Genomic DNA, 229227 nt, shown 5'->3' on the forward strand with positions numbered 1-229227 from the left:
TCAACCACCTCCACAACACCCTCCACCCCCACCTCACCACCCTCACCCACGCCCTCAACCACCCCCACCAACACACCCCCACCCCACCACCCAACTACTGACCCACCCACAGATCGCCAAGCCGACAGCCCTTCACAGACGCGGAGAGCGATACGGGAAGGTCATGCTCGTGATCAGCCAGGACGGCCGCGCAAGCCGCGAACTCACACTTGCCGGCGGACTGAGCCCCAATGACGTCAGGTTTGTGCACCGCGAGGCACTCCGCGTGCTGCGCCCCGGCATCGACACAGCGCACACCGATGCCTACAGCGACGACACCCTTCCTTCCACGGTGCTGCACTCGTACGAACGCTTGGTGGCCCTGGGACTGCCCCCGACCGTGCTCACCGCCGTACCGGCATCCGCTCGTTGAGCACTCTTCTCGGGTGGGGCCCACAAGGCCGCACCACCCGCGGTCGGCCGTCCCGTCGATGATCGCAGCACGGTCCGGCCCCCGCTGCGACAAGACCACCGCCGTCCACCCGGAGGCCCTCCACAGCGCCGGCGCTCACATCTGGTCCGCAGGCGATCCGGAAGAAGCGGCCCAGGCCGAGCATCGCGCGAGCAGCGTCCCGAGGTGGTCGATGAACCGGTCCGCCGCCGACGTCAACGGCCGCCCGGCAATGAGCGCCGGGCGGCCGTGGCTGTGTGACGGTCGGCGTCAGAACAGCGAGTACAGGAGCCTGTTCGGTGAGCCGTTGCCGGCGTTCTGGACTACGCCGGTGGTGGTGTTGGCGCTGACGGCGTCGCTGACCTGGGCCGGGTCGGCCGTCGGGTGGCCGGCCAGGTAGAGAGCGGCCGCTCCGGCGACGTGCGGGGTGGCCATGGACGTGCCGCTGATGGTGTTCGTGGCGGTGTCGCCGGTGCTCCAGGCGGAGGTGATGCCGACGCCAGGTGCGAAGAGGTCCACGCAGGTGCCGTAGTTGGACCAGGACGACTTGGTGTCGGTCTTGTCGGTGGCGCCGACGGTGAGTGCCTCGGGGACCCGTGCGGGAGAGTATCTGCAGGCGTCCTGGGCCCTGCCTCCCTGGTTGCCGTTGCCGGCGGCGATGGCGTAACTGACCCCGGAGGCGATGGAGTTCTGTACGGCGGCGTCGACGGAGTCGCTGGCGCCGCCGCCGAGGCTCATGTTGGCCACGGCCGGCTTGACGGCGTTGGCGGTGACCCAGTCGACGCCTGCGATGACGCCGGACCAGGTACCCGATCCGTTGCAGTCGAGGACACGCACGCCGACGACGGAAGCTGCCTTGGCGACGCCGTACGTCGATCCGGCGGTGGTTCCGGCGACGTGGGTGCCGTGGCCGTTGCAGTCGTTGCCGTTCCGGCCGTCGCCGACGGTGTCGGTGCCGATGGCGGCCCGGCCGCCGAACTCGCTGTGGCTGACGCGTATGCCGGTGTCGATCACGTAGACGTGGACGTTGGAAGCGGTGGTGTTGTACGTGTACGAGCTGTCGAGGGGCAGTTGGCGCTGGTCGATGCGGTCCAGGCCCCAGGTGGCGTTGGCCTGGGTGGTGTTGATGCGGACCGTGGCGTCCTGCTCGACGTAGGCGACGCGGGAGTCGGCGGCCAGGCGGTGCGCCTGGGCGGCGGACATCTTCGCCGCGAAGCCGCGCACCGAATTGCCGTACACGTGGGTGAGTTCGCCGTCGTAGGCGCTGGTGAGGGCTTCGGCGGTCGGGCGCACGGAGGCTTTGTACGTGTCCTTGAGTACCACGATCCAGCCGTCGGCGACGGCGGTGGCGACGGGCGCAAGGCGGACGTCGGGGCGGTCCGCGCCGTGCGCCGGTGTGGTGGTGAGGAGTCCGGCGGCCAGAGCGGCGGCGGGGATGAGCACGCGAAGGTGTCGCGCGGGGGATCTCATGTGATGAACCAGACCTTCCGTTGTCCGGGTTGCGGGCAATTCGGGTCGTGCGGGGCATCGCCGCCCGGGGTCTCCGGTCGGCTCCCGGTCACAGGTGGTCAGGCTGCGAGCGGGTACGGACGTGCGGCTCATCACCCCCGGGCGCTCACGCGCCCCATTTGAGCCGTGCATGACAGTGCCATGGGGTCTCGAGCACACGCAAGATGCCGGATGCGTCCGCGTCAAGCAGCCTTCCAGGGCGTTCGATCGCTGCGGCCTCGCAGTAAGCGCACACCGGGGCCGCCGCGTGTGCGCCCGGCCGGCCATTGCTTCCTGGTTTAGCCTCCGGTATCGGCTTCGGTACGGATGTCGAGCTTGACCAGACGTTTCAGCTCGGCACGCGCGCCTGGACAGCCTTTAAAGAGCGTTTGTCCCGGCAGAGCTGTTTGATAACTCGGGCGGCAAGGCGGCTTCAGGTGGTCGTGCGTGTGTGACGATCGGGTCGTGTGGGCCCGTAAGGTCTGCGGCTGCGTGCGGGATCGGCCGTGGAGGCAAGGAGGGGTGCTGGGAATGGGCAGCGTGGGAACAGCGCGGCTGCTGATCAGCAACGGCGGTGACGCGACGTTGGAGCTGACCGTGGAGCCCTGGGCGGAGACGCACCAGATTCTCCCGAAGCAGACGTGGGTCGTGGTCACGCACTCGCCTGCAGCGGATGGTTCATGGTCTGGGACTCTGCGTCGGGACGAGCCATTCCAGGTGGACCATCGGCCCGAATCGGTCACGGTGTGGGTCAACGGCAACTGCTTCCACCTCAGCGACGTGGAGGGGAACGCGATCGACGCGGCTGACTGGCACTGCCCTGTTCAGGGCTCTTCCTCCTGACTTGGTGTGCTCAGGGGTCGCGCCAGTTCGGGTCGATTCGCGGGCGAGCCGTCGGCTTATGAGGTCGACCATCGCCACCTGGATCACGGCTTCGGAGCGGTGAGGGTGGGTCTCGTAGTCGCGGGCGAGACGGCGGTGGTGCATGAGCCAGCCGAAGGTCCGCTCGACGACCCAGCGCCTCGGAATCACCTTGAAGCCCTTCTGGGCAGGATCGCGTCGGGTGACTTCGACGTCGATGCCGAGGGTGGCGCCGTGTTCGACGACCTTGGTGCGGTAGCCCGTGTCGGCCCATGCCTTCGTGACACGCGGGTGGTCTGCGGCGATGTTCGAGAGTACGTGGATGCCGCCGGCATTGTCGGAGACGCTGGCGGCGGTGACCAGTACGGCCAGGAGGAGGCCGAGTGTGTCGACGCCGATGTGGCGTTTGCGGCCTGCGATCTTCTTGCCCGCGTCGATGCCTTGGCCGGCGGCCGGGACATTCGCGGAGGTCTTGATGCTCTGGGCGTCCAGGACGCAGGCGGTCGGCTCGGCGTCGCGGCTTTCGGCTTCCCCGACCAGGCGCCGCAGGAGTCCGTTGAGCTGGTCGAAGACCGCGTCCTTCTGCCAAGCGGCGAAGTAGCCGTAGACGGTCTCCCACGGGGCGAAGTCGTGCGGCAGGTACCGCCAGGGGATCCCGGTCCGGTCGATGAGTATCTATCTTCATGTCCCGTGCCCCGAGCAGCCCCCCACGACGAACCGATCACTTGACCTCATTTCAAGCCGCCCGCCATAAGAACCGACGTCTTAGTACTCCAGCTGTAGATCGTGATCTTCGTAGTGCGGGGTTTGCCGGGCGGCGGGAGCGGCCATCTTGGCTTGGTGGCTGTGGTGGGCTGGCGCGTAGGGTGCCGGGGTGATCGCGATGCCAGAGGAGTTCGCGCGGAGCACTGTCGACCGCGAGGGGGATGCCGGGGCGGCTTGGCTCGCCGAGCTGCCCGGGATCGTGGGGGAGTTACTGGGGCGCTGGGGGTGCGTGCCGGATGGAGAGGTCATGCACGGGGGCGTCGGCGTCATCGTCCCGGTACGGCGGCGGGCTGAGGAGAGCGCCGTGCTGAAGGTGTCGTTTCCACATCCCGGCAACGTTCATGAGCCAGATGCGTTCGTTGCGTGGGGTGGGTGCGGCGCCGTCCTGTTGCATGAGCGCGACGACGCGCGGTTCGCGATGCTGCTGGAGCGGGTGCAGCCGTCGACCCTGGCGGAGATCGAGGACGGCGACGAGGTGGTGACAGTCGCCGGGCGGCTCAATCGTCGCCTGGCCATCCCTGCACCGCCAGGTCTGCCTCGACTGCGTGAGCAGGCCGATGCCTGGGAGGAGCAGCTGTGCACGGATGCCGAGGAACTGCCGCATGCATTGCCGCGCCAGGTGCTGGAGGCTGCCGTGGCGACCGTTCGGGAGCTGGGTCGGGCCCAGCCGGACACCGTGATCCACGGCGACCTGCATGCCCGGAACATCCTGCGTGCCAGCCGCGAGCCGTGGCTGGCTGTTGACCCCAAGGGGTATGCAGGAGATCCGGCTTACGACGGCGGCACATTGCTGAAGTCCCGCGCGCTGACGCTTCTGGAGGCGGATGACCTGCCCAAGGCTGTCGACCGTGTCCTGGACGTCTTTGCCGAGGCCGCGGAACTCGATCGCGTACGCGTCCAGCGATGGGCCCAGTTCCATGCTGTCCAGGCTGCTTTCTGGGGTCGCCGTCATGGGTTTCGTATCGCCCGCAGTGGACCTCGGCTGGACTGGCTCACCGAGTTTGCCGACCGCCTGGCGGAGTTGCTCACCGAACGCTCGTAGTGCGTGTTGGTGCCGGCCGGTTGGTGCTGGGCCTGCTGTCGGACCTGCCACGCAAGAACCTGCTGGACGATCGCGGAATGGGCTGGGGAGGCCAGCCCGCACGGCACGCAGCACCTGCTGTGCCGAGCCGTCTGGGACGCCGATGGCGTCCGTGATGACGTGCGCGAATACGTCGTCGAGCACCTCTATGACGAGGCCGCGGTCCTGGGTCGATGAGACCGGCGACGTGAAGAAGGGCACCCACACGGTCGGGGTCCAGCGCCAGTACACCAGAACGGCCGGACGGATCGAGAACCCCCAGGTCGCGGTCTACCTCGTCTACGCCGGGACGCGCGGGCACACGGCGGTGGACCGGGAGCTATACATCCCACGCTCCTGGACACGTGACCCGGACCGCTGCCAGGCAGCCGGCCTCGGCCCGGACACCGCATTCGCGACCAAGCCAGACCTGGCCCGCACGATGATCGAACGATTCCTGGACGCCGGACACCACATCGGCTGGGTCACCGGGGACGAGGTCTACGGCGGCAACCCAAGACTCCGCACGGCTCTGGAGGAGCGCGGCGTCAACTATGTCCTCGCGGTGGCCTGCTCGACCAAAGTGCCCACCAGTGCAGGCAAGTTCCGCGCCGATACCCTGGCGCGGAAGGTGCCGAAGCGGGCCTGGCAGAAGCTCTCGGCCGGACGCGGCGCGAAGGGACAACGGTTCTACGACTGGGCCGTCATCGACCTCGCCGAAGCAGCACCGGGCCATCACCAGCTACTGATCCGCCGCAACCACAGCACCGGCGAACTCGCCTACTACCGCTGCCACTCCACCACGCCGGCATCCTTGGCCACCCTGGTCAAGGTCGCGGGTTCCAAATGGCGAGTGGAGGAGACCTTCCAAACCGAGAAGGGACTGGCCGGGCTGGATGAGCACCAGGTCCGCCACTACCCCTCATGGGCCCGCTGGGTCACCCTCGCGATGCTCGCCCACGCCTTCCTCGCCGTCGTCCGCGCCGACGAACACGCACACCGACCCGCACCGGACGACCTGATCCCGCTGTCCTGCAACGAGATCTGCCGCCTGTTCATCGCACTCGTCGTCCGGCCCGTCCGCGACGCCGTTCACCGGCTCGCCTGGTCCGACTGGCGCCGCCGCCACCGGGCACGATCACGCACCAGTCACCACCGGCGGCAAGTCGCATCCCAGACATGGAGATCACGATCTACAGCTGGAGTATTAGGCTCTGTCCGACAACAGGATTCGGGTTTCTGTTCACGCTCAGCCGGCATGTCCCCCGTGTGGGAGGCCGGTTGGTCTGCGAGTCCTGAAGGGGGTGTCGAATGCCAGGCACGAGGTCGGATGCGTCGGAGGTTCTCTGGTCAGGACAACTCGGATGCCTGTGCGCAGAGGTACGCGACGTGGACGGCCAACGAGTTCTCCGAATCGGCGACTGGTCCACCGTCGTGACAGCCCAGACGGAGATCCGTCACCGAAGCGGCCTGCTGAGCCGGCGCATCATCGTTCGCCAACCGGGACAACCCCCATTCGTTCACCGCTACCGGCTCTCGGGGCTGCTCCAGGTGGCCCCCCTGTGGGAGGCCACCTACGACCGGTGGTCGGCTGAAGCCGACGACCCGGGGTTGGGCCTGGTCGAACTGCTGGGTGGCACAGATGACTGGCAATAGTTGATCTTGTGGTGGCTCGGGGTGAGTTGCCGGATGCAGACACCCCGATTCACCCACCTGGTTGCTCTACGCGGAAGTTTCGGCTGCCAGGCAGCAGCGTCCTCCGCTTCGTCGGCTGTTCGGGACCCGTACGCCCCGAGTCCCGAGCGGAGGCTGATCACGTAATGGGGAATCATCGTCCGATGGAGGCGCCGCCCGGGTGTGGCGGTCACGATGGGTGACGCTTCCGGATGCGCTTGCGGCGCGGCCCTGGTTGGCTGGACGGGCCCGCTCTTCCTCATTACCGCAAGGAGCGTTGATCATGAGCGTTGCAGGTGAGTCCGGCGGCCGAGCGCGTCAGATGCGTGAGAAGGCCCAGGAGCTGAAGCAGGCCGCGGAACGCGCCACGGACCCCCAGGAGCGTCAGCGTCTGGAGGAGAAGGCCAAGCGACTGCAGGCGCAGAGCGAGCAGGAGAGCAGTATGGGTGGCGGCGACATCTACCCGCCGCAGTAGACCTGTTCGACGCTGCCCGGCTGATCGGCCCGCTTCCCTCGGGGAAGCCACCGATCAGCCGGGCAGCGTCGTGTCGTGACCGCGTGGAATCGTGCCGATCGGGTCGCAGGGCCGGCCCCCGCCCCCGTGGTGCGGGGGCCGGCCCTGGGCCGGGGCTGCCGAATGCGGTCGGCGCGCCCCTCGGCTGCTGGATCAGTAGAGCTTGGCGACGGCGGTACCCGTGGTCTCCTTGAAGCCGGTGAGGGGCGCCCCGTCGAGGTCTCCCATCTGGCCCCACTCGACGACGGTCACCGCGCGACCGTCACGTCCGACGGAGTAGAGGGCGATGTCCGTGGAGCCGACCTCGGGGTACGAGGTGTCGATGCTGTAGATGTGAGCGCCCTCCTCCACGTCGACATACCCGTGGTAGAAGGCCTCGCCCTCAAGGCCCGGGTTCTGCTCCTTGAGCCGGTCCAGGCAGGTCGCGATCGAGGAGCGGAGCTCGGCGGCGAGCGCCTTCGCCTTGGCCGCGGTGGGCATGACCGTGGTCGTCTGGCGGGCGCCGGTGTCCAGTTCGGTCCTGAAGTCGCGGTAGCGGGTCGAGGACCTGGGTGCGATGTCCTCAGTGCACACCGAGCCGGAATCGGGCAGTCCCTGCCGCACCGGGTCGGCGTACCACGGGGTGATCGAGGCGGGCAGTTGGGCTGCCGAGAGGAACGCCGGCGCTGGAGCGGCCGAGGCGGTGACGGTGGCCGCGGTGAGTGACGCGCCGGTGACGGCCAGGACGGCGGCGACCACCGCGACGGAGCGGATCTGCTTCATGAAGGCACTTCCCCCAGGTAGGGCTTTTGCTGAACGACCGCCAGAGTGGGTGAGGCACAGGGCACTTGCAAGGAACGCCGCCCCCTCGGGAAAGGTGGAACCATTCCACCCCCATTGACGTGGGCTTTGTTGAGCGGGGTGAAACGCCTCCTGAAACGGGCGGCACGGAGGAGCGGTGGGGTGGAAGCGCCGATGGACGACGCGGCGAGGGCATTCGCCGACAAGGTGCGCGAGCTGCGGGAGGGTTCCGGCCGGACCTACGAGTCGCTGGCGCGTCGGGTGGGAGTCGGTGCGTCGACGCTGCACCGGTACTGCTCGGGTCGCACTGTTCCGATGGACTTCGCGCCGGTCGAGCGGCTGGCCCGGCTCTGCGGGTGCCGGGGCGAGGAACTGGTCGACCTGCACCGGCTCTGGGTCCTGGCCGACGCGGAGCGCGGCGCGCGTCAGGAGCGGGCGGCGGGCGCTTCGGCGGACACGGCCGCCGAAGCGCATGTGGCCGACGGCGTCGGCAGCGGCACAGGCAGCGGCGGCACCGAAGTCGCAGTGGAGGAACAAGGGGGTGACGGTCCCGGCACGCGCTCCGCCGGGCGGCCTCACACCGTCCCCCTCACCCCCGCCCCCGCTCGTCGTCGCGCCTACGTCGCCGCCCTGACCTCGGTCGTCGCAGCCATCGCCCTCGTTCTCGGTTTCGGCGGGTTCACGCTCACCTCGGGCGGGAAGCGCACGGCGACGGGCACTGATGGCGGCGGCCCGGTGCCGGTCCCGTCGGCGGAGCACGCACCCCCTGCGGCGCCCCCCTCATCGGCTCCCACGCCGTCCCGCACCTCCCCTCGCGCTCCCGGTGCGGCGAAGGCGGACGGACCTTCGTCAGACACCGCTTCGAGCGGTCTCCCAGGATCGAACTCCCCCGGTGCGGCGGCGGGGGCGGTGCCGTTCACCTGGGTCACGGACGATCATGTCTGGCGGGACGGCTGTGCCCACTCGTACCTCGTCGACCGGTCCCCCGCCGAGGTGGCGCCGCCGCCCGTGGCGGCCGACGCCGAGCAGTGGGCCCGGTCGTTCGGAGCCGTGCACGGGGGCGAGACCCGGGTGCGGATCACCTTGCAGGGCAAGGGATCGCAGGCGGTGGTGCTCGAATCGCTCCAGGTTCGCGTGGCGGCCCGGCAGAGTCCGCAGGGACTCGGAACGTACCGCATGAGTTCGGGCTGCGGCGGATCGCTGACGCCGCGGCTGTTCGACGTGGATCTCGACACGTCGCGCCCGGTGGCCCGATCCGTGGCGGGCAACGACGCCGGTGAACCGATCCCGGCGGTGTCGTTCCCCTACCGGGTCTCGGTCACGGACCCGGAGGTGCTGCTGGTCACCGGTCGGACCGTCGCGTGCGACTGCGACTGGTATCTGCAGCTGCGGTGGTCCAGCGGCGGCAGGTCGGGCACCGTACGGATCGACGACGGAGGCCGGCCGTTCCGTACGAGTGCCCTCGGGGACGGACCTGTGTACGACTACGACTACGGCTCGCGTCGCTGGGTCTCGTCCCTGCCCACTGCCCGCAGGCCCTGAGCGGTGTCCTGCCCGGCGCCCCGGGCCTCTTCCTTTGTGGTCTGAGCCGCGTCCTGCGCGGCGGTCCTGACCGCCTCCATGGCCTGGTTCGCCGGCCCGCGCAGCCCTTCCTGCACGTCGTGGGCGCTCTGCTTGACCGGCTGGAGGAGTTCGTCGGAGTGCTCTCGCAGCTGCTCGCCGACGCGTTCCTCGGCCTTGGAGGGAGGCAGGAACGCGGCTGCCAGCATGCCCGCGCCGAACGCGACGACGCCTGCCGCGAGCGGGCTGCCCTCGGTCCGTTCCCTGACCCTGGCAGGTGCCTGGTGAGCGGCGCTGCCGAGCCGGCCCGCGCTGTCCCTGGCCTTGCCCGCGGTGTCCTTCGCCATCCCGCCGACGGTCTCTGCGCTCTGTCCTGCGCTGTCCGCCACGTCGTGCGCCTTGGAGGACAGGTTGCTTCCGGTGTCCTTGGCCGAGCCCATCACATGCTCCTTGATCCCCCTGAGTCGGTGCTGCGCCGAATCGGCTTTGCGGCGGGCGATCCTGCGGGGCGCCATCCTGTCGGCGAGGAGGTCCACGTTGCGGGCCAGGTGGGCCCTCGTGTGTTCCACTTCGCTCCTCAGCTCGTCGGGTTGCGTACCCATCGGGCGTCCTCCTTCAGGGTCTCCACGGTCTGTTCGGGTTTGAGGTTCACGTCCCGCATCTGCTTGCGGCCGCGCATGAAGAGAACCGCGCCCACCAGGGCCCAGACGCCGGTCACGATGAGTGCCGCCCACGCCCAGTCCATGACGTTGGCGAGGGCGAAGACGACGGTCAGGCTGCCGAGCAGGAGCACGAGGTGCCCTGCGTAGCCCGCGCCGGCGAGCATGCCCGCGGCCTTGCCCGCCTTCGTCGTCTCCTCCTTGATCTCTGCCTTGGCCAGTTCGATCTCCTCGCGGACCAGCAGCGAGAGGTCCTTGCTGATCTCGCTCACCAGCTCACCGACCGAGGGTTCCTCGCCCGGTCGTCGGACGACGGCCGAGGGCTCGACGGGCCTGCCTGTCTCACCGCGGGCTGTCAGCCTGCGGTGTTTCGCCGCCGGTGGTGCGTGATCGGTGTAGACGGTGGCCACGGCTCAGCTCCCTTGTGTCGGCGGGTACCTGTCCTGGTCCCGGCTGCGGGGGTACGCGGGCGGGGTGTGCGTCTCGGCCGGGCCGGTGTCCCGTTCGTGGCCCGGCGTGTAGTGCGGTGGCTGCGACTGGCCGTACTTCTCGAGCGGGTCCGGTTGCCCGTACCCGGCGCGGGACGGCTGCGGGCGGGTCTCCGCCGTGCCCGTTCCGGCGGGCGCGAGGCGGGCCGTGCCGCCGTCGGCCCCGTAGGCGCCCGTGCCGTCGTCGCGTCCGATCGCGTCTCGGTCGCTGCCGCCGGATCCGGCGGCGCTGACGCCCTTGCCGGCGCGCGCGACGGCGAACCCGGCGAGAGCCGCGCCTGCCAGGAAGACGCCTGGCTTGCGCCTCGCGAAGTCCTGAAGGTCGCTGATCAGCCCGTCGGGGCCCCGGGTCTCCAGGCGGGTGGCCACTCGCCCTCCGCCGTCGGCGATCTGGCGGACCACTCCGGCCGCGCCGGATCCCGATCGGGCCGCTCTGCTCATCTCCATCAGGTCGTCGGACACCCTGTGGAGGTTGGCGGCCAGACTGTTGGTCTGGGACTGCGCCTGGTCGTGGAGCTGGACACGCACCTGGCCCGCCAGATCCTTGGCCTGGGAGCGTGCCTCGCCGGCCACGCCCGCCGCCTGCCTCTTGGCGGTGCCCGCCACGCTGGAGGCCTGCTCGGTGACCACCTCCGCGCCCTGCGCCGCCTTCTCCTGCACTGCGCTCGATGCTGCCGCGGTCTTGTTCTGGTCCCTGCGGTCGGGGCCGTCGATGTCGCTCAAAACTCCTCCAGCGTCAGACGATGCGGATCTTGTTCTGGTGCGGGTACCCCTGCTCGGACATCGCATTGCCGCATATCAGGATAAAAATCATTGAAACTCTCAAAAGCTACGAAACCCCGGGATTCTCCCCATGTCAGGCACATGCTTCCGCGGGGGCGGTTCAAACCGGAGCAGCAGCGGATACCCGCTCCGTCATGGGACGCACAGAGAAGACAGAAGCAGGCGGGCCTGCAGCTGACGAGCCCGCACCGGACGGACCGACGGACCTGCCGAAGAAGTCGTGGCGGGCGGTCCTGCGACGGACGGTCAAAGAGTTCAAAGGCGACGAGCTCGCGGACCGTGCCGCGGCGCTCACCTATTACGGGGTGCTCTCGCTGTTCCCGGCGCTGCTCGTCCTCGTCTCGCTCCTGGGCATCGCGGGCGAGTCGGCGACCAAGGAGATCCTGGACAACATCCAGAAGCTCGCGCCCGGTGCCGCGCGCGATGTGATCACCGACGCCGTGGAGCAGTTGCAGGGCCGGGGCGGCACGGGCTCCGTTCTGGCGATCGTCGGCCTGCTCGCGGCCGTGTGGTCGGCCTCCGGGTATGTCGCGGCCTTCATCCGCACGTCCAACGCCGTCTACGACATCCCGGAGGGCCGGCCGGTGTGGAAGGTGCTGCCGCTGCGGCTGGTCCTGACCTTGGCGCTGATGATCCTCGCGTGCGCGAGCGCGCTGATCGTCGTGTTCACCGGTGGTCTCGCCCGGCAGGTCGGCACGGCGCTCGGCATGGGTGACACGGCCATGACCGTGTGGTCGATCGCCAAGTGGCCGCTTCTCGTGGTGCTCGTGATCATCATGATCGCGATCCTCTACTGGGCGTCGCCGAACGCGAAGGGACGGGGCTTCAGGTGGGTGACCCCGGGCAGTGCCGTCGCCGTCGTCATCTGGCTGCTCGCCTCTGCGGGCTTCGCGCTGTATGTGGCCAACTTCGGCTCGTACAACAAGACGTACGGCACGATCGCCGGCGTCATCATCTTCCTGGTGTGGCTGTGGATCACCAATCTGGCGATCCTGCTGGGCCTGGAGTTCGATGCCGAACTGTCCCGCGAGCGGGCGGTCGTCGGCGGGTTCCCGGCCGACGAGGAACCGTACGTGCAACCTCGTGACACCAGCACCTGGACCGACGAGGAACGGGACGGCGCGGATCCCCGGCCTCCCGCACAGTGAGCACCGGAACGGTTCACCCCACTGGGGTTTGGCGACGCCGGGGCCGGATACCCGCTGTGCCGAGGCAACTATGGAACGTACTTCGGAGAACGCGCACATCGAAGAGAACGACGCCGACGACGAGAAGAACGAGAAGCGGAGTCCGGCCCCGGACCGGGGCAACAGGCCCCTCCGATCGGTGGAGGTGCTCCGCACGACGCGGGCCCAACTCGCCGAACTGACGGGGATGGACGCGGAAACAGTGTCGTCGTTCGCCCGGACGGACGACGGGTGGCGGCTCGTGGTGGAAGTACTCGAGCTGGCCCGCGTCCCCGACACATCAAGTCTCCTCGCCTCCTACGAGGTCGAGGTCGACACGGACGGCGAACTGACTTCCTACCGGCGGACGCGGCGTTACGAGCGCGGGCGGGCCGACCGCCCGTCCTCCTGAGACCGGGCACCGGCCCGGCCTCTCGCACCCGCCGGCCACCGAGCCGGCCGGACGCCGCACACGGCTTCAGACATGGAGGGCATCACACCAATGACCGTTGTCCCGGCACAGCAAAGCGCGGGCAGCCGCGGCAGCACCGGCCTGTACGACGTACTGGAGCTGGTACTCGACCGGGGGCTCGTGATCGACGCCTTCGTACGCGTCTCGCTGGTGGGCATCGAGATCCTGAAGATCGATGTACGTGTCGTCGTCGCGAGCGTCGACACCTATCTGCGGTTCGCGGAGGCATGCAACCGTCTCGATCTGGAGGCGGGGAACCGCAAGGACCCGGGCCTGCCGGAACTCGTCGGCGAGATGACCGAGTCGGGCGCCCGCGGCAAGTCCAAGGGCGCCCTCGCCGGAGCCGCGCAGAGCATCTCCGACGCATTCGGCGGCAGGCACGACGAGGACGAGGAGAAGGAGTCCCGGCCGCGGGCCGGGCGAAGCAGCGGCTCCCGCCGGAAGGAGGAGCAGAGTTGAGCACGTACGTCTACGGAATCACCCGGAACTCCGCCGGCCTCCAGCAGGTTTCCCGGCCCGACGGGGTCGGTGACCCGCCACGGCCGGTCCGTGTGCTGAGTCAGGGCCGGATCGCGGCCCTGGTCAGTGACGCTCCGGAGGATCTCAGGCCCAAGCGCAGGGACCTCGTCGCACATCAGAACGTGCTGACGGAGGCCGGCGCAGCGGGGCCGGTGCTGCCTCTGCGGTTCGGCGGCGTGTCCCCCGACGACGACGCGGTCTTCTCCGTACTGGCGGAGCGGGAGGCGCACTACCTCGAGCGGCTCGACGCGGTCGAGGGCAAGGCGGAGTTCAACGTGAAGGCCGACCACGACGAGGAGGCGGTGCTGCACCGGGTCCTCGCCGATGATCCCGATCTGCGTTCCATGGGCATCGCGCAGAAGGCCGCCGGCGGTGGCAGTCACGAGGACAGGCTCAGGCTCGGTGAGCTGATCGCGGCGGGCGTGCGCCACCGCGAGGAGCTGGACCGCGCGGAGGTGCACCGGGCGCTGGTGGACGCGGCCGTGGACTCGGCACCCGGTCCCGAGGACTCCGGCCGGGTGGCGAACCTGTCGTACCTGGTGGCACTGGAGCGGGCGGAGGACTTCCTGAAGGCCGCCGGGGAGTTCCAGCGGGCGAATCCGCAACTGCGGTTGCAGGTCAACGGTCCACTGCCCCCGTACAGCTTCGTGGAGTGACCACATGGGCCTGCTGGGAGAACTGCTGCTGCTGCCTGTCGCACCGGTCCGCGGCACCTCCTGGGTGCTGCGACAGGTGGTGGCCGAGGCGGAGCGGCAGTACTACGACCCCGCCGTCGTGCAGCGTGAACTCGCCGAGCTCGTCGAGCTGTTCGAGGCCGGTGAGATCGACGAGACCGAGTTCGACCGGCGCGAGGACGAGCTCCTGGACCGGTTGGCGACGAAGGGCGGACGCTGATGACGACGGCACCGGGCCGGTTCCCGAGCCCCTACGACTCCGGCGGCGGTGGAACCGATCTCGCGGACATCCTCGAACGGGTCCTCGACAAGGGCATCGTCATCGCGGGTGACATTCGCATCAACCTTCTCGACATCGAGCTGCTCACCATCAAACTGCGGCTGATCGTCGCCTCCGTCGACAAGGCCAGGGAAATGGGGATCGACTGGTGGGAGCACGACCCCGGGCTCTCCTCCGGCGCGCGCCGGAGGGAACTCGAGGAGAAGAACGCCGAGTTGGAACGGCGGGTCGCGGAGCTGCAGGCGGTCGCGTCACCCGCCGTCGACGGCCGGGGGACGGGAAACGCTCATGAGTGATCTGCTGTACGTGTACGCGGTGACCCGTGCTCCCCTCGACGGTGTGCCCGCCGGGACGGAGGGGATCGGCGGGGCACCGGTCGAGGCGGTCGAGCTGCGTGGTCTCTCGGCGGTCGTGAGCCAGGTACCGGCGGAGGAGTTCGAAGAGGCCCCGCTGCGCGGATGCCTGGAGGACCTCGACTGGCTGGCCGGCACCGCTCGTGCCCATGAGTCGGTGGTGCGGACCGTCAGCGGCATCACGGGCGTGGTGCCGCTGCGGCTGGCCACCGTATGCCGGGGCGAGAGCGGGGTCCGCCGTCTGCTCGACGACGGGTACGCCCGCTTCGCGGCGAATCTCGGCAGACTGGAGGGGCGTGTCGAGTGGGGCGTGAAGCTGTACGCGACGGCCCGGCCGGAGTCTTCGCCGGATGATGGCCCGCAGGCGGGTCGTACCGAGCGGGAAGCATCGTCGTCGGGCCGCGACTACCTGCGACGGCGGCTGCGGAGCCGCAGATCCGGCGAACAGAATCGGGCGCACGCCGACGCCCTCGCCCGCAGGCTGCACACGGAGCTCGCGCAACGGGCCGAGGCACATTGGCCGCACCGTCCGCAGAGCGGACAACTGGCGCGTGCGGACGGTGTGAACGTGCTCAACGTCGCGTTCCTCGTGAGCCTCGAGGAGAGCGAGGCGTTCGTGGAGCTGGTCGAGCGGCTGACTCCGCAGGAGGAGGGCGTCCGTGTGGAGCTGACCGGGCCCTGGGCGCCGTACTCGTTCGCGGATCTCCCGGGCGGAGGTGAAGGCCTCTCGGACACCGGTGAAGGCCTCTCAGGCACTGGTGAAGGCCTCTCGGACGCCGGCGCGGATCTCTCGGGCGCCGGTGAGGAGCGGGGCTGTGCATGACGGCGGCCGACGACACCTCACCGCTCGCCCACCGGGAGCTGGCCCTCGTCGATCTGCTGGACCGGCTGCTCGCCGGTGGTGTGGTCGTCGCCGGCGACGTCACGCTGCGGATCGCCGACGTGGACCTCGTGCGGATCGATCTGCGGGCCCTGATCAGTTCGGTCGGCCCGCGGGTGCCGTCGCCCTGGCCGTCAGTGGAGCAGGACGAAGGAGAACACGGATGAGCGGGACACCGACGCAGCGCCGGATGGAGCTCGACCCGGACACCGTGGAGCGTGACCTCGCACGGCTCGTCCTGACAGTGGTGGAGCTGTTGCGGCAGCTCATGGAGCGGCAGGCGCTGCGGCGTGTGGACACCGGGGAGCTCACCGAGGACCAGGAGGAGCGCATCGGCATGACGCTGATGCTGCTGGAGGACCGGATGGACGTGCTGCGGGACAAGTTCGGTCTGGAGCCGGGTGATCTCAACATCGACCTCGGTCCGCTGGGACCCCTGCTGCCGCGCGAGGACTGACTGTCCACTCCGGAGCAGCTTGCCATTCCAGCAATTGTTTTTGCGAAATCGTGGAGTGTGGTCGCAGTATCTCCGGAGAACGGAGGTACACCACATGTCCACATATACAGAGGCAGAACCGATCCGGTCCGCCGCGGGGACACCCGCGCGCCGGCGATACGAGGTCGTGGTCGTCGGAGGTGGTGCCGCGGGCCTGAGCGGAGCGCTCGCCCTCACCCGGGCGCGCCGCTCGGTACTGGTCGTCGACTCGGGCCGGCCGCGCAACGCTCCGGCCGGCCACGTCCACACGTACCTCACCCAGGAAGGCGTGACCCCGTCACAGCTGCTGGCCAAGGGCCGCGCGGAAGTGAGCGGTTACGGCGGTGAGTTCGTCCGCGGAAGTGTCGAGAGCGCCGAACGTCTCCTGGACGGACGGTTCCGTCTGGTGCTCGCCGGCGGAGCCGCGGTGGAGGCGGACCGTCTGCTCGTGACGACCGGGCTCGTCGACGAACTGCCCCCCGTGCCGGGGCTGGCCCTGCGGTGGGGGCGTGACGTGCTGCACTGCCCCTACTGTCACGGCTGGGAGGTGCGCGACCAGGCCATCGGTGTGCTGGCCACCGGCCCGTTGTCCGTACACCAGGCCCTGATGTGGCGGCAGTGGAGCGAAGACGTCACGCTCTTCCTGCACACCGGTCCCGAGCCCGGTGAGGCGGAGTACGAGCAACTGGCCGCCCGCGGGATCGCCGTGGTCGACGGGCGGGTCGTCTCCGTGGAGGCGACGGACGACCGGCTCAGCGGTGTCGTCCTGGAGAGCGGGCAGCTGATCCCCCGCCAGGTGCTGGTCGTCGCTCCCCGCTTCACCGCCCGGGCCGCCTTCCTCGCCGGGCTGGGCCTCGCGGTGAGCGAGCAGGAGATGAACGGCCTCGTGATCGGGACCCGCATCGCCGCCGACTCCTCCGGTGCCACCTCGGTCCCCGGCGTATGGGTGGCGGGGAACGTCGCGAACGTCTCCGAGCAGGTGATCGGTGCCGCCGCCGCGGGTGTTCGCGCCGCGGTGGCGCTCAACGCCGATCTGATCTCGCAGGAGACCCGGCGGGCCGTCGAGAGGGCCGGGCGGGGAAACCTCTTCTCACCGGCCCTGTGAGCGCGGCGTCGTGAGGGCGGCCTCGTGAAGCCGGCCTCGTGAAGCCGGACGGGGGCACGGTGGGGCCGGACGGGCGGGCGCATCACACGAACAGGAACGCCACCGGGGTGACCGCGCCCAGTCCGGCACCCGCGACGGTCTGGGCGACCGAGTGGTACCCCAGCGCGACACGGGACCAGCACACCGCCACCACGAGTGCGTACGCGGCGGTCCACCACGGCGAGTGGACCGCCGCGAGCAGTGCCGTGACGGCGGAGGCCACGGCCGAGTCGACACTGATCTTCCAGGCGGTGTTCACGGCGAGGAGCACGACGGTCATCGCCCACAGGGCGGTCATCGCCACCAGAATGCCGACGGGAGCGTTCCCGAGGACCATCACCAGAGTGCCGAAGCCGATGGACCCGAGGATCACGAGGAAGATCGGAGCGCGCCGCCGCCGGTCCACGACATGCCGGTCGCCCCAGGTGCCGCGCCGGCGCTCCCACTCTATGTAGGCAGCGGGGACGACACCGGCGCAGAGCGCGCCCAGCAGGCCCCAGGGCACCCCTGTCCAGTCGCCGGCCGAGGCGAGTCCGATGCCGAGCATGCCGAGGAGCAGGACGTTGCGGGGCTGGAGGACGTCGGTGACCTTCCTGGCCGCGTCGGTGGTCTGCTGCGCGGCGCCGGCGGTCATGCTCATTCCTCACGGATCAACGACGGGAGCCGTCGGCCTCGTCGATCGCCGACGTCCATGATCGTATCGGTCCACCGGAAGGCCGGAAGCCCCGTCGCGGGGCCGGGAAGACCGGAAGGGACCAGGTCAGGCGTTCGGTCAGGCCGCGAGCACGTCGGCCGCGACCCGCAGGTCGGAGACCAGCCCCCGGTACGCCGCCTCGCGGTCGTCCGCGCGCAGGACCGCCGACGGATGGATCGTGCCCACCACACAGCCGTGGGCGGCGGCCTCTCGCAAGGGCACCCCACCGTCGCCGGACACGTCGGACACGTCGGTGCGGCCGAGGGCGTCCCATGCGGGCATCGGGAGCAGCAGGCCGCGCTGCTCGGAGACCCGGAACGAACCGCCGAACATCGCCTTGCCCGCCGTGGCGCCGAGCGCGAGCACCAGTTCGGGCTCGATCCTGCGCAGTTCGGCGGCCAGCCAGGGTCGGCACGCGGCCGTCTCCCGCAGGCTCGGCGGTTTGTGGATGCGGCGTTTCCCCCGCGCCGCGGGTTCGAACTTGAAATGTTTGACGGCATTGGTGAAGTAGGCGGTCTTCTCGTCGATGTCCGCCTCCCGGAGTGCGTCGCGCAGCAGCCTGCCCGCCGGGCCGACGAACGGCTCACCACGCCGGTCCTCCTGGTCACCGGGCTGCTCCCCCAGGACCACGACGCGTGCCGAGGACGTGCCCGCACCGAACACGGTCTGTGTGGCATCCCGGAACAGCGGGCAGCCCTGGCACTCGGCCGCGGCGCGCCGCAGCGCCGGCAGGCCGCCGCGGCTCGGGAGGAAGGGCTCGGCGTCGTAGCCCTGTCCCGCTTCCCTGTCCTCGCCGGTGGTCACCGTCGTCGCCTCCCGCTCCGGGCGGATTCGTGGCCGCGCCCTCCGGGTACCCGGGCGGACCGGCGGCAGTCGTGCCGGGCCGGTGGGCCACGCCCGTGGCGCACCGGGGGCAAGTGCGACCCATGTGTACGCAGGGAGGCCACCATGACGAACGCCCTCGAGCTCGACGCGCTCTGGGACGAGTTCCACCGCGTCGTCAACATGACATCGCAGGAACTGAGCGCCTGGCTCCAGACCCGGGACGCCGGTGAGGAGACCGAATCACTGCCCGACCAAGCCGGTTCGCCGACGGGCCGGCACGTCCTGGCGATCCTGCAGAAGCGCCGTACGGACCTCACGGACGACGACGTGAGGGTGATGTACAAGGTGGTGGAGACGGTCGAGTCGCAGCAGGAGCACGAGCAGGGGGCGGCGGTGACCACCGAGGACACTGCCAGGCGGCACCGGCTGATGACCCTGGGGCACGACCCGCTGAAGGCCGGGTAGCTGGACGGGGAGCCCGCGCCCGGCACCCCCGCGCGAGGGCGCGAAATCCGAACTGTTGATTCGGGCGATTTCGGGCACCCGCCCGGTATGAACAGTCACATCTCCGACCCCGACCCGCGGAACACCCCCGGTGGCCGCCCCGGCGGCGGGGTGCCGCCGGGCGAGACGCCCCCCGGCGAGGAGAGCACCGGGTCCGAGACCGGCCCGCGCGGCGATCAGACGCGTGGCTGGGCCAAGGGCCCGATGATCGCCATCGGCCTTGTCGTGGTGCTCTTCGCCGCGTTCTTCCTGGCCTACGCACTGATCATGATTCTTTGAGCAGTGGCCACGCCCGGACCGCCCGCGGTGGAACGCGCCGGCCCATCCGTCTTCGAGTACGGCGCAGAGAGGGAACACGCCATGTCCGACGAAGCAGCTCAGCGTGAGCAGGCGCGGGGCGACAGTGTCTACCAGCCGGAGAACTCCGACGTGCAGAACCGCCCGAGCGGCGACCTCGACATGGAGAACGCCATCGACGAGCGCGGTCTCGACGACACGATGGCGGAGGGCTACTCGCCACCGGAGCGTCCGCTCGGTGTCGGAAAGTACGGCACCACGGGCGAGGAACAGCAGCGCGGCGAGAGCCTCGAGCAGCGTCTGGCGCAGGAGACCCCCGATGTGGAGGGGCCCCGCGGCGACGGCATCGGGGATCTCGAGGGCGGCAACGGTGAGCCGGTCGACAAGGAGGCCGGCGAGGTACGCGCCGGCCGCCTCGCGCCGGTCGACGATTCCGCCCCGCGGCGTCCCAGCGACGTGGTGGCCCGTGACGTCGGCATCGACGGCGGCGCCGCCTCGGCCGAGGAGGCCGCCATGCACGTCACGGACGACGACGAACTGGGCGGCGGCTAGTGCCCCTCACGGCAAGCTCTGCCCTGTCGCGCCGCCCAGCACGCACCCTCTCCCCCATAGCCCTTCGGGCATGGGAGGTGCCCCCACCGTCGGCCAAAAGCCCTGGTAGCTCCGCTACGAGGACTTCCGGCCGCCTTGCGATCGCACGCACTGGACGACGCTCCTCCACGGGCAAACATTGCCGGTCGCGCACCAGGGCCTCTCGTTCGAACCCTTGCCGGGCTGATGAGCACCGCCGGGCCCAGGATCACTGCCGGGCCCATGATCACTGCCGGGCCGAAAGGACGACCGGCCGGAAGGACGACCGGCCCCGAAGGGCTGCGGCCCTGAAGGCGCTTCGGCCCGCGACGGAAGGGAGACAGGATGCTTTTCCACGATCGCCGGGAGGCCGGGCGTGAACTCGCGGGCCTGCTCCTCGAGAGCCGGGACGAGGGCACGCTGGACGATCCGTTCGTATTGGCGCTGCCGCGCGGCGGTGTGCCGGTCGGCGACGAGATCGCCAGGGCACTCGGCGCGCCGCTGGACATCATCGTGGCCCGGAAGATCGGCGCTCCCTTCAACCCGGAGGTCGGGGTCGGCGCACTGGCGGGCGAGGGTCCGCCCATCTTCGACGAGCGCGCCCTCGCCTTCCTGGACCTGACGGCCGACAGGCTGAGCCCCGCCGTCGCCAGGGAGCGTACGGAGATGCACCGCCGCGAGGCCCTCTATCGGGCCGGACGCCCGGCCCCCGACGTGAAGGGCCGGACGGTGGTGGTCGTGGACGACGGGCTGGCCACCGGCGTCACGGCGCGTGCAGCACTGCGTGCTGTGCGGACCATGGGGCCGGGGCAGGTCGTGCTGGCTGTGCCGGTGGGCTCCCCGGAGGCGGCGGAGGCGCTGGCCGCCGAGGCGGACCGGCTGCTGTGCCCGCACCGGCCGTCGGCGTTCCATGCGGTGGGGCAGTGGTACGAGGAGTTCGACCAGGTCGGTGACGAGGAGGTCGTGGCCGTTCTACAGGGCCATGCCGACGGACGCTGAGCGGCGGCCACCGACCGACGGCCGCTGACGGTGCTTCATGTCGCGCCGCGGGCCGGGCCCGGTGATCTCGTCCCGCCCTCGGCCGTGGTGTTCCACCAATCCGATCCACCGAATTCCGCAAAGAGCTTGGGGACGGCGACCCGCGTTGGCATGCTTGAGCGACCCGCGGCAGGGTGGTCCGTACGATCGTCCACGCCCCTGTCTGCGCGGTTCGCCCAGCTCATGGCGGAGGTGTAGAAAGAGCTTATGGCCGGACGCTACGGCCGCCCGCGCTCGGTTCTGAGGATGCGAACTGTCGCAGGTCAGGTCTTTCTCCTGCAGGTGGCGATCGTGGTGTTGCTCGTCGCGGCGGCCATGACGGCACTGGTGGTCCAGTCCCGCGCGGGCAGTGAACGCGAGGCCCGTAACCGGTCGGTCGCCGTTGCCGAGACCTTCGCCAACTCCCCCGGCATGGAGGAGGCCCTCGCGAGCCGGGACCCCACCGCGGTGCTCCAGCCGAAGGCGGAGGCGGCCCGCGAACGTTCCCGCGTCGACTTCATCGTCGTGCTGAACACCGAGGGCATCCGCTACACCCACCCGCTGACGGACCGTATCGGCAAGAAGTTCGTCGGCGACCTCAGCCACGCGCGGAACGGCGAGGTCTTCACCGAGCGGATCACCGGCACCATCGGGCCGCTCGTCCAGGCCATCGTCCCCGTCACCGACAGCCGCGGAACCGTGATCGGCATGGTCTCCGCCGGCATCACCATCGAACGGGTGAGCGGGGTCGTGGAGGAGCAGTTCCCGCTGCTCTTCGGGGCCACGGGCGGTGTACTGCTCCTGGCGACGGTCGGCACGGCACTGGTGAGCAGACGGCTGCGGCGCCAGACGCACGGGCTCGACCCGGCCGAGATGACCCGGATGTACGAACACCACGACGCGGTTCTGCACGCCGTGCGCGAGGGGGTCATCATCGTGAGCGGCGACGGCCGGCTCCTCCTCGCCAACGACGAGGCACGCAGACTCCTCGGACTCCCGCCGGACGTGGACGGCGCCGCGGTCACGGATCTGGGGCTGGATCCGCTGACCGGTCACCTGCTGTCCTCGGGCAGGATCGTGAGCGACGAGATCTTCCCCGTAGGTGACCGCCTGCTCGCCGTCAACCAGCGCTCGACGGACCAGCACGGCGGGCCGCCCGGCTCCGTCGCGACACTGCGCGACACCACGGAGCTGCAGGCGCTGACCGGCCGCGTCGATGTGGCAAGGGGACGGCTCAAGCTGCTCTACGACGCGGGTACGGAGATCGGCACCACCCTCGACGTGGTGCGCACCTGTGAGGAACTCGCCGGCTTCGCGGCGACACGGTTCGCCGACTTCGCCACCGTGGACCTGGTGGAGGCCGTGCTGCGCGGCGAGGAGCCGACCGCGACCGGCGCGGACGTCGACATGCGGCGCACGGCGTTCAGCGGACCGCAGGACACGGCGCTGTACCCGCTGGGGCATGTGATCCGCTTCCTTCCCACCACGCCGATGGGTACCGGGCTCGGCAAGGGCGAGGCGGTGCTGCAGGCGGATCTGGCCGCTCTGTCCGGCTGGCGGGAGCAGGACCCGACCCGGGCCCGCATGCTGCTCGAGAGCGGCATCCACTCGATGATCGCGGTGCCGCTGAGGGCACGGGGGGTGATCCTCGGCGTCGCGATGTTCTGGCGTGCGCAGAAGCCGGAGCCGTTCGAGGAGGAGGACCTCTCGCTCGCGGAGGAACTGGTCGCCCGTGCGGCGGTCAGCGTCGACAACGCCCGCCGCTACTCGCGGGAGCACACGATGGCGGTCACACTGCAGCGCAGTCTGCTGCCGCGGGTCCTGCCGGAGCAGAACGCCCTCGACGTGGCCTACCGCTACCGGCCGGCGCTGGCCGGCCTGGGCGGGCTCGGTGGTGTGGGGGGCGACTGGTTCGACATCATTCCGCTGCCGGGCGCGCGGGTGGCCCTCGTCGTGGGGGATGTCGTGGGCCACGGGCTCCACGCGGCGGCGACCATGGGCCGGCTGCGTACGGCGGTCCACAACTTCTCCAGTCTGGACCTCCCGCCCGACGAGCTGATGTTCCATCTGGACGAACTGGTGGCCCGCATCGACCAGGACGAGTCCGACGACGGCGCCGACGCCGGGGTCACCGGCGCGACCTGCATCTACGCGATCTACGACGCCGTGACGGGAACCTGCAGCATGGCGCGGGCCGGGCATCTGCAGCCCGTGGTCGTCCATCCGGACGGTACGGCCGAGTTCGCGGATGTGCCGGGCGGGCCGCCGCTGGGGCTCGGCGGTCTGCCGTTCGAGACGCTGGAGCTGCGCCTTCCCGAGAACAGCCGTCTGGTGCTCTACACCGACGGGCTGGTGGAGGACCGGGAGCGGGAGATCGACGAGGGACTGGAACTGCTGCGCCGCACACTGGCCGATCACGCGGGGCAGGATCCGGAGACGACCTGCGAGACGGTGCTGGGCGCCTTGGTGCCGGCGCGCCCGCGCGACGACATCGCCCTGCTCGTGGGACGTACGCGGGTGCTGAACTCCGGCCGTGTCGCGGAGTGGGACGTGCCGTCGGATCCGTCGGCGGTCTCGCGGGTAAGGGCGGCGGTGGCCGACAGACTCGCCGAGTGGGGTCTGGACGAGGAGGCCTTCACCACCGAGCTCATTCTGAGCGAGCTGGTCACCAACGCCATCCGCTACGCCGCCGGGCCGATCCGCGTCCGGCTCATCCGGGACCGCACGCTGATCTGCGAGGTCTCCGACCACAGCAGCACCTCGCCGCATCTGAGGCAGGCGACCACCATGGACGAGGGGGGCCGCGGGCTTTTCCTCGTCGCGCAGTTCGCCGAACGCTGGGGAACGCGGTACACGGCCGACGGCAAGGTCATCTGGACCGAGCAGCCGCTGCCGGCCGGACCGCTGCCGGGCGTGGACGACGTGTGAGGCCGCGCGGCCGCCGGGCAGTACGGCGCCGGCGCGCCGCGCTCATCCGCGGACAGGAAAACGTGGGCGCCTGCTGAGCGGACGACAAGAAACGGGCGGCCGCGGGCCTGGCCGGGGGTTTTTGAAATGCCGCTCTTGCCCGCCGGGTTACTCGTCCGTAACGTCTCTCTCGCGCAACGGCCCGGGGTCGCGCCGAGAGGCCGGTCCGTATTCGCGCGGACACCCCCGGGGCACTTCTCCCACGTACGTCCCCACGCACTTTCCTCACCTGGTTCCGAGCGCCCGTCCCCGGCGCCGGCAATCACCGCACCGTCCCCTTTTCCGCTTTCCCCGCCTCTGTGCGCTGTGCCCGCAGAGCCGAATCCTGGAGCCGTGATGAAGCGTCTGAAGTCCGCGCCGTTCCGAGGCCGAAGAGCCGCCCTGCGCGGGGCCGTGGCCCTCGCCGCCGGAGTGGGTCTGGTCGCCGCCACGTCGGGGTCCGCCCATGCGGTCCCGATCCGCCTCGACTACCCACTGGCCGGCAGCACGCATCTCGAGGGCACCGGGTCCGACCTGGCACTGGGGCCGGGCGTGCTGGAGGTGACCGCGGACCTCAGGGCGGGGACGCTGCTGGCCAACACCAAGCTTCCGCCCGCGCCGGGTTCGTTCAAGATGCTGGGCGCGATACCGGTGAGCGTGACCACGGAGTTCATCGAGACGGAGCCGACGGTCGGCACGATCGACCTGAAGACCGGGGCTGTGAAGAGCACCACGAAACTCACCCTGCGGCTCAAGGACCTCAAGGTCGCCGGAATTCCCACTCCGGTGGGGAGTTCGTGCCAGACCGAGGTGCCCGCCGAACTCAATCTGACGTCGGAGCCGGGCTTCAACGCGCTGAAGGGCGGGACGCTCTCCGGGACGTACACGATTCCCAAGTTCGAACACTGCCTGCTCGTCACCCCGCTGATCAATCTGATCATTCCGGGGGAGGGGAACAGGGTCAGTCTGACGCTGGCTCAGCCCGGACCGCCGCCCGCCGCCTGATGGCGGACTGACGATCCCGCAGGGCAGGCGATCCGGTTGGCTCGGTGCCCCGGTGCGCGCGGCGGCGCGTACCGGGGCACGGCTGCGCTCGCGCCCTCAGCTCTTGGTCGCGACGTAGTAGACGTTGAGGGGGTCGCCCTCCACCGTGCGGATGTCGACACCGGTGAATCCGGCATCCTCGAGCATGCGCACGGCTGTCTCCTGGCCCCAGACGGTGCCGAGCCCCGCTCCCCCGGTGCCGAGCGACGTCGTCATGCAGTAGAAGACGGAGAAGCCGAAGAGCGCGGGCCCGAAGGGGTGGCCGATGTTCTTCTCCAGCCTGCTCGACGCGGCAATGTCGCCCATGAGGAACGTGCCGTCGCTCCGCAGGGCCCTCGCGATCGCCGTCAGGGTCTCCGCCGGTCTCGCCAGGTCGTGGATCACGTCGAACGCGGTGATCAGATCGAACTCACCGTTGATCTCCGTCGAGTCGCCGACCGTGTAGTGCGCGTTGCGGAGTCCCAGCCGGGCCGCCTCCGCGCGTCCCGCCTCGACACCGGCCTCCGACTGGTCGAGGCCGTGGAAGCGGCTGTGCGGGAACCGATGCGCCAGGACGACCGGAGCGTGCCCCTGCCCGGTGCCCACGTCGAGGACGTCGAGGCCGTCGCGGAGCCGTTGGGACAGGCCGGGTACGAGGGGAACGATGGTGTCCACGAGCGCCTGGTCGTAGACGCGGGCCGTCTCCTGCGCCTGCAGGGCCTGGAACCTCGGATAGGCGGAGTAGGGCACTCCCCCGCCCTCACGGAAGCAGCGCACGACCTGCTGCTCCACCTCCCCCATCAGCGCTATGTACTGCATCAGGCCGGCCAGGTTGTCCGGGCCCGCGGCTGTGACCAGCGAGGCGGCGTGCTCGGGCGGCAGCGTGTAGGTCTCCCCCTCCGGCTCGTACACGACGAAGCCACCGACGACCATGCCGCCCAGCCATTCGCGCACGTAACGCTCGTCGAGATCCGCGTACTTGGCGATGTCGGTGCTGGTCGAGGGCGGCAGGCCGGCAAGGGTGTCGAACAGGCCCGTCTGATGGCCGACGCTGGTGAGCAGTGCCAGCGCGCCCTTGTTCAGAACGTCGACCACTTCTCCGGCGAACGCCTCCCGACCGGTGGGGTCCGGCGCCGTCCGCTGTGGCGCTTCGGGACTCGGCATGACCGCTCCTTCCGCCGGGCTGCTGCGGCGCGCCGGCGGGGCCGGCCCGCATATGCCACATTACGCCGCAAACAGTGCACCGAGCCTGCGGAGCTCGCGGAGCAGGGGCGGCCGCTCTTCCGGCGTCCACACGGGAAAGGCGTTGCGGGAGCGCTCCCAGAATCGGGACAATGGCCGGATGCCCCATGTGCGCCCCTACCGCCCCACCGACCGTGCCGCGGTCTTCGACATCTGCGTGCGCACAGCCCATGCCGGCGGGGACGCACGCGACATCTACCCGGACCCCGAACTGATGCCGAGCCTCTTCGCCGCCCCCTATCTGCGTCTGGAGCCGGAGCTCGCGTTCGTCCTCGACAACGGCGAGGGCCGGGCGGTCGGTTACGTCCTGGGCACCGCGGACACGCCGCGCTTCGTCAAGGCGTTCCGCGAGGAGTGGCTGCCGCTGGTGCGCGACCGGTTCCCCGCCCCCGAGAAGCGGCGCACACGGAGCGACGACATGACGGCGCTGCTCCACGACCCCGAGCACATGCTCACGGCCGAGACCGCCGACTACCCCGCTCATCTGCACATCGACCTGCTGCCCGGGCATCAGGGACGCGGCCACGGAAGGCAGTTGATGGGCACGCTTCTCGACGCCCTGCACGACAGGGGTGTGGCGCGGGTGCACCTGTGCATGGTCAATGCCAACACCGGCGCGCGGGCTTTCTACGACCGGCTCGGATTCCACAAGATCGAAGTGCCCGGCACGGCCGGTGTCACGTATCTCGGACGCGGCACCGACCGCCACGCCCAGGGGGCGGCAGAAACATAGAGTGACCGGCATGGACAGACATGTGACGTTCGAACGGCTGCACAACTTCCGTGACCTGGGCGGTTATCGCACCTCGGAAGGCCGCGTCGTACGGTGGGGGACGCTGTACCGCTCCGACTCGCTCGGGAAGCTGTGGGGCGCGGACCTGGACCGGTTTCTGGCGCTGGGCATCCGTACCGTCATCGATCTGCGCTATCCGTGGGAGATCGAGGCCAAGGGCCGAGTGCCGCACAGCGAGGGCCTCGACTACTTCAACCTCAGTGTGGAGCACCGGCCCTACGACCAGGCCGAGATCTCACCGGACGTCGACCCGTGGCGTCACCTCGCCGACCGTTATGCCGAAGTCGCCCTGGACGGGGCCAAGGAGCTCCGCCAGGCACTCGAAGTGATCGCCGGGAGCGACGGTCCGCTGGTATTCCACTGCGCGTCCGGGAAGGACCGGACCGGGCTGCTCGCCGGACTCGTCCTGTCGATCGCGGGTGTCCCGGAGGACGACATCGCCGCGGACTTCGCGCTCACCGAACTCGCCACGGAACGTCTCCGGGCCGACTGGCAGGCCGCCCACCCGGGCCGGACCCTGAACTGGCCGGGCTACGGAAGGGCGCCCGAGGACGTCATGCGGCTCTTCCTGGCCGACCTGGCGACCGGGTACGGCTCCGTACACGGGTACGTCACCGGGCACCTCGGTCTGGACCGGAGCACGATCGGCCGGCTCCGGGCGCGGGTCCTCGACTGATCGCGGCAGCATTCAGGGGATCGGGAGCAGCAGCTCCGGACGGTCCCACATCACGGCGGGCGGCCGGGCCCGCGCGGTGCCGGTCCGCCGGGCTCCCACGCTCAGGTAGAACCCCTCGGCGGGCGGGTGCGCGACGATACGGACGGCGTCGACGCCGGCCTCGCGGGCCCGGCCGGTCAGGTGCCCGACCAGCAGCCGGCCGATGCCCAGCCCCTGAGCCTCGTCGGCCACGAACATCAGGTCCAGTTCGGGCGGAGACAGGACCAGGGCGTAGAAGCCGAGCACCCTGTCGCCTCCGTCGGTGGCGACGAACACCTCGTGGGCCTCGATGTAGTCGGGGCCCACGCGGTACCCGTCGACCATCGGGGCGTAGTGGCCCCGGTAGGCGCCGGAGCCGCGCAACAGCCGGGTGAGCCGCTTGGCGTCCCGGGCGGTGGCACGGCGGATCCCGGGGCCGCCTCTGGCCGGCTGCGCCGCGGCCGGGTAGGACGACTGGAACCGGAGCCGTGCGTCGGCGCCTTCGCCGACGCGGGTGAGGAGGTCGTCCAGCGCGACGAACTCCTCCCACGCCTCCCTGCCACTGGCTGCCGCCAGCCTCGCCACCAGCAGGTCCTCCAGGTCGGGCACCCGCTTGTTCTTCCACACCTTGTCGGCGACGCTGACCACCAGGTCCTCGACACCAGTCTCCGCCGAGGGCTGCGACCAGCTCGCGTGGGTCGCCGCGAAACGGGCCAGTTCCGGGGCGATGCCGTGGTCCAGCAGCAGACGACGCCCGGTCTCCTCGTGCCGGCTGCCCGCGCCGGAGAGCTCATCGGTGTGCACCACCTTTCCCACATCTTGCAGGGCGGCCCCGAAAAGAACGGCATCCCTGTCGTAGCGCAGACGCGGGTGGTGGGTGTCGAGCCAGTCGGCGAGCTGGTGGGCGACGTCGTGGACGGCACGCAGATGCGCCGCCAGACGTGGCGGGGCGTCCAGCAGACGCAGCAGTTCTGCCGCCCGGGGCGGCAGGGGCCGCAGCGGCGGGACGCCGGGGTCCTGCAGGGCACGCGTCAGCAGGTCGGGGGTGGTCACCAGGACAGACTATTCCGGTCCGGAGCCGGAACCGGAAAGGGAGGCGCCGGGGCGTGCGCGGGCCCGGCCCCCTGAAGGAGAGCGGCCAGGCCGGACGGACCCGGCACCGGCACCGGCACCGGCACCGGAGAGAGGACGGTCCGGGCCCGTGCGCGGGCCCGGCCTGCCCGCCTCTCAGACAGCCGTGTCCAGGAAGTCGCCCACCATCGTGGCGAACTCGTCCGGTGCGGCGATCCGGGTCCCCAGCTGCTCCGCCTTGTCCCGCTTGGAGCCGGCGCCCTCCCCCGCGACCAGGAGAGAGGTGCGCTTCGACACGCTCGAGGACGACTTCCCTCCCGCGCGCTCGATGAGCTCGTTCATCTGGTTGCGGCTGAGCTTCTCCAGGGCACCCGTCATCGCGCCGGTGACGACGACGGTCATCCCGTGGAGGGGGCCGGCTGCCGCCTCGGCCCGCGGGGCCGCTCCGTCCTCCTTCCCCGCCTCCCCCGTCGCGTCCGCGTCACCCTGCGGGACGGGCGGGGTCGCGCCCGGCTCGGTCATGTTGACGCCCGCGGCGACCAGCCGGTCGATGAGCGGCGCGAGCTCCGAGAGCTCCGCCACGACCATGGCGGCCTTCTCCACGCCGATGCCGTCGACCTGCTGCAGGGCTTCCGTGTCCGCCGCCCGTATGTGTTCCATCGCGGCGAAGTGCCGGGCCACGCGGCGTGACATGGAGCGGCCCGTACCGCGCACGCCGAGGGCGCAGAACACCCTCGACAGCGGGCGGTTCTTGGCGGCGGCGATCGCGGCCAGCAGATTGTCCGTGCTGGTCTCCCCCATCCGCTCCAGCTGGAGCAGCTGCTCCCGGGTGAGCGTGAACAGGTCGGCGAAGTCCTTGACCAGACCGGCCTCGACGAGTTGGACGACGCGAGTGGTGCCGAGCCCTTCGATGTCGAGCTGGTCCCTGCCCGCCGCGTAGGAGACGGAGGCGACGGCGTGGCAGTCGCGTCCGCGCACGCATCGCCACCGCTGCTCGGAGGTGTCGATGCCGGAGCCGCACTGCGGGCAGGCCTCGGGGAAGACGACGGGCCGCTCGTCGCCCGTGCGCAGATGGACGACGGGTGCCTCGATGCGGGGGATGATGTCTCCCGCCTTGTGGACCATGACCCGGTCGCCCGTGCGCAGATCGCGGCGGGTGATGTCGGCCGGGTTGTGCAGGGTCGCGTAGGTGACGGTCGACCCGTCGATCTCCACCGGCTCGAGCACCGCGCGCGGGGCGATGATGCCCGTGCGGCCCACGTTCCACTCGACGCCGATCAGCGTGGTGACCTTCTCGACGGCGGGAAGCTTGTAGGCGACGGCCCACCTCGGCGCGCGGGTGCCGTAGCCCGCCGCCGTCTGGTCGGCCGCGCTGTCGGCCTTGATCACGATCCCGTCGATCCCGAACGGCAGGTCGGGGCGCGCGGCGGCGATCTCGGCGATGCGGGCCTGTATCGCGTCGGTCGTGGTGAGGGTGCGGGGGGCGACCGCGGTGGCGTCCGCGGTGTGCACGCCGAGCCCGGCGACGTACCGCATGACGTGGGCGTGCGACCACTCGGCGAGTCCGGTGGTGAGCTCCGGGGCGGACGCGGGAAGTGCCAGCGCTCCGTACCCGAAGAAGGTCATCTCCACGGTGTAGGCACGGTCCTTGGCCCGCAGGGTGCCCGCCGCGCCGTTGCGCGGGTTGGCGAAGGGCGCGCCGCCGTGCTCGGTGCGCACGGTGTTCGCCTGCTCGAACTGTGCGCCGGTCATGAGCACTTCGCCACGGATCTCGATCGTGACGGGCTCGGTGAGCCGTCCCGGCAGGCCGGTGATCGTGCCGATCGCGTGGGACACGTCCTCGCCCGCTGTGCCGTCCCCGCGGGTGATCAGCCGGGTGAGCCGCCCCTGTTCGTACCGAGCGGCGACGGCGAGGCCGTCCAGCTTCGGCTCGACGCTCCACTCCTCGACGGGCCTGCCGATCCGCCGCTCCACCGAGGCGGTCCAGGCGACGAGCTGCTCGGCCGAGAAGACGTTGTCCAACGAGAGCATCGGCACGGTGTGGGGCACGTCCCCGACCACGGCGCCGCCCGCGACCTTTCCGGTCGGGGACGCAGGTGAGATCTCCTCGGGGTGCTCCCGTTCGTACGCGGCGATACCGCGCACCAGGCGGTCGTACGCGTCGTCGTCCAGGGCGCTCTCGCCAGACCCGTAGTACGCGGCAGCGGCACGGGTCGCGGTCTCGACCGCCCCGGCGTACGCGGCGGGATCGGCGAGAACAGCGGCAGGCTCGACGGAAACGGCAGGTGAAGTCGTCATGGCCCCATACTGCCGCCCACCACTGACAACGCCCCGGCATCGGGCCGCGAGGCCTGCGGGCCCCCGCCGGATCACGTCGCACGCGCCCCCGTTTCAGAGGCCGGCGTCCCCGGTTCAGGGGCTCCGGCGGACGCGGTTCACGGGCTCCGGGGGACGGGGTTCAGGAACTCCGGCGGACGTGGAGATGCCCGTCGAGAGGGAACGGAGGGCACGCGGGAAGGGTCGCCTCGTAGAGGTATCCGCATTTCCGGGCCACCCGGCAGGAGGCCAGGTTGTCCACCTGGTGCAGCAGTTCCAGGCGCTCCAACCCGTGTGCCGCGTACGACTCGAAGGCCCACACCGTGAGTGCCTCCACGGCCTTCGGGGCGATACCCCTGCCGCGTGCGCGGGCAGCGGTCCAGTAGCCGACCTCGGCCGCCGGGCCGTCCGGCTCCGGCCGCTTGAGCACGACGTTGCCCACGAGCGGCCCTTCGCTGCCGTCGTGCTCCGCTTCGAACGCGGCGAAGCCCAGGTAACTCCCGTCGGCCCAGCCCTGCCGGCGCACCTCGAGCCAGCGCGTCGCGTCCTCGTCGCTGTCCACGGGCACCCTGGTGAACCTGCGCAGCAGCGGATCGCCGTCGTACACCTCGAGCAGCGCCGGCCCGTCCGCCTCGCGCCATGGCCGCATCACCAGGGCGGGCGTACCACCACTCGCGTCGGTCCGCAGTACAGTTCGCGGTGCAGGTCTCATCGGGGCCCCCTACGGTGCCGGCCCCCGGTCCGTCAGCCGGCAAGGTCCTGAAAGCCTATGACATATGACAGAGGCACCACCGGATCGAGTGTTGCCAAATGGCTTACGGCCCCTCGTTCCCTGTGCAACAGTCGTAATCGGTCCCTGTTCCAGACCCTGGCCGTGGCCCGCCTGTATCGGAGTACGACATGCCGTCCCATGTGTTCGCGGACCGCCCCGCTCATCCGCCCGAGCGCGGAACAGTAGACGCGCTGATCACCCGGACGCGCAGACTTCGCGGAGACGTCGATGCGGTGCGCCCGGACGGGGCATCGACGGAGGACGACCCGCGGGGCCGCTGGCAGCGCGCCCTGTGCGACCTGGCACTCCATCACCTGGACGATCTGGGCGCGCACTTGGGCCAGCTGAAGGAAGGGCTTCCTCCCGAGGCGGCCGAGGCGTTCGCCGACGAACTCGCCGGGTACGAGGCGGACGGCGCGGGCACCGGATCGCTGCTCAGCCGGGTCGGCAGCGCCGAGTGGAACCTCCTCACCAACGAGGTGAACTGGTCCGACGAGCTGTACCGGATCCTGGGCCGTGATCCCGGCAGCGGCCCCATGTCACTGGACGAGTTGCCGTCCGTGGTGTTCGCCGAGGACCAGCCGGTGCTGACCGCCATGGTGACGGACTGCCTCGTCGACGGACGCCCCATCGACGGCGAGTTCCGCCTCGTACGGCCCGACGGCCGGGTGCGTACGGTGCATATGATGGGCGAGCCGGTGCTCGACGCGGACGGCTGCACCGCGTCCATGTGGGCGGTCCTGCGCGACGTCAGCGAACTGCGCCGGACCCAGCGGGCCGTACGAGAGACCCGGGACTGGCTTCAGCGGCAGCAGCACATGGAGCAGACGGAGCGCCGGCTCGCGGCCGAGATGCAGGAGGCGGTGCTGCCGCCGCGCACCGGGTTCGCGACCACGGGCACGGGATCCCTCGACGTCGCGGTGCACTGTCTGCCCTCCGCCAACGGTGCCCTCCTCGGTGGCGAGTGGTACGACGCGATGCAACTCCCGTCGGGTGAGACGCTCTTGAGCGTCGGCGAACTGACCGGTCACGGAGTGAGCGCCACGTCCGCCATGACGATGCTGCTGGGCGCGCTGCGCGGCATGGCGGTGGCCGGCATTCGGCCGGGGCCGCTGATGACTCACCTCAACCAGCTTCTCGACACCTCCGCACAGCCCGCTCTGGGCAGCGCGGTGTGCTGCAGCTACGCGCCCTCGACCCGGACCCTCTCGTGGGCGCAGGCAGGGCACCCCGCCCCCCTGCTCTTCCGCGACGGGACGGGACACGCGTTGGCGGCGCCGGACGGCGTACTGCTCGGTGCGACCGGCGGGGCGGTGTACGAGCAGGCCGAAGTCGCCCTCCAGCCGGGAGATCTGCTGGTGCTGTACACCGACGGGCTGACCCGCACGAGCGCCGCGTCGGACGCGGCGGCGGACCGGCTGACGGCGTTGGCAGCGCGGTTCGCCCGGGCGGGGAACGCTCGGGACTGCGTCCGTGCGATCGTCGGGGAGTTCGGTCAGCAGGAGCGCGAGGGCGACGCCTGTGTGATGGTGGCCAGGGTCGTCGGATAGCTGCCGGCACCCGTTGGGCGCCGGCGGCCGTGGGCAAGGCGGTCAGATCGCCCCGTTCCGCGGCCTCGGCAAGGGTCCGCGCGGCAGAGCGGTCTCGATCTCCTCACGAAGGTCCTCGATCTTCGCGTATCCCGCGTACTGTCCGGTCAGGCGGTACATCTCCCGCAGCCTGTCCCAGGTCCGGTGGGACGAGGTCTCCCCCATCGACACCAGCGCCAGCCGGGCGTAGCGGTCGGCCTGCTCCGGATCGTCCGCGATGAAGCACGCGGAGGCCAACGAGATGTAGTCGAAGATCTTCGAGCGCTGCCGGCTGCCCTCACGGAGCTGCAGGGCCTGCTTGGCGTGAGTCTGCGCCACACCGGCCGCCGACGGGTCGTGGTCGGCGAGCGTGCGGTACGCGAGCGCCTGCATGCCGTGGAGATCCGCCTCGTCGAACATCTGCATCCAACTGGGCGGCGGCACATCGCCCCGGTCGGAGACGAAGAGTTCCTCGGCCTCACCGAGAGTGCGGCGCATGGCCTGCCCATGGCCCATGGCCGCCTGCGCCCAGGCCTCGATGGTGTGCAGCATCGCGCGTGTGCGTGGCAGGGTCTGTTCCCCGGAACCGGACTTGGCGAGCTTCATCAGGTCGAGCGCGTCGTCGGGACGGCCCAGGTGGACCATCTGCCGCGCGGCACGCGACAGCGCCTCACCGGCGCGTGGACGGTCGCCGCCCTCCCTGGCCGCGTGGGCCGCGATGACGAAGTACTTCTGGGCGGTGGGTTCGAGGCCGATGTCGTGGGACATCCAGCCCGCGAGGACCGCCAGGTTGGCGGCCACACCCCACAGGCGCCGCTGGAGATGGTCGGGGTGACGGTAGGCGAGCATGCCGCCCACCTCGTTGAGCTGTCCCACAACGGCCTTGCGTTGCAGGCCGCCGCCACGGGCGGCGTCCCATGCGCGGAACACCTCGACGGAACGCTCCAGCGCCTCGATCTCCTGCGACCCGATGGGGGCGGCCTCGTAACGGTCGTACCCAGCGGGGTCGGCGTGCAGAACATCGGAGGTGCGGGTGGCGTCCTGGGAGATCGCCGGATCGGTCTTGAGCCAGTCGTACATGGCACTGCTGAGTGCTGAGCCCGCGGCGAGCGCCGCGCCCGCGCCCACCAGGCCGCGTCGGTTGAGCATGAGGTCCATTCCCGTGAATTCGGTGAGGACCGCCGCCGTACGGTCGGGCGCCCAGGGCAGACCGTCAGGGTTGTCGGTGCCCTGGACGTCCCGCCGCTTACCCGCTCGCCCGCTCCGTGCGAACCCGAGGTCCTCGATGGTCACGACACGACCGAGTCGCTCGGTGAACAGAGCTGCCAGCACCTTGGGCACCGGATCACGCGGGGTCTCCCCCATGTCGATCCAGCGCCGGACCCGCGAGGTGTCGGTCGCCAGCTGCGGATGGCCCATGGCCGCCGCCTGCCGGTTCACGAGTCTTGCCAGCTCGCCTTTGGACCATCCGGCCAGGCCGAACAGGTCGCACAGGCGGGTGTTGGGTTCTCTGCTCACATCAAGCCCCCAGGTTCTCGGCTGAGTTGACAGTAGCCCGCGGCAATGGGGCGAGCGAGTATTCGCCAGGGTTCGCCAGGGTTCGCCAGATGGTGTGCCACCCGCGCCCCGGTGTCAGGTAGGAACGCGCCACCTCGCCCCGTCTGCCGGGGCACATTCCCCAGGGTGTTTCCCTCGGCATATGGGGCGGGGCCGCGTACGCAACCTGTCGGCACACGAAGGGATCTGTATCTCCCATGTACACAGCATCGTCCTCCGTGTCCGCCCCGCCCCGGCCGCAGCAGCGCACCCCGTTCCGGGCCGGCGCCGGACCGTATCTCGACCCCTCCGGCTCCGGCCGGACGCGCAGGCCGGCCGGGACGCCCGGTCAGCCCCTCAGCGGGAGAATCGACTTGTCCGGCCCTCAGGGCGCGCAGCTCCGCAAGGCTGTCGCGTCGGTGCACCGGATCTGCCCGGAGTTCAATCCGGTGCAGGTGCTGCGGCGCAGCGGACGATCCGTACTGATCGTCGGAACGACGGGGCGCACCACTGCGGTCGCCAAGTGCTTACTGGACCACTCGCCGGCATGGGCCGAGCGGCTGCGGCACGAAATAGCTTCTTACCGCGCCTTCGTGCGGCACCGCCCACCGGTGCGGGCTCCGCGGCTCATCGCGGCGGACCCGGAGAACTGCACCCTGGTGATCGAGCGGATGCCCGGAAGGCCCGCGGCGCTGACCCGGCATCCGGTGGAGGCCCCGCCCCGTGCGGATGTACGCGCCGTGCTGGGCGCGGTGGCACGGCTGAACAGCTGGCGTCCTCCGGCCGGGATGTTCGACGCCCCGCTGGACTACGGCTCGCGGATCTCGCGTTACCACGAGCTGGGGCTTTTCACGGATCGGGACCTCGGTGATCTGCAGAAGCTGCTGCACGGTCTGGCCCAGGCGGGCGGCAGGCAGGGCATGGGGCAGTTCTGCCACGGTGACGCCCTCCTGTCGAACATCCTGCTGTCGCCCACCGGCCCGGTCCTGGTCGACTGGGAGCACGCCGGCTGGTATCTGCCGGGCTACGACCTGGCGACGCTGTGGGCGGTTCTGGGTGACGCGCCGGTGGCCCGGCGTCAGATCAGTCAGCTCGCCCAGCAGTCGGGCACGGCGGCCAGGGACGCGTTCCTGGTGAATCTGATGCTGGTGCTGACACGGGAGATCCGCACCTACGAGACGGCGGTGCAGCGGACGATGCGCGAGGCGTCGCCGGTGCAGGGCGGCCAGGCGCAGGCCGGCGGTCCGACGGCCGGTGAGGAACAGCGGCTGCTGCTGCGACGGCTGCACGACGACTGCGCGATGGCCCGCAGGGCCGTACGCGCTGCGGTCGGCACTCGCTGACGGCCGCCACAGAGGGGGAAGCGCGCTGCGTGCCCGGTGCCGACACACCGGGTGCGCAGCGCGTTGTGCTTCCGGCGCCGACCCGGGTCGGCAGGCGGCGAGTCTTCGGGCCGATGCGCGCGGCGGGACCGACCAGGATACGAACGCCGCGCCTGTCGGCGGACCGGACGGATCGTCACTGCCGACAGGGTGTGCGCCCGGACTCGGCACGGGCAGAGGACGCGCCTGGTGGGACGCGGACACGACTCACGATGCTCCCGTACACCGAGGGGGGTGAAGCGACGCGGTGGTGACATCACGGGCGGGATCGGCGTGCTGACGCGGTCGTTGACGGCGTGTGCCGTGCCGAGTCCGCGGAAGACGGTGGACCGGCCGGCGGCGGGGTACGTCCGTGTGACGCGTGGCGACGACGCCTGTCTCCTGGCGGTGAAGGCCGACCGGCCACCCTCGTCCATTGGTAAGGACCACTGACGCGCCGCAGGCCCGCGCCCTGTGGCGGCGAAACTCGCCGAAACACGCCCTGACATGCGAATTCCGTGTCGTGGAGCATGATTGACGGATCGTCCGGGAGCCGATACCCATGGGTCGTGTCCCGGCCCGCAGGCCCCGTCGCGCATCACCCGTCACTGGAGGCTGCATTGCAAGGATCAGCTCCCGCACGTCCGAGAAGCGCCCGTCGACGCCGGCTGTCGGCCGGTGGCGCCGTGGCGTGTGTCGCCCTGTTGCTGCCGCTGGTGTCGGCCGGTCCGTCCGCGACCGCCGAACGGGCGTCGGCCGGTTCGCTGCAACATGCCTTCTCCGCCGCGGCCGACGAGTACCGGGTGCCGGAGAGTGTGCTGCTCGGCGTCGCCTATCTGCAGTCCCGCTGGGACGCGCACGGCGGCGCGGCGAGCGTCACGGGCGGATACGGTCCGATGCACCTGACGGACGCGCGGACCGCGCTGGCCGAGGCGCCGCACCACTCGCACGGCGCCGAGGACGCCCGCGGCGACGACTCCCGCCCGGCGCGCGTCGTCGAGGAGGCGGCGCTGCCGGAGCCGGGGGAACTGCCGCCCCGGCTGCGGACGCTGGAGCGTGCTGCCGAGGTGTCGGGCATCGACTCGGAGCGGTTGCGCGACAGCGCGGCGGCCAATGTGCGGGGCGGAGCGGCCCTGCTCGCCGCCGCGCAGCGGGAGCTGGGCGGGCCGCCGAGCGACGACCCGGCGGACTGGTACGGCGCCGTGGCCCGGTACTCCGGCGCGGACGACGTGGCCACGGCGAGGGTGTACGCGGACGATGTCTTCGACGTCATCCGCACGGGGCAGGCCCGTACGACGGACAGCGGCCAGCGGGTCGCGCTGGAGGCGGATCCGGCGGTGACGCCGGACCGGACGCAGGTGCGGCGACTGGGGCTGCGCACCGCCGACACGGGCCGGACCGAGTGTCCGACGACGGTGGCGTGCGAGTGGATCCCCGCGCCGTACGAGGAGTTCGGCGAGGGCGACTACGGGAACCACGACCAGGCGCAGCGGCCGGCGTCGCAGTCGGTGGACTACATCATCGTCCACGACACCGAGGCCACCTGGGACACCACGCTCAAGCTGGTGCAGAACCCGCGGTACGTTTCGTGGCAGTACTCACTGCGCTCGTCGGACGGCCACATCGCCCAGCACGTCCCGCTCGAGGACGTCGCCTGGCACGCCGGCAACTGGTTCGTGAACGCCAAGTCGGTGGGCCTGGAGCACGAGGGCTTCCTGGTGTCGCCGGACGCCTGGTACACGGAGGCGATGTACCGGACCTCGGCCCGGCTGGTGAGGTACCTGGCCAAGCGGTACGACATCCCGTTGGACCGTCAGCACATCCTGGGTCACGACAACGTTCCGGGTACGACGACGTCGACGATCCGCGGGATGCACACCGACCCGGGGCCGTACTGGGACTGGGCCCACTACTTCAAGCTCCTCGGCAAGCCGTTCACCCCCGCGGCGGGCCCTCGTGCGTCCGTGGTCACCATCCGCCCGGATTACGCGCGTCACCAGCCGGTCTACACCGGCTGCACGAAGGCCGGGGAGGCGTGCGCGCCGCACGGTTCGGGTGCGGTGCGGCTGCACACCGGGCCGAGCGAGAGCGCTCCGCTCGTCAAGGACATCGGTCTGCGGCCGGGCGGCCAGGACTCGACGACCGGGGTGAACGACACCGGGGCACGCGCGTCGACCGGACAGCAGTACGCGGTGGCCGAGCGGCGGGGCGAGTGGACGGCGATCTGGTATCTGGGCCAGAAGGCCTGGTTCCACAACCCGCGCACCCGGCCGACGGCGGTGTCCGCGCGGGAGGCGGTGCTGACCCCGAGGGACGGTCTCGCCGAGGTGCCCGTGTACGGCAGGGCCTACCCGGAGGCGTCGGCCTATCCGGCGGGCGTGCCGGTGCAGGCGGTCTCGCCGCTGCCGTACAAGCTGCTCGCCGGGCAGAAGTACGTGGTCGGTGACCGGGTGCCGGGCGAGTACCTGTACGCGACGACGTTCGACACGGTCGGCCACCAGGTGGTGCGGGGCAAGGAGATGTACTACGAGATCCAGTTCGGGCACCGGGTCGCCTTCGTGAAGGCGGACGACGTGCGCGTGGTCGGGTAGACAGCGGGGCGCCGCCGGTCGTGGGGTCCGGTGGCGCCCCCTTCCCGCCCGTTCATGTGACTAATTGCGGCGGTGCGTGCGCCGTACGGGCGAAGGGTAGGGCTGGGCCGTCACGACCGGTCCGCGCTCCGTGCGCGGCTGCTCCCGAAAGGCCCTGGCGCACATGGCACAGCCCTTCGTACTGCCGGATTTCTACGTCCCGTATCCGGCCCGCCTCAATCCGCATGTCGAGGACGCGCGTCAGCACACCAGGAAGTGGGCCCGCCGGATGGGGATGCTGGAGGGGTCCGGCATCTGGGAGGAGAGCGACCTCGAGGCGCATGACTACGCCCTGCTGTGCGCGTACACCCACCCGGACTGCGACTCGGAGGTCCTCGGTCTCGTCACCGACTGGTACGTGTGGGTCTTCTTCTTCGACGACCACTTCCTGGAGGTCTTCAAGCGCAGCCAGGACCTGGCGGGCGGCAAGGCGTACCTGGACCGGCTGCCGGCCTTCATGCCGATGGACCTGTCCCGTGGGACCCCGGAACCGGAGAACCCGGTCGAGGCGGGTCTCGCGGACCTGTGGAGGCGGACGGTGCCGAGCATGTCCGCCGCCTGGCGAGCCCGGTTCGCGGAGGCCACCGAGAACCTGCTCAACGAGTCGATGTGGGAGCTCGCCAACATCGACGCCGGCCGGGTCGCCAATCCGGTCGAGTACATCGAGATGCGCCGGAAGGTCGGCGGCGCCCCCTGGTCGGCCGGTCTGGTGGAGTTCGCGGCCCGGGCGGAGGTGCCGCAGTCGGTCGCGGAGTCCCGGCCGCTGCGGGTGCTGCGCGACTCGTTCTCCGATGCCGTGCACCTGCGCAACGACCTGTTCTCGTACCAGCGCGAGGTGGAGGAGGAGGGGGAGAACAGCAACGGGGTGCTGGTTCTGGAGCGGTTCCTGGGGTGTTCGACGCAGGAGGCCGCGGAGGCGGTCAACGATCTGCTGACCTCCCGGGTACAGCAGTTCGAGAACACGGCACTCACCGAGGTGCCCGCGCTGTGCGGCCAGAACGGCCTGACTCCCGCGGAGTGCGCGGCGATCGCCGGTTACGCCAAGGGGCTCCAGGACTGGCAGTCCGGCGGCCACGAGTGGCACATGCGCTCCAGCCGCTACATGAACGAGGGCGCGACGGCGCGGCGTTCACCGTTCGACGGGGTGCTCGGCACGTCGGCGCTGGACATCCGCACACTGTTCGGGCGGCCCGCGGCGGCTCGGCTGCGGACGCTGACCCATCGGCCGCGGCCGGTGGGTCCTTCCCGGCTGCCCGACTTCGATCTGCCGTTCGCCCTGTCGCTCAGCCCTCATCTCGAGCATGCCCGCGGCAGGTCCATCGCCTGGGCCGGCCGGATGGGGCTGCTCGGGGACATCTGGGACGAGGCGAAGCTGGCGGGGTTCGACTTCGCGCTGTGCTCGGCAGGGCTGGACCCGGACGCCACCGCGGATGAGCTGGAGCTCAGTGCCGAGTGGCTGACCTGGGGGACGTACGGCGACGACTACTACCCGGTGGTCTTCGGGCGGCCCCGCGACCTCGAGGGGGCCCGTCTGTCCAACGAACGGTTGAAGACCTGTATGCCGGTCGACGAGCCGGAGGCCGGTGCCGCCGTCGCGGTCACGCCGATGGAGCGCAGCCTGGCGGATCTGTGGGCGCGCACGGCGGGGCCGATGGCGCCGGGGGCCAGGCAGTCGCTGCGGTGTGCGGTCGACGTCATGCTGGACAGCTGGTTGTGGGAGCTGCACAACCAGGCGCAGCACCGGGTCCCTGATCCGGTCGACTACATCGAGATGCGGCGCCTCACGTTCGGCTCCGACCTGACGATGAGCCTGTGCAGGCTGCGGCACGCGGGCGAACTGCCGCCGGAGCTGTATGCGAGCGGTCCGGTGCGGGGCATGGAGAACGCTGCCATGGACTACGCCTGTCTGCTCAACGATCTCTTCTCGTACCAGAAGGAGATCGAGTACGAGGGCGAGGTCCACAACGCGGTTCTGGTGGTGCAGACGTTCTTCGACTGCGACTATCCGACCGCGGCGGCGATGACCGACGCTCTGATGCGGTCCAGGCTGGATCAGTTCCTCCACGTCAAGGAGCGTGAACTGCCGCTGGTGTGCGAGGAGTTCGGTCTCGACCGGCAGGGCAGGGCGGCACTCGACGCCTATGTGAAGGAGCTCGAGGACTGGCTCGCGGGCATCCTCAACTGGCATCGGAAGGTGCGGCGTTACAAGGAGGAGGATCTGCGGGGTGGTGCGGCCCCGTGGCGACTGGGGGCGCCCACGGGGCTCGGCACCTCGGCGGCCCGGCTGTCGCTGCCGGCCCAGCGTACGGCGGTCAGGGTGTAGCCCTGCCGGCTCTGCCCTGCCCGGTGATGTCCCGTGATGTCCCGCTCCGTGTTGTCCTGTCCGAACTCCGGGCGGACTGTGTCCGGCACGGGGCCGGGCCGGGCGGCGCAGGTGTACAGCAGAACTGCCCGGTCCGTGGCCTGGGCAACGGATCGGGCAGTGGGGCCGGTCGGAGGGGGCGGGCGGTGCTCGGACGGCGCCGTCAGCCCTGCTGGAACAGTTCCGCGGGCAGCGGCTTGAGCAGTGCGTAGAGGTCGTCGGTGATCGGCCGGTCCCAGCTGGCGATCGTGACGAGCACGTTGTCGCTGCGGTCGAACTGGACGCAGGAGATACGGCTTTCCGACAGCTTCACCCTGCGCACGATCAGCAGGTTGTCCCCCTGCATGACCGGAGTGTCCTCGACGCCGGTGACGTGCACCGACTCCTCGTTCTCCAGCGCGACGAGCAGCTGGCCGACCTCGAAGGGGATCTCCCCGTCCTCCACCTCGCGCGCCGGCGAACCCTCGGGAAGGTTGCCGATGATCATCGCGGGGCCGCGGCCGCCGAACAGGTCGTAGCGCAGGAAGACTCCCTGGCAGCTGCCGTCCGGGGCGGGCAGCAGACCGGCGCCGAGATTTCCGGGCCAGTCGCCCGGGTCCATGGCCAGGACATCGAAGTCCGGGCCCGCTGGTGTGGCGGCGCTGCGGCGGCGGAGGAAGGACATAACCGCAATGGTACGGGTACCGGCGGACTCGGCAGAGCAGGGGCGGGGCCCGGTTGAACGCATCGTCCGCGCTCCCCGTATCCCTGTGAGCACCGAAGCCCGGGAGCACCTGTGCCTTGTGAACACCGACGCCCGTCAGGAGCAGCGTTCCCCCGAGAATCCGTACCGACGTGAGGACCAGCCCATGAACGACCGCACCACTCCGCCCCTGCAAGCTCTCCCCGACGGGGAGGCGGAGCTCCGCCTGGTGGTCCGTCTCCACTGGGAGGACGTCGCAGCGCTCGGGCAGGAGGCGGGCCGGCTCGCCGCCCAGATGCAGCGGCCCGTGAGCCTCGACGAGGCCGCCGGCCACCGGCTGCGCAGTCGCTCCGCCGTCCGCGCCAAGCCGACGACGACATCGGCGTCCACGTCCTCGCCCTCCGCGGGTCAGCAGCTGCCGTCGGCGTCGCCCGTCTCCTCACTCCCCGCCCGCACGCCCGGTGAGCACGCCCGGCAGGCCATCGAGAAGATCAACAGCACGTCGGCGCACGGCCGTGACGTGTCCCAGACGTCCGCCTAGGCTGGCCGCCGCTCGCCCCTCCCCGCGCCGGGGAGGGGAGGGCTCCGCGTCAGGTGAGGTCGAACTCGCCCTCCCGGGCGTTCACCACGAAAGCGCGCCATTCCGCCGGTGTGAAGATCAGCGACGGGTTCTCCGGACGGCCCCCGTTGCGCATCGCGATGAACCCTTCGACGAACGCGATCTGCACGTCTCCCGCCCCTTGCGTGCCCGGCCGCCAGTCCGCGTTGCTCAGGTCCAGGTCCGGCTTCTCCCACCCCGAAAACATCTGCGCCGTAGTGGTGGTGGTGCTCTCGGCCACGTCCGTGCTCCTCCCGCGTCGTTTCCGGGGTCAGCCTAGCGACGACACCCGGTCACGGACAGGGTGCCGCATGTGACGGTGCGGCGAGCGTCAGGTGACCGGCGGCTCGTTGCCGACGAGCCACATGGCGAAGAACTGGGCTCCGCCTCCGTAGGCGTGACCGAGCGCCCTGCGTGCTCCGTCGACCTGGTGCGCGCCCGCCTGGCCGCGTACCTGGAGTGCGGCCTCCGCGAAGCGGATCATGCCGGAGGCCCCGATCGGGTTGGTCGACAGCACTCCGCCGGAGGGATTGACGGGCAGGTCGCCGCGCAGTTCCGTGGCACCGGACTCGGTCAGCTTCCAGCCTTCGCCCTCGGCGGCGAAGCCCAGGTTCTCCAGCCACATCGGCTCGTACCAGGAGAACGGCACGTACATCTCCACCGCGTCGATCTCGCGGCGCGGATCGGTGATGCCCGCCTGCCGGTAGACGTCGGCCGCGCAGTCCTTGCCGGCCTGCGGCGACACGAAGTCCTTGCCGGCGAACAGGGTGGGCTCGCTGCGCATCGCCCCTCCGTGCACCCAGGCCGGCGGGTGCGGTGCACGGGCGGCGCCCGCCCGGCCGGTCAGGACCATCGCGCACGCGCCGTCGGAGGAGGGGCAGGTCTCCGAGTAGCGGATGGGGTCCCAGAGCATCGGCGAGGCCCGGACCTTCTCAAGGGTGATGTCGTGTTCGTGGAGGTGGGCGTACGGGTTCTTCAGCGCGTTGCGGCGGTCCTTGTACGCGACGAGGGAACCGACCGTGTCGGGCGCGCCGGTACGGCGCATGTAGGCGCGTACGTGCGGCGCGAAGAAGCCGCCCGCTCCGGCGAGCAGTGGCTGCTGGAAGGGGACAGGCAGGGACAGGCCCCACATGGCGTTGGACTCGGACTGTTTCTCGAAGGCCACGGTGAGGACGGTCGGGTGGACGCGGGCGGCCACCAGGTTGGCGGCGACGAGCGCGGTGGAGCCGCCGACCGACCCGGCGGTGTGGACGCGGAGCATGGGCTTGCCGACCGCGCCGAGGGCGTCGGCGAGGTACAGCTCCGGCATCATCACGCCCTCGAAGAAGTCGGGGGCCTTGCCGATGACCACGGCGTCGATGTCGGCCCAGGTGAGCCCGGCGTCGTCGAGCGCCCGCCGGGCGGCTTCGCGGACCAGTCCGGCGATGGAGACGTCCCGGCGGGCCGCGACGTGCCGGGTCTGGCCGATGCCGACGACTGCCACGGGCTCAGCCGGCATGGGTCTCTCCTTCGATGACGGCGACCAGGTTCTGCTGGAGGCAGGGGCCGGAGGTGGCGTGGGCGAGGGCACGGTCGGACTCGCCCCGGTGGACGCGGGCGGCGGCCTCTCCGAGCCTGATCAGGCCCGCGGCCATCACCGGGTTGGCGGCGAGCGCTCCGCCGGACGGGTTGACCCTCACCCTGTGGTCGAGCTCGAGGCTTCGGCGCAGGACGAGCTCCTGGGAGGTGAACGGGGCGTGCAGTTCCGCCGTGTCGACGGGCCGTTCGAAGGCTCCGGCGCGTTCGGCGGCCAGTCTGGTCGAGGGCGAGCGGGTGAGGTCCCGCACGCCGAGACTGTGCGGCTCGATGCGGTGGTCCATGCCCCGGATCCAGGCGGGGCGTCGGCACAGCTCACGGGCCCGGTCGCCGGCGGCGAGAACCACCGCCGCCGCGCCGTCGCCGACGGGCGGGCAGTCGAAGACCCTCAACGGCCGGACGAGGTACGGACCGCGTGGCACCTCTCCCTGCAGCTGAGCGTGGGGGTTGGCCACGGCGTCACGGCGGCTGCGGACCGCGACGGCGGCGAGCTCCTCCTCACCGGCCTCACCCGCGTCGATCACGGCCTGTGCCTGGAGCGCGGCGAGGGCGACGGAGTCGGGCCACAGCGGGGCCGCGTAGTAGGGGTCGAGCTGGCGGGTGAGCACGTCGCGCACGTCGCCCGGCGACGACTTGCCGTACGCGTAGACCAGCGCGGTGTCCGCCTCGCCGGTCAGCAGCTTCACCCACGCCTCGTACAGCGCCCAGGCGCCGTCCATCTCGACGTGGGACTCGCTGATCGGGGGCCAGGCGCCGACACCGTCGAGTGCCATCGTGAACGAGAAGGCCCGGCCGGCCAGATAGTCACTGGACCCGGAGCAGGTGAAGCCGATGTCGCCCGTCTTCAGGCCGGTGTCCGCGAGGACTCGGTGAAGCACCGGCATCAGCATCTCGACCTCGGACAGTTCGTCCGTGCGGCGCCGGTGGGCGGTCTGGGCGAAGGCGACGATGGCGACGTCCCTGGCGTGCCGCGTCACAGCAGCTCCTTGTAGGTGTCGTAGTCGGCGTCGGGTTCGCCGGTGGGCCGGTAGTGGTCGGGGTGACGAGCCCCTTCCTTCCACACGGGTTCGACGCGCAGGCCCATGCGCACCTGGTCGTACGGGATGCCGCCGATCCGGCCGTGGAGCGCGAGCGCGGCGCCGTCGAGGGCGATGTGCGCGTAGACGTAGGGCACTTCGACGGCGTCGTTCATGGCGTTCTTGGCCTTGATGTTCACGATGCAGAAGGTGGTGACCGTGCCGCGGGGGCCGACCTCCACCTGTTCGCGGGTGGCGACCCCGCAGGTGGGGCAGGCGCCTCGGGGCGGGACGTAGACCTTGTGGCAGGACGGGCAGCGTTCGCCGACGGTCCGGTGCTCGGCGAGGGCGACCAGGTGGTCGCTCTGGGCGCGGCCGGGCGAGCAGGTGTAGTCGAGCCGCGCGGGGGCGACGATGCCTGTCACCGGTTCGGCCGTGGCCTGCGGGAAGTCGCCGCTGTGGGCGCGCGGTGGGCCGGCGGGCTCGCCCTCGTACGGCTCGAAGCAGGCGATGTCGGTGATCGCCCCGGTGCGCCGGGCGGCCCAGCGGACACGTACCCGCATCCCGGTCCGCACCGAGTCGGGGCCGGGGGCATCGAGGACGTGGAGGAGGGAACTGTCCGCGCCGTCGAGCCGTACCAGCACCCAGGCGAACGGGCCGGCGAGGGGCTGCCGGGGGCGCGGGTGCGGGTTCCAGGCCCAGGTGGTGACGGTGCCGGTGGCCGCGACCTCGACGAGGTCGCCGATCTCCTCCGCGGTGACGGGGTCGTACTCGACGGGCGGTACGAGGACCTTGCCGTCGCCGGTGCGCACGCCGAGCAGGGTCTGCTCGCGCAGGCCGGTCAGGAAGGCGCTCTGCACGGGGCCGAGGGAGCGGGTGAAGGGAAACTCGACGACGAGCGGCGCACTCAGGACTTCCGGCATGGGGCTCCTCCTCTCAGGCGCGCCGGTAGACCGGGGCGCGCTTCTCGGCGAAGGCGCGGACGCCCTCCTTGGCATCCGCGGTGTCGAAGACGGGCCGGCCTCGTTTCAGTTCCGCGGCGAGCCCTTCGGCCTCGGTCATCCCGGCTGTCTCGTACACGGACGCCTTGACGGCCTCGACGGCCAGCGGACCGCAGGCGTTGATCTGCTCCGCGATGCCGAGTGCGGCGTCGAGGGCGGTGCCGTCCGGGACGACGCGGCCGATGAGACCGACGCGTTCGGCTTCCGCCGCGGTGTAGGGGCGGCCGGTGAGCAGCATCTCCAGAGCATGGGTGCGCGGGATCTGACGAGGCAGGCGTACGGTCGAGCCGCCGATCGGGAACAGTCCGCGGCGGACCTCGAAGAGGCCGAACGTCGCGCCCGCGCCGGCGACCCTGATGTCGGTGCCCTGCAGGATCTCGGTACCGCCGGCCACGCAGTGGCCCTCGACGGCCGCGACGACGGGTTTGCGGGGCCGGTGGTGGCGCAGCATCGCCTTCCAGTGCAGGTCGGGGTCGGCCTTCATACGGTCGCGGTAGCGCTCGCCCGCCATGCCGGCGCCCGCGAGCGCCTTGAGGTCCATGCCGGCGCAGAAGGAGCCGCCCGCTCCGGTGAGGACGACGGACCGGACCGTGTCGTCCGCGTCCGCCTGGAGCCATGCGTCGTACAGACCGACGAGCATCGGGATCGAGAGGGCGTTCTTCGCCTCCGGCCTGTTCAGCGTGAGGATCAGGGTGGCGCCCTCGCGTGTCACGCCGAGGTGTTCGGTGCCTGTGTGGTGGTCGCTGCGATGTTCCATGGGGAACCTCCCGTCCCGGACCTGGAACAGGTTGCAGCAGCGGGGCGGCCAGTTCAATAGTTTTCTGACTGTCAGTCAGATTTCCTTGCCGTGGGCCCTTCCCAGTTGTGCCGACCGGCGCTCTAATGGCGGGCCAGGTTCGCCGGGGTCAGGAGGAGCGGTGGAGTACAACCTTGCCGACCTGTTCGAATCGGTGGTCGACGCCGTGCCCGACCGCGAGGCGCTCGTGTACATCGACCACCCCGGCACGGGTGAGGAGCGCCGGCTCAGCTACGCGGAACTCGACGCGGCGGCCAACCGCATCGCTCATCATCTGCTCGACGCGGGCATCGGACCCGGTGAGCACCTGGGGCTCCATCTCTACAACGGGATCGAGTACGTCCAGACCGTGCTGGCCTGCCTCAAGGCCCGCATCGTGCCGGTGAACGTCAACTACCGGTACGTGGAGGACGAGCTGGCCTACCTGTACCGGGACGCCGACCTCGCGGCGCTCGTCTTCGACGCCGAGTTCACCGAGCGGGTCGCGGCGGTGCTGCCACGCACCGAGAAGCTGCGGCATCTGGTGCGGGTCGGCACCCCGCCCGACGGGACACCGGGCGTCGGGACGCCGGCCGACGGCGCACCGGACGTCGGGGCACCGGGCGTCGGGACGCCGGCCGACGGGGCACCGGGCGTCGGAGCACCGGGCGTCGGGACGCCGGCCACCGGCGCGGCGGCCGTGGGCGCTTCGGTCGCCGGCGTGGTGGCCTTCACCGATGCCGAGGCGGCCGGTCGGCCCACGCGGGGCTTCGCGGCGCGTTCGGCCGGCGACCTGTTCATCATCTACACCGGAGGGACGACCGGACTGCCCAAAGGGGTGATGTGGCGTCAGGAGGATCTGTTCTTCGCCGGGCTGGGCGGCGGGGCGCCCACGGGCGAGCCGGTCTCCCGGCCGGAGGAACTGGCCGAGCGGGTGGCGGCGGGAGGCGACGGGATCACCTTCTTCCCCACTCCCCCGCTGATGCACGGGACCTCGACGCTCACCGCGTTCATCGGCTTCAACTTCGGCCAGCGGGTCGTCGTCCACCGCAAGTTCGTGCCGCACGAGGTGCTGCGCACCATCGAGAGCGAGAAGGTCACCAGCGTGTCGCTGGTCGGCGACGCGATGCTGAGGCCACTGATCGACGCGTTGAACGGGCCGCTGCGGGAATGCGACCTGTCGAGCCTGTTCAGCGTCTCCAGCTCCGGAGCGATCATGTCGGACTCCGTGCGTGAGGAGTTCAGCAGGCTGGCGCCGAACGTGCAGCTCCTGAACAACTTCGGTTCCTCCGAGTCAGGCTTCAACGGCACCGCGACCGACGACTCCGGGCCCGTGAACGGCTTCAGGCTACGAGTCAACTCCCGTACCACCGTGGTCGATCCGACGACGTTCGAGCCGGTGAAACCGGGTGGCACCGGCCGTGTCGCACAGCGCGGGCACGTACCGCTCGGCTACTATAGGGATCCGGTCAAGACGGCGGAGACGTTCTTCGAACGCGACGGCGAGCGGTGGGTGCTGCTGGGTGACATGGCGACCGTGGACGACGAGGGCGTCGTCACCGTCCTCGGCCGCGGCTCGCAGTGCATCAACACGGGCGGCGAGAAGGTCTATCCGGAGGAGGTCGAGCAGGCTCTCAAGGCCCATCCCGACGTGTACGACGCACTCGTCGCCGGTGTACCGGACCCCACCTGGGGCAACCAGGTGGCAGCCGTCGTACAGCCGCGCGACGGGGCGATCACGCCGAGCCTGGACGTCATCCGCTCACACTGCCGCAGCCGGCTGGCGGGCTACAAGATCCCCCGGCAGCTGGTGATAGCGGAGGAGATCCGGCGCTCGCCGAGCGGCAAGGCGGACTACCGCTGGGCACGCGCGGTCGCCGCGGAAGCGGCAGCGGAAGCGGAGGCGGCAGGGTAGGCGACCGAGGCGCGCGTTTCCGCTGGGACATCCGTGCCGACTCCCTCAGGCCTACTGGCCCTCGGCCGCGCGGTCAATTGCTGACGGCGCCTCAACCAGTCGTGCTGATCGGGTCCCTCAGCCCGAACCGGCGACCAGCGCCTCACCGAGCGGGGTGCGCCGGTAGAGCACCGACCGTCCGGACCGGGCGCGGACCAGCAGCCCCGCGCCTCGCAGGATGGCGAGGTGGTCTCCAACCGCGCCGGGTGCCATGGCGAGGCTTCGGGCGAGGTGGCTGGTACTGGCCGGGGCTTCCAGCGCCAACAGCAGCCGGGCTCGGGACCGTCCGACCAGAGCGGTCAGGTCGTCCGGTCGGGGAACGCTCTCCTGTTCGCCCCACAGGGCGGCGGTGCCGCGGGCACGATAGATCAAGGTTCTGGGCCAGGGGTCGTCCAGATGGGCGGCGATATTCGCGACGAAGACCGAAGGGATCAGCAGGAGACCGTCGCCGGCGAGGGGGACTGTTCCGACTTGAGGGAAGTGGCCGATCTCGATGCCTCCGGCTTGCCAGGCGATGCTCTGGTGCAGGCTCTCGATGGTCCTGACCCATCCGTGTTCGCCGATCACACCCACCCGGTAAACGACATCGCGCTCACAGATCGCTCGCAGTTGCGGCCAGTCCGTGGCGAGCAGCTCGTGCCATGCCTGGTCCATCGCCTCTGCGATCCTCGAGACGGCGTCCGTCGAGTCCAGCACAGCGCGCACGCGTGGATCGCGCGCGGACGGGCCGGTCGCGTTGGTGGCGATTTCGTGACGGGCCGCTTCCAGCGGCGTTGCCCGGATCACGGCAAGGTCGTCCGCCCAGGTCTGGCTGAGGCCGCGCGGGGGCGGCGCGACGAAGTCCGGGCCGGATTGCGGGATGTGCAGCGCGAGGACGGCGTCCAGCTCGCTCTCGCGGCGAAGTCGTTCAAAGGCCGGCATGAGCCGAGCGGCCCAGGCCCGGGGCAGCGACCGGTCCTGGCCGGCGAGTGAGCGCAGCAGGAAGCAGAGGTCCATCGCGGGCGACAGCGCGAAGCGGCTGCGCAGCAGGTCATCGACGGATACTTCGAAGCGGAGCACCTTGGGATGCTACCGCCGGACGCCTGATCCGATTCGTCCTGCGACGAATCATTGGTGAGTGGCGTGAACACCCGGCGAGGCTGCACGGCATGACCCCAACCGCCGAGCCCACGCAGGGCTACCACCGTGCCACCTACCGAGAGGTGCTGGCCGAGCCGCGATTCCGGCTACTCTTCTCGACCCGCGCCGTCGCGATCGCTGCGGACGCGGTGCGGATCACTACGTTCTCGGTTCTGGTCTTCTCGGCCACCGGCTCCGCGCTGTTGAGCGCGGTGGCCTTCGGCATCGGCTTCATCCCGCAACTGATCGGTTCGCTGCTGCTGGGCTCACTGGCCGACCGGCTGCCGCCCCGTGCTCTCATTTCCGGCGGCTACGCCTTGACGTGCGCCGCCGCCCTGCTGCTCGCCCTGGTACGGATGCCGGTCACGGCAAGCCTTGGTGTCGTGGCGCTGGTCTCCCTCGCCACACCGGTGTTTCACGGCGCGTCGAGCCAGCTGGTCACACAGTCGTTGGAGGGCGACGCCTATGTACTGGGCCGGTCACTGAACAATATCGCCGGCGCCGGCGCGCAGTTGTTCGGTCTGGCGCTGGGAGGTGCGGTCGTCGCGGCACTCGGCCCACGCCGGGCGCTCGCGCTCAGCGCCGTCCTTTACCTCGGCTGCGCGCTAGCCGTCCGTCTCCGGCTACCCCGGCTGCAACCGGAAAAGTTCGTCAGCTCTCCCAGCAGCGCCGGGGGCGACAGCGGGGCCGTCCGTGCAAGCCTGCGTGGTGCAGGCCTTCTGCTGCGCGGCCGCGCGGTGCGACGACTGTTGCTGGCCCAGTGGCTACCGCCCGCGTTCGTGGCGGGCGCGGAAGGCCTCATCGTCGCCTACGCGGGAGAACGCGACTTCGCGCCCGGCCAGTACGCGGTGCTGATGGGCTGTCTGCCCGTCGGCATGCTGGTCGGCGACCTGCTGGTGGGCCGACTGCTACGGCCACCCACCCGGGAGCGACTGGTCGTCCCGTTGGTTGCGCTGGCGGGGCTGCCGCTGATCGGCTTCGCCGCCGGGCCCGGAGTGGGCGTCTCGTCCCTTCTGCTGCTGCTCTGCGGCTTCGGATTCGCCTACGGTCTCGGCCTGCAACGGCGGTTCCTGAACGCCCTGCCGCGGGATGGCCAAGGCCAGGCCTTCGGCTTGCTCGGCTCCGGCAACATGACGCTGCAGGGCGTCGGGCCGGTTTGCTTCGGCTCGGTGGCCGCCGGCGTCGGAACAGGCGGCGCAATCGCCCTGGCAGGCGGCGCGGCGGTGCTCACCGCCGGCTGGATTCTCACCTGGCACCCGGCCACCACCTCCCCGGCCCCCGTCCCGAACCACTCGACCTGATCAGAGAACAGCACCGAACAGCATGCGTGTTGTTCTCCGGCTCAGTGACCGTCACAGGTCGGGGCGATCGCGAGTCGTCAGGCACCCCACCCCACGCTTCTCCGAAGAGAGTCATTCCCGAGTTCATGCATCGGACGTGACGGTGAGGCCGTCGTGGTACGACAGGCGGCGCGGTGTGACGGCCGCCGCTCGTCAGGGGGCGGACAGCAGCGTGGAGACCAGGACGAGGGGATCGTGGTCCGCCCGCCGGGGGCCGTCACGTGCCTGTGGAGCGGATGCCAACGGCCTCACAGTCCGAAGGACTTCAGAGCCGCGACGAACTCCTCCGGCCTGTTCTCGTGAACCAGGTGACCCGCTTCGATCGTGACCAGGCTGCCGTCCGGAACGCGGGCCGCCAGCATGCCGAGCCGGTCCTGCGGGACATGGCTCGTCGGGCCCCCGGCGATCACCAGCGTCGGCGCCTCGATCGCGGTCAGTCGTTCCCACCACGCCGGATCAGGCTCGTTGAGCTCGGCGTCGGTGTCGGGAACGACCGGCCAGTCGAAGTCGAGAGGTCCGGCAGGCGGCTCGGCCTCCGGCCGCGGCGGGTCGAGAGGCAGCAGCGGCGGCGCTTCCTCGACCACGAGCCGCCGCACCAGGCGGGGGTGCTGCTCGGCGAGGAGCAGGGCGGCCGCACCTCCCATGGAGTGCCCGACGACATCGACGCGGCCGAGATCCAAAGCCCCGACGAAGGCGCTCAGGTCGTCACGGAAGGCCTCGAAGCCGTAAATGCCCGGCCATTCGCTCAGACCGTGGCCGCGGAAGTCGGGGGAGTACACCCGCCGGGTCACAGCGAGTTGCTCGGCAACGCGGGTCCACTGGCCGCCGTGGCCGCCGCGGCCATGGGCCAGGACCACCGGAGGGGCGTGCTCGTCACCCCAGACCCGGTAGGCGAGCCTGACGTCGCCGGCGCGCACCGTGCGCACGTCCGGGTCGAGGAACGCGGCGACCGTACGTGTGAAGGCGCCCGCGTCGTCCAGCCAGGGACGGTGACCCGCACCGCGCTGGACCACGGTCTGCGCCTCGGGGAACACGGCGGCGAGCACCGCGTCGCTGATCGGGCGGGGACCGTCGCCGAGCTCACCGGCGAGCACCAGCACGGGCGCCGTGATCCCGGCCCGTGCGTCCTTGCTCGTGACGCGGAGGTCGGGGGCGATCAGTGTGAGCGAGCGGAGCCGGTGCGGGTACCCGACGGCGTACCGGACGGCTGGGGCGCCCGACGCGGCGTGGCCGAGGAGATCGATACGGTCGAGACCCAGATGCTCGCGCAACGCCTCGACGTCGTGCGCCTGCCGGTCACAGCGGTGTCCGTCCGCGACGGCCGGGTCCGCGGAGCCTCCGGTTCCGCGGAGATCCGGCAGAACCAGCTGCCTGTGCCTGGAAAGGCCTCCCAGGTCACCGAGGGAGGCGGCCCCCGACCTGGGTCCGCCCGACAGGCAGATCAGCGGCCGGCCGCTCCCCTCTGTCCGGTAGTCGAGTTCGGTGCCGTCGTACGTCCTGAAGGTCCCCATACGGTGATCTTCGGCGGTGGCACGACGGCAGGCAATGACGCGAGCTCTCGACCATGCCTTGACGGGCACCGGACCGGACTGAATAACTGATCCCGAGCAGACGACCGAATGATCGGTCGTCCGGTTCGGGACGGGAGCATGCGGATGACGGAACTGCTGGACACCGCGGAGCGGCTCGGCCGCGAGGAACTCGAGGCCCTCCAGCTGGAGCGGCTGCGGGCGACCCTGCGCCACGCGTACGAGAACGTCGCCTTCTATCGCGAGTCCTTCGACAAGGCCGGCCTGCGTCCCGAGGACTGCCGGACCCTCGCCGACCTCGCCCGCTTCCCGTTCACCGTCAAGACCGACCTGCGGGACAACTATCCGTTCGGGATGTTCGCGGTCGAGCAGTCGCAGGTGCGCCGTATCCACGCCTCGAGCGGTACGACGGGCCGGCCCACCGTCGTCGGCTACACCGAGCGGGACCTCGACACCTGGGCCGACGTGGTGGCACGCTCCCTGCGCGCCGCCGGCGCCCGGCCGGGGCACAAGGTCCATGTGGCCTACGGCTACGGCCTGTTCACCGGCGGTCTCGGCGCGCACTACGGGGCGGAGCGGCTCGGCTGCACGGTCATTCCGGCTTCGGGCGGCATGACGGCCCGGCAGGTGCAGCTGATCAACGACTTCCGGCCCGAGATCATCATGGTCACGCCCTCCTACATGCTCACCCTGCTCGACGAGTTCGAGCGCCAGGGCATCGATCCGCGCACGACCTCGCTCGAGGTCGGCGTCTTCGGCGCGGAGCCGTGGACCGAGGAGATGCGCCGCGAGATCGAGGAGCGGTTCGCGATCGACGCCGTGGACATATACGGGCTCTCCGAGGTGATGGGCCCGGGTGTCGCGCAGGAGTGCGTGGAGACCAAGGACGGGCTCCACATCTGGGAGGACCACTTCTATCCGGAGATCGTCGACCCGTTCACGGGCGAGGTGCTGCCGGACGGCGAGGAGGGCGAGCTGGTGTTCACCTCGCTCACCAAGGAAGCGATGCCCGTGATCCGCTACCGCACACGGGATTTGACTCGGCTGCTGCCCGGCACGGCGCGGGTCTTCCGGCGGATGGAGAAGGTGACCGGCCGCAGCGACGACATGGTGATCCTGCGCGGGGTGAATCTCTTCCCCACCCAGATCGAGGAGATCGTGCTGCGCACGGAGCACGTCGCCCCGCACTTCCAGCTCAGGCTGACCCGCGAGGGCCGCCTCGACGCGCTGACGGTCCGCGCGGAGGCCCGCCCGGAGGCGACCGGCGAGCAGCGGGCCGCCGCGGAGCGGGCCATCGCGGCGGCGGTGAAGGACGGCGTCGGGGTGTCGGTCGCCGTTCAGGTGGTGGATCCGGAGACGCTGGAGCGATCGGTGGGCAAGATCAAGCGGATCGTGGACCTCAGGACGTAGCGGCTCCGGCCGCGTCGCCGAAGCGGTCGCGGAGTTCGCGCTTGAGGATCTTGCCGCTGGCGTTGCGCGGGAGCCCGTCCACGAAGAGGACCCGCTTGGGTGCCTTGAAGTGGGCGAGCTTCTCCCGTGCGTGGGCGATCAGTTCGCTCTCCGTCACATCCTGCCGGGCCACGACCACCGCGGTGACGGCCTCGATCCAGCGGTCGTCGGGCAGGCCGATCACGGCGGTCTCTGCGACGGACGGGTGGGTGTAGAGGGCGTCCTCGACCTGGCGCGAAGCGACCAGTACGCCGCCGGAGTTGATGACGTCCTTCACCCGGTCGACGACCGTGAAGCAGCCCTCCTCGTCGCGTACCGCGAGATCGCCGGAGTGGAACCAGCCGTCACGGAACGCCTCCTGGGTCTCCTCCGGCTTGTCCCAGTAGCCCTCGCACAGCTGCGGCGACCGGTAGACGACCTCACCGACGGTGCCGTCCGGGACCTCCTTGCCGTCCTCGTCCACCACCTTGGCCTCCACGAACAGTACGGGACGGCCGCAGGATTCCATCCGTCCGTCGTGTTCCTCGGGTCCGAGAACGGTGGCCAGCGGGCCGATCTCCGACTGTCCGAAGCAGTTGTAGAAGCCGAGGCCGGGCAGCCGCTCCCGCAGGCGTTCCAGCACGGGCACGGGCATGATCGAAGCCCCGTAGTACGCCTTGCGCAGTGCGCCCAGGTCCCGGGTGGCGAAGTCCGGGTGGTTGGAGAGGCCGATCCAGACGGTGGGGGGCGCGAAGAGGCTGTCGGCGCGGCCCGCTTCGACGAGATCGAAGATCCGGTCCGCGTCCGGCGCGTCCAGGATCGTGTTCTCGGCGCCGACCGCGAGGTAGGGCAGCAGGAAGACGTGCATCTGGGCCGAGTGGTAGAGCGGCAGCGAGTGGAGGGGCCGGTCGCCGGCCGCGAGGTCGAGTGCGGTGATGGCGCTGACGTACTCGTGCACGAGTGCGCGGTGGGTCATCATCGCGCCTTTGGGCAGGGCGGTGGTCCCCGAGGTGTAGAGAAGCTGGACCAGGTCCTCGGCCTGCGGCTCGCGTTCGGGGGTGAACGGCCGCGGCCGGGCCAGCTCTGCCAGCAGGGAGTCGTCCGTGTCGCGCAGGGCCAGCGCCTGCCGGCCGGCGGGCAGGCGCGGCGCCAGGGCGGGGTCGGTGAGGACCAGGGAGCTGCCCGACTGGTCGAGGATGTAGGCGAGGTCGTCGCCGGTCAGGTTCTGGTTGACCGGGACGTGGACCAGCCCGGCGCGTGCGCAGGCGAGGAAGGCGATGAGGTAGGCGTCGGAGTTGTGGCCGTAGGCGGCGACCCGGTCGCCCTGCCGCAGCCCCTTACCGGCCAGGGCGGCGGCCGCGGTGGTGACCGCGGCGTCGAGTTCGGCGTAGGTCCAGGACCGGTCGGCGTACCGGACGGCGGTGCGGTCGGGACTGCGCCGGGCACTGCGGCGTACGAGGGAGTCGACCGTGCTGCTGTGTGCGCCTGTCATGGCGTGATCCTGTGGGGAGGCGGCCCTGGGGTCAAGCCCCCGTCACCGCCCGTGCCGCGTCCGCACGGAATCCCTCGGGCACGGGCTGCGGACTACGGGCTGACGGCGAGGAAGATGTACGCCGCGAAGATCGCCAGGTGCACGCCGCCCTGGAGCAGCGTGGCCCGGCCCGGCACGACGGTCAGGGCGCCGACGACGACGGTGAGGACGAGCAGCACCATGTGGGTGGCGCCGAGGCCCAGCAGCAGCGGTCCCTCCAGCCAGATGGTGGCCAGGGCGATCACCGGGATCGTCAGCCCGATGCTGGCCATCGCCGAGCCGAGCGCCAGGTTCAGGCTCGTCTGCACCCGGTCGCGGCGTGCCGCGCGTACGGCGGCCAGCGTCTCGGGCAGCAGGACGAGCAGGGCGATGACGACGCCGACGACGGCGTGCGGCAGGCCCGCCGACTCCACACCCGACTCGATGGTGGGTGACACCGCCTTGGCGTCGCCCACCACGGCCACCAGCGCCACGAGGAGAAGGACGAGGCTGAGGACGGCCGCCGGGCGGCCAGGGACCTGCGCGTGTTTCTCGTCGGCCTCACCGACCTCACCGGCCTCGTCGACCTCGTCCCTGATGTCGCCCTCGCGGGTGACGGACACGAAGTACTCGCGGTGCCGCACCGTCTGCATGGCGACGAACAGCCCGTAGAGGCCGAGCGAGGCGACGGCGGCGAAGGTGAGCTGAGCGGCGGAGAACTCGGGACCGGGTTTGCTGGTGGTGAAGGTCGGCAGCACCAGGCTGAGCGTGGCGAGCGTCGCGACGGTGGCGAGGGCGGCGCCCGAGCCCTCCGCGTTGAAGACGGCGACACGGTTACGCAGCGCGGCCACCAGCAGGGACACGCCGACGATGCCGTTGCAGGTGATCATCACCGCGGCGAAGACGGTGTCCCTGGCGAGGGAGGCGGACTTGGGGCCTCCGTCGACCATCAGGGTGACGATGAGCGCCACCTCGATGACCGTCACGGCGACGGCGAGCACCAGGGATCCGAACGGCTCCCCCACCCGGTGTGCGACCACCTCGGCGTGGTGGACCGCGGCGAGCACGGCGCCGGCCAGGCAGATGGCGACGACCAGCACCGCGAGGGGCGGCAGGTCGCGGCCCCAGCTGAGTACCAGGGCGACCACGGCGACCAGCGGCACCCAGACGGTCCACCGGCTCAGGACGGACGTGATGTTCACCGCGCTCATACGGGCCAGGCTGCCAGCGCCGGACGGCTGCCGCGCGACGAGCCACCCGAGCCCCCTGAGCCCCGTGAGCCACGCGAGCCCCGTGAGTCACGCGAGCCACGCGAGCCACGCGAGGCGCCCGAGCCACCGGCACCGGGACTCGAGGCAGCGCGACGACGAGAAGGCGCCGCACCGCGGCGGGTGCCACATCGGCGAGCGGCCGCGCCGTCCGGCCCCTGTGGCGCCGGCGCCGTCACACTGCCCTGTCGTGGCCCTCCCAGTACGGCGCCCGCAGCCGTCGCTTGTACAGCTTGCCGTTGGGGTCGCGCGGCATCGAGGTGACGAAGTCGATGGACTTCGGGCACTTGTAGCGCGCCAGGCGGCGCTCGCAGTGGGCGAGGATCGCGGCGGCGAGGTCTTCGTCGGCCGGATGGTCCGCCGCCGGTTCCACCACGGCCTTGACCTCCTCGCCCCACTCGCTGTGCGGGATGCCGAAGGCGGCGGCGTCGGCGACGGCCGGGTGGGCGAGCAGCGCGGCCTCGATCTCCGCGGGGTAGACGTTGACCCCGCCCGAAATGATCATGTCGATCTTCCGGTCGCGGAGGAAGAGGTAGCCGTCCTCGTCGAGATGGCCGAGGTCGCCGACGGTGAAGTAGTCGCCGATGCGGTTGTTCCTCGTCTTGGTCTCGTCGCCGTGGTAGCTGAAGCCGCCGGTCCTCATCTTCATGTAGACGGTGCCGAGCTCCCCCGCCGGGAGTCGGTTTCCGTCGTCGTCGAAAATGGCGAGCTCGCTGATGGGCCACGCCCTGCCGACCGTGCCGGGTTTCTCCAGCCACTCCCCGGCGGTCGCGAAGGCGCCGCCGCCCTCGCTCGCCGCGTAGTACTCCTCCACACAGCCGCCCCACCAGTCGATCATGGCTCGCTTGACGTGGTCGGGGCACGGGGCGGCGCCGTGGACGGCGTGCCGCATCGAGCTGACGTCGTAGCGCTTCCTCACCTCGTCGGGAAGGGCGAGGAGACGGTGGAACTGGGTGGGCACCATGTGGGTGTGCGTGCACTGGTGGGTGTCGACGAGGCGGAGCATCTCCTCGGGTGTCCACTTGTCCATCAGTACGAGCGGATGGCCGATGTGCAGGGAGGCGGCCGCGAACTGGAGCACGGCCGTGTGGTAGAGCGGCGAGCAGACGAGGTGGACGTTGCCGTCGTGGGGCCGGATGCCGAAGATGCCGAGGAAGCCGCCGAGGTGGGTCTCCTCCGGCGGCCTGCCCGGCAGGGGACGGCGGATGCCGCGCGGGCGGCCGGTCGTGCCGGAGGTGTAGTTCATGACCCAGCCGAGCGTGCGCCCTTCCGGCGGTGTGCCGGCCTGCCCGTCGAGGAGGTCTCCGTACGGACGGAATCCCGCCGCGCCGCCGACCGCGTACCGGTGGCCGGGCGGCAGGCCCGCCTCGTCGGCGGCGTCCGTCGCGGCGGCGGCGAATCGTTCGTGCGCGATCAGCACCTTGGCGCCGGAGTCCGCGACGATCCAGCCGATCTCGGTACCGACGAGGTGGTGGTTGACCGGAACGAGGTAGAAGCCGGCCTGGGCGGCGGCCAGGTAGGCCGTGACCAGCTCCGCGCAGTTGGGCAGGACGACGGCGAAGGCGTCACCGGTGTGCAGGCCGGCGGCCCGGAGCCCGTGGACGAGCCGGTTGGCCGCGGCGTGCAGCCGGCCGGCCGTCCAGCGCACGCCCGCCGGGTCGGTGAGGACCACGCGGTCGGGTTCGGCGGCGGCCTGGGTCCAGAATCCGTTCGGGGGTGCCGGTGCGCCGGTCATGACCCACTCCTTCCCGCTATGCGGTTGACGCGGTCCACGGCCCGTTCGAAACCGCGGGTCAGGTCGTCGAAGACCTCCCGCACGCTGCGTTCGGAGTTCATCCGGCCGACGATCTGTCCCACCGGCGTGCCGAGCAGGGGCTCCACCTCGTAGCGCTGGATGCGGGAGACGGCCTCCGCGACGAGGAGCCCCTGCAGCGGCATCGGCAGCGCGCCCGGCCCGGCCGGGTCGTCCCAGGCGTCCGTCCACGCGGTGCGCAACTGGCGGGCGGGTTTGCCGGTGAGGGCGCGGGAGCGGACGGTGTCGCCGGAGCCCGCGGCGAGCAGTTTGGCGGTGAGGGCGCGGGAGCCGAGGGACGCTTCGGTGGTGGTGAGCCACAGCGAGCCGAGCCAGACGCCCTGGGCGCCGAGTGCGAGGCCGGCCGCGATCTGCTCCCCGCTGCCTATGCCTCCTGCCGCGAGGACGGGCAGCGGAGCGACCGCTTCGACGGCTTCGGGCGTGAGCACCATGGAGGCGATCTCGCCGGTGTGGCCGCCGGCCTCGTACCCCTGGGCGACGACGACGTCGATACCGGCCTCGGCGTGGCGGCGGGCGTGCCGGGCGCTGCCGGCGAGGGCGGCGACGAGGACGCCGTGGTCGTGGGCGCGGGCGACGACATCGGCGGGGGGCGGGCCGAGGGCGTTGGCGAGGAGCTTGACGGGATAGTCGAAGGCGACGTCGAGCTGGTCGCGGGCGACGGCTTCCATCCAGCCGGTGATGCGCCAGCCGGACGTCTCTCCTTCGGCGAGTTCGGGTACGCCGTGGCGGGCGAGGGTGTCGGCGACGAATCCGCGGTGCGTGTCCGGAATCATGGCCTCGACGTCGGCCTCCGTCACTCCTTCGACCTTCTTGGCAGGCATGACGACGTCGAGTCCGTAGGGCATGCCGTCGGTGTGGTCCTGCATCCAGTCCAGGTCGCGCTTGAGGTCGTCGGGCGCGGTGTAGCGGACTGCGCCGAGTACGCCGAAACCGCCTGCGCGGCTGATGGCGGCAGCGACGGCCGGGAACGGCGTGAAGCCGAAGATGGCGTGCTCGATGCCCAGTTGTCTGCTCAGCTCCGTCTCCATGGACGGCAGGATGCCGCAGGGCGCCGAAGAGAGGAAGGCTCTTTCTGATGGAGTGTCAGATCGACTCGGGTGGTTGACAGGGCGCACCGGCCGCAAGAAAGTTTCGCGTGTCTCGGAAGTTCCGAAAGATACTTTCAAAGACGTGCAGAGAGGGTGTCCGAATGACCGACGACCCGGCGGGCAGAGGGATCAGCAGACGGAGGTTGGGCGGCGGGATGCTGGCGCTGGGCGGTGCGCTCGCGCTGGCCCCGGTGCCGTTCGCGGCGGCGGCAGGTGGCCCCGGCGGACCGGGGGCGGGCCCGGAAACCGGCGGCACCGGTGGCGGTGCGAGCGGCCCCACCGGCAACCGCCGGCCGACGCTGCGGCGCGGCACTCCGCAGCGGGCGGGCCTGATCCCCCGCCACCTCGACCAACTGGTCGCGGACGCGGAGAAGTTCCTCTCCCCCTCCCCCAAGCACCCCTGGTACGCAGGTGCGGTGCTGCTCGCCGGGCGGGGCGACACCGTCGCACTGCACCGGGCGATCGGCAAGGCGCTGCGGTACTCGTCGTACGACGAGAAGACCGACACCGCAGTCGAACTACCGGCGGAGGAACAGATTGCCATGGCCGAGGACACCGTCTTCGACCTGGCGTCCGTCTCCAAACTGTTCACCTCCGTCCTCGCGGTGCAGCAGATCGAGCGCGGCGCCCTGGAACTGGAGGCACCTGTCGCCTCGTACCTGCCCGGTTTCGCACAGGCCGGGAAGCAGGACATCACGGTGCGTCAGCTGCTCACGCACACCTCCGGCTTCCGTGCCTGGATCCCGCTGTTCAGGGAACCGACCCAGGAGGCGAGGCTGCAGCGGCTGTGGAACGAGACCCCGGCGACCACACCCGGTACCGACTATCTCTACTCGGACCTGAACCTGATCTCCTTGCAGCTCGTCCTGGAGGAGATCACCGGACGCCCGCTGGATGCGCTGCTTTACGACGAGATCACCGCTCCGCTCGGGATGCACCGCACACGGTTCAACCCGCCGGCCTCGTGGCAGCCGAAGATCGCGGCCACGGAGGACGCGAGACTGCCCTGGTCCGGGCTCGACCGCGGCATGGTGTGGGGCGAGGTCCACGACGAGAACGCGTACAGCTTCGGCGGGGTCGCCGGCCATGCCGGGGTGTTCTCCAACGCGTGGGATCTCGCGATCCTCGCCCGTACGCTGCTCAACGGCGGCGTCTACGGCCGTTCGCGGATCCTGAGCGACGCCTCGGTCGAGCTGATGTTCTCCGACTTCAACACCGACTTTCCCGGCGACGAGCACGGCCTGGGCTTCGAGCTCTACCAGCACTGGTACATGGGCGCCATGGCGACTCCCGCGACCGCCGGGCACACGGGATTCACCGGCACCAGTCTCGTCCTCGACCCGACCACCGACTCCTTCCTGATCGTGCTGGGGAACTCCGTCCACCCGGTGCGCAGCTGGCGGTCGGGCAGCGCGCCGAGGGTGGCCGCGGCCAACAACATGGCCAGGGCGGTCGCCGTCCGCCCCGAGCACGGCCGCACCGCCTGGTTCTCCGGCATGGCGGGCTCCACCGCCGCGACCCTCACCCTGCCCGCGCTCCGTCTCACCGACGAGCTGCCGCTGCTGCGGTGCTCACTGTGGTGGGACACCGAGCCGGGGTCCGACCACCTGTTCCTGGAGGCGTCCCAGGACGAGGGGGCGACCTGGTCGCCGGTGCCGTTCACCGCGGTACGCGGGGGCGGCGACGGGGAGGTCCACCCGTCCGGCTCGGTCACCGGGTGGTCCGGCCGGGTCTGGCACCGGCTCACGGCGGATCTCGCCGCGTGGCGTGGCGCGCCCGTGCGATTGCGCTGGCGTTACGCGACCGACCAGCTCTACGTCGGCCGGGGTGCGTACGTCGACGCCCTGCGCGTCGAGGACGGTCACGGCGCCCCGGTCTTCGACGAGACGCGGCCGGCGGACGCCGCCCGGATCGAGGCCAAGGGCTGGACGGCGTCGCGGGACTGACGACTGCTCACGCACACACACGCACACGCGTACGCCTGCGCCGGCTCCCCGCCCACCCGCGGGAGCCGGCTCGGGCGTCCGCCGCCCGGCACCGGCGTCATCTGCCGAGCGCGGCCATCGCGGCGTTGTGGCCGGGGACCCCACTGACACCGCCGCCTCTGACGGCGCCCGCCCCGCACAGCAGCACATTGGCGTGCCCGGTCTCGACGCCCCAGCGTCCCGTGGCGTCCGTGGCATACGGCCAGGACAGGTCGCGGTGGAAGATGTGACCGCCGGGCAGCCGCAGTTCCCGCTCCAGGTCGAGTGGAGTCTTCGCCTCGACGCAGGGGTCACCGTTCGCGTCGAGTGCGAGGCAGTCCGCGATGGGCTCCTCCAGGTACGAGTCGAGTTCCGCGAGCGTGGCCGCCAGCAGTTCGGCACGCACACGGTCGTTGTCGGCGGCGAACAGTCCGGCCGGGGTGTGCAGTCCGAAGAGCGTCAGGGTCTGCGCGCCCTGTGCCACCAGCTCCGGCGACAGGATCGAGGGATCGGTCAGCGAGTGGCAGTAGATCTCGGACGGCGGCGCGCTCGGCAGCCGGCCCGCCGCGGCCTCCCGGTGGGCGACCGCCAACTGCTCGTAGCCCTCGGACACATGGAACGTCCCCGAGAACGCGTCCTTCGGCGCGACGGAACGGTCCCTGAGCCGGGGCAGCCGGCGCAGCAGCATGTTGACCTTGAGCTGGGCGCCTTCGGCGGCTTCGGGCGGCTCCTCGCCGAGGAGCCCGGCCAGCGCCTGCGGCGACGCGTTCACGAGGACCCGGCGGGCGGCCACGACACCCTCGCCGTCGCGGGTGCGGAAGGCGACCTCGGCCCGCTCGCCGTCGGTCGCGACACGCGTGGCCTCGTGTTCGACGACGATCTCGGCGCCGGCCTTCGCGGCCGCCGCGGCCAGCGCGTCGGTGAGCGCTCCCATCCCGCCGACCGGCACGTCCCAGTCGCCGGTGCCGCCGCCGATGACGTGGTAGAGGAAGCAGCGGTTCTGGACCAGCGAAGGATCGTGGGCGTCCGCGAAGGTGCCGATCAGCGCGTCGGTGAGCACCACTCCACGGACGAGGTCGTCGTTGAACCGCTGCTCGATCGCGACGCCGATCGGCTCCTCGAAGAGCATCCGCCACGCCTGCTCGTCGTCGACCACTGCCCGCAACGCGTCACGGGTGGGCAGCGGCTCCGTCAGCGTCGGGAACACCCGCTCCGCGACCCTGCCGGTCGTCCCGTAGAACTCCTGCCACGCCGCGTACTCGCGGTCGCCGCCGGTGACCTCCGCGAACGACTGCCGGGTGCGCCCGCCGCCCACCAGAAGGCCGCCGTCGTTCCTCGGCGTGTACGAGGAGACGGTGCGCTTGCGTACGGCGAAATCGAGCTCGAGGTCCCGCACGATCTTCTCGGGCAGCAGCGAGACCAGATACGAGAACTGGGACAGCCGGGCGTCGACACCGGGAAAGGGGCGCGTGGAGACGGCCGCTCCCCCGGTGTTCGGCCGACGCTCGAGGAGCAGGACGCTGCGCCCCGCCCGGGCCAGGTAGGCGGCGGCGACCAGGCCGTTGTGGCCGCCGCCCACGATCACGACGTCGTACGAAGCGTGTGCGGGCATGGCCGGACCCTAACCGCCGGGCTCCGCTTCCGCCACGGTCCGGCGCAGCGTGGCGACCCGCCGGTACAGCTCGACCGCTTCCGCGTGGCGCCCGAGCTGTTCCAGGCAGTGGGCCTCGTCGTTCCGGCTGGACAGCGTGTCGGGATGCTCGGGCCCCAGCACCCGCTCACGATCGCCGGCCACCTGCTCGTACACGCCGAGGGCGTCGGCCCAGCGGGCCAGCCAGCCGAGCGCCACCGCCACTTCCCGCCGGCTCACCAGGGTGTCGGGGTGGTCGGGGCCGAGCACCCGCTCGCGCAGGGCGCTCACCTCCCGCGACTCGGCCAGTGCTTCCTCCCAGCGGCCGAGCCGGCCGAGGTTGACTCCCAGGCCGTGCCGGGCGCGAAGGGTTTCCGGGTCGTCGGCGCCGCGGACGCGGGTCCGGTCGCCGACGAGGCCGCGGTACAGCTCCAGGGCCTCCGCCCCGCGGCCGAGGCGGCCGAGGCAGATGCCGATCTCGTAGCGGGCCGCGAGGGTGTCGGGGTGGTCGGGCCCCAGGGACTGCGCGCGGGCGGCCGCGACGTCCTGGTAGGCGACGAGCGCCTCGGCCCAGCGGCCGAGCATGCCGAGTGCGTAGGCGACTTCGTACCGGGTGACCAGGGTGTCGGGGTGGGTCGCGCCGAGCACCCGTGCGCGGGCCCGCGCGACGTCCTCGGCGATCCGGCAGGAGTCCTCAAGCCTCCCCATGCGGCTCAGGTTGAAGGCCAGATTGTGCCGGCAGCGCAGCGTGTCGGGATGGTCGGCGCCCACGGTCCGCTCGCGGGCCTCGAGGACCGCCCGGTACAGCCGGTCGGCCTCGGTGTGCCGTCCGAGCCCGCCCAGCACGTAGGCGGCCTCCTGCCGGGCGGCGAGCGTGTCGGGGTGGTCGGTGCCGAGGGCGCGCTCACGGCCCGTGGCGACGTGCTCGAACTCCTCGAGCGCCACTGCCGCGCGACCGGTACGGCTGAGGCTGAACCCGATCTCGTAGCGACTGGACAGGGTGTCGGGGTGGTCGGAGCCCAGCAGGGCCTCGCGTTCGACGGCCACCGCCCGGTGCACCTCGCCCGCCTCCTCCCAGCGGCCGAGGCGGCCGAGGCTGAGACCGGCGTTGTGCCGGGTGGCAAGGACGGCGAGCAGTTCTGGCGGCGGGGTGGGCCGCCCGCCGCCCTGGGCGGGCACCCGGGCGGCTCCCGGCGCGACGGCGGCCGCCGGCCGCACAGTCCACTCGCCGGTCAGCGCCGCCGTGTGGTCGAGCCCCGGCGGCACCGACTGCGCTGCGTACGCGCCGGTCGCCTTGTGGCCGGTGGTCATGTTGCGCGTCCAGTACGGCAGGGCCTGCTCGCGCGAGGTGTCCGGCCGGGGCTCGCGCTGCAGGGGCACCACGGCCGGCCGCCGGCGCACATGGCCCGCCGCATGGATACGGCGGCGCAGGTCACCGGCGGCGCCGGGCCGTTCCTCCGGGGTCTTGGCCAGCAGATCGAGCACCATCAGGTCGAGGAACTCGGGGATCTCGTCGCGGTGTTCCCGCAGCGGTCGCGGGACCGTGTCCCGGTGCCCGACGAGGATCGACCAGGTGTCACCGACGTCGAACGGCGGGGCGCCGGTGGCGAGCTCGTAGAGCACACAGCCCAGCGAGTACAGGTCGCTGCGGTGGTCGACCTCGCTCCCGCCGATCTGCTCCGGTGACATGTAGTGCGGTGTCCCCATGGCGATGCCGGTGCCGGTGAGCTTGGACGTGAAGCCGATGTCCTCGCCGAGGCGCGCTATGCCGAAGTCGCAGATCTTCACCCCGCCGCCGGTGAGCCGCATGATGTTCGCCGGCTTGAGATCCCGGTGGACGATGCCCTGTTCGTGCGTGTAGTCGAGGGCGTCGGCGATCTGGTCGGCGATGTCGACGACATCGCCGACGGGAAGCGGCTGCTGCTTGTTGTCGTCGAGCAACTGGCTGAGATTGCGGCCCTCGAGCAGCTCCATCACGAGGTAGAGCACGCCGTCGTGCTCGCCGAAGTCGTGGACGACGGTCACGCCCCTGTGCTGGAGCGCGGCGGCGACCCGGGCCTCGCGACGGAAGCGTTCCCGAAGAACCTGGGTGAAGGAGCGGTCGGGCTGGGACCCGAGCGGCTTGAGGCACTTGACGGCCACATGCCGGCCGAGCGACTCGTCGCGCGCACGCCACACCTCGCCCATGCCGCCCCGCCCGATGAGATCCAGCAGTCGGTACCGGCCCTGGATCAGCCTGGTTTCCGCCATCTCGTGTTGTCGCCCCCGTCACCTCGCTGCGCCCACCCCGGCCGGTCCAGTATGGCGGCCCGCCTGCGCGGTTTGTACGGTGCCGGGCGCGTGCCGGGCCGGATCCGGGCAATCGCTTTCAAGATGTGACCGGGAGGGGTGGCCGCACAGCGTATGCGGGTGGGGACGCGGTGCAGCCGGTCACCGGTGGGCAGTACGGCGTGTCACCGGAGGGCCACGTCGCCCGTACAAGTGGGCGCGCTGCGTGATTCGCTCACCGGGGATAGCCTGGTAACCGAGGTGGTTTGACAGATCCGCGATGCGCCGACTTCCGCCATTCGCAGCGGAATGCTTGTCGCAGTGGCGCGCAGCCGGGGTTCCGGACTTTCGAATGGCACCGCACTCGAACGAGGAGCGGTCGTGATCGATCCCGTACAGGTTCTGTGGTCGCCGGAAGGCGTGACCATGCCGTCGTTGGGGGCTCGTGCCCTCACCGACGTGCACGACGGTGACACGCCCTCCATCAGGATGCCGATCCGCATGCTCTCCGTGGACACCCCCGAGGTGACGGCCGGTACTGCCGAGCGTGCGGCAATCATCGATCAGAAGTTCGTCGAATTGGCCAGGTGGATACGGGAGGGCGTCGCGCCCATCACTCCCGGCCTGGCCGAGTTCCTGATCGGCAAGCTCGACAGCGGACGCGCGGGAACCCTCCAGTTCCAGCAGGGCACCGCCGCGTCGGACTTCGCCAAGCGGAACATCGAGACGCGGCTGGCCCGGCCCAACGGCACACCGCGCAATCTGTTCATCCGCATCACGGACACGGCGTTCGACGACAACCATCGTCTCCTGGCCTACATCGCTCCCAGCTACTCGCGGCAGGAACTCGCCACGATGGACCTGCAGCAACGATCGACGTTCAACCTGGACCTGGTGAGGGCGGGATGGTCCGCGCCGTTCATCATCTACCCGTCCATTCCGGGAGAGCGGGACCTGCCCCTGATGCTGGCAGCCGCCGAAACAGCCGTCGCCGAGAAGCGCGGGATCTGGGCCGATCCCGACCTGCTCCTGGCGTACGAGTACCGCGCGGTCGAGAAGTTGCACTCGGTCACCAAGAAGAAGACCGAAGGCAGCCCGCTGACTGCCGTGCAGGAGCTCTCCTGGCGTCAACGCTACTGCGCCGACCTGCGCACTCGGGAGCTGCACGGTCCGGAGGACTACTTCCTCGTGGATCCGGTGTATCGCCTCTGGCTCTGGCCGCAGGACGTGCAGGAGGCCGTCGGGCGACTCAACCTGTGGCCGTCTGCACGGCTGGGCGGCGCGGACTGACCGCTGCTGCCGCGGCCCCGGAGGTCATGATGGCGTTGTTCCCGGACAGAAAACCCGATCCCTTCGATCCCGACGGGGACCTCCAGCAAGCCCTGGACAATGCGATGGCATCCCTCGGCTCGGGGCTCGAGAGCACACCGATCGCGATCGTCGCCCTGAACGAATCCGACACCCACGGTTTCGCCGGTCTGCTCGAGACCGAGATCCATTACTCCGCCAGCCTCTTGAAGACCGCCGGCCGGTGGGCCGCGTTCGAACTGCGCAGGGCGGCGAACGAGTTCATTGCGGGAGTTCAGCCCGCTCCGACGCCCGAGAATGTCATCCCGATGCTGCGCGGCGCCTTCGACGACGCCATCAACGAGAGCCGGGTGTCACAGCTCGCCGGTGCGAACCTGGACGGGTTCCTGCTGCCCCGCTGGGACCAGGTCTTCACGGTGCAGCCCGATTCGACGGTCAACTTCTCCCAGGGCTTCTTCGGGAATCTCTTCGACGCGATCGTGGACGGCGACAACACGGCCGCCGGCGCGATGGTGCACGGCCTCGGCTTCGGCTATCTCACCAAGGCGGCGGCCACAGCCGAGTTCTTCGACGACGAGGCGACGGCGGACCCGGAGACCGCGGACGGCATGTGGTTGTGCGGTGACTTCGGGAACGGATTTCCGCCGCAACGCATTCCCTGCGTGAACGACGAGTCCACCGCTCAGGGGACGTCCGTCCGCCAAATGGCTCGACTGTTCACGTTCCTGGCGGGCCCTGACCCTCTCGTCGACGCGGCAAGCGACGCCGCCATGCTGAATCTTCTGTTCCAGGCGGTACAGAGAACGCACTTCTTCCTGAGCCGTGACGACGCCCATGTGCAGTTCCGCACGCGGCACTCGAAGATCGGAGTGGGGCCGCTCAAGAGCGGCACCATGGTGGCGTCCGAGGCGGCGATCGTGCGTGAGGACGGGACCGGACGGGACTTCGTCGTGGTCTTTCAGAACCGGTCACCGGGTGACAACACGTCGCTCGCTTCGGTCTCACAGGTGGTCGACGCCACGATCGCCAACTTCCTGTTCCCGTGAGTCTCCTCCTCAGGAGTCGCAGCTTCCCGGGTAGCAGGTTCCTCGCCAGATCACGCTGAAGCCGCCGAGACGGAGGAGGTGACGCCGGGCGACCCGGCCGAGGTCGCCGAGGAGGGAGCACGAGACCGGATTCGGTGACGCTGCCTCGTAGCCCATCGGCCATGTCGTCGTGAAGCGGTGCCTCTTCTGAGCCGGCCAACCTCGATATGTGCCGACTGGCGTCGACATTCGCGGACCGTGTGACCAAGTCTTTTAGTTGACAATAGGCCACGTTCCTGACCTACGGTGATGCCAAGTACCTTTGACTCTCCCGGGGAGGAAATCAAAGGAGAGATACTTGGCACATAGGTACACCGCAGGTCACAAGGGGTGCCGGGTGAATCCGCCACCCGCGGAATAACTCCAATGCCAGGATTTCCCATCTTGGGAAAATAGGCTTGACGCCCCGCACGGCGAGCTCGCGGCGGACTTGACTGGCAGGTTGAGAAACTTGTCGAGGTTGCAGGGTTCTGCGCAAGGACCAAGTTCGATCGACTGACTCCGGTCTCGTACCGCAGCGACTCGGATTCCGCAGTGGACCCACACTCTGAGGTCAAGTTGGCGGCCTGGCTGCCTCACCTCCTCACTCGTCAGGCTCTGCCGTATGCCCGTGCATCAGATATGGGGCCTCCTCAGGACGCGCCCTGATCCGGGCACACCGCCATGCGGCGTCAAAGCTGAGCGTGTGCGGCTCCCGGCGCATCACCTGCCACGCCTGCCAGCTCGTTCGAGGAGAAAGCAAGATCCGTAACAGAGCCAGTCGGCCGTCGTCCGTCGGCCTCACGTCCGGTGCTCAACTTCCGGAACCGGTTCGCCGATGGGGAGTTGTTCGGCAAGTTCCTTCTCTCCGTATTCCAAGAACAAGGCACGTAAAGTACCCAGGAGATCACCCGCGTCACGGGGGTTGAGGTTGCCGAGAAAGGTGTGCAGCAGTTGGGCCACGACAACCCATTGCGCCTGGGGATGCCATTGCTGGACGGCCTTCACGAGGGCGTCGACGTCGGTTCCAGAAGGTAGCTCCTGTCCGGCCTGCTCCAGCATCAGGTAGAGGCGGGCGGTGGCCGGCGTGCGCAGGATCTCCTCCTGCATGAACCGGATACGAGCGGAGACCTGATGGCGTGCCAGTTCTGCGAGTTCTTCCTCGCTTCGTAACCGGGCGATGCGCGCCGCGCATGTGCGTGCGTGTTCGTCTATAGAAAGGGTCACGTTTGCCCACACGATCTCGACGCCATCGATCGTCCAGGGAAGGCGGCGGCGAAGTTCATGGTTGATGTCTTGCTCGGTGGCCTCGTACCGCAGGATGCTGCGCTGCGACGCGAGGCTTTCAGCGAGAAGCCGTACAGGGCGCCCCGCGTCTCCCGGAGATGCGGGGCCGACCGCCCCGTCAGCCGGGCGTTGCCATTCGACTCGGAAAGCTGCCGTGAAGTGCAGACCTTCGTCGCAGCTGTGAAGTAGGTCCGAGAACTCGCGAACCCAGCTGGCGGAGCGGTCACGTTGTCGCTCGGAAGCGCCCCTTCGCTTGTGTCGTCTCACACGTCCTCCGCACGGCGCACAGTGCGCGGATGAAACTTGGCGACGGCTCGGCTTCGATCGTGGAAGAGAAGGTCGGTCAGCTCATGGCGCAGCTGCACCCGCCTGGGGTCCGCGTCGGTCGCGGGGAAGGGCTGCCAGGCGTACAGCAGGTCGTTTAGCCGGTTACGGAGCTCTCGCGCCTGCTCGGGGTCGGCATGGTTCAAGGACCCTCGCAGCGCCCCGAACACGAGCGGCTGCAGATCCTTGTCCTGGTGAGCGGCGTCCATCCACAATGCGAGCGCCGCAGCGGGCTCGGCTTCGTGAGCGGGCGCGGAGAGCAGAGCGCTCCAGCCGGTCGACAGGCCTTCGGGTGTCGGCAGAAAGTCACTGTCGGCCGCGCTGTTTTGGAGCAGGACGGGTACAGGTGCCCTGCCTTCGCCATGGTCAGTGGTCAGTGTGGCCAGGGCGGCGAAGGATCGGCGGCCCGAGACAAGCCGGTCGGAGTCCGGTGCGCACCAGGTTCTGATTGCGTTGAACAGGCCCTCGCGGGCTGTGGATTCGGCCCAGATCGTGCGGACCGCGGCGTACAGGGACCTCTGCACGGCAGGGTCGTCCGAGGCTGCGGCGTGCTTGAGGCGCACCATGGCCTTGGTGGTGTGACGGCGGCCGAATTCTCCTGCGCACACCTCAACGGCGAGCCGGGGCAGGGCCGCGTCCTCCTTGCTCTTGGACCAGCGCAAGAGGAGTTCGTGAACGAATCGCGCCATCGTCGGGTGGAATGCGGCGGCGGAGACCAGGTCGATCGCCGCGTTCCACAGATCGCTGTCGCGCTGCCACGCGGAGATGATCTTCTCCAGAGGGTCCGCTTTGCGGTGCCGCGCGGCCCATCGGACGGCGAACGCACCGACTCGGTTCGCCAGCAGGAGCCGTTCCTCGCGGGTGAACGACTCCAGAAATTCGTTGGTGCCGGTGATCGCGGGGGCCTGCGCCATCCAGCTCAGGAATGCCTTGCGGGCTGCGGGACGGTCGATCCAGAAGTAGCTGAGGACTGCGTCGTCCCAACCTGGCCGGCCGAAGTCGAGGGTGTCCCGTACGGGGTGAAGGTCGGCTTCGATCTTGTCGACCAACTCCAGGACGCCTGGCGCTTCCTGGCCCCGCAGCGAGACGGAGGTACTGAATGCCTTGCACAGTTCCGCCGTCTTGACATACACATGCGCGACGGCTGCGTTCCTGAGGAGCGCAGCCACCAGCAGGAAGTTCCGCTCGAAGTTTGTCCGGCCCGGTTTGCTGTGCCAGTCGAGCAGTTCCCTGCGCCAGTCGGTACGGGCTTTGACGACGCTGAGCACACTGTCGTTGAAGCCGCTCGGGTCGTCCGCGGTGTCCGTTCCCTCGTCGGCTGCGTTCTCGACTCGGGCTGCGGACCGAGACGCATCCGCTTTGAGGATCAGGGCGACGGTCTGCAGAACGTCCGAAGGGGCCTGCCCGTCAAGGAGCTCCCGGATCCGTGAGTCGGACAGCCACAGGCTCGTGTCCAGGTCGGGAGCTTCTGCTGTGAGCCAGGCTCTGGCCACCTTCACCGGATCGGGACGGCCCAGGTCGGGAACGAGATCTTCCGGGGCGCCAGTCTGGATGCGCTGCCACTGCTCCGGCGTAGTCAGGACGATCAGCCGGGAGGAGCGCTTCTCGAGCACGCGTTGAATGTGGTGGAGTGCGGCGCCAAAGTCGTCCGCGACCGCAAGGTTCCCGTCCTCGTCAGTGGGCAGGTCCAGCAGATACGCGGCGTTCTCCTCGGTCGGCAGACGGCGCACGGGGAAGCGGTTGGTGCCGCCGAAGTCCAGCGGACCCACGCGTGCACCAGTGCGAAAGTGCAGATCAGCCAAGAGCGCGTGGGCGGTAAACGTCCGGCCGGCATCCGGTTCGCGGGGCAGGACGAGTACGGCGCCCGGGTTCGCAAGCCTGTCGTAGGTCTTCTGATAGCCGTCGGGTTCGGCGAACACGGCCCGTACCGTCTTCAGGTAGGGCCGTGGCAGTTCCGAGTGCTCCAGCAACTGCCCGAGCACCGCGGTGAGCTTCACCGCGTTCATCTCGCCGAAGTTGAAGAGCGCTTCCTGACGCAGGTCCGCTACGGCCGCACGCAGCACCCGCCGCGCCTCTCGCACCATGGGATCGTCAGTCTCAGGCGAGGTGCCGGGCTCGTCCAGCCTCCCCCCGCCGTCATCGTCACCGTTACCGGCACGCGGCGACGGCACAGGGTCCGCCGCGCTAAAGCCGACGCCGGAGACGGGAAGGTCCGTCCGCCCGTTTTCCGTTCCGGTCTGGTCCGTACTCCATCTCTGCCCATATGCGGCCGACGCGCCATCCGTGAACGAAGGCTGCGCGGAGTTGACGCGCTCGTCAGGCTCTCCGGGCAGGGGTGATTCCATGCGGGTTCTCCCCGTTGATGATCGAGCAATCGGCTCTCGGGGTGGTCACCCCGAAGAAGTGCTCAGTTCAGTTCGTCGAACTCGGCGCTGGTCATCTCGCCGCCGGGATGGACGACCTCTGCGGTGTGTTCGATGTCGAAGGATGCTGTGCTGGAAACGCGTCGGGCTTTCAGAGCTCGTGAGACGCCCTGGACGTCGCCGACCTTCGTCACGATCCGTCGGCCGCTCGAGGGCCGGTCCTCGCCAACAAACGTGATACGCCGCTGGTACACCTCCTCCAGCACGTTGCGAAGTCCGCCCATGGCCCGCCGCAGCCGCTCGTCCTGGCCGTCCGCCGAGGAGTCCTGCTCGGCATACAAGCCGAGCACCTCGAGCAACTCCTCGAGCCGCTGTGCCCGTTCGTCGGTAACGTTGCCCGGATCGAAGTCCAGCACTCCGCCCGGGTCTCCCGCCACGACAGCCGGGATCTGCTGCGAAGGCTCCGCCTCACCGGGCCTGCGGCGGGCAGCGCGACGATCGAGGACGACCTCGGCACGACGATAAAGGAACCCGATGGCCTGCGTGAGCGCCGATGCCGCCATCACGGGAAACCCCAATACATCACTCACCGCAGTCCCTTCTCACGTCCAGATCGCCATCGGATTGATCACAGCGCGAATACGCTCACCCACAGGATGCGACGGACCCACTAAGGGGGGAGTCTGGTTGATCCGAGATGACCGGAATCGGTCGTCGTGCTCGTGTTCGATGACACCTGCCCTGCCGCTCCTCGGCACAGAGCCACCAGGCACATGACCAGCCGCAGCGATGCCTCCTGTCGCCATCAGCGCATCAGGAGAGATGCGGACAACACCCCCATGTCCCGACCTTTCGCGCAGGCCAGCACGACGTGATCGACGCAGTTGACAGACCGCACCAACCGAGCAAGGACCCGGGCAACCGCCGCCCAGACAGGGACTCGACGACACTCTGCGCGGACACTACGGGGAGTTTCCTGGAGCCCGTCACACCCCATGACAATGACGACTTCCATCCCTACCTGACCGAAAACCGTGATGGAGACCCGCACGAATGCGCCGGTCACGACAGTGGCCTCCGAGCGGCAAAGTGGCCCAGCACGCGAGGACCGCGTGCGTGTCAACTCGGTGTTCAGTGGCCGGCTGAGTGGGGTACGCGCTGGAGTTGCGCAACTACGCGGTGCAGAGATACCGGCAGGCCAACCCGAAACCCACGTACGGCAGCCTCGCTGACGAACTCGGAGTGCATCCCGATACCGTGCGCCGCTGGGTCCGGCTAGCCGAGCAGGGAACCCGCAACACCGCGCTGAACGGAAACGCCCGTCGTCCAGATAGCTCGCCCGGAGCCTCGTCCCCCTACCCGAGGAATCCCTGGTCGGCTTCCTGCTCTGCACGTCGTACCGACTGGGGCGCACACTGCGACGCCTCGCCCAGTTGAGCGGCCTCACGGACAACGCAGGGCTAAGTCCCATCGCAGCACCTGCTCGGCCTTTCACACCTGCGGCTTGAGCACTTCAGTGCGATCATGCGCCGACTCAGCGACGCGCGACTGTGGCCACTCTTCACTCACATCGTCGAGCAAATCGCGGACGACCTCGACGCCCAGGAGAACCGAATCGACTACGCCAACCGCCGGCGCAGAATGGGAAGCTGGTGCATGCCCGACTCCGACCGGGACCGCCTCTTCGGCAACCTCCACCAGCTCGAGCGCCTGCGGACCCAGATGGATCCCCGCTTCATGTCGATCGTCGTGTGGAGCGATGTCACGCGGGGTGAACCACCGCGGTCCCCCTTCGCGGTCGCGGTACGCAGCGCCGGCGATACCCAAGGCCTCACAACACTGATAGGCCACTTCCACGAGGTCGACCTCGGCCACGGCCAGCGATTCCGACTGCGGCAGCGCCTAGCTCCATACGCGACGCACCTGGCAGGTCCTGCGGCCAAGACGAGGATCTGTCCGTCGACACGGACGTTGCGGTAGCGCAAGAAGCGGACGCGTACAGCCCGAAGGCCCCCAACCCGCCTGCCTGAAGCTCAGGTCAAACGCCCTATGCCCCCAAAGCCCAGCGGTTACACGTCGTACTGACTGCTGGCAGCAGCCGGTGCCAACTACACCGCTTTTATGCCAACTAAAAAGCCTCGTCACAGAGCGTCAGTGTGACCAAGTCCGGTAGTTGACACTCAGCAACGTTCCCGACCTGCGGTGATGCCGACTAGGTTCAGCGACTCTCGGTACGAAATCAGAGAGATAGTTGGCACTTTGGTACATCGCAGGTCACAAGGGGTTCCAGGGTGCTTTCTCCGAATCAGTTGATCGTTGGCGTACCGCACCGGCTCGCTGCGAGTGGACCCCTGCTCGTATGTCTGCACAGTTCGGTGCCACCGTCCGCGATGCTTCCGGCGGTAGGGCCCGGTGCTCCAGCTGTGACGACCACCTTCCCTCGTTCGGCTGCCGGGGCCCGAGGTTGCCTACCGGCATACGGCGCCTGTTGACGTAGTCGAAGAGGTCTCCGACAGTGACCTCGCCCGTGCCGTTCTTGCCCACCTTGCCGGGGCGCAGGGCCTCGATCACTTCGCCGGTGAAGACGGACGGCTTGATCTCGTCGGTGGCATCGGCGTAGGAGTCCTCGCCGGCCCGTGAGAAGGACAGGACGTAGACGCCTCGGCTGGTGAGCAGCGCCTTCTCGCCGGAATTCGCGACCGGCTCGGGGTCCGGCTGGTCCGAGGTGCGCAGGCCGACCGCGAAGCCGCCGCTGCGGCAGCAGTCGATCATCACCACCTTCTGCTGGGCCCAGCACTGTTCTAGCTGCTCGTTGACGAACCCGGCGCTCACGCCGGTATCCGCGACGTGGTCGAAGTGCGTGTCCGTGGCGACGAAGTAGAACTCGCCGCCTGCGCGGACCAGCCGTGTGCCATGTCCGGAGACGTACACCAGCGCCAGCTCTTCCGGCCCGCATTCGGCAATGAATTCGGTGATGGCCTGCCGCATGTCGTCGGCGGTGAGGTCGGTGCGGCGGGTAATCGAGGTGAAGCCACCGATGTTGCGGTTGAGCAGGACCTGTTCGAGTCCCCATACATCCGCCTGGGTGGACGGAAGCGGCCCGTAGCGGTCGTCGTCGTAGAACTCGTTTCCGATCAGCAGGGCCCTGCGGTGAGTAGTCCTTGTCACGACGCGCCACCTCCCGCGGAGCTACCCTCGTCCTGGGATTCTGCGGTGTCGTCGGTAACCCGGTCGAGGAAGTCGCGGACCAGACGCTCCTGATCGGCGTTCGGACGGCCCGTGAGGGTGACCGAGTGCCCGTCGTAGATGACTTCGACCTTGCGGTGCCGCTCCTTTGCGCACCACTCCTTGATCAGCGTGATGAGGACGTGCGAGGCCGGACGTGAGGCTGCGGCCACGTCCCCGGCCCCGGCGCCCTTGCGCCCGTCCGCGACGGGCCCATCACCGTCGTCGGCGTAGCCGAGGACGAGCCCCTCGACACCGCTCAACGCGGCATACAGGTCGCGCGTGAGCCGCTCCTGCCGCAGGGCGTCTCCGCCAGTCGGTACGGCCAACTGCCACTGCTGGCCCCCGGATTACATCCCTTGCTCCTTGCCTTGTGCTCTTCGTGTTCGGTGCGCCGCCAGGACCTGGTTTCAGGCGTTCTCGGCGGGTTCTTTCAGGAGGCGCATGGCCATGACGGAACCGTCCTCGCGCAGGGAGACCGGGCCGTCCCAGTCGCGGGGGTTGCGGCCTGAGCGCCACTTGGCCCGCTGTGCGTGCGCCTTGCGTCAGTACTGTTCGACCTTGCCCTCGGCCAGCAATTCGAAGAGGCCTTCCGCGACACCGGAGAAGGCTTCGACGCGGGTCCCGTTGAGCCGGAATACGTGGTCAGTCCCCAGGAAGCGGGTGCCGCTGATGACCTGTTCGGCGTCCTGGACGATCCCGGTGCCCTCGTGGACGAATCCTTCGAAGTACTGCCGCCCCTGCCGCTTGGTCAGGTATTGGGCCGTGGGGTTCCCGCCGCCGGTGAAAGCCATCAGCCCTGCCGCCCCGGCCCGCGCAGTTGCTCGCTTGAACCAGGCGTAGTGCTCGGGCAGGACCTGGAATCCACCACCCCGCCTGGGCTTGTCCTCGCCTTCGTCCGGCGGGAATTGCACCTCCGGGTAGATGTTCTCGTCGCGAAGGTCCTTGTCCGCATCGGCTGCCGGATCGCCCGGCTCGACGTGCAGGGCGGCTGCGCCCGGGGTGTGCAGGGCGTGCACGACGACGCCGCCCTGACCAAGCAGTTCGGAGGAGATCACCAGGCTCGGGGTGTCGCCCCAGGGGCCTATATGGAAGGCCTCCACCTGGGCCGAGGCGCTCGCCAACTGCGTTTGCACGTACGGCGTCTTGGCGTGGGTCCCGCGGCAGGCCAGCGGGATGATCTTCGATGGCTCGCCGGGCTTCCACGCCTCCAGCAGGAAATCGGGCCGCTGGCGCACCCAGTCACGCCGCTGTACGTCCCTGCCGACCAGTGCCCATCCGGCCTGCAGTGCGATGTCGGCGTCGATCACGGCGACCGCATGATCCGGGTACTGCTTACGGACGATGCGCTCGGCGAGGACGAGGGCGAAGCCCTTCCCCAACTCGCTGGACTGCACCGTCTTGTAATGCCGCCGGGGATTGAGGCCCTCCGCCGACAGTGCCATGTACTCCCCGGACTTGCCTTCCAGTGCCTGGCAGTACTTCAGGCCACCCCAGTGCTCGGCCAGGCCTCGGCCCGCGCCCTGCCGCCCCAAGACGAGCGCGCGCCCCAGGGCGTGCAGCACTTCCCAAGGAGTCACAGTGAAGGACAGTCCCGTGTGGGCGGAGGGGATCGCCCTCAGCCCCTCCTTGCGACGCGGTATCTCGCGGTCGTCGAGTCGGCGCTGTTCGTCGTCCTTGGCGACGGCCTCCTCAACGGACGCGACCAGGGCCTGAGTTGAGTACACCTGTACGTGCCAGGGTTTGTTCAGATCCGTGAGTACTTGCGCAGCGTGCCTCGGCATTCCGCCCCCGTTTCGCGATCACGCGATATGACGGGGGCGGACATTAGTGCCGGGCGGTGGGGCCCGTACAAGGGGGCACGTGCGGGGGGCGGCTGAAATCGATGCGCTTCGATTTGTCCACGGCGTGGGCAACCGTGAGGTGAGCCAGGAGAAATCGGTGTCTGACGGGAGTGGCTACGGACAGTCGTGGGCGTGAGGGATTGGCTCGATCTTCTCGGGTTCGCGGCCGGCTGTCTGGCATGGTGCCGGCAGGGTTAAACGTTCATGGACCATGAACTGGACTATTGCGCGTTCTGTGTTCGGTGCGGCGACAGGTGCTGTGGGGCTTCTGGCAGATGTGGAGCCACTGGCTCACGGGCGGGCGGGTGCAGGTGCTTGCCTTGCGCAAGCGAGTTGGAGACGGAGGCTGGTCCGTAGCGACGGAGGTGGTCAACGTCGGCCGGCAGGACGTGACCGTCGTGGCGTACACGGTCTGGCTGGACGTCGACGGAATGCGGTGGAGATGCTTCAAGTGGAAGGTTCGCATGCTGTTCCGTGTCGGCCTCAGCCGGATACGGAGCACTTGATCACGATGCCGCCCTCATTCAGTGTGCAGAGCAGCGGTTGGCTGCGCTCTGGCCCCGTGAGTGTCCAACTGCCGGTGACGGTGCGGGCCGGGACCATTCTGCGACTGCCGGGGGTCGGCATGGGATGGGAGTAGGACACGAAGTGCGGGCCGCGGGTCGCGATCCACATAGGCTCCGGGAAGATCGTGCAAATGGCGGCGGTGGCCGCGGACGTCTTCGAGCCGTTGCACATCGACACCGCGCACCGGATCCATGGGTACATGAACGTGGACGTACGGTCGGACGAAGCGGTGCGCCGTCCGGACGGCGGCCCCGCAGGACTGATCCGGGTCGCTGTCAGCGTGAGAAGCCGCAGCGCCAACCGGGTCAACAGTGTGATCCAGCTCGGTCGTCCGCCCGACGATGCCACGTGATCAAGATGTGGCCAAGGCGAGCCTTGCCACCGTGTCGCGTCGACCACACGCGAGGGTTCGCTCGGCGCACCGACGAAGAGGGCCTCTGGGGATGTAGGTCGCGTCTTGAGGAGGCCTCTATCTGCGCAGGCAGGCGGTGGTGTCTACGCCCGACAGGGGTGCGTTCAGGTCGCACCGGGCTGCAACCTGATCCGCGTATCGCTCGAGCCGGCCTTGTAGGGCGACATGGCCACTCGTTTGTCTGGTGAAGTACTTGTTTGCCTGCCTGAGTACCGCCTTCGTGTCGGGCAGTCTCTCGCCGATCCCTTCGGCTCGCACCAGCGGGCAGAAGAGGTGATCGCCGTCGGTGGCGCGGGTCCACACGATCACTGACCCCGCCCTACGGTGACGCGGCTCAGTGACCTGGAGACGCAGATCACGCGTGAGATCCCGCCAGTCGCCGATCGGGATGTCCCACTGAGCCAGTCGCTGCCGTCGGTGCGCAAAGTCGATCCGAGCCGGGTCCTGTTCGATTTCGTGCGCGATCGCCTCCACCGCCTCCTGGAACTGCGCCCATGCCCCGTCGGGGCAGCGGCCTCGCAGCTGCGTGAGAGACGACCGCACAATGCTCCGGGGCATATCTAAGAGTTGCGCACACGTGGACACTGCGCTGCCGGACGCCATCTCCACGAGTTTGAGGGAGGCTGCCCTGCGGATGAAGGTGACGTTGTCGCGCGAGGGGACCGTCAGCTGTTCCGCGAACCCCTGAAAGTGTCGGTGGTACCAGCCGAGCGGAATGAGTTGGGGTACGTACTGAGTGCTGAACTGGCTTGCGCGTGAGGGGGGTCGGAGTCGGTCGGTCGCCCTTCGGGACCCCTTGGCAAGGAAGCCTCGGTGTTGTGGTGCCAGGGCGCGAGCGAGGGGTTCGGACAGCGACGGGTTCTCGAACAGACCCAGGAACCGGCGGTTGTTCTGCCGGAAGGCCCGTTCAGCCAGCGTCTGCATGGCGGCGTACAGCTCCGAGGGTCCGCCGACGGAACGCAATTGGTCGGCCTGCAGGAGAAGTGCCGCACAAGGAAGAGCTTGGTGTGGCGGGCCGCCCAGCTCTCCGCCCCTCGGATTGTTGGCGTCTGCCTTCGCCAGCGTCCGCTGGACGCCTTCTATATGAGCGTCGAGGACATCGCTCATGAAGGACGGCATCGGCACGAGATCCGCTGCCGTAGGCCAGGACAGCTTGATCAGCTGAGCGACCATGATCAGATCGTCGAAATAGCCGGACCCACGGTCCCCGGAATTCAGTTGGCGCTCAATGCGCCGCTGGAGCGCGAGATACGGGGCCATCTGGTCGGGCGACAGCGTAGGAGATGGGGCACGCCGGCCGGAGAGGTCCGCTCCGCAGAGCATTCGGGGTCGTCGAGTGGGGGCGTCGGCATCGTGATGACGGCACAGCCCAGGGTGCAGTGCTTCACTCACAGGATGGAGAATCAGGGTCGACCGACGCTTCCCTGAACTACCCATGGGTCGGTGGCACTTGGGGCAGTCAGTTTCGAGGACCCGCGGATGTCGCGTACACGCGAAAATCACTGGAAGGTGCCAGCGCTGCAGCCATGGCCCTCCATGGGCACGCTGTGCGGGGCTGTGATCGCCAACGAGACACATCGGACAAAACCTGCTCGCTGCCAACAAGGCCCAGGAGGTGGCCAGTACACGACCATCGCCCTGCGCGCCCGCCCGGGCCAGCGGAGGGTACGCAGGCGCGAGACGGCGCAGCCCGAGGGCTGCAGCCTCGTCCGGAGCGAGGCCTGTGGCGGCGGCGAATGCCGCCAACGTGTGCGGACGCAACTCCACGAGTTGGTGGACGGGGAAATACCCACGCGCCACTCCCGTACCCGTACTGCGCAGCCGGAGGGGAACCAGTCCCGTAAGTTGGCCGATCCTGGCGGGCGATCGACGCAGACGATGTGCCAGCCGCAGGACATAGCCCGGCAGAGATTCACACTCCAACGGTGACAGGCTGCGCGGCAGGGATCTCCGTGCGGCGGCATCCATCCCGATCGATCCCTTCTCTGCCCTCAACTGCATGTGCGTGCACTCGATCCCGGCGTCCTTGCGGCCCGCGTGAGCGCTCTGCACGACAACAGATCAGCCCGAGCTTTCTCTGCGGACAGTTCCACCCCCAGATTCACTCGAACGTGTAACTCTCGAGAGTGTGGCCGTGTCACGGTGCCCCATGCGTCGTACCGTCGTCTCGCTCCTGAGTTAAGGATCATGAGACAGGGCAGGCCCCAGATGAACTCGCTTTATTCCGCCAGAAGTTGGCATTCGGCACCACCGGCACCCTCCCAAGCTGTCTGGTCGGACGCCTGCCGCCTTGAAGACCTCGCTCTTCTGGACACCGGGTTCACCGAACATGTGAAGACCTTGGACCTCGATGCGCAGTGGCCCGCGCGCTGGACAACTACATGGAAGTTCGGCCGCACTCCAATCACCAGCCCGGTACACGACCTGGACAAGGTGGATCTGCGGCGTAGTACTCCCGTGCGCCGCTTCACCTGGCGCACGGACCAGTTCCACCGCCCTGGGCTCGAATATCTGATGGCCACCGACCGCCACCATGGCTTCGAGAGCCACGAGGAGGAGCGCCTGCTGCTGGTCGCCGACTTCGCGGCCGGCCTGGTGGAGGCCTTATGCCAGCCCTTCCGGCTGCGGTTCCTCTCCGGCGGCAAGGCGATCCACCACACCCCGGACTTTCTCCTGGTGACGGAGTCCGGGCTCCTCTTGATCGACGTTCGTCCGGCGGATCGGATCAAGCCGGAGGACGCGCTGAAGTTCGCCGCCACAGCAGAGGCCGCATTGTCGGCAGGCTGGCAGTACGGCGTCGTGGCGGGATGGCACCAGCATGTGTGGACGAACGTGGACGCGCTCTCCGCCGAGCGGCGCCCGACACCGGATGTGCTGGGAGTCCAGGACCAGTTACGGGAGATTGCGGCGCAAGGACCGCTGCCGTTCGGCGAGTTGGCGGACCACTGCCGTATCCCGGCGATCGCCCGGGCCCATGCGATCCATTTGCTGTGGCACCGCCACCTCGGCGCGGATCTCTCAGGGCCGTTCGGAGACGCGAGCCTGATCCGCCTCGCTCCCCAGCAGCATCACCGGAAGCTGCCACAGTGAGCCCCGCGCTCGAATCCACGTGGAACCTGGAGCCCGGCGCCGAGTTGATCATCAGCGGCAGTGCATGGGAGATCAGGTCCTGTCTGCCCCATCTGGGCCAGGTCGCGCTCGTCGACGAGGACGGCGAGGTATGGAAGACCTCGCTGAGCGAGCTGATGCATCGCCCCGACTGCCGCCCCTCCACTCGGACCCGCAGGGATCTGCCGGCCGCGGACCGGGGTCGGCAGCCCAAGTCTTTGGATGACTTGGAGGAGCACGAACGCGAGATCGTCATGCTCCGCGTGGAGCACCTGCTGGAGGCCGAGACGGGGTATCGCAGCGGCGATCCGCTCGACGCGCTGCCGCATGAACCGCGGCCGCAGTACGACCCGGACACCACCACGCTGACCCAGCGCCGCGAGGCGAAAGCGAAGGAGCTACGGAAAGCCTCGGCCGAGGCCCCCGCGCAGGCGAAGGCGAACGGCTTGCACAAGGCGAGCCTGCGCACGCTGGTCCGGTGGGACACCGCACGGGCGAAGTACGGTCCGATCGGCGTCGCGGACGACCGCTGGCTGCGGGAAGCGACCGGGCACGCGATCTCCCCCGAACTGCGCGAGGCCCTCTTCGCGGTCTATGCCGAGGCCTCGGGGCGCCGCTCAAGATTGACCATGCGGGACGTAGAGCGGCTCATCCACCAGTACATACGCGAGGTATTCGAATCCGAGGATCCGGATGAGGACGCCGAACCCGCGGATATCTCACGTGTGGAGATCCCCTGCTACGACACCCTGCGGGCCATCTGGAAGGAGTGGTTCGGCTCCAACGGAGGGCGGCAGCGCTACGTACGCTCGGCGGCGAAGGCGAAGCAGTACGCAACTGGCCGGCACATCGTGGTCCACCGGCCCGGCCAGGTGGTCGCCCTGGACAGCACGCTGCTGCCGGTGAAGGTGCTGGACAACGTGTTCGGCGACCCGGTGTCCGTGTATCTGACGCTGGCTGTGGACGTCTACACCCGCTCGATCGTCGCGTTCCGCCTCAGCCTTGTCTCCGACAAGTCGATCGACGTGGCGATGGTGCTGCGGGACATGATGATGCCGCTGCCGATGCGTCCGGACTGGGGCAAGAACGTGGAATGGGCCTACCCCGGTGTCCCCGGCACGGTGGTCGCGGAGTTCGCCGGGTACGAGGTCGCGGGGCTGCCGTTCTTCGCTCCCGAGACCGTCACCACCGACCACGGCTCCGTCTACCGCAACCACCACCTGGTCGAGGTGCAGCGGGTCATCAAGGCGAACATCAAGCCCAGCCGCGTCCTGCGCCCGACCGACAAGCACTCCGTGGAGCGCACCTTCGGTGCCATCAGGTCGTTGCTGTTCGCCCTCCTCCTCGGCTACCAGGGCACGGACGTCGCCGACCGGGGCGTGGACCCGGAGGCCGACGCCTGCCTGACCGTGACGGAGATGGAGCACATCATCGCCACCTGGGTCGTCGAGACCTGGCAGAACCGGCGCTTCGGCTCGTACGCCCCCAGCTGGGACCCCCGCGGTGACCACAGCCCCAACAGTCTGTTCGCGACGGCGATGTCCCAGGGCGGCTTCGCCCTGCGGATCCCGCCCGCTGAGCTGTACTACCAGCTCCTGCCGCAGCACAAGCTCATGATCCACGGCAAGCGCGGCGTGAAGGTCCAGAACCTCTGGTACGACGGCCCGGCCCTCAATCCCTACCGCGGAAAACTCTCCCACCGAGGTGGGAAGTACAAGAACAGGTACGTGATCCACCGAGACCCGCGTGATCCGTGCTTCGTGTTCTTCAAGGACCCGAATACGCACGACTGGCACACGCTGCGCTGGACGGGCCTGCCCGAGGAGGGCGAGGTCCCCGCGTTCAGTGACGCCCGAGTCCGTGACGCCATGCGGGAACTTCGCAAGACGGGTCTCGCCCCGAAATCGGACACCGAACTCCTTCCCGTGCTCTTGGAGTTGATCGGTGGCAACATCCCAGTCGAGAAGTGGCCGTCGCAGCTCTCCAAACGGCAACGCACCGAGCACGCACGCGAAGTCGCCCAGGCGGCCGCGGCGGCCGCCGACCGGCCCAAGAACGCGGTCAAGAAGAAGCCGACAGCGCAGCCCGCCTCCGTTTCCGAAGTGCAGCCGAGCTCGCCCGACGGGAAGGTCGTCCCGCTGCGCCCGAAGGACCGCGCCGAGCAGGTACACGACGCGGTGACCAGCGAACGCCGACGCCGTCGCGAAGCCGCGGTCACCGACGAGCTCCCCACACCTCCTGATCTGTCCGAACGGCTGAGCTCCTCCAGCCTGTTGGCGCTGCTGGGAGACGACTTCGACGATGACGACCCCATCATCACGGCTGACGAGGCCGAGGAAGAGGCCAGCCAGTGACCTCAAAGAAGAACCCGCTGTCGTTCCTGCCCGGCCCGGCAGTGGACCGCACCACCGTCGAAGGGTGGAACCGATGGTGCGAGACCCGCGACGCCTTCGCCCCCGCACCGATCCTCACAGCCGAGGAGTACGGCCGCCTGACGAAGCGCCAGAAGCGGATTCACGACCTGCACCGTCTTGCGACGCACAGCTCTCTGCCGATCCAGGCCACCCCGATGAGCGAGCGCGTCGCCCACGCGGTGCTCGCCCGCGTTGAGGACGGCGCCTACAGCCACAAGGCTGGAACCCGCGGCGGCATCATGGTCAACGGCGACGGCGCCCAGGGCAAGACTGAGACCATCTGTGAAGCCCTGGCCGTCTTCCAGAAAGAATGGCTGGCCCTCCACAACTACGCGAACCCCGACGCCATGCCGGGCACCCGCGACCTGGTCGCCCCCGTCGCCTACGTCCGCTGCCCGGTCAAGGCCACCCCCATCTCCACCTGCCAGCGGATCCTCGACTTCTATGGCGAGGACTACAAGGGCATGCGTCTGGAAGACCTCGTACGTACCGTGAAGACCGCCGTCGTCGAGCACGCCACCAAGGCTCTCGTGATCGACGACATCACCCGTCTCAAGCTCCACCGGGAAGCCGACCAGGACGTCCTCGACCTCATCCGCGAAATGATGAGCATGCCTGTCACCCTCATCCTCGTCGGCGTCGGCATCCCCACGTCGGGCCTGCTGCGCGAAGGCCGCCGCGATCCCAAGACCGAGGAGTGGGTCTACGAGCCGGTCAAGGACCGCGGCCGCAGCCCCAACGACCACGCCGCCAGTCAGCATGAACGCCGCTTCCAACTCGTCGACCTCGGCCCGTTCAGGTATGTCACGCCGGCGGAGATACAGGCGTGGGTGGCCCATCTCCGGCGCCTGGAACGCGAGTTACGGCTGCTGACCAACGCCGCCGGCATGCTCACCGAGGGCGACATGCCCGAGTACCTGTGGAAGCGCACCAAGGGTGTCGTCGGGATCCTGGAAAAGCTCATCCAGCACGGCTGCCGCCGCGCCATAGCGGACAAGAGTGAGCGCCTGACCAAGGAACTGCTCAACCAGTTCACCGTCACCCCGGACGATATGCCCGACCTCGACGCGGCTTCCGGCGAGCAGCCCCACATCCCGCTCCACGAGCCGACGCAGAAGAAGAAGCCCAAGGGTCGCAACACCGTGTTCGATGACGACGGTCCGGCCGCAGCCGATGCCGGATGACCGAGGTACGGCGCCGTGCGCTGGCCCGGAGCCTGCAGCCGCTGCCGGAGGAGTCGCTGCCCGGATACATCCTCCGACTGGCCTACCGGCTTGGGCAGTCCCCAGCCCGCGTCGGCGAGTTGTGCGGGCTCAGCACCTTGCACCGCCGTCTGCCGGCCGACTATCTACGCGCCTTACCCGCGCAACCCGCCCACGCCCTTGCCGAATCCGCACGACTCACCCCCACCGAGGTACAGGCGCTCACATTCGCCGGATCTGGACTCACCTCCACCTACGCGCCCCTCGGCAGCCCCAACCTGAACCAGGGCTGCAATTACGCCGCCACACGACGGCGTTGGGCCATGAACCTGTCCAGCCGCTTCTGCCCCCGGTGCCTGGCAGGCGACGGGACCCCCGTGCAGAACGCTCTCGGTGGCGCCTGGAAACTGCGCTGGCACCTTCCCGTTGTCTTCGCTTGTCCCGAACACTCGGTCCTACTGTCCGCTGTGTGCCCTCACTGCCACAACGCACCCAACCGTCCCCCGCGGACAGAGCGCGTCGGCCTGCTCATGGAACGCGCCAGAACCGGCACTCATCCTGCACAGTGTCGTCATCCTCTACCTGCCACGCAATCCCGCTCGGCCGGCACCGACCTCTTCTGTGCAGGCCGTCTCGATCGGACCGTCCCCGGCCCGCCGGAAATGACGCCCCAGGACCTGGGCCAGATTCGCTCGCTCCAACTCCGCATTAATCAGCGCCTCTTCCCCGAACATCCGCAACCTGGTAGATCAACCCCGCACTACTTCCCCGATCTGATCGCCATCGCACACCTAATCAAGTTCAGTTGGCCGGCGGGGGCCGGTCTGATCCGCTCCGCGCACCTGGCCGCCCTCGTCGACACCCACGCCATGGCGATCTCCAGGCAACTCGCTCAGCCGCTCCATCCGGGCCCACGTCCCTCCAGCCCGTGGCCCGCTCCCGACGATCCCGCCCAGTCCGCAGCACTCCTCCTGGCCGCCGACACACTGCTCGACTACCACGAAGGTGACGGCACCAACCTGCGCGAGCACGTCCAGCTGCTGGCCCGGACGGCATTCGACCGTCTGCCGCCCAATATGGCCGCGGGGTTCCGCCGCATGGACTTCTCACCGAACCTCGCCCGCGCACTCGCCCGTCGGACCAACGGCTTCTACCAGGCAGGCGGCCATCGCAATGCGAAACTCCACGCGCCGTCCCGAGAGTGCAGCTTCTCTGGTGAACACGTCCCCGCGCTTCTGCCCGCCGACCTGTTCACCAGGCACTTCAGCGAACTTTGCAGCGAAATCGGGCCGCTCACGGAATGGAACGCACGCCACCTACGCCGCGCCGCTTCCTTGAAGCTCGTCGAGATGGCCGCCGGCGGCACATGGTCCGCATGTGCACGAACGCTCGCCCTGCCGTGGAACACCACACAACAGAGCCTGAAGGTCCTCAAGCACCTCTTCGCCACCACCGCATCGCGAGAACCGTTCGACCGCGCCGTCGAACAAGTCGCTCGCACTCTGGACGGCAGCACGCCTCGGATCAGCTACGCCCAACGCCGCCGCACGCTGGCCACGTGGCAACTGCCCGAGGACGACTGGGCGGCGCTGTGCGAGGGACTCACCACTCTCAAAGGACGTCCGACATCGCCCAGTTCGCAGGCAGCCACCGCCCTGGTCTGGGCTCATGTCACTCAAGGTGACTACCTCCACAGCCCCGTGCTCACCGCGCTACGACGGGCCGGGGAAAGCACCACTCGCCTGGTCGCGGCAGTCAACCAAACCCGCCGCGCCTCCGGCAGCACGGGAGATAGAACGCACCTCCTTCATCGCCTTGGACACTACGCAGATCAGGTGGCATTGGTCTGCGACCAATCGCCCGGATCTGCCGCCGCCCCGGCATAGCCGAGACTCACCGACCGGATCACGGCACGGAGACCTCGTTGGCCGAAGTGGCCTCAACCTGCTGCCTCGCCGGTAGAACCGGCCGACGCCGCGCGGAGGAAGACCAATGCGACCAGCAGGACCATCGCCGTCTGGTGGCGCGGGGGAAGCGACTCCCACAGATCGTGCGCGATGGCGTTCCGGAGGTTCGGCCCCGCCGTCGGTTCGGCGAGCAGCAGCAGGAAACTCCTGGCCCATGCGCTTCCGGCCAAGTCCGGCGTATCGGCCAGGGAGCGCAGGAGACCCCCCAGCTGGCCGACACCGCCGGCGGAATTGCCCTTGGCTAGGTTGATCACCGGAATGTGCAGTTGGAGGTAGCGGCGCAGGATGTTCTCGGCCAGGGGGACCGCGACGAATACGGCGATCTCGTCGTACTCCCAGTACAGCCGGAAGGCGCGGGCCAGCAATCTGGCGCGCTTGGCGGGAAGAACGACCGGATCGGTGAGTGCCGTCATCATCTCCCCAATGGTGGGCTCGAAGCGCTCCCAGAGCACATCCAGTTGGTAGCTGATCAAGACGCCGGTCAGTTCGAGGCGGATGACGCGCTGGTCCTGCCCGGGGTCGGCCTGCTGTCCCGCGTTGTGGACGAGCACCGGGCCGGCCGTGTTGATCCGGTTCGTGTCGAGGCGGAGGAAGGTGGGCCGCAACCCCTGTTCCTCGCCCTCGGCGGTCGGGCCTTGTTCCCACGGCCGGGTAGTTAACGTTTTCGCAGGTCACGCAAGCCAGTTGAAGGATTTCCGACGCAGAACAGCGGAGCTCGTTGGTACAGGCAGTCGTCCAAGACAGCTTGTACTTGAGGAGCTCCGTTGCCGTTTCATCCTGTCCTGCCGTCCCCGGTGATGACCATCACCCATACAGTCACAGTGGCCGCGGGCAGGTTCGCGCCCGGGCATCTGGGCGAGCTGACGGCCGTCGTTCCGTTCGAGCTGGTCGACGCGGTCCTGGAGGAGACGCGGTCGGTGCAGCGGCGACTGCGTGATCTCCCGTCGCGGGTCGGGATCTACTTCCTGCTCGCGATGTGTCTGTTCCCTGAAGTCGGCTACCGGCTGGTCTGGGACAAGCTGACGGCCGGGCTGGCCGAAGTGCCGGTGGCCTCCCCGACACCGAACGCCCTGCGTGATCTGCGCCGACGACTGGGCAGTGCGCCGGTGCGGGCGCTATTCGAGGTTCTCGCGGGGCCTCTGGCCCGGCCGACGACACCCGGCGTGCGGTTCGGGCCATACCGGACTGTGTCATTCGACGGCTGCAGTTCCCAGAAGGTCCCCGACTCCAGGCGAAACAGAGCCTGTCTGGGGCGAACCTCCCACCACGGCTATCCCACAATGGAGTTGATGACGCTGGTCGAGACCGGCACACGAGCCTTGCTCGGCACGGTGTTCGGTCCCACCGCAGAGGGCGAGACCAGCTATGCCTCGCGCCTGCTGCATCTCCTGCGGCCGGACATGCTCGTCCTGTGGGACAAGGGCTTCGACGGCAACGACTCCCTCGCCTCCGTCACCGCGACCCGCGCCCAGTTCCTGGGTCGGCTCCGCAGCAACCGGCGTACCCCCGTCCTTACACGTCTCGCCGACGGCTCATACCTGTCGGTGATCGCCGCCGAGAAGGTTCGTGTGATCGACGCGAACATCACGGTGACCTGCGCGGACGGCACCGTCTTCACCGGCTCCTACCGGCTGGTCACCACCTTGACCGACGTCGGCCGCTACCCTGCGGCCGTGCTGGTGGGCCTCTACCACCAGCGGTGGGAACACGAATCTGCCTACTACGCGCTCCGCCACACGATCATGAACGGGCGCGTCCTGCGCTCGTGCGACCCGGCCGGCCTCGAACAGGAGATGTGGGCCCTGCTCACCCTCTACCAGGCCCTGCGCACCATGATGGTCGAGGCCGCCGAGTCCAAGCCCGGCACCGATCCGGACCGCTGCTGTTTCACCATCGCCCTCCAAACCGCCCGCGACCAGGTCGTCCAGGCCGCCGCCGTCATCACCGAACCCGCCGATGTCGGTCGCGTCGGGCTGATCGGGCAGCGGATCCTGGCCCGTCTCCTGCCGCCCCGACGGCAGCGCGTCAGCACCCACCCGCAAGGTCAAGTCACCAATGTCCCGTTACAGCACCCGCCATGACGACGGCAGGCCCGATACCAGCCGCACCATCACCGGTCTCGGCATCAGCGTCCTCGAACCTCGCGAACTACACCCCCAACTCCCCGCCATCTCCCGCGACGACCGGAACACCGCCCTCGCCGACCGCCGCCGTCACCGGATCCTTGGCCTGCTCGAGGAAGACCCCACCCGCCTCTGGCGCCCCCGCGACATCGCCTCCCACTTCGGCGACATCACCATGGAGACCATGTACCGGCAGCTCTCCAGATGGGCCGAGACCGGCCTCATCCACAAACTCGGCCCCGGCCTCTACGCCGCCACAGCATGGACCCCTACACCCTTTGCGTGACCTGCGAAAACGTTAACTACCCGGCCTTGGGACAGGTCCCCCAGGGGCTCCGGAGGAATCGGGCTGATCAAGCACCCACGTCTCGCGGGCCTCCACCCGCTGCAGTGCCGACACATCGTTGTGGCCGATCAGATCCGCAAGCGCGCCTCCAGGGCGGACGCCGCATGCGGTGCGCGACTCGATAGGACCCCCGGCCGCGACAGCCCTCTGGGTTCCGAGGATCTCAACGAGTTGCTCGCCCTCCAGCAGCGTCTGGACCAGTCACTGGACCCTGCACAGCGTCAGGTCGGCTCCCGCCAGCCTGTCGACCCGTCATTCTTCCCCGACCTGGTCATGGCAACGCATCTGATCAAACTCAGCTGGCCGGCCGGTGCGGAGCTCCTGCCGTCAGATGCTCTGGCCTCGTTGGTCGACGCGCAGTGCGCGCCCGTCGCGGTGAGCGGAACGACCGAGGAGGGCAGTTCAGCAAACCGCCGGCATGTCCAGACCAGACCTGCCCCTCCCGACGCCGCACAGTGCGGCGCGCTGCTTCTGGCTGCTGACACTCTGCTCGGTAGCCGGGAACTCACTTCGTTGCACGAGCGCGTCCAGCCGCTGGCCCGCGAGGCTTACGGACGACAGATGAGATACCTCAGCAAGATACTCAGTGCCGCTGACATTTCCGTCACTCTCGCGCGCGCTGCGGCTCGCCGCGTCTACGGTCACTCCAACAGGGCGATCCCGCGAATGGTGCCAACCGGTCACCGATACCGTGTCGAAGAGGTGCCACCAGCTCTGCCACAACCACTCTTTGACGCCCACTTCGCGCCGCTCATCGAACGGCTGCCATCCGTCACGTACGAGATGCAGCGCTACTTGCGCCGCGCCGCATCGCTGCGGGTCCTCGAGCTGATCTCCGGCAGAACCTGGCGTCAGTGCGCACCAGCCCTGGACATTCCCGAAAGCAGCGCCAGGCAGACCCTCAACGTGCTGGGCCGCGCGTTCGCCTCTGACGGTTTGTGGCCGGTCTTCGAGGACGCCGTGGACCGCGTCGCAGAGGAACTGGACGTATGCGACGCTCGCGTCGATTACGCCAAGCGCCGACAGCTGATGGCTCAGTGGTATTTACCCAAGGACATCACCATGCAATGTGCGAGAATCTCCCCAAATTGCAGAAGTTTCAGCAGCAGAGCGATCCTTCGCCTGTAGAGGTCCTCGTATGGAGCGCGGTCGCCGAGGCCGAGTATCGCCACAGCCCGCCCCTCAATGCCCTGCTCGGTGGGGCGGAGGCGCGAAGCCTGACGCTGCGCATCCATTGGATCGTCAGGACGCCCTCCTCGGAGGGAAGCTCAAGTCGGAGACTGCGCGGACGGATCGACAGGTACGCCACTCGCCTGGCTGCGGCTTGCGACCACGACCTGGAGCTGAAAGTCTCCCGTGGCGAGGTCGTAGACGAAGAGAGCACAGCCTTCGCGAGCCGCATGACGAGATGACGCCGCGGAACGCCTGCCAATCCGAGTCCTCCGACGCCGATCTTGCCGAGGCTGGTTCAGGCAGAACATGAAGGTACCCGACTACATGCGCTTCGACGCCGGATACTCATCTCCCAGCACCGGCAGCGGGGCAACACCATTGCAGGACGAGGGCAGACGGGGTTCCGTGCTCCTGAATGAGCGCCTCGCTCAGCCTGACCGGAGGGTGCCGCGTTACGCGGACGTCGATGTCCGCTGCAGCGAAGGCCACTGCGCGTGCAGCGAGTCGATGTGGAAGTCGTGTCCGTGGCGCCACCCCGAAGCGGTCGCGACCGCGTCCTGCACGTGTGGGTGGTCCGCAGGCAGTTCACAGTGCAAGTGGTCGAGATGATCGGGGTCCGTGCGCGGCCAGATACCCACTGCGGCCACAGCGGCACCAGTGGCAATCAGCGCCAGAACGACCGCGGTCACGGGCATCCCGGCCGCAGACGCCACCCATCCCGCAAGGGGGTAGGTCAACAGCCAACAGCTGTGGGACAGGGAGAACTGAGCGGCGAATGCAGCGGGCAAGTCCGCCGGGGCGGCGGAGCGGCGCAGCAGGCGCCCAGAAGAAGTGAGTATCACCGACGTTGCGGCGCCCAGGAGAAGCCAGGAGGTAAGCAGGGCCGGCCAAGTCCAGCTGCCCGGCTCTGCTGCACCGGGCACGCAAAGCACCGTCAGGACTCCGGCGAGGAGGAAGGCGGCGGGTAGCATCACCGTCCGGTCTGCGACCCGGCCAAGCAACCGCGGCAGCAGAATCGCCGCGACCATGGACCCGGCTCCGTATGCCGTGAGTGCCAGCGACACGTCACCCGCCGACCGGCCGAGATTATCGCGGACCAGCACCACCGTGTTCACCACGACCATCGCACCGCCCGCCGCCACCGCCAGGTCCAGGGCGAGCAGCGCGCGCAGCCTGGGCGTGGCAAGGAACAGCCGGGTTCCGAAGGCGGCCTTCCGGTAGACGTTGCCTTCCCGTTCGACCGGCATTGGCTTCGGCAGGAGCACCGAAACCACCAGAGCACCGGAAGCCAGAAAGCCCACGGTGGTGCCAATAAATAGCCAGTTGTACGTGATCACGGAGAGCAGCCCTGCAGCGAGGGCCGGGCTGAACAGGCTTTCCATGTCGTAAGCCAGGCGCGACAGCGAAAGTGCCTGCGTGTACTCCCGCTCCTTCGGCAGCACTTGCGGGATTGTCGCCTGGAAGACAGGGGTGAACGCCGCCGAGGCAGACTGGAGCAGGAAGATCAGTACGTAGACCTGCCACACCTGAGTGACGAAGGGCAGTAGCAGGGCCACTCCGGCGCGGACAAGGTCCATCGTCACCAGCAAGGTGCGGCGCGGTATCCGGTCGGCGAAAGCGCTGACGACGGGTGCGATTCCCACGTAGGCGACCATCTTGATCGCCAGAGCGGTTCCCATGACCGCAGAGGCATTGGTCCCGGCGATGTCGTAGGCAAGCAAGCTGAGGGCCACGGTGGCCAGCCCGGTCCCCGCCAGTGCAATGACCTGGGCGGTGAACAGATGCCGGTATGTGCGGTTGCGCAGCACAGAAAGCATGCAACCCTGCCCTGGGTCGGCGGCAAAGAGTCAGCCTTCATGCTAATGCATAAGTGCGCACATGTGCACGCTTTTGATAGGGGCATCCCCAGCCGGGAGAGATGAGCTCTCAGTCGTGCCAGGGCTCTCCTGTGACCTGATGGTCCGCATGGCTGACCGCTTCGACGACCAAACGGCGCAGATGTCCGTCGGTGAGTGCATACACCACGTGCCGCCCCTCCTTATGCGACTGCACCAGTCCACCCAGGCGCAGCTTGGCCAAGTGCTGGCTCACCGCGGGTCGAGCGGCCCCGCAGGCTTCGGTCAGGGCAGTCACATCGGACTCCCCGCGTGTCAGCAACCAAACAAGGTGAAGCCGTGTGGGATCGGCCAGCATCGAGAAGACCGCTGCGGCCGCGGCGAGCTCACGCGGGCCAGGGGTTCGGTGATGCGCATTGGTTGCTGTTGGAGATCTATCGCGGCCAGGCATGGAGCCATCGTAGGCACGCTCGGCCCGCAGTAGCGTCCAGCAGAACCACTGCGGACGGGAAGTTGGGCAACCGAAGCTGGACCTCGGCCGGGTGCCCCTGAGACCTTAAAGCGTGCTACCAACCAAGTTGGTGATGGTGACGACCGGTCCGGTGCCCGGCAACACCCCGGATGCCAAAGCGTGGCGGGACTTCGGACTGGGCGGCATCTGCCGGCGCGTGACCGTATACGGCGAAGGTGCCTACCTCAACACTGGGCTTGATCCGCTTTGACGGACATTCGAGATCGGAGGTTCTGCCCCGGAAGGATGTCCATCATGGAGATGTCGGCGTACACGTGAACGTGCAGGACCGCGTACGGATGAACGTGCAGGGTTCCTGATGTGCTGAGGTTGAGGATTCGGCACTCTGCTGCCTGTTGGTCGAGGTCGCAGAGATGGGGTGGCCGTGGTCCTGGATCCGCAGCGCTGGCTGGAACTACGGCGTTTTCGTGGTCTGGTCGAGTCCGGAGCGATGAGCCTGACCGAGGTCGCCAAGGAAACGGGCCTGAACTGGCGGACGGTCAGCAAATAGCTGGCAGCCGACGGACCCGCCGCACCTCCGCGCCGGTCGCCGAACGGTCGGTCGAAGGCGAGGGTGATCGACGAGTTCGCTCCGCTGGTCGACTCGATGCTGAGGGCCGAGATCCTGATGAAGGCCGCAGTGATCCACGAGCGCCTTGCGGCGGAGTACGGGTTCACCGGCAACTACCAGCGGACCAAGCTCTACGTCCAGGAAGCCCGGCCCCGGATCGCCGAGGAACTCGGTATCACGCCCAATGAGCTGGCGGGCATGCACCGCCGTTTCGAGGTGATCCCCGGCGCCCAGGCCCAGGTGGACTGGGGCGACGAGGGCAAGATCCTCGCCCACATGGGAATCCCGAAGGTCTACTCCTTCCACATGACGCTGTCGTACTCGCGCGACCCGTTCTGCTGCTTCACCACCAGCCAGGACCTGCAGACGTTCTTCGACTGCCACCGCCGCGCGTTCGCGCACTTCGGCGGGGTGCCGATGACGATCGTCTACGACCGCACGAAGACCGTCGTCCGCCGCCACGTCGCCCCGGGCGAGGCGGTTCCGCTGCACCCGGAAGCGGTCGGGTTCTCCGGCCACTACGACTTCGACATCGACGTCCTGGCCGCCTACCGGCCCACAGGCAAGGGGCGTGTCGAGCGCCAGGTTCTGATCGTCCGCGACCACGTCCTGTCCGGCCGGTCGTTCTCCTCCGTCGAGGAGATGGACGCCGCCTTCATCACCTGGGTCCCGCAGCGACGGGCCCAGGCCCACAGGACTCACCAGCAGATCATCGGGGAGCGGGCGGCACGTGATCACGTGGCTCTCCGGCCTCTGCCGCCGACCCCGTATCTGGTGGCCGAGCGGCATCTGCGGCCGGTCGGCAAGGACTGCCTGGTCGCCTTCGGCGGCAACCTCTACTCGGTGCCGGCCCGCAGGGTCCGCCCCCGGCAGCTGGTGGAGATCCGGGCCACGAAGTCGCAGATCATGCTGCATTCCACCATGGCCGACTCCAGCGGCGAGACGCTGCTGGCTACCCATCCTCGGGCGATCGGCCGCGGGGACCGCGTCGTCGAGGAAGCCCACTGGGACGGCCTGCCCACGGGCAAGGGACGCCGGAGCACCACCGGCGATGTCCTGCCGCAGCCCCGTCGTGAGCGTCCTCGGGGCGAGGAATCAGGGCCTTTGCGGGCTCTGCTGAACCGGGCCGCGGCCACCCATATCGAGGTCGGACGCCGTCCGCTGTCGGTCTATGACGAGCTGACCGGCACCCGCCCCTTCACCACCCACCCGAGCACGAGGGAAACGTCTTGAGCGAGCTGGTCTCCACCCGCATCCGCAACACGGCCGGCAAGCTCGGCCTGCCCCACCTCGCCGAAACCATCAGGGAGTACACCCGTCGGGCCGACGAGGGGAAGATGGGCTACCTCGACTTCCTCGACCTGGTCCTGTCCGAGGAACTGGCTGTCCGCGACGACCGCCGCTTCCGCCAGGGCCTGCGGCTCTCGAAGCTGCCGCACCACAAGACGCTCGACGAGTACGACTTCTCCTTCCAGCCCGAGCTCGATCCACGGAAGGTCAAGGACCTCGCCACCCTCTCCTTCGTCGAGGGCAAGGCGAACGCCGCCCTGCTCGGGCCGCCCGGGGTCGGCAAGACGCACATCGCCGTCGCCCTGGCGGTCGCGGCCTGCCGGGCCGGCTACTCGATCTACTTCACCAGCCTCGACGACATGGTCCGCAACCTCAAAGCCGCCGAGACCACCGGGCGCCTGACGAACAAGCTCGGCACCTACCTGCGGCCCGGCGTCCTCGTGGTCGACGAGGTCGGCTACCAGCCCCTCGAACGAGCGGAAGCGAACCTGGTCTTCCAGGTCATCTCCAAGCGCTACGAGAAGGGCTCGATCATCCTGACCTCGAACAAGACCTTCAGCGAATGGGGCCAAGTGTTCGGCGACGAGGTCCTGGCCACCGCGATCCTCGACCGGCTCCTCCACCACTGCGAAGTGATCTCCATCAACGGCCCCAGCTACCGGCTGAAGAACCGCCTCCAGGCCATCGAGCGAGAGAACGACGTGGCCTGACCAGCTGCGATCAGGACCCCAAATCCTGGCCCGGCGGGATGAAGGCGTCGGCGCCATCGGCATCCTCGACATGCCCCTGGGCATCGACCGTGATGGCCGTCGCACGCCCCTGCGACGTGATGAGCCAGGCCAGCACCTGTTCCGTCAGCGGCGTTCCACCCGGGCCCTCGTCCTTCCAGTGCACCCGCCACCCTCCGCCAGGCACCGCGGCCACGACCTGGTCGGCTCGCTCCAAGTGGGAGAAGTCCTCGTAGTCCGTCACCGCACGCAGGGCACCACGCTTGGGATCGACGACCAGGGCCGTCCCGGTCGCCTGGTCCCAGCCCTCCACACGCACCATGCGGCCGACCTCGGTGTCGGTGCCATTGAAGATCGCGGTCCAGCCAGTCTGATTGAAATAGCGAAGAGACACTGCTCCATCATCTCGAACCACGACGCCCGCGCTTCACAGGTCTCCTTGCTCTGCACGTTCATCCGTACGCGGCTCTGCACATAGGCGAGTACGCCGACAGGAGAGCATGGCAAAAGGAAAAATCGCCGCCCTCGTCGTTCGTTCACACCGGAGTTCAAGGCCGAGATCGTGGGTCTGTGCCGACGAGGTGACCGCTCGGTCGGACAGGTCGCCAGAGACTTCGAACTGACCGAGACTGCGGTGCGGGACTGGGTGAAGCAAGCCTAGGTCGACGCGGGCGAGCGCAACGGGCTGACCAGGAGCGAGCGCGAGGAACTGGCCGCGTTGAGGCGGGAGAACCGCTGGCGGCGTGAGGATGTCGACGTCCTCAAGCGGGCCACAGCTTTCTTCGCGAAGGAGACCCGGTGACGGTGCACCCGTTCATCGAGGCGGAGAAGCGCGCAGGTCACAGCGTCAAACGGGCGTGTGAGCTGATGAAGGTCTCCCGGACCGCTTTCTATGCCCGTCGCTCCGGCCTGCCCGGACCCCGCGCGTTGCGGGATGCCGAGCTGACCGAGCAGATTCTCGAGGCCCATGCGAAGTCCCGCGGAACCTACGGATCCCCGCGTGTGCATGCCGTGCTCAAGCGCGAGGGTGCCGGGTGTGGCCGTCGTCGTATCGCACGACTGATGCGGGCCGCCGGGCTGCAGGGCCGGCACTGCAGACGACGGCACGTGACCACGATCCCCGATCCCAGGGCTGCCTTCCGTCCCGACCTCATCGTCCGGGACTTCCAGCCAGACCGCGCCGAGCTCGATGCCCGCTGGTGCGGCGACATCACCTACGTCCCGACGGAGGAGGGCTGGCTCTATCGGCCACGGTCATCGACATCGCCTCCCGGCGCGTAGTCGGCTGGGCAACCGCAGGTCACCTGCGGACCGAGCTGGTGGCTGAGTCGCTGACAGCCGCCTGCCGGCAGCGTCGCCCCACCCACCCCGTGATCTTCCATTCGGATCGCGGCTGTCAATACACCAGCCAGCAATTCGCTTCCCCAGCAGCCCAGTTCGGGATCAGACTATCGGTCGGCCACACCGGCCAGTGCTGGGACAACGCGCTCGCCGAGTCGTTCTTCTCGACCATCAAACGCGAACTGCTCGGCACCTCCAACTGGCCCGGCTACCTCAGCCCCGCCGAGTACGAGACCGCACTCACAGCCTGACCACCACACCAATGGTGTCCGTCAAAGCGGAACAAGCTCACCACTCGTTGAACTCTGCCAGTCGCTGAGTCGTCCGATGAGCCAGACGAATGGCTGTGTATGGCCGGTGAGCACGCAGGTGCTCGCGATCACGCTCTCTAGCAGGCTCTCCACGTTCCGTGAGCACAGTGCGGCTGTTGCCTCATCGTCGACCAGGCGAAGCGAACAGGCAGGCGTTGAGGCGGTGCTGTCGGGTTCTCGGGTGACCTCATGTTCGTTGATCCGGACTACAAGATCCTCTTCCTCCCCTGGCAGTACGATCGTGACCACGAGATGTGGTGCCGGTGCGGGAAGCTCGGCCAAAACGGATTCCAGGTAGGTTGTGAACGCGTCAGCCCAGCTCGCCACATCGAATCGTGTGGACTCCTCGTCCCTCCCCTGTCGCAGCTCCATGTCACCGTGCGACGGGGGCACTGTCGCGGCTTCTGCCTCGGCGTCGGTCAGGGCCTGGAGCGTCTCGTCGACGTCCGCTCGAGTATGGGACGCCGAGCAGATGAACCTCAGGCGGCCTCGCCCGCGCTCGACAATCGGGTAGGTCACGGCAGCGGCATGGACACCCCGCCGGAAAAGCCCTCGGGCTATCCCGTGCAGCTTCGCGCCGTCGGAGAAGAAGGGGGTGACGATAAGCCCGCCCCCGGTGCCGAGTTCGTAGCCGGCGTCCGAGAAGCGCTTCCGCATGTAGTACGCGGTATCCCACAGCCTCGCCCGCAGCGCGTCGCCCGCAGCGACCCTGCGCAGGGCGGCAAGAGCCGCCGCCACGTCGGCAGGTGAGATGTTTGCCTGGAAGACATACGACCTCGCCGACACCCTCAGCAGGGCAATGTGCTCCTCCCGGGCGGCGACCACACCGCCGATGCTTCCGAGAGCCTTGCTCAGGGTCGTGAGGACGAAGTCGACTTGCTCGGTGACGCCTTCCGCGGCGCACAGCCCCGCACCCCGCGCTCCGTAGAGCCCGAACGAGTGGGCCTCGTCCACTAGAACGAGCGCGCCGTACTCCTTCGCGGCGGACACGATCTCCCGCAGCGGCGCCACTCCCTCGCCCATGCTGTACACGCTCTCGAGCACCACCAGCGTCGTACGGTAGGGCGAGGACTCCGCTTTGAGGACCGCCCGCAGGTCGGCCTCGTCGTTGTGCCGGAAGGTCCGCACACTCGCGCCGCTCAGGCGGGCCCCGTCCACCAGGGAGGCGTGGCAGAGCTGGTCCATGACCACAACGTCCTGATCGCATACGATCCCGGCGACGACTCCGAGGCTCGCGGTGAACCCGGTCGGGAACAGGCAGGCGGCCGGCTTGCCCACCATCTCGGCGAATTCTCGCTCGAAGTCCGTGTGGAGGCCGGTCTGTCCGGAGCCGGCCGCTGATATCCCCATCCCGGTACCGAACCGGCTCAGCGCCCTGCGCGCCTCCTCGATGACCTCCTCGTCGCGGTTGAGTCCGAGGTAGAGGTTGGTGGTCCAGATGAGCGCCTCGTGCTCCTCGCCCGTAGCCGGGTCGGCGACGAGACCCCGCTCGGCGCTTCCGGTGCGGACGACCTTTCCGTACGGGTCCGTCCCCGAGCGCGCCAGGAGACCCCGGAAATGCTGTACGAGTGCGCCCCGGTCGGTCGCCGACCAGGCCGGCACCTTGGCGGCGAAGGCCGGCGGGTACCCGGACCGGAGCTGCTCCTGGAACACATCGAGCCGATCCGCGGCCCCGACGCCCTGTGGGCGCCCGCGCACCTCGCCGCCGCCGGAAGCACGGCCCAGCACCGCCAGCAGCCCGTCGGCGGCCTCCTTGGAAGTCATGTGCTCCACCAAGGTGGATGAAGGCAGGTCAGTGGCCAGCCTCCGCGACAGGCGCACCGTGAGCTCCGCGATGTCCAGCGAATCGACCCCCAGCGCGGCCAGCGGCTCGTCCTGCCGGACCGCCTCGGGGCCGGGGGCGCCGAGGAGCAGCGCCGCCTCCTCCATCACCATGGCGAGCAGTACCGAGCGCCGCTGCTCGTGCGGCGAGGGCAGCGGACCGGCGGTCCGCGAGGCGGCCGGGCCGTCGCCGCACGCCTTCCCTTCGGGAGCCGCCTCGTCGCCGTGGTGCGCGGCGGCGGGGAGCCGAAGCCGGTCGATCTTGCCGTTGGGCAGTTTCGGCAGCTCGGCCGGCAGCATGACGTGGTGCGGGATCATGTACTTCGGCAGGCGGTCGGCCAGCTGGGCGCGCACGGTCGATGCTGTCACCGACTCCTGCCGGCTCACCGCGTACGCCGTCAGGAGGTTCTTGCCTTCGCCTGTGGTGGCAACGACTGCGGCCTCGTCCACTTCGGGCATCGAGGCCAGCACGGCCTCGATCTCGTCGAGTTCGATGCGATGGCCCCGGATCTTGACCTGCCGGTCGGCGCGGCCGAGGAACTCGAGCTCCCCTGTCTCCGTCCACCGGCACAGGTCGCCGGTCCGATAGATCCGCTGCTCCGGGACCGGGCCGCCCGGCGCGAGGGCCGGGAAGCTCTGCCGGGTGCGCTTGTCGTCATGGAGGTACCCCCTGGCCAGCTGGTCGCCTGCGAGAGCCAGCTCGCCAGCCGTGCCCGCCGGAACCGGCCGCAAAGACTCGTCCAGAACATACGCCCGCGCGTCCAGGACCGGGCCGCCGATGGTGATCGGCCCGCTTCCCGCTTCGACGGCGGTGACGAACACGGTGGCCTCGGTCGGGCCGTAGACATTCACGACCCGCGGCGCACAAGGATCAGCGTGCAGATCCTCCACCAGAGAACGGGACAAGACCTCACCACCCAGCACCACACACCGCAACCCACCGGGCAGCGGCCCGGCCGCGAGCAGCGCCTTCATCGCGGACGGCACCATGATGGCCGTGCGCACGCGGTGCACTGCGGCCAGCTCGCGCAGGGCGAGCACGTTCTCGGAAAGGACGACCGTGCCGCCGAGGACGAGCGTCCCCAGAATCTCCATCACCGAGGGGTCGAAGCAGACCGAGGCCGCGGCCAGAACGCCCGCCAGGTCCTCGTCGCCCAACAGCCGGCGCATCGAGGCGGCCATCGCCACCACGCTGCGATGCTCCACCGCCACACCCTTGGGCTTCCCGGTCGACCCCGAGGTGTAGATGACGTACGCGAGATCACCGGCCGAACAGGCCGCCGGCGATGCCGCCGGGCGGTCCGGCACCGCGTCGAGGCGCACGCGATCGGGAGCCGCCGAACACAGCGCCGCCGTACCGGCGTCAACGACCACCGACGCCACCCCGGAATGCTCGATCAAGTAGCGCACCCGTTCGGCCGGGTAGGCGGGATCCATCGGCACATAGGCGCAGCCCGCCCGCAGTACGCCCAACAGGGTGGCGACCAGCTCCCACGTCCGCCCGAGGCACACGCCGACGAGCGCCCCCGGCGCAACGCCCCGGGCCGCCAGCTCCCCGGCGATCACCTCCGCCCGGGCCCACAGCCGCTCGTAGTCGATGTCGACCGCCCCGTCCACGACGGCGATCCGACTCCCCTGACGCGCCGCCCGGGCCTCGAACAGCCCCCAGACGGTCTCTTCCCGACCGCCACCCGCAGCGGATACGCGCGCGTCCCTGCGGTCCGGAGCGCTCGCTCTCCCGCGGGCGGCCTCATGTTCGGTGTGATGCATCTCCTGCTCCCAATAGATAGAGATTGTGATGCTTCGTCGAGCTCCTGGGGAAACGCTGAGACCTGTGAGCCCCTGCCGGGTGATGTGCAAGCTCGATCAACGAGCCCCCCTGCGCCTCCTCGCGCAGCGCGTTCCAGGTCTGCGGCACCGCGCCGGGCAGCTTCACTGCGGGCTCCGGCGCGGGCGTCCGCGGTTATGTTGCTGATAGCAGCCCGGAACGGAAGATCCAGGAAGTCTTCCAGGTCTTACGTGTGCTCCACGGCACGGCCTCATACTCCACAACAAGGTACGAGCCGGGACGGACGCTTCGAGCAGCGGCCAGCCAACCGTTTTCCCAACAGGCCACTTCTTCGGGAGCCGCATCGCGTGTCTCCGGGTTCGGGCCTTGACCCCGAATCCTGAACACGGGTTATGCGGCTTGTGCCAGCGTAGTTGGTGTGCGGTGGAAGGTGTTCTCGAAGGCGATCGGTGATCGTTGTCCGAGGCGGGAGTGTCGGCGTCGGGTGTTGTAGCGGTTCAGCCATCGGAAGGCGTCGAGTCGCGCCTCACGCTCGTTGGGCCAGCTCTTTCGTCCTTGCAGGGTCTCGCGTTTGAAGGTCGCGTTGAAGGACTCGGCGAGTGCGTTGTCCGCGCTGGACCCAACCGCGCTCATGCTCCGCCGAACCCCCGCTGACCTGCAGGCTTCGGCGAAAATCCTGCTCGTGTACTGAGCTCCGTGGTCGGTGTGCATGATCGATCCGGCGAGGCTGCCGCGGGTGCGGGTCGCCGCGGCCAGGGCGTCGGTGACGAGGTCCGCGCGCATGTGGTCGGCGATCGCCCAGCCGGCCAGACGGCGTGAGGCGAGGTCGATGACGGTCGCCAGGTAGCAGAACTTCCCGCCCTCGATGGGCAGGTAGGTGATGTCGCCGACGTACTTCGTGTTGGGGGCCGTGGCGGTGAAGTCGCGGCCGATCAGGTCCGGGGCCCTGGCCGCGGCCGGGTCGGGGACGGTGGTGCGGTGCCGGCGGCGCAACCGGACTCCTTCGATCCCCGACGCCCGCATGATCCTGGCAACCCGCTTGTGGTTGACCGACTCACCGTTCTCCTCGCGGAGCTCGGCGGTGATCCTCGGCGCTCCGTAGGTGCCGTCCGATTCCTGATGCACCGCCCGTATCCGGACGGCCAGCTTCGCGTCGGCCACCTGCCGGGCGGCCCGGTTCGTAGCTGTCCGGCGCCAGTAGTAGAAGCTCGAGCGGCTGACGCCGAGGATGGTGCAGAGCCGCTTCACGCCGTAACGGCGCTGGAGGTCGGCGACACACTGGAAGCGGTTCACCAGCGCGTCTCCCCGGCGAAATACTTCGCCGCTTTGCGCAGGATCTCGCGTTCCTCCTCCAGCTCGCGGACCTTCTTCCGCAGCGCGGCGTTCTCGGCCTCCAGCGGGGCCGGCGGCTGCGAGGGTTCCTGCGTCCGACGTCCCCGGGGACGGCTCACCCCGGCTGCCCTCACCCAGTTCCGCAGGGTCTCCGGGTTGATGCCCAGATCGGCTGCGACCGACCTGATCGTCGCTTCCGGCCGCGACTCGTACAGCGCGACCGCGTCCGCCTTGAACTGTGGCGGGTAGTTCTTCATGACCACGAGATGTCCGTTCTCAGATCCTCAGGATCCAGTGTCTCGTGTGTTCAACATCCGGGGTCAAGGCCCTTCCACGTACGGTCGCCGATCCACCGAAGCATGCTTGACGTGACAGCCACAGGGTGGCGCACGAGCACGAGGAAGTGGGACTGGGGAAACAGCCGACGGGCCCATAGTGGGCGGGCAACGCGCGACGGGCGGGCTCGAGCTCCTTCAGGTTCCAAGCGTAGGGGTGCTTCCGCTTCGCCACGTGATCGCGCGCTCAGGAAAGCGCCACATTCCAGCTCGCACGGCGGCAGCCGGTCGTTCAGGGTGTCTCAGTCCTGGCCGCTGTGGGCGGCCTCGAACTGATCATCAAGCTCCTTGCCGATCGTGTCCAGCAGCACGCAGGCGTGCTTGGCGGCAGGATTCTCGTACACCGTGCCCTTCCACCCTCCGCCATGTCAGGGAACCCGGACAGATACCGGAAAAAGGGCATAGTGGATTGTCCGGGCGCCGTGCTGCACAAGTCGATCCCCTCACCCTAGGGCCTGTCGGAAGTCGTGATCAAGGAGTGGCATGCCCCTTCCGGCGATCGTTCGCCGGCTGATAGATCTCTGTGATGGCACGTAGGCAACTCACGGACGATAAGTGGGTGTTGATCGAGCAGTTCCTGCCAGCAGACAGGTCATCTTGCTCCCGGCTCAGGTCGTGGACCGGCAGGGTGCGGCGGACGGTGTCGAGGGTCGGCTGGTGGATCGCCCGGGGCTTGGGGAGGACGGCGCCGATCGTGAACACCGAGGTCATGGCGCACAAGAACGCAGATCGTTCCGGGAGCAGGTGGGTGATGATCAGCGTCGTGATCGCCTGGCCGACGGGGAACTGCGCGGTGATCCGCCGGAAGAAGGCGTCAAGCCAGGGACGAGAGCGCGGGAGTAACCCTTCTTCGTGTAACCGATGTGGTGCTCTCGGAGTTCGGCGATGGGGCGAGCTACTGAACTTGAATGTGTGATGCCAGCCTGATCGTGTCAGCTGGTCAGGGTCAGGCCGGTGCCTATGAGGCAGCCGTCGATGAGGTGCGGTCGGTACTGGGTCTGCTTGAGACTGCGCTTCACGGCGGCGGCGAGCTGGTCGAGGTTCGCTGCGGCGAGGTTGCCGATGGTCCGTTTCACCAGGGACCAGATGCCTTCCTGCGGGTTGAGGTCAGGTGCGTAGGACGGAAAGTGGAAGACGGTCAGCCAGTCCTCGTTCGCGGCGATGAAGTCCTTTATCTGCGGCATAAGATGGGTACGCAGGTGTCCCGGATCAGACGATGTGGCCTTTGAGCTGGTTCTGTGCCCGCACGATGAGGTCGCGGTAGTCCTGCCAGGTGAAGCCCTTGGGTTCGCCCTTGCGGCCCCGGTGGACGCGGAAGCTGTAGATCAGCCGGGAGCGGTCTCCGGGGCGGAAGCAGACCATTCCCGCCATCGAACTCCCTTCCGGAACCGCGGCCCCAGACGCGCACGACCGGCGTCTGGCCGATGCGGCCCCAGGAACTCGCGCGTGGCGGCCTCAGCGACTGGCTGGCCTCGTCCTCGCAGACGATCCAGGCTCCGCGGGCCGCCGCCGTCCTTTTACCTGCAGCCACACCTCATTTTTCCACAACTCCACTGCTTCGTCGTCACGTTCGATCGCCCTGCGGGCCGGCTGCTGCCAGGACCAGCCATGACGCTTAAGCAACCGCCATGTCCCCTCCACTGTGTAGCTGACGTGGAACAACCGCCCGATCAACGTCTTCACCCGGGCCAGCGTCCACCGCTGGTCAGCCCATCCATGGGCGAGCGGACCGCGCACCAACTCTCGCTGCAGCTTGACGATCTGGCGATCCTTTTAACCGGACACCCTCCTCGCCTCGCTCCCGCCACTGGCGGCGCCAGCGCTCCACGGACCGCTCGCTCACCCGCAGCGCAGCCCGCAATCTCCCGGTTCTTCGCGCCGCCCTCGAAGCGACCGACCGCCTCCAGCCGGATCCTTTCCCTCGCGGCTCTTCTGGCGTCGGTCAATCCCCCGCCCTGCGCGTATCTCACACCCCACAGCTGCCTACTCGGCTCAGCCGCTGGCAGGCGAACGACCCGACATCAGCCAATCAAGTTCAGTAGTCAAAGCCTCCCTCTCTGCAAGCCGGAATACAAGGCACTTCCACTCAGAGGAAGAGTGCATGGCAACGAGGTCGGCTGCTGCACTCTCCTGCAGGCCAACACACGCTTGTCATCGGAGGGCTGGTTTCCGCGCACTGCTGCCCGCAAGGCAGGCCAGGGCGTCCGACCAGGACCGACCACAGCTGCAACAGGTGCATTCTTGGGCAGCTTACTCCCCCGCACCCTGCGAGAATCACGGACAAAAGATATTGCAGATTACCCAAAAGAGCCTCAGGCGCTAATAGGAGTTCGCAACTCTAGCGCATTCTGCAATGACGGGTCGACAAATTCTAGCCTGCTATCAAAACGGTGCTGGAGGTTACTCAATAGCCTAGCAATAGCGTTTCCGCACCCACCAGCTTCCAGATGCACACGCATCCACTGACGACCAATTTCCATTCGGATTTGCTGACCAACATGCAAGTCAACGGCGTCGACGTAAATCACGTCGCCCTCGAATTTCGGAATGCCCCACAACCGGAATGGCTGCCTAGCCGCGAATAGACTTGCAGCAAACTTTTCCATATCCGGGATCTCTCGACTGAATCGAATAGAGATCGGACCCCCACTGTACGCAAACCCACCATCAGGGCTATCGCTTGCCTGATCCCATGACAAAGAAGATTGTTCACACAGCTCAACTAGCTTCCGATATCTCCCTACAATGATGTTCACAAATTGAAGGTGATACTCAAAGTCTCCCGTGACAGCAAATCGACCCATGCGATGAACTGCCTCTTCCAACCTCCCCATAGAGTCTCGAACGGATACTTGAACGCTGTCAAAGGATACTGCGGACCGGTATTCATCCTTTTGTGAGATATAAGCAAGAAGTCGCTCGGCGCCTTCGCCTGCCAGGTTGATACTCATGTTCTGCGCAGGGTCGTCCGCGGGAAGGAAGTCGCGTCCCTGGAATTTCGTCTTGACGCGATTCGAGTTGGCACTTGGCCATAGGTTCTGCAAGTGATTCGATGGGAGCCAGAGCCAGTCCAACTCCCGCCGGTCTTCAATCTTTTCCTTGAGGAGAGGAAGGATCCCACCCATAGGCATTTTGGTATGAATAGACCAGAAGCGACCCTGAAGTTGATCGACCCACACTTCACCGTTATCAACGAATGCCCGCTTGATATAGACATCGTCTGTCTCGACGAAGTTAGAGGCACCGAAAAGTGTCGCCATGATATCGTCCGGCGAGGAGGATCCGCTTGGGTCATGCGCCTCTACCACGATGGTCCTGGTGGGAGAGGCCGCGTCACACCCCAAGCGATCGATCATGTTTGCGCGCGTGGTCATAGCGTCTCCTCTCCTTCCATGCCCTCTTCGTCGTCGGATGATACGGAGAGAACTCCCACTTCAGAGGCCCCTTCGACATCAGCGAGCAGGTCGAGCTGGTTGGGGTCGACTAATCTTTTGCTGCGTCGCCTAGATACCCGCGCCAGCGCCTGATACGCGACAGTACGGCCTCGGTGGTCGAACTCTTCAGGGGTACGCAGTAGCCTTACCACACCTTCAGGGCCGCCGCCTGGTACTTGCTCATAACGATACGTGTCGGGATCTTCGGAACTCAGCTGGCGCACAGCCGTTTGGAATCGTTTGGCGATCTGCAGCCTGACCGCTTGTTGGTATCTGCGATAGTGGATGCACAAGTCTTCGGCGATACGCGGTATCGAAACTTCCTCGATACGTCGGGCTGCAGCTCTGATGAGATACGGTCGCACCTTGTCAACGAAGACCTGAACGGGCGAGTCGTGATCAAAGTCGATAATTCGCGCCGGCGGTGCCAGCAACTTGACCGTGCCGTCGGGAAAAGCGTCCCGGAGAAACTTCGAGGCATCCTCCGCCCGCTTTAACGTGATCCCAGAGCCGTTTACCGTCAACAATGGGTAGTTGGCAGAAATACCATCCAGCCCCTGAAGGATGCGTTCAGTTTTATCCGCGCGGCATACGTAGAGGACCTCCGACGTCAGAGGTCCTCTGTTACTGAGATTGATGGCAGCTGCCGTAACAACCGATCTCGGATCAATCTTTCCGTAGCGTTCAGCCTGCTCATTCTCAATATTGCTGCCGGACTTACATTCACAGAAGATGAGATGTGATGCGGCCTCGTTGAACAGGACGACATCGATCGCCACTTTGCCACCAGTCGAGCAGGCGACGGTGATCTCAAGGCCCACGACTCTGAACCCAGCTCGGGCCAGCACGCCGGGATTGATGTCATTCTGCCCGCACAGGCCGAAGAGAGCGTTGACCGGCACCAAGCGCTCTTCCAACTACGCCCCCTTGGCGAATGTGTTTGCCCGTGATGGTAGCTGCTACGTCTCCGTAACGAACCGGATTTCCTGACCGGAGCTTGCGTTGCTCTGAGGCAAAACCACAGCGGTAGCACAACAAGCGGGCTCAGGGTGTGCTGATTGGGGATCTCGATTGCATACCAGTGCGACCGAGCCATCAGTGCGTAGATGGCCAGCGAAGAGTCCTTGCTGGCCAGGCCCGGTGCGGCAGCACACTGGCTCCGTTAAGAAGCGGCTGCCCTTCCCTCCACCAGCTGCACGAATCGATGACGTTGTTCTTGGGAGAAGGGACAGCGCTCAATCTGACCGGCAGGGATGGTCTGACGGCCGACTGCGTAGCGGAGCCGGCTCCAGCACGAGAAGCGGCCGCAAGCGCTGGATGACCCGGGAGACGGTGGCCGGGGAGATTCCGAAGAGCGGGGCGAGTCGGCGGATCGTGAGGTTGGTGCGGTAGTAGACGGCCACCAGGAGACCCCGGTCCGCCAGCGGCGGGCACCACGGGCGGCCGCCACCGGGGACGTTCCCTCCCCGCTCGCGTAATACCTTCACCAACTTCTCGAACCGACTCATTCGCAAGCCGTGAACGTCTCCACCCAAAGCGCCTCAGCCCGCAACACCCCACCCATACAAGAGAAATACCCGCACCACAGCGTTCTGCAACACGCTTCGGTGGCGGCGAGCCGGGTCTCGGCACCCGACCTGCCCCGCCGCCTCCGGATCTGGGCCCGCAGCTACTCTCTGACTCGGCTCGATCCCACCGACGGAAGCCAGTGCCCGCCAACGATGGCTTGTGAGCGACCCGACCGAGGACAGACCAGCAGAGGCCAGGTGATCAACCCGGCTTACGCTGCGGCCTCGACCACACTTGCCGCGCGGGGCTTCGGAATGAACAGGAGGGCGAGCACCGCACCGGCAACCGCCACGATCGCTCCGGTGGCGAACCCTCGGGAGAAGCTCGAGGGGTCGGTTCCGGCGATCCCGGCTGCGGCCATGCTCGACACCACCGCAGCCCCCAGAGACGCTCCGAACTCATGGAACGTGCTGACGATGCCGGAGGCAAGCCCGGCGTCCTGCGGCTCCACCTGACCGAGCGCGGTGGCGGAGGCCACGACGAAGACGACGCCTGTTCCTGCGGCCGCCAAGCCCACGCCGATGACCATAGCCGCAGTGCCTTCCCACAGAGCGGGAGCTGCCATACCGACGGCCGCCAGAAGGAGGCCACTAGATCCAAGCACGCGGGGCCCGCTACGACCGATGATGCGTCCGCCGGCATTCGCGCCGATCATCGTGGCAAAGGCGACAGGCAGGAAGAGCAGGCCTGTGGTCAGGGCCCCGTAGCCGCGCGCATTCTGCAGGTAGAACGTCCCCAGGAAGAACACCATGATCATGAGAGCAGTGGCGACGAGAATCAGCAACGTGCCGGTAGCGACAGGCCGGAGAGTGAGGAGCCGGATGTCCATCAGCGGACTGGTCGCAACCCGCTGCCGCCAGACAAACAGCGCGTAGAGCACGGCGGCAGCGGCCACGAGACCGGCCGTAATCCAGGTGAACCAGCCCTTGTCCCCGGCCCGCACCAGGGCGAAGGTCAGAGTGCCGGTGGCCCCGGTCACCAGCGCGGCGCCCAGTACATCGAGCTTGCCCCGGGTGGCCGCAGGCACCGGCTTCGGCAGTTGCAGAGCCAGAGCGATCAGCAGAACGATCCCGACCGGCACATTGATGAAGAACACCCACGGCCAGCCGGCGCCGGCTGTGAGAAGACCGCCGAGCAGAACACCCAGGGCCGCGCCGCTGCCGCCGAGCGACGACCAGATACCCAGGGCCTTGTTGCGCTCCTCGCCCTCGAAGAGGGTCACGACGAGCGAAAGCGCGGCAGGCGACAGAATCGCCGCAGCGAGGCCCTGGGCGACACGCGCGGACAGGAGGACAGTCCCAGATGTCGCGAGTCCGGCTACCAGAGAGGCTGCGGCAAAGAGGACCAGGCCCGCGAGGATGAGGCGCCGGGCTCCGAACAAGTCGACTGCGCGGCCTCCCAGTAGCAGCAGGCCACCGAAGGCAAGCGTGTAGCCGCTGACCACCCAAGTAAGAGTTTCGCGACCTTGTCCGAGGTCGGCGCCGATGCTGGGCAAGGCGATGGCGACCACGGTGACGTCCAGGATCAGCATCAGTTGCGCGACGCCTACGAACCCGAGGATCTTCCATCGCCTGGGGTTCGGACTGCTTGCGGGCTTCTCGGAGGCCAACGGCTCGGCCATGACAGCACACACCTCTTCCGTTAAGTCGTACACCGATGTCTCACTTACGTCCGGTACCCTAACTCATACAGAGGTGTTCTACATAAGAGGAGATGCATGTCCCGCTCGGCAACGCGGCCCGCACGCAGGGCTGATGCTCAGCGGAACGCGGAAAAGATCGTCGAGGCGGCGATCGTCTGCCTGGCTCGGAACCCCGGAGCCAGCGTGGGTGAGATCGCCACGCTTGCCGGGGTGGGCCGCGTGACGCTATATGGCCACTTCGCCACCCGCGAGATCCTTGTGGAGGCTGCGGTGGAACAGCTCATCGACCGCGGCGACCAGATCCTGGAGGGTCTCGATCTGGATGGGGAGCCGCAGGAAGCACTGCGGTCACTGATCACGTCCAGTTGGTTGATGCTCGCTCAATATCGTGCCGTGCTGGAAGCCGCGCAGAACGCTCTTCCTGCGGGGCGCGTCCAGAAGCTGCATGCGAGGCCCGAACAGCGCGTGAGCGAGTTGATCGAGCGAGGCCGGAAGGCCGGGGTTTTCCGCACGGACCTGCCGACGTCGTGGCTTGCCAGCGTTCTCCACCACATGATCAACGGAGCGGCGGCCGACGTGAGTGCGGGGCGCCTCGATGAACGTGACGCCCCGCGTTTCATCACTGAGACGGTTCTCAACGCTTACGAACTCCGTTGATCCGGAGCTCGTCTACCAACCGGTAGTGCTACAGCTCAGCGAGGGGAACCTCTACTCGGCGGTCGATCCGGTCCTGCTCCCACACGCGGGTGTCGATCAGCCACAGCTGCTCGACCTCGACCAGGTACAAACGGTGCGGAGCGGACCCCTGCAATGAGGCAGGCGGCAGCATCCACTGTGCTCGTTCGGTCTCGTCGGTGAACACTGCCTCGTAGAAGGCCTGGTGGTACTCGTCCAGTCCCTGGGGGTCTATCTCACGGCAGTGGCCGGAGAACTGTGCACCGTCGACCGCATCCACATCGAGTCCAGATCCGTAAGGTGCGGTGAACAGGGCGCCGCTGACGCGGGAGCAGCCGACGATGTTCCGACTGTGCAGGGCCTGGTCGGGTGAGCCGAAGACCAGGCGCAGCGGGTGGCCGAACCATGCGTACTCCAACGTGGCGACCCATGGGTGCCCCTCACCCGAGACCGTCGCGAGGTTGACGTAGCGGGCACGTTCCAGCAGGCGCAGCGTCCGCTTGCTCAGCTCCTCGACCGGCATCGGGTCAAGCTTCCCGGGCGGACTGCTCATCGTCATCTCCAGAATTGTGGCTTCGGTAATGGGTGGCCCGCGCCGGGCTCAGTAGCCCGTCCGTCCGGCTGGTTGTGCGTGCTGGAGGAGGAGGGGGAGGCTGGTGAGTCCGTTGCCGATGAAAGTACGTTCGTGCGGGATCTCCTGCGGGTCGATCGCGAACCGCATGTGCGGAAATCGGTCGAAGAGAGCCGGTAGGGCTACAAGTGCTTCCAGGCGTGCCAGATGTGAGCCTGGGCAGAAGTGCGCGCCGAGACCGAACGCCAGGTGGTCTTTGTCCTCTCTATCGAGGTCGAAGGTCTCCGGGTCTTTGTGCACTTGGGGGTCCCGGCCGTGAGCGCCGTAGGCGATCAAAATGGCGTCCCCCTTGCGGATGGTGACGCCCTCGCCGAGGTCGATGTCCTCGATGGCCCACCGCATCGGGAGGTGCATGACGGGGCAGTGCACCCGCAGCGACTCCTCGATAGCGTCGCCCCACCGTTCCGGGTGCTGGCGCAGTGTCTGCACGTGTTCCGGGTGGGCCAGCAGTTCGCGGACCGTGTGGTCGATCAGGTTGATGGTGGTGGTGCTGCCACCTCCGAGCATGAGGAGCAGGGTCGAGATCAGTTCGTGCTCAGTGAGCGGTTCGCTGTCGGCCTCGCGGGCCGCCAGCAGGAAACTCGTCAGGTCTTCGCCGGGATCGTTCTTCTTCGCGGCGATCAGGGTCCGCATGGTGGAGACGAGATCCTCGTTGATCGCCAGGGACTCTTCCTTGGTGACGTCGGTCTCGCCGACTGCGACGAAGAGCTGTAGCACCTGCACACGCTGCTCGGGGGGAACACCGAAGAGGTCGCAGATCATTTCGGTCGGCACGCGGTAGGAGAACTCGGCGTGCAGGTCGACCGGTTCGTCGGCCGGCCGGGCCTGCAGCTCGTCGAGGAGGCGATTGACGATGGCCGTCACCTGGGAGCGCATCCTCTCCACCCGGCGCGGAGTGAAGGCCGGGGTGATGAGCTTTCGCAGACGCAGGTGCTCGTTGCCCTCAGCCGTCGCCATGGAGTCGACGTCCACCCAGGGGGCCAGCCACGGCACCGAGCCGGGAGCGTAGGAGGGGAAGTTCTTCTTCAGGTTCCGTGAGACACCGCGGTGAGTCAGCAGTTGGCGGACGATGTCGCCGCGGGTGACAGACCAGGCCGAGACCCCTTCGGGCAGCTGTACCGGGACAGCAGGGCCCATGGTGCGGAGCCTGTCGACCTGTTGGTACATGCATTTCCCGCCGGAGCTGTCGAGAGGCTCGGTGGGGGCGGTGCTGAAGGCAATCATGGCGTGAGCCCTTCGTTTCGTTCGGTTCTCTTTCGGGTTGTGCAGAAGGCGGTCACTGCAGTTCCACGTCGTTAGCCAGGCAGGACCAGAAGAGGCTTTCGTATGCCTGCACCATTCGGGCTGTGCGGACAGCCTCGGTGGGGTCATCGCCGCTCGCCAGACCTTCCCTGAGGGTGGCTGACGCCATGTCGATCAGCTCCTGGGGGGTGTCGGCGAAGTAGCGGAAGTGGGCGACGGCCTTGTCGCTGTAGCCGTAATGGGCCTGGAGTGTGTTGGCGACACGTCTGTACTGGTCGCCCGACTCCCCCACATTGGCCAGCAACGCCAGTGCCACGGAGCTCTGGGACGCATAGAGCGCGGTCTGCGTGAGGTAGGCGGGGTAGGCCTGTGCCATGGCGCGGGTATCGTAAGCCCTCAAATACGCCTCGTCGCGGCCGAGAGCTTTCGCGAAGTCCAGCAGCAGTGCGAGCGCTTCGCCTTCTCCTTGTGCCATGGCCAGGAACAGGTCGCCCGCGGTAGCGGACGGGAAGCGTGAGGCCAGCAGCGAGAAGCTGCGCCGGTCGCTGCGGACGAGGTGGTACAACTCCCCGGCCATGGCCGCGAGGACAGTCTCGGGAACACGTCGGTTTTGCAGGAGGCTATGGAACTGATGGCTCCCGCAGTGATCACGCAGTCCCGTCTGAGCCGATTTGATCAGGTGGGCAATGTCATCCATCGAGGTTCCTTGACTGAGTCACGCCGTCTGCGGTCTGCCGGGGGACGCGACGGCGCACATTGGGGCGGGTGTCGCTCACACTTGCTGAAGCGATCCAGGGGCCGTCGGTGGAGGCATCAATCACGCCTCCCTCGAGCCAAATATGCGCTTCCTTGAACACTGCGTCTGCCAGGGCCCGGTCGTCGGCGTCGCTGTTCGTGTCGTACTGGGTGAAGAGGGCTTCGATGCGTTGTGCCGCTTGTGCGCAGAACGCATCGGCCAACTGCACCACCGCCGGCTGATCCTGGACGAGGGCTTGTGCGTAGGTGCGGCTGGCGGCCATGGCGTATAGCTCACTGGCGATGTCCACGAGCCTCCCGACCTGGCGTTGCGGGTGCTGCCCGGAAGCCGATGTTGCCCGCAACTGCTCGATCAGGCCGGCAAGCCGGGTGGCTGCCTGCTGGACGCAGGCCTGGTGCCCTGTCGCCGTGCCGTACCCGTCCTGTGCAGCCGCAGGATCATGGGATGGTACGGGTTGGTTCAGAACGGTATCGGCGAGGAAGGACCGCAGTGCTTCGGTCGAGCCGTCGAAGATGCGGCCTATGCGAACGTCACGCAGATGCCTCTCGACCGGGATGCCACGTTCGCCGCGGGCGGCCGCCGAGGAGGCGGTCTCGTAGCCGCGTCCGCCGCGCAGCTGGAGCAGTTCATCGGCGATCCGCCAGCTGTGCTCGGAAGCGAAGAGCTTCGTGAGTTCTGCGTCGAGGCCTGTGTCGCGGTCCTCTCGTTCCGCGCAGCGCGCGGTGACCTCAACCATGGCCTCGAGAGCGAAGGCGGTGGCGGCTATGCCGGCGACTTTGGCTGCGACGGGCTCCAGGTCGCCTATGGCCCGCCCCCATTGCACTCTGGCACCTGCCCATTCGCGGGCGACTTTCAGGCTCCATTTGGCGGATGCCGCGCTCACGGCAGGCAGCGAGAGCCGTCCCGTGTCCTGGGCTGCGAGAGCGACCGTGAGGCCGGCGCCTTCGTCGCCGATGCGATTGGCCGCAGGGACCGTGACGTTCTCAAGGCGAATGACGCCGTTCTCCAGGCCGCGCAGACCCATGAACGTACTGCGGTGCTCGACGGTGACGCCGGGCGTGTCCGCCTCGACGATGAAGGCGGTCATGCCACCGTCGGCGTCGTCGGTGGGCGGTACTTGGGCCATCACGACCAGGAGATCCGCGATGACGCCGTTGGTGGTCCACAGCTTGCTGCCGTTGAGAGTGTAGGCGTCGTCTGGGCCTGCCACGGCGGTGGTGTGAATGCCGTAGGGGTCGTTCCCGACTTCTGGCTCGGTGAGGCTGAAAGCGGTGATCTCACGCACGCATCGCGGGAGGAATGTCTGCTGCTGTGTCGGGGTGCCGAACAGGAGCAGGGGCTGGATGAGGCCGATCGCCTGGTGAGCGGCGAGGAGCTCCCCCAAGGACGCGTGCACGCTGTTGACGATCATCAGGGCGCGCAGGTAGCAGAGGTTGGAGAGCCCTTGGCCTCCCCAGCGGGTGGGCAGTTTGATGCTCATCGCGCCGAGGTCCTTGAGGGTTTCGATCACCTCGTCGGGGATGCGGTCCTCACGTTCGATGGCTTCGGCGTCGATGTGCTCGGAGCAGTACTGGTGCAGTCGGGCCAGAAAGGCTTCCTCCGGGGCTGGCAAGGCTCGGGGGTTGCCGGGAGGCAGTATCAGGAGGTCGGTGCGGAGCCGTCCGTGGAATAGCTCCGCACCGAAGCTGGCGGGCGTGGTCACTGGGCGGCTGCCGGACGTGCTTCGATGATGGAGAGCGGGCCGGCAGCCCCGATGAGGACCTGCTGGACGCTGAATCCGGTCTCCTGCAGCATGGCGCGGAACTCGTTCTCGGTGCGTTCGCGGCCGCCGGTGTTGACCAGCATGTTGAGGTCGGTGAAGAACATGATGGGCTGCTCGGGCGACGAGGTCTCGGGCAGCACGGAGCCGACGATCAGAAGCGTGGCGGAGTCGGGGATGTGCGCTCGGCAGGACCGCAGCAGGGCGTAGGAGTCCTCGTCGCTCCAGTCCTGGAAGACGGACTTGATGACGTAGAGGTCGCCGTCGGTGGGAATGTCCTGGAAGAAGTCGCCTGCGCGGGCTTCGCAGCGCTCCTCGAGACCGGCCTTCTTGATAGTCTCGGGGGCTTCGGCGACGCCGCTGGGGCTGTCGAAGACTATCCCGTTCAGGTGGGGGTGGGTGGGGAGGATGGCGGCCAGGAGTGTGCCGTCACCGCCGCCCAGGTCCACGATCTTCTTGGCCTGGGAGAAGTCGTATCCGGAGGCCAGCTGGGCAGCTGCGATCCGGGACTCCTCCCCCATGGCTTCGTTGAAGAGAGTGTTGGCCTCTCCCTGGTCTGCGACGTAGGTGTAGAAGTCCTTGCCGTAGACGTGGTCGAAGGCCCGGTCGCCGGTGGCGACGGAGTGGCCCAGTCCCTGCCAGGCCCGGAGGAGGATGGGGTGGCAGAACATGCGGGAGAAGGCGCGCAGGGAATCGGGGGAGTCGCTGCGCAGCTGGGATCCGATGTCGGTGAGGGCGAAGCGGCCGGGCTCCGGCTCGGTGGTGAGGCCGACGGCGGTCAGCGTGCGCAGCAGGCGGCGCAGGGAGGGCTCGTGGGTGTTGCTCTCGGCCGCGAGTTCGTCGCTGCCGCGGACCTCGTCCTTGATCAGGTCGGCAATCCCCAGTTCGGCGGCGACGCCGATGGAGTGGGCGGTCATGTAGCCGCCGATGCGCTCGATGAGGGCGTTACGCAGGGCCATCTTGTCGGTGGGGTCGAGGTGGGTCGTCATGGTGTCGGCCTTTCTGGTTACGGGGTAGAGCGGGTCAGGATGCGGTGGTGAGCGGGTGGTGGACCCACACGTTGGGCTCGATGTAGGTCGCGTGATCGTGGTCGGTGTTGACGTTCAGGTGTGAGAGGGCTCCTGGGACGTCGGCTTGCCCGCTATGGTCGAGGGGTAGCCCGGTCCACTGGCGCCACTGGCGGAGGCTTCCGGAGATCGTCATCGAGACGGGGCAGACGCTCACGATGCGACCGCCGGAGCGGACGTGGACGCGCAGCCAGGGGTCGAAGGGAAGTCCGTCTTCGCGGGTGTGCTGGATGTACTCGGCCATCGCCAGGCCCGGTTGAGTGTGTTTGAGGCTGGGTCTGACCGGCGCGATCATGTTGTGGAAGCCGGCCTTGCGGCCTGCGTCCTTGAGCGCGTCCAGGACATGGCTTGAGAGGTGGCGCGCCTTGTGTCCCGGGACGATGGCGATCTCCATGGCGCACAGAGTGTTGAGGGTGGCGCCGGTGTAGGTGTCGTCCATGCATTGGCGCAGGACCCCGTCCCAGCCGTTGTCGAGCAGTGAGTTGTCGTTTCCGTCCCAGGCCACGGGGATGCTGGCGGCGCGGGCGACGACGCGCGATTCGTCGTCGAGGACGACGAGTTGAAACTGGGGGTGGCGCTCGAAAACCCAGTGGATGAGCATCGGATCGGGCTGGACGTAGGGAGGCCAGGTGGATTCCATGTTCAGCATGGCGTCTGCGAGGTCCGGCCGTTGGGCCAGGCTGGTGACATGGAGGGGGACGCTGTTGGTGGATGGCATCGCGGTTCTCCTGGGGTTGTGTCCGCGCCGTCAGGCGTCGAGGCGGCGCGCTGGCTTCGGGCCGGTGGGGAGAGTGACCGTGCCTGGAGCTGTGAGCAGCTGCAGGTATGCGGTGCGTGCGACGGGGCCGGCGCCCAGCATCTGAACGTGGTCGCTGTCGCGCTGGACATCGACCGCTGTGCCGCCTGCTTCTGCCAGTCGGCGGCAGAGGTCTGTAACGGCGACCTTGCCGGCGCCGCTGCGCAGGGTGAACTGCGAATCGGCGCTGAAGACACCGTTTATCAGCACGCCGAAGGTTCCGCCGATGAGCTCTCCGTGTTCCCAGACTTCGATGCTGTGCGCGTATCCGCACTCGTGGAGCCGGTTCAGACTGGCGGCCAGCTCGTCCGTGAGCCATTTCTCGGATCGTCCTTGCCGGCAGTGCTCCACGACGCGTGTGAAGCAGGTGTCCAGCGTGGTTGTCCACTCTGTGCGGCGTAGGAGCCGGCGCAGGCTGCGGGACAGATGCGGCCGGTCTGAGCTGATGAGAGGGCGGGGGTCGGGCGAGCACCAAGCGACTGCGAAGGGGGCTCGGCTGCCGTCCAGGACGTGGATGCGTCCGGCTGCCACTTCCGCTTCGTAGCTGAGTTCGTTGAGGAGCTCGTGCTCGATCGTTTCGGCGGGAAAGGGGTACAGGCCGTGCCGGTAGGCGCTGAGCAGGGTCTGGGGGCGGAGGTCATCGCCGAAGGCGACGGGGCCCTCGCTGGGTGCGGACGCCAGATCGAGTTGTTCCCAGACTGAGGCCGGCCGTTTGAGAGTCGTGGTCAGCATGTGTCGCTCACAGGAACTTGATGTCGGTCAGATAGCGGATATAGCGATCGAGCATCGCGTCGTCGACCGCGGGGATGGTGATGCCGCTGTCGCTGAGTGCGGCCTCGACGTTCTCGCGGCTGAACACGGGGAAGGTCGTTTCCAGGTACATCTCGGCCACGCTCATCTCGCCTGTGGAGCAGCGGTCGATGAACAGGGGCGCGAAAGGCGTCATGGGGTGGTCGGGCTGCTCGACGGCAATGCGGACGACGTGCTCAAGCCATTGCTCCCAGGTCACGTCGTGGATCACGTGGCCGTGGGCTCGGAGGCGCTCGGTGAGGCGGGCGACGTTGACCTTCCCCGGATTCGTCAGGTGGTAGACCTGCCCGCTGGCGGGTCGGGTGCGGGCGATGTGCGCAACTGCTGCGGCGAAGACATCGACGGGCGTGTAGTCGAGCGGTAGTTCCGCCAGGGGTGAGGTGCCTGTGTCGACGATGAAGCGCTTCATGGCGCACATCTCGGTCGAGGTGTTCCATGCGCCGGTCTGCTGGTCACCGGAGATGTCGGCGGCGCGATAGATGGCGACGGGGAGGCCGGCCTGTGCGGCATTGGCCAGGAGTGCCTCGGCAACCCATTTGCTCTCCACGTAGCCGACGGACAGGTGGTCGGCGTGGTCGAGCGGCGTGGTTTCGGTGACGTGGCGTGCCCCGGCCGTTCCGAAGCCGGAGATGACGGCCATTGTCGAGGTGTAGTGGATGGGGGAGTTGCGGTAGCGGGCGGCCATGCGGATGATCTCGCGTGTGCCGTCGACGTTGGCGGCGCGCATGTGGCTGTAGGGGTAGATGAAGTTGACCAGTCCGCCGGGATGGTGGATGACGTCTGCTGAGGCCGCGAGGAAGTCAAATTTCTCTTCGGACAGGCCCAGCTGGGGCTCGGCGAGGTCTCCGGGGACAGCGACGATGCGCCCTTGGTCGCGGTGAGCTCCCAGATCGTCCTGGAAGTAGTGCCGGGCGTTGTTCTGGATGCGCTGCATGGCCTGGGTTTGGTTCTGCGCACGGACGAGGCAATGGATGGTGGCTTCGGTGGTGGTGAGCAGTTCACGCAGGAGGTAGATGCCGAGGAAGCCTGTGGCACCGGTGAGGAAGATGGTTCGGGGCTCTTGCCACTGAGCCGGGTCGTGTGCGGCCTGGACCTCGACGCCCAGTGCGCTCTCGGCTCGGAAGTCGACCGTCTTGGCTCCGGTGTCGTCGAACGTTCCTGCCCTGGCAGCCTCGACCGCGGCCGCGAACTGCTGGAGTGTCGCGCCGTCGAGCAGGATCCTGATGAGTGGCCGCACTTGGGTGATCATGATGCCGAGAGAGGCGCGCACCTTGGCGAGCAGTTGAGCGGCCAGCAGTGAGTTGCCGCCCAGGTCGAAGAAGCTGTCCGTGCGACCGATGTGGTCGAGGGAAAGGACCTGGCGCCAGATGCCGGCTACGGCGCGTTCGACCGGTGCCACCGGCTGTTGCGGGGCGGATGCGTCGGCAGCGGTCTGCGGCCTGGTGTCGGGCTGGGGCAGTGCGTCGACGTCAACTTTGCCGTTCGCCTTGAGGGGCATCGTCCCGACAAGGAGGAAGGCAGAGGGAAGCATGTACGTGGGCAGCCGGTCGCGCAGGTGCTCTCGCAGCTGGGCGGCAGTGGGTTCGTCTGCCTGGTTGGTGACGTAGTAGGCGGCGAGTGCGACGTCTCCGTGCTGTTCGAAGGCCTTGACTGCGGCATCCGTGACGGCAGGGTGTGTGGTCAGTGCGGCTTCGATCTCTGCGGGTTCGACCCGGTATCCGCGGAGCTTGAGCTGACGGTCCGCTCGGCCGGTGATCAGCAGGTCGCCGTTGGTGCTCTTACCGAGGTCTCCGGTGCGGTAGAGACGGTGCCCAGCTAGCTCGCCGGCGCCCGGTACGAAGCGGGCCTCTGTGGCACTCGCGCTCACGTATCCGCGAGCCAGGCCAGGGCCTGCGAGGTAGATCTCCCCCTGCTGTCCCGCGGGTACTGGATGCATCGAGTCGTCGAGGATATGGACCTGGGTCTGCGGGAGCGGCTGGCCGACCGGGGCGCTGCCGTGATCCGGCAGGGTCGCGGCGGTGATCTCCCTCGTGCAGGAGGTGATGGTGGTCTCGGTGAGCCCGTAGGCGTTCACTAGCCGGGATCCCGGGAGGAGGCGGAGAGACGTAAGGCAGTCCCCGGCGTGTACAGCACTGCCGCCGACAATGGTCAGGCGAACGGGCAGGTGCTGCGGCCTCATCTCCAGCTCGGTGAGGAAGGCTCGCCAGTAGGAGGGGGTGAGGTCCATGACGGTGATGCGGTGCCGGAGCAGCTCCGCTGCGAGCTCGCTGGCAGCCCACAGGCGGTCGGGCAGGACCAGCGTGGCCCCGTTGAGGAGAGTTACCAGGATCTGCTCGATCGAGGTGTCGAAGGTGGTGGCTGCGAACTGCAGCACTCGGTCTTCAGGTGAAATCCCGTAGCGCTCGTTGATGTGTGTGAGCAGGTAGGCCAGCGAGGCGTGCTCGACCTCGACACCCTTGGGTGTACCGGTCGAGCCGGAGGTGTAGATCAGGTATGCCCGGTCGCTGCTCCGTGCGAGGTCGTGGACGCCCAGCGATTCCGCTGCCGGCTGGGTGTCGCTGAGGTCGATGAGAGGGAGCTTCAGGCACTGCAGATGAGGGGTGGGCGTGCCGGTGACGATGGCCGCGCAGTCCGCCTCCTGAGCGATGGTTGTAATGCGCTCCATCGGTGTGACGGGGTCGACCGGTAGGTAGGCGGCGCCGACCTTCCAGGCCGCGAGCATGGCGGCTATCAGGTCTGGGGATCGATCGAGGTAGACCATGACGACGGCGCCACGGGCGATGGTCTGCTTCTTCAGGCGCGCTGCGATTTGATTTGCGCGCGCGTCGAGTTCTGCGTAGGTGAGCTGGTTTTGCCCCTGTGTCACGGCGAGCGCGCCGGGCTGAGTGGCGGCGCGAAGTGCGAACTGTTCGTTAATGAGCTGCATGCCGTCGTGTCCCATCGGTTCCCTTGGCTCTGTAGTGTCAGCGGCCGTGCCGGACTTGAGGGCTTCAGGCACGCTTTCGTCCAGCAGGTCTCACAGATCCCGGTTCAGCGCACCGGCCTATTCTCAATAGAGATTGCTTCCCGAGCGGAGGGGGATTCAAGCGAAGGGAGCTTCACCAGCCCTGCTTAATTTCCCCTATTCAGCCAGGGATTCAGCGTGAGCGGCAGGGAGTATAGGGATCCAATATTTCCCTACCTCCCGGCGGCTTCCCTGACAGCGAAAGCCAATCGCACGAGCGAATCCCTGTCAACCCAATCTCGACCTCCATTTTGCCATCTCTTGCATCACTTCAATTCTGCGAATCATCGCAGCTCGGGGCCGATCAGCCGACCTCAAATAGGCATGCTTGTTAGAGGCCCGGCGGGATACGATCGATCCGGTAGCGGGCCCCTACTGACTCTTCTTTTGCCGATTCAATCCTTTCTTTGCGAAACGTCCACACAGAGTCATTTCTACTTCATCGAAGAGTTGATTGCCCTCGCCTGGATTTGGCGTGTCAACAGCGCTCCGGATCGCATCACGCCTGGAAATAGTTCGTGATCACGAGGTCGTCCAGGGTTCGCGCTACCGGGTGGGAGTGTTTGAGGACGTGGCCATTTTCCTCGCGCTGAATCGCGATGGTGCGCCAGTTCGCCTGCGCCGCCGCATCCAGTTCGTCGGGTGAGTCGCTTAGGAATACGGTCGCCTCGGGGGCAGCACCGATCTTGTGCGAGATACGCCGGTATGATGTTGCGGCCTTTTTGTTTCCCGCCGTTTCCAAGTCGAAGTGGCCGGCGAAGCAGCGCGACAGGTCGCCATAGGGGGTATGGGCGAACCATGCGACCTGGGCGGAGATCGACCCGGACGAGTAGACGTACAGCGTGACACCCGCCCGGACCCATCCGTCGAGGACTCCCGGCACTTCTGCGTAGACGTGGCCGGTGAGAGAGCCGTCGGCGTAACCCGCTTCCCAGATCCATCCCTGCAGAGTCTTCAGCGGTGGCGCCTTGACGTCGCTGTCGGTCCATTGCTCGAGCACGGAAATGGCGTCTGCCTCATGGAGGCAGGCGCGGGCGGCGTGGGCGGCGATGCTGGCGATCAGTTGTTCTGCGCGTGGGGTGCCGCGGTTTCTGGCGAACCATGCGGGCAATCGGTCCCGGGCATAGGGGTAAAGCACGTCCTTGACGTGCCGGACCGAGCCGACGGTGCCTTCGATGTCCAGGACAATGGCCTCAGGCCTCATCGTTCGCCGCCAGCAGGGCGTCAAGGCGGGGAAACCTGTCAGCGACGGGATCCCCCGTGAAGTCGCCGACCCAGCCGTCCTCTTCTTTGAAGAAGCGGATGGCGGCGAAGTCAGGGCTGGGGCCCATGTCGAACCAGTGCAGAGTGCCGGCCGGGATGGACAGCAAGTCGCCCGCCTCGCACACGACGGCGTAGACACGCTGGTCGATGTGCAGATAGAAGCAGCCGGTGCCCTGGGCGAAGAACCGCACCTCGTCCTCGGCGTGGCGGTGTTCTTCGAGGAACGTCAGGCGGGCCTTGGCGGCTCGTAGTTCCGATTCGGGGTCGCTGGAAGGATGCAGTTGCGCAACGTCTACGAGGACCAGGTCGTCGCGGGCGCACAGGGTGTCGATCTCACCACGGTAGGCCTTCAGAAGCTCGTCGGGCGTTGTCTGCGGCGTGACGGCTGTGCGCAGGTTCCAGCGGGCGTATTCGATTCCGAGGCCGCCGAGTATTTCGCCGATCTGCGTCTCGTCCCGTGTGCGCAGTTGCGGTGTCTGCGGGGCGTCGTGCGTCATGACCTGGAGGATGGTCATCGGTTGGGCCTTTCCTCGTCAGCAGGCTGGAGTCCAGCGTTCAGCGTGAGCAGTTGGAAGATGGCTTCGAGACACTCGAGTCGGTTGCGGGCTTGAGCGAGATCGTCTCCCCAGGTGGTGATCCCGTGATGGGCGATCAGCAACCCCGGGGCGGCATCGGCCTGGTTCTGCAGGTGACTTCGGATGTCGTCAGCGATCTGCGGTACGTGCGCCCAGTTGCGAAAGACAGGCACGTCGGTATGGGCGGCGTCCTTGAGGCCAAGGCCTTTGAGGAGCTCCCACTGGCTCAGAGTCACTACCGCGGTGCGGTCGCCTCTGGCTGCCCTGGTGGCGATAGCGGTCGCGTAGGGGGAATGGACGTGGACTACGGCGCGCGCATCGGTGGTGTCGTAGATCGCGGTGTGGATGGCGGTCTCGGCAGATGTCTTCAGCTCAGTGACTTCCTGCGGGGTGCCGCTGATGGCGTGGATGACGATGGAGTCATCGGCCGTCAGTGCTCCCTTGTCCCGACCGCTCGCGGTGATCAGAGCAGTGTCTGCCTGCTGGTGCTGGAGGCGCACGGAGAGGTTTCCTGACGTTCCGGGCATCCACCCCTGCAAGTAGAGAAAGCGCGCGAAGTCGGCCAGATCCTGCGCGGCCGCTGATCGCTCGGAGGGATTGCTGTGGGGCGTCACGCGACGGCCTCCGTCTCGGCGTCTGAGCCGCAGGAGCGGGCGGCTGGGTGGACGACGCGGCGCTCGGTGATGATGGCGGTGATCAGCTCTGCTGGTGTCACGTCGAAGGCGGGATTGAACACTCGGGCGTCTGCGGGTGCTACGGATTGTGTGGAGAAGGAGGTGACTTCGCCCGGATCTCTCTCTTCGATCTCGATGGCGTCACCGCTGTCGAGGCTTGAGTCCCAGGTGGATTCGGGTGCGACGACGAAGAACGGGATGCAGTGACGGGCTGCAGCGACAGCGAGCCCGTATGTGCCGATCTTGTTGGCGGTGTCTCCGTTGCGTGCGATGCGATCTGCGCCGACGAGGACGCAGTCGACCAGGCCACGTGACATAGCGGCAGCTGCAGCGGAGTCGATGCAGATGCGGTAGGGAACGCTGGCCTCGGAGAGTTCCCAGGCTGTGAGGCGAGAGCCTTGCATCAGAGGGCGTGTCTCGTCGACGAGGACCTCGGTGACCTTCCCCTCCCCGGCGAGGTGCAGGATCGTTCCCAGTGCTGTTCCGACAGCAGCGGTGGCCAGGCGGCCGGTGTTGCAGTGCGTCAAGATGCGCAGCGGCCGGCTGGGGGTGCGCGCGCGCACTTCGCGGGCTGCGTTGGTCACCGCCAGTCGGTTGGTCGCCGCGTCCTCGGCAATCATCTTCAGGACTGCGTCGAGGATGGTGTCCGGGCTTCCGTGCAGATGGGAAAGTGCCTGTTCAACGCCCCATGCCAGGTTGACGGCAGTCGGGCGTGCGTTCGCGAGTCTGGCCGCATCTGCGCGGGTTGCTTCTCGCCACCCTTCCGAAGTGCTCTGGTGGCAGCGGGCGGACAGCGCCACCCCTAGAGCCCCGGCCAGGCCGAGCGCCGGAGCACCGCGGATGGCGAGCATGTGTATGGCTTCGATGAGAGAGTCGACGGTCTTCAGGTGCATCAGACGCAAGGTCTGCGGCAGGGCAAGCTGGTCAACGGCGACGATGCCGTCGTCCTGCCAGTACAGGGAGAATTCGCGGTCATCAGGGGTGTTCATGTCAGTCCTTGCGTTCGGGTTCGTCGGGGTTCGGCACGGTGAGGGTGTCGTCAGCCGACGTTTCGCTCCCTCCCCTTCCAGTGCGGCTCGCGGAGCTCGCGCCGTAGGACCTTGCCGCTGGGGTTCCGGGGCAGCTGGTTGAGGAATTCCCAGCTGGAGGGGATCTTGAAGGCTGCAAGCGACTCGCGGAGCCGGAGGGACAGCTGCCGGGGCGTGGTGTTACTGCCGGGTGCGAGAACCACCGTGGCGTGGAGCCGTTCGCCCCATCGCTCGTCCGGGATGCCGATGACGGCGGCCTCCGCGACGGCTGGCAGGGTTTCCAGCGCCTTTTCGATCTCTGCGGGGTAGATGTTCTCCCCAGCGACGATGATCACGTCTTTGATGCGGTCGCAGAGGTAGACGTACCCCTCTTCGTCGAGGTAGCCGGCGTCTCCGGTGTGTATCCACCCCTGCCGGAGTGCCTGCTCGGTGGCCTCTGGCAGTCCCCAGTACTCCATCATCGACGCAGGTGTGCTGAGGCAGATCTCGCCGACCTCGTACGGATGCAGGTCCCGCCCGTTGCTGTCGCGTACGGCGATGCCGATGCCCGGGTAGGGGCGGCCGGCGGCTTTGAGGAGCTGACCCCCTTCGTCGTGTGCTGCGGGCGGAAGGCAGACCGCGGTGTTTCCTGTCTCGGTGAGGCCGTAGATCTGGGCGAATTCGGCTTTGATCAACGTGCGGCACCGTTCCAGGAGGGCTTCCGATATCGGAGATCCCCCGTAGACGATCTTCCGCAGGGAGTCGAAGTGGCCCGGAGTGGCCGTCTTTTCGGCGGTGACCATGTGCAGCATCGCGGGCACGAGGCAGGTTGTGGTGACTGCGTGCTGGCTGATGAGGCGAAGTACCTCGCTGCCGATGAGGGTGCGGACAACGATGTTCTCGACCCCTGCGTTGAGTCCTTGGAGTGCCCACCAGAGTCCGCCTATGTGAAAGCTGGGAACACCGATCAGGCTGACGTCGTCGGGCTTCCAGTCGATCCAGTCCAGTTCTGCCTCGTCAAGCAGGTGGCGCACCGCGAAGAAGGATCGGTGCGCGAGGACTACCCCTTTGGGGAGGCCGGTGGTGCCGCTGGTGTATATCTGCACGATGGCGTCGTCTGCGGAGGGGGGCGGTGGGGGGACTGCGAGGTGGGCCGCGCTTGGATCGGACTCGTTGAGCCAGCTGTCGAAGCTGTAGGCCGGGTGGTTGTCCGGGGCATCGAGGGTGACGATCTGCCTCAGCCCTGACAGGTCGCGTGCTGCCGCTTCGACAGTGGCACGGAAGTCCGTGTCCACGAAGACGAGCTCGGCAATCGAGTCATCGAGGATGTAGGAGATCTCCGACGCGGTGAGTCGCCAATTGATGGGCACGAGAACTGCGCCTGCCTTGGCGCAACCGAAGAGAATCTCGTAGTAGCGGGTCGATTCCTTTCCGAGATAGGCGATGCGGGTGCCCTTGGTGATGCCGCAGTTGTTGAGCGTGTACGCGAGGCGGTCACTGAGCTCGTTTAGCTGGCGGTACGTCAGATGGGTGTCTTCGCCGCGGACTGCTGTCTTGTCGCCCAGTGCGGCTGCGTTCTCCTGGACGATGTCAACGAGAGTGCGCGTCGGCCCGGTGTGCGTCATGCCGGTGTCTCCTGGGGGTTGGCCGGTTCTTCCTGCCCGGTCGCCAGCAGGTCGGCCAGCGCCTCGATGGTGGGATTCCCGAGGATGGTGCGCAGGTCGAGAGTGATCCCGAAGCTCTTCTCGGCGACGTTCTTCAGCCTGACGGCGAGGAGTGAGTCCATCCCCATGTCGAAGAACGAGGCGCCCTGGGGAACGTCCTCGATGGTGGGGAACTGCAGAAGGTCGGCGATGTGGGCGAGGACGAAGGTGCGCGCCCTCTCACGCTTGGCCTGCGGGGTCATGGCGTGCCAGGCACCGATGTCGATGCTGGGAAGAGCTGCGGCCGGATGAAGCTCGTTGTGGGGCAACTGTGGACGTGCGGCGGAGAACCGCTGAAGCTCGACGCCTCGCATACGGAAGGCTTCTCCGTACTGGTCATACAGCGTGAGGTCGACGGTCACCCGCTGCTCTGTCTCATGGGTCACGGTGAGCTCGCTTCTCAGGGAGCGGCCGCGTGGTTTGCGCACCAGGCGGGCGAGCTGCACGCGGACTGCGGTGTAAGCGGAGCCGTCATCGGGACCTTCGGCGAAGAGGCAGGCTGAGGTCTGGAGTGCGCCGGCCAGAAGGGCGGGGTGGAGAACGTCAGCCACGGAATGGGGAGTTGTCTCGATGTCTCCGATGACCAAGGTCTTCCCGTACCGGCTTGCGCGGGCGGCGGTGCTGAAGGTGGGGCCGTGGCAGGCTCCGCGGGCCTCGAAGTACGCGGCGAGGTCCTGGGTGGCCATCTCGGCGTCCGGTGCGCCGCGCGTGGCGGTGGGCAGGACTGCATCGGCGAGGCTCTGTCCGGTGTTGCGCGGGGTGCGGGCTGTGAGATGAAGGGTTCGAAGGCCGTCTGCTCCGGAGCTGGAGATGCGCCAGTGGAGGTAGCCGTCGGGCTCGCTGGCTGCTTCGGTGTGCAGCGATACCTCGGAGGACGTCAAGAAGAGAGGCTCGTGGAAGGTGAGGTCCTCGATGGGTTTGGTGGCCTCGCCGAGCGCAGTGTCCTGAGCTGCGAGGAGCATTTCGATGAAGCCGGTGCCGGGAAAGGCGGGCGCGCCGTGGACGGTGTGTTCGCTCAGGTAAGCCGGCTGATGAGCGCTGACGACGGAGCGAAAGGCGAAGCCGCCTTCGGCCTGGGGTGTGGTGGTCTCTGTCCCGAGGAGGGCGTGCTGGCCTGCGCTCACAGGCTGGTTCTTCGGTGTGGGCAGCCAGTGGGGTTTGCGGTCGAACTGGTAGAGCGGCAGCTTCCCGTGCCTCAGAGGCTGGGCTGGCTGTCCTTCGTGCCAGGCCGCCCAGTCAATGGCGAAGCCGGCGGCGTAGAGACGCGAGACGGACTGGCTGATCGTGTTTGCCGCGGTGTCCTTGCGGTGCATGCTGCCGAACCATCCGGCGCTGGGCGTGGCAGTGCAGTCGCGGCCCATGCCGAGCAGTTCGGAACCGGGACCGATCTCCAGGAAGCTGTGCGAGCCGCGTGTCTCGATGGCTCGCATGGCGTCCACGAGACGGACGGTGTCTCGCAGGTGGCGCAGCCAGTGGTCGGGGGCGGTGATTTCCTCCGGCTCCGCGATACGCCCCAGGACTGTGGACGCTATCGCGATCTTGGGAGGGTGCAGCGTGATGGTCTCCAGGCAGGCTTGATACTCGTCCAGGATCTGGTCCATCAGCGGCGAATGTGATGCCACGGGGACCTGAAGGATCTTGACCTTGAATCCTTGCTGCGCCAAAGCCGAGGCCAACTCCGTTGCGGCGTCCCGGGCGCCGGAGATGACACATTGCTGTGGGCCGTTGACCGCCCCGAGGCTGAGGTCGGGGGCAGAGTCGAGTAGGGGCATGACTTGGTCGGGCGAGGCTTCGATCGCGACCATGGCGCCGACGGGGGTGCTATCGAGCAGCTGGCCGCGGCGGAGGACGAGACGCACGGCGTCCGGGAGTTCCATGACGCCCGCGACAGCGGCCGCGGTGATCTCTCCGAGACTGTGGCCAAGGAGTACGGAAGGCTGTACTCCCAGGGACATCCAGAACTGCGCGAGCGCGTACTCGAGGGTGAACAGGCGCGCTGTCAGCACGGTGGCATTGTCCGTGCCGGGCTGCGGTGCGGTGCTCTGCGCGATCTCCTGTGACAGAGACCAGCCCAATGCGGGTTCGAAGAGGGCACTGCACTGATCGTAGTGCTGTCGGAATCGTGGGAATCGCCTGTAGAGGTGACCGCCCATGTCCGGGTACTGCGTCCCGCCTCCGGGGAAAAGGAAGGCTGCACGCTTTCTTCCCGCAACGGGGGCAGTTCGCCGGCCATGGCGCAGCTGCCGCTCGAGAAAGGCGTTGAGGTCCTCGGTGCTGCCCACTGTGGTTGAGACTCGCCAGAGGTGGTGGGCGCGGGTGACATTGGTACCGCGGCAGAGGGCTGCTATGTCTTCACGGCCGATGCCGGCAGCCAGGTCGGTGTAGGCCTGGATCTGGCGGTGCAGCGAGGCTTCCGACTTGGCGGAGATCGTCAGAACGCCGCCGCTTTCGCCGTTATCTGTTGGAGGGCACGGCTGTTGCGGTTCCGGGGCCTCCTGAAGAACTACCGAGGCAATGGTTCCGGTGGCTCCGTAGGAGTTGACCATGGCGGTGCGCGCTCCTGTCGCGGTCCACGGGGTGACAGCTGTGGGAACGGAGACAGGCGAGGTGCTCCAGGGGATCCGGCTGGAGGGGATGGAGAAGTTCAGGTGCGGGTAGATCGTGCGGTCCCGTAGTTGCAGCAGCGTTTTGATGAGGCCGGCGAGCCCTGCGGTGGATTCGAGGTGTCCGAGATTGGTCTTCACCGATCCCACCGCAACAGGTCTCGTCTGTGAGTGGGAGGCCGAGAAGACCTCGCTGATGCCGCGCATTTCGATGGGGTCGCCGATGGCGGTTCCGGTGCCGTGCGCCTCGATGTACTGGATGTCGTGGGGGGTGAGGCCTGCGTTGTCGAGCGTGGCACGCATCAGCGCGGCCTGTGCCTTGGCGTTGGGGGCCATCAGCGCTGCGCTCTCGCCGTCTTGCCGCACGGCGGATCCGCGGATGACCGCCAGGACACGGTCCCCGTCGCGCTGGGCGTCTTTGAGGCGTTTCAGCGCGATCATCGCCGCGCCTTCGCCGCGGACGTACCCGTCGCCTGCCTCATCGAAGGTCTTGCATCGGGAGTCCGGGGCGAGCACTCCGGAGCGGCTTGCCATGACGGGGTAGGCGGGATCGCTGATGGTGTTGGCTGCACCGCACAGCGCCAGGTTGCATTCGCCCAGCCTGAGCCCCTGGACGGCCAGGTGAACGGCAACGAGGGAAGAGGCGCATGCCCCGTCCACGCTCAGTGCGGGTCCTCGAAGGCCTAGGAAGTAGGACACGCGGCCGGATGCTCCGGCGTGGAACATGCCGGTGCCCGCATAGAGTTCGACCTGGTCGAGCGGAAGGCGAGCGATCTCCATCGCGTAGTCCATGCCTGTGACGGCCACGTACACGCCCGTATTGCTGTGCCGTAGTGATGTGGGGTCGATGCCCGCGTCTTCCAGCGCTTCCCAGGACGTCTCCAGGGACAGCCGGTGCTGCGGATCGATGAATGCGGCTTCCCGCGGTGAGATTCCGAAGAATGTGGCGTCGAAATCCCGAAGGCTCTGGAGGTATCCAGCATCCGTGTTCGCGTCCTCCGGAATTACCGAGGGCAGCCGCCCCTCCGGTACGCGCGTGACGCCTGACTTCCCGCATCGCAAGAATTCTGCGAACTGTTCGCGCGTGCTGTTCTCTCCAGGGAAGCGCAGCCCGACGCCGATGATGGCTATCGGCTCGTTCTCGAATTGCGCGCTCATGCGGTGCGGCTCGCCTTCTGGGTCAGGAGGGTATCGAGATGTTCGACCAGTTGCTCAACGGTTGGCTTTTCGAAGATCTCCGACGTGTTGATCACACAGGCGAACGTCTCCTCGAGGTGTTCTTTGATCTCAACCAGTTGCAGAGAGGTGAGGCCGAGATCGAAGTAGTTCTGCTGCAGCGAGATCTCCTCGCCGTCGCCCATCACGAGGTGGCGCTTACACTGTCCGATCACCACGTCCTCCAGGAGGACCTGGCGGTCGAAATGCGGCATCAGAGCGAGCGTCTGGGTGTCGTTCTGATTCATCTCGTGCGCGGTCACTCGCTCCCCCGCGCCGCGTGGGGTGGGTCGGTGATCACGAGTTTGGCTTCGCCTTCGGCTCGCCCCCCGTCGCCGTCTTCGAACGAACACGACGTGTCAAGGATGATGAGCGGCCGGCTGGCACTGCGCTGGCTCAGGCTGTTGAGCGTGATCACACCGCGGAAGGCCGCGCTCTTCATCGGCCGGCGGAATCTGCTGTGGAAGTCGGCGATCAGTACGTTGGGCAGCTGGCGTTTCCAGTACTCGTCCAGCGTCCAGGCGCTGAAGGGATCGAGCAGCGAGGAATGGACGGCTTCCGCTATGAGGATGTAAGCCATCTGGTTGTAGCAGATGTTGAATTCAACCGCATTGAAGTGACCGGTATCCGCAATGTAGCAGGATTCCGGAATGCGGAATTCGCAATGCGCCTCCAAGAGTCCGGACTCGGCCCCGAAATCCACAATCGCAGATTCTAGGTACCGGCAGTTCTCTTTATAGGGGTGCAGCACCTTGGCAAGCAGATCAGGCTCTGCTGCACGGTTGGGCGGGTGCAGGACCTTGGCGTTTCCGGATTGCATGACGATCTCTTTTCTGTGGCCGGTTCAGCGACGGAATACTGTCATCCGACTTTCCCCGATGGCCTCCCGCCTGGCCACATCGGTCACACCCAATCCTTCCTTCGGAGCCATGCACAGCACTCCGACCTTCCCAATGTGCTGGTTCGTCTGCACAAGGCGAGCCGCTTCAGCTGTCTCCTTCAGAGGAAACACCCGGGAAAGAATGGGGTTCAGCTTGCCGAGACTGAACAAGCGTGCGGTTTCCGCTTGCTCGTGCAGATTGGCGGCGTGGCTTCCGATGATCCGCTTCGAGTTCATCCACAGGTAGCGGTTGTCGTACGTGTGGTGGTAACCACTGCTGGATCCGCACGTCACGACGGTTCCTCCTCGCCTCACCAGGAAGACGGACAGCCCAAAAGTGGCTTTCCCGATGCAGTCGAAGGCGACGTGCGGGTCTTCTCCCACGCGGGCGCGGATGGCCCGTCCGAGACGTTTGCCCTGTTGGATGACGTCTGCGGGGGCATCGCTACCGGTCAGGCCGACGTCGTCACGATTGATGATCACGTCGCATCCGAGAGCGGCGAGGGCTGCCTCTTTCTCCGCTGAGCTGACGATGCCGACGGGTATACCACCGGCCTGCTTGACCAGCTGCACGGCGAAGGCGCCGAGGCCGCCCGCGGCGCCCCAGATCAGTACCACATCGCCCAACTTGATGCGTGCGCCAGTGCTACTGATGAGCATGCGGTAGGCGGTAGTGGCGGTGAGCATGTTGCTGGCCGCCTCTTCCCAGGTCAGGTGACCTGGTTTGGCCACCAGCTGACTGGCCTTGACGACGGCGTAGTGAGCCAGCCCGCCGAAGTTCGTCTCGTAGCCCCAGGCTCGCTGCTCAAGCCCCAGAATGCTGTCGGCGTGGGTGGCCGGCTCGTGGTCGTCCACCTGGATGCAGGAAATGAGGACGTGGTCGCCGATGCTCCAGCGCCGCACACCTGCACCTGCCCTGACGATCACCCCGGAGCCGTCTGAACCCAGGACGTGATGAGGCTGGTCGTGCCTGCGCGCGTCCCCGCCGCGGGCTCCGTAGCGCTGGAGGAAGGTGAAGGTGGGCAGCGGCTGGAATGTGGCGGACCAGACGGTGTTGTAGTTGATCGAGCTGGCCATGACGGCTACGAGCACTTCGTCGACTGCCAGTTCCGGCATGGGCACTTCACCCACATGCAGGGAACGGCGAACATCAGGATCGGAGTCCCCGTCGAACATGCCGACATCGCTGACGCGAGTGTGGGCCGCGGTGTAGGTATCAGGCACCGGCCGCTGCTTGATGAGCTCCGCGGAGCCTCCGTCTATGACGGCCTGGGCGAGCGAGTCCATGTGTTCCTCTCCGCCCGTGTGGGGGCTGAGGCTGCTGGGTCAGGGCTGGAGTACTGCGTGGAGTGCGCGCATCAGCGCGCCGTGCTCGTTGCGCAGGTAGAAGTGGCCCCCGGGGAACCGGATGGTGCGCGCTGGAGCAGTCAGGTACTGGTCCCACTCCTCAAGCTGTTCCGAAAGGGGGTCATCGGAGCCGGCGAACAAGGTGGTGGGCACGGGAAGGACAGGATGCTGGCGACCTTGGCAGCTGGCCAGTACTTCGAGGTCGACCCTGTAGGCCTCGGCCATGATGCTTCGGAGGGCTGGGTCGGCCAGCGCATCAGGAGGGACGGTGCCGTAGCGGCCCATATGGCTCAGTAGCTCGCCATCACTGGCACCGGACGGATCGAGGATCTGAAGGGGCGTGTGTGGAGGCGGCATCGCGGACAACAGGAGGTGCCGGGGAAGGCGCCCGTCTGCTTCCAGAAGTGCGACTGCGGCATGAAAGGAGATGAGAGCGCCGAGGCTGTGGCCGAAGAAGGCGAAGGAACCTTCGAAGGACGTGACCTCCAGGAGCTGCCTCACGAGCTCGTCGATGTCGCGGACGGGCGGCTCGAGCAGCCGGCTGCCACGACCCGGTAGCTGCACGCCCCATACCTCTACCTGGGGCAGGTCGTCCGCCCATCGCAGGTACTCCCCAGGTGAACCGCCGCTATGGGGGAAGCAGTACAGGCGGATGGCTGCCTGCGGATTTGGCCGTCGGCACAGGAGCCACGGCGAGGCGCGGTGATTCACGGATGCTCCTGTGGTCGGGGGCGGGGGAGAACGTGAGCGCACCGGGGCGGAGCCGGAGTTGTTACACAGCAATGCGCAGCGCGCCAGGGGCGTTGAGGCTTCGCGCCGATCGCCGGTGGGAATCTGGTGAGCGGGGATGCTCGTGTCACCAGGCGTGCGAGTCCATGACGGTGACACGGAAGGACTCGGCAGGCTCCGGAGTGTTCGTGTGGAGCGCCCGGTGGATAAGACTGCGGTTGTCCCAGATCAGCAGGTCCCCTTCCTCGAAGGTCTGGAGATGGATGTTGTCGTGGGTGAAGGTGTTGTCCCTCTGCCCCGTGGCCTCGAGCAACTGGTCGAGCAGCTGAGGGTCTAGCGGAGTGTTCTCCTGGTCCAGCAGCCCGTGGCAGAGGGCCTCGCTGATGTAGAGGATCTGCTCCCCCGTTTCGGGATGCGTGGCGACCGTGGGGTGGAGGACGTCTGGGGATTCCTTCTGGATCTCCGCCAGGACCTCGCCGATGGGACGGAACACGTCGGTGGGGCGGATCTTGAAGTAGCGGCTCGCACTGTGCTGAGCTCTTGTTCCGGCAACCGCGGTCTTCAGCTCTTCGGACAGTCCGGCATATGCCTTGCCCATGTCGATGAAGTACGTACCACGGTTCTTCTTGGGAACGATCTGCGGGTAGATCAGAGTGAGAGAGAAGGGGCGCGGCATGAACGAGTAGTCGGAATGCCAGAACTTGCCGGTCTGCGGGACTCCGATCTGCTCGCCGCTCTTGGGAACGTTGGAGGAAACGAAGATCTCTTTGAACTCGGGGTGGTGGTACATGGGCTGGTAGTAGATCTCGGGTTCGCCGAGGAGCCGTCCGAGGCCTACGAACTCTGCCGGGGACAGGTGCTGCTGCTTCAGCACAGCGATCTTGTGGGTGTAGACAGCTTGCTTGATCGCTTCGGCTTCGGCAGCGGTGGAGGTCAGGGCGTTGAATCCCTCGACCGTCACACCGAATTTGCCGCTCTTCTGCGGTGCGATGTGCACAGTGTGGTCCTTACTTCCCGTACCAGCGTGGGGGTGGCGCTTGAGTTGGCGGTGAAACAGGTCAGGCACCGCGGACGCGGTGGAGAAGCTGTGCGTAGCGGGCGGCGATCTCCGCGGCCTGGGCTTCGCTTTCCTCCAGGCGCATGGTCTGGCATTCGTAGCCAAGAATCCGCTTCATTACGTCCATGTGCTTCTGGCCGTAGCGGACTTGACCGTCGTCGAGAATCTCGTCGATGCCCTCGTGGGCGAGCCCCTCGGCATTGATGGACTGGGCTTCCTTGAGTGTCAGTCCGTCTGGCAGGGCGAGAGTGAACTCGGAGGAGCTGACGTGCACCGGGTAGCCCCCTATGTGGTTCAGGGCGCCGGGTGCGTGGACAAGCCTCGGCTGCGGGCTCATGAGCGCGTCAAGTGCAGTGACTGCGGAGGCGGCGGTGAGCATCACGCCGACCTTGCCTCCGGAGCGGGGATACCGCTTTGCGGAGGTCTGGAGGACCTGATCGAGGTCGACGGTGGCGGTCACGTCGATGTCGTCTCGGTAGACCGACAAATGGAAGGGGGCCCCGTCTGCGTGTCCCTTCTTCGGCAGCCGGCTGGTAGCGAAGTGCTCCGCGACCAGCCGGACCGATACCCGGTCGAGCGGTGCTTGCAGTTCTTCGGCTGCGGCCCGCCGGAGGGCAGGAATCGCGTTCGCGACGTTGCCGATGCCGATGGTGGGAGCTAGCCCTACGGAGTCGAGGATGCGGTGGGTGGCGTCCGGCAAGGCTGCGTTGGCGACCTTGATGTCGATGCCAGACGCTCGGACAGCTTGCATGAGCTTGTAGATCAGGGTGAGCTGCATCGGGAGCCACGGACCGATCTCGGCCGTGTTGAGCTCGTTGAGTATCGGAGTGGGCAGCTCGTTGACGACCCACCATGCCTGGAGGCTGACAGTGCTGAGAATGATGTCGGGCCGGGTCTGTGCCAGAGTCTGGGCGGTGCGGTCGATGTCGTGTACGTCGATGACCGCTGTCTCGACCCGGGGCTGATAGCCGAGATGGGTGGCTGCGAGGACGGAGAGGTTGGCACGCCGCTCCAGGTGTTCGGGGTCCCGGCCGGCAACGATGATGCGAGGGCTGTCGGGTCGGCGGAGCAGCATGTCGAGAACGTGGCCGCCCATGTTCCCGAAGCCGATGATCATGATGGTGTGCTGTGACATTTGCTGTGTCTCCATGTGCTCGTGAAGGCAGGTGGGGCAGCTGCCTGAGTCAGGTGCTGTGGTGGGCGGTGGCCAGCGTCGAGCGGCTGGCTTCTGGGTGGCAGATCAGCTGAGCGAGATGACTGAGGTCGACCTGGTCTGTGATGTCCATCTGCCGAGGATTGGACAAGACCGTCGTCTGCTCGGCGGTGCATGCGGATCCGAGGCTGCTGACCACAAGGGAGGCACCGGTGAAATCGTGTCCCGCGGAGAGTCCGGTAGGCGTGACGAGGCACGTCATTCCTGCTGCGAGGGCGGCACGGACTCCGTTGCGGGTGTCCTCCACGACAATGCAGTCCGAAGGGGCTGTGCCTATGGTCTGGGCTGCCAGTTCGTACACGTCGGGCGCTGGCTTCTTGGCATGCACGGAGTCCCCGGCAAGTACGTGGAATGCTGCGGCGAGTCGATCTCCCATGACGTGTCTCAGGGCGGCCCGTACGGACGGCTCGGCACTGGCGGAGGCTATGGCCAGCGGCCATCCTGCGGCGTGAGCTTCTTCTGCGAGACGTCGGACGCCGGGTCGGGGCGCCACTCCTCCGTCTTTGATGATGTCAAGGAAGATCTGTGTCTTGCGGCGGTGCCAGACGGCGACGACACGGTCCCATTCGGTGGGGGTTATGGGAATTCCCCATGCGGCACGGAAGTCGGCTTCGTACTGGAGGCTGCTGAGGCGCTCTTTGCCGCCGGAGATCTGCAGCTTGGCGGCGTACTGCTCGGTGGACCAGTTCCACGGTATGCCGAATTCGCGCCACATCTGGTTGAAGGCTCGCAGGTGGCCGCCCTTTTCAGTGTCGATCAAAACGCCGTCGCAGTCGAAGATGAGCGCCGGCATCAGGCTGCCTTTCCTCGGCTGTGAAGGACCGTCATGCAGTGCTCAGCGGCCTTGGCGACTCGGGCGCGGGTTTCGAGCAGGAGGTTGAGGGGCTCCAGGGTCTCGCCAGTTTCGCGGGCGTGCTGACGCACAGCGTCCGTGTGCGCGGCTTTGAGCACTGTCGAGAAGTTGACCTTGGTGATGCCGCGGTGGACAAAGTCACGGAGTGTGGTGTCGTCCAGGCCGGTTGCGCCGTGGAGTACCAACGGCGTGGTGGTTCGTTCGACGAGTGCGTCGACGCGCTCGGGCTGAAGGGCGGGGCGTTGGCTGTAGTGGCCGTGGAGCGTGCCGACTGCCGGGCTGAAGGCTGCAACGCCAGTGGCTTCGATGAATGCGAGTGCGTCCGCGAGGGGTCCAGCAGTGGGAGCGGTCTGCTCGGTGGTCCTGCCGATGCGCTCAAACTCTCCTTCTATGGCGGCGTCGTGGGCGGCTGCAGCCTTCACTACCTGGGCGGTAGTGCTCAGTGCCTTGCTGTATTCCAGGTGTGAAGCGTCGTAGAGGGCCGAGTCCCAGCCTGCGGTCAGGCACACGTCGATGAACCCGGGGTCGCCGCAGTGGTCGAGGTGAAGGGCGGCAGTGGCTCCGGTATCAGACACGGCCCGGTCGTAAGCGCTCTTGAAGTGGTGGGGTCCCAGCGCACGCGCCACTCGTTCGGAGACCTGAATGATGACAGGCGATTCGACCAGTTCTGCGGCTTCCAGGACGCCGAGGAGCATCGCGTCGTCAACAACGTTGAACGCAGGTACTGCGTAGCCGTGTTGGCGGGCAGAGGCGAGGAGTTCACTGAAGGACATCGCTGCTCCTCGGGTTGGCCAGAAGTGTCATGAGGGTCTCGGCGAGACTTCCGACTCCGGGCTCGGCCACGAGGGAGTAGTGGTCGGCATCGAAGACATGCACGGAGGTGTTGGCTGCATCGGTGCACCACGGGGAGCTCTCTGCCGGCCAACCGCCGTGCACTCCGCGGTTCGCTCGCAGGTCGTGGACCGTGCCCTGGTGGGGGCCGCCGCGATAGCTGGCCAAGGCCGACGTGTGAGCGGTGAACACGTCGAACAGGGTGGTCACCTGCTGCTCGTCGGTGTCGGGGGGGAGTGCTCCGGCGGCTCGCAGCTGCCGTACGGCTTCGGTGGCTGAGGCATCGGGCGCCAGGCTGGCGAGTTGCTCCTTCTCACGCTGGGTCGGTGCGCCCCCGGCGCGGAAGTCTGTGAGGAATCGCTCGGCGAGCTCGGAGATGGTCGGCGCCGTCCGTTCGGCGGACTGGGGGTGAGGGCTGTCGATGAGGACGACTTCGCACTCGGGGTGTGTAGGAGAGAGCTGGCGGGCCATTTCGAAGGCGATCACGCCGCCCATGGACCAGCCGCCGAGGCTGAAGGAGCGTCCCGCGCTGTGTTCGAGAACAGCGCGGACGTAGGTGGCGGCGATCTCTTCGATGGTGCTGCTGCTTGCTTCTCCGCTGAGACCAGGGGCTTCCAGTCCGAACAGGGGCTGAGTGTCTCCGAGGTGACGGGCAAGGCTGCTGTAGCAGACGACATTGCCGCCCACCGGGTGTACGCAGTAGAAGAGTTGCTTGTGCCCGTCCGGTTGGATGGGCACAACCAGGGACTTGGAGGGCTCAGCTGCGTTCCGTGCTTCGCGGACGACGTCTGCGAGGCGGGCGACGGTTGCCCCGCGGAAGAGCGCGGACAGAGGCAGCTTCACGTTGAGATCACGGCGGAGCGCAGCCATGACCCTCATCGCGGCGAACGAGTTACCGCCTATGTCGAAGAAGTCGTCGCTTACCACTATGTCTTTGGACTCGAGGATCTCTTCCCAGATAGTGAGCAGTCTGCGTTCGGTCTCGTCACGTGGGGTGGAGCGGCTGCTGCTGTTCGCACTGTGGGGGACGTAAGGGTCAGGCAGGGCGCCGCGGTCGACCTTGCCGTTCCCGGTGAGCGGCAGTTGTTGCAGGAAGACGACACGCGTGGGGACCATATAGGCCGGCAGTTGCCGGGAGATGTCACGGCGCAGCTTGTCGGCATCGATAGGGCTGGTGGAAACCACGTAGGCGGCCAGGACGTTGCCGTTAGCTGTTTTGTGCGTGGAAACGACGGCATCCGCTACGTGTTCATGGCGCTGCAGAACCGACTCGACTTCACCGAGTTCGATGCGGTAGCCCTGAATCTTGACCTGGCCGTCCTCACGTCCGAGAAATTCGATGTTGCCGTCGGGCAGATGGCGCGCCAGGTCGCCCGTCCGGTAGAGCTTGGCACCGGTGATCGGGTGGGTAATGAAGCGCTGCCCGGTCCGCTCGGGGTCTCGCCAGTAGCCGAGGGCGACACCGTCTCCGGCGATGTAGAGCTCTCCTACTGCCCAGGCAGGCCTGGGCTGCAGGGCGTCGTCCAGGACATGGACGCTTTGGCGCGCCATGGCTTTGCCGTAGGGGATGGAACGCCAGGAGGGGTCGACCTGGTCGATGGGATAGAGGATCGACCAGATCGAGGCTTCGGTGGCGCCTCCGAGGCTGATGACTTCCTCGGTTCCGAACTGCTGGCGGATGCGGTCGGGCAGTGTCACGGGGATCCAGTCGCCGCTCATCATGACCAGCCGAAGCGTCTGAGGGAGGTCACCGGCGTGGGCGGCGTACTTCGTGAGCATGTCCATCAGAGCGGGGACCGTGTTCCAGATGGTGACCTGCTCTTGCCTCAAGAGTGTCAGCCACCGAGCTGGATCCCGAAGCTCGGTCGGGCTGGGGATGACGAGCGTGCCGCCTGCGGCGAGCATGCCGAAGACGTCCCAGACGGATAGGTCGAAGCTGAGGGAGGACAGTGCGAGAACCGTGTCGCCGCTGTTGACCGCGAAGCGGTGGTTGATGTCCTCGATGGTGTTCATGGCGGCGCTGTGGTCGATGGCGACGCCTTTGGGCAGGCCGGTGGAGCCGGAGGTGTAGATGACGTAGGCGAGGCTTTGCGGGCCGGCCGGCCCTGGCGAGAGCCAGTCGTCGGGGGTCCGGTGAGCAAGGCCGGTGTCGACGGGTAGGGCGTCGGCGGGGTAGGTCCAGGGCCGGTCTTCGGCGAGCAGCGGCTGAGTGATCACCAAGGAACTGTCCGACTGGCCTATGAGGTAGTCGATTCTGGCGGCGGGCAGCGCTGCGTCGATGGGGAGGTAGGCGGCTCCAGCGCGCAGGATGCCCAGGACCGCGACTACTTGCTCCCAGCCCTTGTGCATGACGACGGGAACCAGATCCCCTGGCCCGATGCCCCGTCCTTTCAGTTGCTCAGCGACCGCAGCTGACCACTGGGCCACTTGTCCGTAGCTGAGCTGGACGCCGTCCGCGCGAACCGCAATCTGCTCGGGTCGATTCGTGGCCTGCTGCAGGAAAGCATGATGGAGGATTCCGGTGCAGGGCGTATCGACCGCGGTGGGCAGCGGCGGCAGTTCGGTGGTGAGGAGCTGAGCAGCCGGCACCTGCCACGCGGATTCGTCGTCGGCGAGTCTTTCCAGGAGGGCCTGGTACGCCGCGAGGAGCTCGTCCAGCAGGCCTTCGGGGAACAGGTTCTCGACCGCGTCCCAGTTGCTGATCAGCTCTCCGCCGATCTCGTACACCTGGTGGTCGAGGTGGACTTGGGGGGTCTGCAGGGCGCCGCTGATCTCGCGGGCGTTGAGCGGCGGGGCGCTCAGTTCAGAGGTGTCCATGTCCAGCCCGCTGGCGAAGACGACGGGCAGAGCCGACTGGCTGTTCCACCCTCGCAGGCGGGCTGCCTTGCGGGAGATGTCGATCGCGCTGACCCCGGCGTACTCGACGTGGTCCCACAGTTGAGTCTGTACAGACCGCGCGGTGTGCACGAAAGGCTGGCGCTCTCGGCAGTCGACAGCTAGCGGAAGGGTTGTGCCGAAGTTCCCGCCAAGACGGGACACTTCCTCATGGAGTGGCAGTCGGCGCGAAGCGAGAATGTTGAGTGTGAAGTGGGGGTCCTTGGCCCAGTGCGCCAGGATCTCGGCGTAGGCGGTGCACAGGGCACTGGTAGGCGTGATCTTTGCAGCCGCGGCGTGATTTTTGAACCGGGCCCATTTATCGGCGGACATGCGGAGGCGGCGGCGGCGGAAAACTGCGCTGTGCGTGGCGTTTTCAGTCTTGTGCAGAGGCAGCTCGGGCGCAGCAGGCAGGTCGTTGAGCCGGGCGTTCCAGTACTCCCACGCTTCGTCTTCCTCGGCCACGGTCTCATCGTGTAGGGCTTGGCTGTAGTCGCTGTAGCTCAGGGCAACGGGGTCGCCGAGGTCGCCGAGGTCGCGGTAGAGGCGCAGGAAGTCGTTGAGGAGCAGTCCTTCGGTATGGACGTCGAGCAGAAGGAGACTGACGCTGACGAAGAAGCGGTACTGGGTGTCGGACGTGCGGTAGCACAGGGTCTCGAAGAGCGGCCAGGCGTCGGTGGAGGGACCGTGCGCGGCGAGCCGTTCCCGTGTGCTGGTCAGGTCTGCCTCGAGCCTCGGCAGGTCCCAGTCCCTGGCGTCGACGACCGGGATCTTGTACGGGGGTGTGCTGGGGAGGATGTCCAGCTGCCCGTCTGTTCGCGCGACGAGGCGCAGCACTTCGTGGCGGTCGATCAGGGCGTGGATGCTGGCGTTGGCGGCGTCGATGTCGAAGTCGTCGATGTCGAACTCTTCGTACAGGTGGGCGTTGACGTTGCCCAGTTCGAAGTAGTCGCTCTGCCCTACGAGGTAGGCCTCTTGGAGCGGGGTGGGCTGAACGGTTTGAGGGAGGGACGTGGGGGCATCACGAGCGAACGTGCGCACATGGGCACTCATAGTGCATCTCTCTTTGCCTGGATGATCTGGGGGTGGTCGGTCAGCCGGCCTGGAGGATGTTCTTGTTGGCGAGGGCCAGGCGCACGGCGGCGGCGGATATCCGGTTCTCGAAGGCTTCCCTGATCAGGGATCGTCCTTCGGCGAACGTCTCGCCGACTCCGTCAGTGATGGCGGCAGACGTGATTCCGGCGGCCTGCAGACGCTGGGCCAGGTCGGCCCGGCCGGCGGACGGGTCCGCGTGCTGGAGGAGGGCGATGGCCGCTGCCTGCGTTTCGGCTGCGCGAGAGTGTGCCCAGGTGTGTTCGGAGCCGAGGCATCCGAAGCTGACCCGCAGGGTGCAGTCGGTGAATCCGTTGGAGATGGCCGGGGAGAAGCAGACCTTCTCCGTCCGCAGGAAGTAGCGGGTGACATCCGTGCTGTCGTCTATGGCCGACCCGCCGGGAAGCGTGAGGCCGCGCATCCCATTGCCATTGATCAGCATGGAATGTCCGCTCTTTGGCTGGTGTGCCACGCGCAGGAAGGGCGTGCGGGGGCTGAATCCGAGGGCGGAGGCTACATCCGTGTTGACAGTGTCGACAAGGTCTGCGACCAGGGCAGCTCGTACGGAGCACTCGAGAGCGTTGGTCTCGAGATACGCACTGGGGGCGTTGATGGCGGCGAGTGCCATGGCCTTGGCCTGGGAGGTGATGGTCATGGAGGTGACCATTGTGTGGTAGTTGATCCGCTCCATGATGGCTGCGGGACCACATGCCCAGCCGATTCGCGTATTTGCCAATCCGTATGCCTTAGAACCTCCGTCGACGGTGACGACGCGTTCGGCCATTCCTGGCAGCGAGGCAAGGCGTACGGATTCATTTCCGGGAAATTCGGTGCGGTAGAAGATGGCGTCCTCTAGGACGACGAGGTCGTGCTCCTCGATGAAGGCGCTGAGCTCACGCAGCTCTTCGGCATCGTAGAGTGCTCCGGTGTAGCTGGGGTTGAACAGAATGATGCCGCGGGGTGCCTTGACCCTGCCGGTGGTGACGTACCGGTCGTACCAGGCCTCAAGCGTGTCCCGGGTCAGCTTGTGATCTCTATCGGCTGAGGTCTCCACGCTCTCCAGTTGGACCTTCGCCATGTCGCACCACATGTTGATGCCCTGGTAGTACGACTGTGCGGTCAGGAAGACGTCGCCAGGTTCTGCGACGGCGTGGAAGAAACCGAAGAAGAGGCGGGTCACGCCGCTGTCGATGCCGAGGTTGGACGCGATGTCTTCGGGGATACCCTGCTTGGCGAACAGTTCGACGAGGGCTGACTCGAAGTCCTGGTTCTGTCGCAGGTAGAGGTAGTTGTCCAGGGAGTTCTTCGTGGAGTCCAGGACGGCAGTTACGCCTGCGGCGACCACGGTTGGGTGCGGCCGGCGGATGCCCTCGCCGTGCGCGAGCGAGATGACGTCCGGATCGAACCATCCCGCCGTAGCGGTTTGGCCGTGCTCGTCCAGGCCGCTGATGGCGTCGCGGCCGCGGCGGAAGTTTCCGATGGCGTCCCAGACGGGACCGGTTTCGGTGTTGCTGGCAGTGCTCATGACTCTCCATGCGCAGGTTCGGGCCGGCTACGGACGGGGCAAAGGTCTCAAGACCATCCGGAGCGGGTTCAGTGTGGGCCGCGGGGCTGGTGCACCGGAGGTGCAGTGGGCTAGCGCGGCGTCCTCTAGCGGAGGATGGCGGCGAGCGACGGTACCGTCGGGTGCTTCATCAGCTGCGAGAGTCTGATGCGGACGCCGAGATCACTCTTGATACGTACTGCAAGGCGCTGAGCCAGGAGAGAGGTACCGCCGAGCTCGAAGAAGTCGTCCTGCGGCCCGATGCCGGGTGCTTGGAGGATCTCCTCCCAGATGCCAGCGACCTGCTGTTCGAGCGACGTGGCCCAGGCTGCCGACGGGCCAGTGGAGAGCTGTGGCGTCGGGAGCTGATCGCGCAGTACTTTGCCATTGGCCGAGAGAGGTAGTCCGTCGGTCAGGACGATGGGCTTGGGCACCATGTAGTCCGGCAGCTTGGCCCTTAGCTGTTCGGCAAGCTGGTCGGCGCGGTGGCTGTTGTCGGTGTCGGAGGTCTCGGTATCGACCCAGGCTACGAGCTGCTGCTGGCCGGCAGGGCTCTCGTAGATGTCTGCGACGGCATGCCGGACACCGGGTAGGTGGTTTAGCACCGCCTCGATCTCTTCCAGCTCTATGCGATATCCCCGTAGTTTGATCTGCCGGTCGAGGCGGCCGAGGAACTCCAGTTCGCCCTCGTCCGACCATCGGGCGCGGTCGCCTGTCCGGTAGAGCACTGCTCCTGGTAGCAGGGGGTCCGGCACGAATCGCTCTGCGGTCAGCTCGGGGCGGCCGAGGTAGCCAAGGGCTATTCCGGCTCCTCCGATGTAGAGCTCTCCCGGTGCCCCGAGCGGCACCAGGGCATGACTTTCATCGAGGATGCGCAGCGTTGTGTTGGCGATTGGCCTCCCCACCGGGAGTGCTTTGGTGGTGTCTTGGACACGGTGGCTGGTCGACCAGACAGTCGTCTCACTCGGGCCATAAAGGTTCCATACGGAGCCGACGGCGGCTTTCAGCTGCTCGGCAAGGTCCGGTGGGGTGGTCTCTCCGCCGCAGACGGCGGTGAACCGGCGGTCCGCCTGCCAGCCGGCTTCCAGCAGCATGCGCCACGTCAAAGGGGTGGCCTGCATGAAAGTGACGTCGAAGGCGGTTAGTGCTTCCTTCAGCGCGTAGCCGTCGGTCACTGTCTCCCGGGAGAGCATGGCAAGACGTGCGCCACGGACCAGCGGCAGGTAGAGCTCGAGGATCGACATGTCGAAGGCAACCGTGGTGACACCGCCCACGGTGTCGCGCGGTGTCAGGCTCAGTTCGGCGTCGAAATGCAGCAAAAGGTTATTCAGAGCCCGGTGAGGGATCTTCACGCCCTTCGGCGTGCCTGTGGTGCCTGAGGTGTAAATGACGTAGGCGGGGTCTTCCCCCTGAGGGTGCTCCAGGTCTACATCACCAGGGGCGGGTAGCCGAGCGCGGCCTGCGTCGTCTATCTGGACCGCGGATGCTCGTACGCCGGCAGGGAGGCTTGCGGGCAGGTCGGTGAGCACTAGGGCGACATCGGCGTCGTCGAGTACTGCTTCCAGCCGCTGGGCCGGATGTGTGGCGTCAAGGGGCAGGTAGGCGGCCCCAGCCTTCATCACGGCCAGCATGGCGATGTAGAGCCGCGGTGTCCGCTGCATCAGGACCGCAACCAAGCTGCCCTGAGCCACTCCCGCCGCCCGCAGTTGCCGGGCGAGGTAGGTAACGCGCTCGTCCAGCTCGCGGTAGGTGAGGCTGCCGTCCGGACCGACGACCGCTTCATTCGTGGGCGAACGCAGTGCCTGCCGCTCGAGCAGTTCGACGACGCCGAGGGTGCTCGGTGGGGTGCGTGTCTCTGTCAGTGCGTGCAGACGCTCGACCTCGGCCTCCGTCATGAGCGGAAGGGACTGCACGGAGACTGAGGGATCGGCGAGGGCCCCGTCGAGGAGGGTTTCGTAGTGCGTGATCAGCCGTTCAAGTGCCGGCCCGGTGAGACCTTGGGCATCGGTGTGCCATGTGAGGTCCCACTCGTGTCCGCGCTGGGTGAGGCAGACGGACAAATGGTTCGGCCCGAAATTCGGTGTGGTGCCAAAGGCGCAGGTGAGGTGCTGCGCCGTGAGTGCTCCGACCTGTGCTTCGTCCGGCAGTTGCTTCGTCTGGCCAAGGGCTGTTGCCGTCTCCTGGGCGTGCTGACGGAAGGATGCGCCGGCAGGAAGGAGGGAGCGCACGGGCACGGCGTAATCGCGTAAGCCCTGAGCCTCTTGCAGTTGGGTGGCGATGTGCAGCGACTCTGCTCGTCCGTGACGGTGAAGCAGGATGGTGAATGCGGCCATGAGGACCGTGTCGGGCCGCAAACTCAGCTCTCTGCTGAAAGCGTCCAGCCGGTGAGCGGTGGACGCTTGCACGGTGCTACACCGCGATATGCCGGACGCGTGGGTGGTGGTTAGGTGATGCCGTGGCAGCGGCAGCTCAAAGGGAGGGACTGCTGTGAGGCGGTGTTGCAGATACTGCAGCGCACGCTCGTCTCTCTCTGCGGCATCTGCATGGATCTGAATACTTGTGACATGGCTTTGCGCTGTCATGTTTGACTCCCCCGGTAAGCCGACGCGACGGCATGACGTAGCCCGGCACGACTTTCAGCCAACTTGCATCCTGTATTAGACACTCAGCTTCTAGAGCTGGTAGGGGGCGTTCCCGAAACGGGACGCATCACCCTCAGTCAGGCGCTATCACGCCGACAGGACCTATAGCGGAATGCACGTTTCCGCTTCCTGCTGCGCCAGCGGTACCGGCGCAAGGATCCAATTCAACTCCCCCGTGGGTTGACGGCCTCGATCACACTGCACTGAAAGCTGTTACTAAGCAACCACCCAATTATAACGGAACGATAAACCCGAGATGGGCCACCCCCTCCCACCTGGGCCTTTATCACGCCACACACAGCATCAATTCAGACATTACCCCCGACCGCGCGGAGGTCGAGGGATTCCATAGCGCACGTCACATCGACCCCCAGGAGCCGCTCGGGCACTATTGCAATGGATGCGCAACAGCCGGTCGCCAGCGCCTCTCAAGTCCGTTGAGCCATGGTTAACTCTGATGTACGGTCCCTGTATTGAGTCTCGCCTCGCGGCATGTTCGCCCTGCGAATGTCCGATATGGCCAGCAATGCGGGCGGCCGCTCGCCCGACCTACCACGGCATCAGCGCCCACTGCCTAACGAGAGGCATTATTTCGATGGCTATCGCCGTTATCGAGACACTCAATTTCGGCCTCGGATATTTGGCCGAAGCGGCACGAACCCGGGGGCATGACCTCTACCTGCTCACGACCGACCGCAGCTTCTACCGGCACGAGCTCGGATCCGGCAGGGCGGCAGAGGTTCACGTGGTCGACGTGGACACATCGAACGTCGACGAGCTCGTCGCCAAGCTGCGGGAGATTCCCGGGCTGGCGGGCATCGTGAGAATGACCGACCTGTGGAGCATGCCGGCGTTGGCGGCAGCGGAGGCGTTGGGGCTCCCCTGTCAGGACAGGGAAGCCGTGGCGCTGTTGCGCAACAAGGCGCGGCTGCGCAACGCCTTGCACGAGAAGGGGCTCTCCAGGGCGCCGAGCATCCTGCTCGATCCTCACACAGACGTGGCGCAGGCAGAGTATGAGTCGATGCCAATGCCCTGCATCGTCAAGGACGTTGCCGGCAGTTCCAGCCAAAACGTCTGGCTGGCGAAGTACCCGGCAGACCTGCCCCGGATCCTCCACGAAGCCCGCCAGGTCGACGAAGTGCGCGGCGGAGCACTGACGGTGGAACCGTACTTTGTCGGACCTCTCTACAGCGCAGAGACGCTGTCCTTCGAGGGCGAGATGCGCATCCTGGGCATCAACAGCCGGTCCCTCTCTCCTGAGCCGTACTTCCGGGAGGACGCGCTGAGCTTCCCGGTCAGCTTTCCCGAGGACCAGGCGAAGGAGTTGCAGGACTGGCTTAGCAGCATCCTGGCATCAGCGGGCTACAGCGAGGGGTTCACTCACACGGAGTTCATCGTGACCTCCGAGGGCCTTGAGATCGTCGAGGTCAACCCGCGGCTCGGCGGCGGGATGATCGGCGAGTGCATACGGCAGTCTCTGGACGTGGACGTTCACGGGGCCTTCATCGACCTGGCCCTCGGTGAGCGCCCCGCCTTGATGGACATCCCTCTAGACGTGGAGCGCGGTACGGCCCAGATCCTGATCTACCCCTCCCATACTGGTGTCTTCGATCACTTCACGGGCGAGGATCTGCTCGCCCACCATCCGGGTGACCCCAGGCTCTATCCGCTCAAGCGCCCCGGGGACCCCGTGCCCTCCACCACCGACCAGCGCGGAGCCGTCGCCATCCTGTTCTGTACAGGGGCCACGGCGGAACTGGCGCTCCATAACGCGATGTCGGCCGTCGGGAAGGTCGGTGTGCACGTGCGGCGGGAAGACCAGCGGTGACCGCGCACCCCTGGTCGGCTCCAGCTGAAGCGGCACGGCGCGCGGCCCCGTTGGCGACTGAGTGGCTGAAATATCCGGTCGTCATGCGGGGCGGGTCCATGTCCGCCGCTCCCGCCTCTGCCGGCTTGCCCCACGTGACGAGCCGCTGCAGGCGGTCTGAGGTGCCAGGGCGCAAGACCGCTGTAAATCCTGCTGGCGAGATCTGTACGAACTACTGGGCGGAGTGCGCCGATGGCCGACACCGGCAACCTTCTCTCTAGGAAGCTGGGGCAGCTGCCCCAGGGTTTCCGGCTGCTGCTGATCGCGTCCTTCCTGATCCCGCTCGCCGGGTTCATGGTGATGCCGTTCATGTCCTTCTTCCTGCACAGCAGGTTGAAAATGGACATGAGCACGGTGGGCATCGTTCTGGCTGTCGCCTCGCTCGTACAGATCTCTGGCGGGGTCGTCGGCGGCATCATCGCTGACCGTTTCGGACTGAAGCGCAGCATGGTCGCGGCATTGATCGTACGGACCTGCAGCTTCGCACTGTTTGCCGCCTCGTTCGCGATGCCGTCCCTGTCCATCATCGCGTTGCTCCTGTCATCGGCAGGCGTGGCCCTGTACCTGCCCGCCAACAAGGCCTACGTAGTACGTGACTGTGAAGAGGAGCGGCGCCCGCTGTTCCTGTCACTCAGCAACTCCGCGCTCAACGGCGGGATGGCGCTCGGGCCCGTGCTTTCCGGACTGTTCATCATGAACGCACCCGTCGCGGTATTCGTCACCGCCACCGGAATCTTCGCGCTGGTAACCGTCTTGCATATGCGGGCTCTGCCGTCGGACGGCAAGGGCACCTCGGGAGCGGTGAGCGCCAGGCCACCTCGAGGCAGTCTGCGCAAGGGACTGCTCATCCCGCCGGTGATAGCCGCCGCGCTCGGTTACTACGTGTACATGTTCTTCCAGAACTACATGAGCGTATACATGGTCGGCAAACATGCACCGGTGGTCTTCGGGCTTCTGCTGCTGCTCAACGGAGTCCTGGTCATCGCACTGCAGCCTCTCCTGTCCCAGCGGATCGACCGTCTGGGCTACCCGGCCGCACTATCCGTGTCCTTTCTGGCGTTCGCTCTCGGGCTGTTGCTGATCGCCCAGGCAGGCATCGTCGCCCTGGTGGCTGGTGTCGTCCTGGTGAGCGCGGGCGAGGTGGTGCTGTTTCTGAAGAACGAGCTGGAAGCCCTGCGCTACTCCCCCGACAACCCTGCGCTGGTGTTCGGTAACCAGCGCCTCGCCTCTGGCATCGGAGCATTCGCCAGCGCTGCGGTCGGCGGCTGGTTGTATCAGTCCGCGACACAGTGGCACGGCAGCAATCAGTACTTCTGGGTCTACAGCGCGGGCCAAGCGGTGCTCGTCGGGCTCCTGGCTCTCCTGATCACCCTGCTGATAGCCCGGCCGAAGAGCGCCAGGAAGACGACGCCAGGCCCCGGGGCGCAGGAACACGCGATGGCGGACGAGAAAGTGGAGCAGAACCGTGCCTGATAGAACCTCTTTGGCCGGCAGCAGCGGTAGGCCGCTGTGCGAGGTCTACGACGCCGCGTTCCTTGATCTGGACGGGGTGGTGTACGTCGGGCCGTATCCAGTGCCGCACGCCGCCGCCTCCCTGCACCGTGCAGCAGAGTCGGGGATGAATCTCGTCTATGTCACCAACAATGCATCCCGCACTCCTTCTCATGTGGTCCAGCATCTTCGCGATATCGGCATGCCGGCCAAGGACGGGAGTGTCGTTACCTCCGCGCAGGCCGCTGCGGGTCTCGCACGGCAGACGTTCGGGCCGGAAGCATCAGCTCTGGTCATCGGGGCGGAGGGGCTGCGCGCCGCAGTCCGCGAGTACGGATTGCGTGAGGTCAGCAGCGCCGAAGAGGGGCCGGATGTCGTCCTCCAGGGTTTTGGGCGTGATGTCGCCTGGAGCGACCTGGCTGAGGCCAGCTTTGCTGTAGGCAAGGGGGTGCCGTGGATCGCGACGAACACCGACCAGACGGTGCCTACTCCGCGGGGCCTGGCTCCTGGCAACGGGACGCTGGTGGCGGTAGTTGTGAGCGCAACAGGCATCCGCCCTACCGTGGCCGGAAAGCCAGAGGCTCCTCTGTTCGACGAGGCAGTCAAGCGGACGGGAGCCGTGCGTCCGCTGATGGTCGGTGACCGCATGGATACCGATATTCAGGGTGCCAGTGCCGCCGGCCTCGACAGCTTGCTAGTGCTCACGGGGGCGACGGATCCTGATGCTCTGGTCAGGGCTCCTGCCGCTATGCGTCCCAGTTTTGTGGCGGAGGACCTGCGCGGACTCCTCCAGTCGCACCCCGCGGTGGACATTCACGGGTCAGTCTTCGGCTGTGGTGGCTGGCAGATCTCTGTTCACGGGACAGACCTCGTCGTCGATGGCAGCGGCGGGAAGCACGATGGGCTCCGCGCAGTCTGTGCTGCGGCCTGGTCGCATGACGGCCTCCGAGGGACTGCCAAGGCTCTGAGCGAGGTCGGCTGGTGACGTCGCCGCCCGTTGCCGATATGCAGTGCAGTCAGGCGTGAGGGATATCCGACCAACCTGTCCCTCCTGTGCCACCAGAAGGCAGAAGGCGCAGGGTGCTACCTGACGTGTCGCGGCCTGAAACCTCAAGAATCGGCCTGATCCCGCGGTCGCGCGGAAGCGGCCGTGTCAAGGTTCCCATCCACCCGGCGGGTAGAGCCACGCGACAGGGCCGGCTGAAGCGCAGCGAACGCCAGACAGGCGGCAGAAGCCGTGCCCCACAGCGCGAAAGGCCCCGCCTGTTGCAGGAGTTGTGTGCCGATCAGCGGGGCGACAACGCCTGCAATACCCCAACTGGTGCCGTACACGGCCAGATAACGCCCCTTGTTGTGGTCGGGCGCGAGATCGGCGACGAGCGCAGGCATGCGGGCCAGGAGAACGGCGTCGCCGAGGCTCCACACCACAGTTGCGGCCACCAGTAAGGGCAACGTGTGGGCGACGGCGTAGCCGCCCAGCCCTACGGCGAGCAGGGCGTAGCCGATCACGAATATCCGGGACGGTGCCATGAGTGCGACACGAGGACTTCGGACAAGTGGCTGGCTGGCAACGACGGTGAGCGCAGAGGCCGTCATCAAAATGCCAGCATCGGCGGCCCGCAAGCCGCTGTAGGTCAGCGACAACGGCAGCGTGAGAAGGATCTGCAAGTAGACCAGCGCGAAGAAGGTGCCGTTGGCAAGCAGTAGGAGCAGGGCACGGTCCCGCCACGGACTGCCTTTCCCTTGCTCGGCCTGACGGCCGGGGAGCGGCCGGTCGGCGGGCAGGACACGGTGCACCAGCGCTGCGCAGATCAGGCAGGTCAGGGCATCGGCGAGGAACAGCCATCGCAGGTCCCAGCGACCCAGGGCGGCAGCCATGAGCCCTGCCATCATTCCCGCTACTGCCAGTGCGGCGTTCAGGAGACTAAAGGCCCGGACACGGGTGGCGGCCGTGGTGGCGTTGGCGATCAGCGCCTGGCTCGGCGGCTCGTACACCTCGTAGACAAGGCCGAGAATAAGGACGAACACGATGACGGTGGGCAAGTCCGGGGACGCGGCGATGCCGAGCTGGGCCAGGCCGCAGGCGCTGAGCCCGGCCACGATCGCGCGGCGGCTCCCTATCCGGTCAGAAAGACGCCCGCCCGCCAGGCGTGAGGGGATAGCGGCCAGCCCGAACATGGCGGTGACGAGACCGGCCAGCACGGGGCTGGCTCCGAACTGCGTGGTGATCAGCACGGCTAGAAAAGGCAACGAGAAGGCTCCGAGCCGATTGACCGCTCGGGCACAGATCAAAAGCCACACGGAACGGGGAAGCGGTTGCCCCGACGACAGAAACCTCATCTGTTACACCACCGAGTGACTGTCTAATCGGATATCGTCAGGAACGACACTAGACAGAAGGGGGTGACTGGTCAAGTGATGTTCGACAGTCACGTGAGGGTGTTGTTGGACGTGTCCGTCTCCTTGGTCAATACGCTCACAGACGGCCAGTCGGGGGGGAAACCGTACATCGCGCCGGCAGGAGCACTCCTGGCGGAGGCAGTGCGAGCCGCCCTCCCTCTCGCTTCGGCACCCGAACGGGTCGAGCCCAGTCAGGCCGCCTACCTGGCAGATGCCGCACGGCAGATGAGAGTTGTGTTCGAAGCGGTGGAGGCGGAACGTCTCCATGAGGCCGCCGAAGGCATCAACGCCTTGCTGGCGGCGACGGGCGCGCGACCGCAACTGGACCGGGTGGGCGGCGAACCGTGGCAGGTCCATTTCCATGGTTCCGATGACAGTGTCGCCCTGGGCTGGGGTGCCGGCTGCGCCACAGCCCTTGCCTTGGCTCTGGGCAGCGACCTGGCGGGCCGCCTCGGCGTCTGCCGCGCCCCCCGATGCGACCGCACCTACGTAGACACCTCGCGCAACGGCGCCAGGCAGTTCTGTTCCACCGCCTGCCAGAGCCGGGTCAAGGCGGCCGCCTACCGGGCCCGCCAAGCCGAGGGGTGAGGACAACGGCCGCACCCGAATCAGGAGTCGGCAGCGGGCCAGCCGACTCATCAGCAAGCCCGACGGGGCCCCGCACTGCGCGCCCGGGCCCGCCGAGCAACCTCGCCATACGTCATCCCGGGCGGGCTCACAGCGGACTCCCAACTTGAACCAACAGAGAACACCTCAACCGACAGAAGGGACGGCACCAACGTGACCCGAATAGCGGACCGCGCTGAAATAGGCGTCATCGGCGGCAGCGGCTTCTACGAGCTGCTCGCCAACGTGGACCGAGTGACGGTGGCAACTCCTTACGGAGAGCCGTCCGATGCCATCTGCATCGGCAGCATCGGCGGCCGGCAGGTCGCCTTCCTTCCCCGTCATGGTAGGCAGCACGAGCGAGCGCCTCACGCGATCAACTACCGGGCGAATCTATGGGCGCTGCGCTCACTGGGCGTGCAACAGGTACTGGCGCCCTGCGCCGTAGGCTCGCTGCGCAGGGACCTGGGGCCAGGAACCCTCGTTATCCCCGACCAGCTGATCGATCGGACCAGCGGCCGGGTGCAGACCTTCTACGACGAGGGCGCCGTCCACGTCTCGTTCGCGGACCCCTACTGCGAACCCGGCCGCGCTGCCGCCCTCAAGGCCGCTGCTGGAACGGAATCCGGAGCCCACGACGGCGGCACGATGGTCGTGGTCGAAGGACCACGGTTTTCCACCCGTGCCGAGTCCCAGTGGTTCGCTGCAGCAGGCTGGTCCCTCGTGAACATGACCGGCCACCCGGAGGCAGTGCTCGCCCGTGAACTGGGTCTCTGCTACACCTCTATCGCCCTGGTAACGGACCTCGACGCGGGAATTGACGCAGACGATAGCGTCGCCCAGGCAGAGGTCTTCAAAGTTTTCGCCGAAAACATTGAGCGCCTGCGAACTGTCGTCCTCGAGACCATAAAGATACTTCCGGAGCAACGGGATTGTTTTTGCGCTCACGCCCTGGACGACCTTCACCTTCCCATCGACCTTCCCTGACCTATATTTCCTTGCCGGGATATCACCGAAACAGGCGCGATTTCCCATTGCCCAAAGCGACTCCCCCGGCGGGTTGATCGCCTGGCCCTGGGCCTCACAGGCTTCCACGATGATCAGTACTTCAAAGAACGCGAGGATCCTTCATGCACCTTGAGACAGACCACGGAATCTCCACAGCCGAGGTAAGTACCGAAGAAGCCCTGTCCACCGACTGGTCAGAGCATCGCCAAAGCATCGACATCATCCGCGTGGTCGAACCTGCTGCGGATATCGAGCTTCCACTCGTCGAGGCGGGCTTCATCGCTAAGCCGGACCGCCTGATCTGGCTTGCTCCGGCCGGAAGCAGCGAGGAAGAATTTCTGAGCCGACTTTCACAGAACAGTCGATACCTGTTTCGAAAGTCAGTGCGGAGGACCGAGAATGACGGCGTTCGGATAACTGTCCAGAATCCGTTGACACCGGAGACGCTGGACCCATTCCTGGATGTTTACAAGTCCCGGGTCAGCGAAATGCGCAACGGGCTCATGCTCGCCCCCCTTGAGCGGGATGACTTCCTGGCCCAGAGGGGTGAGTATCTTACGGTCAACGCACTTCAGGACGGCGTAGTCGTGGGCGGCTGCATCTGCCACCACTCCACGACCGATTCACTTCTCCGACTCCGGTACGTCGCTGTAGCACCAGAGCGACACAGCGACAGCTTGACCCGAAGCATCTACGCAATGGTCTTTCGCGTTGCCCGTGAACTGGGATGTCGAAACGTCTCTCTGGGGGTCGACATAAATCTCTATGGACATATTGTGCGCACTGGACTTTTTCGGTTCAAGGCGCAGCTGGGATTTACCCCCATGCCGTTCCAGCAGTTCACAGCCGGCGCCGGGCGGGACGTGGCGGAGCGAGTGCTGCGGCTTGAAAACCTCAGCGATCCCAGTTTTGTTCTCGGGTACAAGCCGGCACAGCCAGGAGAAGCCCTGGACCGATCCACTCTCCGTGGGGAAGTTCTCGCGAGCGACGAAGCCGTCGATCTCCGCCCCTTCGGCGCAGGGTTCCTCGAAGATCTGCGCCTGACCGTGATCAAGCCAGTCTGAGCCATAGCCCTGGCCCCCTTGCCCGTCCAGGCTCAGTTCAATAGCCACCTCGCCCTGGGCGGCCTTCCTCACGAGCCATGAGGGAGACCCCTCGAACGCCAGCCGACGGCGGCCGCCTCACGGAAGGCCGCTCGAATATGTTGGCGATCTAGGTGACAACTAACCTCAGCATGTGTCAACTAAAGCCAGTAGTCGCATGCCAACTACCCCTCTTTTGTGTCAACTAAAAATCCTCGTCACAGTCAGCGTCGTACCCGTGGCATCCCCAGTCCGATCCACGAGATGATCTCGCGCTGGATCTCGTTGTTGCCGCCGCCGAAGGTGAAGATCACGGCGGATCGGTAGCCGCGCTCCAGCTCCCCGCCGAGGACCGCCCCGGCCGAGCCCTCCTTCAGCGGCCCCGCCGCGCCGACGACTTCCATCAGCCAGGCGTAGGCGTCCCGCCTGGCCTCGGAGCCGTACACCTTGACCGCGGAGGCGTCCTGTGGGGTGAGGGTGCCGTCCTGGACGGCGTTCACCATCTGCCAGTTGAGCAGTTTCATCGCGTCCAGCCTGCTGTGGGTACGGGCGAGCCGGCCTCGTACCCAGCCGAGGTCGATGACTCGGCGGCCGTCGGTGAGTTTCGTGTCCGCGGCCCAGCGCTGTACGTCGCGCAGGGCTCGGATGGCCATGGTGCCGTGAGCGGCGAGGGTGACCCGCTCGTGGTTGAGCTGGTTGGTGATCAGCCGCCAGCCCTTGTTCTCCTCGCCGACCCGGTGCCCGAGCGGGACGCGGACGTTCTCGTAGTAGCTCGCGGTGGTGTCGTGAGAGGCGAGCGTGTTGATGAGGGTGCACGAGTAGCCGGGATCCGATGTCGGGACGAGGAGCATGGTGATGCCCTTGTGCGGCGGGGCGTCCGGATCGGTGCGGACCGCGAGCCAGATCCAGTCGGCGGTGTCGCCGTTGGTGGTCCAGATCTTCTGCCCGTTGACGACGTACGCGTCCCCGTCCCGTACCGCCCGGGTCTTGAGCGCGGCGAGGTCGGTACCGGCGTCGGGTTCGCTGTAGCCGATGGCGAAGTCGATCTCGCCGGAGAGGATCTTCGGCAGGAAGTACGACTTCTGCTCGTCGGTGCCGAACTGCATGATCGTCGGACCGACCGTGTTGAGCGCCATCAGTGGCAGGGGGACGCCTGCCTGGGCCGCCTCGTCGAAGAAGATGAATTGCTCCATGGGGCTGAGCCCTCTGCCGCCGTACTGCTCGGGCCAGCCGACCCCGAGCCAGCCGTCCGAGCCGAGCCGGCGGATCGTCTCGCGGTAGAGGCGTTTGCGGACGGCCGGCTCCGCGTACCGGGCGTAGGCGTTGTCGGGGACGAGCTTTGTGAAGTAGGTGCGCAGTTCGGCGCGCAACTGCTCCTGCTGCGGCGTGTATCGAAGGTGCACGGCCCCTCCAGGCGTCTCGCGGTCGTCCCTGTGCGGCGGCGCACACAGTAGAACGCGTTGCAGTAATTCGGAAGGGTGATGCGGCCGCAGACGAGTCGCCGGTGTGCCGACGGGCACGGCCGGAGGGCTTCGTGACCTCGTCGGCAGCTCGAAGCGTCGAGCGGCGACTCTGTGACACGGCAGGAGGCTTGCGACCCACCTCCTCCTGGGCAGTGGAAGGTTGTCACAAAGGTACGTAGCAGGGGGTGGGATGGCGCGGCTGCTGGTGGTTCAGAACAGCCCGGGCGGCGGGCCCGGCCGGTTCGGTGACTGGCTGGTCTCGGACGGGCTGTCACTGGAAGTGGTGCGCGCGTATGCCGGGGAGCCGCTCCCCCGGCACTTGGCGCACGAGGGTGTGATGGTGCTCGGCGGCGGCTACCTCCCCGGGGACGACGTCCGTGCGCCCTGGCTCGCGCCCGCTCGCGCACTGGTGGCCGAGGCGTTGGAGCGGGGACACGCCGTATTCGGGATCTGTCTCGGCGGACAACTCCTCGCACAGGTCGCCGGAGGAACGGTCCAGGGCGAACACGGCGAACCGGAGTTCGGCAGCACGCCGCTCCGCGTCCGGTCCGAGGCTGACGGTGATCCGCTCTTCCAGGGACTGCCGAAGCGGGTGACCGCAGTCGAGCACCACGTGGACGCCGTGACCGCCCTGCCCCCGGGTGCCGCCTGGCTCGTGGAGAGCGAGAGGTGCCCGTACCAGGCATTCCGGGTCGGCGACCGGGCGTGGGGGGTGCAGTTCCACCCCGAGGCGGGCGCGGACCGGGTCGGATCATGGGCTTCGGAGCGGTTACGGGCCAGGGGGCTGGACCCTTTGGAGCTGTGCCGCCGTGCGGAACGCGACGAGCCCGCGGCCGAAGTGGTCTGGCGAGAGGTCGCCCGACGTCTCGCCGGCGTCGTCGGCACATGAGCGTCAGTCACCACAACCCGCACCGAGAACCGCTGACCACTGACCACGCACAACCACCCCGCACCGGCGGTGTACGCCGGTGCGGCCGGACCTTCATCTCCGTGAGCGCGCGGGTCGTGGTCCGTTCGTGTGGCGCTCCGGATCCGGGCGCGGGCCCGAGGGGCGGCACCAGGTGGCGCCGCCCCTCACCGACGGCGTCACCTGTCGCTTCTCACCTTGCGTACCAGTTCGAGATAGCGATCCCAGTCCCAGTTGGCTCCAGGGTCGGTGTGGGTGGCGCCGGACACCTCGTGGTGCCCCAGGATGTGCGTACGGTCCAGTGGAATCGCATGGCGTGCGCACACGGCCTCGGTGAGCGCCGCGGACGAGGCGTACATCTCCTCGGTGAACCATGCGCCGGCATTGACCCAACCCTCGTGTGTGATGCCGATGCTGCGGTTGTCGTGGTCGGGATCGCCGGCGTGCCAGGCGATGTCCTTCTCCCGGACGCACTGGCCGATGTGGCCGTCTGCCGAGCGGACCACATAGTGGGCCGAGGTTCTCCTGTCACTGTTCCGGAAGACGGCGACGGCGTCGTCGAAGCGCTCCTGCGTGACGTGGATGACGACGTGGTCGACCGGATGACCGCGGGGACGCCACGCGGTGCGGTAGTTGGCGGGGTCGGCGGGCAGCCACTGCGCGCCCGGGTGGTCGACGGCCGCGCCGGCCGCGGAAGCCGTACCGCCCGCGGCCATGGTCGTGGCTGCCGCGGCCAGCGTGACGGCGGTACCGCGCAGGACCGTACGGCGTGACGGGGAGGATCGCCGGTGGCCGTCGTCGCGGCGGATCGGTCCGGTCATGCTCGATCCTCCTCCGAGGTCCGATACCAGTTGTGCTGAGCGAGCCTGGCGGTGTAGCGCCCTTGCGGCAGGTCGTCGGTGAGGCGGACCGACCATCGGTGCAGTCGCTGCATGAGGTCGGCCTTGACCTTGCGCAGGCTCGGATCGTCCCAGCGGTTGTCCAGCTCCATCGGATCCTTGGCGAGGTCGTACAGTTCGCCGCCGTCGGCGACATGCTCATAGAGCTTGTAGTGGTCGTGCCGGAGCATCCGCGACGAGCCGCTCTGCGTCACACTGTTCAGCTCGTCGTACTTGGTGCCTTCGTAGGGGAAATGCAGCGGTGGCCGGGCATCGTCGGAATAGGGCAGGCCGCCGTAGCCGCGCTCGGTGACGATGTCGGAGAACTCCGCGGCCGGGTAGTCGGAGCCGGTGAGCATCTGCCACAGGCTGCGGCCCTGGACGCCCAGGGGAATGGGGCGGCCCACCGCCTCGCACAGGGTGGGCAGGATGTCCGCGATCGAGACGAAGTCCTTCTTGTTCTCGTTGGTCCGGACGCCGCAGCCGTGGACGACCATCGGGATCTGCGCCAGGGCCTCGGACATGCCGGCGCCCTTGCGCTGCAGGCCGTAGTCGGCGACGTAGTCGCCGTGGTCGGCGAGGAAGATGAGCAGGGTGTTCTCCCACAGACCCTGGGACTTGAGGTGGTCGACGAGCCGGCGCACCTGGTCGTCGACGAAGCGGAGCATGCCGCAGTAAGTGGCCCGGTAGCGGCGCCAGTTGTCGTCGTAGCCGGGGCGCTTCTCCTCCACCAGGTCGCGCAGCCACTTGTATGCGCCGCCCTTGGCCTCCGCGGCCTCGGGACCACAGGACCGGTCGGGGACCTCGTCCTCGTCGAACATGGAGAAGTACGGCTCGGACGCCTGGTACGGGTTGTGCGGCTCGGGCATGGAGACCCAGGCGAAGAACGGCTTGGCGGCATCCCGGGCGTCCACCTGCCCGATGGTGTCGGAGACGATCCGGTACGCGTACTGCTGCTCCGCCGGGAACGGGGTGGGAGCACTCGTCGGCCCCATGTCGATGGATCGCAGCCAGGCCGTGAAGGCGCGCTGCTCGGTGGTGGAGTCCGGCCCCTTCGTGTGTCCGTAGGGGCCGGAGAAGGCGTCGTAGTCCTCCGGGTTCTCCCGGTACATGTGCGTCTTGCCGGCGAAGAACAGCTGGTAGCCGGCGCCCCTCAGCACATCGAGCAGGTCGTCGCCGCGTGCCACGTCCAGCGGGTCGAGGGTGGAGTTCTGCCGTGCCCGGTGGGTACTGGGCCATCTGCCGGTGAGCAGGCTGGTGCGCGCCGGGACACAGGCCGGGGCGGTGGTGTAGGCGCGGCGGAAGCGGGTGCCCTCGGCGGCGACGGAGTCGAGGAAGGGCATCGTGTCCAGGGCGAAGCCCATGCTCGCGGTGAAGTCGGCACGAAGCTGGTCGGTCATCACCAGCACGATGTTCGGAGCGGTCGGGCAGGTCACAGTGCTCCCTTCCGGGAGGAGAAGGTGATGGAAGCCGAGCGGGGAGGAGCCGCCGGCCGGTGCGAGGCGTCTGCCGTGCTCGCCGCGCGCGGAACGATCGCGGGGCCTCGGGCTTTCACCTGCCGCCCCGGCTCTCGCGCTGGACGTACAGGCGGTTGTCGTCGGGGCCGGTCCACTCCAGGCGTACGACACCGGGTACGGCCGCGTCGGCGATGCGGGAGGGGTCCGACCAGTGGCCGAAGTTCGGGTTGCGGAAGAACGTCGCCCACAGTCCGCCGTCGTGGTCCTCGAAGATGTTGTTGTGTCCGGCGCCGACGCCGGCGGTCCACCGCTTCGAGTACGGGCCTTCGAAGTGGTCGGAGACGGCGAGGATCGCGTCGTACTGGTACTGCACACGGCCCGGCGCGGGCGGGTCGTAGGCGTTGCGCGTGCTTCCGTAGGCGTCGACCGACGTGCGGTCCCACGCGGCGTGAAGCAGGTAGTACTTGCCCTTGTGCTTGAAGACGTGGGCGCCTTCGAGGTACGGCTCGGGTGAGTAGGGCAGTTGCCGGAACTCGGGGAGGTTCGTCGTGGTGACGATGTCCTCCATGTCGCTCCGGAATCTGGCGTACAGGTCGTTGTGCAGCACGAGCCAGGCGTCGTCGCCCTCGGTGTACAGGCCGCCGTCGATATGAAAGCGCGCCCCGGGTTCGATGTGCGGCACGTCAGGGAGGGCATCGCCGAAGGGCTTGTCGAGACTGCCTTCGGCCAGTCGGTACGGGCCCTCGATGCCGGCCTCGCTCACGAGCATGAACGACCCCACCTTGCGGGAGTGGTCACCCATGCACGCGACGATGTACCACTTGCCCTTGAAGCGGTGCACCTCCGGCGCCCACACGTTGCCGCGCCTGCCGAACTGTTCGTCGTGCCAGTACTCCTGCCAGGGTGCGACGACCGTACGTCCGGGCCGGTTCTCGCCGACGAACTCGGGCGACCACACCTTGCCCTTCTCCGCGCCGGGCCGGACACCGGTCGTGTCGACCAGCTTCCACGGTCCCTTCAGTGACGGGGCCGTCCACACGAAGATGCCGTCGTTCCACGGGCCGGCAGCCTCGAGCCCCGGGACGCGGGTGGTGCCGGTGGCGACATAGAGAGCGCGGCCGTCGACCACGAAGCAGTTGACGTAGGTGTCCCGCATCCAGACCCGGCCGAGCTCCCGGTCACGGGGGCGCGGTTCGAGCGGGAGGACGAAGGAGTTGTCGTCCCGCGGCCACAGGTCCAGCCGGGTGTCGGCGAGACCGTACGGCTCGGGGTCGGGCCAGTTCGACGGGCGGGGGCGGGGCCCGCTCGCCGCGCTTTCAGCGGGGGCCGAGGCCGAAACGGGCGGGGCCGCTCGTGCGGCGGTCACGGGAAGGGCGGCCGCGGCTCCCATGCCGGCGGCACCGGCCAGCAGGGAGCGACGGCGCAGACGATTCTCGCCACCGGTCATCAGTCGGATTCTCCTTCGTCGTCCCCGCCCGAACGTCCATGGGCAGCCCGGGAGAGCTGTGTGACGGGGTGTGCCGCACAGCTTGCGAACGCCGGAGCTTTTACGTCAACCCCCCGAATAAATAATCCGTAGAACGCGGACAGCCAGTGTTTGAGGGACCATCAGGCCTCGTCCGTTGAACGATCTATCGCGATTTTCTGCCGGGGTGTTGTCGGAAAAATTCTGGGTCCCTACCTTGGCGGGCATGGAGACGCCAAACGCAGCGCACCCCCGGCCAGGCCGATCCGGGCGGCCCGGCCGGGGGTCCCCCGCCGCCGTCGTCAGGGCGGCGGCCTGTTACGGCGGCCTGCGGCTCAGCGGCCGACGGCGCAGGCGTCACCGTTCAGCGTGAACCGCGGTGGTGGCGAGGCGTCACCGGTGTGGTCGGCGAGATAGCCCAGGGTGATGCTCGCGCCCGGAGCGACGGCGGCGTTGTGCGACGCGTCGGTCGCCGTGATGGTGTTGCTTCCCTGGGTCAGGTCGGTGTTCCAGTCGGAGACGACCGTCTGCCCGAGGGCGAGCGGGAACTCGAGCGTCCAGCCGCTCAGCGCCGTGCTGCCGGTGTTGGTCACGGTGAGGTCGACCGTTGTTCCGGTGCCCCAGGCCCTCACGGTCCGGTCCACACGGCAGGTCGGCTCCTCCCGTTCGAACGACACTCGGTGCAGGCCACCGGGCAGATCGTTGACCACGTAGAACTCCCCGTCGGCGGTCGTGCCGATCGACGTCACCTGAGTCGGCATCTCCCCGATCTCGGCCTGCTCGTAGCCGCCGCTGCCGTCGGGGCGCAGTGCCCAGACCGTCGACGAGCAGTAGTCGGTGGCGATGTAGGTGCCGCCGACCAGGTCGGCGTACTGCCTTCCCCGGTAGACGTGTCCGCCGATGACCGAACAGCCGCCCGTGTAGGGCGAGTACGTGAAGACTGGCTCGGTGTACGTCTCGCCGGGCGCGCAGTGGCCGCCGCCGAACTTCTCCAGGCCCTCGTAGCAGGACCAGCCGAGGTTCAGCCCTCCTTGTCCGGCGGCGAGATGGTCGACCTCCTCCCATCGGCCCTGCCCCACGTCCCCGATCCACATCGAGCCGTCGGCGCTGTCGAAGGAGAACCGCCACGGGTTGCGCAGCCCGTACAGCCAGATCTCCTCGCGGGCGCCGGGGGTTCCCACGAACGGGTTGTCGTCGGGGACACAGTAGGCGAGGGGGGCGCAGGCCCGGCTCACGTCGATACGCATGACCTTGCCCAGCAGGGTGTCCAGCCGCTGTCCGGCGCGGAGGGGGTCCGCGGAGCCGCCGCCGTCGCCGATGCTCCAGTACAGGTTGCCGTCGGGGCCGAACGCGAGCTGTCCGCCGTTGTGGTTGCTGTACTCCGCGTGTTCCTGGGAGAGCAGGACCTCCAGGCGGAACTCGTCGAGCCGGTAGCGGGCGAGTGTGACCGCGCCGTCGGGCAGAGCCGTGTACGCCAGGTAGAGGTCCTGGCTGTCGGCGAAGTCGGGCGGGAGGGCGATGCCGAGCAGCCCGCGTTCGTTGCCCGACTCGTCCAGGACCGAGGTGATGTCGACGAGCGGGGTCCGCTCGAGGCCGGTGTCCGGGTGGTAGACGCGGACGGTTCCGGGTTTCTCCGTGATGAACAGCCGGCCCGTGCCGTCGTCGGGGGCCGCGATAGCGGTGGGCCGTTTCAGCCCGGAGGCCACCTGGGTGGTGGTCGTGCTCAGCGACGGCAGGGGCACGGGTGCGCTCGACGCCGTGGGCGAGGTGGGCGCGACGGTGCCCTCGGCCGCTTCCGCCCGGGGCGTCGCGGCAGCCGCTGTCATGGGGGGAGCCGCCACGAGGGGCGGGGACGGAGACGGAGACGGGGTCGCGGTGGCGGTGGCGGCGGCAGTGGCAGTGGCAGTGGTGTTGACGGGCAGGGCGATGAGGGCGGTCAGCAGGAGGGCGGGCAGAAGAGGCCCTGTCCGGCGGCGTCTTGGCATGTCGGCTCCGGTGACGAGGATGCTGTTCCGGTCGGTGGGCGGATCGCCGTGTGTCGGCGGGCGGCGCTCCGGTCTCGGGGCGCCGCGCGGTACGTCAGGGCACGGACGGGTCCCGCCGGACGGCGCGCGACGCCCGGCGGGACGGCTCGGTGACGGATCGATCAGCGGAAGTTCACGTCACTGCACAGGAAGTAGGTCTGGTCCATGTGCGATGCCTGCCAGACCGTGTAGACGACATGGCGACCGCTGTAGCCGGACGTGCTGACGGGGATGGAGTAGTTCTGGCTGGGTGCGTACCTGCCGGTGCGGGTGACCAACTGGAGGTCGCTCCAGCGCAGGGGCTGGGTGGTCGGGTCGAAACCCTGCCGCGAGACGTAGACCTGGAAGTAGTCCGCGCCGTGGCTGGCCTGGTCGTACAGCTTGACGGTGAAGTTCGCGCCGATGTCCGTGGTCTTCCACGCGCCGACGGTGTCCAGCGAGTTGTAGCGACCGCCCTCGGTCCGGCCGCCGCTGCACAGCTGCCCGTCAGGGACGACCGCCTGGAAGTTGCCGCCGGAGCCGTTGCGGTACAGGCCGTTCCAGTTCCACATGGCGTTCGGGTCGGCCTGCCAGGCCTGCCAGCACATGGGGTCCTCCTGGGCCATGGCCGGGTTCTGGAAGTCACTGCCCCAGCGCAGCCAGCAGCCGTAGTTGCGCGAGGCCGGGTCGACGACCGACCCGTGGGCGACGGCGGTACCGCTCCAGGGGATCAGGCTGAGCAACGCCGCGACGAGGGTCGTCAGGGCGAGCGTCAGCCGCCGTCGAATGTTGCGTGCATGACAATTCATGATTGCCTTCCTTCCGTGGGGGAATGCCGGATTCCTGTGGGGTCCGACGAAATGGGAGCGCTCCCGCGAAAGCATGGGAGCGCTCCCGCAGCACCCAGGCTGCGCCTCATGAAGCGGAGCGGCAACGTTTGATTGCGCCACATTCGCGCCGAGTGGCGCGATCGCGACGACCGGCGGCGATGGCTGCGCTCCGGCGCGACGGGGACGGCACGGGGACGGGACGGGACGGGGACGGGGCGGGGCGGGGCGGGCGCGGTCCTTGCGGTCGGCGGTCGAGAGCGTGCTCCAGGCGCCCCTGAAGGGAGGCGTACACGGCGTCGACGAGGGCCACCCTGCGCGGGTCTTCGGCGATGTGCGGACCCATCCGGTTCATGACGTGCCCCCCGACCGAGAGGGAAGGGGGCGTGCGTCTGTCGCAGGACGGGTGAGCGAGTATGGACCGCGAGATCCAACCCCGGAAGGACGAAGCGATGGCCCCGGACAGCTCCTCAACGCCGAACGACGACGCCGTACTGCTGCGCACCGAGGGCCGCGCCGGGTACATCACACTCAATCGTCCCCGGGCGATCAACGCGCTCACCCATGCGATGGTGCGTGCCGTCGACGCCGCACTCGACGCCTGGGAACGCGACGACGACATCGCCGTCGTCGTCGTGTCGGGAGCCGGTGAGCGCGGTCTGTGCGCCGGCGGCGACATCCGCGCCATCCACGACGACGCACGCGCCGGCGGGCGTGCGTCGGCCGCCTTCTGGCGCGACGAGTACCGGCTCAACGCCCGCATCGCCCGCTGGCCGAAGCCGTACGTCGCCCTCATGGACGGCATCGTGATGGGAGGCGGAGTCGGCATCTCCGCCCACGGCAGCATCAGGATCGTCACGGAGCGATCGGCCGTCGCCATGCCGGAGACCGGGATCGGCTTCGTGCCGGACGTCGGCGGCACCTACCTGCTGTCACGGGCCCCCGGCGAACTGGGCACGCACCTGGCGCTCACCGGCGCGGCGGTCGGCGCGGGCGACGCGCTGCGGCTTGGCCTCGCCGACGCCTTCGTGCCGTACGAGCGGCTCACCGGCTTCGCGGCGTCCCTCGCGACGGCCGAGCCGGCCGAGGCGCTCCGGCGGTACGGGGCGCCGGCACCGGAGGCGGAACTGGCCGTGCACCGCGAGTGGATCGACCACTGCTACGCCGCCGACTCCGCGGAGGAGATCGTCGACCGGCTGACGGCCTGCGGGGAGCCCGCGGCCAAGGAGGCGGCGGAGACGATCCTGTCGAAGTCACCCACGTCGGTGAAGGTGACGCTCGCCGCGATCCGGCGGGCTCGGCAGCTGAGCGGCCTCGAGGCCGTCCTGGAACAGGAGTTCCGCGTCTCCTGCGCCGCACTGGTCTCCCCCGACCTCGTCGAGGGCATCCGCGCGCAGGTCGTCGACAAGGACCGCAGGCCACGATGGTCTCCGGCGCGGCTCGACGCGGTGTCGGCGGCGGACGTGGCAGGCCACTTCGCCCCGCTCCCGGCCGGCGAGCCGGGCCTCGGACTCGTCCACTGATTCCGGGACGTCGCCCCACGCGCCGCCACGAGGCCGGTTCGGCCCGGCCTTGTGCCGGCGCGTGGGGCTGGCACGGAGAGGAGCCAGGGCGGGCCGGGGTGCCGGCACCACTCGTCCCGGTCCTCGCCGCCGCGGGCAGCGACACGCCCGCCACGCCGTACCGTGTCAGCCGAAGGGCCTGTGCGCGGAGGTCGAGCAGACGCCCCGACACGGGCCCGCCCACAGACACACCGGCCCACGCACCCGGCACCGCACCGAGAACCGGCCGCACCCCTGCACACAGGTCGAGCAAACGCCCCTGCCCTGCACGAAGGTCGGACAAGCACCCCGGCACAGGGGGCGGGCAAGCGCCCCGGCACGGACCGGGCCGCGCCCGGCGGCGCGGAACCCGGTCCGTGCCGCGCTCAGGCGGCCCTGTCCCGCGGCGTCACCACGTTCACGCGCACGTCACGCGTCACGCCGCCCACGGTCACCGCCAGCGTGAACGCACCGGCGCGCAGCGCCGTGACGCTGCCCGTCGCCGGGTCGAAGGCCGCCACGTGGCGGCCCCGCGCGTCGTGCTCGGCGCCGATGTGGACGTTCGGCGAGCCGGACCAGTCCGCGCTGACCGGGAACGTCACGGGCACCCGCCTCGCCCCCTGGACGACCGTCGCCTTCGCGTCGGCGGTGTCACCGGGCTGCAGGACGACCGGCGCGGACAGTTCGAGCGCGTCGACATGGGTGCGGGTCTGGACGGAGACCCAGTCGGGACCCGCCTCCCACGGGGCGCGGCGCGCGGCCGCCTGCTCGGCGTGCGAGACGCCGTCGACACCGACGAGCGACCAGCCGGTGAAGCCCCCTTCGTCGGCCGGCCCGGCCGGTGCCTTGCCCGAGTTGCCGTTGACGAGATACGGCACGCCGTCGACGTGCGCGGCATGGAAGACGCCGACGTGGCTGCCGATCAGCCCCGCGCCCTTGCCCGAGGAACGGCGGAACTCCGCGAGCCAGTCCTCGATCAGGGCCGCTTCCTTGCGGTCGCCGAGCCGGCTGGCCTGCTGGACGGTCGGGTCCCGCGGCGGTACGTGCTCGACGACCATCACGGAGCCGATCGTCCGGTCGGTCGCGGCAGCGTCGAGCTGGGCCCGGAGCGCCTTGATCTGGGCGAGACCGCCGCCGCGCAGGCTCAGGCTTGAGGTGTCCAGGGTGATGAACCGGGTGCCGCGGTGATCGAAGGTGCGCTGCGCCGGGCCGAACTCGGCGACGAAGTTGTCGATCCGGCCCCCCATGACCTCGTGGTTGCCCGGCACGTAGTACCAGGGCAGTTCGTCCCCCAGTTCCTCGGTCAGCACGCGGCGCGCGAAGGCGAGGTCGGCCGGTGATCCCTCGTCCACGAGGTCGCCGTTGACGACGAGGAAGTCGGGTCGCGCGGCCTTGATCTCGCGGAGCGTCCGGCGGGCCTGTGCGACGATCGGGCTGTTCGGGTCGCGGGCCACGAACTGCGCGTCGGACATCACCGCGAACTGCCAGTCGCGTCCCTCGGTCACGGCCGCCGGGTCGATCAGCGGGTCGACGACCGGCGGCGGCTGCGGCACGTCGATCGCGGGCGGTACCTGCGCGTCGAGCCCGTCGATCACGATCCGTCCGGTGTACTGCCGGCCCGCGGCGGTCTCCGCCAGGTAGAACCGGTGCACGGACAGCGGCATGGCCGCGCCCTGCGGCACGGGGAACCTCACCTGCCGCCAGCCGGTCCAGGTGATGTACGGGCCGCGCAGCAACTGGTCGGAGCCGGCCGCGTCCTTGAGGTGCAGGGTGGGCCAGGCGCCGTTTCCGTCGCCCTTGATCCAGAGGGTGAAGGACTGCGGCTGCCCGGCGACGGCGATCCGCTGGGGCGGGTTGGCGTAGGCGGCGCGGGTCGCGGTCGACTTCGTGAAGTCGTAGGAGAGTTCGAGACCGGTGCCGCTGTGTCCGTCGGGCGTGGCCGCGACGGAGCCGCCGGCACGCGCCTGGCTGAAGGTCCAGGCGCCGGCGTCGTCGAAGCCGCTGACGGTCTGTTCGGTGAGTCCCACGGTCACGGCGAGGACGGTGGTCACGCCACCGGCGGTCGCGGTGATCCGCCCGGCGGTGCTGTCGCCGGTGCGCGAGGCGACGGTGAAGGAGCCACGGCCGTCGTCGCGTACGTCGAACATGTCGCGGTCGTAGTCCAGTCGTACGTCGGCGGGCTCGATCGGCGCGCTGTTGCCCTGTGCGTCCAGGCCGAGGATGCCGAAGGTGCCGGCGGAGCCGGGGTCGGCGAGGGAGACGCGCCGGGTGGTGGGCTCGATGCGGGAGAGGTCGTCGAGCACGGTGAGCCGGATGCTGCCGTGGGCCGCGCCCCGCTCGGCGCTGACTTCGGTGGTGCCGCTGCTGCGGGCCCTGAAGACGCCGTCGTCGTCCACGCGGCCGACGGCGGGCCGCTGGGAGCGCCAGCGCGGGTCGCCGGCGGCGGGGCCGTACGTCTCGTCGTAGCCGGCGGCGGTGAGCCTGCGGGTCAGGCCGGGGAAGACCCGTTCCGGGTGGCCGCCCGCCACCGGGTCGGCGGTGGGCGCCGCGGAGGCGGGTACCGCGGTCTCGACCCAGTAGCCGCGCAGTTGTCCCGTACCGTCGGGGGCGGTCAGGGCGAGGCCGTTGGGGACCTGGCGTTCGCTGCCGTCCGAGGGGCTGTTCTCCACCTGGAGCGTGTCACTGCCGGGTTCTCGGGCGAGGAGCGTCGAGGAGCCGCCGCCGTCGAGGTTGAGCGCGCTGTGCGCGCCGGCCTTCTTCATCATCAGGCCGAGTTCGGTGAGCGTCACACCACCGCTGTCGGCCTGCCGGCCGTCGACGGTGATGATCTGCATCGAGCGGCCGTCCTCGGAGAAGCCGACGGCGGTGCGCGGTGCGGTGGTGTTGTTCCCCGCGCCGTCGTGGTTCTGCGGGACCCCGTCGACGACGAGGAGTTCGCGGCCGCCGACCGCGGTGCGCGGCACCGGGCCGCTGTCGGTGCGGGGCCGGTACTCGATCTTGACGGGGTCGCCCGGTCGCAGCGCCGCGAGGACCGCCGCCCCGGCCTCACGGCCCACGAGGACCGTGGTGCCGTCGGGCACCGGCCCGGCGCCGGGCCGGTCCGCGACGGTGACGACCTCGCCGTCGCGGACGACGGCCTCCGCGACCGGGGCGGCGCTGTCCACGGTGAGGGCGCGGTCGGCGCCGCCCCAGGCGGAGGTGTACGCGCCGATCCCGTCCGCCGGGACGTTGGCGGCGTTGTACGCGCCGAGCCGGTGGTCACCGCCGGGGACTGAGAGGGTGCCGTCGAAGTACAGCTGCAGCACGCGGCCCGCGCCTTCGGGGCCGATGCCCACAGCGCGGTTGGCGCCCGTGGCCGGTGAGTGGGTGACCTCGCCGTTCCTGATTCCGGGGCCGAGGGGCGCGCCGGTCTGGTTGATGTCGAAGAAGTCCGCGTTGATGGCGGCGACGGTGCGACGGCCCTCGCCGGCGTCGTGGCGGGCGGCGAGCTCGGAGACGCTGTGCCGGTCGGCGACCTTCCCGGAGGACAGGTAGTCGGCCTGTGTTCCGCCGCTGCCGAGATCGACGGAGAGGGCGTCGACACGCAGCCACTTGTCGGCTTCGAGGCGGTCGTACGAGGTGAGTCTGACGCCGGGTGCGACCGGTCGTGAGCTGCGGGCGGTCTCGATGCCCCGGTCGTCGGTGACCGCGGCGTGGGCGCCGGCCGCGTCGCTGGCCGGCGGCGGCGCGACGGGCCGCAGTATCTCGGCGGACTCCCGTGGCGGTGGTACGGGATCGGCGACGGCGGGAAGGGTGCCTCCCACCGCCAGTGCGGACAGTGTCGCGACCAGCACGACGGTGTGTCTTGCTCTGCCAAGGCCCACAAATTCTCCTGGATTATGGCTGCTTGAGCACGCAGAAAGCGCTGTCGGCGGACAGCATCGCCGGGCCGGGAGGATCGCGCCAGAGGGTGGGAATGAAGGACTGGGGAACACGCGGAGCCCTGGCATCTTCGCGCGGCGGGTGCCTCTGACCGGGTGTCACACGCCGTCGGCCGACGGGCCTCCCCGTTCGGCGCAAGATGTCCGTGACGTCTCGCCGGGCGAAGGGGCTGCGCGGGCGCCGGCCCGTTCCCCTGGGCCGGCGCCCGCGCAGCCGGTGAGGCAGTACACGTCGGTCGGGTTCAGGTCACGTATCCGCCGCCCGCCCTCGGCCGCTCGGACGGCCGCAGCCACATGTGACGGAACGACGAAGGGCGGGCGGACCGAAATGGCCCGCCCGCCCCTGTGTCACGTCAGTGCTGGGCGCCGCGCCGCCTGCGCGCGGCCCACATGATGCCGCCGCCGGCGAGGATCACCGCGGCCGCCGCTCCGGCGATCACCGGGGTGGCGCTGGAGCCACCGGTCTCGGCCAGGCCGCCACCGGGCGCGCTGGTGCTCGGCTCGGCCGGAGGCGTGGCGGGGGCGCTGGTGCCCGGCGTCTGGCTCGGGACCGGCTCGGACTCGCTCGGCGTGGGCGAGGGGGTCGGCGAGGGAGGTGTCGTCGAAGGAGGCGTCGTCGAGGGCGACGGCGACGGCGACGACGGGGGCTCCTCGCAGGCCGGCGCGCTCTTGGCGTCGTCGTACGAGAACTTGTCGTCGTCGCCGGCGTCGACGATCAGACGGACCGTGATCGCCTTGTCGTGCTCGGGAAGTTCCAGCTTTTCGTGGAATTCCTTCCTGAACGTCTTGGTCGGCAGCAGATCCTTGCCGTCCACCGTGATCGTGACGGTGTTGTCCTCGTTGGCGCTGTAAGCGGTCAGGTCGACGCTGACCTCGTCGCACGTCACCGTCCAGATCGGGGTGTGCGCGATCGCCGGTGCGGCGGAAAGGCCGACTCCCAGCGCACCGGCTGACGCGACGGCTATGAGCGCTCCCGTACGCCGCCACGATCTTCTGATTTCAGTCACTGATTCCTCCACGATTACCGCGCCATTCCGTCTGGCGGTGCGCGCACAGTACCGCCGGCGCGTCGTGGCTTCACAACCGGTCTGTCGCCTTCGTGCACAAGGAGGCTGAAATCCCGTCAGTCAGGGCCACGGCGGGTGACGCGGGTCCACGCGGGCAGAACGAACCAGCACACCACGAACCAGACCACCATCGCGACGACGAGCCACAACGCGAGGGTGTCGTCGAGTACCACCCGAAGGATCAGAAGCAGTGCGGCCGCCATGGTGCACAGCAGCAGCAGCAGTCCCAGCATGGTGAGGCGGGAAGCCCAGGCCACCGTCTCCGGCTTGAGCCGACGGCCCGTGAGCATCCGGTGGAAGGCCACCGGTCCGACGAGCACGCCCGTGGTGGCGGCCCCCAGCAGAACGGTCACGGAGTAGATGGTCTGGTCCGTCTGCGACAGGTCGGTGAAGCGTGGCTGAAAGGCGACTGTCAGCAGGAATCCGAAAAGGATCTGCACCCCTGTCTGAGCGACGCGCAATTCCTGGACGAGGTCGGCCCACTTGCGATCGGCCCGTTCCTCCTCCGTCTCGTCGCGTCCCTGGACGCCGCTTCCCTTTCCGTTGTCATTGTCTCTGTTCCTGTCCATCACGCTCAGGCTCCATTCGCATCGGACGGTGCGTGCTGCATGGAATGCGAGGATCCGCTTTCGGGGATACGGACAATGGTTCCCGTCCTGCTCGTTCTCCGTCTCGCTGCCGTTCTTTCCGGCGCCGGTTTCACCCTGACGCGGGGGATCGGCCTGGCCGTGCGGGTCTGCCGAGAAGGGCCCCTCCTATCGCAGAGCGGCGAGCCGGCGGCCCGCCGGGCCCAGTGCCCGCCGGTTGCCGAGCGTGTCGCCCCACGGCCTGGTGCGGGCCTGTTCGATCGCGTTGGCGACCGTCCAACGCCGCGGGCCGGTGCCGGGGTCCTCGAGCTGGTCCCAGCTGATCGGGGTGGCGACCGGCGCCCCGGGCCTGGCCCGCACCGAGTAGGGCGCCACCGCGGTCTGCGCGTACCCGTTGCGCTGCACGTCCAGATAGAGGCGGTCGCCGCGCGCCTGTTTGCGGACGGCGGTGGTCAGGTGATCGGGGTCGCGCTGCGCGAGCGCCTCCGCGACCTCCTGCGCGAAGGCGCGTACTCCGTCGAAGTCGGTCTCGCCGGTGAGGGGCACGATGACGTGGAGTCCGCGGGAGCCGGTGGTCATCAGGGCGGACGGCAGGCGGAGGTCGTCGAGGAGTTCGCCGAGTTGCCGGGCCGCCCGGCGCACCGTCTCGAAGTCGTCGGCCGAGTCGCCGGAGGGGTCCAGGTCGAACACCAGCCGGTCCGGCCGGTCGAGCCGTCCCACGCGTGACTGCCACCGGTGGAGGGTGATGCAGGCCTGGTCGACGAGGTGCAGCAAGGTGGCTGTGTTGTCGCACACCGTGTGGACGACTGTGCCGTCGGCCTTGCCGACCTCCGCCCTGCGCACCCAGTCGGGATAGTTGTCCGGAGTGTTCTTCTGCATGAAGCGCGGTCCGCCGATGCCGTCGGGGTGCCGTTCCAGCATCAGCGGCCGGCCTCGCAGATGGGGAAGCATGTGGGGTGCGATCGCCCGGTGGTAGTCGGCGAGATCCGCCTTGGTGATCTTCTCGTCGGGGAACATCACCTTGTCGGGCCGCTGGATGCGGACGGTCCGTCCGCCGACCCGTACGCCGATCGTCCGGTCGTCCGTCACGGGCGCACCATGGCCTCGGCGACGAGCAGACGGACCGCTGCCGCGATCGACTCGGCGTCGATGCCGGAGGCGTGCAGTTGTTCCTCGGGCTTCGCGGAGGCCGGGATGTTCCGTACCCCGAGCCGGACCAGGCGGGGCATCGGCCGGCCGTCGGAGAACGCCTCGGCCACGGCGTCGCCCAGGCCGCCCTCCGTACGGTGGTCCTCCACGGTCAGCAGGCAGCCGGTGTCGTCGGCCGCTTGCTGCAACGTGCCCGCGTCGACCGGCTTGACCGAGTAGAGGTCGACGACGCGCACGGGGATTCCTTCTCGTTCCAGCAGCCCGGCGGCCGCCATCGACTCGTGGAGGGTCACCCCGGCGGCGACGACGCACACGCGGTCGCGGTGGGAGGAGCGCAGCACCTTCGCGCCGCCGACCGGGAATTCCTCGTCGGGTCCGTAGATCACCGGCATGTCGGCCCGGCTGGTGCGCAGGTAGCTCACCCCCGGCAGGTCGGCCATGGCGGCGACGAGCCGGCCGGTCTGGTTGGCGTCGCACGGATAGAGAACGGTGCTGCCGGGGACGGCCCGGAACATCGCCAGATCCTCCAGGCCCATCTGGGAGGGACCGTCCTGACCGATGGCCACGCCCGCGTGCGAGCCCACGAGGTTGATGGACGCCCGGCTGACGGCGGCCATGCGTACGAAGTCGTGGGCGCGGGTCAGGAATGCCGCGAACGTCGAGGCGAAGGGTACGTAGCCGCGTGCGGACATGCCCACCGCCGCGGCGACCAGTTGCTGTTCGGCGATGTAGCACTGGAAGTGGCGTCCGGGGTGCTCCTTGGCGAAGTACTCGGTGCGTGTCGAGTCGCCCACCTCCGCGTCGAGTGCCACGACGTCCGTGCGCGCCGAGCCGAGCGCAGTGAGGGCCTGCCCGTAGGCCGTACGGGTGGCGACCTCGTCGCCCTTGTCGTGGACGGGGAGGGCGAGACCGCCGCTGCGCCGCGAGTGCAGGACGCGGGACGCGGGAGGCGGCCGGACTTCGATCCTGGCGGTGCGGACACCGCCGAGTTCGCCGATGGCCTCTTCGGCGTCGGGCAGGGGCTTGCCGTGCTTGCCCTCCTGGTCCTGGACCGCGGTGACGCCGTGTCCCTTCTCGGTCCGGGCGATGACGGCCGTGGGGCGGCCGACGGTGCCGGCGGCTTCGGAGAAGGCGTCGTCGACGGCGCGGACGTCGTGCCCGTCGATCTCGACGGTGTGCCAGCCGAAGGCGCGCAGCCTTCGGGCGTAGGCGTCGAGGTCCCAGCCGAAGCGGGTGGGGCCGCGCTGTCCGAGGCGGTTCACGTCGAGGATGAGCGTCAGGTTGTCCAGCCGCTCGTACGACGCGTGCTCGACGGCCTCCCAGACGGAGCCCTCCGCCATCTCGCTGTCGCCGGAGACGACCCACACCCGGTAGGGGATCTGGTCGAGCCGCTTGCCTGCGAGGGCCATTCCGACGCCGACGGGCAGTCCCTGGCCGAGCGACCCGGTGGCGACGTCCACCCAGGGGAGCCGTGGGGTGGGGTGTCCCTCGAGGCGGCTGTCCTTCCGGCGGAAGGTCAGCAGTTCCTCTTCGCCGATGGCGCCCGCTGCCAGGTACATGGCGTACAGCAGCGGTGACGCGTGCCCCTTGGAGAGCACGAGCCGGTCGTTGCCCGGATGTTCGGGGCGGCCGAAGTCGTAGCGCAGATGGTGTGCGAGCAGTACGGCTCCGAGATCGGCCGCCGACATGGAGGAGGTCGGGTGGCCGGAGCCCGCGGCGTCGGCGGCGCGTACCGCATCGACGCGCAACTGCTGGGCAAGCTCCGCGAGTTGTTCGTCGTCCATCTCACTGCTCCTTGGAGGGGGTGCCCAAAACCCGCGCCAGTTCGGGCGAGGCGGTGTCCAGCGGGACCGATCCCGAGCGCACGAGCCCCAGTTGGACCGCCTGCCTCGGCAGCACGGCGTCCAGCGCCCAGTCGGCGGCGACGCGCACCCGGTTGCCGGGCATCGCGGCGAGGTGGTAGCCGCGGGTGACGGCGCCCGCGAGCGGCCCGGACAGTGCCACGCCGAGCGGGTTGGCGGCGGCCTTGACGCCGCCGAGGTCGACGGCGAAGCCCAGGTCGTGGTGGGAGTAGGCGCGGGGGGTGCCGCGCCCGAGGGAGGCGGCGACGTTGTGACCGGCGGTCCTGCCCTGACGGGAGGCGTGCTGTGCTGTCATGGGTGTGTATTCACCGGGCCTGGTGACGTCGGGGACCGCGGCGGCGTCGCCGCAGGCGAAGACCTCGGGGTGGCCGGGGACGGTGAGCCGGGAGTCGACGACCAGCCGGCCGCGCTCGACCGGCAGTCCGACCTCGGACACGAGGGGGTCCGGGCGCACGCCCACGCACCACGCCAGGGTGCGGGTGGCGATCTCGTCACCGTCGTCGAGCAGCACCCCGGTCGACGTCGCCTCCTTGACGGAGGTGTTGGTGCGGACCTCGACCCCCCGTTCGGCCAGCACGCGGGCGGCGGTGTCGGAGAGCCTGTGGTCCAGTTCGGGAAGCACCCGGTCAGCGATGTCCACGAGTATCCAGCGCGGCCTGACGCCACGGTGGCCGGCGCGTTGCCGGTCCGCCATCGCGCGGGTGAACATCGCGCCGTGGGCCGCTACTTCGGTGCCGGTGTATCCGGCGCCGACGACGACGAAGGTGCGCCGGGCGGCGCGTTCCTCGGCGTTGTCCTTCGAGGCGGCCAGTTCCATCTGCCGGGTGACGTGGTCCCTCAGGTAGAGGGCTTCGGGCAGACCGCGGAAGCCGTGGGCGTGCTCGGCGACGCCGGGTACGGGGAGCAGCTTGTTCACGCTGCCGACGGCGAGGACGAGCCGGTCGTAGTCGAGCCGGCCGCCCTCGCCCTCGGGGCCTTCGTAGCGGACGTGCCGCCCGTTCAGGTCGATCTCCGTCGCCCGGCCGAGCACCAGTCGTACCCGCGGCAGTGCTCCGGGCAGGGAAACCGTCACCCTGCGGGGTTCGAGGATCCCTGCCGCGACCTGTGGCAGGAGCGGCAGGTAGAGGAAGTAGTCGGTCGGATTGAGCAGGACCACCTCGGCCTCGTCGCGCAGGCTCCGGACCAGGGTGCGGGCGGCCTGGAAGCCGGCGAACCCGGCTCCGACCACCACGACTCGGGAACGGCTCACAGTCGGCTCCGTTCACGAACGGGGGTGATTTGTACGCAATGTGCATGTCGAGCGTGATCCGGGTGCCCCTGGCCCCGTCCGGCAAACCCCGTCGAGGGGCGCCTCACTCGTACGTGCGGTGGTTCGGCCTGTCCTCGACGACCGGCGTCGCGGGGGGCACCACGACGCGCCTGCGCCTGGCGATGCTGGTGAAGGTGGCGACTCCGATGATCCCGACGGCCATGAGGATCAGGCCGATCACGTCGAGATTGGCGCCCTCCACCTCCCAGTCGGTGGCGAACGTGAGAATCGCGCCGGCGGCGATCAGGATGATGCATCCGCCAAGACCCATGTGACTCACCTGCTTCTCTCTGTCGTACGGTCCGGTTGCGGGTACCCGACTGCGGTAGCGGCATGCGTGCGGTGCCGGGGCGTGAGGCCCGTGGCTGCGGGGCGGATAGGGCACGCCACGCAATGGATCAAGGGGGAGCCGGAGAGGGCAAGGTCACAGCCGTGGGCACTGCCGTGACTCTGGGTGCTGTCCTAACATCCGAGCATGACGGTCCTCCCCGAAGACGGGTTCTCACTGGCCGCCGACTTCCCGGATGCGGACCATGAGCAGTGGCGGCGCCTGGTCGAAGGCGTGCTGCGCAAGGCAGGCAAGGACGCGCCCGGCGCGGCGGCCGAGGCCGCGCTGTCCACCGCTCTGGAGGACGGGATCACCACCCGTCCCCTCTACACCGCCGACGGTCTCGCGGACGCCGCGGGCGCGGCGTCCTTCCCCGGGTTCGCCCCGTTCACCCGCGGTGGCACCGCGCAGGGCGCGTCGGTGGCCGGCTGGGACGTGCGCCAGCGCCATGAGCGGCCGGACGCGGCCCGTACGAACGAGGCGGTCCTCGCCGACCTGGAGAACGGCGCCGCCTCGGTGTGGCTGGCCGTCGGCGAGGCCGGTGTGCCCGTGGAAGGGCTGGCCACGGCGCTGGACGGTGTCCACCTGGACCTGGCTCCCGTGGTGCTCGACGCGGGTGGTGCCTTCGACGCGGCGGCCCGCGAACTGCTTGGCCTGTACGAGAAGCGTGGGGTGGCGCCCGAGGCGGCGCTCGGCCGTCTCGGTGCGGATCCGCTGGGCCATGCCGCGCGCACCGGCCGCCACGCGGACATCGAGGAAGGTGCCGCTGCCGCGGCCGCACTCGCCGCCCTGTGCGACAAGTCGTACCCCCAGCTGCGATCCGTGAGCGTCGACGCGCTCCCGTACCACGAGGCAGGGGCGAGCACCGCCCAGGAGCTGGGCTGCTCGCTGGCGACCGGCGTGTTCTGGCTGCGTGAGCTGACCGCCGCCGGGCTGGACGCGGAAGCGGCCTGCGGGCAGCTGGAGTTCCGGTACGCGGCCACCGCCGACCAGTTCCTGACGATCGCCAAGCTGCGGGCGGCACGCCGGCTGTGGGCGCGGGTGGCCGAGGTGTGCGGGGTGAGCGGCACGGCGGCCGCCCAGCGCCAGCACGCGGTGACGTCGGCCGTGATGATGACGCGGCGCGACCCGTGGGTGAACATGCTCCGCACGACGGTCGCCTCGCTGGCCGCGGGCGTCGGCGGCGCCGACGCCGTGACGGTGCTGCCTTTCGACCACGCGCTGGGCCTGCCGGACGCGTTCGCGCGCCGCATCGCCCGCAACACGTCGACCATCCTGATCGAGGAGTCGCACCTGGGCCGGGTCGTCGACCCGGCGGGCGGGTCCTGGTACGTCGAACAGCTCACGGACGAACTCGCGCGGGCCGGCTGGACATGGTTCCAGGAGATCGAGCGGGCCGGCGGCCAGGCCGCCGCGCTCCGCGGCGGGCTCGTCGCTGACCGGATCGGTGCCGCGTGGGAGGACCGCCGGCGGAAGCTGAGCTCGCGCCGCGAACCGGTCACCGGTGTCAGCGAGTTCCCGCTGCTCACCCAGCCGGCGGTGGAACGGGACCCGGCCCCCGCCAGGCCGGCCGGCGGACTGCCCGTGGTGCGCCGCGACGAGGCGTTCGAGGCACTGCGGGCACGTTCCGACGCGCATCTCGCGGCGACGGGAGCCCGGCCGAGGGCGTTCATCGCGGCGCTCGGCCCGGCCTCCGCGCACACCGCGCGGGCCGGTTTCGCCGCCAATCTCTTCCAGGCGGGCGGGATCGAGCCGGTCCACGACCCGGTGAGTGTCGACGCGGCGTCCGCGGCAGCGGCGTTCACGGCGAGCGGCGCCCGCGTGGCGTGCATCTGCTCCAGTGACGCGCTCTACGCGGAGCAGGCCACCGAGGTGGCCGGGGCACTGAGGGCGGCAGGCGCACTGCGGGTGTTCCTCGCCGGGCGACCCGGCGAACAGCGTGAGACGTACGAGAGGGCCGGTGTCGACGAGTTCGTCGTCGCGGGCGGCGACGCTGTCGCCGTGCTGACCACGGCCCTCGACCGGATCGGAGTGGCGTGATGGGCATCCCGGACTTCACGGGGATCGAGCTGGGCACCGCCGCGGCGGAGAAGGCCGACGAGGAGCAGTGGCGCGAGGCCGTCCGGGCCGCCACCGGCAAGGATGCCGGTGAGCTGGTGTGGGAGACACCGGAAGGCATTCCGGTGCAGCCCCTGTACACGGACCGGGACCTGGCGGACGTCGACTTCCTGGGGACGTATCCAGGTGTGGCGCCGTATCTGCGCGGCCCGTACCCGACGATGTACGTCAACCAGCCCTGGACGATCCGTCAGTACGCCGGGTTCTCCACCGCGGAGGAGTCGAACGCCTTCTACCGGCGCAATCTGGCGGCCGGGCAGAAGGGCCTGTCGGTCGCCTTCGACCTGCCGACGCACCGCGGCTACGACAGCGACCACCCGCGGGTGACCGGCGACGTCGGCATGGCGGGTGTGGCGATCGACTCGATCTACGACATGCGGCAGCTGTTCGACGGCATCCCGCTGGACCGTATGAGCGTGTCGATGACGATGAACGGCGCGGTGCTTCCCGTGCTCGCGCTGTACATCGTGGCCGCGGAGGAGCAGGGCGTACCGGCCGAGAAGCTGGCGGGGACCATCCAGAACGACATCCTCAAGGAGTTCATGGTCCGCAACACCTACATCTATCCGCCCGGCCCCTCGATGCGGATCATCTCCGACATCTTCGCGTACACGTCGCAGAAGATGCCGCGCTACAACTCGATCTCCATCTCCGGCTATCACATCCAGGAGGCCGGAGCGACGGCCGATCTGGAGCTGGCGTACACGCTCGCCGACGGCATGGAGTACCTGCGCGCCGGGATCGCGGCGGGCATGGACGTGGACGCGTTCGCGCCCCGGCTGTCGTTCTTCTGGGCGATCGGCATGAACTTCTTCATGGAGGTCGCGAAGCTGCGGGCGGCCCGTCTGCTGTGGGCGAAGCTGGTCGCGCGGTTCGACCCGAAGAACCCCAAGTCCCTGTCGCTGCGCACCCATTCGCAGACGTCGGGCTGGTCGCTGACCGCGCAGGACGTCTTCAACAACGTGACCCGCACCTGTGTCGAGGCGATGGCCGCGACACAGGGCCACACCCAGTCGCTGCACACCAACGCCCTCGACGAGGCGCTCGCGCTGCCGACCGACTTCTCCGCCCGCATCGCCCGCAACACCCAGCTGCTGCTCCAGCAGGAGTCGGGGACGACCCGCGTGATCGACCCGTGGGGCGGCAGCGCGTACGTCGAGAAGCTGACGCACGACCTGGCCCGGCGTGCCTGGCAGCACATCCAGGAGGTCGAGGCGGCGGGCGGCATGGCGAAGGCCATCGACGCCGGCATCCCCAAGCTGCGGGTGGAGGAGGCGGCTGCCCGCACCCAGGCCCGTATCGACTCCGGCCGGCAGCCGGTCATCGGCGTCAACAAGTACCGGGTGGAGACCGACGAGCAGATCGACGTGCTCAAGGTGGACAACTCCCAGGTGCGGACCCAGCAGATCGAGAAGCTGCGGCGGCTGCGCGAGGAGCGCGACGAGGCCGCCTGCCAGGACGCGCTGCGCGCCCTGACGGCGGCGGCCGAGTCCGGCCCGGCGCAGGGCGGCGGCCTGGAGGGCAACCTGCTGGCGCTGGCCGTCGACGCGGCCCGTGCCATGGCGACCGTCGGCGAGATCTCCGACGCCCTGGAGAAGGTGTACGGACGGCACTCCGGCCAGATCCGTACGATCTCGGGCGTGTACAGGAACGAGGCAGGCATGTCACCCGCGGTCGACACGACCCGCGCCCTGGTCGAGGAGTTCGAGCAGGCCGAGGGCCGCCGCCCGCGCATCCTGGTGGCCAAGATGGGCCAGGACGGGCACGACCGCGGCCAGAAGGTGATCGCCACCGCGTTCGCCGACCTCGGCTTCGACGTGGACGTCGGCCCGCTGTTCCAGACGCCCGCCGAGGTGGCGCGGCAGGCGGTCGAGGCGGACGTGCACATCGTCGGCGTCTCGTCGCTGGCGGCCGGGCATCTGACGCTGGTGCCCGCGCTGCGCGAGGAGCTGGCGGCGGAGGGACGCGACGACATCATGATCGTCGTCGGCGGGGTGATCCCGCCCCAGGACGTCCCCACGCTGCTGGAGATGGGCGCGGCGGCCGTCTTCCCGCCCGGCACGGTCGTCCCGGATGCCGCCAGGGACCTGGTGCGTACCCTGGCGACCGCACTCGGCCACGAGCTGTAGGCCCATGCCGCGGAAGATCGACATCGACGCCTACGCCAAGGGTGTCCGCGACGGTTCGCGGGCGTACGTCGCCCGTGCCGTCACGCTGGTGGAGTCCAGTCGCCCTGACCACCGGGTGCTGGCCCAGCAGTTGCTGACGGAGCTGCTGCCGTTCGCCGGTGCGGCGCGCAGGATCGGCATCAGCGGGGTGCCCGGCGTCGGCAAGTCCACGTTCATCGACGCGCTCGGTTCGATGCTCACCGGGCTCGGGCACCGGGTGGCGGTCCTCGCCGTCGACCCGTCGTCCACCCGGACCGGCGGCTCGATCCTCGGCGACAAGACCCGGATGGAGCGTCTGGCTGTGGACCCGGCGGCGTTCGTACGCCCCTCCCCCAGCTCGGGGACGCTTGGCGGTGTCGCCAGGGCGACCCGGGAGACGATGGTCGTGATGGAGGCCGCCGGCTACGACGTGGTCCTCGTGGAGACGGTCGGGGTCGGCCAGTCGGAGACCACCGTGGCGGGCATGGTCGACTCGTTCCTGCTGCTCAGTCTCGCCCGCACCGGCGACCAGTTGCAGGGCATCAAGAAGGGCGTGCTGGAGCTGGCCGACGTGGTCGCGGTCAACAAGGCCGACGGTCCGCACGAGCGCGACGCCCGCTCCGCCGCGCGGGAACTGGCCGGGGCGCTGCGGCTGATGAACCCCGCGGACGCCGCGTGGACCCCGCCGGTGCTGTCGTGCAGCGCCCGGGAGGGCAGCGGTCTCGACACGGTGTGGGACCGGCTCGAACAGCACCGCCGCGTGCTGGACGCGAGCGGCGCTCTCGACGCCAAGCGCCGGGAGCAGCAGATCGAGTGGACGTGGTCGATGGTCCACGACACCCTGCTGGACCGGTTGCGCGGCCACCCCGGCGTACGCGCGCTGGCGCCCGGTCTCGAACAGCGGGTCCGAGACGGGGAGTTGACCGCCACGTTCGCCGCCGAACGCATCCTCGACGCCTTCGGCGGCCCGGAGCCGCGGTAGGGGGCGGGCCGGGCGCGGAGGTCCGCCGATTCTCCGCGCCCGGCCCGTTCTCCCATCCCATGGCCGCTCGGCCGATCTTCGGGTCCCCGCCTCCGGCGGGTCCAAACCCCGCACCGGTGAACCGGTGCGCCGTTCGGCCCTTCCTTTCGTGTCACCGCCGCTCGACCTGGGTACTCGCCTCCGTCAGCCGCCCTGAACAGGTTGGTACGTGACGAACGACGGAAGGCGAGCAGTAATGGCACAGTTCGTGAGAGAAGTCATGACGGCCGGTGTGGCGGCGGTACGGCCGGATGCCTCACTCGTCGAGGCCGCTCGGCTCATGCGGGACCTGGAGATCGGCGACGTACTGGTCGCGGACGGCGACGCGGTGGTCGGAGTGCTCACCGACCGGGACATCACACTCCGCTCGGTCGCCGAGGGCGCGGATCCCGTCGGTGTCAGCGCCTCCTCCGCGTGCACCCCCGACCCGGTGTGCGTGGCGCCCGGCGACTCGGTCGACTCGGCCGTCCGGCTGATGCGCACCCACGCCGTGCGCCGGCTGCCGGTGGTGGAGGACGGCCGGCCGCTGGGGGTGGTGAGCATCGGCGACCTGGCGGCTGCCCAGGATCCCGGCTCGGCGCTGGCCGAAATCAGTCTCGCGGCGAGCAACAACGAGAGGAGCTGAACATGCTGATCGCATTTCTGACGGCCCCCGAAGGCGTGGAGCAGGTCGAGCTCACCGAGCCCTGGAAGGCGGTGAGCGACGCGGGCGACGAGCCCCGGCTGGTCTCGACGGCCTCCGGCCGGGTGCAGGCCTTCGACCACCTCGACAAGGCGGACACCTTCGCCGTCGACCAGGTCGTTTCGGACGCGTCGGCGGACGAGTTCGGCGCCCTGGTGCTGCCCGGCGGTGTGGCCAACCCCGACGCGCTGCGGATGGACGACGACGCGGTGGCGTTCGTGAAGGCGTTCTTCGAGGCGGGGAAGCCGGTCGCGGCGATCTGCCACGCGCCGTGGACGCTGATCGAGGCGGACGTCGTACGCGGCCGGACCATGACGTCGTGGCCGAGTCTGCGCACGGACCTGCGCAACGCGGGCGCCGAATGGGTCGACGAGAAGGTCCAGGTCTGCGAGAACGCGCCCGGCACGCTGATCACCAGTCGCAAGCCGGACGACCTCGAGGCGTTCTGCGAGGCGTTCACCGCCGTATTCGCGAAGGCCTCCGGCACGGGCCACTGACGCTGCGGCCGCACGGGTGACGCCGGGGCCGCGCGGGTGACGCCGGGGCCGCGCGGGCGGACCTGCCGGGCGCGGACCGGTCCTGCGGTCCGCGCCGGGGCCGGTTCCGTCCGCGGCCCCGCCCCGCTCGTCATCCGCTCATGCTCGTCATCCGCTCATGAGTGCCTCGACCGCGCGCCCGAGCGGGTACGGCCCGACGCCACGGGCCGCTCCGGGTGACGCCGCAGGTATTCGGCCTCCAGGTCCGCCATGCGCACGTTGTGGGCCTCCAGGGCCGCGGCCGAAGCGTAGAGCAGGGTGTCGTGGCGGCTGCGGTGGATGGTCTCCAGTTCCCGCAGCAGATCCTGTTCGCCCAGCTCAGCCGGGTCGACGCCGGTGTGCCGGTGCTGGCTCTCGTTCACGGCAATCCCCTTCCGGTGGTGCTGGTCGTGGCGTGTTGTGGATCGCCTTGCGGGTACCCGCTCGTGACGCGATACCCGGCCTCCCAGGGAGGAAGTCATGCAGCTCTCGTTTCTCACCCCTCTCTACGAGCGCCCGGGCCCGTGGGCGAGTGTCCATCTCGACACCGGCTGGGAGAACGAGTCCACCACGGCCCGGCGCGAACTCCAGGCCCGCGACGTGTGCGACTCCCTCGCACGCCGGGGAGCGGACGACGCGACGGGACGCGCCGTGTACGACGCGCTGATGTCACGGCCCGGGCCGGTGCACGGGGCGGGTCGCGCCGTTTTCGCCACCGCCGGTCAGGTGGTCCTCGATCCCCCGCTGGCCACGCGTCCGCCCGCTCCCGTCGACGTCCGGTGGTCCGCGCTGCCGCATGTGGCGCCACTGCTGGACCTCGCGGCCCGGGAACCGATGTGCGTCGTCGCGTACATCGACCGGCTGGGCGCCGATCTGGAGGTGCGCACCCCGCTCGGCAGCCGGGCCGCCGGAGAGGCACGCGGCAGGGACTGGCCGATCCACCGCACCGGGCGTGACGACTGGTCGGAGCGGCACTTCCAGCAGAGCGTCGAGAACACCTGGGACCACAACGCCGCGGAGGTCGCCTCCGCCGTGACGGCCTGCGCCGAGGACGTCGGCGCCGACCTGATCGTGCTCGTGGGCGATCCGCGCGAGCGCCGGGCGGTCCACGACAAGCTGCCCTCGAAGCTGCGGCCGCTCGCGGTGGAGAGCGAGCACGGCGGCCGCGCTGAGGGCTCCGCGACCCGGCTGCTCGACGAGGACATCGAGCACGCGCGGCGCGAGCACACCCTCCGTACGGCCGACGAGCAGCTGGACCGGTTCCGTTCCGCCCACGACGCGACCGCGGAGGGCGTGCCGGCCCTGCTGGAGGCGGCGCGGGAGCACCGGATCGCCGAGCTGTTCGTACGCCCGGACGGGGCCGACACGCACCGCGAGGTGTGGGTCGGGGGTGACCCCGACCAGGTGGCCGTGCGCCGCTCCGAGTCGCAGTACCTGGGCGACACCCGCCCGTCGTCGGCGCGCGCCGACGACGCGCTGCTGCGGTCGGCGACGGTGACCGGAGCGGAGGTGCAGAGCGTGCCGGCCGAAGGCGACATCCCGGTCGGCGGGCTCGGCGCACTGCTGCGCTGGCCGTACGAGGAGATGGAACGGCGATGAGCGCCGGGCGGCCCCGGAGCACGGCGCGGCAGCGCGACGTGCTCCACGCGCTGGTCGACGACCACGGCCGCACGTACGCGGAGGAGGCCGGGATCACGCTGCGGGACACCCCGCAGCCGCTGTACCGGCTGCTCGTCCTCGCGCATCTGCTCAGTGCCCGTATCCGCGCGTCCGTGGCACTCGCCGCCGCCCGTGAACTGAGCGACGCCGGGATGCGCAGTCCGCGGGCCATGGCGGAGGCGTCGTGGCAGGACCGTGTCGACGCCCTCGGCCGCGGCGGTTACCGCCGCTACGACGAGCGCACGGCCACGCAGCTGGGTGACGGGGCGGAACTGCTGATCGAACGCTACGGCGGCGATCTGCGCCGGATGCGCAGACAGGCGGACGGTGATGCCGACGAGCTCCGCGGCATGCTGCGGGAGGTCCCCGGTCTCGGCCCCGCCGGTGTGAACATCTTCCTGCGGGAGGTGCAGGGCGTCTGGCCGGAGGCCGGACCTCTGCTGGACGAGAAGGCCCTGCAGGGGGCCCGTCGCCTGGGAGTGGGCGACGATCCGCGCACGCTGCTGAAGCTGGCGGACGATGTCGATCCGGCGCATCTCGCGGCCGGTCTGGTGCGCGCGGCGCTGGACAAGGAGCTGGCCGAAGCGGTTCTGGCGCACGCCGCCTGAGACGGGCGCGCCCCGGCTGCCGCGGGCGGTGCCTCCCGTGGCAGCCGGCGTACCCGTGCCCCGCCCGGCGCGCAGAGCCGGAGCGGGGCGGGCGGAGCCGGAGCGGGGCGGGGCGGGCGGAGCCGGAGCGGCCGGACCGGGGCACGGAAGGCGGGCCGTACCCGGCCGGACCTGGGCGATACGCGTAAAATCTGACCGGTCGCGATCACCACCGGTCTGGTCGCCCGGCTGCTCGACGATGGGAGTGGTCCTGATCATGCCTGCCCAGGGTCCCGCGTCGGCGGGCGACGGGCAGCGCCGGCCGAAGGCGCTCGTCGTCCGCCTGACGGAGGAGAACACCGCCCTCCGCGAGGAGCTCACCCGGCGCCATCTGACCGACCTGGCGACGGGCATTCTCGCGGCGCAGCTGCGCACCTCGCCGTCGGACGCCGCTGAACATCTCGCCCGGCTGGCCGAGTCGGCGGCGCTGAGCCGCGAGGACATCGCCGCCGACATCGTGAACGGTGTCGCCGGGAGCATCTCCGTCACCGCGCCGGGTGCCCCGGCGGACACGCCGGACGTGGACGGGGCCTCGCCGCACACCGAAGCACGACGACTGCGCCAGGTCGTCACCGCTGCCGAGGCCGCGGACACGGTGGCCAGGGGCGCGGCCACTCTGCTCGAAGGCGGTCTGCGCCCGCTCGGCGTGGAGGCGCTGTGGCTGTGGGAGGTGACCGGGTCCGGCTGTCTGCGGCTCGCCGGGCACGCCGGGGTCGGCGCGCTGGAGGCGTCGCAGTGGAAGTGGATCCCCCCGGCCTCTCCCGTACCGATCCGCACGGCCTTCGCCGACGGATCACCCGTGTGGCTGCCGACGGGCCCGCCGGAGGGGGAGATCCTGCCCGGCCCGTCGGAGCATGCGGCCCGCGCCGTGATTCCCCTCCGGTTGCGGGGCAGGACCATCGGGCTGGCGCTGGCCGTCTGGCCGGACAGCTGCGACCTGGACGACAGACTCCGTGCCGCGCTCAGGGGACTGGTCGAGGTCGCCGCGAGAGTTCTGGGCGCCGAGCCGTCGGCGCCGTCCGAGCAGCCCGCGCTCGACGACCTGCTCGACGCGCTGGTCCACCCCGCGATGACCCTGAAACACGATCCGCAGACAGCGGCTCTGCTGGTGGAGCACGTCAACGGTCCGGCGGGCGAGGCGCTGGGCGGCTCCCAGCAGGCCGTGGGCCGTTCTCTCGAGGCCGCGTTCCCCCTGATCCACGCCGACCTCGAGGCCATGGCGCGGCGGGCCCACCATGCGAACATCCCGCAGCGGGCGGCGCGGCTGCCCGCGGAGCACCGGGCCGGCTCCCGCGGGCCGCTCCTGGATCTGCGGATGCTGCCGTCGGGCCCCGGCCGGAGCGTGGCTCTGTGGCACACGTACACCGACCGCCGTACCGCTGTGGGGCGTGCTGTCGGCAGGCTGCAGGGACTCGCCCTCTTCGAGGACGATCTGGGCACGGGGACGTCGACGTGGACCGAGCAGACGTACGCCATCTTCGGCATGACACGCGAGTCGGCGCCCCTTCCGCTCACCGAACTCGGGCCGCGCGTGCACCCCGACGACGCGGGCGAACTGGCCGAGCTCCTGACGGACCTCGTCGAGCGGCGCAAGGGGGCGGCCGCGGTCGTCCGGGTGATCCGTCAGGACGGCGGCCTGCGCCATGTCCGGATCGCCGCGGAACCGCTGCTGCACGGGGCCGCCCTGTCCGGCATCACGGGCGTCTACCAGGACATCTCCGCCGAGTACCACACCGAGGTGGCTCTGACCGCCACGTTCGACCAGCTCACGGCCGTACGTGCCCAGGCGACGCTGCGCCACAGGCTGGTGCTCCAGCTTCAGCAGGCGATCGTGCCCGAGATGCCGTCACCGGCGCAGCTGCCGGGGCTCAGCGCGGCGGCCCGCTACCGCCCGGCGGCACACGAGTACAGGGTGGGCGGCGACTGGTACGACATCCTGCCGCTGCCCGGCGGGAAGGTGCTGATGGCGGTCGGCGACATCGCGGGACACGGCATCGACGCGGCGACCGGCATGGTGGCCCTGCGCAACGCGCTGCGCGGACTCGCGTTCACCGGGCACTCCCCCGGCCGTCTCATGGCTCTGCTGAACGAGGTGACCCTGCACACCGCCGGGCATCCGACGGCCACGGCGCTGTGCGCGATGTACGACCCCGCCGACCGGATGCTGCGCTGGGCGAGCGCCGGCCATCTGCCGATCCTGCTGCTGCGCCGCGGGACGGCGCGGTTGCTCGACCCGCCGCAGGACGTGCTGCTGGGTGCCGTGCACGCGCCGGTCTACAAGGAGGCGACGACCCAGCTGGACGCGGGCGACACGCTCATGCTCTACACCGACGGGCTGGTCGAGCGCCGCCACGGCGGACTCGACGAGGGGCTGGCGGCACTGCGCCGCACCGCGGAGCAGTTGACGGCGTCCGCGGTGGACGAGCAGGTGGAGCGGCTGCTGCACGCGGCCACCGGCGACACGGACGACGACACCAGCCTCATCGCGGTGCGCGTCGACTGACGCCTCGCCCTGGCGCGGACCACCGCCCGGCTCGTGCCCGCGACGGCTTCGCTCACCGGACAGGGCTTCAGAACGCCGCGCGTGTCCTGCTCGCGCGGGCCCCGGGCCGTGGCCTCTTCGGCTATCCGTTGCGCTTGGTGCGCCGGTGGCGGCCGTGGGGCTTGGCCTCCGCGGCCTCCGCCCGGCCCTCCTCCTGACGGCGCCGCCCCTCCTCCTTCATCCGTTCGTTCTCCAGAACGATCCCGTCGGACTCCTTCATCCGGCCCCTCAGCTCCTTGAGCTTCGCCTTGGCCTTGCCCATCGCCGCCGCCTCCATGATCGTCTCTGCGGTGTGCCGTCCGGTGTTTCGTGCCCTGCCGTCCGTGCAGGCGCGGGTTCCCGGGACGTGCCTCCTCACACGTCAACAAACACATCCCCGGCACGCATCCCGCGCGGTGGCACCGGCACGTCAGCGGCGGCCCTGCTCCAGCCACAGCCGGATCTTGGTCACCAGGTGTTCCGCGTCCACCGGTTTGGGCACGTAGTCGTCGGCTCCGGCGGCGAGCGCCTCCGCCCGGTCGCCCGGCATCGCCTTCGCGGTGACGACGATGATCGGCACGTCGGCGGCGTGCGGGAGCCCTCTGATCGCCTCCATGGCCGCGTACCCGTCCATGCCGGCCATCATCACGTCCATCACGACGAGGTCGATCTCCTGATGGTCGCGCACCATGTCGATGCCGGTCCTGCCGTTGTCCGCCTGGAGGACGTGGACGCCTTCGTGCTCGAGCAGTTCGGTGAGGGCGAAGACGTTCCGGGTGTCGTCGTCGACGACCAGGACGGTGCGGTCCGTCACCGGCGCGCCCGACGGCGGGACCGAGGCGGGCCGACCGCGGATCTCCTCGCCCGGTTCCGCCTCGGTGGAGCCCCGCCGGTGCACCGGCAGGTACAGGGTGAAGGAGCTGCCGCGGCCGGGGGTGCTCTGCGCCTCCAGGGCGCCGCCCAGCAGCCGGGCGACCTCCCGGCTGATCGACAGCCCGAGGCCGGTGCCGCCGTAGTGGCGCGACGTGGTTCCGTCGCCCTGCTGGAACGCCCCGAACATGCTCTCCAGACGGTCCGCGGGGATGCCGATGCCCGTGTCGACCACGCGGAAGGCGACGACGGGGCCGAAGTCCCGAACCGCGGGCGGCAGTTCCTCCTCGTGTGCGAGGGAGACCCGCAGCTCGACCCGCCCCTCGTCGGTGAACTTGAGCGCGTTCGACAGCAGATTGCGCAGCACCTGGCGCAGCCGGGACTCGTCCGTGGTCAGCCACTGCGGCGCGTCCGGCTCCGCGACGGCGTCGAAGGCGAGCTCCCGCTCGGTGGCCACCGGCCGGAACGTGGCCTCGACGTGTTCCATGAGCCCGCTGAGCGGGAACTCCGCCGGGTGGATCGGCATCTTGCCCGCCTCCACCTTGGACAGGTCCAGGATGTCGTTGATCAGCTGGAGCAGGTCGGAGCCGGCGGAGTGGATGACCTCGGCGTAGTCGACCTGCTTCTCCGTGAGGTTGCCCTCCAGGTTCTGTGCGAGCAACTGGGCCAGGATGAGCAGGCTGTTGAGCGGTGTGCGCAGCTCATGGCTCATGTTGGCCAGGAACTCGGACTTGTACATCGAGGTACGGGACAGCTGCTGTGCGCGGGCCTCGAGTTCCTGGCGGGCCTGTTCGATCTCCAGGTTCTTGCGCTCGATGTCGCGGTTGCGGTCGGCGAGCTGCGCGGCCTTCTCCTTGAGTTCGGCGTTGGAGCGCTGGAGCTCCCCCTGGCGCGCCTGGAGTTCCTTGGACTGGGTGCTGAGCTCCGCGGTGAGCCGCTGCGACTGGTCGAGGAGTTCGTCGGTGCGGGTGTTGGCGATCAGCGAGCTGACGTTGACGGCGACCGACTCGATCAGCTGGTCGAGGAAGTCACGGTGGAGGGCAGTCGGAGGCTGTACGGCGGCGAGTTCGACGACTCCCAGCAGCTGCTCCTCGACCACGAGGGGCAGCACGATCAGATGGCTCGGATCGACCTGGCCGGTGCCGGAGAAGACCGTCGCGTAGCCCGGCGGAAGGTCGTGCACCTCGACGGTGCGCCGGCTGCGGGCGGCCTGCCCGACCAGGGACTGCCCGAGCCGGATACGGCGTCCCTGCCCGGTCGTGTCGTCCTGTGCACCGTACGAGGTGATCATGACGAGGTCGACCCCGCGGTCGCTCTCCTCCGCGAGGAAGAAGCCGCCGTACTGAGCTCTGACCAGTGGCGGCACCTCGTGCATGATCAGCTCGGCGACCGCGTAGAGGTTGCGGGTGCCCTGCATGAGGCCGGAGATCCGGGCCAGGTTGGTCTTGAGCCAGTCCTGTTCCTCGTTGGCGCGGATCGTCGCCCGCAGCGACTCGACCATGGCGTTGATGTTGTCCTTGAGGTCGCCGACCTCGCCGGGCGCCTCGACGGTGATGGAGCGTGTGAGGTCTCCCTCCGCGACCGCGCTGGTCACCTCGGCGATGGCACGCACCTGGCGGGTCAGGTTGCCGGCGAGTTCGTTCACGTTCTCCGTGAGCCGTTTCCATGTGCCGGAGACGCCCTCCACCTCGGCCTGGCCGCCGAGACGTCCCTCGCTGCCGACCTCGCGGGCCACCCTGGTGACCTCGGCCGCGAACGACGACAACTGGTCGACCATCGTGTTGATGGTGGTCTTCAGCTCGAGGATCTCCCCCCGCGCGTCGACGTCGATCCTGCGGGTCAGGTCGCCACGGGCGACCGCGGTGGTGACCTGGGCGATGTTGCGCACTTGGTTGGTGAGGTTGTTCGCCATGGAGTTGACGTGGTCGGTCAGGTCCTTCCAGGTGCCCGACACACCGCGGACCGTGGCTTGTCCGCCGAGGCTGCCGTCGGTCCCGACCTCGCGGGCGACGCGGGAGACCTCCTCCGCGAACGACGACAGCCGGTCGACCATCGTGTTGATGGTCTCCTTGAGCTCCAGGATCTCCCCCCGCGCGTCGACCCGGATCTTCTGGGTGAGGTCGCCGCGGGCGACCGCGGTCGCGACCTGCGCGATGGAACGGACCTGGGAGGTGAGGTTGTCCGCCATGGTGTTGACGCCGGATGTGAGCTCCCGCCACACCCCGCCGACCTGCGGGTCCCTGGCCTGCCCGCCGAGCAGGCCCTGTCCGCCGACCTCGCGGGCCACGCGGGTGACCTCGGACGTGACGAGGGACAGTTGGTCGACCATGCCGTTGTAGATGGCGGCGATCTCGCCCAGCAGGCCGGCGTCGTAGGGCAGCCGCACCGACAGGTCGCCGTCCCGTACGGCGGTGAGCCCGGCCAGCAGCTTCCTGAGCCCCTCCTCGCTCAGCTCCGCTGGAGGCCGGCCCCGCTGGGGCTCGGGCGTACCGGTGGACGCGTCCATCGCAGACCTCGCGCTGTCGTGACGTACGGCGCCAAGGTCCGACCTCCGGTCTCCGTTGGAGCGGCGCCGCCCCGGCATCCACTGTGGCACGGGGACACTTTCACGACACCCCGGCAGCGGCGTCCTGCCGGGCACCCCGCTCCCGAATTGCTTCGAACCAGCCCAAAGGGGAATCATCAGTCCATAAGGAGCGCGCCCGACGGTCCCGCTGCAGCCGACAGCGCCGGCCCCCCGCCCGTCGAAGGAGCCTCGATGTCCACCTCGACGCACAGCCCGCAGTCCGGCGGTATCCGCACGGGGAACGCGGAATCCTCCGCCGGTCCACGCCGACGGCCCGGCACGGCCGCGAGTGCCGTGCTGGACGATCTGCCGGACATCCCCGATCCGCGGACGGTCAGCCCGGCGGACGCCCGAGCACTGTCGGTGACGCTGTTCCAGCGGCTGGCCGAACTCGAAGAGGGCAGGCCCGAGTACTCGTACGTACGGAACACGCTGGTCGAGCTCAATCTGAGCCTCGTCAAGTTCGCGGCGCTGCGGTTCGCCAACCGGGCGGAGCCGATGGAGGACATCATCCAGGTGGGCACGGTCGGGCTGATCAAGGCGATCAACCGGTTCGAGATCGAGCGCGAGGTCGAGTTCGCCTCGTTCGCGCTCCCCACGGTGGTCGGCGAGATCAAACGGTTCTTCCGGGACGCCAGCTGGTCCGTTCGGGTGCCGCGCAGGCTCCAGGAACTGCGGATCGACCTCGCCAAGGCGCTCGACGTACTGGAGCAGCAGCTGGGGCGAAGGCCCTCCACGGCGGAGCTGTCCGAGTACCTGCACGTCAGCGAGGAGGAGGTCGTCGAGGGTGAGCGCGCCGCGAACGGCTACACGGCGCAGTCGCTCGACGCCACGGTGAACGACGAGGACGTGGCCAACACCGTCACCCGTCGCCTCGGCAGGGACGACCCCGCCTACGACATCATCGACTCCCTGGAAGCGCTCAAGCCGCTGATCGCGATGCTGGACGAGCGCGACCGGCTGATCCTGGCGCTGCGCTTCCGGGAGGAGCTGACGCAGGCGGAGATCGGCGAGCGGCTCGGAATCTCCCAGATGCACGTCTCGCGGCTGCTCTCCCGCATCCTCGAGAAGCTGCGGCACGGGATCATGGACGACCCGCCCGCCGCCCCGGACCAGGACTGAGCCGGATCTCCAGCCACACCACCTTGCCGGTCCCGCGCGGCTCGGAACCCCAGGTGTGGGCCAGCCGTTCCAGGATGATCAGCCCGTGTCCGCCGGGCTGGGAGATGTCGCTCTGTGCCCTGGGCGTGGGCTCCCGCGGGTCGGCGTCGGCCACCTCGACGCGCAGCCGGCCCTGCGGCCGGTCGAGTGCCAGGACCAGTTCCCGGGGGCCACCCGCGTGCAGGCAGGCGTTGGTCACCAGCTCGGACACCAGAAGCAGCACGTCCTCGACGACGTCGTTGTCCTCGCCCGGGCCGTTCACCGTCCATCCCCAGTCGGCCAGCGCCTGCTCGGTGAAGTCGCGGCAGCGGCTGACCACCCCCTTCATGCCGAACAGCACCAACCGGCGAGTCTGCCCGTGCCCGCCGTGGCCCGTGTTCATCCGGCACTCCTTCGTCAGGTGGACCGCTCGTCGGCCAGCGCTTCGTCCACATCCGCGTACACCCGGAACACCGCGTACGCCCCGGTGATCTCGAACATGCGCGCCACCGGCGGCCGCAGAGCGGCGAGTGCGACGTGCCCGCCCGTCTCCTGGGCGGTGAGCCGCCCGTGCAGCAGTACGTTCAGTCCGGTGGAGTCGCAGAACAGCAGGTCCGCGCAGTCGACGAGGACCCGAGCAGCACCCGCCTCCAGGTGCCGAGTGATGGCCGCCCGCAGGGGCTCGGCCGTGTCGTGGTCGAGTTCGCCGCTCAGTGAGAGGACGACGGTGCCGCCCTGCCGCCGTGCGGCGACTCCGAACCGCTCACCTCCGGAAGAGGTCTCCTCCTCCGGAGGCTCCTCCGGCGGCCGGGTCGCTCCCGAGACCATGGGCCTCCGCCTCCTCGACACTCGTACCGGCGCTCGTGCGGTTGCCGGGGCGTCCGATCGCGGCCGCCTGTGGCCGTTCGGGTACCCGGCGCGGGCGGCGCCACACCGCCGCCACGCCGAGCAGGCCCACCCGGCCCGCTCCGGGCAGACTACGACCACCCGAACACGGATCAACTACCGTCAAAGGGGTACCTGTCGTTTCCTCACTCACAGCGTCCACGGGGGACCACCTCCCAGGAACCAGAGACGGACCCAGGACGGAGCACCGCCGATGAACCACACCAAGGACGCGGCCCGGCCGGGAGCTGTGCCCCTGGCCCAGGGGCACGACGAGGATCTCGCCGCGGCCGGCGTGGCACCGGTCCTCGCCGACGGCCCGGACGAACTGCCGCAGGACCACACCCAGGCCATCCTGCAGGCCACCAAACAGGTGGGCGCGCTGCTCAAGGCGTCGGGCTATCCGTTCGCCCTGGTGGGCAGCGTGGCCGCCTACGCCCACGGAGTGCCCACCCGACTGCAGCACGACTCCGACTTCTGTCTGCGCAGGCAGGACGCGGAAGGCGTGGTGCAGACCCTCATCGAAGGCGGGATCCAGGTCGTCTCACCCCCGGAGGACTGGCTGGTGAAGGCGAGGACGGGCGGTGAGGAGATCGACCTGATCTTCGAGCTGGCACACCGACCGGTCACCAAGGAGATGCTCGACCGGGCCGAGATCCTCCCGGTCGACTCCGTGCACATGCCGGTACTCGCCCCGTCCGACCTGATGGAGAGCCGGCTCACGGCACTGTCGGAGCACCACTGCGACTTCGGCGCGCTCCTTCCGGTCGCCAGGGCGCTGCGCGAGCGCGTCGACTGGGACCGTATGCGCCGTGACCACGCCGCCTCGCCCATGCCTGACGCGTTCCTCTACCTGCTGGAGCGGCTGGACGTCATCCCGCCGCGGGAGGTGCCCCGTGAAGGATCCTGAGGCCTCCGACTACCGCATCGCGCGGCTGCGCGAGCGGCTCGCGGAGGACGAGATCTCCGAACTCGGCGTACAGATCGACATGCGCGGCGGTTACGTGCACCTGTGGGGCACGGTCTCCAGCGCCGCGTGCAGGACGGAGATCCTGCGCATCGCAGATACCGAACTCGGCGGGCTCCCGGTGCGGGCCGACCTCACGGTCGCCTGCGCCACGGCCCCCGAAGGGCCCGAGGAGCTCGAGTGATCCGTGTCGCCGCCGTGGGAGACATCCATCTGTCGCCGGACAGCCGGGGGCTGCTGCGCCCGGCGTGGGAGACGCTCGGCGACTGCGCCGACATGCTGCTGCTGGCCGGGGACCTGACCCGGCACGGCACGGTCGAGGAGGCCGAGGTGGTGGCGGCGGAGATCAAGGGACTGCCGGTGCCCGTCGTCGCCGTGCTGGGCAACCACGACTACCAGAGCGACCTGCAGGACGAGGTGACGAGCGTGCTCGAGCGGGCCGGCGCGACGGTCCTCGAGGGCGACGGCACCGTGCTCGACGTCGGCGGCACCAGGGTCGGCATCGCCGGCACCAAGGGCTTCGGGGGCGGCTTCGCGGGCCGCAGCGCCGGTGAGTTCGGCGAGCCGGAGATGAAGGCGTTTGTCCGCTACAGCCGCCGCTGCGCGGCGGATCTGGCCCGCTCCCTGCTGGACCTGCGGGAACAGGAGTGCCAGGTGCGCATCGCCCTGACGCACTTCTCGCCGGTGCCGGACACCCTCGCCGGGGAGCCCCTGGAGATCTATCCGTTCCTCGGCAGCTATCTGCTCGCGGAGGCGGTCGACGACACGGAGGCCGATCTGGCCGTGCACGGCCACGCCCATCTCGGCACCGAGCACGGGATGACCGCGGGGGGTGTGAAGGTCCGCAACGTCGCCCAGCCCGTGATCGGGCACGCCTTCGCCGTGTACCACCTGCCGGTGAACGCGAGGATCGACGCACCGGCGGTGGGCTGAGCGACACAGCCGGCCGGGCGGGAGGTTTCAGCCGCACAAGCCCGGGCAGGTGCGTCATGTGCTTCGGACAGGAGGCACGCCCCGTGGGAGCGGATGCTCCGGGCGCGTCAGGTCCCTGTCCGTCTTCCTCGGGTCAGTCGGTACGGCAGTGCAACCCCCCATACCCCAGGGAGTCGCGACATCATGCCCACGTTCGCTCAGACCAAGCACTCGCACTCGGACGCCCCCGACACGGCTGCGGCCTTCCGCAGGATGGCCGAGCTGGACGACGGGCCGGAGCGGCAGCAACTGCGACGGGAAGTCGTGTCGGCCTGGCTGCCGATGGCCGAGCGGATCGCCGGCCGGTTCCGCAACCGCGGCGAGTCCCTCGAGGATCTGCAACAGGTCGCCGCACTCGGCCTGGTCAAGGCAGTGGACCGGTACGACCCGTCCCGCGGCGCGTTCGAGAGCTTCGCGGTGCCCACCGTCGTCGGCGAGGTCAAGCGGCACTTCCGCGACCACATGTGGGCCCTGCATGTGCCCCGGCGCGTGCAGGATCTGCGCAACCGTGTCCGGTTCGCCCGCCAGGACCTGGTCCAGACGGTGTCGGGACGTGCCCCCACGGTCGCCGAGATCGCCGAGCGCGCCGGAATCTCGGAGGAGGACGCCCTGGTCGGCCTGGAGGCGCTGGAGAGCTTCACGGCGCTGTCCCTCGACGCGGAGCTTCCCGGTGCCGACGACGGCTACTCGCTCAGCGACACGCTGGGCTCCGCCGACCCGGCCATCGACGTGCTCGTCGACCGTGAGGCGGTCAAGCCGGGCCTGCGCAAGCTGCCCGAGCGTGAGCAGAACATCCTCTACATGCGCTTCTTCCGCGACATGACGCAGAGCAGCATCGCCCAGACGCTCGGGATCTCGCAGATGCACGTGTCCCGGCTGATCAGCCGGAGCTGCGATCAGCTGCGCAACGAGGTCATGCGGGACGAGATCAGGCGTGACGACGCCGGCGGCGACGAGTTCATGCGCCGCGCCGCATAGCCAGCGCCACATGCCTCGAGACCACGTCCACGGCGCGTGCGTGCGCCATCGAGAAGGCGGGTGCGCTTCCGCTGCGGAACAGCGACAGCACTCCCAGGACCTGGTTCTCGCCCTCCCGGCGGGTCTGTACCGGCACGCACATCAACGACGTCACGTCGGCCTGCACGAGCACCGAGTCGCCGCCCTCGTCCCGGCCGAAGCATTCCAGGTCCTCCGGGCGCGCCTGGAGGACCGAGGCGGCCTCCGCGGCGCAGTCCACGACGATCGGGCAACCCGCGGGGTCCTGCGCCGCGATCCGCGCCGTCAGCGCCCCCGCTCCGGGCGGCCCCTGAACGGCCGTACGGCGCAGCCCGGATCCGGTGACGAGGTCGGCCACCACCCAGTCCGAGCCGTGCGAGGCGAGGACCGCCGCGGCGGCGGCCAGTGCCGCTTCCGGCTTGCCGGCAGGAGCACCGAGCAGTGCGGTCGTCATGCCGTCGAGGAGGTCCATCTGCGCCGCGTGCGCGGCTGCTTCCGCGAGATCGGGAGCGGTGACACGGCGCAGCCGGGGCGCGGTGCGGGTGCCGTCGTCGCCGGGTCCGCCCGCCAGGTCACCGGCACAGTCGTCGCCCGCCGTGCCGTGGACCGGATCGGACTGGAGGACCATCAGGACGGCGGGCTGCGGCTCGTTGGGAGGGCGCAGGGCGGTGAGTGTCGCGCGCAGCGACTCCCCCGGCCGCTGCTGAAGGCGCACCCGCAGGCTGCGCGGGCCCTCGCCGCGCACGACGGCCGCCGCCTGTGACCGCAGGGCTCCGCGGTCTGCGGGTCTGAGCAGCCCGGACAGCGGGCGCCCGGCGGCGAAGCCGGACCGTACGCCGGTGATGTCGGTGGCGGCGAGGTTCATCCGCCGGACGACCGTGTCGCCCTCGATGAGGGCGACGGGCAGTGGCAGCCGCTGGAACAGGGCGCGCAGCAGCTGGAGCTCGGTACGGTCCGCGGCGGCACGGGCGGAGCCCTGCGTCGCGAGGCGCTCGTACTTCGGCCACAGCGTCTCGGCGACGTGCTGCAGTTCGAACAGGGCCGCGTCGAGCAGGGGCCGCTGTTCGTCCGGCGGGAGCCCCCGCGCAGCTCTCAGCTCACCCACCCGGCGGACGAAATCCTCGAGGTCCTCGCCGAACTCATCGCTCTGGGCCATGGGAGCAAGTTATCCGACATCGCGGCGCGCATGCGCCCGGCCAGGGGGTTTGTGGTCCGGGGAGGCGGGCAACCGCACCTGCGGAAAGGGAGGAAAGAATGCTGCCCCCGCCGGAACTCACCGTGGAACCCGCAGTCACCGCTCGTGACCTCTCCGACTTCACAGAAGCGGCGATGCGTTGCGTCGAGACCTGCTGCGGCGCCGCCACGACGGTCACCGACGGCTCGTCGGAACGCCGCGCGGCAACCACACACCCCGATCTGTCCACTCTGATCTCGGTCGAGCTCGACACGGGCGAGGGCCCGACGTCGAGCGCTCTGGACGCGGGCGAACCGGTCGGGGCCAGCGACCTGCTGGACGAGGAGCGCTGGCCCGACTACCGCGCCGCGGCCCTGGACTCGGGAATCCGTTCCAGTGTCACGATGCCGTTCCGCCGCGGGGAGGTGGAGGTCACGCTCAGTCTCTACAGCTTCCGGCCCGGGACGTTCGCGCATCTGGCCCACCATCCGGTGATCGTGCTGGGAGAGCAGTTCGCCCAGGGACTGGTGCGCGACCATCACTACCGGGCGGCGCTCGCCCAGGTGAACCAACTCGAGACGGCGCTCGACTCACGCGCCGTCATAGACCAGGCCAGCGGCATCCTCATGCACGCCATGGGCTGCGGGGCCGGGGAAGCCTTCGACATGCTCCGGCGCATCTCGCAGCGCTCCAACCGCAAGCTGAGCGCCGTCGCCGAGGAGATCGTACGCAGCAGGGGGCGCGGCCTGCGGGAGCAGTAGGCGCGCCCCCGCCGCCGCGGGCCGTGGTTCAGCCGGCCCGCGTGCCGGTGCCGCCGTCGCTCTCGGCGGCGGCGACCGACAGCGGGGTGGCGATCTCCTCGAGGGGCCTGCGCTCCGCGGCGACGGCGAAGAAGACGGCGACCACTCCGGCCGCGACCATCAGAGCCGCGCCGATGGAGAACGCCAGGACGGCGTCGGCGACCACACCGCTCGCCGTCAGTTCGGCGAAGATCAGCGGGCCGGAGATGCCGCCGGCCGCCGTACCGATGGCGTAGAAGAACGCGATGGCCATCGCGCGGGTCTCCATGGGGAAGATCTCGCTGACCGTGAGATAGGCGGAGCTCGCCCCCGCGGAGGCGAAGAACAGCACCACGCACCAGCAGGCGGTCATCGTCGTGGCGGTCAGTACACCGGCCCCGAACAGCCATGCCGTGCCGAAGAGAAGCAGGCCGGAAAGGATGTACGTTCCGGCGATCATGGGTCGTCGCCCGACGGTGTCGAACAGGCGGCCGAGCAGCAGCGGTCCGAGGAAGTTTCCGAACGCGATGACGGCGAAGAAGTATCCGGTGCTGCCGCTGGACACGTCGAAGAACCGCACCAGGATCGAGCCGAACCCGAAGGTGATGGCGTTGTAGAGGAACGCCTGGCCGATGAAGAGCGAGAATCCCAGCACGGCCCGTTTGGGGTAGGCACGGAACAGCGTGCGGCCGATCTCGATGAAGCCGACGCTGCGGCGCTGGTGGATGGTGATGGCGGTCTCCGGCTCCGGCAGCCGCTCGCCCTTCTCCTCCTCGATTTCCCGTTCCACGTCGGCGACGAGTTTCTCCGCCTTCTCGGAGCGGCCGTGGATGAACATCCAGCGTGGACTCTCGGGCACGTGGCGGCGTACGAGCAGGATCACCAGGCCGAGAACGACACCGAGGGCGAAGGTGAGCCGCCAGCCGACGTCGATGGCGAAGATGTCGGTGTCCAGCGCCACGACGGACAGCAGCGCACCGCCCATGGCGCCCAGCCAGTAGCTGCCGTTGATGATGAGGTCCACCCGGCCCCGGTACTTGCTGGGGATCAGTTCGTCGATCGCCGAGTTGATCGCCGCGTACTCCCCGCCGATGCCGAAACCGGTCAGGAAACGGAAGAGGAAGAACCACCAGACGGAGAACGACACGGCGGTCAGCGCGGTCGCGGCGAGGTAGACGGCGAGCGTGACGAGGAACAGCCTCTTGCGCCCGAACCGGTCGGTGAGCCAGCCGAAGAACAGCGCCCCGGAACAGGCCCCCGCCACGTACAGCGCGGCGGCCATGCCCGTCACCTGGGCATCGGTGATGGGAAGTCCGCTGCCCTCCTCCGAGAGCCGGCTGGCGATGTTGCCGACGACGGTCACCTCGAGACCGTCGAGGATCCACACGGTGCCGAGGCCGATCACGATCATCCAGTGCCACCGTGACCAGGGCAGCCGGTCGAGCCGGGCGGGAACCTTGGTGGTGACGGTGCCTGTCTCCGCGTCGGAAGTGGGACTCATCGGGTCGGTGCCTCCTGTTCGGCGGTTCAGCGGGCGGTGCTTCTGCGCGGGGTTCTGCCCCACACCCAGTCACGGAGCGCGGACAACCGCGGGCGTTTCTCCCGGCGTTCCCGGGTGTGGCGGTCGAGTTCCTCCATGAGGCGCCGCGACCGGTGGTCCATGTCCAGCTCGTCGAGGATCCGGTCGATCTCCGTGAGCAGCGCACCGTGCAGTTGCCATTGCCGCGGCTGCCGCTGGACGCCCTGGAGCAGCAGGTCCGCGGCGTTGTCGCGGCTGGTGCGCGCGGCGGCGAGCTCCCCGGTGAGCCGCTCCTCCGCGGCGTCGGCGCTCTCGCTGGTCTGGGTGGTGACGAGGACGGCGAAGCTCACGAGGGTGTCGGCGACGTGCGCGAGGAGCTCCTCGAGCGCGACGCCCACCTCGTGGCCGAACAGATCCTCCTCCCGGCGTTCCTTGGCCAGGTCGGTGAGGGTTCGGGCCAGCACACGCAGCACGACGGCGCAGATCTCCAGCGTGTCGAGGCCGGTGCGGAGCACGATGCGGTGCAACAGGCCTTCCTTGACGCGCGGGTTGAAGCGGAGGCTGTCCTCCGCCTGGCGCAGGGCGGCGTCGACGTCGGCGATGTCGTTGTCGAGCCTGCGGGCTTCGTGGAGCCGCTCCGCCGCGCGTTCGACCGGGGTGTGACTGGTCAGCTCCTCACCGATGCGCAGCAGCAGCTGCCGCATGCGGCGACCGAGGTCCTCGATCGAGTCCCCCGCGGCCTCGACCCAGACCGGGGGCACGAACAGGACGTTGAACAACAGGCCCACGACGGCGCCGATGAGCGTCTCCAGCACCCGGTCCCAGGCGGTGTCCGTCACCTGGGTCACGCCGAGTACGAGCATGGCGCTGATGGCCACCTCGGGGACGAACTCGTCGACGCGTACGAATCTGCCGACGACCAGGGAGGCCAGGATGATCAGCCCGAGGCTCCACCAGGTCAGTCCGACCAGCGCGCTGAAGCCGATGGCGATGAGCACACCGACGACGACGGAGTTGACCCGGCGGATCCCGGTCGTGAGCGTGGAGTAGAGGGTGACCTGGACGACGAGGAGCGCGGTGAGCGGCGCCGTCAGCGGGGGCGCCTGGCTCTCGAGAAGATGCAGGGCGACCACGTAGGAGATGGTCGCCGCCGCGGTCGATCGGACAGTCTGTACAACGGCCGGCTCCTTGCTCCGGCTGACGATGCCGGCCACCGGTGCGCGGAGCCTCGTACGAACCTCAGACACCTCGGTCCTTCCCCGCTCCCTGGCCCGGACGCGGTTCGCCGGCGGTTTCCCGCCGGTGTGTCCGGTGCCCCGTCAGCGCCCGGCGGATGCCGCGCCTTCGCCGACGGCCGGAGCAGCACCCGGCCTGATCCGACGGCCCACATACGTCTCGGCCGCGAGCAGGGCGTCGCGGGCCGTGCGCTCGCACATCAGGACACACAGTGTGTAGGCGGTGTCCTCGAACCGTCTGCGGGCGGAGTCGTCGTGCGGAGCGGCGAGGACGTAATGTTCCTGCGCCCGGTAGCGGGCAATCAGCCTGGTGATCACACTCGTGTCGGGCATCAGCATCGTGGTCTCCCGGTTTATGCGGCCCCCTGACACGGCGGAGCGAGGTCCGTCCGGTGCCTCATTGTGAACCGGAGCGGTCCAGTCCGCCACACAGCTGGCTACTGTAGGTAATCGTTGGTGTGTGAGGTGGGTACGGCACGCCGGAAGTGCCGCATTGTCAGCTGCTTTCCGGCTCCCACAGGGGCGTCCGCAGGCTCGTCGAACCGTTCCGCCATGCCGCCAGGAGGCGGTCCGCCAGCCGGTCCTCCAGACAGGTCGTGGCCGCGATCCCGAACGCCACGTCGGCGGCGAGGGCGGGTTCGTCGGCCAGCAGGCCGCCGATGACGTCCCGGCGCACGATCTGCTCGTGCACGGCGTCCGCGGTCACGTGCTCCGCGTAGAAGTGCTCGGCCGCCGGTCCCGCTCCGGTGCGGCGCATGGCCTGCGCGAGCCGGCGTGAACCGGGCGAGGAGGTCACCTCGACGGTGGCGAAGTGCCCCACCAGCGCGCCCCGGTGGGCGCGGTGCAGCCCGAGGAGCGACATGAGGTTGACGCCCGCGAGCATCTCGGCGGACGCCGCGTCGACGTAGCGGCCGTAGGCGGTGTCCAGCCCGAGATCCGTCATCAGGTCGGCGAACAGGCGCGCGTGCACCCGCTCGGCCCGCCCGCCGCCGAACTCGTCGTACTCCACGGCGACGAACGCGGCCTTGGCCCTCCCCCGCAGCCGCGGGATCACCCAGGCGTGCGGGTCGGCCTCCTTGAGGTGGTAGAGGGAGCGCTGGGCGGCGTACTCGCGCAGCTGCCACAGCCGGCCCTCGTCCCTGAGGAAGTGCGACACTCCCGTGCCGTCGACGGGTTCGACGAGCAGTTCGTCCAGGGCCTCGTGCACATCGGCGTGGCCGGCGGTGCGCTCACGGAGCTCCGCGAGGAAACGGCGTTCCAGGGCCGCGCGCAGGCCGAGCAGCCCGGGTTCCCACTCCCAGGCCGCGTCGACGCCGCGAAAACCCCGGTAGTGCAGCTCGTAGCAGAGATAGAGGGCGAGTTGCAGATCGTCGCCCAGGGGGTCGGCGTCACGGGCGGCGCCCGGCTGGGGCACAGCGCCGCCCACCGGGCCGCGCAGGGCGTCGACCACGCCCTGCGACAGCTCTCCGCGCGCGCCCGGCAGTTCGGCCTCCGCGGGGCCCTCCCGGTCAGGGGTCCTGTCAGGCATCGTTCACCTCCTGCCGCGCCGTCTGTGGCTGGTGTCGCACCAGGGATACGTCCGGCTGCGCCGGCAGGTGCACAGCGCCACGGTGAACCGGTCGGACCGCACGGTGGTCCCGTCCTCGAGGAGGACCTCCACGGGGCCGTCGACGAGCATCGGGCCCTCGCTGGTCACCGTGACCCGGCAGGGCGCCGCGGTGTCGCGTTCGTCAGGCTCGATCGGCACGGATGATCACCAGCTCTTCCTTCTCCTCGCCGGGTGCGATCAGTCCCTGCCGCTCGAGCCAGTCGGCCCGGGAGCGCAGCACGGGTCCGAAGGGGACGAAACGGCGCTCCACGACATCGGCGTGGAGTCCGGCGTCGTGCAGCCGGTCCAGGGTCGCCTGGACCCCGCTCAGCGCCGAGTGCACCAGCAGCAGCGCTCCGGCCGGGTGCAGAAGTCCTGCCGCTCCGTCGCAGATCCGGTCCAGTACGGCCCGGCCGTCGTGACCGGCGTCCCAGGCGACGGCAGCCCCGCGGCGCGGCGGCCGGGACCGGGGTGCGGGCACGTAGGGCGGGTTGCACACGATCAGGTCGAACCGCCGGCCGGCGGCCGGATCCAGCAGGTCGCCGCGCAGCACGCGTACCCGTTGGCGCCGCAGCGCCGCGTTGAGCCTGGTGGCGGCGACGGCGCGCCAGGAACTGTCGACCGCCGTGACCCGGGCGCCGCGCCGGGCGGCGGCGAGGGCCAGGGCTCCGGTGCCCGTGCCGACGTCGAGCACCTCGGCGTGGGGCTTCAGCTGTTCACGCTCGAGCGCATCCGCGAGCAGGAACGTGTCACTCTGCGGGGCGTACACACCAGGGGCGACCAGCAGGGTCCCGCCGCTCCGGTCCACTCCGAACACACCGGGCATGCGCGGCTCCCCTCGACGGAAATGTGCCGACGGCGTCCGGATGCCGGTCGGCAGCTTCTTGATCCCCGAGTGCCCGCTCCCGCGGATTTCATCCGTTTCGCTCTGGCCCGGCCGGGGACCCGGTGGGCAGCCGGCCCTGTCACGGGAACCTCGGAACCGCACGGAGTGGCTGATGAGCGCGAACACCGGACTGCGAGTGGTGGTCACGGGAGCCACCGGAAACGCCGGCACCAGCGTGGTGCGGGCGCTTGCCGGGGACTCACGGATCGCCTCGGTCCTCGGCCTCGCACGCAGGATCCCCGACCTGGACGTCTCGCGGACCGCCTGGGCTGCCGTCGATCTCTCCCGCGACGACGCCGGCGAGCGCCTCGTACGGCATCTGGAGGACGCCGACGCCGTGATCCACCTCGCGTGGCGGTTCCAGCTGACGCACTCCCCCGTCACCACCTGGCGGACGAACGTCCTCGGATCGCTGCGGCTCTTCGAGGCGGTCGCCGCGGCGCGGGTGCCGGTGCTGGTGCACGCGTCGTCGGTCGGAGCGTACTCGCCGGGGCCGAAGACCGGCCCCGGCGTCGACGAGTCGTGGCCCACCCACGGCTGGCCCGACGCGGCCTACTGCCGGGAGAAGGCCTATCTGGAGCGGGTGCTCGACGCCTACGAACTGCGGCACCCGGAGATACGGGTGGCACGCGTCCGCCCCGGGTTCCTGTTCAAGGAGAGTTCGGCGAGCGAGCAGCGGCGGATCTTCGCGGGCCGGTTCCTGCCCGGCCCGCTGCTCAACCCGGCCGTGCTGCCGTTCGTGCCCGATCTCGAGGGGTTGCGGTTCCAGGTGCTGCACACCGACGACGCGGCCCAGGCGTACCTGAATGCGGTGCTCCTCGACGCGCGCGGGGCGTTCAACCTTGCCGCCGAGCCGGTGATCGACGCCCGGATCCTCGGGGAGATGCTCGACTCCCGGGTCGTCCGCGTTCCGCGGCGGGCGGTGCACACCGCGCTCTCCGCCGCCTGGCGGCTGCGTGCCGTGCCCGCTTCGCCGCACCTGTTCGACGCACTGCTGCGGATGCCGGTGATGAGCACGGCACGGGCCGAGGAGGAGCTGGACTGGCAGCCGCGGCACACCTCGCGGGCGGCGCTCGAGGAGTTTCTGCGCGGCGTCCGCAAGGGTTCCGGCGACCGGACGGCGCCGCTGGCGGGCCACCGGGCGCACTGACCTCTGCGGCCCGCCGGGACCCTGACGCATTCCGCCCGCCCGGCGCCGTCACCCGCCACCCGTCACCCGCCGGCTTCGGCGAAGGGGCTGGTGGCGAGCCCGGCCAGCAGGTCCGCCGGGTGGTCGTAGACGGCCGCCGCCCCGGCGGCCTCGAGGGCGGTCCGCGGAATGCCGCCGCACAGCAGCGCCACACACCGCACTCCCGCGCGCGAGGCGGCCTGCATGTCCCACACCGTGTCGCCGACGAACACGGCCCGCCCGGCCGGGACCCCGGCCAGATCCAGCGCCTGCTCGACCGGATCGGGTGCGGGCTTGCCCTCCTCCACGTCGTCGGCGCTCGCGACCGCGTCGATGACGTCGTCCGCGTCGATCGCCCGTCGCAGCGCCGCGAGTTCGGATCCGCCCGCCGAGGTGGCGAGCACCACGGTCCAGCCGTCCGCCGCGAGCGCCCGCAGCAGTTCACCGGCCCGGTCGAAGGCCGGGAGACGGTCGGAGTACGTCGCGTAGAGGGCCTTGTGCGCGGCCTTGACGCCGTCGTCCCCCGCCGTGTCGCGGTCGTCGCCCAGCAGATGCGCGACCAGATCCTGGCCGGACAGGCCGACGGAGCGGTGGATGTCGTGCATGGGCACCCGGTGACCCGCCTGGCGGAAGGCCTCCCACCAGGCGACGACATGAAGGTGGTTGGTGTCGGTCAGCGTCCCGTCGACGTCGAACACAGCGGCACGTTCCATGTCTGCGGGTCCCTTCCGGTGGCTGCTGCTACCGCGGTACGGCGTAGTCCGTGGCGGTCACGGTGAAGATGGCGCCGTCGGGATCTCTGAGGCTGACCTCCGCACCGTGCGAGGTGCCCCGCTCGCCGAGGACGGTGCCCCCGTGGCGGACAGCCGTCTCCACCGTCTTCTCGAGGTCCTTCACCGCGAAGTGAACGTGCCAGCGCGGATGCAGCAGCGGGCTCGCGGCCGTGCCGTCGGCGCCCGAGGTGAGCCGGGCGAGCACCCGCCCCTCACGGTGCAGGACGACCGCACCCTCCAGATAGCTGACCTCGCAGCAGCCGTCCCGGCCGGAAGCCCAGTCGAACACCTCGCCGTAGAAGATCGCCGACTCGAACGCGTCCTTGGCCAGCAGCCGGATCCAGGCGGGTGCCCTGTCGCGCCAGGCCGGCCAGTCCCGCATGAGCTCGCCCTCCCAGAGCCCGAAGACCGCGCCGTCACGGTCCGCGGCCAGCGCACCGCGCCCCATGGCCAGGGCCAGTGGCCCGACGGCCACGGTCCCGCTGCGCTCCCGGATGCGCGCGGCGGTCCGATCGGCGTCCTCGACGGCGAAGTACGGGGTCCATGCGACGGCCACCGTCAGCGCCGGGGCCAGCGCTCCGATACCGGCGACCGGCATGCCGTCGACGACGGCGACGCTGAACTGGTCGCCCAGCCTGCCTCTGCGGAACGTCCAGCCGAGCACCGCCCCGTAGAAGTCCTGGGCAGCCTGCAGATCGCGCGCCATCAGGCTGACCCAGCATGGTGCGCCGAACACCGCCGCGGATGCGGCTGCGTCGGCGGTCGCGGTCGGGGTCGAGTTCTCGTTCATCACCATGTCCGGTGGTAGTGGGCGGGTCGGTCGGGGCCGTTCCCCATGCTCCTACCCCGGTCGCGGACCGGCGAACGCGGCAGTCACCCTGCGTGTCCGGTCGCGGGCGGCCCGGGGTCGAACGCGTTCCGTGTGCCGGGCGTCGCCGGGGGTAGCCGAATCCCATGACCGTTGAGAAGACCAGCGTCCTTGTCCTCGACGCCGCCGAACCCATGGAGCTCGCCGAGTTCTACGCCGGGCTGTTCGGAGCCGGGATACGCGTCGGCAGCGATCCCGACTTCGTGGAGGTCGTCGGGCTCGGCGGCGTCCACCTGGCGATGCGCCGCGATCACGGCTACGCCCCTCCCAGCTGGCCACGGCCGGAGGACTCCCAGCAGGCGCATCTGCGCATCCTCGTGGCACGGGACGACCTGGACGCGGCGGAGCGGGAAGCGGTCGGGCTGGGGGCCCGGCCGGTGGACACCAATCACCGGCGCGGACCGCACGAGGAGCGCCTCTTCGCCGACCCGGCCGGGCACTCGTTCTCGATGGCGGTGTCCCCCGCCCCCGCGGAGACGGAACCCCGGAACTGACCCGCCGAAGGGGCCCGGCCGGGTCGGTCCCGGCCGGGCTCCTTCACGGGTTCAGCGGCCTGCCAGCGCCTCGACCACCCGCTGCGCGGTGTCGGCGCTCGACTGCGGGTTCTGGCCGGTGATCAGGTTTCCGTCGACGACGACGCGGCTCGCCCACGCGTCGCCGGGCCGTACCACGGCGCCGAGTTCGCGCAGGCGGGACTCGACGAGGTACGGGGACTTGTCGCCGAGGCCGCCCTGCTGCTCCTCGTCGTCGCTGAAGGTCGTCAGCTCGCGGCCGGCGAAGACGAAGGAGCCGTCCTCCCTGACCGCGCTGAGGAGAGCTGCCGGGCCGTGGCAGAGCGCCGCGACGATCTTCCCTCCGGCATCGGCCTCGTTCAGCAGACGGCCCAGGTCCGCGCTGACGGCCAGGTCGGCCATCGGGGCGTGACCGCCGGGGATGTACACCGCGTCGTAGTCTCCGGCGGACACGCCGGAGAGGTCGGCAGGCCGGGAGAGTTCGGCGCCGAGGCTCTCCAGGTACCCGCCAAAGCGCTCGGCGTCCGCCTTCTCGACGCCCCCGCGCTCGTCGAGGCTGATGGGGTCCACGGTCGGCCGGACGCCGCCCGGGGTCGCGATGACCACTTCGTGGCCCGCGTCCCGGAGCACCTCGTGCGACGCGGCCAGCTCCTCGGCCCAGTAGCCGGTCGGATGGCTGGTCCCGTCGGACAGCTTCAGGCTGTCGGCGCCGGAAACGACCATGAGGATCTTCGACATGGAAAGTCCTTACGTGGCTCGGATGTGCTGTGCACCTTGGAACGGACAACACCAGCTTTGACCCGACTCCCTCCCGGGGCATCATGAGCGTCATAAGTTCTCTTATGGAACGGGTGTTGCGTGCCAGGCCTGGATCTGCTGTCGACCTTCGTGGAGATCTACCGCTGCGGGTCGCTGTCGGCCGCCGCCGAGCGACTGGGACTCACCCAGCCGGCGGTGAGCGGGCACCTGGCCAGACTGGAGGAGCAGCTGGGTGAACAGCTGTTCGTCCGCTCCCGCAAGGGCGTCACCCCCACCGCCCACGCGGCCGACCTCGCCGCGCGGATCGGCACCCACCTGGACGAGCTCCGTGCCGCGCTGGAACCGTCACGAGCGGGCGCGGCCCATGTCGGGACCGTACGCGTCGCGGGGCCGGGAGAGCTGATCGCCATGCGCGTGCTGCCGACCCTCGCGCCGCTGACCACCCGGGGGCTGCGCGTGCACGTCACGCTGGGGCTCGCCCGGGATCTGCTGACCGCGCTCTCGGAGGGCCGGGTGGACCTGGTGGTGTCCGCCGTCAGGCCGGCGCAGCAGGACATCGCCGCCACACCGCTCGTCGACGAGGAGTTCGTCCTGGTCGGACCGCCGACGCTGGCCCGCAGCATCGACAGCGCGCGGCTGGCCCGCGATCCGGTGGACGCTCTCGCGCATCTCCCGCTGGTCGGTTACGCGGAAGACCTGCCGATCGTCCGCCGGTACTGGCTGAGCGAGTTCGGCCGCCGGCCGCCGAATCGCATCGCCGTGATCGTCCCCGATCTGAGAGCCGTGCTGGCCGCCGTGATCGCCGGCGCGGGAGTGAGCGCGCTCCCCCGGTACCTCGCCGAGCCGGCCCTCTCCGCGGGTTCCGTGGAACTGCTCCACGAACCCGCCGCCCCGCCTCTCAACACTCTCTATCTGGCCACCCGGGCAGGAGCCCTGGTGCACCCGCCGCTGGCCCTCGTCCACGACCATCTCCGCACCCGCGCCCATTCGTGGGGCGCGCTGTGAGCCGGTCGCAACGCCTGTTGCGGCCGGGGCAGTTGGTATGAAGAATCTTGGCCGAAAGCCGACGTACGGGTCTCTCTCCGCCGACCGTCCACCTGTACCGCCGTCCCCGCGCTCCCTAGCATGTGGATCCCACTGAACCGGATCTCGATCAACGCGGGTGAGGACTGGATGCAAAGCTCGTGGCGCCCCGACGCCATCGACACCAAGGTGCCAAGTGTGGCGCGAATGTACGACTTCTTCCTGGGGGGCGACGACAACTACCAGTCGGACCGCGACGCCTGCGAACAGTTGCTCGAGCAGGTCCCGAGCACCAAGACACTCGCCGTCAACAACCGGCGTTTCCTGCGGCGCGTGGTGCGGCTGCTCGCGACCGAGTACGGAATCCGCCAGTTCATCGACCACGGATCCGGCCTGCCCACCCAGGACAACGTCCACCAGGTCGCGCAGGCGGTCGACCCCGAGTCGCGGGTCGTCTACGTCGACAACGACCCGATCGTGCTCGCGCACGGGCGCGCGCTGCTCGACGAGAACGACCGCACCACGGTCATCCAGGCCGACATGCGCGACACCGACGGCATCTTCGGCCACGAGGAGACCCGGCGGCTCATCGATTTCAGCCAACCCGTCGCGGCGCTCTTCGTGTCGGTGATGCACTGCATTCCCGACGAGGACGACCCGGCCGCGCTGGTGCGGCGGGTGGCGGAACGACTCGCGCCGGGCAGCTTCATGGTCGTCTGTCAGCTGGTGAGCGACCGGCCCGAGATCCGCGAGTTCGTCACCCAGTTCATGGCTCAGGCCACCGACAACCACTGGGGCAGGGTCCGCGAGGAGCACGAGGTCGCCGCCTACCTCGACGGCCTGGACATCCTTGAGCCGGGGCTGGTGGAGGTCTCCACCTGGCGCCCGGACACCGAGCTGGCGCCCGTGCAGCTCACCGACGAGTGGATCGAGTGGGGCGGCGTCGCGCGCATACCGTAGCGACGCACCGGCGCGTACAGCCGACTGTGGCCGGGGGATCCGCTCGACAAAGCGGATCCCCCGGCCACAGTCGTGCGGACGGCGGTGCCGGACGGGGTCAGAGGCTTTTGATGCGCCGCTCGAGCAGTTCCAGCGACTGCTTGGGCGTGAGGGCGCACGCGCCGAGGCGGTCCAGCATGTCCCGGTACTGCTCGACGGCCTGGGGCTTCTGGCTGAAGGTGCTGTCGGTCAGGTGCTCGATGTAGACCGCGTCCTTCAGGTCGCTCAGCGCGAAACGGAGATAGGTGACTCCCGTGCCGACGCCCACGGAGGCCGTCACCTCCAGCGGTGCGACCTGCAGTGTCACCCGGGGCCGCTCCATCATGTCGACCAGATGCAGGAGTTGTTCACGCATCACGTGCGGCCCGCCGACCGTGCGCATCAGCACGGACTCGTCGATCACGGCCCACAGGCGCGGCGCGTCCGGCAGGTCGATCTGCCGCTGACGCTCCTGACGCAGGGCGACCCTGCGCTGCACGTCGTGCGTGAGGAGGTGTCCCGGCCCCGACCGTACGACGGCCTCGGTGTACGCGGGCGTCTGCAGCAGACCCGGCACATAGAACGGCTCGTAGGTCCGAATGGTCGCGGCGGCACCCTCGAGGGCGACGAGCGGGGCGAAGAAGTCGGACAGGACGTCACTGAAGGAGCGCCACCAGTCCGACTGTCTGGACTGCGACACCAGGCGCATGAACTCCGCGACCTGCTCCTCGGCGCCCACGCCGTAGAGATTGAGCAGAGCCATGGCGTCGGCCGGCTTGCAGCCGTGGCGGCCCAGCTCGATCCGGCTGGTCTTGGAGCGTGAGAAGCCGAGCCGGAGGTCGACGTCCGCGGGGTCGAGTCCGGCGATCGCCCGCAACTGGCGCAGTTTGCCGCCCAGGATCAGCCTGAGGGCGGTCGGGTTGTTCTCGACCGCTCCCAGCGGCCGGACGAACAACGACGGACTCGGTTCGGCTGCAGCCATCAGGCGCTCCTGCGGAGGAATAGGGACGACGACAGTATCCAGCACTTCGGCGGCGAAGCCATGGGGATGACGCCTACCCAACCGCATTTTTCAGCCGATTACCGAGTCGAAACCTCCCTCGCGGGCGCCGGCCACGAAACCCGCGAAGTCCTCGCGTGTGCAGACGATGGCCGGCCCGTGCGGGTCGCGGGAGTTTCGGATCGCGATCCGGTCGCCCGGCAGCGCGGCCATCTCCACGCAGTTGCCGGTGGCATTGCTGTGGCTGCTCTTGATCCAGGCCACCGACTCCAGTGCGCTGGCCCGCATCCCGTTGACGAACTCCATGCCCATCAACTCCTCACTCTTCGCACGTGCGTTCACAGTTATCCCGCCACTGCAATCTCAGATGCAATTGCATCATCGGGTCGGCTCGACAATACTCGCCCTGCGTCTGCTGTCGAACGGCGAAGCCTGCAGGGAGACATGACCAGTGACGACTCACATGCCGGCCTTCTCGAGCACCGGCACCGGGCATGCGGGCCGCAGTCGGCCTGTGCAATCTGGCGTGAAACCCCTGCCCCGCCCGTCGGTGTCCGGTGAGCCCGAACTCACCCTGGACGAACCGGTCGTTCCCGGTGGTTTCTCCGCCTGCGGACTGGACGGCCGTCCGCTGAACGCGGGCCAGGCAAGGAAGTTCGCCACACGCACACTCCACGCATGGGCACTGCAGCCACTCGTCGCGGACGTCGAACTGATCGTCAGCGAGCTGGTCGGCAACGCTGTACGGCACGCCGTCCCCCCGCACTCCGCCGTCGCGGGCGACGCCACCCCGGACGACGCACCGCACACGGCCGAGTACCCCGTCTGGCTCGGGCTGTTCCGCTACACCCGGCACCTCGTCTGTGCCGTCACCGATCCCAGCCCTGCCCCGCCCTCCCTGTGCGATCCCGGCGACTCGGCGGTGGGGGGCCGGGGCCTGATCCTGGTCAGCACGCTGAGCGACCACTGGTCGTGGCGTCCGACGCCGCCCCGCGGCAAGACCGTCTGGGCGAGCCTCCCCCTGCCGCCGAAGCGCCGCACCGCCTGACGGCCCGCTTGACCGCCGCTTGACGCCACACCTGAAGCGGCGACGACCCGGCCGGCCCCGGCACGACCGGGCGAGGAGTTCAGGTGCTCACGTCCGCCCCGGCGCTCCCCGCACCAGGATCCGGCGCCCCGTTACCCGCTCGGGGGCGAGGACGACCCACAGGTCACGGTCACCGCCCGCCCAGGGCGCGCTGTACGCCTGACGCTCCAGTTTCGCGACGGCTTCCGGCTCGGTGACCGCGCGGGCACCGCCGACGGCCAGAACGCTCCACCCCTGGCTGAACGCGTCGTCGATGTGGTCCACCTCGAACGCGGTCTCCGCACCGACCGCCTCTGCCGGCACGGCCTCCGGTGCCGTACGGAAGGCGATCTCCCCTTCGGCGACCAGGTAGTTGACCGGCAGGATGGCGGGGCCCTCTCGTGTGCTCACGGCGACCCGGCCCACGCCGTGCGTCCCCAGCAGCGCCCAGCACTGGTCCCGGCCGAGCTCCACCAGTTCCGGACGGCCGCCGGCCGCACCGATGCCGGGCGGCAGGTCCGCGCCACCACCCGTCAGCGAGGTGACGGTCGTCTCCAGGGCGTCCGCCAGCCGCAGCAGGAAACCCATGCCGGGTGTGGCGGTCTTGTCCTCGAGGTACTCGATGTAGCCGGGCGCTGAGCCCGCCCGCAGCGCGACGTCCGCGCGGGACAGCCCGAGCTGCTGCCGGCGGGCGGCCACGCGCCGGCCGATGTCCCCCTTGGGGTGGCCGGACCCGACGCCGTGTCCGGTCTGCGGTTCTTCGGGCATGGCGGGCACCTTTCCCGTATGGGTCGCCGACTGCGGCGACGCGCGGGCTCGCCGCGCACGTTCACGGTAGCCAGCGGGTCCCAGCGGCGCACGGCGACGGTCCCCGGCGGTGCCGTGGAGCCGGTGCGTGCCGGCATCGACCGCCCCGCCGCGGCGTCGATCGCAGACGTACGGTCCCGGCCGTACGGGCACCCGCGGCGTTCCGCCGGGCTGCCAGGGCGAATCAACGTGCCGTGCGGGGTGGTCGGCTCAGGCGTCGGCGGTGACGGTCGGGACCCGCACCCCGCCCGCCGTCGCTGGGGCCGGTCCGGGTGCCGGGACCGAGCTCCTCCGCCGCCTGCCTCACGGTCCCGTACGGGTCGGCGTACCGGCCCTCGGGATCAGGCACGGTCGGGCACCGGCCTGCTGGTGATCTCGGCTCACTCGCCGACCGCCCGGGGGACGACGGGGGCCTGACCGGACGGTGATCGCGCCGTCCACGGCCGCGCGGCCCCCGGAGCCAGGGACGGCGGACGGCCGAGCTGTCCGGGCCTGCTTCAGCGGGTCCTCGGAGCGGTGCTGCCGGCCGTCGCCGCTCCCGTGCTCGCCGACGCCGTCACACGACCAGCTCGTGAGCCCGGCCGGAGATCGGTCCTACGCCAGGGACAGGAAGAGCTTCTCGAGCCGGGCACGCATCTGCTCGCGGTCGCCGCTCTGCGCCATGTCCGAGTCGGTGAGGCAGTGCTGCAGACCGGTGGCGATGATGGCGAAGCCCGCCCTGTCCAGGGCGCGCGACGCCGCCGCCAGCTGCGTCACCACTTCCTCGCAGTCCCGGCCCTCCTCGATCATCCTGATGACCCCCGCGATCTGCCCCTGCGCCCTGCGCAGCCGGTTGACAACGGTCTTCAGTTCCTCGGCTGCCATCGCCAGTTCCACGAGCCGCTCCTCCGTAATACCCCTGCCGGTATTCTACCCGTAGGGGTGTCGCCCACCGCGAAGACCGGAAGCAGACCCCGACAGGCCCGACACGAATGGAGCGTCCTCACGTGACCACTCCCGCCGCCCTCGCCCCCGCCCAGGCCAGCGCCCGGCTGCACGAGTTGACCGTCATCGATGTACGCACCCCCGGTGAGTACGCGTCCGGGCACCTGCCCGGAGCCCACAACATCCCCCTGGACCACCTCGAGACGGCACTGCCCGTGCTGAGGTCCGCCGCCGGCAGGGGCGACCTGCTCGTGGTGTGCGCCTCGGGCGCCCGCTCGGCCGCCGCGTGCGCGACCCTCGCGGAGAACGGTGTCACGGCCGCCACGCTGACCGGTGGCACCACCGCCTGGTCGCAGCTCGGCCACGACGTGCACCGCCCGGCAGGGGCCCGCACGGTATGGGCGATGGAACGCCAGGTACGCCTCGCGGCGGGGTCCCTGGTGCTCGCCGGTCTCGTGGCCGGGCGGCGCCACCCGGCCGCCCGCCTGCTCAGCGGGGGCATCGCCGGCGGCCTGGTGTTCTCCGCGCTCACCGACACCTGCGGGATGGCCCGGGTGCTCGCCAGGCTCCCGCACAACCGGCCCCGCCCCGCGGACCTCGACGCCACGCTCGCCGCACTGTCCGGCTGAACCGCGGCAGGCGCTCGGAAGCGGGAGAATTGGCGCAGGGGTGGCACGGGTGGCGTGCCATGCCGCGAAGGGATCCGATCGGCGATGAGACACCGCAGCGTGGCCGACCTCATGACTCCGGAGGCCGTCGCCGTCCAGCGCGGCACCACGTTCAAGGAGATCGCGCGGCTGCTCGACGAGTACGGCATCACGGCCGTACCGGTGATCGACGACGAGCGCCGGCCTGTCGGCGTCGTCTCGGAGGCCGACCTGCTGCGCAGGCAGACCTCGGGTGACGGCGGCGAGACGGCGGGTGAGCTGATGACGAGCCCCGCCGTGGTGGCCGGACCGGAGTGGAGCGCCGTCAGGGCCGCCAGGACGATGGAGGAGCGCCACGTCAAGCGACTGCCGGTGGTGGACGGCTACGGCGCCCTGATCGGTGTGGTCAGCCGCAGCGACCTGCTGCAGCTGTTCCTCCGGCGCGACCGGTCCATCCAGGAGGAGATCGTGGAGGACGTGCTGGCCGGAACGCTCGGAGTGTCCCCTGCCGCGGTCACCGTCGAGGTGGCCGACGGCAGGGTGACGCTGAGCGGCACGCTCAGGCGCCGCAGCCTGGTGCCGGTCGTCGTACGGCTCTGCGAGAGCGTGGACGGCGTCGTCAAGGTGGTCGACCGGCTGTCGTTCGAGCAGGACGACCTCGCCGGCGAAACGTCCCTGGACGGCTGAGCCGGCCCCGTCAGGACGAGGGCCGGTGGCCGTCGTCGGGCAGCATCAGCAGACGGGAGTCGCCGGGCCCCACCGACACCGAGCGGTCGGAGAGCCGCACGTCGATCGGTGTGCCGTCGGACGCGGGCACACCGATGTACAGTTCCCCCGGCCTCATCCGCACCCTCACGCCCCAGTGACCGTGGTAGCGGATGGAGAACCCGTACTCGGCCAGCTGCGGCGAGTGCACCGGGTCGAACCAGAGCGCCCCGCCGCGGGTCTCCATCCCGGTGAGTCCCCGCTGCACCAGGTCCAGCGTGCCCGCCATCGCGCCGAGGTGCACGCCTTCCTCCGTGGTGCCGCCCTGGATGTCGGCGATGTCGCCCTCGAGGGCCTCCCGGACGTACGTCCACGCGTCCTCGCGCCGGACACGCGCCAGGACCCAGCCGTGGACCAGGCCGCTCAGGGTCGAGCCGTGGCTGGTGCGCTTCAGGTAGTAGTCGACGGTTCGGTGCCAGGTCTCGTCGTCGAGTTCGTAGCCGAGCCGCTCGAAGAGACCGCTCAGTTCGGCCGGGGAGAAGAGGTAGCCGAGCATCAGCACGTCGGCCTGCTTCGACGCCTTGTAGCGGTTGACGGTGTCGTCCTCCGCCTCCAGCACCCGGTCGAGGCGGCGGATCTCGCCGTGCCGTGCCCGCAGCCCGTCCCAGTCCAGCTCCTCCAGGCCGCCGTATCCGTGGAACTGGCTGATCACGCCGGCGTGGAAGGGTACGTACAGGCGGCGCGAGACGTCGTCCCAGCGGGCGAGTTCACCGCGGTCGAGGCCGGTGCGCTCGTACAGCTCCCGCCGTCGCGGCTCGGGCAGTTCGCGCACCACCTCGAGGGCGCGGGCGAGCACCCAGGCCGCGGTGACGTTGGTGTACGCGTTGTCGTCGAGGCCAGGCCGCCCGGAGTCCGGGTATGCCTCGTGGTACTCGTCGGGGCCGACCACGCCGCGGATGCGGTAGCGCCCGAGCTCCTCGTCGAAGGTGGCGAACCCGGACCAGAAGCGTGCGATCCGGGTGAGCATCTCCGCGCCCTTGGTGTGCAGGAACTCCGCGTCGCCGCTCGCCTCGCAGTACTGCCACACGTTGTAGGCGATGGCGGAGCCGACGTGGTGCTGGAGCCGCGAGTGGTCGGGCAGCCAGCGACCCGAACGCGGATTGAGGTGCAGTTCCTGCGTCTCCTCACGTCCGTCGCTGCCGCTCTGCCACGGATACATCGCGCCGCTGTATCCGGCCTCACCGGCCTGGACCCGGGCCTGTTCCAGCCTGCGGTACCGGTACATGAGCAGGGCGCGGGAGATCTCGGGGAAGTGCAGGTTCAGGTACGGGAGGACGAACAGCTCGTCCCAGAAGATGTGGCCGCGGTACGCCTCGCCGTGCAGTCCTCGTGCGGGAACGCCCACGTCGAGGTCGGCGGTGTGCGGCGAGAGCGTCTGCAGGACGTGGAAGAGATGCAGCCGCAGGATGCTTCCCGCCTCCCCCGGTACGTCCAGCTCGCCCCTTCGCCACAACTGGCGCCACGCCGTCCGGTGACTCGCCAGCAGTTCCTCGAAGCCGGGCGCCCGGCCGACCCTGGCGGCCGCCGCGTGCAGCGGGTCGCTGATCGCGGCGTCCCTCGAGGTGTGCAGCGCGACCGTCTTGTCGACGGTACGGGGGGTCCCGGCGGACAGCGAGAGGCGCAGGACCTGTACGGCGCGCAGGGGTTCGTGCGCGGTCCGGGCACGTTCCTCCTCCGCGGGGTCGTCCGCGACCGTACGGGCCGCCATGCCGATCCGGATGTCGGAGCTGGTGGTGCGGCAGCGCAACCACATCGTGTCGGGCTCGCCGTCGCCCGCGTTGATGTGAACGAGATGGTTGCCGTTCAGGTCCCGGTAGCGCGCCACTCCGCTGTTGGTGACCGACCCGTCGAGCGCGGCCTCCACCTCGAGGTCACCGGACCAGCCCTCCGCGGTGAACCGGGTGCGGAGCACGGCGAGATGGGGATCGCCCATGTGGACCAGCCGGAGCTGGTGGACGTGGAGGACGCGTCCGTCGTCGGACACGTAACGCATGGTGCGTTCGAGCGTGCCGGCGCGCAGGTCGAGGCTCTGGCGGTGTTCGCGCAGGGCCGTGCCGTCCGGGGTGAACCAGGGGGCGTCGCCGGCGAGCGTGTGCATACGGAAGCGCAGGGGCAGCCAGTTGGGGAGGTTGACCATGTCCTCGTTCTCGACCTGGCGGCCGGAGACGGTCGACGTCAGACGGTTGTAGCAGCCGGCGGCGTACGTGCCGGGGTAGTGGGTGTCGCCGGCGCCGCACTCGGGGGCGGCTCCCCGGGTGGCGAAGTAGCCGTTGCCGAGCGTGCACAGCGCCTCACGCAGCCGCTCGCGCTCGGGCTCGTACCCCTCGTACGTCCAGATCCACTCGTGCATCGTCAGTCCTCACGCTCGCGTACGGGGTGCTGGGCGGCGGGGTCGTCCGGCAGGAGCTCGGCGAGGTCCCTCACGACGAGGTCCGCCCCGCGCTCGAGCAGGGCGGCCCCGGTGCCCGGGCCCGCCGTACGGTCCACACCGATCACGAGGGCGAAGCCGCCGCGCCGGCCGGCCTCGACGCCGGCCAGGGCGTCCTCGACGACCGCCGACCGGCCCGGGGATACGCCGAGCCGTCGGGCCGCCTCCAGGAACAGCGCGGGCTCCGGTTTGCCGGGGAGCCGCAGCCGGGCCGCCTCCGTGCCGTCGACCAGCGCGTCGAGCAGGGGCAGCACCCCTGAGCTGCCGAGCAGTTCCCTCGCGTGGCGGGAGGCGGACACCGCCGCCAGCGGCACGGCACGGTCCCGCAGCATCCGCAGCAGCCGCACCGTTCCGGGGTAGGCGTCGATGCCCTCCTCCCGGAGCCGCTCGGTGAACAGCTGCTCCTTGTACGCCGCGACGGCGCCCACGCTCTGCGTCCCCGGCGCGTCGTCGGGGCTGCCGGGCGCGAGCCGCAGGCCGCGCGAGGCGAGGAAGGCCGCGGCGCCGTCCTGCCGGGACCGGCCGTCGACGTGACGCAGGTAGTCGTCCTGGACGTCGAAGGGACGGCGGGCGGCGGGATCGTCCGGCGGGTTGGCCAGCAGGCAGGCGTCGAAGGCCGTCTTCCATGCCGCGGCGTGGACCCGGGCGGAGTCGGTGATGACTCCGTCCGTGTCGAGGACGACGGCGCTGACACCGCGCCAGCTCTCACCGCCGGGGCGGCTCATACCGGCGCGTCCGTGCCGCCGCCGCGGTCCGGTGGTGGCGGTCCCGCGCACACCGTCATGTCGGTCCTCCCTGCTCGGCGGTTCGTCCGGCGCCTGGCGTGTCCGGCGCCGGACGGCGACCCGTGCCGTGTGCCGCGGGCGATGCCGTCGGTCGTGCCGCACGATCGCCGGTGCCCTGCGACAAGGATGGCCGCGTACCCCGCCTTCTGCGCGTCCAGACATCCGGGGAGGGCTTCGTGGAGCGGCCAGGGCGCCGTGAGCCAGGCCAGGGCGCCGTGAGCCGGGTCAGGGCGCCGTGAGCCGGGTCAGGGCGCCGTGTAGGGGCCGTATCCCAGTTCGGCGGTGTTCTGCGGGCCTGCGCCCATCGCCTCGATCTCGTGGTCGGCGGTTTTCATCAGCCGGCGTGCCAGGCTCTGCATGGCGCGGCCCGCGGCGATCTCGTCGCCGATCTCGGGGACGTCCTCGTCGTCGGGACTGCGATGCGCCGTGCCGTGCCCGGTGAGTGTGATGGTGCCGGTGTCCAGCACCGCACGGGCCTTCGTCGTGCCGTCCTCCTCGGAGAGGAACAGACCGACCTTCCACTCCAGCGTCCTGGCCATGGCTCACCCTCCGGCCCTGTCGGCGGTCCTGGTCCCAGCATCCGCCCCGGCGGGCGTCCCTGCGACAGCGCCGGGGCGGGCCGGGGAACACGATGGGTTGCCTCCGTCCTGCTGGGTACCCGCCGGGCATGGCGACGAGACCGCCGCGATCCCCAGGCGAAGGGCCTCCCATGGCACAACGGCAGCCGGACGGCTCGGACAGGCCGGTGGCCGGGGCGGTTCCCCCGCCGCCTACGCAGGAGGACTATCTGGACCAGATCCAGGTGGGACTGCCGCAGGTCGCGCACGACCACGAGCGGGTGCAGGAGCTGCTGGGGGCGGTTCTGGCCATCAGCAAGGAGCTCGAACTCGACTCGGTGCTGCACACCATCAACGAGGCCGCCCGGCAGCTGGCGGGCGCACGGTATGCCGCGCTGGGCGTACTGGACGACTCCGGTGAGTTCACGGACCTGATCAGCGCCGGCTTCGGCCGGGACCAGCATGCCGCGCTGGGGGACGCGATGCCCCACGGCCGCGGTCTCCTCGGTGATGTCGTGCGGGATCCGCAGCCGCTGCGCGTCGCCCGGGTGGCGGGCCATCCCCACGCGGTCGGCTTCCCGCGGGGCCATCCGCTGATGACCACCCTGCTCGGTGTGCCCATCCGGGTCCGCGACAAACTCTACGGAACGCTCTTCCTCGCCGACCGCAAGGGCGGCGGGTCGTTCACCGACGACGACGAGAACATCGTCGTCGCGCTGGCGGGGGCCGCGGGTGTCGCGATCGAGAACGCTCGGCTGTACGAGCAGCTGCGGCAGGCGACCGAGGACTTCCAGCGCAGGCTGCTCCCCCGGATGCCGCGCCGCGAGGACCTCGAGCTGGAGGCGCGCTACCAGCCGTCCACGGAGGCCCCGCGGATCGGCGGCGACTGGTACGACCTGATCCGCCTGCCGGGCCGCGTGCCCTGCCTGATGGTCGGGGACGTGATGGGCCACGGGCTGGAGGCGGCCACGGTCATGAGCCAGATCAGCAACATGCTGCGGGTCATCGCCTTCGAGGAGGAGGAGCCGCCCAGCCGTATCCTGCGCCGACTCGACGAGGTTCTGCAGGAACTCCACGGCGGGCCCATGGCCACGGTCATCGTCGCCAGGCTCGAGCCGAGCGGCCGGGGGAAGGAGCTGCGCTGGGCGAGTGCGGGGCATCTGCCGCCGCTTCTCGTCACGCCGGACCACCGGGCCCGCTATCTGGAGACCGACACCGGACCGCCGCTGGGCGTGGACCCGGCGATACCCCGCCGGGACCACTCGGCGCTGCTGCCGCCGGGCAGCACCCTGCTGCTGCACACCGACGGACTGGTCGAGCACCGGGGCAAGTCGATCGACGAGGGCATGGCCGCCGCGATCGGTGTCGCTGCCGTCCGGGCGTCCACCCCGCTGCCGGAGCTCTGCGACGCGCTCCTGGCCCACGGTCACGACCCGTTCCACGACGACGTCGCCCTCCTGGCGGCCCGTCTCGCGGCCTGACCTCGTCCGCGTGCCGCCGGCCGGTGGCGCCGCCGGGCCGGTGGCGCCGGGGCGACCGCCCGCGTCAGGAGGTGTCCCGCACCGGGCTGTTCTCCACGAGTGATCCGGGGGCGGCGCGGTCGGCCGCGGCCGGACTGTGCGCGTGCACGGGCGGCGGCTGCTCGCCGCCCACGCCCTCTCCCCTTGCCGGTATGCGCAGGGCGAGCAGGGCGACGTCGTCACCGCTGGGGGCCAGGCGCGCGAGCAGTTCGTCGCAGAACTCCTCCACGTCCCGGTCGGCGAGGCCCGCGGCGTGGCGGCGCAGCTGGGCCAGGCCGGTGTCGATCGGACGGGTGCGGCTCTCGACCAGGCCGTCGGTGTAGAGCAGCAGAGTGGACCGGGCCGGCAGCTTCTCGACGGCGTCGGGCCAGTCCAGGCCCAGGTGCAGGGCCGAGTTCATACCGAGGAGGGGGCCGTGGCCCGCCTCGAGGAAACGGGCGTGCCCGTCGGACGTCACCAGGAGCGGCGGCGGGTGGCCGGCATTGACCCAGTGCAGCTGCCACGGACCGCCTTCGGGGCCTTCGATCCGGGCGAAGACGGCGGTGGCCATGGGGGCGTCACTGGTGTTGGTCATGGCCTCGTCCAGCCGGCGCATGATCAGGCTGGGCGGTTCCTGACGGTCCCAGGCCAGTGCGCGGAGCATGTTGCGGACCTCGGCCATGTGGGCGGCGGCCTGAAGGTCGTGGCCCACGACGTCGCCGATGACCATCGTGGTGACGCCGTCGGCGAGGAGGAACGCGTCGTACCAGTCGCCGCCGATCTCCGCGGCGCTCTGTGCCGGCAGGTAGCGGGCGGCCATCTGCAGGTGATCGACCTGGGGAAGCGGGGTGAGGAGCTGACGCTGCATGGTCTCGGCCACATGCCGCTGCTGGTCGAACAGCTGGGCGTTGTCGAGCACCAGGCCCGCCCGGCGGCCGATGTCGGCGAGGACGAGAAGTTCGGCCTCCGTGCACGGCGGGCGGGCGCCGGTACGGCCCACGGTGAGCGCTCCGTACACCTGCCGCCGGGTGCTCAGCGGCACCACGACGGCCGAGTGCCCGCCGAGGCGGTCGAAGAGGTCCCGGTGCGCCCGCGCGAGCGGCGGCTCCGCGTCGCGGGCGAGGTCGTCCGCGCCCAGCCGCATGGGCCGGCTGCCGCGCATCACCCGCACCAGCGCCGACGACGAGGGTGTCTCCGTGAGGGGCGGCAGCGGCCCCTCCAGCGTCTGGGCTCCCCTGTGCTCGTCCCTGCTGCGCACGGCGATCCGCCGGACCTCGTCGGCGTGATCCTGCAGACGCAGGTCGACCGCCGCCCAGTCGCCGAGTTCCGGCACCAGCAGACGCACCAGCCGGTGGAGCATTTCGGGGATGTCCAGTGTGGAGCTGAGCACCGCCGAGATCTCCGCGACCATGGTCAGCCGCTCGGTGAGGTCCTCGAGCGCGGAGAGGTGCGTCGCTCGCCGGTCGGCGGCGTCGCGGTAGAGACTGAAGTCGTGGAAGACGACCACCGCGCCTTCCGTCCGCCCGTGCAGCACCAACGGGCCGGCGGACCAGATGATGGGGACGGCGGTGCCGTCGGACCGGAGGTAGAACTCGTCACTGCCCTCGGCCGTGCGGCCGTCGGTGAGCACGGACAGGACCCGGCACTCCTCCCGGGGGATGCTTCCGCCGTCGGACCGGCAGTGCAGGGCATCGTGCAGGTTCTGGCCGCGCATCTGCTCCCCGGCCCGGCCGACGAGCCGGTCGGCCCAGGGGTTCGAGGCCACGACCCGCCCGGAGGTGTCGGTGATGTACACCCCGGCGCCCAGACAGTCGAACACGGCACGCAGAAAGTCGAGCTCCTGCTGCCGGTCTGCGGCATTCAAGGCCCCACCATCCTCGGGTCGCCCGTTGATCCTGCGCCCCACCGGCGCGGGCCGGTGTCCGACGGCCCTCTCGTCATGCTCGCACCGGTGGCGGCGGTGTGCCGCGTCGTAGGCGTCCGGGCGGACGCGCACGACGCGGCACCGTCCGGCGGGAGCCGGTCGTCAGGAAGACGCCTCCAGCACCGCCGCCCGGGCCGCTCGCGCGTCCGGGGCCGCGAGCGCGAGCCCGGCGAACCGGCGGCAGTCGTCCAGGCTGTGCGAGGCGAGCGAGGCCCGCACGTCGGCGAGGCAGCCGGGCGCGGCAGAGAGGCTGGTGACCTCGAGCCCGACGAGGACCAGGGCGAGCAGCGGGTCCGACGCGGCCTCGCCGCACACCCCGACGGGGCGTCCCTGTGCGGCGCCCGCGTCGGCTGCCGCGCCGACCAGTTCGAGCAGGGCGGGCTGCCAGGGGTCCAGGAAGTCGGCCAGGCTGCCGAGGCCGCGGTCCGCGGCGAACGTGTACTGGGCGAGGTCGTTGGTGCCGATGCTGAGGAAGTCGCACTGCCGTACCAGCGCCCCGGCCCGCAGCGCCGCGGCCGGGACCTCGACCATCGCGCCGGCGGTGGGCAGCCCGTGGGCCCTGGCCCGTTCGGTGAACGCGCCCGCCTCGCCCGGCACGGAGACCATCGGGGCCATCACCCAGACGTCGGCCTCGCAGCCTTGTGCCGCGGCGGCGATCGCGGCCAGCTGTGTCTCGAGCAGCTGCGGGTCCCGGCGTGCCGTTCGCAGACCGCGCACGCCGAGCGCGGGGTTCTGTTCGTCGGCGGCCGTGACGAACGGCAGCGGCTTGTCCGCGCCGGCGTCCAGGGTGCGTACGACGACCCGGCGGCCCGCGAAGGCGGAGAAGACCTGACGGTAGGCGGCCGTCTGCTCCTCGAGGGTGGGGGCCTGGTCCCTGTCGAGGTAGAGGAACTCGGTGCGGAACAGGCCCACGCCCTCGCTGTCGGCGGCGGCGGCCGTGTGCAGATCCTGCAGCGCGCCCAGATTGACCAGCAGCTTGACCGCATGCCCGTCTGCCGTCCGGCCGGGGCCGCTGACCTGTGAGGATCGGTGGCGCCGCGCCTCGTCGCGTTCGGCGGCCTCTGCCACGGCGTGCGGTGCCGGGTCGGTCACCACCGTGCCCGCCGCGCCGTCGACGAGAACGGGTGTGCCGTCGGTGAGGGTCGCGGCGTCGGCGCAGCCGACGACGGCGGGCAGGCCGAGGATCTTCGCCAGGATGGCGGTGTGGCCGGTGGGTCCGCCGCGCTCCGTGACCAGGGCGAGGACTTCGGCCGGGTCGAGAAGGGCGGTGTCGGCCGGCGCGAGGTCGTCGGCGACGAGGACGTACGGATGGCCGGGGTCGGGCAGACCGGGCATCGGCCTTCCGAGGACGCGGGCGATCGAGCGGTCGCGCAGGTCGTCGAGGTCGGCGACGCGTTCGGCGAAGTAGCCGCCCGCCGCCTGGAGGGACATACGGAAGACGCCGAACGCCTCCGCGAGGGCGTGCGGCGCGTCGACGCCGGCGAGCACCAGGTCGCCGACCTGGTCCGCGAGGGTCGGGTCGGCCGCCATCATCGCCTGCGCGGTCAGGACCTGCGCGGCGTCGGTGCCGACGGTGGCCGCCCTTGCCTCCAGATCGGCGGCGACCCATGTCAGCGCGGCGCGGGCGGCGGCGGCCTCCGCGGGGGCGTCGACCGGTTGCACGGCGCGCGGCGGGGGCATGGCGGAGGGCGGCGCCATGCGGGCGACGGGTCCGGTGGCACTGCCGCCGCCGATGCCGATGCCGTGCAGGACGGCGGGGGCGGGCCCGGTCGTCGCCATGGCGGCGGCCCCGTCGGCCGGCATCGCGGACGTGGACGTGGTCGTCGTGGACGTGGTCGTGCGGGTGGTCACCGCTGCTCCTGCGCGTCGAGGTCGGCGGCGACCAGCGCGGCCAGTTCCTCGATGGCGGCCTCCGCGCCGTCGCCCTCCGCCGACAGCACCAGGGGTTCACCGTGCTTGGCGCCGAGGGCGAGCACGGACAGCAGGCTCCGGGCGTCGACCGGGGCGCCTCCGTCGCGGGCCACCGTCACCCTGACCGGCTGGCGGACGGCCGCCTGGACGAAGAGGGACGCGGGGCGGGCGTGCAGTCCGGAGCTGGAACCGATGACGACAGTGCGCTGGGGCATGGTGATGACACTCCTACGGGGTGCGGGACGGGTACGGGAGCTGCTTGTCCACCGTGGGAAGGCACAACGCTGGGCCGGTGGGCGGGGCCGAGCCGGATCGGCCCCGGCTCCGGCCGGGGCACGCGCCCCGGCCGGGTGTCTCAGGCGGCCGCGGTGACCTTGGGGTCCTCGGCGGCGGCAGCGGGCGGGGCCGCTTCGGCCGGCTCCGTCTGCTTGCGGCCGCTCTTGAGGAGGACCACCAGTGCCGTGGTGACCACGGTGCCGGCCGCGATCGCCAGCAGGTACAGCAGCGGCCGGCCGATCAGCGGGACGACGAAGACGCCGCCGTGCGGGGCGCGCAGTGTGGCGTCGAACGCCATCGACAGGGCGCCGGTGACGGCGCCGCCGGCCATCGCGGACGGGATCACCCGCAGGGGGTCGGCCGCGGCGAACGGGATGGCGCCCTCGCTGATGAACGAGGCTCCGAGGACCCAGGCGGCCTTGCCGTTCTGGCGTTCGGCCTTCGTGAACAGCTTCGCGCGCACGGTCGTCGCCAGGGCCATGCCCAGCGGCGGGACCATGCCCGCCGCCATGACCGCGGCCATGACCTTGAGGCTGCCGTCGGTGGGTGTCGCGAGGCCGCCCACCGCGAAGGCGTAGGCCACCTTGTTGACCGGGCCGCCGAGGTCGAAGCACATCATCAGTCCGAGCAGGACACCGAGCAGCACGGCATTGCCGCCGGAGAGGCCGCTGAGCCAGTCGGTCATGGCCTTCTGGAGCGAGGCGATCGGCTTGCCGACGACGATGAACATCAGGAACCCGGCGACGGCGGAGGAGATCAGCGGGATCACGACCACCGGCATGATGCCGCGCAGCACGGACGGGACCCGTACACGCTGTATCGCCATCACCACCGCGCCCGCGATGAGACCCGCGACGAGTCCGCCGAGGAAGCCGGCGTTGACGGTGACCGCGATGGCACCGCCGACGAAGCCCGGTACGAGGCCGGGCCGGTCGGCCATCCCGTACGCGATGTATCCGGCGAGCACCGGGACCAGGAAGCCGAACGCGGCGCCGCCGGTCTGGAAGAGGAGCGCGGCCCAGCTCGCGGCCTCCGTCCACACGAAGTGCTCGGCCACGGACGGGGCGGTGTTGATCTCGTACCCGCCGATGGCGAAGGCGAGCGCGATGAGCAGGCCGCCTGCGGCGACGAACGGGACCATGTAACTGACCCCGGTCATCAGCCATTTGCGCAGGCGGGTGCCGAAGTGGTCGCCGGGTGCGCCGGTGTCCATGGGTGCCGTGCGAGCGGCCGGCGCGGTGGTCTCGCCCCGTGCGGCCCTGCCGCGCACGTCGGCGATGAGCTCGGCGGGCCGGTTGATGGCGGCCTTGACGCCGACATCGACGGTGGGTTTGCCGGCGAACCGGTCCTTCTCCCTGACCTCCACGTCGTGGGCGAGGATCACGGCGTCGGCGGCCGCGATCACACCGGGGTCGACGCGGGTGAAACCGGCCGAGCCCTGGGTCTCGACGACGACCTCGACGCCCGCGGCCTCTCCAGCCTTCCGGAGCGACTCGGCGGCCATGTAGGTGTGGGCGATCCCGGTGGGGCAGGAGGTGACGGCCACGATCCTGAACGGTGTGGAGCCGGCCGTCGTCGCACCCGCTTCCGCGGCGGTGAGCGGGTCCGCGGCGGTGGGCGGGACGGGGTCCGGAGCCGTCGGGGCCTCGTCGGTCCCGGGACCGGCCGGGGTCTCGGCAGGGGGCTCCTCCCCGCGGATCAGCGCCGCGACGGTCCGCGGGTCGCGCTCGGCGCGGAGGGCGTCGGTGAACGCGCTGTCCATGAGCCGGCGTGCCAGGGCGGACAGGATCGTCAGATGGTCGTCGTCCGCGCCCGCGGGTGCGGCGATCAGGAAGATCAGGTCGGCGGGCCCGTCGGGAGCACCGAAGTCGATACCGGCCGGGCTGCGGCCGAAGGCGAGCGTCGGTGCCGTGACGTGCTCGCTGCGGCAGTGCGGAATGCCGATGCCGCCGTCGAGCCCGGTCGGCATCTGGGCCTCGCGCGCCGCCACGTCGGCGAGGAAGCCGTCGAGGTCGGTGACGCGGCCGGCGGCCACCATCCGCTCGGCGAGGGACCGTGCGGCGGCCTGCTTGGTCTCTGCGGTCAGGTCGAGGTCGACCAGTCCTGCGGTGATCAACTCACTCATCACGCGGCTCCTTGCTCGCGAACCGCCGGGGGGCGGTGGTGGGACGTGGTGGTGCGGCGGCCGTCGGGCGGGCCGTTCCGGGTGCGGTGCGGTGGGACCGCGCGCCGGTACGTGGTGGACGGGGGGCCCGGCCCGGGCGGGGTGTCATGAGGCGGGGTTCCCGAGAACCCGGTCGAGGGGGACGTTCTCGGTGACGGTGACCGCCGCCGGGTCGAGGTCGGCCGGCGACGGCATGACGCTGCCCGGCAGCTGCACTGCGGCTGCCCCGTGGGCGACGGCTGCCGCGAGGGCGGCGGGGCCGCTGCCGCCGCCGGCGAGGAAGCCCGCCAGGGAGGCGTCGCCGGCGCCGACGTTGCTGCGGACGGCGTCGGCGGGTGCCTGACCGAACCAGGTGCCGTTGTCGGCGACGAGGAGCTGGCCGTCCGCGCCCAGGCTGGCGAGGACCGCCCGTGCTCCCCGGTCGCGCAGTTCCTCCGCCGCCTTGACGGCTTCGCCGACGGTGGCGAGGGGGCGGCCGACCGCTTCCGCGAGTTCCTCCGCGTTGGGTTTGACCACGTCGGGCCTCTCCCGCAGGGCGGCGGTGAGCGCGGCACCCGAGGTGTCCAGTGCGACCCGTGCGCCGGCCCGATGGATACGCGCCACCAGCTCGGCGTACCACTCGGGGCGCAGGCCGCGCGGCAGGCTGCCGCAGCACGCGATCCAGTCGGCGTCGGCCGACCGCGTCCGTACGGCTTCCAGCAGCGCCTCGGCCTCGGCAGGGGCGAGACGGGGGCCGGCCGCGTTCACCTTGGTGAGGGTGCCGTCCGGCTCCACGAGGGTGATGTTGACGCGGGTCGAGCCGCTGACGGGCACGCCGGCGGCCTCGATGCCGTGCTCACCGAGCAGCCGGTCGAGCAGCGCGCCCTCGGGACCGCCGAGCGGCACGACGGCGACCGTGCGGTGGCCTGCCGCGGCGACGGCCCGCGAGACGTTGACGCCCTTGCCGCCGGGGTCGACCCGGTCCCTGGCCGCGCGCAGTACGGCTCCACGGTCCAGGGAGGGCAGTTCGTAGGTGCGGTCGAGGCTCGGGTTGGGGGTGATGGTGAGGATCATGCGCGGACCACCTCCGTGCCCTGCGCCTCGATGGCGCGGGCGTCGTCCGGGCTGAGGCCCGTGTCGGTGATCAGCAGGTCCACGTCCGTCAGATCACCGAAGCGTGCGAAGTGCTGCTGACCGAACTTGGCGGAGTCGGCCAGCAGGACGACCCTGCGGGCGGCGGCGACGGCGGCCCGCTTGACCGCGGCCTCGGCGAGGTCGGGGGTGGTCAGGCCGCCTTCGACGTCGAATCCGTTGGTGGCGAGGAAGACCACGTCGGCCTTGATCTCCCCGTACGCCCGCAGCGCCCAGGCGTCGACGGCGGCGCGGGTGCGGTGCCGGACGCGGCCGCCGACCAGGTGGAGGGCGATGCCGGGGTGGTCGGCGAGCCGGGCGGCGACGGGCAGCGCGTGGGTGACGACCGTCAGCGGCGAGTCCACCGGGAAGGCGGCGGCCAGCCGGGCGGACGTGGTCCCGGCGTCCAGGATCACGCTGCCGTCGCCGGGCAGTTCGGCGAGCGCGGCACGCGCGATGCGCTCCTTCTCGTCGGCGGCGACGGCGTCGCGCTCGGCGAGGTCGGGCTCGAAGTCGAGCTGCCCGACCGGGATGGCGCCGCCGTGCACGCGCCGTACGAGCCCCGCCCGGTCGAGAGCCTTCAGGTCACGTCGCACGGTTTCCGCGGTGACCTGGAACTCCTCGGCGAGGGACAGCACATCCACCCGGCCGCTTTCGCGGGCAAGGCGCATGATCTCCTGCTGGCGCTCCGCTGCGAACATGTGGTTTTACATCCGTTTCAATGACCGAGTCTGTGGTTTTCACGGATGCTACGCCGCCACAACCACGAAGTAAACAGATTCGGGCATGCAAACGGACAGAAACAGGAGCGGAGCCGCTCGAGGCCCTACGAGGGTCGTCCGCCTTGCCGCGGCGGAGCACGGTCGGGTCCCGCGAGCGTCACTGACTGGTCAGGAGTTGCGGTGCGAGGTTCTTGATCATGGTGTTGGCCCAGCGCATCTGCCTGAGGGTCCCTGGATGGCAGGAAGAGGCGAGCTCCAGCAGCCGGGTGTCCTTCGACGCCTGTGCCGCCTGCGCGAGCATCTCCCAGTGCAGGGAGTTCGCGGACGCGTCCAGATGCAGGTCGCGCAGATCCCGCAGGAGAAGCAGACCCGGCTCCGGCCGGTGCCCGACGGCCTGCGCCGCCTTCCCGCGCATCAGCGTGAACAGCCCGTGCGACGGCTTCACCGGTGATTCGTCCAGGTCGAGGCCGTAGGAACGGCCGGTGGCGGCCAGTCGTTCCGTGTGCTCGCGGGACCAGTCCGCGAGGTCCTTGGCGACGTGGTGGACCTCGTGTTCCGTGCGGTGGCGGTCGGCCACGGCCAGCAGTTCGCCGGCCAGGTGCCGCTCCCCGTCGTGGAGGGCGCGCAGGGTGAGAGTGATGCCGTTCATTTCGAACCGCCTTCCCGCGAGGTCCCGTTGTCGTCGGCCGTCTGCGTGACCCGGGCGGCCGGGCCGCCCGTCGTCGCCGGTACTCCGGCGTCCCCGCCGGGTTCGGACGCGGTGGTCGTAGGGGCGGGAGACGGCCGTCCGTCGCCCTTCTCCACGAGGGTGAGCGCGGCGGCGGCCGTCTTGAACAGCGGCTGCTTGGAGGCCGGGTCCCAGTCGGTGATGGTCGCCTCGTTGGCCGCGCGTCCCGGTGTGCTGCCGTCCGGGCCGGAGCCGGCGGGTGTGTCCCAGTACCCGTAGTGGAAGGGGACGAACAGTGTCCCCGGGCGCAGGGCCGTGACCCGCAGCCGTCCGCGCAGGGCGCCGCGCGGCGAGCTGACCTCGACGAGGTCTCCCTCCGCGAGGTCGCGCGCGGCGGCGTCGGTCTCCGAGATCTCGACCCATACGTCGGGGGCCGCCGCGTTCAGTTGCGGTGCGCGCCCGGTCTTGGTGCGGGTGTGGAAGTGGTAGAGGGTGCGCCCGGTGGTCAGCTGGAACGGGTGGTCCGGGCCCGGTGCCTCGTGCAGCGGCAGGAACTCGGCCGCCTTGATCATCGCCTTGCCGTCCGGGTTGAGGGAGCGGTACTCCACGGCACCGTCGGACGCGCCGGTCGACAGGTCCTTGCCGTAGCTCTCGCACCGGTCGGGGTGCGCCCAGCTGATGCCCTCGGTGTACAGCCGCGGCGTGCCGTCCGGTGAGTCCTCGGTGCACGGCCACTGGATGCCGCTGCCGCCGCGCAGCCGGCCGTACGTGAGACCCGTGTAGTCGCACGGCCGGCCGGCGCTGCAGCGCTTCCACGCCTCGAACGCCGACTCCGGGTCGTGCCAGGTGATCAGCGGTCCGCCGTCCTTGTCGCGGAAGTCCATGCGGGCGGCGTAGTCCAGGAAGATGTCCAGGTCGGGTCGTGCCTCTCCCGGCGGTTCCACCGCCTTGTCGGACAGGTGCACCGTGCGGTCGGCGTTGGTGAACGTGCCGGTCTTCTCGCCCCAGGTCGCGGCGGGCAGGACGACGTCCGCCAACTGCGCGGTCTCTGTGAGGAACAGGTCCTGCACCACCGTCAGAAGCCGTTCCTGGGACAGGATCGAGCGGATGCGGGAGAGCTCGGGAAGGGAGACGGCGGGGTTGGTGCCGCTGATCCAGAGCATCCGGATCGAGCCCTGCTCGGCGTAGCGGAACATCTGCATGGCGTGGGTGGGCGGCGCGTAGTGCGGGACGGTCGAGGGTTCGACGTTCCACACCTTCGCGAGTTCGGCGACGTGCCGGTCGTTCTGCCAGTTGCGGAAGCCGGGCAGGTCGCCGTTGGCGCCGCACTCGCGGGTGTTCTGGGCGGTGGGCTGCCCGTTCATCTGCAGCACGCCCGCGCCCGGCCGTCCGAGCATGCCCCGGACGAGATGCAGGTTGTTGATCTGTACGGCGGCTGCCGTCGCCTGGTGGGACTGGTAGATGCCCTGCAGCACCGTGGAGAGGAGCCGGTCGGTGGTGCCGAGGACTTCCGCGGCCTCGACGATCAGCCGGGCGGGGACGTCGCAGATCGCGGCCGCCCATTCCGCGGTGCAGTGCTCGACCCTGGCGGCCAGTTCCTCGAAGCCGACCGTGTGCGCCTCGATGTACGCGTGGTCGACGCGGTCGTGACGGATCGTCTCGTGCAGGAGTGCGTCGAGCAGGGCCACGTTGGTGCCGATACGCGGGGCCAGGTGGACCGTCGCCCGGCGGGCCACACGGGTGGGCCGCGGGTCCACGCACACCAGACGGGGCGGATCCGCGCCCTCCAGCCGGTCGAGCACGCGCATCCACTGCACGGGCTGCGTCTCCGCGATGTTGTGCCCGTAGAGCGCGATCACGTCGGCGTGGTCGATGTCGTCGTAGCTGCCGGGCTGTCCGTCGCAGCCGAACGACTCCTTGAGGGCCTCGGCCGCGGTGGAGGTGCACAGGCGGGTGTTGCCGTCGAGGTGGTTCGTCCCCACGCCGGCCCTGGCGAGCACCGCGAGCGTGTAGTACTCCTCCAGGAAGAGCTGGCCGGAGGTGTAGAAGCCGATCGATCCGGGGCCCCGTTCGTCGAGCAGTTCACGGGAGCGGGAGACGACGCGGCTCATCGCGGTCTCCCAGTCGGTCTCCACCAGCCGTCCGCCGTCGCGGATCAACGGCCGCGTCAGCCGGTCGGGCGAGGCTCCCGCCTGCCAGGCGAACAGGTCCTTGGGCCCGAGCCTGCCGCGGTTGACCCGGTCGACCGCCCTTCCCCGCACACCGACCATGCGGCCGTCCTTGACGGCGATGTCCATGGCGTCCCCGTCCGAGTGAAGGATCGAGGCCGCCTGCACCCACCGTTCCACCTCGTCGACCGCTACTCCGTCGGCCAGGTGGGTGTCCACCCGCGTCGGCCACTGTCCGTGCCGCGCATACGGAGTGCGGCCTCCCCAGGGCTGGGCGATCCGGTCCACCGAAGCGTCCACGTCTGCCTCCCGTGACATGCGGGCCGGTACCGGGCGCACCGACCGCACAGAAGTACCCGGCATACGGAACTCGTAACGCGGGGCCCGGCCGGGCCGGTCACCGCAATGGCGGATGTCGCGAACACCCGGAAAGCACCCGCACATATACATTGCACCGGTATAGGTCATCGGGGTCGCCGCCTGTTGGTGCATCTGCGCCTGAACCAGAGCAGAAGGCAACCGAACGTACGGGAGTTCGTGTGGCATCTGAGTCAGGTCCTCGTCTCGACGTTCAGTCGGAGGACGCGTACGAGAACGAGCTGCCGGTGCGGCGGAGGCATCCGGGCAACGTCGTGATCAAGTGGCTGACGACCACCGACCACAAGACGATCGGCACGCTCTACATGTCGACCGCGTTCGGCTTCTTCCTGTTCGGCGGCCTGATGGCGCTCTTCATGCGCGCCGAGCTGGCCCGGCCGGGCACGCAGATCATGTCGAACGAGCAGTTCAACCAGGCGTTCACGATGCACGGCACGATCATGCTGCTGATGTTCGCGACACCGCTGTTCGCCGGTTTCGCGAACTGGATCATGCCGCTGCAGATCGGCGCGCCGGACGTGGCGTTCCCGCGGCTGAACATGTTCGCGTACTGGCTGTACCTCTTCGGCTCGCTGATCGCGGTGGCCGGCTTCCTCACCCCGCAGGGTGCCGCGGACTTCGGCTGGTTCGCCTACAACCCGCTGTCGAACGCGGAGCACTCGCCGGGCGTGGGCGGCGACCTCTGGATCATGGGTCTGGCCTTCTCCGGCTTCGGCACGATCCTCGGCTCGGTCAACTTCATCACCACGATCATCTGCATGCGCGCTCCCGGCATGACGATGTTCCGGATGCCGATGTTCACATGGACCGTGCTGCTGACCGGTGTGCTGGTCCTGCTGGCCTTCCCGGTGCTGGCTGCCGCGCTGTTCGCGCTGGAGGCGGACCGCAAGTTCGGTGCCCATGTCTTCGACTCCGCGAACGGCGGGGCGATCCTGTGGCAGCACCTCTTCTGGTTCTTCGGCCATCCGGAGGTGTACATCATCGCCCTGCCGTTCTTCGGCATCGTCTCGGAGATCATCCCGGTGTTCTCCCGCAAGCCCCTGTTCGGTTACATCGGCCTGGTCGGTGCGACGATCGCGATCGCGGGTCTGTCCGTGACGGTGTGGGCGCACCACATGTTCGTCACCGGAGCCGTGCTGCTGCCGTTCTTCTCGTTCATGACGTTCCTCATCGCCGTGCCGACCGGCGTGAAGTTCTTCAACTGGATCGGAACGATGTGGAAGGGCTCGTTGTCGTTCGAGACACCGATGCTGTGGTCGATCGGCTTTCTCGTGACGTTCCTGTTCGGCGGTCTGACGGGAATCATTCTGGCGTCGCCGCCGCTGGACTTCCACGTCTCCGACTCGTACTTCGTCGTCGCGC

At 69.1% G+C, this 229227-nt stretch carries 195 protein-coding genes and 7 pseudogenes (1 of these 202 only partly in view); 84 read left to right on the top strand and 118 right to left on the bottom strand.

Annotated elements, in window-relative coordinates; genetic code table 11:
* Positions 1-163 precede the first annotated feature (163 nt).
* Positions 164-412, top strand: coding sequence for a hypothetical protein (locus ACFYV1_RS27310; RefSeq protein WP_389398246.1), 249 nt, complete (start codon positions 164-166; stop codon positions 410-412).
* Between the two features lie 288 nt (positions 413-700).
* Here the strand turns inward: ACFYV1_RS27310 and ACFYV1_RS27315 are convergent, their stop codons facing one another.
* Positions 701-1900: a S8 family peptidase gene (locus tag ACFYV1_RS27315; protein WP_389398247.1), complete on the bottom strand. Its 1200-nt coding sequence runs from the start codon at positions 1898-1900 to the stop codon at positions 701-703.
* A 549-nt stretch (positions 1901-2449) separates the two neighbouring features.
* On the opposite strand from ACFYV1_RS27315, the gene ACFYV1_RS27320 reads away from it, so the two are divergent.
* Positions 2450-2761: a hypothetical protein gene (locus tag ACFYV1_RS27320; RefSeq protein WP_389398248.1), complete on the top strand. Its 312-nt coding sequence runs from the start codon at positions 2450-2452 to the stop codon at positions 2759-2761.
* Between the two features lie 10 nt (positions 2762-2771).
* On the opposite strand, the pseudogene ACFYV1_RS27325 reads toward ACFYV1_RS27320, so the two are convergent.
* Positions 2772-3454, bottom strand: a pseudogene (locus tag ACFYV1_RS27325) (IS5 family transposase); the annotation flags it as partial.
* Positions 3455-3653: 199 nt separating this feature from the next.
* Between ACFYV1_RS27325 and ACFYV1_RS27330 the strand changes: the two are divergent.
* The 3 genes and pseudogenes from ACFYV1_RS27330 (at position 3654) to ACFYV1_RS27340 (ending at position 6753) form a co-directional block, all read left to right on the top strand.
* Positions 3654-4586: an aminoglycoside phosphotransferase family protein gene (locus ACFYV1_RS27330; protein ID WP_389398249.1), complete on the top strand. Its 933-nt coding sequence runs from the start codon at positions 3654-3656 to the stop codon at positions 4584-4586.
* Positions 4586-5775: pseudogene (locus ACFYV1_RS27335) on the top strand (IS701 family transposase); the annotation flags it as partial. The gene ACFYV1_RS27330 and the pseudogene ACFYV1_RS27335, both read left to right, overlap by 1 nt.
* A gap of 786 nt (positions 5776-6561) precedes the next feature.
* Entirely contained in the window at positions 6562-6753 is a 192-nt protein-coding gene (locus tag ACFYV1_RS27340; protein WP_389398250.1) for a DUF6381 family protein, read from the top strand.
* Between the two features lie 192 nt (positions 6754-6945).
* Here the strand turns inward: ACFYV1_RS27340 and ACFYV1_RS27345 are convergent, their stop codons facing one another.
* Positions 6946-7554, bottom strand: coding sequence for a hypothetical protein (locus tag ACFYV1_RS27345; protein WP_389398251.1), 609 nt, complete (start codon positions 7552-7554; stop codon positions 6946-6948).
* A 180-nt stretch (positions 7555-7734) separates the two neighbouring features.
* On the opposite strand from ACFYV1_RS27345, the gene ACFYV1_RS27350 reads away from it, so the two are divergent.
* Positions 7735-9114 (top strand): helix-turn-helix domain-containing protein, encoded by a 1380-nt coding sequence (locus ACFYV1_RS27350; RefSeq protein WP_389398252.1) that lies wholly within the window; start codon positions 7735-7737, stop codon positions 9112-9114.
* Here ACFYV1_RS27350 and ACFYV1_RS27355 read toward each other — a convergent pair.
* From ACFYV1_RS27355 to ACFYV1_RS27365, 3 genes are read right to left on the bottom strand one after another with little or no spacing between them, the layout of a single operon-like run.
* On the bottom strand, positions 9063-9734 hold the full coding sequence (locus ACFYV1_RS27355) for a DUF3618 domain-containing protein (protein ID WP_389398253.1): 672 nt from the start codon (positions 9732-9734) through the stop codon (positions 9063-9065). The genes ACFYV1_RS27350 and ACFYV1_RS27355 overlap by 52 nt on opposite strands.
* A complete protein-coding gene (locus tag ACFYV1_RS27360) occupies positions 9710-10201 on the bottom strand; it encodes a phage holin family protein (protein WP_389398254.1) in 492 nt (163 codons plus the stop codon). Before ACFYV1_RS27360 ends, ACFYV1_RS27355 begins: the two co-directional genes overlap by 25 nt.
* A 3-nt stretch (positions 10202-10204) precedes the next feature.
* Positions 10205-11002 (bottom strand): hypothetical protein, encoded by a 798-nt coding sequence (locus tag ACFYV1_RS27365; RefSeq protein WP_389398255.1) that lies wholly within the window; start codon positions 11000-11002, stop codon positions 10205-10207.
* Positions 11003-11196: 194 nt separating this feature from the next.
* Here ACFYV1_RS27365 and ACFYV1_RS27370 point away from each other — a divergent pair, with 194 nt between their 5' ends.
* The 10 genes from ACFYV1_RS27370 (at position 11197) to ACFYV1_RS27415 (ending at position 16986) form a co-directional block, all read left to right on the top strand.
* Positions 11197-12210, top strand: a complete 1014-nt coding sequence (locus ACFYV1_RS27370) for a YihY/virulence factor BrkB family protein (protein WP_389398256.1) — start codon at positions 11197-11199, stop codon at positions 12208-12210.
* 70 nt (positions 12211-12280) lie between these two features.
* Complete coding sequence (locus ACFYV1_RS27375; protein ID WP_389398257.1) at positions 12281-12640, top strand: gas vesicle protein; 360 nt, start codon at positions 12281-12283, stop codon at positions 12638-12640.
* A 90-nt stretch (positions 12641-12730) separates the two neighbouring features.
* Positions 12731-13159, top strand: a complete 429-nt coding sequence (locus ACFYV1_RS27380) for a gas vesicle structural protein GvpA (protein WP_389398258.1) — start codon at positions 12731-12733, stop codon at positions 13157-13159.
* Complete coding sequence (locus ACFYV1_RS27385) at positions 13156-13875, top strand: GvpL/GvpF family gas vesicle protein (protein ID WP_389398259.1); 720 nt, start codon at positions 13156-13158, stop codon at positions 13873-13875. Before ACFYV1_RS27380 ends, ACFYV1_RS27385 begins: the two co-directional genes overlap by 4 nt.
* A gap of 4 nt (positions 13876-13879) precedes the next feature.
* Entirely contained in the window at positions 13880-14113 is a 234-nt protein-coding gene (locus ACFYV1_RS27390; RefSeq protein WP_389398260.1) for a gas vesicle protein GvpG, read from the top strand.
* Positions 14113-14469 (top strand): gas vesicle protein, encoded by a 357-nt coding sequence (locus ACFYV1_RS27395; RefSeq protein ID WP_389398261.1) that lies wholly within the window; start codon positions 14113-14115, stop codon positions 14467-14469. Before ACFYV1_RS27390 ends, ACFYV1_RS27395 begins: the two co-directional genes overlap by 1 nt.
* On the top strand, positions 14462-15349 hold the full coding sequence (locus ACFYV1_RS27400) for a GvpL/GvpF family gas vesicle protein (protein WP_389398262.1): 888 nt from the start codon (positions 14462-14464) through the stop codon (positions 15347-15349). Before ACFYV1_RS27395 ends, ACFYV1_RS27400 begins: the two co-directional genes overlap by 8 nt.
* Entirely contained in the window at positions 15346-15573 is a 228-nt protein-coding gene (locus tag ACFYV1_RS27405) for a gas vesicle protein (RefSeq protein ID WP_389398263.1), read from the top strand. Before ACFYV1_RS27400 ends, ACFYV1_RS27405 begins: the two co-directional genes overlap by 4 nt.
* Positions 15570-15863, top strand: a complete 294-nt coding sequence (locus ACFYV1_RS27410) for a gas vesicle protein K (protein WP_389398264.1) — start codon at positions 15570-15572, stop codon at positions 15861-15863. The genes ACFYV1_RS27405 and ACFYV1_RS27410 overlap by 4 nt, the downstream gene beginning before the upstream one ends.
* Before the next feature lie 94 nt (positions 15864-15957).
* Entirely contained in the window at positions 15958-16986 is a 1029-nt protein-coding gene (locus ACFYV1_RS27415) for an NAD(P)/FAD-dependent oxidoreductase (protein ID WP_389398265.1), read from the top strand.
* An 82-nt stretch (positions 16987-17068) separates the two neighbouring features.
* On the opposite strand, the gene ACFYV1_RS27420 is transcribed toward ACFYV1_RS27415, so the two are convergent.
* Together ACFYV1_RS27420 and ACFYV1_RS27425 are read right to left on the bottom strand one after the other, a co-directional pair.
* Complete coding sequence (locus ACFYV1_RS27420; RefSeq protein WP_389398266.1) at positions 17069-17659, bottom strand: hypothetical protein; 591 nt, start codon at positions 17657-17659, stop codon at positions 17069-17071.
* A gap of 138 nt (positions 17660-17797) precedes the next feature.
* The gene (locus ACFYV1_RS27425) at positions 17798-18523 is read right to left on the bottom strand and encodes a UdgX family uracil-DNA binding protein (protein ID WP_389398267.1); all 726 of its coding nucleotides are present in this window, start codon (positions 18521-18523) and stop codon (positions 17798-17800) included.
* Positions 18524-18667: 144 nt separating this feature from the next.
* Between ACFYV1_RS27425 and ACFYV1_RS27430 the strand changes: the two genes are divergently transcribed.
* The 6 genes from ACFYV1_RS27430 (at position 18668) to ACFYV1_RS27455 (ending at position 24883) form a co-directional block, all read left to right on the top strand.
* Entirely contained in the window at positions 18668-19009 is a 342-nt protein-coding gene (locus ACFYV1_RS27430) for a DUF3140 domain-containing protein (protein WP_389398268.1), read from the top strand.
* A gap of 87 nt (positions 19010-19096) precedes the next feature.
* The gene (locus ACFYV1_RS27435; protein ID WP_389398269.1) at positions 19097-19327 is read left to right on the top strand and encodes a DUF6480 family protein; all 231 of its coding nucleotides are present in this window, start codon (positions 19097-19099) and stop codon (positions 19325-19327) included.
* Positions 19328-19408: 81 nt separating this feature from the next.
* Entirely contained in the window at positions 19409-19897 is a 489-nt protein-coding gene (locus tag ACFYV1_RS27440; RefSeq protein ID WP_389398270.1) for a DUF5709 domain-containing protein, read from the top strand.
* A 363-nt stretch (positions 19898-20260) separates the two neighbouring features.
* Positions 20261-20914 carry a phosphoribosyltransferase gene (locus ACFYV1_RS27445; protein WP_389398271.1) on the top strand — a complete coding sequence of 218 codons (654 nt, stop codon included), beginning with the start codon at positions 20261-20263 and terminating at the stop codon, positions 20912-20914.
* Between the two features lie 246 nt (positions 20915-21160).
* Positions 21161-23860, top strand: coding sequence for a SpoIIE family protein phosphatase (locus ACFYV1_RS27450; RefSeq protein ID WP_389398272.1), 2700 nt, complete (start codon positions 21161-21163; stop codon positions 23858-23860).
* A 375-nt stretch (positions 23861-24235) separates the two neighbouring features.
* Positions 24236-24883, top strand: coding sequence for a hypothetical protein (locus ACFYV1_RS27455; RefSeq protein WP_389398273.1), 648 nt, complete (start codon positions 24236-24238; stop codon positions 24881-24883).
* Positions 24884-24979: 96 nt separating this feature from the next.
* On the opposite strand, the gene ACFYV1_RS27460 is transcribed toward ACFYV1_RS27455, so the two are convergent.
* Positions 24980-26065: a class I SAM-dependent methyltransferase gene (locus ACFYV1_RS27460; RefSeq protein ID WP_389398274.1), complete on the bottom strand. Its 1086-nt coding sequence runs from the start codon at positions 26063-26065 to the stop codon at positions 24980-24982.
* A gap of 178 nt (positions 26066-26243) precedes the next feature.
* Here ACFYV1_RS27460 and ACFYV1_RS27465 point away from each other — a divergent pair, with 178 nt between their 5' ends.
* Together ACFYV1_RS27465 and ACFYV1_RS27470 are read left to right on the top strand one after the other, a co-directional pair.
* Positions 26244-26876, top strand: coding sequence for a GNAT family N-acetyltransferase (locus tag ACFYV1_RS27465; protein WP_389398275.1), 633 nt, complete (start codon positions 26244-26246; stop codon positions 26874-26876).
* Positions 26877-26886: 10 nt separating this feature from the next.
* Complete coding sequence (locus ACFYV1_RS27470; RefSeq protein WP_389398276.1) at positions 26887-27612, top strand: tyrosine-protein phosphatase; 726 nt, start codon at positions 26887-26889, stop codon at positions 27610-27612.
* Positions 27613-27624: 12 nt separating this feature from the next.
* On the opposite strand, the gene ACFYV1_RS27475 is transcribed toward ACFYV1_RS27470, so the two are convergent.
* The 3 genes from ACFYV1_RS27475 to ACFYV1_RS27485 form a co-directional block, all read right to left on the bottom strand.
* Positions 27625-28059 carry a GNAT family N-acetyltransferase gene (locus ACFYV1_RS27475; protein ID WP_389398477.1) on the bottom strand — a complete coding sequence of 145 codons (435 nt, stop codon included), beginning with the start codon at positions 28057-28059 and terminating at the stop codon, positions 27625-27627.
* 798 nt (positions 28060-28857) lie between these two features.
* Positions 28858-30999: an NAD-dependent DNA ligase LigA gene (gene ligA / locus ACFYV1_RS27480; RefSeq protein ID WP_389398277.1), complete on the bottom strand. Its 2142-nt coding sequence runs from the start codon at positions 30997-30999 to the stop codon at positions 28858-28860.
* A gap of 160 nt (positions 31000-31159) precedes the next feature.
* Positions 31160-31729 carry a GNAT family N-acetyltransferase gene (locus tag ACFYV1_RS27485; protein ID WP_389398278.1) on the bottom strand — a complete coding sequence of 190 codons (570 nt, stop codon included), beginning with the start codon at positions 31727-31729 and terminating at the stop codon, positions 31160-31162.
* A 188-nt stretch (positions 31730-31917) separates the two neighbouring features.
* Between ACFYV1_RS27485 and ACFYV1_RS27490 the strand changes: the two genes are divergently transcribed.
* Positions 31918-33339, top strand: coding sequence for a PP2C family protein-serine/threonine phosphatase (locus ACFYV1_RS27490; protein WP_389398279.1), 1422 nt, complete (start codon positions 31918-31920; stop codon positions 33337-33339).
* A gap of 42 nt (positions 33340-33381) precedes the next feature.
* Here the strand turns inward: ACFYV1_RS27490 and ACFYV1_RS27495 are convergent, their stop codons facing one another.
* Positions 33382-34875 carry a hypothetical protein gene (locus tag ACFYV1_RS27495; RefSeq protein ID WP_389398280.1) on the bottom strand — a complete coding sequence of 498 codons (1494 nt, stop codon included), beginning with the start codon at positions 34873-34875 and terminating at the stop codon, positions 33382-33384.
* 236 nt (positions 34876-35111) lie between these two features.
* Here ACFYV1_RS27495 and ACFYV1_RS27500 point away from each other — a divergent pair, with 236 nt between their 5' ends.
* The 3 genes from ACFYV1_RS27500 to ACFYV1_RS27510 all read left to right on the top strand — a co-directional run bounded on the left by ACFYV1_RS27500 (position 35112) and on the right by ACFYV1_RS27510 (position 41207).
* The gene (locus ACFYV1_RS27500; RefSeq protein ID WP_389398281.1) at positions 35112-36236 is read left to right on the top strand and encodes an aminoglycoside phosphotransferase family protein; all 1125 of its coding nucleotides are present in this window, start codon (positions 35112-35114) and stop codon (positions 36234-36236) included.
* 638 nt (positions 36237-36874) lie between these two features.
* Positions 36875-38845, top strand: coding sequence for an N-acetylmuramoyl-L-alanine amidase (locus ACFYV1_RS27505; protein ID WP_389398282.1), 1971 nt, complete (start codon positions 36875-36877; stop codon positions 38843-38845).
* A 163-nt stretch (positions 38846-39008) separates the two neighbouring features.
* Positions 39009-41207 carry a germacradienol/geosmin synthase gene (locus tag ACFYV1_RS27510; RefSeq protein WP_389398283.1) on the top strand — a complete coding sequence of 733 codons (2199 nt, stop codon included), beginning with the start codon at positions 39009-39011 and terminating at the stop codon, positions 41205-41207.
* 202 nt (positions 41208-41409) lie between these two features.
* On the opposite strand, the gene ACFYV1_RS27515 is transcribed toward ACFYV1_RS27510, so the two are convergent.
* The gene (locus tag ACFYV1_RS27515; RefSeq protein WP_389398284.1) at positions 41410-41910 is read right to left on the bottom strand and encodes a hypothetical protein; all 501 of its coding nucleotides are present in this window, start codon (positions 41908-41910) and stop codon (positions 41410-41412) included.
* A 184-nt stretch (positions 41911-42094) separates the two neighbouring features.
* Here ACFYV1_RS27515 and ACFYV1_RS27520 point away from each other — a divergent pair, with 184 nt between their 5' ends.
* Positions 42095-42469 (top strand): hypothetical protein, encoded by a 375-nt coding sequence (locus ACFYV1_RS27520; RefSeq protein ID WP_389398478.1) that lies wholly within the window; start codon positions 42095-42097, stop codon positions 42467-42469.
* A 49-nt stretch (positions 42470-42518) separates the two neighbouring features.
* Here the strand turns inward: ACFYV1_RS27520 and ACFYV1_RS27525 are convergent, their stop codons facing one another.
* From ACFYV1_RS27525 to ACFYV1_RS27545, 5 genes are all read right to left on the bottom strand, one after another.
* Positions 42519-42734, bottom strand: a complete 216-nt coding sequence (locus ACFYV1_RS27525) for a DUF397 domain-containing protein (protein ID WP_389398479.1) — start codon at positions 42732-42734, stop codon at positions 42519-42521.
* A 123-nt stretch (positions 42735-42857) separates the two neighbouring features.
* Positions 42858-44024: a thiolase domain-containing protein gene (locus tag ACFYV1_RS27530; RefSeq protein ID WP_389398285.1), complete on the bottom strand. Its 1167-nt coding sequence runs from the start codon at positions 44022-44024 to the stop codon at positions 42858-42860.
* Positions 44014-45078 (bottom strand): thiolase domain-containing protein, encoded by a 1065-nt coding sequence (locus ACFYV1_RS27535; RefSeq protein ID WP_389398286.1) that lies wholly within the window; start codon positions 45076-45078, stop codon positions 44014-44016. The genes ACFYV1_RS27530 and ACFYV1_RS27535 overlap by 11 nt, the downstream gene beginning before the upstream one ends.
* On the bottom strand, positions 45075-46040 hold the full coding sequence (locus tag ACFYV1_RS27540; protein WP_389398287.1) for a Zn-ribbon domain-containing OB-fold protein: 966 nt from the start codon (positions 46038-46040) through the stop codon (positions 45075-45077). The genes ACFYV1_RS27535 and ACFYV1_RS27540 overlap by 4 nt, the downstream gene beginning before the upstream one ends.
* A 13-nt stretch (positions 46041-46053) precedes the next feature.
* Entirely contained in the window at positions 46054-46875 is an 822-nt protein-coding gene (locus ACFYV1_RS27545) for a crotonase/enoyl-CoA hydratase family protein (RefSeq protein ID WP_389398288.1), read from the bottom strand.
* A gap of 160 nt (positions 46876-47035) precedes the next feature.
* On the opposite strand from ACFYV1_RS27545, the gene ACFYV1_RS27550 reads away from it, so the two are divergent.
* Positions 47036-48808, top strand: coding sequence for an acyl-CoA synthetase (locus tag ACFYV1_RS27550; RefSeq protein WP_389398289.1), 1773 nt, complete (start codon positions 47036-47038; stop codon positions 48806-48808).
* A gap of 117 nt (positions 48809-48925) precedes the next feature.
* On the opposite strand, the gene ACFYV1_RS27555 is transcribed toward ACFYV1_RS27550, so the two are convergent.
* On the bottom strand, positions 48926-49906 hold the full coding sequence (locus ACFYV1_RS27555) for an ArsR/SmtB family transcription factor (RefSeq protein ID WP_389398290.1): 981 nt from the start codon (positions 49904-49906) through the stop codon (positions 48926-48928).
* Between the two features lie 89 nt (positions 49907-49995).
* Here ACFYV1_RS27555 and ACFYV1_RS27560 point away from each other — a divergent pair, with 89 nt between their 5' ends.
* Entirely contained in the window at positions 49996-51267 is a 1272-nt protein-coding gene (locus tag ACFYV1_RS27560) for an MFS transporter (protein WP_389398291.1), read from the top strand.
* A 287-nt stretch (positions 51268-51554) separates the two neighbouring features.
* Here the strand turns inward: ACFYV1_RS27560 and ACFYV1_RS27565 are convergent, their stop codons facing one another.
* Positions 51555-52817: an alpha/beta fold hydrolase gene (locus tag ACFYV1_RS27565; RefSeq protein WP_389398292.1), complete on the bottom strand. Its 1263-nt coding sequence runs from the start codon at positions 52815-52817 to the stop codon at positions 51555-51557.
* A 144-nt stretch (positions 52818-52961) separates the two neighbouring features.
* On the opposite strand from ACFYV1_RS27565, the gene paaK reads away from it, so the two are divergent.
* Complete coding sequence (gene paaK / locus ACFYV1_RS27570; protein WP_389398293.1) at positions 52962-54245, top strand: phenylacetate--CoA ligase PaaK; 1284 nt, start codon at positions 52962-52964, stop codon at positions 54243-54245.
* Here paaK and ACFYV1_RS27575 read toward each other — a convergent pair.
* From ACFYV1_RS27575 to ACFYV1_RS27590, 4 genes are all read right to left on the bottom strand, one after another.
* A complete protein-coding gene (locus ACFYV1_RS27575; protein ID WP_389398294.1) occupies positions 54235-55755 on the bottom strand; it encodes an acyl-CoA synthetase in 1521 nt (506 codons plus the stop codon). The two genes, paaK and ACFYV1_RS27575, sit on opposite strands and share 11 nt — an antisense overlap.
* A 92-nt stretch (positions 55756-55847) precedes the next feature.
* Entirely contained in the window at positions 55848-56984 is a 1137-nt protein-coding gene (locus ACFYV1_RS27580) for a calcium:proton antiporter (protein ID WP_389398295.1), read from the bottom strand.
* Between the two features lie 232 nt (positions 56985-57216).
* A complete protein-coding gene (locus ACFYV1_RS27585; protein ID WP_389398296.1) occupies positions 57217-58776 on the bottom strand; it encodes an acyl-CoA synthetase in 1560 nt (519 codons plus the stop codon).
* Positions 58773-59882, bottom strand: a complete 1110-nt coding sequence (locus tag ACFYV1_RS27590) for an NAD(P)H-dependent flavin oxidoreductase (protein ID WP_389398297.1) — start codon at positions 59880-59882, stop codon at positions 58773-58775. Before ACFYV1_RS27590 ends, ACFYV1_RS27585 begins: the two co-directional genes overlap by 4 nt.
* Before the next feature lie 161 nt (positions 59883-60043).
* Between ACFYV1_RS27590 and ACFYV1_RS27595 the strand changes: the two genes are divergently transcribed.
* The gene (locus tag ACFYV1_RS27595; protein WP_389398298.1) at positions 60044-61888 is read left to right on the top strand and encodes a serine hydrolase; all 1845 of its coding nucleotides are present in this window, start codon (positions 60044-60046) and stop codon (positions 61886-61888) included.
* Between the two features lie 97 nt (positions 61889-61985).
* Here ACFYV1_RS27595 and ACFYV1_RS27600 read toward each other — a convergent pair whose 3' ends face one another.
* Together ACFYV1_RS27600 and ACFYV1_RS27605 are read right to left on the bottom strand one after the other, a co-directional pair.
* Positions 61986-63518, bottom strand: coding sequence for a phytoene desaturase family protein (locus tag ACFYV1_RS27600; protein ID WP_389398299.1), 1533 nt, complete (start codon positions 63516-63518; stop codon positions 61986-61988).
* A gap of 9 nt (positions 63519-63527) precedes the next feature.
* Positions 63528-65786, bottom strand: a complete 2259-nt coding sequence (locus tag ACFYV1_RS27605; protein WP_389398300.1) for a tetratricopeptide repeat protein — start codon at positions 65784-65786, stop codon at positions 63528-63530.
* Between the two features lie 399 nt (positions 65787-66185).
* Here ACFYV1_RS27605 and ACFYV1_RS27610 point away from each other — a divergent pair, with 399 nt between their 5' ends.
* Positions 66186-67094: a thermonuclease family protein gene (locus tag ACFYV1_RS27610; RefSeq protein WP_389398301.1), complete on the top strand. Its 909-nt coding sequence runs from the start codon at positions 66186-66188 to the stop codon at positions 67092-67094.
* Between the two features lie 104 nt (positions 67095-67198).
* Complete coding sequence (locus ACFYV1_RS27615) at positions 67199-68158, top strand: hypothetical protein (protein ID WP_389398302.1); 960 nt, start codon at positions 67199-67201, stop codon at positions 68156-68158.
* An 819-nt stretch (positions 68159-68977) separates the two neighbouring features.
* Here ACFYV1_RS27615 and ACFYV1_RS27620 read toward each other — a convergent pair.
* From ACFYV1_RS27620 to ACFYV1_RS27630, 3 genes are all read right to left on the bottom strand, one after another.
* On the bottom strand, positions 68978-69730 hold the full coding sequence (locus ACFYV1_RS27620) for a hypothetical protein (RefSeq protein ID WP_389398303.1): 753 nt from the start codon (positions 69728-69730) through the stop codon (positions 68978-68980).
* Positions 69727-72132, bottom strand: coding sequence for a hypothetical protein (locus tag ACFYV1_RS27625; protein ID WP_389398304.1), 2406 nt, complete (start codon positions 72130-72132; stop codon positions 69727-69729). The genes ACFYV1_RS27620 and ACFYV1_RS27625 overlap by 4 nt, the downstream gene beginning before the upstream one ends.
* Positions 72133-72194: 62 nt before the next feature.
* A complete protein-coding gene (locus tag ACFYV1_RS27630) occupies positions 72195-72713 on the bottom strand; it encodes a hypothetical protein (RefSeq protein ID WP_389398305.1) in 519 nt (172 codons plus the stop codon).
* A gap of 583 nt (positions 72714-73296) precedes the next feature.
* Between ACFYV1_RS27630 and ACFYV1_RS27635 the strand changes: the two genes are divergently transcribed.
* Positions 73297-73587, top strand: a complete 291-nt coding sequence (locus tag ACFYV1_RS27635; protein WP_389398306.1) for a transposase — start codon at positions 73297-73299, stop codon at positions 73585-73587.
* Positions 73588-73641: 54 nt separating this feature from the next.
* Here ACFYV1_RS27635 and ACFYV1_RS27640 read toward each other — a convergent pair whose 3' ends face one another.
* From ACFYV1_RS27640 to ACFYV1_RS27655, 4 genes are all read right to left on the bottom strand, one after another.
* Positions 73642-74025, bottom strand: a complete 384-nt coding sequence (locus ACFYV1_RS27640; RefSeq protein WP_389398307.1) for a hypothetical protein — start codon at positions 74023-74025, stop codon at positions 73642-73644.
* Positions 74026-74424: 399 nt separating this feature from the next.
* Positions 74425-75318 (bottom strand): caspase domain-containing protein, encoded by an 894-nt coding sequence (locus ACFYV1_RS27645; RefSeq protein ID WP_389398308.1) that lies wholly within the window; start codon positions 75316-75318, stop codon positions 74425-74427.
* Positions 75315-75704, bottom strand: a complete 390-nt coding sequence (locus tag ACFYV1_RS27650) for a hypothetical protein (protein ID WP_389398309.1) — start codon at positions 75702-75704, stop codon at positions 75315-75317. Before ACFYV1_RS27650 ends, ACFYV1_RS27645 begins: the two co-directional genes overlap by 4 nt.
* 216 nt (positions 75705-75920) lie before the next feature.
* Positions 75921-76940 carry a hypothetical protein gene (locus ACFYV1_RS27655; protein ID WP_389398310.1) on the bottom strand — a complete coding sequence of 340 codons (1020 nt, stop codon included), beginning with the start codon at positions 76938-76940 and terminating at the stop codon, positions 75921-75923.
* A gap of 521 nt (positions 76941-77461) precedes the next feature.
* On the opposite strand from ACFYV1_RS27655, the gene ACFYV1_RS27660 reads away from it, so the two are divergent.
* Positions 77462-77725: a hypothetical protein gene (locus ACFYV1_RS27660; RefSeq protein ID WP_389398311.1), complete on the top strand. Its 264-nt coding sequence runs from the start codon at positions 77462-77464 to the stop codon at positions 77723-77725.
* A 191-nt stretch (positions 77726-77916) separates the two neighbouring features.
* The gene (locus tag ACFYV1_RS27665) at positions 77917-78138 is read left to right on the top strand and encodes a hypothetical protein (RefSeq protein ID WP_389398312.1); all 222 of its coding nucleotides are present in this window, start codon (positions 77917-77919) and stop codon (positions 78136-78138) included.
* 117 nt (positions 78139-78255) lie between these two features.
* Here the strand turns inward: ACFYV1_RS27665 and ACFYV1_RS27670 are convergent, their stop codons facing one another.
* Both ACFYV1_RS27670 and ACFYV1_RS27675 read right to left on the bottom strand, forming a co-directional pair.
* Entirely contained in the window at positions 78256-79458 is a 1203-nt protein-coding gene (locus ACFYV1_RS27670) for a hypothetical protein (RefSeq protein ID WP_389398488.1), read from the bottom strand.
* A gap of 222 nt (positions 79459-79680) precedes the next feature.
* Positions 79681-80199: pseudogene (locus tag ACFYV1_RS27675) on the bottom strand (TniQ family protein); the annotation flags it as partial.
* Positions 80200-80406: 207 nt separating this feature from the next.
* Here ACFYV1_RS27675 and ACFYV1_RS27680 point away from each other — a divergent pair.
* From ACFYV1_RS27680 to ACFYV1_RS27700, 5 genes and pseudogenes are all read left to right on the top strand, one after another.
* Positions 80407-81288, top strand: coding sequence for a TnsA-like heteromeric transposase endonuclease subunit (locus ACFYV1_RS27680; protein ID WP_389398313.1), 882 nt, complete (start codon positions 80407-80409; stop codon positions 81286-81288).
* A complete protein-coding gene (locus ACFYV1_RS27685; protein ID WP_389398314.1) occupies positions 81285-83660 on the top strand; it encodes a transposase in 2376 nt (791 codons plus the stop codon). Before ACFYV1_RS27680 ends, ACFYV1_RS27685 begins: the two co-directional genes overlap by 4 nt.
* A complete protein-coding gene (locus tag ACFYV1_RS27690) occupies positions 83657-84904 on the top strand; it encodes an AAA family ATPase (protein WP_389398315.1) in 1248 nt (415 codons plus the stop codon). The genes ACFYV1_RS27685 and ACFYV1_RS27690 overlap by 4 nt, the downstream gene beginning before the upstream one ends.
* Positions 84901-85371, top strand: a pseudogene (locus tag ACFYV1_RS27695) (TniQ family protein); the annotation flags it as partial. The gene ACFYV1_RS27690 and the pseudogene ACFYV1_RS27695, both read left to right, overlap by 4 nt.
* A 213-nt stretch (positions 85372-85584) precedes the next feature.
* Positions 85585-86808, top strand: a complete 1224-nt coding sequence (locus ACFYV1_RS27700) for a hypothetical protein (protein WP_389398489.1) — start codon at positions 85585-85587, stop codon at positions 86806-86808.
* A 53-nt stretch (positions 86809-86861) separates the two neighbouring features.
* Here the strand turns inward: ACFYV1_RS27700 and ACFYV1_RS27705 are convergent, their stop codons facing one another.
* Positions 86862-87494 carry a hypothetical protein gene (locus ACFYV1_RS27705; protein ID WP_389398316.1) on the bottom strand — a complete coding sequence of 211 codons (633 nt, stop codon included), beginning with the start codon at positions 87492-87494 and terminating at the stop codon, positions 86862-86864.
* Between the two features lie 192 nt (positions 87495-87686).
* On the opposite strand from ACFYV1_RS27705, the gene ACFYV1_RS27710 reads away from it, so the two are divergent.
* The 3 genes from ACFYV1_RS27710 (at position 87687) to ACFYV1_RS27720 (ending at position 90486) form a co-directional block, all read left to right on the top strand.
* On the top strand, positions 87687-88970 hold the full coding sequence (locus tag ACFYV1_RS27710; RefSeq protein ID WP_389398317.1) for an IS4 family transposase: 1284 nt from the start codon (positions 87687-87689) through the stop codon (positions 88968-88970).
* Positions 88945-89298 carry a hypothetical protein gene (locus ACFYV1_RS27715; RefSeq protein ID WP_389398318.1) on the top strand — a complete coding sequence of 118 codons (354 nt, stop codon included), beginning with the start codon at positions 88945-88947 and terminating at the stop codon, positions 89296-89298. Before ACFYV1_RS27710 ends, ACFYV1_RS27715 begins: the two co-directional genes overlap by 26 nt.
* A 120-nt stretch (positions 89299-89418) precedes the next feature.
* Positions 89419-90486 carry a hypothetical protein gene (locus ACFYV1_RS27720; RefSeq protein WP_389398319.1) on the top strand — a complete coding sequence of 356 codons (1068 nt, stop codon included), beginning with the start codon at positions 89419-89421 and terminating at the stop codon, positions 90484-90486.
* 497 nt (positions 90487-90983) lie between these two features.
* Here ACFYV1_RS27720 and ACFYV1_RS27725 read toward each other — a convergent pair whose 3' ends face one another.
* Positions 90984-92348: an MFS transporter gene (locus ACFYV1_RS27725; RefSeq protein ID WP_389398320.1), complete on the bottom strand. Its 1365-nt coding sequence runs from the start codon at positions 92346-92348 to the stop codon at positions 90984-90986.
* A gap of 109 nt (positions 92349-92457) precedes the next feature.
* The gene (locus tag ACFYV1_RS27730) at positions 92458-92817 is read right to left on the bottom strand and encodes an ArsR/SmtB family transcription factor (RefSeq protein ID WP_389398321.1); all 360 of its coding nucleotides are present in this window, start codon (positions 92815-92817) and stop codon (positions 92458-92460) included.
* Between the two features lie 439 nt (positions 92818-93256).
* Between ACFYV1_RS27730 and ACFYV1_RS27735 the strand changes: the two genes are divergently transcribed.
* Genes ACFYV1_RS27735 through istB form a run of 3 tightly spaced genes read left to right on the top strand, consistent with a single transcriptional unit; the run spans position 93257 to position 95448 of the window.
* Positions 93257-93388, top strand: a complete 132-nt coding sequence (locus tag ACFYV1_RS27735; protein ID WP_389398322.1) for a hypothetical protein — start codon at positions 93257-93259, stop codon at positions 93386-93388.
* Positions 93389-94681, top strand: a complete 1293-nt coding sequence (istA, locus tag ACFYV1_RS27740) for an IS21 family transposase (protein ID WP_389398480.1) — start codon at positions 93389-93391, stop codon at positions 94679-94681. It abuts the gene before it with no gap.
* Positions 94678-95448 carry an IS21-like element helper ATPase IstB gene (gene istB, locus ACFYV1_RS27745; RefSeq protein WP_189528144.1) on the top strand — a complete coding sequence of 257 codons (771 nt, stop codon included), beginning with the start codon at positions 94678-94680 and terminating at the stop codon, positions 95446-95448. The genes istA and istB overlap by 4 nt, the downstream gene beginning before the upstream one ends.
* A gap of 10 nt (positions 95449-95458) precedes the next feature.
* On the opposite strand, the gene ACFYV1_RS27750 is transcribed toward istB, so the two are convergent.
* On the bottom strand, positions 95459-95860 hold the full coding sequence (locus tag ACFYV1_RS27750) for a hypothetical protein (protein ID WP_030792961.1): 402 nt from the start codon (positions 95858-95860) through the stop codon (positions 95459-95461).
* Between the two features lie 135 nt (positions 95861-95995).
* Between ACFYV1_RS27750 and ACFYV1_RS27755 the strand changes: the two are divergent.
* The 3 genes and pseudogenes from ACFYV1_RS27755 to ACFYV1_RS27765 form a co-directional block, all read left to right on the top strand.
* Positions 95996-96127 (top strand): annotated as a pseudogene (locus ACFYV1_RS27755) (transposase); the annotation flags it as partial.
* 137 nt (positions 96128-96264) lie between these two features.
* Positions 96265-96747 carry an IS3 family transposase gene (locus ACFYV1_RS27760; protein ID WP_389398323.1) on the top strand — a complete coding sequence of 161 codons (483 nt, stop codon included), beginning with the start codon at positions 96265-96267 and terminating at the stop codon, positions 96745-96747.
* The gene (locus ACFYV1_RS27765) at positions 96666-97058 is read left to right on the top strand and encodes a transposase (RefSeq protein ID WP_389398324.1); all 393 of its coding nucleotides are present in this window, start codon (positions 96666-96668) and stop codon (positions 97056-97058) included. The genes ACFYV1_RS27760 and ACFYV1_RS27765 overlap by 82 nt, the downstream gene beginning before the upstream one ends.
* Before the next feature lie 21 nt (positions 97059-97079).
* Here ACFYV1_RS27765 and ACFYV1_RS27770 read toward each other — a convergent pair whose 3' ends face one another.
* The 9 genes and pseudogenes from ACFYV1_RS27770 to ACFYV1_RS27810 form a co-directional block, all read right to left on the bottom strand.
* Positions 97080-100709, bottom strand: coding sequence for an amino acid adenylation domain-containing protein (locus ACFYV1_RS27770; protein ID WP_389398325.1), 3630 nt, complete (start codon positions 100707-100709; stop codon positions 97080-97082).
* A gap of 409 nt (positions 100710-101118) precedes the next feature.
* A protein-coding gene (locus ACFYV1_RS27775) for an IS3 family transposase (protein WP_389398326.1) occupies positions 101119-102323 on the bottom strand; the annotation gives its coding sequence in 2 pieces (ribosomal slippage) (positions 101119-102032 and positions 102032-102323; 1206 coding nt in all).
* Between the two features lie 1004 nt (positions 102324-103327).
* Complete coding sequence (locus tag ACFYV1_RS27780) at positions 103328-103579, bottom strand: transposase (protein WP_389398327.1); 252 nt, start codon at positions 103577-103579, stop codon at positions 103328-103330.
* Positions 103580-103604: 25 nt separating this feature from the next.
* On the bottom strand, positions 103605-103766 hold the full coding sequence (locus ACFYV1_RS27785) for a hypothetical protein (protein ID WP_389398328.1): 162 nt from the start codon (positions 103764-103766) through the stop codon (positions 103605-103607).
* Positions 103767-103850: 84 nt separating this feature from the next.
* Positions 103851-104365: pseudogene (locus tag ACFYV1_RS27790) on the bottom strand (winged helix-turn-helix domain-containing protein).
* A gap of 342 nt (positions 104366-104707) precedes the next feature.
* Complete coding sequence (locus ACFYV1_RS27795) at positions 104708-105769, bottom strand: hypothetical protein (RefSeq protein WP_389398329.1); 1062 nt, start codon at positions 105767-105769, stop codon at positions 104708-104710.
* A complete protein-coding gene (locus tag ACFYV1_RS27800; protein WP_389398330.1) occupies positions 105766-106746 on the bottom strand; it encodes a hypothetical protein in 981 nt (326 codons plus the stop codon). Before ACFYV1_RS27800 ends, ACFYV1_RS27795 begins: the two co-directional genes overlap by 4 nt.
* Before the next feature lie 339 nt (positions 106747-107085).
* Positions 107086-107393: pseudogene (locus tag ACFYV1_RS27805) on the bottom strand (transposase family protein); the annotation flags it as partial.
* Positions 107394-107609: 216 nt separating this feature from the next.
* Complete coding sequence (locus ACFYV1_RS27810; RefSeq protein ID WP_389398331.1) at positions 107610-109019, bottom strand: MFS transporter; 1410 nt, start codon at positions 109017-109019, stop codon at positions 107610-107612.
* A 96-nt stretch (positions 109020-109115) separates the two neighbouring features.
* Here ACFYV1_RS27810 and ACFYV1_RS27815 point away from each other — a divergent pair, with 96 nt between their 5' ends.
* Positions 109116-109697, top strand: coding sequence for a TetR/AcrR family transcriptional regulator (locus tag ACFYV1_RS27815; protein WP_389398332.1), 582 nt, complete (start codon positions 109116-109118; stop codon positions 109695-109697).
* 28 nt (positions 109698-109725) lie between these two features.
* Here the strand turns inward: ACFYV1_RS27815 and ACFYV1_RS27820 are convergent, their stop codons facing one another.
* The 25 genes from ACFYV1_RS27820 to ACFYV1_RS27940 form a co-directional block, all read right to left on the bottom strand.
* Positions 109726-110274, bottom strand: a complete 549-nt coding sequence (locus ACFYV1_RS27820) for a pyridoxamine 5'-phosphate oxidase family protein (protein WP_389398333.1) — start codon at positions 110272-110274, stop codon at positions 109726-109728.
* A 42-nt stretch (positions 110275-110316) separates the two neighbouring features.
* Positions 110317-111570, bottom strand: coding sequence for a cytochrome P450 (locus ACFYV1_RS27825; protein WP_389398334.1), 1254 nt, complete (start codon positions 111568-111570; stop codon positions 110317-110319).
* A 52-nt stretch (positions 111571-111622) separates the two neighbouring features.
* Positions 111623-112285 (bottom strand): hypothetical protein, encoded by a 663-nt coding sequence (locus tag ACFYV1_RS27830; protein WP_389398335.1) that lies wholly within the window; start codon positions 112283-112285, stop codon positions 111623-111625.
* Positions 112278-114047, bottom strand: a complete 1770-nt coding sequence (locus tag ACFYV1_RS27835) for an acyl-CoA dehydrogenase family protein (RefSeq protein ID WP_389398336.1) — start codon at positions 114045-114047, stop codon at positions 112278-112280. Before ACFYV1_RS27835 ends, ACFYV1_RS27830 begins: the two co-directional genes overlap by 8 nt.
* Positions 114044-115093 (bottom strand): methyltransferase, encoded by a 1050-nt coding sequence (locus tag ACFYV1_RS27840; RefSeq protein WP_389398337.1) that lies wholly within the window; start codon positions 115091-115093, stop codon positions 114044-114046. The genes ACFYV1_RS27835 and ACFYV1_RS27840 overlap by 4 nt, the downstream gene beginning before the upstream one ends.
* A gap of 34 nt (positions 115094-115127) precedes the next feature.
* Positions 115128-115889 carry an N-acetyltransferase gene (locus ACFYV1_RS27845; protein WP_389398338.1) on the bottom strand — a complete coding sequence of 254 codons (762 nt, stop codon included), beginning with the start codon at positions 115887-115889 and terminating at the stop codon, positions 115128-115130.
* A 30-nt stretch (positions 115890-115919) separates the two neighbouring features.
* Positions 115920-116699 (bottom strand): leucyl/phenylalanyl-tRNA--protein transferase, encoded by a 780-nt coding sequence (locus ACFYV1_RS27850; RefSeq protein ID WP_389398339.1) that lies wholly within the window; start codon positions 116697-116699, stop codon positions 115920-115922.
* Between the two features lie 7 nt (positions 116700-116706).
* On the bottom strand, positions 116707-119718 hold the full coding sequence (locus tag ACFYV1_RS27855; RefSeq protein WP_389398340.1) for an amino acid adenylation domain-containing protein: 3012 nt from the start codon (positions 119716-119718) through the stop codon (positions 116707-116709).
* 562 nt (positions 119719-120280) lie between these two features.
* Complete coding sequence (gene mtnC, locus ACFYV1_RS27860; protein WP_389398341.1) at positions 120281-120985, bottom strand: acireductone synthase; 705 nt, start codon at positions 120983-120985, stop codon at positions 120281-120283.
* The gene (locus ACFYV1_RS27865; protein ID WP_389398342.1) at positions 120975-121559 is read right to left on the bottom strand and encodes an acireductone dioxygenase; all 585 of its coding nucleotides are present in this window, start codon (positions 121557-121559) and stop codon (positions 120975-120977) included. Before ACFYV1_RS27865 ends, mtnC begins: the two co-directional genes overlap by 11 nt.
* A complete protein-coding gene (gene mtnB / locus ACFYV1_RS27870) occupies positions 121556-122233 on the bottom strand; it encodes a methylthioribulose 1-phosphate dehydratase (protein WP_389398343.1) in 678 nt (225 codons plus the stop codon). The genes ACFYV1_RS27865 and mtnB overlap by 4 nt, the downstream gene beginning before the upstream one ends.
* Complete coding sequence (gene mtnA, locus ACFYV1_RS27875) at positions 122230-123282, bottom strand: S-methyl-5-thioribose-1-phosphate isomerase (protein WP_389398344.1); 1053 nt, start codon at positions 123280-123282, stop codon at positions 122230-122232. Before mtnA ends, mtnB begins: the two co-directional genes overlap by 4 nt.
* A gap of 50 nt (positions 123283-123332) precedes the next feature.
* Entirely contained in the window at positions 123333-124925 is a 1593-nt protein-coding gene (locus ACFYV1_RS27880) for a long-chain-fatty-acid--CoA ligase (RefSeq protein WP_389398345.1), read from the bottom strand.
* Positions 124922-128764, bottom strand: a complete 3843-nt coding sequence (locus ACFYV1_RS27885) for a type I polyketide synthase (protein ID WP_389398346.1) — start codon at positions 128762-128764, stop codon at positions 124922-124924. Before ACFYV1_RS27885 ends, ACFYV1_RS27880 begins: the two co-directional genes overlap by 4 nt.
* Entirely contained in the window at positions 128761-129084 is a 324-nt protein-coding gene (locus ACFYV1_RS27890) for an acyl carrier protein (protein WP_389398347.1), read from the bottom strand. The genes ACFYV1_RS27885 and ACFYV1_RS27890 overlap by 4 nt, the downstream gene beginning before the upstream one ends.
* Positions 129081-129641 (bottom strand): FcoT family thioesterase, encoded by a 561-nt coding sequence (locus tag ACFYV1_RS27895; protein ID WP_389398348.1) that lies wholly within the window; start codon positions 129639-129641, stop codon positions 129081-129083. Before ACFYV1_RS27895 ends, ACFYV1_RS27890 begins: the two co-directional genes overlap by 4 nt.
* A gap of 24 nt (positions 129642-129665) precedes the next feature.
* The gene (gene ccrA / locus ACFYV1_RS27900) at positions 129666-130988 is read right to left on the bottom strand and encodes a crotonyl-CoA carboxylase/reductase (RefSeq protein ID WP_389398349.1); all 1323 of its coding nucleotides are present in this window, start codon (positions 130986-130988) and stop codon (positions 129666-129668) included.
* A 39-nt stretch (positions 130989-131027) separates the two neighbouring features.
* Positions 131028-131759 (bottom strand): thioesterase II family protein, encoded by a 732-nt coding sequence (locus tag ACFYV1_RS27905; protein WP_389398350.1) that lies wholly within the window; start codon positions 131757-131759, stop codon positions 131028-131030.
* A 145-nt stretch (positions 131760-131904) separates the two neighbouring features.
* Complete coding sequence (locus ACFYV1_RS27910) at positions 131905-132774, bottom strand: TauD/TfdA dioxygenase family protein (RefSeq protein WP_389398351.1); 870 nt, start codon at positions 132772-132774, stop codon at positions 131905-131907.
* Positions 132775-132835: 61 nt separating this feature from the next.
* The gene (locus ACFYV1_RS27915) at positions 132836-133969 is read right to left on the bottom strand and encodes a saccharopine dehydrogenase NADP-binding domain-containing protein (RefSeq protein ID WP_389398352.1); all 1134 of its coding nucleotides are present in this window, start codon (positions 133967-133969) and stop codon (positions 132836-132838) included.
* Positions 133970-134018: 49 nt separating this feature from the next.
* Positions 134019-134840 carry an HAD-IA family hydrolase gene (locus ACFYV1_RS27920; RefSeq protein WP_389398353.1) on the bottom strand — a complete coding sequence of 274 codons (822 nt, stop codon included), beginning with the start codon at positions 134838-134840 and terminating at the stop codon, positions 134019-134021.
* Positions 134840-135673 carry a class II fructose-bisphosphate aldolase gene (locus tag ACFYV1_RS27925; RefSeq protein WP_389398354.1) on the bottom strand — a complete coding sequence of 278 codons (834 nt, stop codon included), beginning with the start codon at positions 135671-135673 and terminating at the stop codon, positions 134840-134842. The genes ACFYV1_RS27920 and ACFYV1_RS27925 overlap by 1 nt, the downstream gene beginning before the upstream one ends.
* The gene (locus ACFYV1_RS27930; protein ID WP_389398355.1) at positions 135660-139658 is read right to left on the bottom strand and encodes an amino acid adenylation domain-containing protein; all 3999 of its coding nucleotides are present in this window, start codon (positions 139656-139658) and stop codon (positions 135660-135662) included. Before ACFYV1_RS27930 ends, ACFYV1_RS27925 begins: the two co-directional genes overlap by 14 nt.
* A gap of 40 nt (positions 139659-139698) precedes the next feature.
* Positions 139699-141222 (bottom strand): aminotransferase class I/II-fold pyridoxal phosphate-dependent enzyme, encoded by a 1524-nt coding sequence (locus ACFYV1_RS27935; protein WP_389398356.1) that lies wholly within the window; start codon positions 141220-141222, stop codon positions 139699-139701.
* A 125-nt stretch (positions 141223-141347) separates the two neighbouring features.
* Positions 141348-143573: an amino acid adenylation domain-containing protein gene (locus ACFYV1_RS27940; RefSeq protein ID WP_389398357.1), complete on the bottom strand. Its 2226-nt coding sequence runs from the start codon at positions 143571-143573 to the stop codon at positions 141348-141350.
* 904 nt (positions 143574-144477) lie between these two features.
* On the opposite strand from ACFYV1_RS27940, the gene ACFYV1_RS27945 reads away from it, so the two are divergent.
* The 3 genes from ACFYV1_RS27945 to ACFYV1_RS27955 all read left to right on the top strand — a co-directional run bounded on the left by ACFYV1_RS27945 (position 144478) and on the right by ACFYV1_RS27955 (position 148225).
* Complete coding sequence (locus tag ACFYV1_RS27945) at positions 144478-145710, top strand: ATP-grasp domain-containing protein (protein ID WP_389398358.1); 1233 nt, start codon at positions 144478-144480, stop codon at positions 145708-145710.
* Between the two features lie 231 nt (positions 145711-145941).
* Positions 145942-147222: an MFS transporter gene (locus tag ACFYV1_RS27950; RefSeq protein ID WP_389398359.1), complete on the top strand. Its 1281-nt coding sequence runs from the start codon at positions 145942-145944 to the stop codon at positions 147220-147222.
* Positions 147215-148225 carry an HAD-IIA family hydrolase gene (locus tag ACFYV1_RS27955; protein ID WP_389398360.1) on the top strand — a complete coding sequence of 337 codons (1011 nt, stop codon included), beginning with the start codon at positions 147215-147217 and terminating at the stop codon, positions 148223-148225. The genes ACFYV1_RS27950 and ACFYV1_RS27955 overlap by 8 nt, the downstream gene beginning before the upstream one ends.
* Positions 148226-148350: 125 nt before the next feature.
* Here the strand turns inward: ACFYV1_RS27955 and ACFYV1_RS27960 are convergent, their stop codons facing one another.
* Positions 148351-149580: an MFS transporter gene (locus ACFYV1_RS27960; protein ID WP_389398361.1), complete on the bottom strand. Its 1230-nt coding sequence runs from the start codon at positions 149578-149580 to the stop codon at positions 148351-148353.
* Positions 149581-149658: 78 nt separating this feature from the next.
* Between ACFYV1_RS27960 and ACFYV1_RS27965 the strand changes: the two genes are divergently transcribed.
* The 3 genes from ACFYV1_RS27965 to ACFYV1_RS27975 all read left to right on the top strand — a co-directional run bounded on the left by ACFYV1_RS27965 (position 149659) and on the right by ACFYV1_RS27975 (position 152318).
* Entirely contained in the window at positions 149659-150228 is a 570-nt protein-coding gene (locus tag ACFYV1_RS27965) for a CGNR zinc finger domain-containing protein (RefSeq protein WP_389398481.1), read from the top strand.
* 192 nt (positions 150229-150420) lie between these two features.
* Positions 150421-151233, top strand: coding sequence for an S-methyl-5'-thioadenosine phosphorylase (locus tag ACFYV1_RS27970; protein WP_389398362.1), 813 nt, complete (start codon positions 150421-150423; stop codon positions 151231-151233).
* 143 nt (positions 151234-151376) lie between these two features.
* Positions 151377-152318 (top strand): GNAT family N-acetyltransferase, encoded by a 942-nt coding sequence (locus tag ACFYV1_RS27975; protein ID WP_389398363.1) that lies wholly within the window; start codon positions 151377-151379, stop codon positions 152316-152318.
* A 242-nt stretch (positions 152319-152560) separates the two neighbouring features.
* On the opposite strand, the gene ACFYV1_RS27980 is transcribed toward ACFYV1_RS27975, so the two are convergent.
* The gene (locus tag ACFYV1_RS27980; RefSeq protein ID WP_389398364.1) at positions 152561-153739 is read right to left on the bottom strand and encodes an acyl-CoA dehydrogenase family protein; all 1179 of its coding nucleotides are present in this window, start codon (positions 153737-153739) and stop codon (positions 152561-152563) included.
* Between the two features lie 250 nt (positions 153740-153989).
* Between ACFYV1_RS27980 and ACFYV1_RS27985 the strand changes: the two genes are divergently transcribed.
* A complete protein-coding gene (locus ACFYV1_RS27985; RefSeq protein ID WP_389398365.1) occupies positions 153990-154688 on the top strand; it encodes a type 1 glutamine amidotransferase in 699 nt (232 codons plus the stop codon).
* A gap of 197 nt (positions 154689-154885) precedes the next feature.
* Here ACFYV1_RS27985 and ACFYV1_RS27990 read toward each other — a convergent pair whose 3' ends face one another.
* From ACFYV1_RS27990 to ACFYV1_RS28010, 5 genes are all read right to left on the bottom strand, one after another.
* Positions 154886-155527 carry an N-acetylmuramoyl-L-alanine amidase gene (locus ACFYV1_RS27990; protein WP_389398366.1) on the bottom strand — a complete coding sequence of 214 codons (642 nt, stop codon included), beginning with the start codon at positions 155525-155527 and terminating at the stop codon, positions 154886-154888.
* A complete protein-coding gene (locus ACFYV1_RS27995; protein WP_389398367.1) occupies positions 155524-157020 on the bottom strand; it encodes a sulfatase in 1497 nt (498 codons plus the stop codon). Before ACFYV1_RS27995 ends, ACFYV1_RS27990 begins: the two co-directional genes overlap by 4 nt.
* Positions 157021-157135: 115 nt before the next feature.
* Positions 157136-158488 (bottom strand): family 43 glycosylhydrolase, encoded by a 1353-nt coding sequence (locus tag ACFYV1_RS28000; RefSeq protein WP_389398368.1) that lies wholly within the window; start codon positions 158486-158488, stop codon positions 157136-157138.
* 353 nt (positions 158489-158841) lie between these two features.
* Complete coding sequence (locus ACFYV1_RS28005) at positions 158842-160332, bottom strand: PQQ-dependent sugar dehydrogenase (RefSeq protein ID WP_389398369.1); 1491 nt, start codon at positions 160330-160332, stop codon at positions 158842-158844.
* A 320-nt stretch (positions 160333-160652) separates the two neighbouring features.
* Positions 160653-161318: a lytic polysaccharide monooxygenase gene (locus tag ACFYV1_RS28010; RefSeq protein ID WP_389398370.1), complete on the bottom strand. Its 666-nt coding sequence runs from the start codon at positions 161316-161318 to the stop codon at positions 160653-160655.
* Between the two features lie 470 nt (positions 161319-161788).
* Here ACFYV1_RS28010 and ACFYV1_RS28015 point away from each other — a divergent pair, with 470 nt between their 5' ends.
* Positions 161789-162859, top strand: a complete 1071-nt coding sequence (locus ACFYV1_RS28015; RefSeq protein ID WP_389398371.1) for an enoyl-CoA hydratase/isomerase family protein — start codon at positions 161789-161791, stop codon at positions 162857-162859.
* 404 nt (positions 162860-163263) lie between these two features.
* Here the strand turns inward: ACFYV1_RS28015 and ACFYV1_RS28020 are convergent, their stop codons facing one another.
* The 7 genes from ACFYV1_RS28020 to ACFYV1_RS28050 all read right to left on the bottom strand — a co-directional run bounded on the left by ACFYV1_RS28020 (position 163264) and on the right by ACFYV1_RS28050 (position 173042).
* Positions 163264-166740 carry a phosphodiester glycosidase family protein gene (locus ACFYV1_RS28020; RefSeq protein WP_389398372.1) on the bottom strand — a complete coding sequence of 1159 codons (3477 nt, stop codon included), beginning with the start codon at positions 166738-166740 and terminating at the stop codon, positions 163264-163266.
* A 410-nt stretch (positions 166741-167150) separates the two neighbouring features.
* Positions 167151-167804, bottom strand: a complete 654-nt coding sequence (locus ACFYV1_RS28025; RefSeq protein ID WP_389398373.1) for an LAETG motif-containing sortase-dependent surface protein — start codon at positions 167802-167804, stop codon at positions 167151-167153.
* Positions 167805-167920: 116 nt separating this feature from the next.
* Positions 167921-168433, bottom strand: coding sequence for a DUF6328 family protein (locus tag ACFYV1_RS28030; RefSeq protein ID WP_389398374.1), 513 nt, complete (start codon positions 168431-168433; stop codon positions 167921-167923).
* A 186-nt stretch (positions 168434-168619) separates the two neighbouring features.
* Positions 168620-169540 (bottom strand): non-homologous end-joining DNA ligase, encoded by a 921-nt coding sequence (ligD, locus tag ACFYV1_RS28035; protein WP_389398375.1) that lies wholly within the window; start codon positions 169538-169540, stop codon positions 168620-168622.
* A complete protein-coding gene (locus ACFYV1_RS28040) occupies positions 169537-171384 on the bottom strand; it encodes a transketolase (RefSeq protein WP_389398376.1) in 1848 nt (615 codons plus the stop codon). The genes ligD and ACFYV1_RS28040 overlap by 4 nt, the downstream gene beginning before the upstream one ends.
* A gap of 1 nt (position 171385) precedes the next feature.
* On the bottom strand, positions 171386-172711 hold the full coding sequence (locus ACFYV1_RS28045) for an NAD(P)/FAD-dependent oxidoreductase (RefSeq protein WP_389398377.1): 1326 nt from the start codon (positions 172709-172711) through the stop codon (positions 171386-171388).
* Positions 172712-172814: 103 nt separating this feature from the next.
* Positions 172815-173042, bottom strand: a complete 228-nt coding sequence (locus ACFYV1_RS28050) for a DUF6458 family protein (RefSeq protein WP_389398378.1) — start codon at positions 173040-173042, stop codon at positions 172815-172817.
* A 204-nt stretch (positions 173043-173246) separates the two neighbouring features.
* Between ACFYV1_RS28050 and ACFYV1_RS28055 the strand changes: the two genes are divergently transcribed.
* From ACFYV1_RS28055 to ACFYV1_RS28075, 5 genes are all read left to right on the top strand, one after another.
* Complete coding sequence (locus tag ACFYV1_RS28055) at positions 173247-175139, top strand: methylmalonyl-CoA mutase family protein (protein ID WP_389398379.1); 1893 nt, start codon at positions 173247-173249, stop codon at positions 175137-175139.
* On the top strand, positions 175139-177346 hold the full coding sequence (gene scpA / locus ACFYV1_RS28060; RefSeq protein WP_389398380.1) for a methylmalonyl-CoA mutase: 2208 nt from the start codon (positions 175139-175141) through the stop codon (positions 177344-177346). Before ACFYV1_RS28055 ends, scpA begins: the two co-directional genes overlap by 1 nt.
* 4 nt (positions 177347-177350) lie before the next feature.
* Complete coding sequence (meaB, locus tag ACFYV1_RS28065; RefSeq protein ID WP_389398381.1) at positions 177351-178346, top strand: methylmalonyl Co-A mutase-associated GTPase MeaB; 996 nt, start codon at positions 177351-177353, stop codon at positions 178344-178346.
* Positions 178347-178581: 235 nt separating this feature from the next.
* Complete coding sequence (locus ACFYV1_RS28070) at positions 178582-179010, top strand: CBS domain-containing protein (protein WP_389398382.1); 429 nt, start codon at positions 178582-178584, stop codon at positions 179008-179010.
* 2 nt (positions 179011-179012) lie between these two features.
* Complete coding sequence (locus ACFYV1_RS28075; RefSeq protein WP_389398383.1) at positions 179013-179564, top strand: type 1 glutamine amidotransferase domain-containing protein; 552 nt, start codon at positions 179013-179015, stop codon at positions 179562-179564.
* Between the two features lie 155 nt (positions 179565-179719).
* On the opposite strand, the gene ACFYV1_RS28080 is transcribed toward ACFYV1_RS28075, so the two are convergent.
* Entirely contained in the window at positions 179720-179965 is a 246-nt protein-coding gene (locus ACFYV1_RS28080; RefSeq protein WP_389398384.1) for a DUF6158 family protein, read from the bottom strand.
* 97 nt (positions 179966-180062) lie between these two features.
* Between ACFYV1_RS28080 and ACFYV1_RS28085 the strand changes: the two genes are divergently transcribed.
* The 3 genes from ACFYV1_RS28085 (at position 180063) to ACFYV1_RS28095 (ending at position 184391) form a co-directional block, all read left to right on the top strand.
* Entirely contained in the window at positions 180063-181181 is a 1119-nt protein-coding gene (locus tag ACFYV1_RS28085; RefSeq protein WP_389398385.1) for a Vms1/Ankzf1 family peptidyl-tRNA hydrolase, read from the top strand.
* Positions 181178-181849 carry an endonuclease gene (locus ACFYV1_RS28090; protein ID WP_389398386.1) on the top strand — a complete coding sequence of 224 codons (672 nt, stop codon included), beginning with the start codon at positions 181178-181180 and terminating at the stop codon, positions 181847-181849. The genes ACFYV1_RS28085 and ACFYV1_RS28090 overlap by 4 nt, the downstream gene beginning before the upstream one ends.
* Positions 181850-182105: 256 nt before the next feature.
* The gene (locus ACFYV1_RS28095) at positions 182106-184391 is read left to right on the top strand and encodes a SpoIIE family protein phosphatase (protein ID WP_389398387.1); all 2286 of its coding nucleotides are present in this window, start codon (positions 182106-182108) and stop codon (positions 184389-184391) included.
* Positions 184392-184512: 121 nt separating this feature from the next.
* Here the strand turns inward: ACFYV1_RS28095 and ACFYV1_RS28100 are convergent, their stop codons facing one another.
* Entirely contained in the window at positions 184513-184788 is a 276-nt protein-coding gene (locus ACFYV1_RS28100; protein ID WP_389398388.1) for a hypothetical protein, read from the bottom strand.
* A 51-nt stretch (positions 184789-184839) separates the two neighbouring features.
* The gene (locus ACFYV1_RS28105; RefSeq protein ID WP_389398389.1) at positions 184840-187785 is read right to left on the bottom strand and encodes a HAMP domain-containing protein; all 2946 of its coding nucleotides are present in this window, start codon (positions 187783-187785) and stop codon (positions 184840-184842) included.
* A 252-nt stretch (positions 187786-188037) separates the two neighbouring features.
* On the opposite strand from ACFYV1_RS28105, the gene ACFYV1_RS28110 reads away from it, so the two are divergent.
* Entirely contained in the window at positions 188038-188967 is a 930-nt protein-coding gene (locus ACFYV1_RS28110) for a SigB/SigF/SigG family RNA polymerase sigma factor (protein WP_389398390.1), read from the top strand.
* Here the strand turns inward: ACFYV1_RS28110 and ACFYV1_RS28115 are convergent.
* Together ACFYV1_RS28115 and ACFYV1_RS28120 are read right to left on the bottom strand one after the other, a co-directional pair.
* A complete protein-coding gene (locus ACFYV1_RS28115) occupies positions 188930-189388 on the bottom strand; it encodes an ATP-binding protein (protein ID WP_389398391.1) in 459 nt (152 codons plus the stop codon). The two genes, ACFYV1_RS28110 and ACFYV1_RS28115, sit on opposite strands and share 38 nt — an antisense overlap.
* Positions 189389-189402: 14 nt before the next feature.
* The gene (locus ACFYV1_RS28120; RefSeq protein WP_389398392.1) at positions 189403-189813 is read right to left on the bottom strand and encodes an STAS domain-containing protein; all 411 of its coding nucleotides are present in this window, start codon (positions 189811-189813) and stop codon (positions 189403-189405) included.
* A 271-nt stretch (positions 189814-190084) separates the two neighbouring features.
* On the opposite strand from ACFYV1_RS28120, the gene ACFYV1_RS28125 reads away from it, so the two are divergent.
* The 4 genes from ACFYV1_RS28125 to ACFYV1_RS28140 all read left to right on the top strand — a co-directional run bounded on the left by ACFYV1_RS28125 (position 190085) and on the right by ACFYV1_RS28140 (position 192787).
* Entirely contained in the window at positions 190085-190780 is a 696-nt protein-coding gene (locus ACFYV1_RS28125) for a hypothetical protein (protein ID WP_389398393.1), read from the top strand.
* The gene (locus ACFYV1_RS28130) at positions 190767-191021 is read left to right on the top strand and encodes a BON domain-containing protein (protein WP_389398394.1); all 255 of its coding nucleotides are present in this window, start codon (positions 190767-190769) and stop codon (positions 191019-191021) included. The genes ACFYV1_RS28125 and ACFYV1_RS28130 overlap by 14 nt, the downstream gene beginning before the upstream one ends.
* The gene (locus ACFYV1_RS28135) at positions 191018-191770 is read left to right on the top strand and encodes a metallophosphoesterase (protein ID WP_389398395.1); all 753 of its coding nucleotides are present in this window, start codon (positions 191018-191020) and stop codon (positions 191768-191770) included. The genes ACFYV1_RS28130 and ACFYV1_RS28135 overlap by 4 nt, the downstream gene beginning before the upstream one ends.
* A 183-nt stretch (positions 191771-191953) precedes the next feature.
* Positions 191954-192787, top strand: coding sequence for a SigB/SigF/SigG family RNA polymerase sigma factor (locus ACFYV1_RS28140; protein ID WP_389398396.1), 834 nt, complete (start codon positions 191954-191956; stop codon positions 192785-192787).
* Here the strand turns inward: ACFYV1_RS28140 and ACFYV1_RS28145 are convergent.
* Positions 192768-193961: a PAS domain protein gene (locus ACFYV1_RS28145; RefSeq protein ID WP_389398397.1), complete on the bottom strand. Its 1194-nt coding sequence runs from the start codon at positions 193959-193961 to the stop codon at positions 192768-192770. The two genes, ACFYV1_RS28140 and ACFYV1_RS28145, sit on opposite strands and share 20 nt — an antisense overlap.
* Positions 193962-194059: 98 nt before the next feature.
* Here ACFYV1_RS28145 and ACFYV1_RS28150 point away from each other — a divergent pair, with 98 nt between their 5' ends.
* Positions 194060-194740 carry an ANTAR domain-containing response regulator gene (locus ACFYV1_RS28150; RefSeq protein ID WP_389398398.1) on the top strand — a complete coding sequence of 227 codons (681 nt, stop codon included), beginning with the start codon at positions 194060-194062 and terminating at the stop codon, positions 194738-194740.
* Between the two features lie 28 nt (positions 194741-194768).
* On the opposite strand, the gene ACFYV1_RS28155 is transcribed toward ACFYV1_RS28150, so the two are convergent.
* The 6 genes from ACFYV1_RS28155 to ACFYV1_RS28180 form a co-directional block, all read right to left on the bottom strand.
* Positions 194769-196259 carry an MFS transporter gene (locus ACFYV1_RS28155; protein ID WP_389398399.1) on the bottom strand — a complete coding sequence of 497 codons (1491 nt, stop codon included), beginning with the start codon at positions 196257-196259 and terminating at the stop codon, positions 194769-194771.
* A 26-nt stretch (positions 196260-196285) separates the two neighbouring features.
* Entirely contained in the window at positions 196286-197524 is a 1239-nt protein-coding gene (locus tag ACFYV1_RS28160) for an aromatic acid exporter family protein (protein ID WP_389398400.1), read from the bottom strand.
* Between the two features lie 72 nt (positions 197525-197596).
* Complete coding sequence (locus ACFYV1_RS28165; protein ID WP_389398401.1) at positions 197597-197851, bottom strand: DUF5133 domain-containing protein; 255 nt, start codon at positions 197849-197851, stop codon at positions 197597-197599.
* A gap of 157 nt (positions 197852-198008) precedes the next feature.
* The gene (locus ACFYV1_RS28170; protein ID WP_389398402.1) at positions 198009-199040 is read right to left on the bottom strand and encodes an iron-containing redox enzyme family protein; all 1032 of its coding nucleotides are present in this window, start codon (positions 199038-199040) and stop codon (positions 198009-198011) included.
* A gap of 3 nt (positions 199041-199043) precedes the next feature.
* On the bottom strand, positions 199044-199190 hold the full coding sequence (locus ACFYV1_RS28175) for a CDGSH iron-sulfur domain-containing protein (RefSeq protein WP_389398482.1): 147 nt from the start codon (positions 199188-199190) through the stop codon (positions 199044-199046).
* A gap of 52 nt (positions 199191-199242) precedes the next feature.
* Positions 199243-199926, bottom strand: coding sequence for a HemK2/MTQ2 family protein methyltransferase (locus ACFYV1_RS28180; protein ID WP_389398403.1), 684 nt, complete (start codon positions 199924-199926; stop codon positions 199243-199245).
* A gap of 172 nt (positions 199927-200098) precedes the next feature.
* Between ACFYV1_RS28180 and ACFYV1_RS28185 the strand changes: the two genes are divergently transcribed.
* Positions 200099-201136 carry an NAD-dependent epimerase/dehydratase family protein gene (locus ACFYV1_RS28185; protein ID WP_389398404.1) on the top strand — a complete coding sequence of 346 codons (1038 nt, stop codon included), beginning with the start codon at positions 200099-200101 and terminating at the stop codon, positions 201134-201136.
* A gap of 62 nt (positions 201137-201198) precedes the next feature.
* Here the strand turns inward: ACFYV1_RS28185 and ACFYV1_RS28190 are convergent, their stop codons facing one another.
* Positions 201199-201867 (bottom strand): HAD family hydrolase, encoded by a 669-nt coding sequence (locus ACFYV1_RS28190; RefSeq protein ID WP_389398405.1) that lies wholly within the window; start codon positions 201865-201867, stop codon positions 201199-201201.
* A 28-nt stretch (positions 201868-201895) separates the two neighbouring features.
* Positions 201896-202717 (bottom strand): VOC family protein, encoded by an 822-nt coding sequence (locus tag ACFYV1_RS28195; RefSeq protein WP_389398406.1) that lies wholly within the window; start codon positions 202715-202717, stop codon positions 201896-201898.
* A gap of 164 nt (positions 202718-202881) precedes the next feature.
* Here ACFYV1_RS28195 and ACFYV1_RS28200 point away from each other — a divergent pair, with 164 nt between their 5' ends.
* Complete coding sequence (locus tag ACFYV1_RS28200) at positions 202882-203289, top strand: VOC family protein (RefSeq protein WP_389398407.1); 408 nt, start codon at positions 202882-202884, stop codon at positions 203287-203289.
* A gap of 51 nt (positions 203290-203340) precedes the next feature.
* Here ACFYV1_RS28200 and ACFYV1_RS28205 read toward each other — a convergent pair whose 3' ends face one another.
* Positions 203341-204045, bottom strand: a complete 705-nt coding sequence (locus ACFYV1_RS28205; RefSeq protein ID WP_389398408.1) for a type 1 glutamine amidotransferase domain-containing protein — start codon at positions 204043-204045, stop codon at positions 203341-203343.
* 120 nt (positions 204046-204165) lie between these two features.
* On the opposite strand from ACFYV1_RS28205, the gene ACFYV1_RS28210 reads away from it, so the two are divergent.
* Complete coding sequence (locus tag ACFYV1_RS28210) at positions 204166-205071, top strand: LysR family transcriptional regulator (protein ID WP_389398409.1); 906 nt, start codon at positions 204166-204168, stop codon at positions 205069-205071.
* 168 nt (positions 205072-205239) lie between these two features.
* Positions 205240-206049, top strand: a complete 810-nt coding sequence (locus ACFYV1_RS28215; protein WP_389398483.1) for an SAM-dependent methyltransferase — start codon at positions 205240-205242, stop codon at positions 206047-206049.
* A 97-nt stretch (positions 206050-206146) separates the two neighbouring features.
* Here the strand turns inward: ACFYV1_RS28215 and ACFYV1_RS28220 are convergent, their stop codons facing one another.
* Together ACFYV1_RS28220 and ACFYV1_RS28225 are read right to left on the bottom strand one after the other, a co-directional pair.
* Positions 206147-207049: a helix-turn-helix domain-containing protein gene (locus ACFYV1_RS28220; RefSeq protein WP_389398410.1), complete on the bottom strand. Its 903-nt coding sequence runs from the start codon at positions 207047-207049 to the stop codon at positions 206147-206149.
* A 90-nt stretch (positions 207050-207139) separates the two neighbouring features.
* Positions 207140-207373, bottom strand: coding sequence for a DUF397 domain-containing protein (locus tag ACFYV1_RS28225; protein ID WP_389398411.1), 234 nt, complete (start codon positions 207371-207373; stop codon positions 207140-207142).
* 220 nt (positions 207374-207593) lie between these two features.
* Between ACFYV1_RS28225 and ACFYV1_RS28230 the strand changes: the two genes are divergently transcribed.
* Positions 207594-208115, top strand: a complete 522-nt coding sequence (locus ACFYV1_RS28230; protein ID WP_389398412.1) for an ATP-binding protein — start codon at positions 207594-207596, stop codon at positions 208113-208115.
* A gap of 87 nt (positions 208116-208202) precedes the next feature.
* On the opposite strand, the gene ACFYV1_RS28235 is transcribed toward ACFYV1_RS28230, so the two are convergent.
* Both ACFYV1_RS28235 and ACFYV1_RS28240 read right to left on the bottom strand, forming a co-directional pair.
* Positions 208203-208901 carry a helix-turn-helix domain-containing protein gene (locus ACFYV1_RS28235; protein WP_389398413.1) on the bottom strand — a complete coding sequence of 233 codons (699 nt, stop codon included), beginning with the start codon at positions 208899-208901 and terminating at the stop codon, positions 208203-208205.
* 633 nt (positions 208902-209534) lie between these two features.
* Positions 209535-209816, bottom strand: a complete 282-nt coding sequence (locus ACFYV1_RS28240) for a metal-sensitive transcriptional regulator (RefSeq protein WP_389398414.1) — start codon at positions 209814-209816, stop codon at positions 209535-209537.
* Between the two features lie 95 nt (positions 209817-209911).
* Here ACFYV1_RS28240 and ACFYV1_RS28245 point away from each other — a divergent pair, with 95 nt between their 5' ends.
* Positions 209912-210493: a rhodanese-like domain-containing protein gene (locus ACFYV1_RS28245; protein WP_389398415.1), complete on the top strand. Its 582-nt coding sequence runs from the start codon at positions 209912-209914 to the stop codon at positions 210491-210493.
* Positions 210494-210577: 84 nt separating this feature from the next.
* Entirely contained in the window at positions 210578-211198 is a 621-nt protein-coding gene (locus ACFYV1_RS28250) for a CBS domain-containing protein (RefSeq protein ID WP_389398416.1), read from the top strand.
* 10 nt (positions 211199-211208) lie between these two features.
* Here the strand turns inward: ACFYV1_RS28250 and ACFYV1_RS28255 are convergent, their stop codons facing one another.
* From ACFYV1_RS28255 to ACFYV1_RS28265, 3 genes are all read right to left on the bottom strand, one after another.
* Entirely contained in the window at positions 211209-213626 is a 2418-nt protein-coding gene (locus ACFYV1_RS28255; protein WP_389398417.1) for a glycoside hydrolase family 65 protein, read from the bottom strand.
* Positions 213627-213628: 2 nt separating this feature from the next.
* Positions 213629-214429 carry an HAD family hydrolase gene (locus ACFYV1_RS28260; protein ID WP_389398418.1) on the bottom strand — a complete coding sequence of 267 codons (801 nt, stop codon included), beginning with the start codon at positions 214427-214429 and terminating at the stop codon, positions 213629-213631.
* A gap of 305 nt (positions 214430-214734) precedes the next feature.
* Positions 214735-215028: a DUF1876 domain-containing protein gene (locus ACFYV1_RS28265; protein ID WP_389398419.1), complete on the bottom strand. Its 294-nt coding sequence runs from the start codon at positions 215026-215028 to the stop codon at positions 214735-214737.
* Positions 215029-215198: 170 nt separating this feature from the next.
* On the opposite strand from ACFYV1_RS28265, the gene ACFYV1_RS28270 reads away from it, so the two are divergent.
* The gene (locus ACFYV1_RS28270) at positions 215199-216527 is read left to right on the top strand and encodes a PP2C family protein-serine/threonine phosphatase (RefSeq protein ID WP_389398420.1); all 1329 of its coding nucleotides are present in this window, start codon (positions 215199-215201) and stop codon (positions 216525-216527) included.
* 64 nt (positions 216528-216591) lie between these two features.
* Here the strand turns inward: ACFYV1_RS28270 and ACFYV1_RS28275 are convergent, their stop codons facing one another.
* The 8 genes from ACFYV1_RS28275 to ACFYV1_RS28310 form a co-directional block, all read right to left on the bottom strand.
* Positions 216592-218409 (bottom strand): SpoIIE family protein phosphatase, encoded by a 1818-nt coding sequence (locus tag ACFYV1_RS28275; RefSeq protein WP_389398421.1) that lies wholly within the window; start codon positions 218407-218409, stop codon positions 216592-216594.
* A gap of 162 nt (positions 218410-218571) precedes the next feature.
* Positions 218572-220248 (bottom strand): phosphoenolpyruvate--protein phosphotransferase, encoded by a 1677-nt coding sequence (gene ptsP, locus ACFYV1_RS28280; protein WP_389398484.1) that lies wholly within the window; start codon positions 220246-220248, stop codon positions 218572-218574.
* A 68-nt stretch (positions 220249-220316) separates the two neighbouring features.
* On the bottom strand, positions 220317-220595 hold the full coding sequence (locus ACFYV1_RS28285; protein ID WP_389398422.1) for an HPr family phosphocarrier protein: 279 nt from the start codon (positions 220593-220595) through the stop codon (positions 220317-220319).
* A gap of 140 nt (positions 220596-220735) precedes the next feature.
* The gene (locus ACFYV1_RS28290; RefSeq protein WP_389398423.1) at positions 220736-222781 is read right to left on the bottom strand and encodes a fructose-specific PTS transporter subunit EIIC; all 2046 of its coding nucleotides are present in this window, start codon (positions 222779-222781) and stop codon (positions 220736-220738) included.
* A gap of 144 nt (positions 222782-222925) precedes the next feature.
* Positions 222926-223873, bottom strand: coding sequence for a 1-phosphofructokinase (gene pfkB, locus ACFYV1_RS28295; protein WP_389398424.1), 948 nt, complete (start codon positions 223871-223873; stop codon positions 222926-222928).
* The gene (locus ACFYV1_RS28300; RefSeq protein ID WP_389398425.1) at positions 223870-224631 is read right to left on the bottom strand and encodes a DeoR/GlpR family DNA-binding transcription regulator; all 762 of its coding nucleotides are present in this window, start codon (positions 224629-224631) and stop codon (positions 223870-223872) included. The genes pfkB and ACFYV1_RS28300 overlap by 4 nt, the downstream gene beginning before the upstream one ends.
* 178 nt (positions 224632-224809) lie before the next feature.
* A complete protein-coding gene (locus ACFYV1_RS28305; RefSeq protein WP_389398426.1) occupies positions 224810-225301 on the bottom strand; it encodes a hypothetical protein in 492 nt (163 codons plus the stop codon).
* Positions 225298-227787, bottom strand: a complete 2490-nt coding sequence (locus ACFYV1_RS28310) for a molybdopterin oxidoreductase family protein (RefSeq protein WP_389398427.1) — start codon at positions 227785-227787, stop codon at positions 225298-225300. Before ACFYV1_RS28310 ends, ACFYV1_RS28305 begins: the two co-directional genes overlap by 4 nt.
* Positions 227788-228026: 239 nt before the next feature.
* Between ACFYV1_RS28310 and ctaD the strand changes: the two genes are divergently transcribed.
* Positions 228027-229227, top strand: the 5' portion of a protein-coding gene (gene ctaD, locus ACFYV1_RS28315) for a cytochrome c oxidase subunit I (RefSeq protein ID WP_389398428.1). 560 nt of this gene lie beyond the right edge of the window; only the first 1201 of its 1761 coding nucleotides appear in the window; it begins with the start codon at positions 228027-228029; the stop codon falls past the right edge of the window.

The sequence above is a fragment of the Streptomyces sp. NPDC003023 genome, assembly GCF_042888225.1.
Taxonomy (GTDB): domain Bacteria; phylum Actinomycetota; class Actinomycetes; order Streptomycetales; family Streptomycetaceae; genus Streptomyces.

Coding starts and splice junctions, on each gene's coding strand:
- ACFYV1_RS28250 (WP_389398416.1), top strand. CDS start 210,578: ATGAGACACCGCAGCGTGGCCGACCTCATGACTCCGGAGGCCGTCGCC.
- ACFYV1_RS27595 (WP_389398298.1), top strand. CDS start 60,044: ATGACCGACGACCCGGCGGGCAGAGGGATCAGCAGACGGAGGTTGGGC.
- ACFYV1_RS28245 (WP_389398415.1), top strand. CDS start 209,912: ATGGAGCGTCCTCACGTGACCACTCCCGCCGCCCTCGCCCCCGCCCAG.
- ACFYV1_RS28145 (WP_389398397.1), bottom strand. CDS start 193,961: ATGGCCCAGAGCGATGAGTTCGGCGAGGACCTCGAGGATTTCGTCCGC.
- ACFYV1_RS27380 (WP_389398258.1), top strand. CDS start 12,731: ATGACCGTTGTCCCGGCACAGCAAAGCGCGGGCAGCCGCGGCAGCACC.
- ACFYV1_RS27355 (WP_389398253.1), bottom strand. CDS start 9,734: ATGGGTACGCAACCCGACGAGCTGAGGAGCGAAGTGGAACACACGAGG.
- ACFYV1_RS27465 (WP_389398275.1), top strand. CDS start 26,244: ATGCCCCATGTGCGCCCCTACCGCCCCACCGACCGTGCCGCGGTCTTC.
- ACFYV1_RS28290 (WP_389398423.1), bottom strand. CDS start 222,781: ATGAGTGAGTTGATCACCGCAGGACTGGTCGACCTCGACCTGACCGCA.
- ACFYV1_RS28155 (WP_389398399.1), bottom strand. CDS start 196,259: ATGAGTCCCACTTCCGACGCGGAGACAGGCACCGTCACCACCAAGGTT.
- ACFYV1_RS27730 (WP_389398321.1), bottom strand. CDS start 92,817: ATGCCTGGCCGCGATAGATCTCCAACAGCAACCAATGCGCATCACCGA.
- ACFYV1_RS27430 (WP_389398268.1), top strand. CDS start 18,668: ATGACGAACGCCCTCGAGCTCGACGCGCTCTGGGACGAGTTCCACCGC.
- ACFYV1_RS27310 (WP_389398246.1), top strand. CDS start 164: ATGCTCGTGATCAGCCAGGACGGCCGCGCAAGCCGCGAACTCACACTT.
- ACFYV1_RS27785 (WP_389398328.1), bottom strand. CDS start 103,766: ATGGCGGGAATGGTCTGCTTCCGCCCCGGAGACCGCTCCCGGCTGATC.
- ACFYV1_RS27670 (WP_389398488.1), bottom strand. CDS start 79,458: ATGGCCCCGTATCTCGCGCTCCAGCGGCGCATTGAGCGCCAACTGAAT.
- mtnA (WP_389398344.1), bottom strand. CDS start 123,282: ATGAACACCCCTGATGACCGCGAATTCTCCCTGTACTGGCAGGACGAC.
- ACFYV1_RS27340 (WP_389398250.1), top strand. CDS start 6,562: ATGAGCGTTGCAGGTGAGTCCGGCGGCCGAGCGCGTCAGATGCGTGAG.
- ACFYV1_RS27605 (WP_389398300.1), bottom strand. CDS start 65,786: ATGGCGGAAACCAGGCTGATCCAGGGCCGGTACCGACTGCTGGATCTC.
- pfkB (WP_389398424.1), bottom strand. CDS start 223,873: ATGATCCTCACCATCACCCCCAACCCGAGCCTCGACCGCACCTACGAA.
- ACFYV1_RS28285 (WP_389398422.1), bottom strand. CDS start 220,595: ATGCCCCAGCGCACTGTCGTCATCGGTTCCAGCTCCGGACTGCACGCC.
- ACFYV1_RS28260 (WP_389398418.1), bottom strand. CDS start 214,429: ATGAGCCGCCCCGGCGGTGAGAGCTGGCGCGGTGTCAGCGCCGTCGTC.
- ACFYV1_RS28300 (WP_389398425.1), bottom strand. CDS start 224,631: ATGTTCGCAGCGGAGCGCCAGCAGGAGATCATGCGCCTTGCCCGCGAA.
- ACFYV1_RS27830 (WP_389398335.1), bottom strand. CDS start 112,285: ATGGATGACATTGCCCACCTGATCAAATCGGCTCAGACGGGACTGCGT.
- ACFYV1_RS27985 (WP_389398365.1), top strand. CDS start 153,990: ATGGCGCGGCTGCTGGTGGTTCAGAACAGCCCGGGCGGCGGGCCCGGC.
- ACFYV1_RS28115 (WP_389398391.1), bottom strand. CDS start 189,388: ATGAACACGGGCCACGGCGGGCACGGGCAGACTCGCCGGTTGGTGCTG.
- ACFYV1_RS27510 (WP_389398283.1), top strand. CDS start 39,009: ATGGCACAGCCCTTCGTACTGCCGGATTTCTACGTCCCGTATCCGGCC.
- ACFYV1_RS27525 (WP_389398479.1), bottom strand. CDS start 42,734: ATGTTTTCGGGGTGGGAGAAGCCGGACCTGGACCTGAGCAACGCGGAC.
- ACFYV1_RS27545 (WP_389398288.1), bottom strand. CDS start 46,875: ATGGAACATCGCAGCGACCACCACACAGGCACCGAACACCTCGGCGTG.
- ACFYV1_RS28190 (WP_389398405.1), bottom strand. CDS start 201,867: ATGGAACGTGCCGCTGTGTTCGACGTCGACGGGACGCTGACCGACACC.
- ACFYV1_RS28175 (WP_389398482.1), bottom strand. CDS start 199,190: ATGCTCGTCGACGGCCCCGTGGAGGTCCTCCTCGAGGACGGGACCACC.
- ACFYV1_RS27780 (WP_389398327.1), bottom strand. CDS start 103,579: ATGCCGCAGATAAAGGACTTCATCGCCGCGAACGAGGACTGGCTGACC.
- ACFYV1_RS28070 (WP_389398382.1), top strand. CDS start 178,582: ATGGCACAGTTCGTGAGAGAAGTCATGACGGCCGGTGTGGCGGCGGTA.
- ACFYV1_RS27405 (WP_389398263.1), top strand. CDS start 15,346: ATGACGGCGGCCGACGACACCTCACCGCTCGCCCACCGGGAGCTGGCC.
- ACFYV1_RS27855 (WP_389398340.1), bottom strand. CDS start 119,718: ATGGGACACGACGGCATGCAGCTCATTAACGAACAGTTCGCACTTCGC.
- ACFYV1_RS27575 (WP_389398294.1), bottom strand. CDS start 55,755: ATGACAGGCGCACACAGCAGCACGGTCGACTCCCTCGTACGCCGCAGT.
- ACFYV1_RS27460 (WP_389398274.1), bottom strand. CDS start 26,065: ATGCCGAGTCCCGAAGCGCCACAGCGGACGGCGCCGGACCCCACCGGT.
- ACFYV1_RS27915 (WP_389398352.1), bottom strand. CDS start 133,969: ATGTCACAGCACACCATCATGATCATCGGCTTCGGGAACATGGGCGGC.
- ACFYV1_RS28095 (WP_389398387.1), top strand. CDS start 182,106: ATGCCTGCCCAGGGTCCCGCGTCGGCGGGCGACGGGCAGCGCCGGCCG.
- ACFYV1_RS27320 (WP_389398248.1), top strand. CDS start 2,450: ATGGGCAGCGTGGGAACAGCGCGGCTGCTGATCAGCAACGGCGGTGAC.
- meaB (WP_389398381.1), top strand. CDS start 177,351: ATGCCGCGGAAGATCGACATCGACGCCTACGCCAAGGGTGTCCGCGAC.
- ACFYV1_RS27680 (WP_389398313.1), top strand. CDS start 80,407: ATGAACTCGCTTTATTCCGCCAGAAGTTGGCATTCGGCACCACCGGCA.
- ACFYV1_RS27485 (WP_389398278.1), bottom strand. CDS start 31,729: ATGAGACCTGCACCGCGAACTGTACTGCGGACCGACGCGAGTGGTGGT.
- ACFYV1_RS28050 (WP_389398378.1), bottom strand. CDS start 173,042: ATGGGTCTTGGCGGATGCATCATCCTGATCGCCGCCGGCGCGATTCTC.
- ACFYV1_RS27865 (WP_389398342.1), bottom strand. CDS start 121,559: ATGACCATCCTCCAGGTCATGACGCACGACGCCCCGCAGACACCGCAA.
- ACFYV1_RS28140 (WP_389398396.1), top strand. CDS start 191,954: ATGCCCACGTTCGCTCAGACCAAGCACTCGCACTCGGACGCCCCCGAC.
- ACFYV1_RS27725 (WP_389398320.1), bottom strand. CDS start 92,348: ATGCTTTCTGTGCTGCGCAACCGCACATACCGGCATCTGTTCACCGCC.
- ACFYV1_RS27960 (WP_389398361.1), bottom strand. CDS start 149,580: ATGAGGTTTCTGTCGTCGGGGCAACCGCTTCCCCGTTCCGTGTGGCTT.
- ACFYV1_RS28205 (WP_389398408.1), bottom strand. CDS start 204,045: ATGTCGAAGATCCTCATGGTCGTTTCCGGCGCCGACAGCCTGAAGCTG.
- ACFYV1_RS28270 (WP_389398420.1), top strand. CDS start 215,199: ATGGCACAACGGCAGCCGGACGGCTCGGACAGGCCGGTGGCCGGGGCG.
- ACFYV1_RS27710 (WP_389398317.1), top strand. CDS start 87,687: ATGACCATCACCCATACAGTCACAGTGGCCGCGGGCAGGTTCGCGCCC.
- ACFYV1_RS28215 (WP_389398483.1), top strand. CDS start 205,240: ATGCAAAGCTCGTGGCGCCCCGACGCCATCGACACCAAGGTGCCAAGT.
- ACFYV1_RS27370 (WP_389398256.1), top strand. CDS start 11,197: ATGGGACGCACAGAGAAGACAGAAGCAGGCGGGCCTGCAGCTGACGAG.
- ACFYV1_RS28225 (WP_389398411.1), bottom strand. CDS start 207,373: ATGGAGTTCGTCAACGGGATGCGGGCCAGCGCACTGGAGTCGGTGGCC.
- ACFYV1_RS28040 (WP_389398376.1), bottom strand. CDS start 171,384: ATGGACGACGAACAACTCGCGGAGCTTGCCCAGCAGTTGCGCGTCGAT.
- scpA (WP_389398380.1), top strand. CDS start 175,139: ATGGGCATCCCGGACTTCACGGGGATCGAGCTGGGCACCGCCGCGGCG.
- ACFYV1_RS27450 (WP_389398272.1), top strand. CDS start 21,161: ATGGCCGGACGCTACGGCCGCCCGCGCTCGGTTCTGAGGATGCGAACT.
- ACFYV1_RS28015 (WP_389398371.1), top strand. CDS start 161,789: ATGGCCCCGGACAGCTCCTCAACGCCGAACGACGACGCCGTACTGCTG.
- ACFYV1_RS27615 (WP_389398302.1), top strand. CDS start 67,199: ATGGCATCCCTCGGCTCGGGGCTCGAGAGCACACCGATCGCGATCGTC.
- ACFYV1_RS27315 (WP_389398247.1), bottom strand. CDS start 1,900: ATGAGATCCCCCGCGCGACACCTTCGCGTGCTCATCCCCGCCGCCGCT.
- ACFYV1_RS28195 (WP_389398406.1), bottom strand. CDS start 202,717: ATGAACGAGAACTCGACCCCGACCGCGACCGCCGACGCAGCCGCATCC.
- ACFYV1_RS27975 (WP_389398363.1), top strand. CDS start 151,377: ATGCACCTTGAGACAGACCACGGAATCTCCACAGCCGAGGTAAGTACC.
- ACFYV1_RS27415 (WP_389398265.1), top strand. CDS start 15,958: ATGTCCACATATACAGAGGCAGAACCGATCCGGTCCGCCGCGGGGACA.
- ACFYV1_RS27565 (WP_389398292.1), bottom strand. CDS start 52,817: ATGGGGACCTTCAGGACGTACGACGGCACCGAACTCGACTACCGGACA.
- ptsP (WP_389398484.1), bottom strand. CDS start 220,248: ATGGCGACGACCGGGCCCGCCCCCGCCGTCCTGCACGGCATCGGCATC.
- ACFYV1_RS28180 (WP_389398403.1), bottom strand. CDS start 199,926: ATGCCCGGTGTGTTCGGAGTGGACCGGAGCGGCGGGACCCTGCTGGTC.
- ACFYV1_RS27885 (WP_389398346.1), bottom strand. CDS start 128,764: ATGAGCGCGCAATTCGAGAACGAGCCGATAGCCATCATCGGCGTCGGG.
- ACFYV1_RS27590 (WP_389398297.1), bottom strand. CDS start 59,882: ATGGAGACGGAGCTGAGCAGACAACTGGGCATCGAGCACGCCATCTTC.
- ACFYV1_RS28000 (WP_389398368.1), bottom strand. CDS start 158,488: ATGACCGGTGGCGAGAATCGTCTGCGCCGTCGCTCCCTGCTGGCCGGT.
- ACFYV1_RS28055 (WP_389398379.1), top strand. CDS start 173,247: ATGACGGTCCTCCCCGAAGACGGGTTCTCACTGGCCGCCGACTTCCCG.
- ACFYV1_RS28085 (WP_389398385.1), top strand. CDS start 180,063: ATGCAGCTCTCGTTTCTCACCCCTCTCTACGAGCGCCCGGGCCCGTGG.
- ACFYV1_RS27625 (WP_389398304.1), bottom strand. CDS start 72,132: ATGGAATCACCCCTGCCCGGAGAGCCTGACGAGCGCGTCAACTCCGCG.
- ACFYV1_RS27400 (WP_389398262.1), top strand. CDS start 14,462: ATGAGTGATCTGCTGTACGTGTACGCGGTGACCCGTGCTCCCCTCGAC.
- ACFYV1_RS28105 (WP_389398389.1), bottom strand. CDS start 187,785: ATGGACGCGTCCACCGGTACGCCCGAGCCCCAGCGGGGCCGGCCTCCA.
- ACFYV1_RS27845 (WP_389398338.1), bottom strand. CDS start 115,889: ATGCCATCCACCAACAGCGTCCCCCTCCATGTCACCAGCCTGGCCCAA.
- ACFYV1_RS27560 (WP_389398291.1), top strand. CDS start 49,996: ATGACCCCAACCGCCGAGCCCACGCAGGGCTACCACCGTGCCACCTAC.
- ACFYV1_RS28255 (WP_389398417.1), bottom strand. CDS start 213,626: ATGCACGAGTGGATCTGGACGTACGAGGGGTACGAGCCCGAGCGCGAG.
- ACFYV1_RS27520 (WP_389398478.1), top strand. CDS start 42,095: ATGAACGACCGCACCACTCCGCCCCTGCAAGCTCTCCCCGACGGGGAG.
- ACFYV1_RS27665 (WP_389398312.1), top strand. CDS start 77,917: ATGGCGGCGGTGGCCGCGGACGTCTTCGAGCCGTTGCACATCGACACC.
- ACFYV1_RS27795 (WP_389398329.1), bottom strand. CDS start 105,769: ATGACCACGCGCGCAAACATGATCGATCGCTTGGGGTGTGACGCGGCC.
- ACFYV1_RS27950 (WP_389398359.1), top strand. CDS start 145,942: ATGGCCGACACCGGCAACCTTCTCTCTAGGAAGCTGGGGCAGCTGCCC.
- mtnC (WP_389398341.1), bottom strand. CDS start 120,985: ATGAGGCCTGAGGCCATTGTCCTGGACATCGAAGGCACCGTCGGCTCG.
- ACFYV1_RS28170 (WP_389398402.1), bottom strand. CDS start 199,040: ATGCCTGACAGGACCCCTGACCGGGAGGGCCCCGCGGAGGCCGAACTG.
- ACFYV1_RS27630 (WP_389398305.1), bottom strand. CDS start 72,713: ATGGCGGCATCGGCGCTCACGCAGGCCATCGGGTTCCTTTATCGTCGT.
- ACFYV1_RS28265 (WP_389398419.1), bottom strand. CDS start 215,028: ATGGCCAGGACGCTGGAGTGGAAGGTCGGTCTGTTCCTCTCCGAGGAG.
- ACFYV1_RS27585 (WP_389398296.1), bottom strand. CDS start 58,776: ATGACCGGCGCACCGGCACCCCCGAACGGATTCTGGACCCAGGCCGCC.
- ACFYV1_RS27515 (WP_389398284.1), bottom strand. CDS start 41,910: ATGTCCTTCCTCCGCCGCCGCAGCGCCGCCACACCAGCGGGCCCGGAC.
- ACFYV1_RS28110 (WP_389398390.1), top strand. CDS start 188,038: ATGTCCACCTCGACGCACAGCCCGCAGTCCGGCGGTATCCGCACGGGG.
- ACFYV1_RS28010 (WP_389398370.1), bottom strand. CDS start 161,318: ATGAATTGTCATGCACGCAACATTCGACGGCGGCTGACGCTCGCCCTG.
- ACFYV1_RS28150 (WP_389398398.1), top strand. CDS start 194,060: ATGCTGCCCCCGCCGGAACTCACCGTGGAACCCGCAGTCACCGCTCGT.
- ACFYV1_RS28030 (WP_389398374.1), bottom strand. CDS start 168,433: ATGGACAGGAACAGAGACAATGACAACGGAAAGGGAAGCGGCGTCCAG.
- ACFYV1_RS27700 (WP_389398489.1), top strand. CDS start 85,585: ATGACGCCCCAGGACCTGGGCCAGATTCGCTCGCTCCAACTCCGCATT.
- ACFYV1_RS27470 (WP_389398276.1), top strand. CDS start 26,887: ATGGACAGACATGTGACGTTCGAACGGCTGCACAACTTCCGTGACCTG.
- ACFYV1_RS28075 (WP_389398383.1), top strand. CDS start 179,013: ATGCTGATCGCATTTCTGACGGCCCCCGAAGGCGTGGAGCAGGTCGAG.
- ACFYV1_RS27920 (WP_389398353.1), bottom strand. CDS start 134,840: ATGCCGGCGCTCATCTTCGACTGCGACGGCGTTTTGATCGACACTGAA.
- ACFYV1_RS28185 (WP_389398404.1), top strand. CDS start 200,099: ATGAGCGCGAACACCGGACTGCGAGTGGTGGTCACGGGAGCCACCGGA.
- ccrA (WP_389398349.1), bottom strand. CDS start 130,988: ATGGACTCGCTCGCCCAGGCCGTCATAGACGGAGGCTCCGCGGAGCTC.
- ACFYV1_RS27345 (WP_389398251.1), bottom strand. CDS start 7,554: ATGAAGCAGATCCGCTCCGTCGCGGTGGTCGCCGCCGTCCTGGCCGTC.
- ACFYV1_RS28005 (WP_389398369.1), bottom strand. CDS start 160,332: ATGACAGCGGCTGCCGCGACGCCCCGGGCGGAAGCGGCCGAGGGCACC.
- ACFYV1_RS27500 (WP_389398281.1), top strand. CDS start 35,112: ATGTACACAGCATCGTCCTCCGTGTCCGCCCCGCCCCGGCCGCAGCAG.
- ACFYV1_RS27840 (WP_389398337.1), bottom strand. CDS start 115,093: ATGACGACCCACCTCGACCCCACCGACAAGATGGCCCTGCGTAACGCC.
- ACFYV1_RS27395 (WP_389398261.1), top strand. CDS start 14,113: ATGACGACGGCACCGGGCCGGTTCCCGAGCCCCTACGACTCCGGCGGC.
- ACFYV1_RS28090 (WP_389398386.1), top strand. CDS start 181,178: ATGAGCGCCGGGCGGCCCCGGAGCACGGCGCGGCAGCGCGACGTGCTC.
- ACFYV1_RS28120 (WP_389398392.1), bottom strand. CDS start 189,813: ATGGTCTCGGGAGCGACCCGGCCGCCGGAGGAGCCTCCGGAGGAGGAG.
- ACFYV1_RS27820 (WP_389398333.1), bottom strand. CDS start 110,274: ATGACGATGAGCAGTCCGCCCGGGAAGCTTGACCCGATGCCGGTCGAG.
- ACFYV1_RS27880 (WP_389398345.1), bottom strand. CDS start 124,925: ATGACGCACACCGGGCCGACGCGCACTCTCGTTGACATCGTCCAGGAG.
- ACFYV1_RS27965 (WP_389398481.1), top strand. CDS start 149,659: ATGTTCGACAGTCACGTGAGGGTGTTGTTGGACGTGTCCGTCTCCTTG.
- ACFYV1_RS27580 (WP_389398295.1), bottom strand. CDS start 56,984: ATGAGCGCGGTGAACATCACGTCCGTCCTGAGCCGGTGGACCGTCTGG.
- ACFYV1_RS27455 (WP_389398273.1), top strand. CDS start 24,236: ATGAAGCGTCTGAAGTCCGCGCCGTTCCGAGGCCGAAGAGCCGCCCTG.
- ACFYV1_RS27945 (WP_389398358.1), top strand. CDS start 144,478: ATGGCTATCGCCGTTATCGAGACACTCAATTTCGGCCTCGGATATTTG.
- ACFYV1_RS27410 (WP_389398264.1), top strand. CDS start 15,570: ATGAGCGGGACACCGACGCAGCGCCGGATGGAGCTCGACCCGGACACC.
- ACFYV1_RS27810 (WP_389398331.1), bottom strand. CDS start 109,019: ATGGCCGAGCCGTTGGCCTCCGAGAAGCCCGCAAGCAGTCCGAACCCC.
- ACFYV1_RS27925 (WP_389398354.1), bottom strand. CDS start 135,673: ATGTCCTTCAGTGAACTCCTCGCCTCTGCCCGCCAACACGGCTACGCA.
- ACFYV1_RS27540 (WP_389398287.1), bottom strand. CDS start 46,040: ATGCCGGAAGTCCTGAGTGCGCCGCTCGTCGTCGAGTTTCCCTTCACC.
- ACFYV1_RS27530 (WP_389398285.1), bottom strand. CDS start 44,024: ATGCCGGCTGAGCCCGTGGCAGTCGTCGGCATCGGCCAGACCCGGCAC.
- ACFYV1_RS28220 (WP_389398410.1), bottom strand. CDS start 207,049: ATGGCTGCAGCCGAACCGAGTCCGTCGTTGTTCGTCCGGCCGCTGGGA.
- ACFYV1_RS27375 (WP_389398257.1), top strand. CDS start 12,281: ATGGAACGTACTTCGGAGAACGCGCACATCGAAGAGAACGACGCCGAC.
- ACFYV1_RS27825 (WP_389398334.1), bottom strand. CDS start 111,570: ATGATTGCCTTCAGCACCGCCCCCACCGAGCCTCTCGACAGCTCCGGC.
- ACFYV1_RS27930 (WP_389398355.1), bottom strand. CDS start 139,658: ATGAGTGCCCATGTGCGCACGTTCGCTCGTGATGCCCCCACGTCCCTC.
- ACFYV1_RS27815 (WP_389398332.1), top strand. CDS start 109,116: ATGTCCCGCTCGGCAACGCGGCCCGCACGCAGGGCTGATGCTCAGCGG.
- ACFYV1_RS27420 (WP_389398266.1), bottom strand. CDS start 17,659: ATGACCGCCGGCGCCGCGCAGCAGACCACCGACGCGGCCAGGAAGGTC.
- ACFYV1_RS27935 (WP_389398356.1), bottom strand. CDS start 141,222: ATGAGCACTGCCAGCAACACCGAAACCGGTCCCGTCTGGGACGCCATC.
- ACFYV1_RS27390 (WP_389398260.1), top strand. CDS start 13,880: ATGGGCCTGCTGGGAGAACTGCTGCTGCTGCCTGTCGCACCGGTCCGC.
- ACFYV1_RS27435 (WP_389398269.1), top strand. CDS start 19,097: ATGAACAGTCACATCTCCGACCCCGACCCGCGGAACACCCCCGGTGGC.
- ACFYV1_RS27445 (WP_389398271.1), top strand. CDS start 20,261: ATGCTTTTCCACGATCGCCGGGAGGCCGGGCGTGAACTCGCGGGCCTG.
- ACFYV1_RS27715 (WP_389398318.1), top strand. CDS start 88,945: ATGTCCCGTTACAGCACCCGCCATGACGACGGCAGGCCCGATACCAGC.
- ligA (WP_389398277.1), bottom strand. CDS start 30,999: ATGACGACTTCACCTGCCGTTTCCGTCGAGCCTGCCGCTGTTCTCGCC.
- ACFYV1_RS27770 (WP_389398325.1), bottom strand. CDS start 100,709: ATGCATCACACCGAACATGAGGCCGCCCGCGGGAGAGCGAGCGCTCCG.
- ACFYV1_RS27895 (WP_389398348.1), bottom strand. CDS start 129,641: ATGCAATCCGGAAACGCCAAGGTCCTGCACCCGCCCAACCGTGCAGCA.
- ACFYV1_RS28165 (WP_389398401.1), bottom strand. CDS start 197,851: ATGCTGATGCCCGACACGAGTGTGATCACCAGGCTGATTGCCCGCTAC.
- ACFYV1_RS28125 (WP_389398393.1), top strand. CDS start 190,085: ATGAACCACACCAAGGACGCGGCCCGGCCGGGAGCTGTGCCCCTGGCC.
- ACFYV1_RS28200 (WP_389398407.1), top strand. CDS start 202,882: ATGACCGTTGAGAAGACCAGCGTCCTTGTCCTCGACGCCGCCGAACCC.
- ACFYV1_RS27600 (WP_389398299.1), bottom strand. CDS start 63,518: ATGCCCGCACACGCTTCGTACGACGTCGTGATCGTGGGCGGCGGCCAC.
- ACFYV1_RS28305 (WP_389398426.1), bottom strand. CDS start 225,301: ATGAACGGCATCACTCTCACCCTGCGCGCCCTCCACGACGGGGAGCGG.
- ACFYV1_RS27850 (WP_389398339.1), bottom strand. CDS start 116,699: ATGCTGACCACGACTCTCAAACGGCCGGCCTCAGTCTGGGAACAACTC.
- ACFYV1_RS28235 (WP_389398413.1), bottom strand. CDS start 208,901: ATGCCCGAAGAACCGCAGACCGGACACGGCGTCGGGTCCGGCCACCCC.
- ACFYV1_RS27990 (WP_389398366.1), bottom strand. CDS start 155,527: ATGACCGGACCGATCCGCCGCGACGACGGCCACCGGCGATCCTCCCCG.
- ACFYV1_RS27940 (WP_389398357.1), bottom strand. CDS start 143,573: ATGGCCGCATTCACCATCCTGCTTCACCGTCACGGACGAGCAGAGTCG.
- ACFYV1_RS27490 (WP_389398279.1), top strand. CDS start 31,918: ATGCCGTCCCATGTGTTCGCGGACCGCCCCGCTCATCCGCCCGAGCGC.
- ACFYV1_RS27440 (WP_389398270.1), top strand. CDS start 19,409: ATGTCCGACGAAGCAGCTCAGCGTGAGCAGGCGCGGGGCGACAGTGTC.
- paaK (WP_389398293.1), top strand. CDS start 52,962: ATGACGGAACTGCTGGACACCGCGGAGCGGCTCGGCCGCGAGGAACTC.